The organism is Nostoc piscinale CENA21 (assembly GCF_001298445.1).
GTDB lineage: Bacteria > Cyanobacteriota > Cyanobacteriia > Cyanobacteriales > Nostocaceae > Nostoc_B > Nostoc_B piscinale_A.
In genome coordinates this window covers 750,998-981,683 of sequence record NZ_CP012036.1, presented here as the reverse complement: position 1 = coordinate 981,683, position 230,686 = coordinate 750,998, and the positions used below count along the sequence as shown (strand labels likewise).

229 protein-coding genes, 2 tRNA genes and 14 pseudogenes (2 of these 245 cut by a window edge) are annotated in these 230,686 nt (G+C 40.9%); 146 read left to right on the top strand and 99 right to left on the bottom strand.

Features of this window, described 5'->3' with window-relative positions:
* The 4 genes from ACX27_RS04445 to ACX27_RS04430 all read left to right on the top strand — a co-directional run.
* Positions 1–874, top strand: the 3' portion of a protein-coding gene (locus ACX27_RS04445) for a GDP-L-fucose synthase family protein (RefSeq protein WP_062288978.1). It extends 71 nt beyond the left edge of the window; only the last 874 of its 945 coding nucleotides appear in the window; its start codon lies beyond the left edge, outside the window; the stop codon is at positions 872–874.
* An 82-nt stretch (positions 875–956) separates the two neighbouring features.
* Complete coding sequence (locus tag ACX27_RS04440) at positions 957–1,532, top strand: 5-formyltetrahydrofolate cyclo-ligase (RefSeq protein WP_062288974.1); 576 nt, start codon at positions 957–959, stop codon at positions 1,530–1,532.
* Positions 1,533–1,571: 39 nt separating this feature from the next.
* On the top strand, positions 1,572–2,591 hold the full coding sequence (locus ACX27_RS04435) for a catalase family protein (RefSeq protein ID WP_062288972.1): 1,020 nt from the start codon (positions 1,572–1,574) through the stop codon (positions 2,589–2,591).
* A 182-nt stretch (positions 2,592–2,773) separates the two neighbouring features.
* The gene (locus tag ACX27_RS04430; protein ID WP_062288967.1) at positions 2,774–3,613 is read left to right on the top strand and encodes a carbohydrate ABC transporter permease; all 840 of its coding nucleotides are present in this window, start codon (positions 2,774–2,776) and stop codon (positions 3,611–3,613) included.
* Between the two features lie 5 nt (positions 3,614–3,618).
* Here ACX27_RS04430 and ACX27_RS04425 read toward each other — a convergent pair whose 3' ends face one another.
* Positions 3,619–4,329, bottom strand: coding sequence for a sugar transferase (locus ACX27_RS04425; RefSeq protein ID WP_200929904.1), 711 nt, complete (start codon positions 4,327–4,329; stop codon positions 3,619–3,621).
* 170 nt (positions 4,330–4,499) lie between these two features.
* On the bottom strand, positions 4,500–7,025 hold the full coding sequence (locus ACX27_RS04420) for an AAA-type ATPase lid domain-containing protein (RefSeq protein ID WP_062288964.1): 2,526 nt from the start codon (positions 7,023–7,025) through the stop codon (positions 4,500–4,502).
* Between the two features lie 693 nt (positions 7,026–7,718).
* On the opposite strand from ACX27_RS04420, the gene ACX27_RS04415 reads away from it, so the two are divergent.
* The gene (locus tag ACX27_RS04415) at positions 7,719–8,399 is read left to right on the top strand and encodes a response regulator (protein WP_062288961.1); all 681 of its coding nucleotides are present in this window, start codon (positions 7,719–7,721) and stop codon (positions 8,397–8,399) included.
* Positions 8,400–8,527: 128 nt separating this feature from the next.
* On the top strand, positions 8,528–11,650 hold the full coding sequence (locus tag ACX27_RS04410; protein ID WP_062288958.1) for an eCIS core domain-containing protein: 3,123 nt from the start codon (positions 8,528–8,530) through the stop codon (positions 11,648–11,650).
* Positions 11,651–12,492: 842 nt separating this feature from the next.
* Here the strand turns inward: ACX27_RS04410 and ACX27_RS04405 are convergent.
* The 9 genes and pseudogenes from ACX27_RS04405 to ACX27_RS31525 all read right to left on the bottom strand — a co-directional run bounded on the left by ACX27_RS04405 (position 12,493) and on the right by ACX27_RS31525 (position 20,955).
* Entirely contained in the window at positions 12,493–13,356 is an 864-nt protein-coding gene (locus ACX27_RS04405) for a DUF6671 family protein (RefSeq protein ID WP_062288956.1), read from the bottom strand.
* A gap of 23 nt (positions 13,357–13,379) precedes the next feature.
* Positions 13,380–13,886, bottom strand: a complete 507-nt coding sequence (locus tag ACX27_RS04400) for a DUF421 domain-containing protein (RefSeq protein WP_062288953.1) — start codon at positions 13,884–13,886, stop codon at positions 13,380–13,382.
* 142 nt (positions 13,887–14,028) lie between these two features.
* On the bottom strand, positions 14,029–14,943 hold the full coding sequence (locus ACX27_RS04395) for a YihY/virulence factor BrkB family protein (RefSeq protein WP_062288950.1): 915 nt from the start codon (positions 14,941–14,943) through the stop codon (positions 14,029–14,031).
* A 261-nt stretch (positions 14,944–15,204) separates the two neighbouring features.
* Complete coding sequence (locus ACX27_RS04390; protein WP_083468668.1) at positions 15,205–16,755, bottom strand: M16 family metallopeptidase; 1,551 nt, start codon at positions 16,753–16,755, stop codon at positions 15,205–15,207.
* A 53-nt stretch (positions 16,756–16,808) separates the two neighbouring features.
* Positions 16,809–18,359 carry a M16 family metallopeptidase gene (locus ACX27_RS04385; protein ID WP_235526651.1) on the bottom strand — a complete coding sequence of 517 codons (1,551 nt, stop codon included), beginning with the start codon at positions 18,357–18,359 and terminating at the stop codon, positions 16,809–16,811.
* Between the two features lie 262 nt (positions 18,360–18,621).
* Positions 18,622–19,245, bottom strand: a pseudogene (locus ACX27_RS04380) (ATP-binding protein); the annotation flags it as partial.
* A gap of 150 nt (positions 19,246–19,395) precedes the next feature.
* The gene (locus ACX27_RS04375) at positions 19,396–19,641 is read right to left on the bottom strand and encodes a hypothetical protein (RefSeq protein WP_144427399.1); all 246 of its coding nucleotides are present in this window, start codon (positions 19,639–19,641) and stop codon (positions 19,396–19,398) included.
* A gap of 79 nt (positions 19,642–19,720) precedes the next feature.
* Positions 19,721–20,137, bottom strand: coding sequence for a hypothetical protein (locus ACX27_RS33320; protein ID WP_062288944.1), 417 nt, complete (start codon positions 20,135–20,137; stop codon positions 19,721–19,723).
* Entirely contained in the window at positions 20,134–20,955 is an 822-nt protein-coding gene (locus ACX27_RS31525; RefSeq protein WP_062288941.1) for a Rha family transcriptional regulator, read from the bottom strand. Before ACX27_RS31525 ends, ACX27_RS33320 begins: the two co-directional genes overlap by 4 nt.
* 47 nt (positions 20,956–21,002) lie before the next feature.
* On the opposite strand from ACX27_RS31525, the gene ACX27_RS31520 reads away from it, so the two are divergent.
* Both ACX27_RS31520 and ACX27_RS31515 read left to right on the top strand, forming a co-directional pair.
* Complete coding sequence (locus tag ACX27_RS31520; protein ID WP_144427398.1) at positions 21,003–21,185, top strand: hypothetical protein; 183 nt, start codon at positions 21,003–21,005, stop codon at positions 21,183–21,185.
* Positions 21,186–21,345: 160 nt separating this feature from the next.
* The gene (locus ACX27_RS31515) at positions 21,346–21,579 is read left to right on the top strand and encodes a hypothetical protein (protein ID WP_144427397.1); all 234 of its coding nucleotides are present in this window, start codon (positions 21,346–21,348) and stop codon (positions 21,577–21,579) included.
* Positions 21,580–21,674: 95 nt separating this feature from the next.
* Here ACX27_RS31515 and ACX27_RS04360 read toward each other — a convergent pair whose 3' ends face one another.
* The gene (locus ACX27_RS04360; protein WP_062288939.1) at positions 21,675–22,247 is read right to left on the bottom strand and encodes a hypothetical protein; all 573 of its coding nucleotides are present in this window, start codon (positions 22,245–22,247) and stop codon (positions 21,675–21,677) included.
* Positions 22,248–22,296: 49 nt separating this feature from the next.
* Here ACX27_RS04360 and ACX27_RS34820 point away from each other — a divergent pair, with 49 nt between their 5' ends.
* The 9 genes from ACX27_RS34820 to ACX27_RS04320 all read left to right on the top strand — a co-directional run bounded on the left by ACX27_RS34820 (position 22,297) and on the right by ACX27_RS04320 (position 30,675).
* Complete coding sequence (locus ACX27_RS34820; RefSeq protein WP_083468666.1) at positions 22,297–22,908, top strand: terminase small subunit; 612 nt, start codon at positions 22,297–22,299, stop codon at positions 22,906–22,908.
* Positions 22,841–24,682, top strand: coding sequence for a phage terminase large subunit family protein (locus tag ACX27_RS04355; RefSeq protein ID WP_062288936.1), 1,842 nt, complete (start codon positions 22,841–22,843; stop codon positions 24,680–24,682). The genes ACX27_RS34820 and ACX27_RS04355 overlap by 68 nt, the downstream gene beginning before the upstream one ends.
* Before the next feature lie 5 nt (positions 24,683–24,687).
* Positions 24,688–26,994: an anti-CBASS protein Acb1 family protein gene (locus ACX27_RS04350; RefSeq protein ID WP_083468664.1), complete on the top strand. Its 2,307-nt coding sequence runs from the start codon at positions 24,688–24,690 to the stop codon at positions 26,992–26,994.
* Positions 26,994–27,686 carry a hypothetical protein gene (locus ACX27_RS04345; RefSeq protein WP_062288931.1) on the top strand — a complete coding sequence of 231 codons (693 nt, stop codon included), beginning with the start codon at positions 26,994–26,996 and terminating at the stop codon, positions 27,684–27,686. Before ACX27_RS04350 ends, ACX27_RS04345 begins: the two co-directional genes overlap by 1 nt.
* Before the next feature lie 89 nt (positions 27,687–27,775).
* Positions 27,776–28,081, top strand: a complete 306-nt coding sequence (locus tag ACX27_RS04340; protein WP_062288929.1) for a hypothetical protein — start codon at positions 27,776–27,778, stop codon at positions 28,079–28,081.
* Between the two features lie 98 nt (positions 28,082–28,179).
* Complete coding sequence (locus ACX27_RS04335; protein ID WP_062288925.1) at positions 28,180–28,656, top strand: hypothetical protein; 477 nt, start codon at positions 28,180–28,182, stop codon at positions 28,654–28,656.
* A gap of 73 nt (positions 28,657–28,729) precedes the next feature.
* Positions 28,730–29,539 carry a hypothetical protein gene (locus tag ACX27_RS04330; protein ID WP_062288922.1) on the top strand — a complete coding sequence of 270 codons (810 nt, stop codon included), beginning with the start codon at positions 28,730–28,732 and terminating at the stop codon, positions 29,537–29,539.
* Positions 29,540–29,587: 48 nt separating this feature from the next.
* Positions 29,588–30,202, top strand: a complete 615-nt coding sequence (locus ACX27_RS04325) for a hypothetical protein (protein ID WP_062288919.1) — start codon at positions 29,588–29,590, stop codon at positions 30,200–30,202.
* Entirely contained in the window at positions 30,202–30,675 is a 474-nt protein-coding gene (locus tag ACX27_RS04320) for a hypothetical protein (protein WP_062288916.1), read from the top strand. The genes ACX27_RS04325 and ACX27_RS04320 overlap by 1 nt, the downstream gene beginning before the upstream one ends.
* Here the strand turns inward: ACX27_RS04320 and ACX27_RS04315 are convergent.
* Positions 30,656–30,886 carry a hypothetical protein gene (locus tag ACX27_RS04315; RefSeq protein ID WP_062288913.1) on the bottom strand — a complete coding sequence of 77 codons (231 nt, stop codon included), beginning with the start codon at positions 30,884–30,886 and terminating at the stop codon, positions 30,656–30,658. The two genes, ACX27_RS04320 and ACX27_RS04315, sit on opposite strands and share 20 nt — an antisense overlap.
* A 44-nt stretch (positions 30,887–30,930) precedes the next feature.
* Here ACX27_RS04315 and ACX27_RS04310 point away from each other — a divergent pair, with 44 nt between their 5' ends.
* From ACX27_RS04310 to ACX27_RS04300, 3 genes are read left to right on the top strand one after another with little or no spacing between them, the layout of a single operon-like run.
* Positions 30,931–33,240 carry a coiled-coil domain-containing protein gene (locus ACX27_RS04310; RefSeq protein WP_062288910.1) on the top strand — a complete coding sequence of 770 codons (2,310 nt, stop codon included), beginning with the start codon at positions 30,931–30,933 and terminating at the stop codon, positions 33,238–33,240.
* A complete protein-coding gene (locus ACX27_RS04305; protein ID WP_062288907.1) occupies positions 33,161–38,191 on the top strand; it encodes a tape measure protein in 5,031 nt (1,676 codons plus the stop codon). Before ACX27_RS04310 ends, ACX27_RS04305 begins: the two co-directional genes overlap by 80 nt.
* 7 nt (positions 38,192–38,198) lie before the next feature.
* Positions 38,199–38,423 (top strand): hypothetical protein, encoded by a 225-nt coding sequence (locus ACX27_RS04300; RefSeq protein WP_062288902.1) that lies wholly within the window; start codon positions 38,199–38,201, stop codon positions 38,421–38,423.
* Between the two features lie 184 nt (positions 38,424–38,607).
* On the opposite strand, the gene ACX27_RS34815 is transcribed toward ACX27_RS04300, so the two are convergent.
* From ACX27_RS34815 to ACX27_RS04295, 3 genes are all read right to left on the bottom strand, one after another.
* Positions 38,608–38,730, bottom strand: coding sequence for a hypothetical protein (locus tag ACX27_RS34815; RefSeq protein WP_256364383.1), 123 nt, complete (start codon positions 38,728–38,730; stop codon positions 38,608–38,610).
* 141 nt (positions 38,731–38,871) lie between these two features.
* Positions 38,872–38,985 (bottom strand): type II toxin-antitoxin system HicB family antitoxin, encoded by a 114-nt coding sequence (locus tag ACX27_RS35620; protein WP_418006728.1) that lies wholly within the window; start codon positions 38,983–38,985, stop codon positions 38,872–38,874.
* Positions 38,985–39,380 carry a helix-turn-helix domain-containing protein gene (locus tag ACX27_RS04295; protein ID WP_062288899.1) on the bottom strand — a complete coding sequence of 132 codons (396 nt, stop codon included), beginning with the start codon at positions 39,378–39,380 and terminating at the stop codon, positions 38,985–38,987. The genes ACX27_RS35620 and ACX27_RS04295 overlap by 1 nt, the downstream gene beginning before the upstream one ends.
* 88 nt (positions 39,381–39,468) lie before the next feature.
* Between ACX27_RS04295 and ACX27_RS04290 the strand changes: the two genes are divergently transcribed.
* The 22 genes from ACX27_RS04290 to ACX27_RS30620 all read left to right on the top strand — a co-directional run bounded on the left by ACX27_RS04290 (position 39,469) and on the right by ACX27_RS30620 (position 53,166).
* The gene (locus ACX27_RS04290) at positions 39,469–40,641 is read left to right on the top strand and encodes a DUF2213 domain-containing protein (protein WP_062288896.1); all 1,173 of its coding nucleotides are present in this window, start codon (positions 39,469–39,471) and stop codon (positions 40,639–40,641) included.
* A 102-nt stretch (positions 40,642–40,743) separates the two neighbouring features.
* Entirely contained in the window at positions 40,744–41,499 is a 756-nt protein-coding gene (locus ACX27_RS04285; protein WP_062288892.1) for a structural cement protein Gp24, read from the top strand.
* Positions 41,500–41,626: 127 nt separating this feature from the next.
* The gene (locus ACX27_RS04280; protein ID WP_062288889.1) at positions 41,627–42,526 is read left to right on the top strand and encodes a major capsid family protein; all 900 of its coding nucleotides are present in this window, start codon (positions 41,627–41,629) and stop codon (positions 42,524–42,526) included.
* The gene (locus ACX27_RS04275) at positions 42,526–42,981 is read left to right on the top strand and encodes a hypothetical protein (protein WP_062288886.1); all 456 of its coding nucleotides are present in this window, start codon (positions 42,526–42,528) and stop codon (positions 42,979–42,981) included. The genes ACX27_RS04280 and ACX27_RS04275 overlap by 1 nt, the downstream gene beginning before the upstream one ends.
* Positions 42,978–43,310 (top strand): DUF4054 domain-containing protein, encoded by a 333-nt coding sequence (locus tag ACX27_RS04270; RefSeq protein WP_062288883.1) that lies wholly within the window; start codon positions 42,978–42,980, stop codon positions 43,308–43,310. Before ACX27_RS04275 ends, ACX27_RS04270 begins: the two co-directional genes overlap by 4 nt.
* A complete protein-coding gene (locus ACX27_RS04265; protein WP_062288881.1) occupies positions 43,310–43,762 on the top strand; it encodes a hypothetical protein in 453 nt (150 codons plus the stop codon). The genes ACX27_RS04270 and ACX27_RS04265 overlap by 1 nt, the downstream gene beginning before the upstream one ends.
* Positions 43,763–43,978 (top strand): hypothetical protein, encoded by a 216-nt coding sequence (locus ACX27_RS04260; RefSeq protein WP_062288878.1) that lies wholly within the window; start codon positions 43,763–43,765, stop codon positions 43,976–43,978. It abuts the gene before it with no gap.
* A gap of 3 nt (positions 43,979–43,981) precedes the next feature.
* A complete protein-coding gene (locus ACX27_RS04255; RefSeq protein WP_062288875.1) occupies positions 43,982–44,764 on the top strand; it encodes a phage tail fiber protein in 783 nt (260 codons plus the stop codon).
* Positions 44,765–44,890: 126 nt separating this feature from the next.
* Complete coding sequence (locus ACX27_RS04250) at positions 44,891–45,604, top strand: hypothetical protein (protein ID WP_062288873.1); 714 nt, start codon at positions 44,891–44,893, stop codon at positions 45,602–45,604.
* A complete protein-coding gene (locus ACX27_RS04245) occupies positions 45,601–45,999 on the top strand; it encodes a hypothetical protein (RefSeq protein WP_062288871.1) in 399 nt (132 codons plus the stop codon). Before ACX27_RS04250 ends, ACX27_RS04245 begins: the two co-directional genes overlap by 4 nt.
* Entirely contained in the window at positions 45,999–46,472 is a 474-nt protein-coding gene (locus ACX27_RS04240; protein ID WP_062288868.1) for a hypothetical protein, read from the top strand. Before ACX27_RS04245 ends, ACX27_RS04240 begins: the two co-directional genes overlap by 1 nt.
* Before the next feature lie 39 nt (positions 46,473–46,511).
* Positions 46,512–46,862, top strand: a complete 351-nt coding sequence (locus tag ACX27_RS04235; protein WP_062288865.1) for a hypothetical protein — start codon at positions 46,512–46,514, stop codon at positions 46,860–46,862.
* On the top strand, positions 46,843–47,919 hold the full coding sequence (locus ACX27_RS04230) for a hypothetical protein (RefSeq protein WP_144427396.1): 1,077 nt from the start codon (positions 46,843–46,845) through the stop codon (positions 47,917–47,919). Before ACX27_RS04235 ends, ACX27_RS04230 begins: the two co-directional genes overlap by 20 nt.
* 9 nt (positions 47,920–47,928) lie before the next feature.
* The gene (locus ACX27_RS04225) at positions 47,929–50,634 is read left to right on the top strand and encodes a hypothetical protein (protein WP_062288859.1); all 2,706 of its coding nucleotides are present in this window, start codon (positions 47,929–47,931) and stop codon (positions 50,632–50,634) included.
* 22 nt (positions 50,635–50,656) lie between these two features.
* Positions 50,657–50,836, top strand: coding sequence for a hypothetical protein (locus ACX27_RS04220; protein WP_062288854.1), 180 nt, complete (start codon positions 50,657–50,659; stop codon positions 50,834–50,836).
* A gap of 58 nt (positions 50,837–50,894) precedes the next feature.
* Entirely contained in the window at positions 50,895–51,086 is a 192-nt protein-coding gene (locus ACX27_RS04215; RefSeq protein ID WP_062288852.1) for a hypothetical protein, read from the top strand.
* Positions 51,083–51,358 (top strand): hypothetical protein, encoded by a 276-nt coding sequence (locus tag ACX27_RS04210; protein WP_200929903.1) that lies wholly within the window; start codon positions 51,083–51,085, stop codon positions 51,356–51,358. The genes ACX27_RS04215 and ACX27_RS04210 overlap by 4 nt, the downstream gene beginning before the upstream one ends.
* A gap of 37 nt (positions 51,359–51,395) precedes the next feature.
* A complete protein-coding gene (locus ACX27_RS04205; RefSeq protein WP_144427395.1) occupies positions 51,396–51,827 on the top strand; it encodes a hypothetical protein in 432 nt (143 codons plus the stop codon).
* A 41-nt stretch (positions 51,828–51,868) separates the two neighbouring features.
* Positions 51,869–52,048 (top strand): hypothetical protein, encoded by a 180-nt coding sequence (locus ACX27_RS04200; protein WP_062288846.1) that lies wholly within the window; start codon positions 51,869–51,871, stop codon positions 52,046–52,048.
* Positions 52,049–52,094: 46 nt separating this feature from the next.
* Positions 52,095–52,259 (top strand): hypothetical protein, encoded by a 165-nt coding sequence (locus ACX27_RS32220; RefSeq protein ID WP_158507339.1) that lies wholly within the window; start codon positions 52,095–52,097, stop codon positions 52,257–52,259.
* Positions 52,256–52,684 (top strand): LuxR C-terminal-related transcriptional regulator, encoded by a 429-nt coding sequence (locus tag ACX27_RS04195; protein WP_062288843.1) that lies wholly within the window; start codon positions 52,256–52,258, stop codon positions 52,682–52,684. Before ACX27_RS32220 ends, ACX27_RS04195 begins: the two co-directional genes overlap by 4 nt.
* Before the next feature lie 104 nt (positions 52,685–52,788).
* A complete protein-coding gene (locus tag ACX27_RS30620) occupies positions 52,789–53,166 on the top strand; it encodes a lysozyme (protein WP_335337759.1) in 378 nt (125 codons plus the stop codon).
* Here the strand turns inward: ACX27_RS30620 and ACX27_RS04185 are convergent.
* A complete protein-coding gene (locus ACX27_RS04185) occupies positions 53,140–54,993 on the bottom strand; it encodes a hypothetical protein (protein ID WP_062288840.1) in 1,854 nt (617 codons plus the stop codon). The two genes, ACX27_RS30620 and ACX27_RS04185, sit on opposite strands and share 27 nt — an antisense overlap.
* A 454-nt stretch (positions 54,994–55,447) precedes the next feature.
* Between ACX27_RS04185 and ACX27_RS04180 the strand changes: the two genes are divergently transcribed.
* From ACX27_RS04180 to ACX27_RS31505, 3 genes are read left to right on the top strand one after another with little or no spacing between them, the layout of a single operon-like run.
* The gene (locus tag ACX27_RS04180) at positions 55,448–55,690 is read left to right on the top strand and encodes a hypothetical protein (RefSeq protein WP_235526495.1); all 243 of its coding nucleotides are present in this window, start codon (positions 55,448–55,450) and stop codon (positions 55,688–55,690) included.
* 13 nt (positions 55,691–55,703) lie between these two features.
* On the top strand, positions 55,704–56,012 hold the full coding sequence (locus tag ACX27_RS04175) for a hypothetical protein (RefSeq protein ID WP_062288833.1): 309 nt from the start codon (positions 55,704–55,706) through the stop codon (positions 56,010–56,012).
* Complete coding sequence (locus tag ACX27_RS31505; protein ID WP_144427394.1) at positions 56,012–56,314, top strand: hypothetical protein; 303 nt, start codon at positions 56,012–56,014, stop codon at positions 56,312–56,314. Before ACX27_RS04175 ends, ACX27_RS31505 begins: the two co-directional genes overlap by 1 nt.
* Here the strand turns inward: ACX27_RS31505 and ACX27_RS04170 are convergent.
* The 3 genes from ACX27_RS04170 to ACX27_RS04160 are packed head-to-tail and all read right to left on the bottom strand — an operon-like array spanning position 56,270 to position 59,842.
* Positions 56,270–58,549: a hypothetical protein gene (locus ACX27_RS04170; RefSeq protein WP_062288830.1), complete on the bottom strand. Its 2,280-nt coding sequence runs from the start codon at positions 58,547–58,549 to the stop codon at positions 56,270–56,272. The genes ACX27_RS31505 and ACX27_RS04170 overlap by 45 nt on opposite strands.
* Complete coding sequence (locus ACX27_RS04165) at positions 58,549–59,007, bottom strand: hypothetical protein (RefSeq protein ID WP_062288827.1); 459 nt, start codon at positions 59,005–59,007, stop codon at positions 58,549–58,551. Before ACX27_RS04165 ends, ACX27_RS04170 begins: the two co-directional genes overlap by 1 nt.
* A 1-nt stretch (position 59,008) precedes the next feature.
* Positions 59,009–59,842, bottom strand: a complete 834-nt coding sequence (locus tag ACX27_RS04160; protein WP_062288824.1) for a hypothetical protein — start codon at positions 59,840–59,842, stop codon at positions 59,009–59,011.
* Between the two features lie 90 nt (positions 59,843–59,932).
* Between ACX27_RS04160 and ACX27_RS04155 the strand changes: the two genes are divergently transcribed.
* The gene (locus ACX27_RS04155) at positions 59,933–60,334 is read left to right on the top strand and encodes a hypothetical protein (protein WP_062288820.1); all 402 of its coding nucleotides are present in this window, start codon (positions 59,933–59,935) and stop codon (positions 60,332–60,334) included.
* Between the two features lie 6 nt (positions 60,335–60,340).
* Here the strand turns inward: ACX27_RS04155 and ACX27_RS34810 are convergent, their stop codons facing one another.
* From ACX27_RS34810 to ACX27_RS04115, 7 genes are all read right to left on the bottom strand, one after another.
* Positions 60,341–60,466 (bottom strand): hypothetical protein, encoded by a 126-nt coding sequence (locus ACX27_RS34810; RefSeq protein ID WP_256364382.1) that lies wholly within the window; start codon positions 60,464–60,466, stop codon positions 60,341–60,343.
* Positions 60,463–60,711, bottom strand: a complete 249-nt coding sequence (locus ACX27_RS04150) for a hypothetical protein (protein ID WP_062288817.1) — start codon at positions 60,709–60,711, stop codon at positions 60,463–60,465. The genes ACX27_RS34810 and ACX27_RS04150 overlap by 4 nt, the downstream gene beginning before the upstream one ends.
* Before the next feature lie 70 nt (positions 60,712–60,781).
* Positions 60,782–61,129, bottom strand: coding sequence for a hypothetical protein (locus ACX27_RS04145; RefSeq protein WP_062288814.1), 348 nt, complete (start codon positions 61,127–61,129; stop codon positions 60,782–60,784).
* A gap of 7 nt (positions 61,130–61,136) precedes the next feature.
* Positions 61,137–61,370: a hypothetical protein gene (locus tag ACX27_RS04140; protein ID WP_062288810.1), complete on the bottom strand. Its 234-nt coding sequence runs from the start codon at positions 61,368–61,370 to the stop codon at positions 61,137–61,139.
* A gap of 417 nt (positions 61,371–61,787) precedes the next feature.
* Positions 61,788–62,204 (bottom strand): hypothetical protein, encoded by a 417-nt coding sequence (locus tag ACX27_RS04130; protein WP_062288805.1) that lies wholly within the window; start codon positions 62,202–62,204, stop codon positions 61,788–61,790.
* Entirely contained in the window at positions 62,201–62,953 is a 753-nt protein-coding gene (locus ACX27_RS04125; RefSeq protein ID WP_062288802.1) for a hypothetical protein, read from the bottom strand. The genes ACX27_RS04130 and ACX27_RS04125 overlap by 4 nt, the downstream gene beginning before the upstream one ends.
* 284 nt (positions 62,954–63,237) lie before the next feature.
* Complete coding sequence (locus tag ACX27_RS04115; RefSeq protein ID WP_062288796.1) at positions 63,238–63,609, bottom strand: hypothetical protein; 372 nt, start codon at positions 63,607–63,609, stop codon at positions 63,238–63,240.
* A gap of 166 nt (positions 63,610–63,775) precedes the next feature.
* Between ACX27_RS04115 and ACX27_RS04110 the strand changes: the two genes are divergently transcribed.
* The 11 genes from ACX27_RS04110 (at position 63,776) to ACX27_RS04070 (ending at position 69,986) form a co-directional block, all read left to right on the top strand.
* Positions 63,776–63,994, top strand: a complete 219-nt coding sequence (locus ACX27_RS04110; protein WP_062288794.1) for a helix-turn-helix domain-containing protein — start codon at positions 63,776–63,778, stop codon at positions 63,992–63,994.
* A 76-nt stretch (positions 63,995–64,070) separates the two neighbouring features.
* Entirely contained in the window at positions 64,071–64,244 is a 174-nt protein-coding gene (locus ACX27_RS32215) for a hypothetical protein (protein WP_158507338.1), read from the top strand.
* Positions 64,237–64,581 (top strand): hypothetical protein, encoded by a 345-nt coding sequence (locus ACX27_RS04105; protein ID WP_062288791.1) that lies wholly within the window; start codon positions 64,237–64,239, stop codon positions 64,579–64,581. The genes ACX27_RS32215 and ACX27_RS04105 overlap by 8 nt, the downstream gene beginning before the upstream one ends.
* A 139-nt stretch (positions 64,582–64,720) precedes the next feature.
* Positions 64,721–65,059 carry a hypothetical protein gene (locus ACX27_RS04100; protein ID WP_062288776.1) on the top strand — a complete coding sequence of 113 codons (339 nt, stop codon included), beginning with the start codon at positions 64,721–64,723 and terminating at the stop codon, positions 65,057–65,059.
* Positions 65,052–65,717 (top strand): hypothetical protein, encoded by a 666-nt coding sequence (locus ACX27_RS04095; protein ID WP_062288772.1) that lies wholly within the window; start codon positions 65,052–65,054, stop codon positions 65,715–65,717. The genes ACX27_RS04100 and ACX27_RS04095 overlap by 8 nt, the downstream gene beginning before the upstream one ends.
* 101 nt (positions 65,718–65,818) lie before the next feature.
* Positions 65,819–66,202, top strand: a complete 384-nt coding sequence (locus ACX27_RS04090) for a hypothetical protein (RefSeq protein ID WP_144427392.1) — start codon at positions 65,819–65,821, stop codon at positions 66,200–66,202.
* Positions 66,202–66,885, top strand: a complete 684-nt coding sequence (locus tag ACX27_RS04085; RefSeq protein ID WP_062288765.1) for a hypothetical protein — start codon at positions 66,202–66,204, stop codon at positions 66,883–66,885. Before ACX27_RS04090 ends, ACX27_RS04085 begins: the two co-directional genes overlap by 1 nt.
* A complete protein-coding gene (locus ACX27_RS34805; RefSeq protein WP_256364381.1) occupies positions 66,885–67,007 on the top strand; it encodes a hypothetical protein in 123 nt (40 codons plus the stop codon). Before ACX27_RS04085 ends, ACX27_RS34805 begins: the two co-directional genes overlap by 1 nt.
* Positions 67,008–67,503: 496 nt before the next feature.
* The gene (locus ACX27_RS33310; protein WP_235526494.1) at positions 67,504–68,442 is read left to right on the top strand and encodes a DUF6174 domain-containing protein; all 939 of its coding nucleotides are present in this window, start codon (positions 67,504–67,506) and stop codon (positions 68,440–68,442) included.
* 506 nt (positions 68,443–68,948) lie between these two features.
* Positions 68,949–69,422, top strand: coding sequence for a TspO/MBR family protein (locus ACX27_RS04075; protein ID WP_062288762.1), 474 nt, complete (start codon positions 68,949–68,951; stop codon positions 69,420–69,422).
* 90 nt (positions 69,423–69,512) lie between these two features.
* Entirely contained in the window at positions 69,513–69,986 is a 474-nt protein-coding gene (locus tag ACX27_RS04070; protein ID WP_062298128.1) for a TspO/MBR family protein, read from the top strand.
* Positions 69,987–70,058: 72 nt separating this feature from the next.
* On the opposite strand, the pseudogene ACX27_RS04065 reads toward ACX27_RS04070, so the two are convergent.
* A pseudogene (locus tag ACX27_RS04065) lies at positions 70,059–70,767 on the bottom strand (M15 family metallopeptidase).
* Between the two features lie 225 nt (positions 70,768–70,992).
* A complete protein-coding gene (locus ACX27_RS04060) occupies positions 70,993–72,048 on the bottom strand; it encodes a hypothetical protein (RefSeq protein WP_062288758.1) in 1,056 nt (351 codons plus the stop codon).
* A gap of 678 nt (positions 72,049–72,726) precedes the next feature.
* On the opposite strand from ACX27_RS04060, the gene ACX27_RS04055 reads away from it, so the two are divergent.
* Entirely contained in the window at positions 72,727–73,347 is a 621-nt protein-coding gene (locus ACX27_RS04055) for a CBS domain-containing protein (RefSeq protein WP_200929902.1), read from the top strand.
* A gap of 74 nt (positions 73,348–73,421) precedes the next feature.
* Here ACX27_RS04055 and gatC read toward each other — a convergent pair whose 3' ends face one another.
* The 3 genes from gatC to ACX27_RS04040 all read right to left on the bottom strand — a co-directional run bounded on the left by gatC (position 73,422) and on the right by ACX27_RS04040 (position 75,120).
* A complete protein-coding gene (gene gatC / locus ACX27_RS04050; protein ID WP_062288753.1) occupies positions 73,422–73,715 on the bottom strand; it encodes an Asp-tRNA(Asn)/Glu-tRNA(Gln) amidotransferase subunit GatC in 294 nt (97 codons plus the stop codon).
* Positions 73,716–73,790: 75 nt separating this feature from the next.
* On the bottom strand, positions 73,791–74,312 hold the full coding sequence (locus ACX27_RS04045) for a photosystem I assembly protein Ycf3 (protein ID WP_062288750.1): 522 nt from the start codon (positions 74,310–74,312) through the stop codon (positions 73,791–73,793).
* A 106-nt stretch (positions 74,313–74,418) separates the two neighbouring features.
* Complete coding sequence (locus tag ACX27_RS04040; protein WP_062288747.1) at positions 74,419–75,120, bottom strand: SOS response-associated peptidase; 702 nt, start codon at positions 75,118–75,120, stop codon at positions 74,419–74,421.
* Between the two features lie 212 nt (positions 75,121–75,332).
* Between ACX27_RS04040 and ACX27_RS04035 the strand changes: the two genes are divergently transcribed.
* Positions 75,333–75,971 (top strand): glutathione S-transferase family protein, encoded by a 639-nt coding sequence (locus ACX27_RS04035; RefSeq protein WP_062288744.1) that lies wholly within the window; start codon positions 75,333–75,335, stop codon positions 75,969–75,971.
* A 16-nt stretch (positions 75,972–75,987) separates the two neighbouring features.
* On the opposite strand, the gene ACX27_RS04030 is transcribed toward ACX27_RS04035, so the two are convergent.
* Positions 75,988–76,413 carry an acyl-CoA thioesterase gene (locus ACX27_RS04030; RefSeq protein ID WP_062288741.1) on the bottom strand — a complete coding sequence of 142 codons (426 nt, stop codon included), beginning with the start codon at positions 76,411–76,413 and terminating at the stop codon, positions 75,988–75,990.
* A 166-nt stretch (positions 76,414–76,579) separates the two neighbouring features.
* On the opposite strand from ACX27_RS04030, the gene ACX27_RS04025 reads away from it, so the two are divergent.
* From ACX27_RS04025 to truB, 4 genes and pseudogenes are all read left to right on the top strand, one after another.
* A complete protein-coding gene (locus ACX27_RS04025; protein WP_062288738.1) occupies positions 76,580–77,179 on the top strand; it encodes an MBL fold metallo-hydrolase in 600 nt (199 codons plus the stop codon).
* A gap of 25 nt (positions 77,180–77,204) precedes the next feature.
* On the top strand, positions 77,205–77,420 hold the full coding sequence (locus tag ACX27_RS30615; protein WP_235526493.1) for a toxin secretion, membrane fusion protein: 216 nt from the start codon (positions 77,205–77,207) through the stop codon (positions 77,418–77,420).
* Complete coding sequence (locus ACX27_RS04020) at positions 77,371–77,808, top strand: nucleotidyltransferase domain-containing protein (RefSeq protein WP_062288735.1); 438 nt, start codon at positions 77,371–77,373, stop codon at positions 77,806–77,808. Before ACX27_RS30615 ends, ACX27_RS04020 begins: the two co-directional genes overlap by 50 nt.
* 112 nt (positions 77,809–77,920) lie before the next feature.
* A pseudogene (gene truB, locus ACX27_RS04015) lies at positions 77,921–78,800 on the top strand (tRNA pseudouridine(55) synthase TruB).
* Between the two features lie 87 nt (positions 78,801–78,887).
* On the opposite strand, the gene ACX27_RS04010 reads toward truB, so the two are convergent.
* Both ACX27_RS04010 and ACX27_RS04005 read right to left on the bottom strand, forming a co-directional pair.
* On the bottom strand, positions 78,888–79,394 hold the full coding sequence (locus tag ACX27_RS04010) for a GNAT family N-acetyltransferase (protein ID WP_062298126.1): 507 nt from the start codon (positions 79,392–79,394) through the stop codon (positions 78,888–78,890).
* 4 nt (positions 79,395–79,398) lie between these two features.
* Entirely contained in the window at positions 79,399–79,677 is a 279-nt protein-coding gene (locus ACX27_RS04005; protein ID WP_062288732.1) for a type II toxin-antitoxin system TacA family antitoxin, read from the bottom strand.
* 194 nt (positions 79,678–79,871) lie between these two features.
* Here ACX27_RS04005 and ACX27_RS04000 point away from each other — a divergent pair, with 194 nt between their 5' ends.
* From ACX27_RS04000 to ACX27_RS03990, 3 genes and pseudogenes are all read left to right on the top strand, one after another.
* Positions 79,872–80,300 carry a GFA family protein gene (locus ACX27_RS04000; protein ID WP_062288729.1) on the top strand — a complete coding sequence of 143 codons (429 nt, stop codon included), beginning with the start codon at positions 79,872–79,874 and terminating at the stop codon, positions 80,298–80,300.
* 278 nt (positions 80,301–80,578) lie between these two features.
* Positions 80,579–80,809, top strand: a complete 231-nt coding sequence (locus tag ACX27_RS03995) for a type II toxin-antitoxin system Phd/YefM family antitoxin (protein WP_062288726.1) — start codon at positions 80,579–80,581, stop codon at positions 80,807–80,809.
* Positions 80,810–80,862: 53 nt separating this feature from the next.
* A pseudogene (locus tag ACX27_RS03990) lies at positions 80,863–81,198 on the top strand (type II toxin-antitoxin system VapC family toxin); the annotation flags it as partial.
* Positions 81,199–81,330: 132 nt separating this feature from the next.
* Here the strand turns inward: ACX27_RS03990 and ACX27_RS03985 are convergent.
* From ACX27_RS03985 to ACX27_RS03975, 3 genes are all read right to left on the bottom strand, one after another.
* On the bottom strand, positions 81,331–82,014 hold the full coding sequence (locus ACX27_RS03985; protein ID WP_062288724.1) for a J domain-containing protein: 684 nt from the start codon (positions 82,012–82,014) through the stop codon (positions 81,331–81,333).
* A 197-nt stretch (positions 82,015–82,211) separates the two neighbouring features.
* Positions 82,212–82,805, bottom strand: coding sequence for an ATP-dependent Clp protease proteolytic subunit (locus ACX27_RS03980; protein WP_062288721.1), 594 nt, complete (start codon positions 82,803–82,805; stop codon positions 82,212–82,214).
* 102 nt (positions 82,806–82,907) lie between these two features.
* Positions 82,908–83,570 (bottom strand): ATP-dependent Clp protease proteolytic subunit, encoded by a 663-nt coding sequence (locus tag ACX27_RS03975; protein ID WP_062288718.1) that lies wholly within the window; start codon positions 83,568–83,570, stop codon positions 82,908–82,910.
* A 323-nt stretch (positions 83,571–83,893) separates the two neighbouring features.
* Between ACX27_RS03975 and ACX27_RS03970 the strand changes: the two are divergent.
* The 3 genes and pseudogenes from ACX27_RS03970 (at position 83,894) to ACX27_RS03960 (ending at position 87,552) form a co-directional block, all read left to right on the top strand.
* Positions 83,894–85,151, top strand: a pseudogene (locus ACX27_RS03970) (vWA domain-containing protein).
* Positions 85,148–86,428 (top strand): vWA domain-containing protein, encoded by a 1,281-nt coding sequence (locus tag ACX27_RS03965; RefSeq protein ID WP_062288714.1) that lies wholly within the window; start codon positions 85,148–85,150, stop codon positions 86,426–86,428. The pseudogene ACX27_RS03970 and the gene ACX27_RS03965 overlap by 4 nt, the downstream one beginning before the upstream one ends.
* A gap of 359 nt (positions 86,429–86,787) precedes the next feature.
* Positions 86,788–87,552 carry a hypothetical protein gene (locus ACX27_RS03960; protein ID WP_062288711.1) on the top strand — a complete coding sequence of 255 codons (765 nt, stop codon included), beginning with the start codon at positions 86,788–86,790 and terminating at the stop codon, positions 87,550–87,552.
* 120 nt (positions 87,553–87,672) lie between these two features.
* On the opposite strand, the gene ACX27_RS03955 is transcribed toward ACX27_RS03960, so the two are convergent.
* From ACX27_RS03955 to ACX27_RS03940, 4 genes are all read right to left on the bottom strand, one after another.
* Complete coding sequence (locus ACX27_RS03955; protein WP_062288708.1) at positions 87,673–88,254, bottom strand: CPBP family intramembrane glutamic endopeptidase; 582 nt, start codon at positions 88,252–88,254, stop codon at positions 87,673–87,675.
* Positions 88,255–88,308: 54 nt separating this feature from the next.
* Positions 88,309–89,343, bottom strand: a complete 1,035-nt coding sequence (locus ACX27_RS03950) for a DUF3326 domain-containing protein (RefSeq protein WP_062288705.1) — start codon at positions 89,341–89,343, stop codon at positions 88,309–88,311.
* Between the two features lie 297 nt (positions 89,344–89,640).
* Positions 89,641–89,823 carry a hypothetical protein gene (locus tag ACX27_RS03945; protein WP_062288703.1) on the bottom strand — a complete coding sequence of 61 codons (183 nt, stop codon included), beginning with the start codon at positions 89,821–89,823 and terminating at the stop codon, positions 89,641–89,643.
* 101 nt (positions 89,824–89,924) lie between these two features.
* Entirely contained in the window at positions 89,925–90,242 is a 318-nt protein-coding gene (locus ACX27_RS03940; protein WP_062288695.1) for a 2Fe-2S iron-sulfur cluster-binding protein, read from the bottom strand.
* Between the two features lie 504 nt (positions 90,243–90,746).
* On the opposite strand from ACX27_RS03940, the gene ACX27_RS35145 reads away from it, so the two are divergent.
* The 10 genes from ACX27_RS35145 (at position 90,747) to ACX27_RS03895 (ending at position 98,399) form a co-directional block, all read left to right on the top strand.
* Positions 90,747–90,899 carry a hypothetical protein gene (locus ACX27_RS35145; RefSeq protein ID WP_335337758.1) on the top strand — a complete coding sequence of 51 codons (153 nt, stop codon included), beginning with the start codon at positions 90,747–90,749 and terminating at the stop codon, positions 90,897–90,899.
* Positions 90,892–91,164 (top strand): hypothetical protein, encoded by a 273-nt coding sequence (locus ACX27_RS03930; protein WP_335337757.1) that lies wholly within the window; start codon positions 90,892–90,894, stop codon positions 91,162–91,164. The genes ACX27_RS35145 and ACX27_RS03930 overlap by 8 nt, the downstream gene beginning before the upstream one ends.
* Positions 91,165–91,298: 134 nt before the next feature.
* Entirely contained in the window at positions 91,299–92,195 is an 897-nt protein-coding gene (locus ACX27_RS03925) for a DUF4351 domain-containing protein (RefSeq protein WP_062288690.1), read from the top strand.
* Between the two features lie 350 nt (positions 92,196–92,545).
* Positions 92,546–95,176, top strand: a complete 2,631-nt coding sequence (acnB, locus tag ACX27_RS03920) for a bifunctional aconitate hydratase 2/2-methylisocitrate dehydratase (RefSeq protein ID WP_062288688.1) — start codon at positions 92,546–92,548, stop codon at positions 95,174–95,176.
* Positions 95,177–95,233: 57 nt separating this feature from the next.
* A complete protein-coding gene (locus tag ACX27_RS03915) occupies positions 95,234–95,482 on the top strand; it encodes a type II toxin-antitoxin system RelE family toxin (protein ID WP_062288685.1) in 249 nt (82 codons plus the stop codon).
* A gap of 14 nt (positions 95,483–95,496) precedes the next feature.
* Positions 95,497–95,694 (top strand): hypothetical protein, encoded by a 198-nt coding sequence (locus ACX27_RS03910; protein ID WP_062288683.1) that lies wholly within the window; start codon positions 95,497–95,499, stop codon positions 95,692–95,694.
* Between the two features lie 65 nt (positions 95,695–95,759).
* A complete protein-coding gene (locus tag ACX27_RS03905; protein WP_235526491.1) occupies positions 95,760–96,785 on the top strand; it encodes a DUF262 domain-containing protein in 1,026 nt (341 codons plus the stop codon).
* A gap of 172 nt (positions 96,786–96,957) precedes the next feature.
* Positions 96,958–97,092 (top strand): MAE_28990/MAE_18760 family HEPN-like nuclease, encoded by a 135-nt coding sequence (locus ACX27_RS35615; RefSeq protein ID WP_418006715.1) that lies wholly within the window; start codon positions 96,958–96,960, stop codon positions 97,090–97,092.
* Complete coding sequence (locus tag ACX27_RS03900; RefSeq protein ID WP_235526490.1) at positions 97,070–97,534, top strand: MAE_28990/MAE_18760 family HEPN-like nuclease; 465 nt, start codon at positions 97,070–97,072, stop codon at positions 97,532–97,534. The genes ACX27_RS35615 and ACX27_RS03900 overlap by 23 nt, the downstream gene beginning before the upstream one ends.
* 253 nt (positions 97,535–97,787) lie before the next feature.
* Positions 97,788–98,399 (top strand): 2OG-Fe(II) oxygenase, encoded by a 612-nt coding sequence (locus tag ACX27_RS03895; RefSeq protein ID WP_062288680.1) that lies wholly within the window; start codon positions 97,788–97,790, stop codon positions 98,397–98,399.
* 29 nt (positions 98,400–98,428) lie between these two features.
* Here the strand turns inward: ACX27_RS03895 and ACX27_RS03890 are convergent.
* Both ACX27_RS03890 and alr read right to left on the bottom strand, forming a co-directional pair.
* Positions 98,429–98,510, bottom strand: a tRNA-Leu gene (locus ACX27_RS03890).
* Between the two features lie 111 nt (positions 98,511–98,621).
* Positions 98,622–99,809, bottom strand: coding sequence for an alanine racemase (gene alr / locus ACX27_RS03885; protein ID WP_062288677.1), 1,188 nt, complete (start codon positions 99,807–99,809; stop codon positions 98,622–98,624).
* Between the two features lie 381 nt (positions 99,810–100,190).
* On the opposite strand from alr, the gene ACX27_RS03880 reads away from it, so the two are divergent.
* Together ACX27_RS03880 and ACX27_RS03875 are read left to right on the top strand one after the other, a co-directional pair.
* Positions 100,191–100,688: an HNH endonuclease gene (locus ACX27_RS03880; protein ID WP_062288673.1), complete on the top strand. Its 498-nt coding sequence runs from the start codon at positions 100,191–100,193 to the stop codon at positions 100,686–100,688.
* Positions 100,689–101,217: 529 nt separating this feature from the next.
* Positions 101,218–102,504, top strand: a complete 1,287-nt coding sequence (locus ACX27_RS03875) for a DHH family phosphoesterase (RefSeq protein WP_062288670.1) — start codon at positions 101,218–101,220, stop codon at positions 102,502–102,504.
* Between the two features lie 126 nt (positions 102,505–102,630).
* On the opposite strand, the gene ACX27_RS03870 is transcribed toward ACX27_RS03875, so the two are convergent.
* The gene (locus ACX27_RS03870) at positions 102,631–103,104 is read right to left on the bottom strand and encodes an aminotransferase class V-fold PLP-dependent enzyme (RefSeq protein ID WP_235526489.1); all 474 of its coding nucleotides are present in this window, start codon (positions 103,102–103,104) and stop codon (positions 102,631–102,633) included.
* 283 nt (positions 103,105–103,387) lie between these two features.
* Here ACX27_RS03870 and ACX27_RS03865 point away from each other — a divergent pair, with 283 nt between their 5' ends.
* Both ACX27_RS03865 and ACX27_RS03860 read left to right on the top strand, forming a co-directional pair.
* Positions 103,388–105,025 carry a mechanosensitive ion channel family protein gene (locus ACX27_RS03865; protein ID WP_062288668.1) on the top strand — a complete coding sequence of 546 codons (1,638 nt, stop codon included), beginning with the start codon at positions 103,388–103,390 and terminating at the stop codon, positions 105,023–105,025.
* A gap of 200 nt (positions 105,026–105,225) precedes the next feature.
* Positions 105,226–105,489, top strand: a complete 264-nt coding sequence (locus tag ACX27_RS03860) for a hypothetical protein (RefSeq protein ID WP_062288665.1) — start codon at positions 105,226–105,228, stop codon at positions 105,487–105,489.
* A 51-nt stretch (positions 105,490–105,540) separates the two neighbouring features.
* On the opposite strand, the gene ACX27_RS03855 is transcribed toward ACX27_RS03860, so the two are convergent.
* Positions 105,541–108,078, bottom strand: coding sequence for a beta strand repeat-containing protein (locus ACX27_RS03855; protein ID WP_062288662.1), 2,538 nt, complete (start codon positions 108,076–108,078; stop codon positions 105,541–105,543).
* Between the two features lie 913 nt (positions 108,079–108,991).
* Between ACX27_RS03855 and ACX27_RS03850 the strand changes: the two genes are divergently transcribed.
* From ACX27_RS03850 to ACX27_RS03840, 3 genes are all read left to right on the top strand, one after another.
* Positions 108,992–109,363: a hypothetical protein gene (locus ACX27_RS03850; RefSeq protein WP_062288659.1), complete on the top strand. Its 372-nt coding sequence runs from the start codon at positions 108,992–108,994 to the stop codon at positions 109,361–109,363.
* Positions 109,364–109,586: 223 nt separating this feature from the next.
* Complete coding sequence (gene gntT / locus ACX27_RS03845) at positions 109,587–110,897, top strand: guanitoxin biosynthesis MATE family efflux transporter GntT (protein WP_235526488.1); 1,311 nt, start codon at positions 109,587–109,589, stop codon at positions 110,895–110,897.
* A gap of 514 nt (positions 110,898–111,411) precedes the next feature.
* Positions 111,412–111,765 carry a hypothetical protein gene (locus tag ACX27_RS03840; RefSeq protein WP_062288654.1) on the top strand — a complete coding sequence of 118 codons (354 nt, stop codon included), beginning with the start codon at positions 111,412–111,414 and terminating at the stop codon, positions 111,763–111,765.
* 98 nt (positions 111,766–111,863) lie between these two features.
* On the opposite strand, the gene ACX27_RS03835 is transcribed toward ACX27_RS03840, so the two are convergent.
* The 4 genes from ACX27_RS03835 to ACX27_RS03825 all read right to left on the bottom strand — a co-directional run bounded on the left by ACX27_RS03835 (position 111,864) and on the right by ACX27_RS03825 (position 114,416).
* The gene (locus ACX27_RS03835) at positions 111,864–112,799 is read right to left on the bottom strand and encodes an SDR family oxidoreductase (protein ID WP_235526487.1); all 936 of its coding nucleotides are present in this window, start codon (positions 112,797–112,799) and stop codon (positions 111,864–111,866) included.
* A gap of 9 nt (positions 112,800–112,808) precedes the next feature.
* Positions 112,809–113,018: a cyclic nucleotide-binding domain-containing protein gene (locus tag ACX27_RS33305; protein ID WP_235526486.1), complete on the bottom strand. Its 210-nt coding sequence runs from the start codon at positions 113,016–113,018 to the stop codon at positions 112,809–112,811.
* 82 nt (positions 113,019–113,100) lie between these two features.
* Positions 113,101–113,496, bottom strand: coding sequence for a Crp/Fnr family transcriptional regulator (locus ACX27_RS33300; protein ID WP_235526485.1), 396 nt, complete (start codon positions 113,494–113,496; stop codon positions 113,101–113,103).
* 53 nt (positions 113,497–113,549) lie between these two features.
* Positions 113,550–114,416: an SDR family oxidoreductase gene (locus tag ACX27_RS03825; RefSeq protein WP_062298122.1), complete on the bottom strand. Its 867-nt coding sequence runs from the start codon at positions 114,414–114,416 to the stop codon at positions 113,550–113,552.
* A gap of 566 nt (positions 114,417–114,982) precedes the next feature.
* On the opposite strand from ACX27_RS03825, the pseudogene ACX27_RS03820 reads away from it, so the two are divergent.
* Both ACX27_RS03820 and mnmE read left to right on the top strand, forming a co-directional pair.
* A pseudogene (locus tag ACX27_RS03820) lies at positions 114,983–115,646 on the top strand (class I SAM-dependent methyltransferase).
* A gap of 51 nt (positions 115,647–115,697) precedes the next feature.
* Complete coding sequence (gene mnmE, locus ACX27_RS03815; RefSeq protein WP_062288651.1) at positions 115,698–117,092, top strand: tRNA uridine-5-carboxymethylaminomethyl(34) synthesis GTPase MnmE; 1,395 nt, start codon at positions 115,698–115,700, stop codon at positions 117,090–117,092.
* A gap of 441 nt (positions 117,093–117,533) precedes the next feature.
* Here the strand turns inward: mnmE and ACX27_RS03810 are convergent, their stop codons facing one another.
* From ACX27_RS03810 to ACX27_RS03800, 3 genes are all read right to left on the bottom strand, one after another.
* On the bottom strand, positions 117,534–117,824 hold the full coding sequence (locus tag ACX27_RS03810) for an HNH endonuclease (RefSeq protein WP_235526484.1): 291 nt from the start codon (positions 117,822–117,824) through the stop codon (positions 117,534–117,536).
* Between the two features lie 147 nt (positions 117,825–117,971).
* A complete protein-coding gene (locus ACX27_RS03805; RefSeq protein WP_062288644.1) occupies positions 117,972–118,952 on the bottom strand; it encodes an aldo/keto reductase in 981 nt (326 codons plus the stop codon).
* Between the two features lie 230 nt (positions 118,953–119,182).
* Positions 119,183–119,917 (bottom strand): SDR family oxidoreductase, encoded by a 735-nt coding sequence (locus ACX27_RS03800; RefSeq protein ID WP_062288641.1) that lies wholly within the window; start codon positions 119,915–119,917, stop codon positions 119,183–119,185.
* Between the two features lie 213 nt (positions 119,918–120,130).
* Here ACX27_RS03800 and ACX27_RS33295 point away from each other — a divergent pair, with 213 nt between their 5' ends.
* Entirely contained in the window at positions 120,131–120,355 is a 225-nt protein-coding gene (locus tag ACX27_RS33295) for an AraC family transcriptional regulator N-terminal domain-containing protein (protein ID WP_235526483.1), read from the top strand.
* Positions 120,345–121,070 carry an AraC family transcriptional regulator gene (locus ACX27_RS03795; protein ID WP_235526482.1) on the top strand — a complete coding sequence of 242 codons (726 nt, stop codon included), beginning with the start codon at positions 120,345–120,347 and terminating at the stop codon, positions 121,068–121,070. Before ACX27_RS33295 ends, ACX27_RS03795 begins: the two co-directional genes overlap by 11 nt.
* Before the next feature lie 38 nt (positions 121,071–121,108).
* Here ACX27_RS03795 and ACX27_RS03790 read toward each other — a convergent pair whose 3' ends face one another.
* Positions 121,109–122,698, bottom strand: coding sequence for a S8 family serine peptidase (locus ACX27_RS03790; RefSeq protein WP_062288638.1), 1,590 nt, complete (start codon positions 122,696–122,698; stop codon positions 121,109–121,111).
* A 194-nt stretch (positions 122,699–122,892) separates the two neighbouring features.
* On the opposite strand from ACX27_RS03790, the gene rpe reads away from it, so the two are divergent.
* Entirely contained in the window at positions 122,893–123,600 is a 708-nt protein-coding gene (rpe, locus tag ACX27_RS03785) for a ribulose-phosphate 3-epimerase (protein ID WP_062288635.1), read from the top strand.
* Positions 123,601–123,716: 116 nt separating this feature from the next.
* Here rpe and hpsJ-A read toward each other — a convergent pair whose 3' ends face one another.
* Positions 123,717–124,436, bottom strand: a complete 720-nt coding sequence (gene hpsJ-A, locus ACX27_RS03780) for an HpsJ-like protein, cyanoexosortase A-associated (protein ID WP_062288632.1) — start codon at positions 124,434–124,436, stop codon at positions 123,717–123,719.
* Positions 124,437–124,644: 208 nt separating this feature from the next.
* Positions 124,645–125,523 (bottom strand): cyanoexosortase A, encoded by an 879-nt coding sequence (gene crtA, locus ACX27_RS03775; protein WP_062288631.1) that lies wholly within the window; start codon positions 125,521–125,523, stop codon positions 124,645–124,647.
* A 506-nt stretch (positions 125,524–126,029) separates the two neighbouring features.
* Here crtA and ACX27_RS03770 point away from each other — a divergent pair.
* Positions 126,030–126,458 carry a hypothetical protein gene (locus ACX27_RS03770; RefSeq protein ID WP_062288628.1) on the top strand — a complete coding sequence of 143 codons (429 nt, stop codon included), beginning with the start codon at positions 126,030–126,032 and terminating at the stop codon, positions 126,456–126,458.
* Here the strand turns inward: ACX27_RS03770 and ACX27_RS03765 are convergent.
* The 5 genes from ACX27_RS03765 to ACX27_RS03745 all read right to left on the bottom strand — a co-directional run bounded on the left by ACX27_RS03765 (position 126,455) and on the right by ACX27_RS03745 (position 132,499).
* Complete coding sequence (locus ACX27_RS03765) at positions 126,455–127,000, bottom strand: RNA 2'-phosphotransferase (protein WP_062288625.1); 546 nt, start codon at positions 126,998–127,000, stop codon at positions 126,455–126,457. The genes ACX27_RS03770 and ACX27_RS03765 overlap by 4 nt on opposite strands.
* 79 nt (positions 127,001–127,079) lie before the next feature.
* On the bottom strand, positions 127,080–128,378 hold the full coding sequence (locus tag ACX27_RS03760; protein ID WP_083468661.1) for an amino acid permease: 1,299 nt from the start codon (positions 128,376–128,378) through the stop codon (positions 127,080–127,082).
* A gap of 210 nt (positions 128,379–128,588) precedes the next feature.
* Positions 128,589–129,734: a DUF1501 domain-containing protein gene (locus tag ACX27_RS03755; RefSeq protein ID WP_235526481.1), complete on the bottom strand. Its 1,146-nt coding sequence runs from the start codon at positions 129,732–129,734 to the stop codon at positions 128,589–128,591.
* Between the two features lie 223 nt (positions 129,735–129,957).
* Complete coding sequence (locus ACX27_RS03750) at positions 129,958–131,448, bottom strand: DUF1800 domain-containing protein (protein WP_062288617.1); 1,491 nt, start codon at positions 131,446–131,448, stop codon at positions 129,958–129,960.
* Positions 131,449–131,533: 85 nt separating this feature from the next.
* Positions 131,534–132,499, bottom strand: a complete 966-nt coding sequence (locus ACX27_RS03745; protein WP_062288615.1) for a threo-3-hydroxy-L-aspartate ammonia-lyase — start codon at positions 132,497–132,499, stop codon at positions 131,534–131,536.
* 284 nt (positions 132,500–132,783) lie between these two features.
* Here ACX27_RS03745 and ACX27_RS03740 point away from each other — a divergent pair, with 284 nt between their 5' ends.
* Positions 132,784–133,062 (top strand): hypothetical protein, encoded by a 279-nt coding sequence (locus tag ACX27_RS03740; RefSeq protein ID WP_144427391.1) that lies wholly within the window; start codon positions 132,784–132,786, stop codon positions 133,060–133,062.
* 2 nt (positions 133,063–133,064) lie between these two features.
* Here ACX27_RS03740 and ACX27_RS03735 read toward each other — a convergent pair whose 3' ends face one another.
* The gene (locus tag ACX27_RS03735) at positions 133,065–134,267 is read right to left on the bottom strand and encodes an AAA family ATPase (protein WP_062288609.1); all 1,203 of its coding nucleotides are present in this window, start codon (positions 134,265–134,267) and stop codon (positions 133,065–133,067) included.
* A 542-nt stretch (positions 134,268–134,809) separates the two neighbouring features.
* Here ACX27_RS03735 and ACX27_RS03730 point away from each other — a divergent pair.
* The 3 genes from ACX27_RS03730 (at position 134,810) to ACX27_RS03720 (ending at position 136,884) form a co-directional block, all read left to right on the top strand.
* Entirely contained in the window at positions 134,810–135,316 is a 507-nt protein-coding gene (locus tag ACX27_RS03730) for a DUF411 domain-containing protein (protein WP_418006832.1), read from the top strand.
* A gap of 93 nt (positions 135,317–135,409) precedes the next feature.
* On the top strand, positions 135,410–136,036 hold the full coding sequence (locus ACX27_RS03725; RefSeq protein ID WP_062288603.1) for a Uma2 family endonuclease: 627 nt from the start codon (positions 135,410–135,412) through the stop codon (positions 136,034–136,036).
* Between the two features lie 116 nt (positions 136,037–136,152).
* Positions 136,153–136,884: a HEAT repeat domain-containing protein gene (locus ACX27_RS03720; protein ID WP_062288601.1), complete on the top strand. Its 732-nt coding sequence runs from the start codon at positions 136,153–136,155 to the stop codon at positions 136,882–136,884.
* Positions 136,885–136,889: 5 nt separating this feature from the next.
* Here the strand turns inward: ACX27_RS03720 and ACX27_RS03715 are convergent, their stop codons facing one another.
* On the bottom strand, positions 136,890–138,776 hold the full coding sequence (locus ACX27_RS03715; RefSeq protein ID WP_062288598.1) for an ABC transporter ATP-binding protein: 1,887 nt from the start codon (positions 138,774–138,776) through the stop codon (positions 136,890–136,892).
* Positions 138,777–139,091: 315 nt separating this feature from the next.
* Here ACX27_RS03715 and ACX27_RS03710 point away from each other — a divergent pair, with 315 nt between their 5' ends.
* From ACX27_RS03710 to ACX27_RS03665, 9 genes are all read left to right on the top strand, one after another.
* Positions 139,092–139,328: a leucine-rich repeat domain-containing protein gene (locus ACX27_RS03710; protein WP_062288595.1), complete on the top strand. Its 237-nt coding sequence runs from the start codon at positions 139,092–139,094 to the stop codon at positions 139,326–139,328.
* A gap of 465 nt (positions 139,329–139,793) precedes the next feature.
* Positions 139,794–140,000: a hypothetical protein gene (locus ACX27_RS03705; RefSeq protein ID WP_062288592.1), complete on the top strand. Its 207-nt coding sequence runs from the start codon at positions 139,794–139,796 to the stop codon at positions 139,998–140,000.
* Between the two features lie 59 nt (positions 140,001–140,059).
* A complete protein-coding gene (sixA, locus tag ACX27_RS03700) occupies positions 140,060–140,554 on the top strand; it encodes a phosphohistidine phosphatase SixA (RefSeq protein ID WP_062288589.1) in 495 nt (164 codons plus the stop codon).
* Between the two features lie 112 nt (positions 140,555–140,666).
* Entirely contained in the window at positions 140,667–141,803 is a 1,137-nt protein-coding gene (locus ACX27_RS03695) for a citrate synthase (RefSeq protein ID WP_062288586.1), read from the top strand.
* A 471-nt stretch (positions 141,804–142,274) separates the two neighbouring features.
* Entirely contained in the window at positions 142,275–143,393 is a 1,119-nt protein-coding gene (gene nuoH / locus ACX27_RS03685) for an NADH-quinone oxidoreductase subunit NuoH (protein WP_062288579.1), read from the top strand.
* Between the two features lie 138 nt (positions 143,394–143,531).
* Positions 143,532–144,107 carry an NAD(P)H-quinone oxidoreductase subunit I gene (gene ndhI, locus ACX27_RS03680; protein WP_062288576.1) on the top strand — a complete coding sequence of 192 codons (576 nt, stop codon included), beginning with the start codon at positions 143,532–143,534 and terminating at the stop codon, positions 144,105–144,107.
* Positions 144,108–144,187: 80 nt separating this feature from the next.
* Positions 144,188–144,787 (top strand): NADH-quinone oxidoreductase subunit J, encoded by a 600-nt coding sequence (locus ACX27_RS03675; protein ID WP_062288574.1) that lies wholly within the window; start codon positions 144,188–144,190, stop codon positions 144,785–144,787.
* 277 nt (positions 144,788–145,064) lie between these two features.
* Positions 145,065–145,370 carry an NADH-quinone oxidoreductase subunit NuoK gene (gene nuoK, locus ACX27_RS03670; RefSeq protein WP_006199065.1) on the top strand — a complete coding sequence of 102 codons (306 nt, stop codon included), beginning with the start codon at positions 145,065–145,067 and terminating at the stop codon, positions 145,368–145,370.
* A 6-nt stretch (positions 145,371–145,376) separates the two neighbouring features.
* Positions 145,377–146,297 (top strand): NAD(+) kinase, encoded by a 921-nt coding sequence (locus tag ACX27_RS03665; protein ID WP_062288570.1) that lies wholly within the window; start codon positions 145,377–145,379, stop codon positions 146,295–146,297.
* Positions 146,298–146,580: 283 nt separating this feature from the next.
* Here the strand turns inward: ACX27_RS03665 and ACX27_RS03660 are convergent, their stop codons facing one another.
* From ACX27_RS03660 to ACX27_RS03645, 4 genes are all read right to left on the bottom strand, one after another.
* Positions 146,581–146,976, bottom strand: coding sequence for a hypothetical protein (locus tag ACX27_RS03660; protein WP_062288567.1), 396 nt, complete (start codon positions 146,974–146,976; stop codon positions 146,581–146,583).
* Positions 146,951–147,709 (bottom strand): hypothetical protein, encoded by a 759-nt coding sequence (locus tag ACX27_RS03655; RefSeq protein ID WP_083468660.1) that lies wholly within the window; start codon positions 147,707–147,709, stop codon positions 146,951–146,953. Before ACX27_RS03655 ends, ACX27_RS03660 begins: the two co-directional genes overlap by 26 nt.
* Before the next feature lie 185 nt (positions 147,710–147,894).
* Positions 147,895–148,674: a hypothetical protein gene (locus tag ACX27_RS03650; RefSeq protein WP_062288565.1), complete on the bottom strand. Its 780-nt coding sequence runs from the start codon at positions 148,672–148,674 to the stop codon at positions 147,895–147,897.
* A gap of 2 nt (positions 148,675–148,676) precedes the next feature.
* Positions 148,677–149,855, bottom strand: a complete 1,179-nt coding sequence (locus tag ACX27_RS03645) for a hypothetical protein (protein ID WP_062288562.1) — start codon at positions 149,853–149,855, stop codon at positions 148,677–148,679.
* A 312-nt stretch (positions 149,856–150,167) separates the two neighbouring features.
* On the opposite strand from ACX27_RS03645, the gene ACX27_RS03640 reads away from it, so the two are divergent.
* The 3 genes from ACX27_RS03640 to ACX27_RS03630 all read left to right on the top strand — a co-directional run bounded on the left by ACX27_RS03640 (position 150,168) and on the right by ACX27_RS03630 (position 152,988).
* Entirely contained in the window at positions 150,168–151,334 is a 1,167-nt protein-coding gene (locus ACX27_RS03640) for a helix-turn-helix transcriptional regulator (protein WP_062288559.1), read from the top strand.
* A 55-nt stretch (positions 151,335–151,389) separates the two neighbouring features.
* Positions 151,390–152,172 carry a nucleoside phosphorylase gene (locus tag ACX27_RS03635; protein ID WP_062288556.1) on the top strand — a complete coding sequence of 261 codons (783 nt, stop codon included), beginning with the start codon at positions 151,390–151,392 and terminating at the stop codon, positions 152,170–152,172.
* Positions 152,173–152,418: 246 nt separating this feature from the next.
* Positions 152,419–152,988 carry a retropepsin-like aspartic protease family protein gene (locus ACX27_RS03630; RefSeq protein ID WP_062288553.1) on the top strand — a complete coding sequence of 190 codons (570 nt, stop codon included), beginning with the start codon at positions 152,419–152,421 and terminating at the stop codon, positions 152,986–152,988.
* A gap of 70 nt (positions 152,989–153,058) precedes the next feature.
* Here the strand turns inward: ACX27_RS03630 and ACX27_RS03625 are convergent, their stop codons facing one another.
* The 4 genes from ACX27_RS03625 to ACX27_RS03610 all read right to left on the bottom strand — a co-directional run bounded on the left by ACX27_RS03625 (position 153,059) and on the right by ACX27_RS03610 (position 159,280).
* On the bottom strand, positions 153,059–155,353 hold the full coding sequence (locus ACX27_RS03625; RefSeq protein ID WP_062288549.1) for a hybrid sensor histidine kinase/response regulator: 2,295 nt from the start codon (positions 155,351–155,353) through the stop codon (positions 153,059–153,061).
* 17 nt (positions 155,354–155,370) lie between these two features.
* Positions 155,371–155,829 carry a response regulator gene (locus tag ACX27_RS03620; protein ID WP_062288545.1) on the bottom strand — a complete coding sequence of 153 codons (459 nt, stop codon included), beginning with the start codon at positions 155,827–155,829 and terminating at the stop codon, positions 155,371–155,373.
* Between the two features lie 234 nt (positions 155,830–156,063).
* Positions 156,064–158,025, bottom strand: coding sequence for a sensor histidine kinase (locus ACX27_RS03615; RefSeq protein ID WP_062288541.1), 1,962 nt, complete (start codon positions 158,023–158,025; stop codon positions 156,064–156,066).
* A gap of 145 nt (positions 158,026–158,170) precedes the next feature.
* Entirely contained in the window at positions 158,171–159,280 is a 1,110-nt protein-coding gene (locus tag ACX27_RS03610; protein WP_062288538.1) for a Gfo/Idh/MocA family protein, read from the bottom strand.
* 198 nt (positions 159,281–159,478) lie between these two features.
* Here ACX27_RS03610 and ACX27_RS03605 point away from each other — a divergent pair, with 198 nt between their 5' ends.
* From ACX27_RS03605 to ACX27_RS03595, 4 genes are all read left to right on the top strand, one after another.
* Complete coding sequence (locus ACX27_RS03605) at positions 159,479–162,136, top strand: PAS domain S-box protein (protein WP_062288535.1); 2,658 nt, start codon at positions 159,479–159,481, stop codon at positions 162,134–162,136.
* The gene (locus ACX27_RS33290; protein ID WP_235526480.1) at positions 162,090–162,641 is read left to right on the top strand and encodes a response regulator; all 552 of its coding nucleotides are present in this window, start codon (positions 162,090–162,092) and stop codon (positions 162,639–162,641) included. The genes ACX27_RS03605 and ACX27_RS33290 overlap by 47 nt, the downstream gene beginning before the upstream one ends.
* A 195-nt stretch (positions 162,642–162,836) precedes the next feature.
* Entirely contained in the window at positions 162,837–163,178 is a 342-nt protein-coding gene (locus ACX27_RS35140) for a hypothetical protein (protein WP_335337756.1), read from the top strand.
* Positions 163,162–164,454 carry a sensor histidine kinase gene (locus ACX27_RS03595; RefSeq protein ID WP_335337755.1) on the top strand — a complete coding sequence of 431 codons (1,293 nt, stop codon included), beginning with the start codon at positions 163,162–163,164 and terminating at the stop codon, positions 164,452–164,454. Before ACX27_RS35140 ends, ACX27_RS03595 begins: the two co-directional genes overlap by 17 nt.
* A gap of 3 nt (positions 164,455–164,457) precedes the next feature.
* Here ACX27_RS03595 and ACX27_RS03590 read toward each other — a convergent pair whose 3' ends face one another.
* From ACX27_RS03590 to ACX27_RS03575, 5 genes and pseudogenes are all read right to left on the bottom strand, one after another.
* Positions 164,458–164,925, bottom strand: coding sequence for a DUF4870 domain-containing protein (locus ACX27_RS03590; RefSeq protein ID WP_062288529.1), 468 nt, complete (start codon positions 164,923–164,925; stop codon positions 164,458–164,460).
* 73 nt (positions 164,926–164,998) lie between these two features.
* A complete protein-coding gene (locus tag ACX27_RS03585) occupies positions 164,999–166,141 on the bottom strand; it encodes a DUF1822 family protein (protein ID WP_062298117.1) in 1,143 nt (380 codons plus the stop codon).
* A gap of 80 nt (positions 166,142–166,221) precedes the next feature.
* Positions 166,222–167,395 (bottom strand): annotated as a pseudogene (locus ACX27_RS03580) (sigma-70 family RNA polymerase sigma factor).
* Positions 167,396–167,506: 111 nt separating this feature from the next.
* Positions 167,507–167,689 carry a hypothetical protein gene (locus tag ACX27_RS31500; protein ID WP_144427390.1) on the bottom strand — a complete coding sequence of 61 codons (183 nt, stop codon included), beginning with the start codon at positions 167,687–167,689 and terminating at the stop codon, positions 167,507–167,509.
* Positions 167,690–167,691: 2 nt separating this feature from the next.
* Positions 167,692–168,873 carry an FtsW/RodA/SpoVE family cell cycle protein gene (locus tag ACX27_RS03575; RefSeq protein ID WP_062288527.1) on the bottom strand — a complete coding sequence of 394 codons (1,182 nt, stop codon included), beginning with the start codon at positions 168,871–168,873 and terminating at the stop codon, positions 167,692–167,694.
* A gap of 404 nt (positions 168,874–169,277) precedes the next feature.
* On the opposite strand from ACX27_RS03575, the gene ACX27_RS03570 reads away from it, so the two are divergent.
* Entirely contained in the window at positions 169,278–171,290 is a 2,013-nt protein-coding gene (locus ACX27_RS03570) for a hypothetical protein (protein ID WP_062288525.1), read from the top strand.
* A 92-nt stretch (positions 171,291–171,382) separates the two neighbouring features.
* Positions 171,383–172,123 (top strand): type I restriction enzyme HsdR N-terminal domain-containing protein, encoded by a 741-nt coding sequence (locus ACX27_RS03565; protein WP_062288522.1) that lies wholly within the window; start codon positions 171,383–171,385, stop codon positions 172,121–172,123.
* 170 nt (positions 172,124–172,293) lie between these two features.
* On the opposite strand, the gene ACX27_RS03560 is transcribed toward ACX27_RS03565, so the two are convergent.
* From ACX27_RS03560 to ACX27_RS03535, 6 genes are all read right to left on the bottom strand, one after another.
* A complete protein-coding gene (locus ACX27_RS03560; RefSeq protein ID WP_235526479.1) occupies positions 172,294–172,902 on the bottom strand; it encodes a GNAT family N-acetyltransferase in 609 nt (202 codons plus the stop codon).
* 81 nt (positions 172,903–172,983) lie between these two features.
* Entirely contained in the window at positions 172,984–173,970 is a 987-nt protein-coding gene (locus ACX27_RS03555) for a glycosyltransferase (protein WP_062288519.1), read from the bottom strand.
* A 55-nt stretch (positions 173,971–174,025) separates the two neighbouring features.
* Positions 174,026–174,628, bottom strand: coding sequence for an FHA domain-containing protein (locus ACX27_RS03550; RefSeq protein ID WP_062288516.1), 603 nt, complete (start codon positions 174,626–174,628; stop codon positions 174,026–174,028).
* Between the two features lie 3 nt (positions 174,629–174,631).
* Positions 174,632–175,306, bottom strand: a complete 675-nt coding sequence (locus ACX27_RS03545) for a hypothetical protein (protein WP_062288513.1) — start codon at positions 175,304–175,306, stop codon at positions 174,632–174,634.
* Positions 175,307–175,315: 9 nt separating this feature from the next.
* Entirely contained in the window at positions 175,316–175,909 is a 594-nt protein-coding gene (locus ACX27_RS03540; RefSeq protein ID WP_062288511.1) for a Uma2 family endonuclease, read from the bottom strand.
* Between the two features lie 169 nt (positions 175,910–176,078).
* Positions 176,079–176,981 carry a hypothetical protein gene (locus ACX27_RS03535; protein ID WP_062288508.1) on the bottom strand — a complete coding sequence of 301 codons (903 nt, stop codon included), beginning with the start codon at positions 176,979–176,981 and terminating at the stop codon, positions 176,079–176,081.
* A gap of 212 nt (positions 176,982–177,193) precedes the next feature.
* On the opposite strand from ACX27_RS03535, the gene ACX27_RS03530 reads away from it, so the two are divergent.
* On the top strand, positions 177,194–178,384 hold the full coding sequence (locus ACX27_RS03530) for a glycosyltransferase family 4 protein (RefSeq protein ID WP_062288500.1): 1,191 nt from the start codon (positions 177,194–177,196) through the stop codon (positions 178,382–178,384).
* A gap of 70 nt (positions 178,385–178,454) precedes the next feature.
* Here the strand turns inward: ACX27_RS03530 and ACX27_RS03525 are convergent, their stop codons facing one another.
* The gene (locus tag ACX27_RS03525; protein ID WP_062288497.1) at positions 178,455–179,618 is read right to left on the bottom strand and encodes a glycosyltransferase; all 1,164 of its coding nucleotides are present in this window, start codon (positions 179,616–179,618) and stop codon (positions 178,455–178,457) included.
* 154 nt (positions 179,619–179,772) lie between these two features.
* Here ACX27_RS03525 and ACX27_RS03520 point away from each other — a divergent pair, with 154 nt between their 5' ends.
* From ACX27_RS03520 to ACX27_RS03500, 5 genes and pseudogenes are all read left to right on the top strand, one after another.
* Complete coding sequence (locus ACX27_RS03520; protein ID WP_062288494.1) at positions 179,773–180,729, top strand: DUF1822 family protein; 957 nt, start codon at positions 179,773–179,775, stop codon at positions 180,727–180,729.
* 246 nt (positions 180,730–180,975) lie between these two features.
* Positions 180,976–183,307, top strand: a pseudogene (locus ACX27_RS03515) (CHASE2 domain-containing protein).
* A 78-nt stretch (positions 183,308–183,385) separates the two neighbouring features.
* A complete protein-coding gene (locus ACX27_RS03510; protein WP_062288491.1) occupies positions 183,386–184,186 on the top strand; it encodes a DUF928 domain-containing protein in 801 nt (266 codons plus the stop codon).
* Positions 184,187–184,292: 106 nt separating this feature from the next.
* Positions 184,293–184,928 (top strand): uracil phosphoribosyltransferase, encoded by a 636-nt coding sequence (gene upp, locus ACX27_RS03505; protein ID WP_062298112.1) that lies wholly within the window; start codon positions 184,293–184,295, stop codon positions 184,926–184,928.
* 924 nt (positions 184,929–185,852) lie between these two features.
* Positions 185,853–186,257, top strand: coding sequence for a Na-translocating system protein MpsC family protein (locus ACX27_RS03500; protein ID WP_062288488.1), 405 nt, complete (start codon positions 185,853–185,855; stop codon positions 186,255–186,257).
* On the opposite strand, the gene ACX27_RS03495 is transcribed toward ACX27_RS03500, so the two are convergent.
* Both ACX27_RS03495 and ACX27_RS03490 read right to left on the bottom strand, forming a co-directional pair.
* Complete coding sequence (locus ACX27_RS03495; protein WP_083468659.1) at positions 186,226–186,624, bottom strand: response regulator transcription factor; 399 nt, start codon at positions 186,622–186,624, stop codon at positions 186,226–186,228. The genes ACX27_RS03500 and ACX27_RS03495 overlap by 32 nt on opposite strands.
* 446 nt (positions 186,625–187,070) lie before the next feature.
* Positions 187,071–187,292: pseudogene (locus ACX27_RS03490) on the bottom strand (ABC transporter permease); the annotation flags it as partial.
* 168 nt (positions 187,293–187,460) lie between these two features.
* Here ACX27_RS03490 and ACX27_RS03485 point away from each other — a divergent pair.
* Positions 187,461–188,319: pseudogene (locus tag ACX27_RS03485) on the top strand (TIGR02587 family membrane protein).
* The gene (locus ACX27_RS03480) at positions 188,316–188,714 is read left to right on the top strand and encodes a TIGR02588 family protein (protein ID WP_062288482.1); all 399 of its coding nucleotides are present in this window, start codon (positions 188,316–188,318) and stop codon (positions 188,712–188,714) included. The pseudogene ACX27_RS03485 and the gene ACX27_RS03480 overlap by 4 nt, the downstream one beginning before the upstream one ends.
* 133 nt (positions 188,715–188,847) lie before the next feature.
* Here the strand turns inward: ACX27_RS03480 and ACX27_RS03475 are convergent.
* Positions 188,848–189,706: pseudogene (locus tag ACX27_RS03475) on the bottom strand (acyl-CoA desaturase).
* A 175-nt stretch (positions 189,707–189,881) separates the two neighbouring features.
* Between ACX27_RS03475 and ACX27_RS03470 the strand changes: the two are divergent.
* From ACX27_RS03470 to ACX27_RS03450, 5 genes are all read left to right on the top strand, one after another.
* Positions 189,882–191,099 carry a TetR family transcriptional regulator gene (locus ACX27_RS03470; RefSeq protein ID WP_062288479.1) on the top strand — a complete coding sequence of 406 codons (1,218 nt, stop codon included), beginning with the start codon at positions 189,882–189,884 and terminating at the stop codon, positions 191,097–191,099.
* A 203-nt stretch (positions 191,100–191,302) separates the two neighbouring features.
* Positions 191,303–191,758 carry an NUDIX hydrolase gene (locus ACX27_RS03465; RefSeq protein WP_062288476.1) on the top strand — a complete coding sequence of 152 codons (456 nt, stop codon included), beginning with the start codon at positions 191,303–191,305 and terminating at the stop codon, positions 191,756–191,758.
* Positions 191,759–191,976: 218 nt separating this feature from the next.
* Positions 191,977–193,380, top strand: a complete 1,404-nt coding sequence (gene leuC, locus ACX27_RS03460; protein WP_062288459.1) for a 3-isopropylmalate dehydratase large subunit — start codon at positions 191,977–191,979, stop codon at positions 193,378–193,380.
* Positions 193,381–193,461: 81 nt separating this feature from the next.
* Complete coding sequence (leuD, locus tag ACX27_RS03455) at positions 193,462–194,067, top strand: 3-isopropylmalate dehydratase small subunit (protein ID WP_062288456.1); 606 nt, start codon at positions 193,462–193,464, stop codon at positions 194,065–194,067.
* A 78-nt stretch (positions 194,068–194,145) separates the two neighbouring features.
* The gene (locus ACX27_RS03450) at positions 194,146–194,388 is read left to right on the top strand and encodes a hypothetical protein (RefSeq protein ID WP_200929901.1); all 243 of its coding nucleotides are present in this window, start codon (positions 194,146–194,148) and stop codon (positions 194,386–194,388) included.
* A 71-nt stretch (positions 194,389–194,459) separates the two neighbouring features.
* On the opposite strand, the gene ACX27_RS03445 is transcribed toward ACX27_RS03450, so the two are convergent.
* The 3 genes from ACX27_RS03445 to ACX27_RS03435 all read right to left on the bottom strand — a co-directional run bounded on the left by ACX27_RS03445 (position 194,460) and on the right by ACX27_RS03435 (position 198,812).
* A complete protein-coding gene (locus tag ACX27_RS03445) occupies positions 194,460–196,565 on the bottom strand; it encodes a hybrid sensor histidine kinase/response regulator (protein WP_062288448.1) in 2,106 nt (701 codons plus the stop codon).
* A 173-nt stretch (positions 196,566–196,738) separates the two neighbouring features.
* Positions 196,739–197,857 (bottom strand): ABC transporter permease, encoded by a 1,119-nt coding sequence (locus ACX27_RS03440; protein ID WP_062288446.1) that lies wholly within the window; start codon positions 197,855–197,857, stop codon positions 196,739–196,741.
* A gap of 79 nt (positions 197,858–197,936) precedes the next feature.
* The gene (locus ACX27_RS03435) at positions 197,937–198,812 is read right to left on the bottom strand and encodes an Npun_R2479 family HD domain-containing metalloprotein (RefSeq protein WP_062288443.1); all 876 of its coding nucleotides are present in this window, start codon (positions 198,810–198,812) and stop codon (positions 197,937–197,939) included.
* Between the two features lie 500 nt (positions 198,813–199,312).
* Between ACX27_RS03435 and ACX27_RS03430 the strand changes: the two genes are divergently transcribed.
* The 3 genes from ACX27_RS03430 (at position 199,313) to ACX27_RS03420 (ending at position 204,110) form a co-directional block, all read left to right on the top strand.
* On the top strand, positions 199,313–200,764 hold the full coding sequence (locus tag ACX27_RS03430) for an efflux RND transporter periplasmic adaptor subunit (RefSeq protein ID WP_062298111.1): 1,452 nt from the start codon (positions 199,313–199,315) through the stop codon (positions 200,762–200,764).
* A gap of 54 nt (positions 200,765–200,818) precedes the next feature.
* Positions 200,819–203,986, top strand: a complete 3,168-nt coding sequence (locus tag ACX27_RS03425) for an efflux RND transporter permease subunit (RefSeq protein WP_062288440.1) — start codon at positions 200,819–200,821, stop codon at positions 203,984–203,986.
* Between the two features lie 52 nt (positions 203,987–204,038).
* Positions 204,039–204,110, top strand: a tRNA-Gly gene (locus ACX27_RS03420).
* A 410-nt stretch (positions 204,111–204,520) separates the two neighbouring features.
* On the opposite strand, the gene ACX27_RS03415 is transcribed toward ACX27_RS03420, so the two are convergent.
* Complete coding sequence (locus tag ACX27_RS03415) at positions 204,521–205,351, bottom strand: alpha/beta hydrolase (protein WP_062288438.1); 831 nt, start codon at positions 205,349–205,351, stop codon at positions 204,521–204,523.
* Positions 205,352–205,499: 148 nt separating this feature from the next.
* Here ACX27_RS03415 and ACX27_RS03410 point away from each other — a divergent pair, with 148 nt between their 5' ends.
* The 11 genes from ACX27_RS03410 (at position 205,500) to ACX27_RS33285 (ending at position 216,690) form a co-directional block, all read left to right on the top strand.
* Positions 205,500–205,964: a chemotaxis protein CheW gene (locus ACX27_RS03410; RefSeq protein ID WP_235526478.1), complete on the top strand. Its 465-nt coding sequence runs from the start codon at positions 205,500–205,502 to the stop codon at positions 205,962–205,964.
* 21 nt (positions 205,965–205,985) lie between these two features.
* The gene (locus tag ACX27_RS03405; protein WP_062288433.1) at positions 205,986–207,233 is read left to right on the top strand and encodes a CheR family methyltransferase; all 1,248 of its coding nucleotides are present in this window, start codon (positions 205,986–205,988) and stop codon (positions 207,231–207,233) included.
* Positions 207,234–207,498: 265 nt separating this feature from the next.
* Complete coding sequence (locus tag ACX27_RS03400; protein ID WP_062288430.1) at positions 207,499–209,151, top strand: methyl-accepting chemotaxis protein; 1,653 nt, start codon at positions 207,499–207,501, stop codon at positions 209,149–209,151.
* A gap of 179 nt (positions 209,152–209,330) precedes the next feature.
* Complete coding sequence (locus ACX27_RS03395; RefSeq protein ID WP_062288426.1) at positions 209,331–211,001, top strand: methyl-accepting chemotaxis protein; 1,671 nt, start codon at positions 209,331–209,333, stop codon at positions 210,999–211,001.
* 23 nt (positions 211,002–211,024) lie between these two features.
* Positions 211,025–211,738 (top strand): chemotaxis protein CheW, encoded by a 714-nt coding sequence (locus ACX27_RS03390; RefSeq protein WP_062288423.1) that lies wholly within the window; start codon positions 211,025–211,027, stop codon positions 211,736–211,738.
* Positions 211,738–213,954 (top strand): hybrid sensor histidine kinase/response regulator, encoded by a 2,217-nt coding sequence (locus ACX27_RS03385; protein WP_062288420.1) that lies wholly within the window; start codon positions 211,738–211,740, stop codon positions 213,952–213,954. The genes ACX27_RS03390 and ACX27_RS03385 overlap by 1 nt, the downstream gene beginning before the upstream one ends.
* Positions 213,955–214,007: 53 nt before the next feature.
* Positions 214,008–214,376: a response regulator gene (locus ACX27_RS35080; protein ID WP_269465098.1), complete on the top strand. Its 369-nt coding sequence runs from the start codon at positions 214,008–214,010 to the stop codon at positions 214,374–214,376.
* A 44-nt stretch (positions 214,377–214,420) separates the two neighbouring features.
* Complete coding sequence (locus ACX27_RS35075; RefSeq protein ID WP_269465097.1) at positions 214,421–214,702, top strand: chemotaxis protein CheB; 282 nt, start codon at positions 214,421–214,423, stop codon at positions 214,700–214,702.
* Entirely contained in the window at positions 214,680–215,006 is a 327-nt protein-coding gene (locus ACX27_RS35070; protein ID WP_269465096.1) for a chemotaxis protein CheB, read from the top strand. Before ACX27_RS35075 ends, ACX27_RS35070 begins: the two co-directional genes overlap by 23 nt.
* A gap of 345 nt (positions 215,007–215,351) precedes the next feature.
* A complete protein-coding gene (locus ACX27_RS03375; RefSeq protein ID WP_235526477.1) occupies positions 215,352–216,410 on the top strand; it encodes a hybrid sensor histidine kinase/response regulator in 1,059 nt (352 codons plus the stop codon).
* Entirely contained in the window at positions 216,397–216,690 is a 294-nt protein-coding gene (locus ACX27_RS33285; RefSeq protein WP_335337825.1) for a sensor histidine kinase, read from the top strand. Before ACX27_RS03375 ends, ACX27_RS33285 begins: the two co-directional genes overlap by 14 nt.
* A gap of 187 nt (positions 216,691–216,877) precedes the next feature.
* Here the strand turns inward: ACX27_RS33285 and ACX27_RS03370 are convergent, their stop codons facing one another.
* The 4 genes from ACX27_RS03370 to sufB form a co-directional block, all read right to left on the bottom strand.
* Positions 216,878–218,140 (bottom strand): cysteine desulfurase, encoded by a 1,263-nt coding sequence (locus ACX27_RS03370; protein ID WP_062288416.1) that lies wholly within the window; start codon positions 218,138–218,140, stop codon positions 216,878–216,880.
* A gap of 34 nt (positions 218,141–218,174) precedes the next feature.
* Positions 218,175–219,536, bottom strand: a complete 1,362-nt coding sequence (sufD, locus tag ACX27_RS03365; protein ID WP_062288413.1) for a Fe-S cluster assembly protein SufD — start codon at positions 219,534–219,536, stop codon at positions 218,175–218,177.
* A complete protein-coding gene (sufC, locus tag ACX27_RS03360; protein ID WP_062288409.1) occupies positions 219,536–220,324 on the bottom strand; it encodes a Fe-S cluster assembly ATPase SufC in 789 nt (262 codons plus the stop codon). Before sufC ends, sufD begins: the two co-directional genes overlap by 1 nt.
* Positions 220,325–220,385: 61 nt before the next feature.
* Positions 220,386–221,825: a Fe-S cluster assembly protein SufB gene (gene sufB / locus ACX27_RS03355; RefSeq protein WP_062288406.1), complete on the bottom strand. Its 1,440-nt coding sequence runs from the start codon at positions 221,823–221,825 to the stop codon at positions 220,386–220,388.
* Positions 221,826–222,047: 222 nt separating this feature from the next.
* Between sufB and sufR the strand changes: the two are divergent.
* The 4 genes and pseudogenes from sufR (at position 222,048) to ACX27_RS03335 (ending at position 224,159) form a co-directional block, all read left to right on the top strand.
* Positions 222,048–222,753 (top strand): annotated as a pseudogene (gene sufR / locus ACX27_RS03350) (iron-sulfur cluster biosynthesis transcriptional regulator SufR).
* Positions 222,754–222,862: 109 nt separating this feature from the next.
* Complete coding sequence (locus tag ACX27_RS03345) at positions 222,863–223,123, top strand: hypothetical protein (protein ID WP_062288403.1); 261 nt, start codon at positions 222,863–222,865, stop codon at positions 223,121–223,123.
* A gap of 98 nt (positions 223,124–223,221) precedes the next feature.
* Positions 223,222–223,533, top strand: a complete 312-nt coding sequence (locus tag ACX27_RS03340; RefSeq protein WP_062288400.1) for a YciI family protein — start codon at positions 223,222–223,224, stop codon at positions 223,531–223,533.
* A 38-nt stretch (positions 223,534–223,571) separates the two neighbouring features.
* Positions 223,572–224,159 (top strand): YbhB/YbcL family Raf kinase inhibitor-like protein, encoded by a 588-nt coding sequence (locus ACX27_RS03335; RefSeq protein ID WP_062288397.1) that lies wholly within the window; start codon positions 223,572–223,574, stop codon positions 224,157–224,159.
* 99 nt (positions 224,160–224,258) lie between these two features.
* Here ACX27_RS03335 and ACX27_RS03330 read toward each other — a convergent pair whose 3' ends face one another.
* On the bottom strand, positions 224,259–224,894 hold the full coding sequence (locus tag ACX27_RS03330; RefSeq protein WP_062288394.1) for a hypothetical protein: 636 nt from the start codon (positions 224,892–224,894) through the stop codon (positions 224,259–224,261).
* Positions 224,895–225,230: 336 nt separating this feature from the next.
* Positions 225,231–225,559 (bottom strand): annotated as a pseudogene (locus tag ACX27_RS03325) (YbjQ family protein).
* A gap of 520 nt (positions 225,560–226,079) precedes the next feature.
* Here ACX27_RS03325 and ACX27_RS03320 point away from each other — a divergent pair.
* Complete coding sequence (locus ACX27_RS03320) at positions 226,080–226,760, top strand: tetratricopeptide repeat protein (RefSeq protein ID WP_062288389.1); 681 nt, start codon at positions 226,080–226,082, stop codon at positions 226,758–226,760.
* A gap of 2 nt (positions 226,761–226,762) precedes the next feature.
* On the opposite strand, the pseudogene ACX27_RS03315 reads toward ACX27_RS03320, so the two are convergent.
* From ACX27_RS03315 to ACX27_RS03305, 3 genes and pseudogenes are all read right to left on the bottom strand, one after another.
* Positions 226,763–227,666: pseudogene (locus ACX27_RS03315) on the bottom strand (ABC transporter ATP-binding protein).
* A 210-nt stretch (positions 227,667–227,876) separates the two neighbouring features.
* On the bottom strand, positions 227,877–228,803 hold the full coding sequence (locus ACX27_RS03310) for a peptidoglycan-binding domain-containing protein (RefSeq protein ID WP_062288386.1): 927 nt from the start codon (positions 228,801–228,803) through the stop codon (positions 227,877–227,879).
* A 478-nt stretch (positions 228,804–229,281) separates the two neighbouring features.
* Positions 229,282–230,686 carry the 3' portion of an alpha-amylase family glycosyl hydrolase gene (locus ACX27_RS03305; RefSeq protein WP_062288384.1) on the bottom strand. Its footprint extends 614 nt past the window's final position, so only the last 1,405 of its 2,019 coding nucleotides appear in the window; the start codon falls outside the window, past its right edge; the stop codon is at positions 229,282–229,284.

Here is a 230,686-nt window from a genome sequence, read left to right as displayed (position 1 = left end):
AATAGATCAGCTGTGTAAGGCTGGGGCTGATGAGGCAAAAATTACCGTACCGCGATCGCGTGAATGTGACATCCGTGTATGGGAAAACTGTCAACGTGCAGTTGACCAACAAGATATCATCGTCCACCTAGCGGCTCACGTCGGTGGGATTGGTCTTAACCGCGAAAAGCCCGCAGAGTTATTCTACGACAACTTAATTATGGGAACCCAGCTCATTCATGCTGCCTACCAAGCTGGCGTAGAAAAATTCGTTTGTGTGGGTACAATTTGTGCTTACCCCAAATTTACACCAGTGCCATTTAAAGAAGATGACCTTTGGAATGGCTACCCAGAAGAAACTAACGCTCCCTACGGTGTGGCGAAGAAGGCGCTGTTGGTTCAATTGCAATCTTATCGCCAGCAATACGGATTCAATGGGATTTATCTTCTACCTGTAAATTTATATGGGCCAGAAGATAACTTTGACCCCAGAAGTTCTCACGTAATTCCCGCCTTAATTCGCAAAGTCCACGAAGCCCAAATTAACGGAGACAAACAACTCCCAGTTTGGGGTGATGGTAGTCCTACCCGCGAGTTTCTGTACTCTGAAGATGCAGCACGGGGAATTGTTATGGGGACTCAACATTACCATGAATCAGAACCAGTTAACTTAGGTACTGGTTATGAAATTTCCATTCGTGACTTGATTACCCTGATTTGCGAATTGATGGAGTTTGACGGTGAAATTGTTTGGGAAACCGACAAACCCAATGGTCAACCCCGTAGATGTTTAGATACAGAACGCGCCAAGCAAGCTTTTGGCTTTACTGCACAAGTTAGCTTTAGGGAAGGTCTGAAAAATACCATTGATTGGTATCGTCAAAACGCTGCTTAATTACAATACAAATTCTCTAGGCTAAGTATATAGGGACGCTGCATAGCAACGTCCCTACAATTTTTATGGGTCGATTTGTTTCATGGATACAGTTGATATTCAACTAGATAAGGCAAAACTACGTCGTACATTTATCAAAAAACGGCAATTGATGTCTGTTGCAGAATGGAGAGAAAAAAGCGATCGCATCTGTACAACATTACAAACTTTGATTCACTATGATCAAGCAAAGACAATACTTGCTTATTTCAGCTTTCGTCAAGAACCTGATTTAAGTCCCTTATTTGCAAATATTCAATATCAATGGGGGTTTCCGCGCTGTGTTGGTAATTCCCTATCTTGGCATGTTTGGCAATCTGGAGACTCGCTGCAAATTAACAACTATGGTATTGGTGAACCTCATCCCGATGCGCCAACCATAAACCCTAGTGAAGTAGATTTAATTCTTGTGCCTAGTGTAGCTTGCGATCGCCAAGGATATCGCTTGGGTTATGGCGGTGGATATTATGACCGCTTACTCAGTTCTCCTGAATGGGCAAATAAACCAACTGTAGGTATAGTATTTGATTTTGCTTACTTGCCTCAAATCCCTACAGAACAGTGGGATAAACCTCTAAAAATTGTGGTGAGTGAAACTGGCTTGACTGGAAAAGATTAAAGCTTCAGGATAATGAAGACACATAATCAAATATTTTCTATGAATAATCCAGTATCATCTACCACTGAGCAGGAAGCACTGCTCGACGAGATTATAGCAACTAGTCTTCAGGCTCAAAAGCAAACAGGCCCAGACCTCCGCCAAATCCATAGCAAAAGTCATGGACTCCTTTGGGGAGAATTTATTATTGAACCCCATCTTCCTGAAGACTTGAGAATAGGTTTGTTTAAAACCCCTCAAACTTATCCTGTATGGATTCGTTTTTCTAATGGTGGTGCGCCTCAGAAACGTGGTACATTCAACTCCGATAGCCAGCCTGATGTTCGAGGTATTGCCATCAAGGTAATCAATGTAGATGGACAAAAAGTGCTAGATGACGAAGAAAAGACACAAGATTTTATCCTCAACAATTATCCTATTTTCTTGACTAAAGATGTTCGTGATTATGCAGATTTAGGCAAGGCAGGTACTGGACAACTTACGCCAGAGCGAATGGAAGAACTGACTTACGCCTTTGCTATTTTGCAAAAAATTGCTAGTAAGAAGATAGGTAATCCACTTCTAATTCAATATTGGAGTATGGCTCCATTTAAGTTTGGCGATAAATTTGTCAAATTTTCCGTCAAACCACAACAGCCGGAACAACCTCCCGAAACAGTTCCAGAATCGGAAAACTACCTACGGGAATCAATTGTCAAATATTTGACATTAGAAGGTCAAGAAGCCTCTTTTGATTTCCTGATTCAGTTTTATGTAGATGATGAAAAGACACCAATTGAAAACCACGTTCAGGAATGGCAAGAGGCAGATTCACCGTTTATTAAAGTTGCAACTGTGCGTATTCCTAGTCAAAAATTCGATTTTGAAGAACGCAAGCGTTTAGATGAAGGTATGTTATTTTCCCCTTGGCACACACTCCTAGAACATGAGCCTGTTGGCAGTGTAAATCTCTCTCGCAAGCGGCTTTATAGCGAACTTGCACAATATCGACGAGAGCAAATTGCCCAACGCTTGCGGGAACCACAACCGTATACAGTAATTCAAGATCAACCACTGTAAGTCAGATGGAAACTGCTTAAGCTCAGGGGTTATATTATCTTCGGATGTGGCTTAATTATGCAAAACTCTGCACATTCTTGTGGCAGCGTCAATGATAAGCCTTACATCGGCAAGGTATAACTTTTACCTAATAGCTTGCGTCAGAGACAATTGTTTCTGACGCATCAAATGAAAGGTTAATTATGAAATTTTTCAAACAGAATCCCAAGTTGAAGATTGTATTAATTTATATAGTTTTAGGAGCGATCGCACTCATCACTCTCTTCCCCTTACTTTGGTTAATTAGTACTGCTTTAAAATCACCAACGGAAAATATATTACAGTCGCCACCACAGTTACTTCCCAGTCAACCAACACTGGGCAATTTTGCTACAGTGTGGCAATCTTTACCATTTGCTCAATATTTATATAACAGTACTTTGGTGTCTGTATTGACTGTTGGGTTAAATTTACTATTTTGTGCTTTGGCGGCTTACCCTTTAGCCAGATTATCATTTCCGGGGCGAGACTGGATTTTTGTGGCGATCGTCTCAACAATCATGATTCCCTTTCAGATTGTCATGATTCCCCTGTATATTTTGACAGTCCAATTAGGCTTAGTAAACACTTATTGGGGGATGATGTTTCCGAGTTTGGCTTCGGCTTTTGGTATTTTCTTACTGCGACAAGCTTTTATGGGTGTACCAAAAGAAATCGAAGAAGCGGCGCGGATGGATGGTAGTTCTGAGTTAGGTTTATGGTGGCATATTATGTTGCCAGCAGTTAGTCCTGCGTTAGTTACACTGGCAATTTTCGTCTTTATTGGGTCTTGGAGTGATTTTCTTTGGCCGTTAATTGTCATTCAAGACGAAAAACTCTACACCCTGCCTTTGGGAGTAGCAAAATTAGCTGGTACTTTTTCCTTAGACTGGCGCTTAGTAGCTGCTGGTTCGATAATTTCCATCGCCCCAGTACTGATATTATTTATATTTTTACAACGCTACATTGTCCCAACTGAAACTGGTAGTGGTGTTAAAGGTTAATTTGCCTAACAAGCCCCACTTTTATTCAATACCACCCAGATGGTTTTAAATATCAACATCAGGTCATAAACTATTGACCACTTGTGTTGATAATCAACATCCATTTTGACGATAGTTTCAAAATCTTTAATGGTAGAACGACCATTGACTTGCCATTCTCCTGTCATTCCTGGCTTAACTCTTAACCTTTCCCAATGGTGGGGTGCGTAGTGGATGACTTCATCGGGTGTAGGGGGACGTGTTCCAACTAAACTCATTTCGCCCTTCAGCACATTCCAAAACTGAGGAAATTCATCTAAGCTGGTGCGACGCAAGAATTTTCCGACAGGAGTAATACGAGGATCGTCAACTGATTTAAAAATGTGGCCTTGGGCTTGATTTTTGACTAGATGCTTGATTTGGTCAGCATTGACTACCATCGACCGAAACTTCCAGATACGGAAAGGTTTACCGTTAATTCCACAGCGAATTTGCGAATAAAATATCGGGCCGGGATTAGTAATTTTGGTAACAATTGCTATGGGAATTGCCAGCATCGCGGTGATGATGAGTCCAACAATAGCCCCTAAAATGTCAATTAATCTTTTTGTGATGCTAGAGGTTGATTCGTGTAAAGGCTGTGGGACAAAATTAGCGGCTGAATAGTCATCAGCAAAAGCTAACGCATCCACAGTGTATGCACCTGTGCGAGAGGGAAAAGTTGGTAGTGACACCATAAAGATTTGAAGTTAATCAGGGTATCTTAAAAATTTGCTTACATTCATACTGAGTGATAATATAAACAAAAATTGCACTAGTAATAAACTTCACATGCAAAATTTATCCAATCTTTGAATTCACAAGAGTATTGTAAAATTTACGTGTTGAGTGTATAGAGTACATCTAGCTACAAGACAATTAACACCCACATACTAGCTGTAAACCCAATAGTTGCGAGATGTTGCCATAAGAGCGATCGCAGTGGTTGTCGTGCTATTTTTTGAGTGAGTACTATGGTTAACAAAGTAGAAATAATTAAAGTAAAACCTTGCAAAAAGCTGATAACGGCTGTATGTGCTATCAATACAGGCAAATTTCCGCTATTTAACCCAAAAGTTGCTAAAGTTACTGGTAAAATTTTCCCACCTTCTGCTAAACCTAAGTGCAGGTAGTGGGCTAAGTTGCCTCCCAACACCAAGGGTAAGTAGCCATAAGCAAGTTCCTTGAATGATTTCGGCTTGCGTTGAAAATTGAATAGTTGTATCAAAAAATAAGCAGCCCCAGCCACAGCCAAAGGGAAAATTAAGGCAAATAACGATAAACCTAAATGCGGCCAAAATTGCGTTAAATCTAGATGCAGTTCCAACCATGATTGCAATTCTGGTAAACGATGCAGATATACACCACCCAAAAGTAAAAACAATAATGCCACTTCATACTGGCGTGGTACATGAGTTGTCCACAATTCAATTCCAGGGGGACGCAAGTTAAACTCAACGGAACGATGAGGACAGGCTTTTAAACAAGTCATACATAAGACGCAATCTCTGTTGTCTTCTAGCTGGGCAGGATGAGAATATAAAGGACAGCCATTGGTTTCCATACCTTCGCCTTTTTGTGGCCCGCCTTTGTAACATTGATAGGTAGTACAGGTTGCCGAACAAATGCCTTGTTGTGCGCGTAGTTCTGTCATCGAGAGTTTGGCAAATAAACCATTCATCCCGCCAATGGGACAGAGATAGCGACACCAAAACCGCCGTTCAAATATGGCGGAAAAAATCATTGCCCCGGCTGTAATTAACAATAGCAAACAGGCAGATAGGTAAGCTGTATTTTCTAAATGCCAGAGTTCTTCCCAAAGGAAAATTAAGGTAAATAAACCAAATAAAAACCATCCACCCCATTTTTCGGCTGTTTCTCGCGGCCAGCGTTTAAGTTGGCGGGGAAATAACCACAGAGATAATTTTTGAGTAATTTCGCCGTAAATCATAAAGGGGCAAACAGCACACCAGACGCGACCGAGAAAGGGAAAGATAAGTAAAAAGAAAGGCCACCACCAAGCCCAAAATAAATTTAAAGCGAAATTGCGATCGCGGGTTTGCGGCCCCAAAAATAAAATCATAATAATGATCGGAAAAGCAATCACCGTAAAGCCATAGTTAATTTTGTCAGGCCACCAGTCACTGCGGAGAAATTTTCGTAACCCAGAATAAGTATTTAATAAGTTGACGCGAAATTCTTTTTTCTTCGTTTGGGCTGACCAAAAGATTTCTTCGGTTAATTCCTGTCTTTCTCCGGCTTGAACAATTGCCCGTTCAACTAAATTTTTTAACTCTTTGAGATTGCCAGGAAAATCATAAGATTGCAAGCGGCGTAAAGCTTCTGGGGTGATATGAGGTTTTGACAGACCGCGCGATCGCACATACAGGCTAGTGTAATATTCTACCTGGGCTTGAATATCAGCCTTTCGTACTCGCAATGGCGGTACTTTAATTACACGACCTACACAACGTTCAATTTTAGATTCAGTTTTTTCGGAAATAATCAAAATTCGCGCTGGACTGGTGCGAGGTTCGGCTAATGGTTCACCATCACGAGTTACTGGGGTGTAAGTGCCTGTTTTGATAAACTGCACCATTGCTGGTAATAATTCTGGGGGCAGTTCTTGGATATTGTTGAGTACTAAAGTGCCTTCACCCAACCATTCTAAAAGCCCTGCTTTGCCGCCAAAACGACCAAATAAATCGACACCGCTTGTTTGGAGAATGCCACAATTAATTTTAATCATGGGTTCGCGGCGTTGAGGTGAACCGTAGTGAATCAAAGCGGCAATATTATCTTTTTCTAACCCTGGTTCACCGAATATTTCTGTTGACTTGCGGTCGGCTGCGGCTTCTCGTATTTGTTCCCGCAACCTGAGTGCATAGCGACTCGTCCCCACAATACCTCGTTGGGCTTTCGTGACTAAATAAGGACGCAAAGCCACAGAACGTTCTTGTTCGTAAGTTAAGGCTGATGTAACTTGGGCTAATTCTTGGGCTAAAGAGCGAGATAATGCTTGGGTAATTTCGGGATATTGGTTGGCTAAAGCACGAAACTCAGCCGCAGGAATTACCCAGACATGGCATTCTGTGAGGGAAATAATTGTCGATGGTATTAATTCATCTAATAGTAGTTGTCGCAGGTTAATGACTGCCCCTGGTAGAAAGCCACAAGCAAAGGCAAAGTTATTTTTATTGCTGGTATCGCTTTCAATTTGTCCATCTTTGAGGATGTATAGTGCTGCTGGCGGAGTACCTGCGTTGACTAAGTAACTACCTTGAGGTATTGTTTGCAATTCTACAACTTGGGCGATCGCATTCAACGCTGCCGATGAGAGAATTCCTAAAGTGGTACGTTCTTGTAGCCAAATGACTGTTTCTTGTAATGTCATTGTGGTTTTCCCGTGCAAGCTGCTGGCTGTATAAATTGAATTATCCCTGATTGCAATGTTAATTGAGGTATGAAGTTTGAAGTCTGAAGTATGAAATTAATGGGAGATTTTGAGATTTACTTGTGTCACTAGGGAGTAGAGAGTAGGAAAGAAGTCTGGTTTAGCATTACCGTTGTCAAAATAACAGCCTAAAGACTCGAAGCGGCCAGAGGTTTGGAGAGGGGTTGCAACAATAAGTCGTACATCGCGTTAGTTAATAAAAAGTTGTAATTCATTTAAGCTGAACTACTATCGTAAATTTACTGAGACTGCTAATATTCATTTATAAGCTGTTCTGCAATTTTTAAGTTTTAGTGCAACTTGTTTAACCTAAACAAAAATCAATACTTAAAGGTGGTTAGTTGGGTTTTAATAAACCTTGAAAACTAAAAGTTTAGTGTTGAATTTGCAAGTATTACCCAAGTTGAAATTTTAAATCAATAGAAAACCCTAGGTAAAGTACAAGCTGTACTTGGGTATTGATAGTTGTCATAAAAACGAAACATCAGCTAATCAATATTAATCAAAGCGAGATAATTGCCAATCAATATGATTGGTATTTCTGGCTAGTTATTGCTAGTTGCTTAAACAACTGTAAAAGAAAGCTTTGGTAACTATTAAACAGTTTATTGAATATCTGACAAATAAATAATTATGAATACCCAAACAGAGCTTATTTCTATCTTGCTTGTTGATGACCAGCCGCAATTTCGTCAAGGAGTGCGTACACTTTTAAATTTCTACAATATTAGCAGTTCAGTCAAGTTTAATATCGTTGGTGAAGCGGCTAATGTTGAGCAAGCCATTAAGTTGAGCATGGAACAACATCCGAAGTTAATATTACTTGATTTGGAATTGCCACCAGAGAATGGAATTACAGTTTTACAGCATCTCAAGAAGTCATCTTATACCGGAAAAAGCTTAATTTTGTCAGCATATCAACAAGATGAATATGTATATCGTGCCATGCAAGCTGGTGCCTGGGGCTATATATTAAAGGACAAATTAGCCACGCAATTATGTGAAGGAATTATGACTATTGTGAATAATAAAGTTTATTTACCAACAGAGATTGCAACTGTTTTTTTTCGATTATTCCAATACTATTCAGGAACTTCATTAACCTGCAATAGCAAAATCGATTTAACCAAACAAGAGCAAGAAATATTGAACTGGCTTGTACAAGGTGAACCCAATGAACAAATTGCAAAACGCCTTTATATTACTGTGGCAACGGTGAAAGCCCACCTAACAAATATCTTTAGAAAACTTGGTGTTACCAGTCGTACGCAAGCAATTGTGCAGGCTCTAAAATCCGGGTTGGTTTGCCCATGAATAATTGCGATCGCAATTATTCATACTAATTAAAATTAATTTGTATAGAAAAAAGTAAAAGCTTATTACCAATTTGCATTACTTCTGAAAATCAACTGACAAGAAAAGATCATTGTAGGAAACCAAATATGTACACCAGAGTTCAAAGAAACGGTAAATCAGCCGATAATTCATCTACAAAAAACCCGTTTGCACCACGTCCATTCAAAGTGGAAGAAACTTCACTGCAAGAGAATTTGAATGGAGGTGAGGTCATCCAAAATCAAGAATTATCACCAAAACGTAGCAATATTGATAGTAATTATTTGTTGTCGCGCTTATCAGTATTAAAACCAGAAGATGCACCATCACTGCCGCGCCCTGGCATCCAAATGAAGTTGGGCAATGGTGAAGCAAACGAAAGTTATCAACTAGAATATCAGCCACAATCTGCTACTCCACGTTTGCAAATGAAGCTGACGATAGGACAAGCGGGGGACAAATACGAGCAAGAAGCGGATCGGGTTGCCAAAGATGTTGTCCAAAGAATCAACTCAACCGACAATCAGGTTGTGCAGGAAAAAGAAGAGCCGACAGAATCAATTGGGCTGGGTGAGAATTTAGGGTATTCAAGAAAGACAATAGAAGCACTACAGAAACGGCAAGAGCTATTGATCCCTCTGCAAAGGAAGTTGAGCATTAGCCAACCAGAGGAAGAAACAGAAACCACATTATACCAACCTCATAACACCGCAGTTCAGCCATTGATACAGCGTGTGAATGTCGGTGGTATGGCAGCATCAGATGAAGTTGAAGCGGGGATACAACGGGCGAGAAGTGGTGGACAACCCATTGCAGACAGCATCAGAGAACCGATGGAACAGGCGTTTGGGTCTGATTTTAGTGGCGTGCGGGTGCATACGGATGCACAGGCTGACCAGTTGAACCAGTCGATTCAGGCGAAGGCGTTTACTACAGGGCAGGATGTGTTCTTTCGGCAAGGAGCGTATAAGCCAGGGAGTCGAGGGGGGCAGGAGTTGTTGGCGCATGAGTTGACGCATGTGGTGCAGCAAAATGGTAGGGCGGTGATGCGATCGCAGTTACTAAAATTTATGCAACCTACCCAGGAAAAATCAGAGATAGTTGGTAATGAACACAAAAACATCTCAAATCAGACAGGTCAGGCGTTCATCATCCAGAGGTATCTCCATACGGGGACAACGTGGACACAAGACGAAAAAAAATATAAAGACTTAGTACAAAAAGCTGAAGATAGCAAAGATTTGTATGATAATGCGCCAGATTTAACAAAGGATTTGATAAGAAAGTACCTAGACAGTAAGAGCAATTGGGAGAGCTATGACAAAACTAATCCAGAAACACTACATAAGGAGACAAAGAAAACTATTCCAAATACGGAACTTTTGTTATCAATAAAAGCAATCCGTGCTTGGATCAAGAAACTTAACAACAAGTATAATAAATTAGAAAAAAAAGCAGGATTTACTGATCAACATAAATCTTTTGTCACTCCCAAGGAAGCTCATAAAAACAATTGGCAGGATTGGGTTGAAAACCATATAGCAAATATCCCTGTTAATCCCTGGACAGATTATACAACAGAAAAGACTAATGCAATAGAAGCAGCTAAGGAATTAGACAAAGGTGATGATGCTAATAAAAATTATACAGATGCTAGGAATACAGTAAATAAATTTGCGGAAAACGTTAAAATCAACCGAAGTGATATGACCTTCGGTTCACCCATCACTCCTACTTGGACTCAAGAGCCTATCTATGGAACAGGTGAGTCGGTTACTGTTGAGTATATACCTGGTTATTCGATGCCAAAAGGAAGTGGTAATTCCATAACAACACCTATTGATTGGTTTTATGGAGCTAGAAAACATGGTACTGAAAGTTCAGCCCAGTGGGTTAGAGGTCACTTACTTAATGATCATGTCGGTGGGCCAGCAAAGCACTACAATCTAGCTCCATTAGATGAAGGCTTAAACTTAGAAATGGAATTTACTATAGAGTATAGACTCAAACAAGTAATAGCAGAAATGATAGAAGCAGACTTAAAAGGAACTCCACAAAAATATAGCAAAATTAAATATGTGGTTCAATTAGGATCACCATCAACTCGCCAGGAAACAGCCGAGTTACAAACATTAGCAAATGATATCGATACGAAATATGATCCAGACGAAACTGTATCAAGTTTAAAGTTTTCCCAGAAAAATATTATAACAGCATTACAGTTGTGGGGTAGAGATAAGAATGACGTTAAAAAGAGATTAGAAGAAATCGTAAAACTATGGAAAATGGAAGATCAACTCATTCGAGACTGGGCAATTAAACTAGAAATTGAGGAAGTGGGTGGAGAAAAAACGATTATCTACAAATACTTAGAAAACATTAAGCGTAAGAAAAATGATTTGAATGTCAACTCAGAATCTATTACTAATAATATTCAAGATGCCATACCGACAAAAACGCTTGCAGATTCCCTAAAAAATAAAGTTTATTTAGAAGCCAGTTTGGCTAGTTTATCGGAATCTGCTTATCAATTTGTCCAGCAAAAATTGTATACCGAACCAAGATTGCCTGAATATGAACATAGAGTAAGATTAATTGAGAATTGGGTAAACAGCGCCGATGATAAGCAACTCAAGGAAATTGAAAATGCACTTACAGAACTTCAACATCCAGATATGCGAAGAAAAACAAAACATGAAACATCTAATAGCTTTGTTAAAGCGAGAGATAAGTTTTTAAATTTACGGGAACGAGAGCAGGAAGAGGTTAAAAATAACTTAGAAGAGAGAAAGAATGGAATGAAGCGTCTTTTAGAAGAAGATAATTATCCCATACCACCAAATACACCAGATACGCAATTTCTGGCAGAAGAATTACCAGAGGAGATTGAAAAAATAACTAAGAAGTACAAATCTGAAAAGGAACAGGAGAAAATTGAAAAAGAGAACAAGATGGCAGATATAAAACAAGAGATAGCAAGTTTCAAAATATTGATAGCAGAGTCAATCTGGTCGGAAATAAAAAATAAAATACTGGATATAGATTTCCAATATACCATGATAATCGGCATAATAGAGTTTGCAGTGAGGATGGTGGATCATGGAAAACTAGAAGAGGCAGTGGCTCTGATTGCAAATATGAAACAATTGAATGAAGCAGAATACCAAAAAATAATCTCAATCATAGAGAACCAGATAGGGGAAAGTCGGACTATGTCAGACAAAATATAGACAAACAACCATACAAAGGATCACAAAAAAACAGGTGTACGCTGCTGCCATTAACCTACCTTTGTCACATCGGCTTTTACAATAGGGCTTTGATATCCAATGGAAGGAGTGTTGATGTACTTGAATGAAGCTCAAGAAAATGAGTTACTCCTCACAATTAGCTAGTTGAGTACAGTGCGATCGCCTGATCTTGTAGAGTGCGTTACTTCATTAACGCACCGAACCAACCCGCACCCTGCTCATAAAGGCGAGATACGTTATCCAGCATCCGTATAGCTGCGACTTCAGTCGCTTGGTGCAAGACGTGAATATAGTATGAGTAATTGTTTACCCACTAGAGGCTGCTGTATGAGTTGGTCTGATGTGCCTAATCTTTGGGTTCCCTTGGCGCTTTTGGGGTTAATAGTCTTGGCGGCAGTGTTTTTTTAGTCGTAGCTAGAATTATAGGCGATCGCATAATTTTCACATCAATGTGATAACACTGTCACATCTGCTTGCTAATTTAATATTTAAGTAAACAAACAGTTTGCTCCTCACACCATACCGTCTGCCCTTTTGCTGTTTTATAGCACTGGGGCTTATTTAATCCAAAAGTATGAAATTTTTAGTAGTGTCAGTATATACATACATCAGCAATCAGCTAGATTATTTCTCTATCTAATGGAGGAATAAATATACCGAAAATAAGTACTAAATAAGATACTATTCCGATCACCTGACGAACTACAACTTTGAATCTTCTCGTTGCTATTTGGTAACGAGAGATTTTTTTATAGAGGTGATAGGTAGAGGTTAGAGGTTACAGAGTTAATAAATCATATTTTTTCCTACTCTCTAGATTATTAAGGATTACAGTACATACATTGGGCTGGGTCAGCAAATTCTTTACCATGAGGAAATGATTTTTCTTGTTTAAACCCACATTTTTGACATTGATAAATTACAGAAAGTGTCAAACTAGTGGGCAGAGAACACATTTCACATGGAAGCCCGGCGATTTTTTCAGTGATTGCAAAACCGGGTGCAGAACATTGGGGACATAAGCTTTTAATTTTGGTTAGTAAATTTAATGTGGCTTTTTCAATATTATTCATCCGGGTTGGGTTATACAGCGCCCGCATATCTGTTTCTAAATTCACCTGACTATTAACAGAATTATTCAAGGCAATTGTGATGGTTTCTTTGAGTTTCGCTGCTGTAATAATACCCTTAACTATTTCGCGGCAATTATTATCCTTATCTTCCCAAGAGACAACCAGACCATGTTCAGGAAAACCAATTTTTTGAGCAAAATGTTCTGCTTCTTGGAGATTTGCAATTGTTTGATGATTAAAGTTAGTTTCTATAGAAAATTCTTCACCAATAATTTCAATTTCGTTTTCTTTATCTAACAAAAGCACGATTTCGCGGTTAGAATAAATATAAGGTACCATTGGATGAGGGACAAAACTACCTTCACTGGCGATCGCTAAAGTTTCACCTGTTAATTTTAAAGCTGTTTTCGCTTTTAACTTAGCCGCCGCAATTTGAGTTCCAGGGCGTTTGATTTCTCTAGTAAATGTGCCAAAATCATCAGTATTGAAATTAGATGGCACAATAGTTTTAAGATTTAATTCTTGTTCTAATAAGGGAGCAATTACTTTTTCTTTGTGGTGCATTGTCGCAATTACACCCACTCGGTTACTAAATAATTGCTGAATTTGCATTGCTGTGATTATCTCCGATGCTGTTAATCGTTAGTGGCTGATGTGATAATACTAATACCACCATCAGATTCCATATAAGCAAACTTCACCTCAGTTAAAAATTCTACACCTTGCTGACGTAATTTACTCATCAGCTCATCTTCTGTAATCAGGGCTTTTTCTAAATGTCGGTAAATCATTTGTCCATTTTTCACCAACAGCAGAGGTGGAGGATTTAGAAACTTCTGGAACTTCGGCAATTTATAACCCAACCAGTTAAGGAAGTAACTCCAAAAAATTACTGTACCTACTAAAATGCCACCCTCGGTAATTGAAGTGTAGTGACTTGCCATTGCATTTTGGGCTGCTTCGGCAAATAAGACCACTACTAATAAATCGGTGATGCCTAGAGTTCCCATTTGCCGACTAGGAAGAAAGCGTAAAACAGCAAATAACGCTAAATAAACCAGAGACCCCCGAATAAATAATTCTAAAATACTAATACTAGGAACAAAAATTTCTTGCCAGTCAATATATAACCATTTATCCATATTTATGTCTTTGCTTTTGTGAAGATAAGTAAGTTGGTAGAAAAACAAAATTATATTAAGCAAGGTTAATTATCATAAAACCTTCTTCCCTTCTGCCTCTTGCCTTTTGCCAACTACAAATATTTACGTCGCTCTACTTAATTTATTTGCGATCGCTGTTTATTCGCTTAGACTGACCATTATGATTCATGGGGATGGCATTGCGTGTGGGGCGAATCCCACTGCCGTATCTTCTAGCATAAACTTGCGTAAATTCTGCACCAAAAAAGAGAATTTGGGCAGCATAATAAACCCAAGCGAGAATGACTACTAAAGAACCAGCCGCACCATAAGTTGAGCCAAAACTACTATTACCGAGATATTGCCCTAATAAATATCTACCTAAAGAAAATAATAAAGATGTAATCACCGCACCGATTAAAACATCATTCCAAGTAATTTTGACATCAGGCAAAACCTTGAAAATTAACCCAAATAGTAGTGTTGTGATCACAAAAGACAGTATAAAGTTAACGAATTGCCAAATAACATCTACACCAGGAAGTAAATTGCTAAAATAACCGACGATTGCTGTTAAAGCTGTACTAATTATGAGGGTGACGAGGAGTAAAAACCCAATGCCTAAAATCATGGCAAAAGATAAAGCACGCTGACGCACAACATTTTTCACGCCACGTCCTGGTTTAGGTTTTACTTCCCAAATTGTATTGAGAGCATCTTGTAATTCTGTAAATAAACCTGTAGCACCTAAAAGTAAGATTAAAATACTAATAACTGATGCGATCGCACCTGTTTTTGGTTGACTAGCATTTCTGATGGCAATCTCGATAAACTCGGCTCCATCTGGCCCGACTAAGCCTTGAATTTGCCGGACAATTTCACCTCTGGCGGCATCTTCACCAAAAACTGCACCAGCGATCGCAATTACAATAATTAGCAACGGTGCGATGGAAAAAATTGTGTAATAAGCTAAGGCTGCGGCTAACCGCGAAGCTTTATCTTCACTCCATTCCTGAAAAGTTTCTTGAAACAGCTGCACAATTGCTGAAAAATTCATTTACTTAGTCTCCTTATTGGAGGATATCGCTTTCTCCCTTGATATATTTGATAATGATTGGCGAAATTGCGACATCTTCCTAAAGGGGTTTGTGCAGCTTCCCAGAGGAAGGATTTTGAGATGGATACCCGAATTTCTCACGTATGGGTAGCGGCTGGGGGGAGTGTGGGGATAGAGGGGGGAAAGATTTCTTCACCATCCTCCCACTCCTCCCACCCCCCTTGCTCCCTGCTCCCCTGACTCTTTTCACCGGACACGATATTATGAACCAGGAATCGTTATATCTATGGGTGTTACCTGTGTAGCCAACTGCGTCAAAGGTGGTTGAATTGCAGTTTGATTTCCCACTACCAGAGTCACCATATTATTTGGTTTGAGATATTGCTGTGCTACTCGTTGCACATCAGCTGCTGTAGTTGCTGCTACGGCTTTTTGAGCGCGGAACAAAAAATCACGCGGATAACCGTAATATTCGTATATCATCAACCGTGATAAGGTCTGGGCAGGGTATTGAAAACCGAAGACAAAGGAGTTAAGTGTAGATTCTTTAGCTAAAGCTAGTTCTGCTGGTGTTACTCTTTGCTCTTGGATACGCTTGATTTCAATCTGTAAAGCTTTGATGAACTGTACAGTCGCTTCAGAGCGGGTTTTACCATTAGCAACGAAAACTCCGGGATAATCGTAGTTTGGATTCCAAGAAGCTTCTACATCGTAAGCTAACCCTTGACGCGATCGCAATTCATTAAATAAACGTCCACCCAAACCATTTAACACCTGATTCATCACACTCAGCGCCCCATAGTCAGGACTCTCTATTTGTCCGTCTAAGTGTCCCATACGTACAATACTCTGAGTTAATTGCGGCTGACTGACAAAAAAGACACCACCTGTATTTGCTGGCGATACTTGGGGTAATTGAGGTTTAGTAATGTTGGGTTTAGCCTGCCAATCGCCTAACTTAGCTTGGATCAGCGATCGCATCTTACTAGTTTCAAAGTCCCCCGTAATTCCCAAAATTATATTATTAGGATAAAAATATTGCTGGTAAAAGTTCAGCAAGTCTTCACGAGTAATGCGATTTACCGTTGCGTACTCTGCGGTACGCGAATATGGACTATCTTTGCCATAGATTAATTTCAGAAATTCGCGATCGGCAATACTATCAGGATCATCGTTACGACGCGCAATACTATCTTTGAACTGATTCTTAGCCATGTCTAGCTTTTCCTGAGCAAATACAGGTTCTCGCAACACCTCAGCAAACAACCCAAACACCATTTCGATATTCTCGCTCAGTGCTTCAAAACTGGCACTACCTGTAGTATCGCCAATACTAGTTTCTACAGATGCGGCTCGTTGTTCTAACATCTCATTGAGTTCATCCGGGGAATGCTTTTTAGTCCCTCCAGTTCGCATTACTGTTCCCACAACATCAGCTAAACCAACTTTATCGGCTGGTTCCCAGCGAGCGCCTGTACGCACCAATGCTGCACCATTCACCGACGGTAGTTCGTGATCCTCCGCCAAATAGACAACCATGCCATTTTGTAATCTAAACCGCTCGTACTTGGGTAGCTTGATTTCAGGTAGTGGAGCAAATTGCAACTCAGTATAATGCTTTGCCGTTGATGTCTCTGCTATAGTCAAGTCAAAAGTGCCAATTAAAAAAGCAACAGCTAGACTCAAAGCATAAAAAAACCTCTTGCTTTTGAGAATTTTGAACTTTGAACCAAGTCTCAACTGCTGTTTGTTCTGCTCAGAACTTTGGTGATTTCCCTTCTGCTTTCTAGTGTTCACCTTGTACCTGTGCATATCTTTAGTTCCTTTGCATCTTTTGTATTAGCCTGCAACAAACCTGGCGTGTCTCACCTCTGTTGCGGTAACAGCTTGCCAATAGTGCGATTTTCGGGTGAAAATGTTGCCTTTGCCACTCGCTGAATATCAGCAGGAGTTACTGCGGCAATTTGATCCAAATACTTAAACGAATTCCGCCAAGAACCAGTTTTTGCTTCATATTCCGACAATACTCTGGCCATTCCCATATTGGAATTGAGATTACCTAATACAGCCGCTTTGATTTGAGTTTGCACACGTTGTAACTCAGTTGCTGAAACAGGCTCAGTCTTCAATTTCTCTATTTCTTGGTGCAAAGCTGCTGCCAACTCATCTAGAGTATGACCAGAAGTTGTAGTCGTTGAGAAAATTATCAAATTCGGGTATTTATCGTCTGGTACACTAGGGTTAGCAGCAACATCTAGGGCTAACTGTTGCTGTTCTACCAAAGACTTATACAACCGTGACGTACTTCCACAACATAATAAACCGCTAATAATGTCATAAACCGGATCATCTGGATGACTCAGCGCCGGACGGTGATAACCTTCGACATATAATGGTTGAGATTGTAGCCGTAAAGTCACTTCCCGTATTTGTGTCTGCGGTGGTTCCACCGGAATTTGGGAATTTGGTTTTGGTTTGGCTAGATAACGCTCAAAGTAAATTTTTGCCAGTTTTTGAACCTCAGCCGGGTTGACATCTCCGACAATGGCGATGGTTAAATTGCTTGGTATATAGTATGTCTCAAAAAACTGCTGTACATCTTTTGGTGTTAAATTGCGAATATCTTCTTCATAACCAATTCCTGGCCGTCTGTAGGGATGGACTGTAAAAGCTGTCTCTAAAAACTTCTCTGTCATCAGTCCAGTAGGTGAGTTTTCCACCCGCAAACGTCGCTCTTCTAAAATCACATCTCTCTCTTGATAAAACTCACGGCGAAATTCTGGTTCTAGAAAACGCTCTGACTCAAGTGACATCCACAGTTCGAGCTTATTAGCAGGAAGGCTGTAAAAATAAACTGTTTTATCTAAATAAGTAGCAGCATTTAAATCTCCTCCTGTTTGGCTGACAATTTGAAAGAACTCATTTTCCTTAACCAGTTTGGCTGCTTGTGATTCTACTTGCTCAAACTCTGCTTGCAACCTTGCAACCTCATCTTGTTTACCATCGGCTTTTGCGGTTTTAATTTGAGCATTTAACTGTTCCAAGCGGTCTAGTAACGGTTTCTCTGCTTGATAGTCTTTTGTACCAATGCGCGTTGTACCTTTAAATGCCAAATGTTCCAAAAAGTGAGCCATACCAGTTTTCCCATCTGGCTCATCCACCGCACCCACATCTGCATAAGTAACGAAAAAAGCTACTGGCGCTTGATGTCGCTCAAAAACAATAAATTTGAGTCCATTATCAAGACTAAACTTTGTAACTCGTTTAATCGCTCGATCTAAATAAGGCTGTATAGAACTGGAAACTGATGGAGTTTGAGTTGTGCTTATTTGCAGTAGTTGTTGTGGAGGAGATGCTGTCTGAGTTTTTGCTAAAGTAACTTCTGGCACTAATCTCCAGGAGAGAATTGTTAGCATGATCAAGATTGCCAACAGCCGACGCAATCTGACAGATACAATAATTGCCCAAACTGAACTATGAATCAGGCGTTTCAGTTTAGCTAACAGCATATATTTCGCTATTTTGGTAGTAGCAGTTCGACTCAGCTAATCAGCATTCAACTTGGATTTTTATTCACATATTATTAATAGGCAAGTGAGTAGATTCATCCCCCAAATGCTGTATGCTCATGCTTTAGTTTTAATCTGCCTGTAGATAGCTGTAATTCTGCACTGATGGTTACAGCATTCTATCGATGGTGCGATACTGAATGGCTTCGGCGACATGATGAGATTGTAAATCATCATCTCCGGCTAAATCTGCGATGGTGCGGGCAACTTTGAGAATGCGATCGCTTGCCCTCGCTGACAAGCCTAATTTATTGATGGCAGCTTCTAATAAAGAACGACTGGCATCATCTAACTTACACCATTGTTGCAGATGTCGGCTTTGCATTTGAGCATTACACCGCAGACTTGTTTCGGTTTGAAAACGGTGAATACTGCGATCGCGTGCTTGTTGTACTCTTTCTCTGACAGACTTTGATGATTCTCCTGTGGGTTGTTGAGTAATTTCCTCTGGTTTGAGGCGATTCACTGCCACTTGCAAATCTATTCTATCCATCAACGGCCCAGAAAGTTTCGCCCAATATTGTTCTCGTTGTCTGGGTGAGCAGGTACACTGTTGAATAGTATCGCCATAGTAACCGCAAGGACAAGGATTAGTACTTGCCACTAAAGTAAATTGTGCGGGGAAAACAACAGATTGTTTTGTGCGGGAAATTGTCACATAACCATCTTCTAAAGGCTGACGCAAAAATTCTAAAACATCCCGTTTAAACTCTGTGAGTTCATCAAGCGTCAAATATACAATATCTAATAAAGCGATCGCGCTAGTTCATAAGGTGATGCTAAAGTTTTAGACAACAAAAAACCGCGACTTTGCGCGGTTATTGATCGTGGTAGTTGCGATTACGGCTAGACTACCTGCCTTTATTCAAACTGCTTAATTAGATTATCGCGTCAGGAACAATTGTTCCTGAGAGTATCGCACTAGATAATCAGGATTCGCAGGCTTATAGTAAAGAAGTGCTACAGCATCGTATTGACCATCAGGTGATTTGTATATTTCATGTCCCACAAGATCCCATCTATGGTTAGGTTCTCCATGATGTCCTTGTGTGAAGTTTTGCGCTAATTCATGCTCCATGTCAAAAGCTAATTGTTCCATGTCGCACATCCACTGCCATTCTGTGTGCATCCGGAAAGACGGTGTATTGGGTGCGTTTATTTGGAATATTTTTATGCCACCAATTTTCTCTGCTTTGTTTATTTGCACTTTAGTCACCTCCCCCAAAATTAGTTTGTTTGCCTTGAAAAACGCAAGTTACTTGCCCTCTTGATTCAGGAATAACTTTTATTAGACGACCAAAACCACGGTTTTTACCCATTTTTTGACAAGTGCTTTCATCCCCGTAAACAGTGTGTCTGTTCTCTTTTTCGGTATCCCAAGTTGCAAAAACTTGCCCATCCTGGGTGGACTGGATTGCATAAGTTTTCTTCCCCTTTCTGTGACTCCAGAAGTAATAACCAATTCCACCCACGGTAGCTACACCAATCAAAACGCATCCCACGCCCGCAGTCCCGGCACAAAAAGCGGCTGGTGCTAATACTGCGGGATTAGCCTGAGATGGGCGAGGGGAGAGACAAGAGATAGAGATCGCGCCTACGAGTACCAAGCTTGTGAATCTTTTCATCTTTCACCGCCTTTAAACATTTCACAAGCAAGTGCGTACAAATCATCAATTACATCTAACGACTCAGCCACATCTAAAGGCGCGGATCTACCATTGGCCGCACGAATGCCTAAATCAATATGAAACCTGTATCTAAATTCCCTGTACAGTTCTCGCCACGCGTCATTATGTCTAATTGATGTTTTGTGGCAGTACTCGCGGATTAACTTATTAAGGCTCGATCTAGTGGTTTTGACTGGGACTGGTTTAGTAGCTGGCGGAAGTTCTTTGAGTGCCAATTCTGCATCTGATTGAATTTGCTTAATAGTGGCAACATCAGATTTTACTAAATCTAGTTGACGCTGCGTTTCTAGCTGCTGGCGTTCTTGTTCAGCCATTTGTTGCGCGATCGCGGCAAGTATTTGAATAGGAGTCAGGTTAGGCGACGGTTGTTGAACACGTTTCTTAGCTTCCGTGAACGCAGCCACAAGTCCAGACTTGCATTGGACAACTTGATCTGTATTCCGAGAAAGGGTCATGTAAAAAGTAGATTGCTCTTCAGTGAGCCAAGCAAAAACTTCTGGGCGACCACCTTTTGAACCTGTTTCGGGTTTTCCGTTTTCAAAACGGAGAATTCCAAACGCTTGCTCTACTTGAGCTTGATATTTCTTGATGACATTACGAAACCAGTCAGAATGATTTACCCCCAATTCCGTTGCAACTAGCCTTGAATCGATAACAAGAGATCCTTGTATTTCCGTAACTGATAAACTATTCATGTTGACACTGCCCAAACTAGTGTTAACCGCGCCCAGGATGTTGACTGCATCGCTGGGCATATCTTATTATTATTCATGTAATACGCGAAAGTCAACGGTCTAATGAAGTGAAAAAACGAGACGAGAAAAACAGGTTGTTTGTGCAATTAGGCGATCGCCCTTTGGTAATCAAGTCAATCCGCCTCGATCCTGAACAAGTTAAAAAGCTTGAGGCGATGTGCCAGTGTAGCGAGACTTTCGGCGACAAAGTACGGGAAGCGATCGCCTTCTATCTCCAATCCCACCAATAAAAAAAAGAACCACCCCGACAACGGCAGTGGCATCAAGGAATTACGTACACGGACAGTATACCACCTTGATATTACCCTCAATATTAAAACTTTCAGTAATCCTACGCAAAAATATTTTGATTTGCTAGGTTAGGTTTAGGAATAAGTTTGTACTACATTTATGTTCATTTCAGACGATCGCCTGCGGGTTTTGGCGGATGAAACCTACTTTTTAGACTGTGAAATCTCCTACTTAGTCCGCTTGTTGCGGGAAGTGAGATTTTTCAGAGAGCAAGCGCGATCGCCTCTCAATTTATTTTGTTATATGTTTGATTTTATACTATGCGCTAGGATGATCACCTTAAAATCGCCTCCGAAAATTCAAAACTCCAGTCCCCAACGCAATAGTGCATAAAGAATCTCCGGTTGGAAGTATTCGTGATCGTTCCAGATTCAGGTGAACTACCCAAACCCGCTTACGCTGAGGGTAAGGACTTCCGCAGAGTTCAGTTAAATCAACCCCAAGCTTGCCTGCTTAAAAGTAAAATTCCAGTCAGCCCTCAAATACCCCCTTCCAGTCAATCCAGGCAGATTATCAATCCGAATTTCTCCCCACCGTACTGATCCTAATTCCCCGCCAAAACTGACCGTCCCGACCTCTGGTAGACAAAAATCAATCACCTTGATGGGCGCAAAAGTTGTATAGCTGCTTGATTTTGAAATTTCTGCCAACTGCCGGATGATATCAAGGATGATTTTGCGCCTATCTGTGATAGTTGCCCTAAATCCTCTCCGCACTGTGCTAGGGGCATATACGGCTGGGGAGCTAAAGGTGTTACGCAATCCCCCATCCCCAATATTGTCGTTTTCTTGGTCGTAGTCAGGGAATAGTCGTAAATATATATAATCTGTTGTGTCGTCTACTGTATATAGGGTGGGGTCGAACAAGTCAAGATATAATCCTGTAGGGTTTAAAGCTTCCACCGTGGCAGTGCGTACCCGAAGCAATAATCTTTTTCTCACAAAAGGCGCAGTACATTCATGCTCACTAAGATAAGCAATAACATCATCGCGGATGCCCATGATTGAATTAATAATAGAATTTACAAAACTATAGCGCGATCGCTTAACTATCGCATGGCTAAAACAACAAAAAAATTCCCACGAATTAACTGATTTACAACTTAGATTTTGTCATGAATATGCCAAAGATTTAAATGCTACTAAAGCTTACCTTCGTGCTGGATACACCGCAAAATCAGAAGCAGCCGCAGCGTCTGGATCGTCTGCACTTATAAGGAATCCTAAGATTAGGGCGTATCTTGGCGAAATTCTCAATTTATCGGAAGTTTCCGTAATTTCAGAAATTGCCAAAATAGCTTTTGCTAATATTACTGATGTAGCAGATTTTGATTCTCGGTCAATTACTGTAAAGCCTAGTAATACTTTAAGCGATCGCGGTAAAGCTGCACTTCAATCAATTAAATTTACTGAGAGATACACAGAAGATGGGAAGATTTGTACTGTAGAAGTAAAGCTGCACGATAAGCTTTCGGCTCTAGAAAAATTAATGAAGCGTTTGCGTATGTATCCCAAGGAAATGACAACTATGGGCGCAGTCACCCACTTACTTTCCCAAGGGTTGCTAACAGAAGAACAGGCAAGGGTAATTGTTGATGGCGTTTCCGGGATTGAAGAAGGCTTGCGATCGCTTACTGAGCGACAGCCAATCGACGAAGACTAACGTTGTTAAAAGTAAATTTATAGAAGAATGCTATCAACAGGGCGGCAAGTCTTTTGTCGCAGCAGTAGAAAAGTGGGGAGTAAATGAGAGAGGTGATCGTCTTACCTTACTTCCTTGGCACAGGGAATATATAGAATTGATTGGTGATTTTCGCGTTGCTGAGACTCTAACTTCTGGTGCAGCCCAGGTGGGTAAAACCCTAATTCACACGCTTTTAGTCTGTTACTGCATTACAGAAGGTGGATTGAGTACAATTTGGTCTTATGATTTAGAACGCTCTCTTGATATTCAAGTCCCGACAAACTTTCGTCCTGTAATTAAAGCGTGGCTCAAAATCAGAGGGATAAAGACCAAATTGGGAGAGGGTACGCAAAATAATACCATTTTCCAAGTCAAAGGAGCTACTGCTCAATTTATCCATGTTTCCACTTCTAAGATGCGAGACGCGGACGACGGAAAAGCAGCTGTAGGCGGTGTTGCTGCTGGCGTATCCCGTGACATCTTATTTAAAGAAGAGCGATCGCAATATCCCCCAGGTGCAGGAGATCCACTTAACCGCAGACTTGATGCGGGGCGATTACCTTCACGTCCCATTCGTGAACTTGGTACGCCAGGGGCGGGGAATGGGATTGAGGCAGAGATAGTTAATGCCGACTACCATTTTTACCCCCATTACCGATGTCCTAGCTGTGGAGAAGAGTTGCCTTTACACCCCAAAGGGTGCTTGCTTAAGTCACTGAACAAAAAATATTTATCTCCCAGTGGCAGGCCATTGGACTGGTTTCGTGAAAACAATGAAGCCTTTTTTGGATGTCCTAGCTGTGGCGATCGCATTTCTGACGAAACTAGAAAACAAGCTTGGTTTCGTTGCCTCAAGACTGGTGTTGACTTACGCGATTTCTTGGATTCACTTCCCCAAGGTGTCCCCTACAAACGCCTCAAGGTTGGGATAATTCTCTCGCCCCTGCTGCGAATCCGGCAAACAAATCTAGCCCAAGAGATGATCAATGAGGGGTTATCTGTTCTTAATACCGATGACTGGCAACAGCAGGGATTGGGTGAACCAAGTGAAACTAGTTCCACAGGTGTAACATTGGAAATTTTGAAGGGTGCGATCGCCTTACCTCCACCTCCAGGTAAACCAGAATTTACTTTAGTAGGTATTGACCAAGGGCGATCTGAATATTGGCTATGGAAATGCGCTTATCATCTCCCTGTTAATTGGCGATCTCTTCCCACTGCCCAAGTAATCGATCAATCCCGTCGCCATATATTATTCGGTGGTGATGTAATGAAAGGCGAAATCCCCGATTTACTTGACAATGTTGACTACGGCATTATCGACAACGAACCAGATATTACCGCCGCCGCCGAACTTTGTTCAATTACTTGCCTAGAGATGGGCGATCAGCAATCATCGTTGCTAGATGCAGTAAAGGAAGGCGTGGTGCGAGAAGGTGGAAATGAGCATAAATGCTGGAAACTGCGAAACGAAAAGTTTTTAAAAACAGTCTTGCATGGGTTTTTGCTGGGCAAATACCACCTACCCAATGAATGGGAACAGTGGATCGGCAAACCTACAGAGCGATCGCCCCTGATCCACTTAACCGCACCTAGTTTTGACCCCAGCAGTGGAAAATGGAAACGTCCCAAGAATCATGTAGATGATTTGTACTATGCAGCAATGTTTTGTGAGGTAGCATTTTACTTGCATCTGCTACATGGGCAGAAGCAAAGCGGGTTTGATTTGTGGTCAGCGATGGCTGATCAATAATCAGGATGCCAGGAACAATTGTTCCTAGTATGGGTTGGCTAGGCATGTCGTGGATATTGGCAACGAGAGAGGTGCGATACCTACGGCACGCAAGGGCGGCGATCGCCTATAATCTCTGTAAAGTGCTAAATACTCAGCACTCAGCACTCAGCACTCAAATGTCAGAAATTGAACGGCTAGATGCCTCTCCATTAGAAAATGTCTTCCTCGGAATTGGTACAGGGCGCGACCCAAACGAACACAATAGGGTACGTAACCTTAATGGCTTTTACTCCCGTGAAGCACTAGAAGCCTGCTACATTTCGTCATGGGCTTGTCGCCGTGTTGTAGAAATCATGCCTCGCCTGATGTGCCGCAAGTGGGGGCAAATGACCTTTGACGGAGAAACAGCAGAATCAATACAAGAACGAGTCAAAAAATATTCTTCTGATCTAGTGAAATATTCGGATGATTTAGAGTTACTTGAATCAAAAATAAATCTGATTCAATGGATGGAGAAAAGACACAAAGAGTTATGTGTCAGGAAGAAATTTAAGCAAGCTCAGAACTGGGCAAATTTATATGGCAGTGCCTATATTTTATTGGTGGCGAATGACGATGAAGATTATAGTCAACCACTGGAAGTCAATAATTTATCAAAAATTGAGCAACTAATTGTCCTTGATGGCTACCAAATATATCCTGATGGGGTTAGCAATTACGAACGAATGAACCCGGAATATTACTGTTTATATACTGGTGTTTTATCGGACGCAAAAATTATCTTGCCCGATAATTATAAGACTAGTAATAAAATTCATAAGACTAGGATTTTAGAGTTCATTGGTAACGAATTGCCTTTTAGGGAGCGTAGTAGAAACAATGGGCGCGGCGCATCAGTTCTAGAACCTTTTATTGACGTTTGGCACAGATTTTTTAATGCCTACGCCTCAATTTCCCGTGTATTAACAAACTTTAGTGTTTTTGTTCACTATATCGACGGTTTGTTTGACCAACTTTGGCAAGGTGGGCGTGAGTCCCAAAGAAAGCTATCTGAAAGGCTTTCGGTAAACCAAATCAGCATGAGCCTGTATAAAGGCTACGCCGCCGACAAAGAAAAAGAGAAGATGGAATTTATCAATAGAAATCTCTCTGGTGTTAGCAACGCGGCTGAGTGTTTAAAAGATGAACTAGTGGCCGCCAGTGGTGTAACTGCTTCTGTCTTGTTTGGACAGTTTGCCGCCGGGCTTGATGCTAGTGGCAAAATCACAGGTGAACAACGCTTTCTTAATGATTTGGTGGAAGAAGCGCAACAGGATAAATTCACCGACAACATTGACAGGCTCAATGCTTTGTTGTTATCTGAAGATGACACGCCAGAGGACGACTCTAACCACGGGTGGAACTGGATCGCTTTATATACTGAATCGCCCAAGGAAAAGGCAGAAATCACCAAGATATATGCTGAAGCTGACAAGATTAATGTTGAGTCCAGTTTATTGGTTTCAGGTGGCGAGTCAGCGCCATCCGCTACCCAGCAACCGAAAGAGGTGGAGGAACCGGAAGAAACAGAAGACAGGATGGATGCTGTTAGACTATCTAATCTTGAAAAAGTAGGTGGAAGGGTGCGCTATAGGGGTAAACTGTATGCGCCAAATAAGCCGTATAAGGTAGGCGATCGCTACTACGTCCTCGCTACCAAAAACGGGTTTGTGCAGTTGGTGAATTTCTCAAAGGACGATGTAGACAACGGTGTCTATGCTGATAACCCTTATAGTCCCACTTATTGGGCGAATCTCTACTTCAGTTTTGCAACTCCAGTGACCGATGACTCAACCCCAGTCAAAAAAATCATTGACTGGCAAGGTTTTAAAATTGGCTTGCAATATCTTCCTTTTGAGATGCGGCATAACAAAATGCTAACCGCAGGCTATGGGCATTTCCAAAAAACCAGGGGCGCAGACAAAATGGCGGTTGATTGCTATGTTGGCACTAATTTAAAATCACCTAAGTTATTTGTAATTGAGCAAATGATTGACGGGGAATTTGATGAAGAAAAGTATGTGATTGGTGTTAATTCAATTGAGGAAGCACGTCAAATTTACCTTGAAGTGATGCCAGAAGAAATGCTCGGTAGTATTAGTGAGTGCAGTGTTGAAGAATTAAGAAGACTGCGGGTGGATGCTAATTTAGTGACTATTCCAGGTTATATATTGTCTGAAGAGGAATTTGGCGCGATCGCGGACATTGGCGATGATGACGTAAAAGAGGCGGTTACTAATTGGAAGGCGATCGCGCCTAGTGCTTACGTTAATATTTTGAGTGCAGAATAATGCAAAATAAAAACCTCCTGCCTCCTGCCTCTTGCCTCCTACTTTCACTTGACGCTGCTACCGATAACCCCAACTTCAAATGGGAACCCCAAACCCGTCGCTATCGCAATAAGCTCACCGGGAGATTTATTTCTAAAGAAGCGGTTTACACCCTCACATCTTCACGCATTGAATTAGCAAAAACCGATCTAAACACGCTAGGACAATTACTCCTAGACGGTAAAATCAACCTCAAATCCTGGCAACAACAAACAGCAGAAACACTAAAGATACTCCACACCCAACAATATTTATTAGGTGTTGGCGGACAGAAAGCTATTCAAAAAAATGATTATTTAGAAATAGGTAGAGAGCTTAAAAATCAGTATGGATACTTGCGGAACTTCGCCATTGATTTAACCCAAGGAACGATGACTGAGGCGCAATTCAAATCACGGGTTTCAATGTATGCCGATGCTGCAAAGGTGTCTTATTTTCAAGGCGAGAAAGTAGCAGCAACACGCGCAGGATTTAGCCATGCAAGACGAATACTTGGAGTCGCAGAACATTGTAGTGATTGTCCCGCGATCTCCTCTCTTGGTGTTGTACCAATTTCAGAACTAATTTTGCCCACCCAAAGATGTAGCTGTAGAATCAGGTGCAAATGCCGAATCGAATACCTAGAAGATCCTAGCCAAGCATTAGCATCTTAACTTCACCATAAAACCTGTCTCCTTGTCTTCTATTTGCACGGTACTCTTGATGTTCCACCCAAATGTAGACAACCCAAGGAGCAAAGACTTTGATTGTTAATTCAAATAAAATTAATAGCGAGACAATCAAAGCAATCATTACAAAAGATGGCGATCGCATGGCTAAGTTTATTAAATGTTCTTGTGAAAATGCTAAATATAATTCCTATTCCCAACACAATAGCCCAGTAAATATTGATTTGGCTTGTCAGATCGTCAAGGGAAGAGCTAATGCTTACCCCGATAATCAAGGAGCGCCAACTATTGCTTTTGTGGGGATTAACATTGAATGGGTATACGAAAAGGAAGAAGATAGAGACGCTGACTACGAAATGATTTTACAAAAGTTTGGTTGAGGCGATCGCTCTTACTTTGATGCTTTAAGTCTTGGGACAGTTTTTTTGAGCTGGAACTGCGCGTGTAAACCAACAGGTAACAACCATTATTAAATTATATGCCAGAACAATACCCCGCCTACGTTGATACCACAAACTTATCAAAATTTGCTTTAAGGCTCAAGGAAGTTCGCAAGTTAGGCATCCTTGATATTTACCGCAGATTCTATCAATACTACAGAACCAAGACCCGCGATCGCTACATTAAAGCATCCCTGGAGACAGCCTACGCACCCAGCAGCATTGGCCGTCGCAAGCGTAACGGCACAATCATCAGTGAAGGTTCGCTATTTGGGATTGACACCACAGCGATGTTTAACGATTACACCCAAAACGTGAAAATTGATGATTCAGGTTTACGGGTATGGAGCGAGCAATATTACGCTGGGTTTGTTGAGGTTCTCTTTCAGGAGAAAGGCCCGTTTGCACCAGAAGGCGTATTATTTGTTGACGACAATGATTTGATTGAATTGGAATTAATCATTCAAGAAGAGTTGATTGAGGCGTTTGATAGTATCTTAGATGCCGAGTATTAAGGCAATTTTTTTTTCTAAAAAACCTGATTTTATTGTCTGTGCGATCATGGGGTAGCTCAATTTACAAACCCCTATGCCAAATCAATTATATACAGGAACTAAAATGGTCACGGATGTGTTCATCTGTGACCTAGAAAATTCTAATAGAGCAATTGTTCTTCCCAATCCCAGCGAAGTCACTTTTGATCAAGGGATTGAAATGGAAGAAACAATGGGAGTGACCCCATTGGGAGAAATGCAATTAGTGGATTTATACCCGCGCCAGCGCAACCCCAGAATTCAAATGACATTCCCCAAGAAAACGCCAGAAACATTGGGGATGAAATTTGGCTACCGGATGGAAGCTGACACTGGAATTGCCGCAGCAATCAGACGTAATGGTGTGCAAATTGATCGCAACTCTTACCCGGCTGCTGCAACTGGTAAAGAGGGGTTTGGAATACTTGCAGACGCAGAAGGGGCGTTCGCTAGTTACTTAGATGAAAATAATATTTCTGTCCCCCTAACTCAAGGAACGTTTGCCACATTTGATAATGCTGATGAATTAACTTTTGCTGTCGGGCTGAATGGGGCTTTAAAATTTACGGATGATTTAATCGGGAAATACGTATCTTATGAAATCCCCTACACCTTAACAGACGGTGTAATTATGACTGAGAATCTATTTAATAGATTCAAGCCCACGTTGGTTGTGATTCAAAACGACTTAAAGATAGTATCCTTTGAATTTCCAGAGGCAATTGTAGATCCTAGTGATGGTGAAATTAATTTCAATGAATCACAGCTTCAAATTACTATGCGGATTACCTATAACGGTACTGGTTGTCTACCTGTAAAAGTGAAACATTTAGGACAAGCAAGGCAGTGTGCTGATGCAGCTTAAAAAGAAGGCAAAAGTAAAAAGGTAAAAGGCAAAAACTTTTAACTTATCATGCGTAGCCTCCTCGTCAAATATCCAGGGGATTTCGCTATTGTTGGGCCAGTGAAGCGCGATCGCCTCTACTCTTTTGAACTGTTGATCAATTATCTGCACCAGCAATGGCATATTACCCATTCAATAACAGAATCAGTCCTTCAAATCAGCGATCGCCTATCTTCTTTGTTCCCTCGACTAGACAAGCCTGGACATTTCGGTTTTAATACGCGATCGCTCACACAATCCGAGTTTGAATCTTTGTTTTTAGCTCAAGTAATTAACGAGGAAATGCGCCCTTGTAAGTTAATTGAACTGCACACATTCAAAGAGGAAGGTACAAGGAGGAAAAAGGAAGGAGAAACACTAACCCCCGGTGATATTCCAATCAAAAGCAGTGGACTGCCCGACGCTGATTTGTTTGCTTCTTTGGTGGCAATTGACGAATCTATAGAAGGTGCTTTATTGATGTGGAGGCAGTTTGATAGTGAGTTCCTATCTCGATTCATCTCCCAATTAAATGAGCGCCGCCGCGATCCACAAGAGCGAATGAATGAGTATCTCAAAGATAGATTTAATGAGTGGAAGCAACAGAATAAACAAGAGTATTACAAGAACTTGGGATTTAATTAATGAGCGACCAGTTTATTGATATTAGGAATAGAAGCTATAAAGTTGAACCCGTAAGTAAAATTTACTTTCGTGGGCTGACTGAATGTTTACGTGATTTAGGAGATGTAGATTTACTCTCCAAGTCAGCCAAAACCATTAAAAAAGTCATCATCCCCACCATCCCCGATGAGATTATTAATCGCGGCGATGGGGATGAAGAATTTTATCTATGGCAACCCTCGGTAGAGCCAGAAGAAATCAACGACATCATCCTTAAATGCGCTCGTTGCTACCGCTTGCAGAAACTTGAGGAAGCCAAGTCTAAGGGTGACGAAGGCGCGATCGCAGAACACACAGAAGGACTGGCAATTATTGATAAATACCTCAATCCAGAAGGAATTATTACTGTTGAATCAAAGGTAGTTGAACCTTCAGTTGAGGAACTGCAAGCCCGAATTAAGCAATTAGAGGCAGTCAACGGCACTTCGACCTAATTTCAGACGCGATCGCTTCTATCTCTTGTTGGTCTTTAATTGTTGTGTCTCCAGCGTTTAATTTGCGTTCCTGTATTTCTCTTGTCACCCGATGATGGCAATCATCCACCTTGGGTTGAGATAGCCACCAAACCAAACCAACCAAAGAAACAACTCCAATCACAGACGCGATCGCCCAGTCTATTTTGCTGGGTTTTTTATTAATAGCCATTATTCCGACCCAAGTTTATATTTATTATTCCCAGGAGTTCCGTTATGGCTGACAAAAAAGTAGCAATTAATGTACAGCTTAAACTGGACTCTGAAGAATTTAGTCGCAAGGTCGAGGGGCTATCCGGGTCATTCAGTCCGATAGAAGTCCCGATTAAACTACAAAAAATAAATACTGGTATTGGCCCTGTTAAGGTCAAAGCCGATTTAGACTCTGGTGTATTAAGCGCCAGCTTAAAAACAGCTTTCGGTGCTGTTACCGCAAATTTGGGCGAAGACATTGGTGACAAGGTAAGTAGGTCGATTGAAAAAATCAAGCCGTCTGCATTTAGCGGGATAGTCGGCGCGATCGCATCCCCATTTCAAAGAATCGCTACAGGAGCATTAGAAGGTATTGGGCGGGAGATGTCCGCTAAATTGGGACAGGGGTTAGCTAAGGGTGTAGAAAAGCAAGTTGCACCCGTGATTGGGAGTTTTGATTTACTTGGCGAAAAACTAATCACCACAGCAGCACCGCGCCTTGGCAACACTATCGGCGGCAAGTTAGCCAAATCCTTGTTTGACAAAGAATTCATTAAACAGGCTCAGTCTGAGTTTAGGCAGTTTCTCGGCAGCACGGTAGGAGAAGCTGATGCTTTGATTGCTAATCAATCACAAAAAGCTAGAGTAAAGCAATCACAGCAGGCGAATTTAAATCTGGCAAGGCGTGAACTAGGAACCCAACTAGCAGAGTTTGTTGCTACCACTCCCCAGCGTCAGCAGCAGGTAAAGCAGTTACGCGCCCAAGATACCCAACTAGCGACTCAACAGCAATCTGCACAAGAACGGGTTACTAATGCACAAAGCGCGATCGCGTCAAAACGCCAAGAATTAGCTCAAAAGCAAGAGTTAATTCTCAAAAAACTAGCATCTCAAGGTACAAAAATTGACGATACCTTAAGAAAGCAAGTTGCCAAACAAGTACAGTCAGCGCCGCAAACTGTACAAGAATTGGCCAAATTAGAAATTGAATACGCTAAATCATCGCAGTCCCTAACCGCGATAGTGAGTCAGCGAAAAAATATTCAGACTAAAATCAACCAGCTTGGTACACCTATTTCACCTATAGTCAAACAGCTAGAACTACTAGGTGTAAACCAATCTGAAATTGCAGCAATTAGAGAGCAAATTTCTAAAACTAATTCAAGTTTTGATCAAATAGTTTCTAATCTAAATAATAGCGTTAATGAGAACATTTCAGACATTCAAAACCTGCGAAAAGACATTGCTTACTACAAGCAGCAACTACAAAGTTTAGTTACAGACTACAATTTTCAGCTTAACTTTGTTTCCTCCAAAGAAGAGCAAAAGCAATTATTACAACAAGTAATTCAACAACGCAACGAAATCATCGGACAAATTCAACAAGCCGAAAAAGATATTGCTTCTGCTGTTGCCAAGGTCAAAGGAAGGCAGGTATTAAGACAGGATACCCGTACCAAACAAGCGACTAGGGTGTCAGAGATAGAGCAAGGTTATACCGCAGCCCAAGTTAAATTGGTTCGTCAAGCGATGGGTGGAAGGCAGGGAGGCAAAGTACAGGGTACAGGGGATGTAATATTCCCTGATGCGTTCGCCCAAGAAAGCCGCCGCGACTTACCTAATGTTTACCGCCAAATTGTTGAGCAGGTTGCTAAGTTATCTAATGTCAAAATCAGCGAATCTAATATCCCCTCTCTTGGGACTGATGCAAGAGTCCCTGTAGGCGGTGCAGCTTACGATAAAACTAGCAACAAAGTTTTACTTGATAAAGCCGCCTACGAACAAATATCTAAAGGTGTTGTTGATAAGCAGTTGGTAGAAAATGTAGCCCATGAATTAAGACATGCACTTCAGTTTGAGTTTGGCAAGAATATTAAAGGAACAGGGGTAAATCTTCTTCAACCATCACAGCAAGAGGCGGCAAAATTGTCACCTAGGATCAACGAGTCTGTCGCTGCCGTGGTGGCTCAAGGCAAAGGGAAGATAGGCGATCGCGGCAAGGAAGTTGCCAGGAAGACAGAGGCGGATGCTTATACCTTTGCTGATCGCTACGCCCAAGAAATTTATAATTTTGTCACTGGTGTTACCACGCCTTCCCTAAAAGCCAAGCTCTTTGAAAAACAACGACAACTCAAAACCACAAGAGAAAAATCTCAGGAACAGTTGTTCCTGGATCTCACCGAAGAGAACAAAGCTGCATTAGAGCAATTAACTGGAAAGCAACTAACAGCAATCGCTCGCTCCTCTGGCATTAGTGGTTACTCCAATAAAAAAAGTTGCAGACTTACGACAAATACTTTTACAGCAAATCAACCCAGAAGATTTAGCGTTTAGAATCCCCATCTTTTCTAAGGTAGATCCACAAGTCCAACAGGATGCTAAAGAGCTTTTACAAATTGCGCCATCACAACTAAGACAACAGATTCAAGAGCTTTCAAAATATTTTAGCGCCAGCACCAAGCAAGCGCGTACTGCCAATAATTCTCAAGGACTTAGAGAGGTTTTGGATGGTATTGCAGAGGCGAGAAAAGTTTACGCATCCGCCTTAGCCCAGGACTTGGATAAAGAAACTCGTAATATATTGCAGTCCGCGATCGCTAGACTCGGCAAACAGCGCATCGCCGCCCAATCAAGCCTGACTACCCTTGATGCTCAATCCTTAAACACTAGGGCTAACGCAAATACTTTCGGCTCTCAATCAGTAGGAAATCTGCAATTTTCGTTCCCCGCAACACCCCAGGTTGATTTGTCTTTTAAAACTGCTCAAAATAAGCAACAAGAGCGAATTAAAAAACTACAATCATCTGGTGCGAATGTAACGCAAAACATTAATCAATTAGTTAACCAAGTTAACCATCAAGTATCTCAAGGAATTATTAACGCTGATGCTGCCCTAGAAAGATTAGCAACACTCGCCCGTACCGCACAACAGCAACAAGATAAGGCTGCTGCCCGTGCTAATGCCGCAACTATTAAAAGCTCCGAAGCGTCATTCAGGCAAGCACAACAGGCGCTTAAGCAGTTAGAGGCTAAGGTGAATCAACAGGTCGCCGAAATTGAGCAACGTACTCGTTACAATCAGCAACAGCAACAATTAAAACAGCGCGATCGCCTCCGCTCCTACGGTATTGACCAAACTGCGCCCGTTGATATTGTTGAGCAACGCCCACAGCGTCGACCATTTAGCATAGGTAAGGTATTTAACCAGCTACGTAGCGAGGTTCAAGATTTCCGAACATCCGGCGCAAGGAAGCAAGCACAGGCATTAGGGCAGCAATCACAAGCCATTCTGGTAGACCTAGATTCACAAATCGCTATCGGTAAAGCCTCTCTCAAGGAATCTCAGCTTTTACAAAAACAGATCGCCGAGAACGAAAAACGCATCCAGCAAATTATCGGTAAAGTCAAAGCAGCCAAAGAAGGACGCACCCCAGCTTTAACCCCTGGTGACTTACAACGTTTTTCAGGGCAGTTGCAACAACTTGGCGCTCAAGTTGACGCGGATAGATTAAGAGTTGCGGAACTCGACCCCAATATTCAAGCAGCGAAAAGATTGCAACCAGTAGCCAGCCGATTGCGAGGGACTTCTAGTGGTGCAGGTGCGATCGCTTCTCAAAACACTATTTCTAATGAAGATTTAACGCGCCTTAATGAATTCAACCGTCAAACCAAGGAGTCTTTGAAGCTTCTGGGGCAAACCCCCGCAGGTGGTGGATTCTTCGCAGACTTGAATCTAAAAATGCCTGGGCTGCTGAAAAATACATTTAATTTAGTCAAAGGTTTTTTAGCGTTTCAAACGATCTCATTTGTTCAACAACTTCTTTCACAAATCGGGCAGGAAGCTTTTCAAACCTCAATGCGGTTTGAGCAACTAGAGAAATCTTTAAACTTTGCTACAGGTGGGCAGGGTGCAGAAAGTTTAGCTTTTGTTCGCAAAGAAGTAGAACGCCTATCTCTACCTCTAGAATCCTCAATCAAAGGATTTACAGGACTCGCAGCAGCAGCCCGTGGTACCGCCCTGGAAGGTGGAAAAACAGAAAAAATCTTCACCGCGATCGCGCAGTCCGCCCGTGTCTATAATCTGACTTCTGAACAAACAGAAGGCGCACTTTTAGCAGTGCAGCAGATGATTTCTAAGGGGAGTGTCCAAGCTGAAGAATTGCGAGGACAACTTGGTGAACGACTCCCTGGCGCATTTCAAATCTTCGCCCGTGGTATGGGTGTAACCACAGCAGAATTAAGCAAGCTACTAGAACAAGGCAAAGTCGGATTAGACGATTTATCTAAGTTTGCAGATCAACTTAAAACAGAAACCGCAGGTGGTGTCAACGAAGCAACTAAAACAGCGGCCGCCTCCCTGCAACGTTTACAAAATTCTTTTACAGACTTCAACCGCCAAATCGGTGATGCCATCACTCCCGCAGTTGTAACAGTATTTGATGGGCTTTCTGCATCAATGGACTGGACACAGAAGAATGCCAAACTGGTTAAAGCCGCTCTTGCCGCGATCGCACTCACCGTTACAGTCGCCCTAATCCCCAGTATCACCGCCCTTGGTACAGCAGTCTGGACACTTGCCACCGCAACATTCCCTGCTGCCGCCTCAGCAATGTTAGCTGTAGTAGCTGCCAACCCTGTATTAATTGCTTCCCTTGCTGCACTAACCGTAGGTATGCTGGTAGCTGAAGATGGAGCTAAAGCCCTAGCCTCCGCCCTAACTGGTGTAAGTGAAGCGCAAGTCCAGCAAATTGATGCTGATGCGATGACAGATAGCAAATACAATAAGGCGATCGCCCAACTCAGTAAGCAAGTTCCTATAGCTAAAGAACAGGTTGATGAACTTACCCAAGGATTAGCAGATCAAGAGCGTCGCGGTGTTCTTACTTCTAAATCCGCTCAACTACTAACCAACCAACTTCTCAAAGCCCAAGTCCAAGCCGAAGAGACGGCCGAAGCTCAAGCAAAGCTTAATAAACAACTAGCCGAATCAGAAGTTGCTTTCAAGAAAACCAAACTTGCCGCTGAACTTTACGCCACTGAAAACACTAAAAATGTTGCTCAAATTAAGGCTAGGGGATTACTTGGTGAAGATGCGATCCGAGATAGAGAATACCAAGCAGAACAGCAGCAAAATATAAATTTATCTAACGTATATTCTGCCCGAATTGCTAACATCAAGAATCTATTATCTGAATCGGAACGCCTACAAAAATCAGGTAAAAAAGGATTAGATGCCAAAGAGGAAATCAAGCTAAATGAAGAGCTAATCTCTATCCAAAAAGAATTCAATCAATCTCAAGCTAATTTAGCTAATGCCGATTTTAACCGTATCAAAGAAATACGCGATCGCCGCATTAAAGATTTTGAGGAATACCAATCAATTGCCGAAAATCAGCAAAAAGCGGGTTTGATAACCGAAGAGAAACTACTACAAGAACGCCTTGATATTCAACAACAAAAAGGCGAAGAACAGCTACAAGATATTGCCCAGCGTCGTGCCAAGTTAGACGCATCTGACAAGGAAGGATTAGAAGCTTTAGCGGTAGAAGAATCCGCCGCCCAAGCACAAATTAGAGAAGCGCAAAAAACAGCCTTTGATCAAAGAATTGCCCTTAGTCAAAAACGTGCAGATGAAGAGGTGGCGATCGCTCAAGCTTCCCGATCCAAGGGATTAATTACAGAAGCTCAATTCAACCAGCAGCAATACGAAATCAGGACTAAATATTTAGATGACCAACTCACGGTCTTAAAAGCCCGTTCCGCTACCATTTCTAAAACAGATATCGACGCACAGCGCGATATCCAAGCCAAGGAAGCACAGATATTACAGCAACGTACTGACGCTAGAAAAGCTTTTCTTGACGCTCAACTGCAACTATTGGAGCGCCAACAGCAAAAAGCGACTGATTTAGCAACCCTCGCCGCTAAAGACCGCGAAATTGAATTGCAAAAATTAGTCAATGCTCGTGTATTAAATAGAGAAGATATTCAAGTTGAAACTCTCAAAATTACTCGTACAGGCATTGAAAAAGAACTTGAATTAGAACGCCAAAAGCAACAACAATTACAATCATTTCCTAAATATGATGACCCTGTAGCCGAAGAAGAACGCCAAACCAAAATTCGCACTTCCCGTATCCGCACCAGCGACCTGCAATTACAGCTACTGCAAAATGAAAAGTCTCAGCAGGAGGCGGTTTACGCCGCGCTTAGCAAACAGCTAGAACGCGCCACTCAGGCGATCGCTAACCGCGCCACCATTGCTACTCAGTCATTCAACAAAGAACTACTTGCTAATTCTGCCCTAGAAAAATCACTTTCCCTACAAAATCAACTTTTAGACGCACAAAAATCGCTCCGTTCTGCCTTGGGTAGCTACGTTGATGCTGAGTTCCAAATTCTCCAAGAAACCGCCAAATCAGAACGTGAGAAGAAAAATCTAGCTGAAACACAAGCTAGTATCAAGCTACAAGCCGCAAGGCAACAAGCCGAACTTGACAAGCAATCCTTGGAGTTACAAATTCAACAAAACGAAGCAGCCCAGAAACGACTGGAAATAGAAAACGCGATCGCGCAAATCAAAAACCGTGCTGATATTGCGACCAAGCAAGCTGAAGCAGCTAAGGTTGCATCCGACCCCAACGCTACCCCAGAGCAAAAACAAGCGGCCCAGTTGCAAGTGGTAGCAGCCCAAGTAGAAGGTGAAGGCTTGCAGCAGCAAGCCGGATTTTTAGCGCAACAGCGTACTGTAAACGACCAAGTAAATCAAATGCGTCGCCGTACCCAAGACGCACAATCAACCGCAGACGTTACCCGTGCTGAATTTGAAGCGGCCAACGCTATCAGAGATCCCAGGAATCGCCGCCGCCGACTCAGAGAATTATCAGAACGTGCAAGATATAGAATCACTGGTACAACAGAGCGTGGCGAATCATTGACCAGACTGGACGAATTTAACCGCGCAGGGCGTGGTGATGCACTGACTCCACTGCAAGCCTACCGCGCATCCCAAGTACAAAATCAAGTACTACCCGCATTACCTACGCTGGAATTACCAAAACTTGTCCCCGCACTTGACAACACTGCGAATAACTTAGGTACAGCCGTTGATTCCTTAGTGAAGCTTGTCAATCAAAAGCTATCAACACCCAACAGCGTGACTATTGCCACCCCAATTAATAACTACTTCCCAGTCACATCTAACCCCAAGGATGCGGCTAACGCTGCAACGCAGGCGACTAGGAAGGAACTGTATGATTTGGGTGTTCTAATAAAGAGAAGTTAGGTGATTTATGAATGTTATCGAAACTCAAAAGCGTATACTAGCAGTTCAGCAAAATATAGAGCTACAAAAGGTCAACAGTGAAATCCTTGATTGCAAGAAACTGCTATTACAAGAACACTATGTACCCGAATACTATCAACATAGATTAAGTTTGCTCGAACAAGAAAAGCTGGACTTGCTTGAGCATCACAAAACTCAATTTTTAGTGCTAAATACCCAAGCCTTTTTGTGATAATGGCAAAGAAGGGACTCAAACCCTCAATTGAGAAGCCTGTTGTCGTCTGCCAAGACGGTAGCCTCAACTACCTCTTCTCCCCGTGGCTGGGTGCATTATCTTTCTGCCACTTTGCCAAGTACGGCGTGCATAATCCCTGGCTGTTTTAAACGGTTTCTGCAACACACCGCACTCCAAGCTCTTAGGGCTTACACATATCGCCTAAGCTACTTGGAGAGCGATCGCGCCAAGCCGCCATACTTTTTACAACTACCGCGAACGGAATCGGCACGAAGGTCAGGGTTACAGTTGCTTTCCCCGTCAATAGCAGTCCCTCTGCTTTTCTAAGACTCGTTTAACCACGAATCAACCCGCGTCCTATTTAGTCGAGGTGCGAATCGCTACTATATATTATACCTATTGCTCAGGAACAATTGTTCCTTCTAAATGAAAAGCTATAGCTTCATCAATGCTTCTTAACTTCTTCTTCTGTTTTAGCTACAGCTACACATCCAGGCAACTCTTTTACCCAAGCGCCATAACTAGTTTTACCTTTTTCGATTACGATTGAATACTGCATCAACAAACCTCCAGTATCTCTTTCAACTCTACCCCAAGAACTTGCGCGATCGCGATCGCCTCTACAACATCCAGCCGGCGCGATCCTAATTCAATCCCAGAAATTGTCCTTCTATCTAATCCGACAGCTTTACCTAATTCCATTTGAGTAAAACCATTTACTTGGCGAAACATCGATATTCTCTCACCAATAATTCTTCTTGGAGTAACTTGATTTTTGTTCAGGATTGGTATTTGCAAATTCACCCCAATTAACTGAACATCATTAACATAATCTTCGACAATATCCTTAATTAAATCAACCATTGTGCATCCCCTGCGTTTGGCGATCGCGTATAATTTTCTCGCTTTTTGATTGCTTAAACTCAAGGGAAAATACACCTCTGGGTTATACATGTTTTGCCTTATATTCAGGAAATTTTTGATTTTTAAATCCTATTATATTAGTCCATGCAAATATTGTTCAGAATACAAAATCTTTTATATGGAATACAGAGTAGATACTGGAGGAATAAATAAATATGAAATAACGCCCGAAGGATATTTGAGGGCATGGGCGACAATCGCTCGGATTGGCGTACAGACTTACTATAACGCCGACGGTACGCCTCGGCGAGAGCTGCGCCCTCCCGAAGAGGTAGCAGATCCAGAAAGTCTGGCCAGTTTCGGATTAAAGCCGCATACCGTCGATCACCCTCCAGAATTTTTAAACAGTGAAAATACAAAACTTTACCAAACCGGATTCACAGATTCCACCGTTTATTACCAACAAGGTTTTGTTAATGTCGCAATTAGCGTAACCGACGCTAAGGCAATTGATGAAATAGCTAGTGGTAGGAAACGGGAATTATCAGCCGGATATACTTGCGAATTAGATTTTACTCCTGGAGTATGGCGCGGTCAAAATTACGATGCCATTCAAAGAAGAATTAGAGGTAATCACGTTTCTTCGATAGAGGTAGGGAGGGCAGGCCCGAATGTAAAAATACACATTGATGAAATGCCTTGGGTTAGTCGCCCCCTCAAGAAAAAAGCTTTTATTGCCAAACTAGATAACCATGAAACAGCTATGACTGTAGAAGCAAAAGAAAAAATAGACGAACAAACCAAAGATACACCTCCCCGAAAAACTGAGAGCCGGGAAGATGTACAGGCGCGGAGAATCAAGGAGCTAGAAGCCCGAATTGACGATCGCGACAGCACGGTTAATCAATTGAGGGAAGAATTATCAACCACTAAGACCGAGTTAACCCAAGCAAAGACTGATGCGGCAACAGCCAAGTCTGACCTTGAACATCACAAAGCAACTTACGATAGCGCGATCGCCTCGGAAGTAACCGCTAGGATTGACGCTTGGCAAAAAGCGAAACCATTCTTACCCAAAGCATTAGCACAGTCCCCAGATCCCAAAATGACTGCCGACGAGATTAAGCGTGCGGCTGTTGAAAATGATAACCCTGGTGTCAAATTGGACGGCTACAACAGCGATCGCATAGATGGCATGTTTGAGTTTATGCTGCACTCCAAAAAACCCAAAGCCGATAAAACTAAGGGAATCATGAAAGCTGTTGAGAATGCTTTCAATGCTGGAGATGCTAAAGCTTCTCGTAGTAAGGCGATGTGTGATGATGACAAAGCTTGGATGACGACAAATTAGGAGATTGATTAATGGCAAGTCCCTCTCCAGCCCCATCCCTACCCCCCTTTCACCCCCATGACTTCAATAGATAGAATCGAGTCTCCCGTTGCGTTCCCTGGCATGCAGGGTTCTCGCCGTATTCCTGGCGGAATTGCCACCCTTATTAATGCCTCAAACCAAGTAAGGCAGGTCAATACCGTAACTGTTGGCACAGCCGCCAATAGTACCGCCTACGGATTAATTATTGATGGCATCCTAATTGATTACACATCAGATGCTACAGCTACAGCTACAGAGATCCGCGATGGACTGATCGCCGCAGTTAATCTTACTGGGGTGGGAGTAGCCGCGATCGCCACAGGTGCAGGTACATTTACCCTTACTGGTTATCCTGGTGCTTCCTTCGATGCCACCATTCTTGGGGGTGGATCTGGTTACGCGATCGCCTCAACAACAGCCGCAGCTAATTCTTCTGCTATTGGTTTTGGTTTAGCAGTAGCTAGGGCAACATCTGATCCTGAAAATGTTGGCAGGCTACCCACCAGCGATCTCCAGAGATTCTTGGGCGTAACACTGCACAACCACAAGCAACAGCTTTACAACCCATCGGAGGGTCAATATAAAGCTGAGTATCGCCATACAGAACCAATGGCTGTAGTTCAACTAGGATCTGTTTGGGTAGCGGTGGAGTCTGCTGTAACACTAGACTCTAGTGTGTATGTGCGCGTATCCGCAGACGGTTCTTTAGACAAGATTGGCGGTTTTACTGGCACATCCGGTAGTGGTGTGATTCTTCTCCAAGGAGCTAAATGGATCACAGGTGGCACTGAAATAGCAGAACTGCTATTGAACGGAACAGAAATATTTGTAGACTAAAGAAAGGCAGAGAGCAGAAGGCAGAAGGCAGAAGGAAATGTGTCTTTGCTCTCGGTTGCCGAAAGTTTTCATTAAAAATGAATAACCACCTTCTGCCTTTTGCCTCCGAACTCCTGCCTTATTAAGAATGCTTAGACAAGTATTAGATGAAGGCGAAAGCGCCTTTCTAGACCAGCAATTAGAATATGTCCGCACTCAGGTTTATGAAAAGAAGATTCCTGAGTACAAATGCCGGATGCACATCCCCATTTCTCGTGAAGGTGGCCCCGGCGCGGAAACCATTTCTCATGATATGTATTCAGAAGTGGGGATGGCTAAAATCATCAATTCCTACTCTGATGATTGGCCTCGCGTGGACGTGGTAGCTAAACGGGTGCGAGTGGAAGTACGTCCGATTGGTGATAGCTACGGCTACAACTTCCAAGAAATTCGCTCAGCGGCAATGGCGGGGCGGAATCTAACTGACCGCAAGGCGATGGCGGCTAAACGGTTTATCATGAAAACTGAGAACCACCTTGCCTACCTTGGCGATCCTAGTTCTGATATTAAAGGACTCCTTACCTACCCCACAACCCCAAGAGTTTTAAGTGATATCAGGATTACAGATAGTACTGTATCCAATCAAACCAAGCTAGATCGCCTCAATTACTGGGCAAGAGTCCCTTGGTATTTGAGCGAGTTTGAAGTTACGGCTTGCCTCATGACCAAGGCAGATCATGGCTTCTTGAGCAGTACTTCGCGATCTGAACAGTCGGACACATTCTTGATGGATTTGTTCCGCAAAGCCAACCCTAATATCAATTTTGTTGATTGGTGTTCTCAATGTGAAGGTGCAGGGATTAACGGATCAGATATTATGATCTTCTTTGTGCGCGATCCTGAATGCGTAACCTTGAACGTTCCTAGTGATTTTGAGCAACTCCCTCCCGATGACAGTGGCAAAGAAGTTGTAATTTACTGCCATGAGCGGTTCGCTGGGGTAACGATGATTCAAGAGTTGAGTGCCGTGATTGTGGAGGGTCTGTAATGGCGCAAGCGCAAGTGTTAATTGAGTATAATCCTAGTCGGTTTTACCCTCCGCGCTCTGGCCCGTGGATCGCGGGAAGTGTAACTTTTGTCCCCGGTGTCAAGTCTTATGAAGCGTCTGACTGGGAATCCCTGACATCTCACCCCGTACTCGCTGGTGCTATCAATAGTTGTGTGGAAGAAGGGATTTTGCGGATAATTTCTCAGTCCTCAAAATCTTCCTTGTCCACAGAACCCGAAGTACCACCACTGCCGAAAAACCAATCAGAAGCGATCGCGCTGGTTAAGCGGACTTACAGCATGAGCTTATTACAGGGCTGGCAGAAAATTGAGAAACGCGCCAAAGTTCAGCAAGCCATTAAAGAGCAAATGACTACAGATACCCCACAAGTAAATGTGCCACCGCCAGAGGAGACGGAGGGGCAGGGGAGCGGAGGGGCAGGGGAGGAAGAATGATCACGCCATCAGACTTCCTCGCTAACTACGACGAATTCCAAACCCTGGAAGAATCCAAAATCCAAGCAGCAATTAACGAAGCGGCAGTTTTCTGCCCTGCTGATGTATGGCAAGATAAACGCGCACTGGCTGTATCTCTTGTGACCGCCCATATTTTAGCTATGCGGTGGCTACAAATAGGCGCGATTGCGGCAAGTGCTGTACAGAACGCCAAGGGTAAGGACGCAAACAACAGGATGGATTCTGATAGCTGGTTCACTGGTACTGTTTGGGGGCAACAGTATTTACAGATGCGGCGCGGACTTCCTGTTAGCGGATTTGTAATCTGATGGAACCAACACAAGATACTCGACCAAAAACCAACTACACACAGCAAATGATTTCTCTAAGAGATTGCATTGCTCCCTTAGTAGATGCTTTTGGCATCCCCACGGCGCGATCGCTGATCATCCAGCGCAGGTTTCAAGAAGATGGGCGGTTAAAGATTGAGTATTTTGCAGTTGAGCCAAAACCCATAATTGATCGTGTCCCTCCCGCGATCGCCTCTGCATTCAACACTGACTTGCAAATTAAGATTGATGATTTGCAAGTATCAGGAATTAGTCGGAAGTATCCCCGCGAATGGATTGTTGGTACAGGAATTTCTTATTTTGCTGATGCCCAGTTATTGCTAGATCGGATTGTAGGTGGTTTTGAGGCAGAGTTTGTCAGTATTGACGAACTCCCCTTGACTTGGAATTTGATTTTACGTCGTCGCACGGATGAAAGAAGAGGAATTTAAATGGAGCCAAAACCCGAACCGGTTACAACAACGCTAGAAGAATACCTTCGCGCTCATGAAGGCAAAGCTATTGATTTTGCGCTGAGGGTTGATTTCAATAGCCACGCGGAAGGACAGGTGAGCTTTTATATTCATCCTGTAAATGCAGACGGAGATACATTGGATTACAAAGTCAAAGGGAATACTGTTGAGTGTTTTACGCAAAAGGCGGTATAAGCAATGGCTGAGGGACAATCAGAATATTTAGCACATAAAGAGCTTGCTATCCTTCGCGGCGTAGCTTTTGAGTATCCCAGCGGCGGATTGCAATTGCATCTTACCAAGGATGTACCAAGTTCCACAGGCGCATACACAGATATAACTGGCACTGGATACGAACCCTACTCTTTGTTAACAACTCACTGGGGAAATGCAGCAAACCGCGAAATTGCCAATATTGCTGAACTGGAATTTGAAGTACCTACAACCGCATGGGATACCCCCATAGGCGTAGCGTTGACGGATACCGACGATAATGTCTGGTATTTTGGCACAAATGAGATTACCAAGATTATCAATGCAGGTGATCCTCCTTATTTTGATACTGGCAATTTGATTATTTCTAAGGCACTCCGCAAACAGTATTCCTCAACTTGGTGGGCAAATAAGCGATTAAATGTCCTTAAGGGCGTAAGCATTGCTCCACCACCTTTTGTTAAAATTGTCCTTCTTTCTTCCCCGCCTGATAATAGCGACACCATCCAAGAAATCAATGTTGCTGATTACGAATTTCCGATGGTTCCTTGTAATACATCCTACTGGAGTGCGCCATCAGGCAGAGCGATCGCTAACTCTCAAGTTATCGAATTCCCTAAGCCAGATGTAGACCTACCAGAAATAGCTGGTTTTGCCATTAAAGACGATGCGGATAACGTGATGTGGAAAGCACCCCTCACTCGCCGCGCTATTTACCGCAAGGATAAATTGTTTATTTCGCCAGGAAATTTAATTATTAAAGCATGAGGAAAGGCAGAGGGCAGAAGGCAGAAGGCAGAAGGAAAGATGCTGTTGCTCTCAATTGCCGAAAATTAACGCTACCCACGATTAAACAACCTTCTGCCTTCTGCCTCCGAACTTCTGCCTTTTTTTATGAGAGTAGGGCTAACAAGTAGAACGTTCTCCGACTTCAACACCGCATCCTCCCAAATCACTGCTTTCAACTTTTACCGCAGCATTGAAGGCAAAATCAATATTGATACGCCTTCACCCGAATGCACCCATAACGCATTTTTGGCGCTGCGATCGCCAATCTCGGTTAATGATGAATTACCAGGGGTGATTGCCAACACGAAACGGGCGATGATTTTAAATATCGATACCGACAGCAAAGATGAAGTATCAATGCTGGCTCTGCGGCGACGGAATCTCCCACTGCCACCAACAGGGCAACTGACTATTCTTAAAAGTACTGGCGAAGCACTTTTAGCTAATGCGACTTTGCGGCGCGGTGACACCACAATTATTCAATTAATTGCTATTGGCGATTTCCCGACAGAGCCTGAGATTGTGTTTGCCGCTAAAGACCAAATTGACGGTAAAGCATTATTTGTTAAAACCAATCAATTAAACCAAGGGGACATAGAAGTAACTGATATTTCTCCTTACGAATCTGAACTTGGCACCAATCAAAGGTTAGTTGCTCAAATAGTAATATATCCCAGTGATACAGCTAATTTTGTAGGTAGAAAAATTTTGTTTTACACAGCAGAAATAGTTGATAAGTTAGCAGATGAGGTTTATACATTAGAAACCAATAAGTTTACAGTCGAGCCGGACACATACAATTATTTTGCAAATAAATGAGATTTGTAATTACCAAAGATTCCACTAGAAGCAGTCCCAAGAATTCCACTTTTATTCGTGGCGATACAGAAGTTATCCGTGTCCGAATTACCGGACAATCTTTAGATCCTGAAAACTTTAGTTTCAAATTTACAGCAAAAGTAAATATTTCCGACCCTGACGGAGATGCTGTAATTTCCAAATCAAGTGCGAGTGGAGGGGGGATTACTATTAGTGCTATCAACCCAAACGTGATTGAGGCGGTAATAGCGATCGCCTCATCTGACACCGAATTACTAATGGACGGTGACGAGCTTTTTTATGACATCCAAATGAAAACCACTTCACCTGTATCAACCCGTACCTTAGAAAAAGGCAAGTTTAAGATCGAAGCAGACATCACTCAGGATGACTAATGAATATTGGAGAATTGCGCCAAGAGCTAAAAACATGGCTATCAGGAAAACTAAGAATAGATTGCTGGGGATTAGGATTACCTGATAGTATCAATTCTTCAGATAAACCCCCGTCGATTGGGTTGGACAAACCAGCACTTGATATTACGTTTTTAGAATCCCAAGGCTTTGGTAAGCAAAGAATCGTCACCACAGAAACCGTTATCCCCTTTCAAGTAATTTATCGCTTTGATGCTTCTTGGAAATATGATGACTTGCCTAGGTCTGACGCTGAAACAATCTTGACTCAAATACTTTTTGAACTACAAACACCAAGTTGCATAAATTTTGATATTTCGCAGCTAGAGCCATCTGGCAGTGTATCGATTGCCGAGCATAAAAACGGAGATAAATTATTAATATTTGAAATTGATATAAAAGCTCAGTTTCCTTTAGAAAATACAGTTATTAACACCAAAATATTTGCGCCATAACTGCTTTGAGCGATCGCTGCGATCGCCGAACAACCTGCGATGAATTCAGAACAAAAATATTTACTACAAATGCGCGTACTTCTGTACCACAATGTACCCAGATTCATTGCTTGCATCAAATCTCGTGGTGGCGTGAAACCAGAAGAATGGGAATGGCTACAATACAGCAAAGATACCAGCACAGAACACCCAGAGGGCATAATGGCGAGAGCCGATGAATACTTGGTATGTCCAAATAGCGTAGAAAAATTCAAAAAAGGATTGTCTGTTTTGGTAAAGGCGATCGCTATCATGAGCTTTGTCCCTGGTGGGATACACACTTTTGGTTTATGGTTTTCACCTGAAATTGACGGCTTTGTGGTGATTGAAGATGGTTCCACCGAAACCTGATCCTACAGGGCAAAAATTTGGGCGATTAACGGTGATCCGGGGTGATGGTAGATGTCCAAACTCAGATCGCCCACTTTACTTGTTGCAATGCGATTGTGGGAATACAGTAAGCAGAGTAAGGAATAGCTTTGATCGTAAATGCGTAGCTATTCCATCCTGCGGATGCTACAGGCAAGAAGTTAGGTTGCAAGCTGCTGCAAGCAAAAGCAAACCTGATTGTACAGGGCAAAGATTCGGCAGGTTACTTGTACTAGGGAAGGGCGATCGCGTCCCAGATAATCGAGGTAGTTATATTCAACTATGGAAATTGCAGTGCGATTGCGGGCAGCTAATTCAACGTCCTAGAAGCAGCTTTGAGGATAAAAATCAAATATCCTGCGGATGTGCAAGAAAGTTAGGATTGATTGATAATAAGCGTCGCCCTACAGATATCGCTGGGCAAAGATTTGGAAGTTTGGAGGCGATCGCGCTTACAGGTAAGAAAGATAAACACAATCAACCCACATGGTTGCTACGTTGTGACTGTGGGAATACCTGCAAATTTTCTTTAAAGTATCTCACTCACAAAAAGCATACGTGTCTGTGGATTAATTGCGGCGATCGCTCTAAACATCCTGAATTTAGTTGTTGGTATCCCCCAACCCCTAGTCCTTACCCAGTGGATGCAGGCAGACTTCTTGAAAAATACTTACGCCTAGCAGGACTGCCTTACAAAATTATTGATTCTAGAGTTGAAGACGAAAGGCGCGATCGCCTCATTCGTGCTTGCTGGATTATTACTTACAGGCGATCGCAGGGTGAACAGATTTCTGAGTTTTACGAAAAACGCTATATCAAAAAGCACCTAAAATACTGTTCAATTGATGTTTTTTGGCGGCGTAAACTTGAAGCCAATGGTGGTTTTTTGTATACTGTTGGCAACAAGAAAAAGGAAATAGGTGCAGCAATGACCAACGAAACATCGCTCGACTACCCTGAGATTGAACTTGAGGGGATTAATTTGCTGTCTACCAATAATCCGCTGCCACCAAAAAGATTAAAATTTCGTCGTTGCTAACCAAATATTATGCTCATCACCTCCCCTTACTTGCCCACCACACCCAAGGGCGATCGCACCGCAATCAACACTCAAATCCAATTCGACAGCAACTATTACGCGCCACTGGTGCGGATAAGTTATGGGGAAGATGAAACTTACACCACGACGAATACAGGTGGAAGCATTGCGCTTCCTAGTGATTGGGACACAGTGAACGCAATTGAAGTCAACGGGCAAATCCTCACACCTGCCATCGACCCTGAAAATCCTCAAAGTAACGAATTTTTATATAATCCCTACACCAAAACCATCCAGATTTCCCAAACGGGGGGCAGTATTAAGGTATTAGGCAGTAGAGAGCAAATCAAGATATCGCCTCCGCTACTTTTACCGCCTTACCCAGACCTATTTACTAAGTTACCTCTATCGGGAGCGATCGCTCTGAGCGAATCTTTTGAGCAGCACCCCACAGCGCAATTCGAGTTTGAGGTGACAGGAATTAGCAAATCATCTCTGCAAAATATCTTCAAGCCAGGAACTGAGATTGACTTATACGGCATTCCATTAAGAATTAATAGCTTATCTTTAACCGAATTACCCCGCGCCATCTATCCAGATAGCAGAATCAAGGTGTCAGCTTCATTAGGTGGAAGATGGGAGAATTATCTTGATCAGACATGCTTTCTCCGTAGTGATGGAAAAAACAGCACACCCACAGATCAACCGTTTCAAGATCCAGAGTGTGCGGTGAATTACAGTGCTACAAACGATCCAAATCGTAACACAACGATAGCCAGACTTTTAAGCAAGCTCGGCATCAACTACATTGGCCCAAATTTAGCGCCAGTGCAAATCCCCCAAGATACCCCAAGAGACGCAACAGTTAACCCAGCGCAGCTACTCGGCGATCGCCTGCGCCTTGCTAATTGTTTTGTCCGCTACTCCAATGCCCAAGGTATTCAAGCGGTTCCCATCAACAGTACTAGGGTGTGGACTTATCAAGAAAGCGATATTTTAGGGGAAGTTGAGACGAGTTATGAGGCGATCGCTAAGACTTCCAAAACAAGGTTGGGCGCGATGTCTTCGACAACCCCTTCGGGCAACGCTGACTACAACCCCACAATAGATTTAGTGAATTTCCCTTCTACTATTACCTCTGTACCTACGCCGATATTGAAAGCGGAAGGAGCGATCGCGCTAGGCTTCGAGTATCCCAACATTGAAGTGAGCGTTGACTTCACAGAGACCAACGCCAAAGAACAAGAACGCACCCAAGGGCAAACCCCAAGGTATGTACGCAAAGAACTTAAGCGGGACACCAGGACAGAAGGGGATAAAACAGCAGATGCACCCCTAGAAGGTGTAAGTGAAATCAAAACCATGTCCCTTTGTTTTGACATTGGCGGACAAACCAAATCTCGCAGCTATGTCACTGAAGAGAATGGCACGAAAATTCAAGTAATTGATGAAACTTGGGGATTTGCCTACACTGCCGACTCGATCTACAACGATGCCACAGGTAATTTATCAGGTGATCCTAGTATTTGGCAGTGTCTGAGACGAACCACAACTGATTATTACTACGACTACAACACGGGTTATCTACTTTACGTAATCACCTCCGGGTATAACACTGTACGCTACAAGCAAGAAAACCCCCAAACGCCGGAAACACTAGAGCTTGACCCCTCTGACGACGAATACTCGCTGTATGACTTCTTCCGCATCCCCGTGACTGGGCGCACCAGCTACTATCTCAAATTATTTCCTGAATATGTAGCCAGCGAAGGATTATTTGAGTTAATCAAGGTGTGCAATCGTGACGGCACAAGTTCACTCACCCCATTATTGAACCCAGACTACGCACCTCCCTACTACGTGGAATCGGAACGCACTGAAATGGTGGCGTTTGCTTCTCGAAAAAATATTGAAGATGGGCAACCCGATTTTATCGTGGGGGAAGAATCGCGCTATCAGATATCCCGCCAAGTCATCCCACCAGAATACAAAGAGAAAACGACTGGTTTTGAGAACGGCTACCCCATTGTTGAACGCGGCGATTTACTGACACCCCAAAAAATCCTTGAGCATCACATTGAGTTCAAAGCCCAAGACCAGCAAATTGCATCAGCGGTTGAAAAGGTCTGGACTGAAGAAATCACTGGAGAATTAACACTTGCAACCAAACGCAACCCGCTTTATGCCAAGGAAGAACCAGCACAGGATACCAAGCAAACCGATACCAACGACCAGCAGCAATACAGGTATTTAGTGCAGAGTGCAGGGTATACAGTAAACGACCCTGTGAATGGTAGTGAATCTGTGCCACTAGCTAAAACCTGGGATGAAGCCTTGGTGTATCTAAGGTGTAAGTTAGCTATCGAGAATTGGCGCAATGGATTTACTGAGTCGTTGCAAATTGGTGGGAACTTGCAAATTCGCAGCGGGGACAGATTCAATTATTGGTGCAATGGCGAGTATCGGCAAAGGGTAGTTTTGAGCGTGCAGACTCAACTAAATATTCTGGGTGTCGTTGACGGAGTGCCACGCATCACCTACGCCACATCACTCACGCTTGGCTCGTGGGTAAATCCGCCAATTACCTATAGTAAAATAGCTTTACCCAAAGAACCAAAAGCCCCGACAGCTAATCTGAGTGTGTTTAATGTTGTTTCTGAGACGTTGGGGAGTGTTTTGGATTGGGCGACAATTAGAAGTAGAAGAAATTTTTGAGACAAAATAAGAGTTACGTAACATGAATTATGAAGGTAAGTTTCCTGTAACAGTTGCAGATTTAATTGAAGAACTGCAAAAGCTTAAACCTGACGCGATAGTGTATATACAAGACCATGAAACAGGGAATCTTTATGATTTATCTGCTGTTGTCTCTGGTGGTCAGACTGTTGAGTTGAGATTTAATGATGATGACGATTGACGTAGATAGATAAAACTGAGACAAAATACAAATTACGTACATTAGAGGCGATCGCGCCATGATTCACCCCGACGAATTGACCGAGACTCAAATAAAAGAAATCCTCAACGATTTTGTAACAATACTGGCATTTCACGAGGGATATTCTCTCAAAGAAGAACACGAGATGCCAGCAGACGATCCTAGAATGGTTGGATGGAAACAAACAGCAGAATCACTGTGGGATGCTGTTAAAGGAGCGATCGCGTGACTAAGTTTAGAAAAAAGCCCGTAGTTGTTGAGGCTATGCAATTCAATGGAATGGATAGTTACTTAAAGATTGTTGAGTGGATGAAAGCCTGTGGTGATACTACAGCAATGGCGGATGAAATTAAATATTCTCACCCAATAATGTTGATTCAAACTCTTGAAGGCACGATGGCAGCCAACCCTACAGACTGGATTATTAAAGGGGTGAAAAACGAGTTCTATCCTTGCAAAAATGACATTTTTGTGGAAACTTACGAAGAATGCGACAGTTAACATGTATTTGAAAAGTTTGGCTGGAGGCGATCGCGTAATGAATTATTCGCTATTCGACGTTTTAGACTTCATAAACTTTGAATCTGGAAACATCGACTGGGATGATCTGTGTGAAATAAACAAGAATTTTAGGATGAACTCTCAATTAAGAGGTGAAATCTGGAGTTCATCGCAACTTATTAAGACTTGGTGGGTGCTATGGAAATTTACGCCTAGTTTTCGTATGGCAGATTTTATATTTTCTAAACTGTTTGGCGGACATATAACAATAGGAGATTTGACTATTTTTGGATGCAATGCAATGATGTTTGCTTTTCAACTGCATACCAAAAAAGGTATTTGGTTGTTTCGTCCTCCTTGCTTCAACCTATATAAACACAAATTTACTTGGGGAAGACTGTATTTATCTCCTGACGGAACGCCAAGAAATCCAAGAGCAAGGATTTATTATGGCAAGAATGATTATTAAGCGAGGAGCGATCGCGTGACTACTAGATACTTGTTGTAACTTTGGCAGATGACATCAGGAGTGATGACGCGGAAGCTTTAATAACTGCATTAAAAATGCTTAAAGGCGTTATTGATGTTACCCCTCAAGAATCAACAAGTTCAGATCATATTGAGCAGTCGCGGGTAAAAGTCCAGATTAGAAAAGAACTTTATGCTTTTATTGAAGAAAAATTACAATAGGAGCGATCACCCCTCTGATAACTGTTTACTGATAACTGATGACTGTATGTACACAACAGCAAAAGCGGCAGAACCGTGGCGATCACTATTCGCCAAAATCAAAAAAACCGACATTGGACTAGAGATAAGTTTACGCGGTGAAACATACGCGATCGCGCCTGATAAGCGCACATCTCAAATACAGGGAACAAGTATCAAGCAGTATAGATGATGTTGGCTTTACGTTGTTTCACACCCAAAGAAAGGTTGATTTGTGAATTACTTGCTAGAGGTATGAGTTATAAGGCGATCGCCTCTCGCTTGGGAATAAGTCAGAGAACAGTTAATTACCACGCCTGCAATATATACAGCAAGCTTGGGGTTGCTAGAAAGACGGGTGGTCTATTACAAATACTGCAAACCAATAAAATCAGTACGCCTGCGACAGTTTTGTGTAGAAGCAAAGAAGAACGTCTTAAGGTGTATCAGTTGAGAAAAGAGGGTTTGTCAATGGCAGAGATAGCCATTAAATTAAAAATCACCAAAGAATCTGTTCACCAAAATATTAGTTCAATACACGGATTTTTGAAATCCAAAGGCGTTAAGCTTCCAATTACATATTCGGGGAATAATAATCGCAAGTGTTCAGTTCCCTGATATGACCAAATTACCTCTACCCGGAATTAAATTAATCAAGCTGTTTGAAGGCTGTTCTTTGGAAGCTTATCCCGATCCGCTATCTGGAGGAAAACCAATCACAATTGGATGGGGTTGCACCAAAAAAATTAGATGGTAGTGAATGGAAGTTGGGCGATAAAATTACACAAGAACAAGCCAACGATCTACTCATTCATCAATTAGAGAATGATTACCTGCCAAAACTAGAAAAAATCCCCTGCTGGCATGAATTAAACGAAAACCAGCAAGGCGCATTACTCAGCTTTGGCTATAATTTAGGGGCTAGTTTCCACGGTGCGCCCAATTTCAACAGCATGACCACAATGCTAAATACTAAGAATTGGGGTGCAGCTAGGGAAGTATTTGTCAAATACCGCAACCCAGGTTCCAATGTTGAGGCAGGATTAAAAAGGCGCAGGTTAGCCGAAGCTGATTTATTTACTCGCCCAGTAACTAATTGAGTGAATTGTCGCCCCCGCATTCCCAAGGGAGTAAATCAATCCTTCCCTCAAAGCATCCTGTCTGATAAAATTACCATCACTATCGATTTTCCATTCCTCTGCATAACCAGCAATATTGGCAGTCTTCATCGCCTCATTGATTTGGGAGATGAAGATTTTATTTTTTACTAGGTTGTCAGTCACAAGGCGATCACGCACATATTGACTCGAATCAATTAATTCGGGGAATAAATTAACCCCGGCAAAGCTATTAAGGGAAGATGGCAATATAGCTTGAAAGCTGGACGCACCGCAAAGTAGATATTCAAACACCGACCCGCTATCAAGTAGAACTTTGCCTTCGGTTGTTGCGAATGAGACGAATGGAGCGACAATAACAGAATCAACAGCGATCGCTAAAGATAAATCGCCAGAACTAAAGGTGTAACTAGTGATACTACCCTTTGCTAAATAACTGGACATAGCATCTTTAATTTTGCCTAGAATTACATCCTCGCCCACCAAGCTATCAAAAAATTGGGTCAGGGTAATTCCATGCACTAACAAGAAAGAGTCAGGATCTATGAGTATAGTAGTTGGTGGTGTAGCGATCGCTGTAGTTGATTCATCCAAAGAAAAGCCTTGAGTCAAACAAATAAATTTATCGGAATTGGTAACACGGTTGTTTAAGTAATAGGTTGAACCTCTTGTATATGTGATATCGCCGTCGTTATTGCGATAACTGAAACCCATTTCTTCTCGAATAAAGCTTACACCCCTAGTTATCAAAAAATTACCAGTGATTGTATATACCTGGTCGTTCGTCACTTGATCATAATCAGACACATAAGAAAAAGAAGAAGCCCCTGAAGGGAGAAAAGTATTATTAGTTGTATCTTCTACAAAAGTTCCAGTTACTAAGGTGCTAGTTGGATTGAAATCTTGGAAATTATTGATAGTATACAATCCGTTATTATAGGCAGAGCTTGTTTTATTAATATAAAAATTTTTAGTTTGAATATTAAAATCATTTTCATTTGTTTCCCTGTAAGGTTCGCAAAACAAGTTACCGCTTTCTGTGGTGACAAACTGACAATAAGCCGTAAATACACTTATCCCGCTTCCCTCAAAAAGCGCATCCCAAGGTGGAGCAATAAAAAGATTTTGAGTTTCAATTCTGGCGCTAAGATCCCCGTCTTCGCCTGAAGGTTCCGTTATCACTGGGTCTGTAAAGCCCGTTCCTGGAATAATTTCAGGACTTATCCAGGTTGCCGCTCCCCTAAAAGCAAGGAAGGTATTGGAGTCATTCAGTAATACGTTGTCGGCAAAATCATATTGCGTACCGTTGATATTGTTGACATATCTACAATAATTCTCCTCTGCTAGTTGATACTTAATCGATATATCGTATTGAGATGGTTTGCCTTTATTTGTAATGTAAGCACCTTGAATTGTCGCAGAATTAGGAACAGTGGCGACAAGTATAGGTGTAGGGCGATCGCCCCCTACATAAAACCTCCTCTCACCCCCATCAACCACAGAAAACAACACTTTAAAATTCGCTGGTACTATCTTTTCTGTGGTTGGTTTGGTTCTGCGAGCTTGAATTACGCGAGTATTTTTTTGTACTGGTTCCACCTTTTGAGTGTTCACCAAATAATACTGCCCATCATCAGCAAGAATCGCCAAGCATTCACCTGCTTGAATATTGTGGTGATAGGTTGCTTGCACTCGTTTTCCGTCGATCTTAATCCAGACGCGATCGCCTACCTTGCCGCCCTCGGCTGTTATAGGGAAGAAGCGGTTTAGTTGGTTAAATAAGTCTTGGAGTTGTCTGTCTGTGGGCATAAAGTAGATGAGCGGTGGGAATCCGTCTTAAATTATGACCGAAGAAGCAAGGGGGAAGGGAGCAGGGAGCAGGGGGAGCAAGCCCTTCCCCCTTGCTGTGGAGCGGAGCGGAACATGGGTACAAGCCCCCGTCCTTCTAGGACGTTTAGACGGGGCGGAGTCCAAGCTTCGTCCCGGTTCTCCCCCTTGCTCCCTGCCCCCTGCCCCTTTTCCTCTTGTTGACCGAAATATCCTGAGTTCTGGCTCCTTTTTATTATTTATTGTCGTACACTATTGACACCTCATAATTAGTGTACGACAATAAATATATTGAGGTCGAAATAAGGCAATGAAAAACCAAATCGCACAAATCCTAAACGTCAAAGAAAATCAAATAATTGAAATCCGTGAATAGGCGTTTGTGTATTGGGTGAAAGTTGCTGGACGTAGACCCACTTTAGTTAGCAAGAAACAAGTGGAAAAAGAATACTTTGCAATTCAATGCAAGGCATTTGACGAAAAACAAAAGAAAGATATTTGGCTTTACGTTCGCCACATGAGCAAGGGTTGGGTTCCTGTTAGCGACAAGCCAGAGGACGCTTGCAGATTTGAAACCGTAGCTTACGCTCAATGGGCTTCTGACAGGCTCAAAGGCGAAACTCGTGTAATTAAAGCACCTGCTCAAGCTCAAGGTAGATTATACGTCTCTAGCAAATAAGTTGAGGTTGATTATGTACGAACTAGATATCTTGTCTGGAAAAATAACTATTGAGTCAGTTAATAAAATAGAATTGCGCCCCACAAAAAAACAAACTAAATGGGGTACGCATTCTTCCGGCAATTACGATTGTTATGTGGGCGAGAAAAAGATAGGAGAGATAATCAATTCAGAGGATGGCACATGGGAAGCCAGAGCAGAAGACCACGCAACAATACAGGGATTTGCAACTTACGAATACGCGGCGGAGTATTTAGAATTTGTTGCAAGAACAATTTCCAAATCTATTCCAGAGCCGTTCTTTGATTTAGGGTGGGAATAGTGCCTAAGATCCACTACAAACATCCGCAACTCGGATATCACGCTTGTGGGGTAAGGATTAACTCTCTGTCAAAGTCATCAAGCGATATTAAGCAAGTAAATTGTCAAAAATGCCTTGAAACCGTGACAGGTAAGAGGCGATCGCCCGGAAAGCCGGTTACAGGAAAAGCCAAAATAAAAGTCACGATTCGTCTACCGCAAGAGTTGGTAGATTGGATTGATAAACAAGGCGATCGCACTTCAGTGATTACTTCGATTTTAGCTGATCGCCGCATCAGGACTCGGTATCCACCCAATAGTTGAGTTAATCCAAATAAGATTCAATTGTCTGTAATCTTTAGCAAAAGTCACGGGACTTGCTTGGGTTGCAGACTTAAATTTTTGCCCGTTGAAATTGATATTCAGGGCATTCGTCCCCAAAGACCCACGACCAAGAATTGTGATATTGTCTCCTGTCGTGGGTGATGCGGGAAGGGTGAGGGTAAAAGATGCACCCGAAGTATCAGCAATGATGCGATCGCCTGCTACGGCTGTGTAATTTGCGGATTTCGTAGTCCAGGTATTTCCTGCTGGGCCTTGTGGAATAGTAAATCGCAGTCGAGCAATATTCGATAAGGTACTAAGATTTTCAACAGATGCAGGCGTTCCGGCGGGAGCCGTAATTGTCGAATCAATTTCAATTGCAGGTGGCTCAAATGTCCCTGGATACTCAGGAATACAAGGCGGTGAATCGTGGGAGACGGAAGATATTTGACTGCCATCGTATTCAAAAGCAAATGCGGCCCTATAGTTAGCTGCGGTAAATGTGCCGCCCGTGGTGGTTGTTGGCGTAGCTGTTCCTGGGGCAAACAAACAAAAATCACTTGCAGCCGCAGGGACGCTAGGAACAATTGTTCCTGAACTCCAGTTGGTGATCGTGAATTGTTGGGTGGTTCCTGGCAGAACCAAAAACCCTGTAAATTCCCGAATCTCTGAAGTGTCTTGACGCTGTAAATAAATCCGGACTTTTGGTGGATTGAATATAGCTTTGGTATTGTCTGCCAGTACATCAGGGTAATCGCTGCGGACTGTACCATAACCCCCAGAGTAGGGATAAGCACAGGTAACTCGAACCGCTTGAGTTGCCGTCACCCCAACATAGCTACTCCATGCCCCCGCACTCGATAGACCACTCGCAGTCCCCACAACTGCCCTAATTGCTTCACTCGCCGATGGTGTATACGTACTGGGTTCTGTAAATACTGCGCCGTTCCCGTTGATAATTACTTTCTGCCCTGTAGTGCTGGGCGAAAGTCCTGAAAATGTGCGCCGGGGTTTACTAGGGAAATCGTAACCGCCTACACAAGCAGTTCCCTCAAGCACGTCGTAATTCAGTCCAGAACCAGGAACTACGCGATAGTAGTCATCTTGAGGATAAACAAAACCATCAGGGAGTATCTTGCCTAGTGGGTTGTAGTCGCCTGATTGGGGGCGAATTGCTGGGTATATTCCAATGATTGAATCAGGAACAACCTCATTATTTAGTTCGGCAACCGAGAAGTAAGGCTTGATCGCAAGCGCGATCGCCTCCCCCACTGCCAAATCATCAGCAGTCACAAAAGGCGTAGTTAGCTTGGTGTCCAAGAAAAAAAACGCACCGCAGTTAGGGAAATTGTTGCCATCCCCATCTGTAGTGCGAATCGTCCCGTCTGACTGAACGTATCCAATAAACTTGACCAAGAATAATCCCGACAACAGATCAGGCGATCGCTTGTTGTTGAACTCAATCTCAATCCCAAACTCAATTCCCGCAGGCAGCGAAGTATCGTTATCGTTGTAAATCCATAACTGTTGCTCCCAGCTAGGTAAAACCTTACTCAACCCCACATCGCCAGGATAAGGGGGAGTTGGGCGAACAGTGTCGGGGTTGATTGTGTCGATGGCGCGATCGCTCCCCACGCCAGATTGAGTATCTGATACATAAGTACTAGCGCCACCAATTCTCACCCATTGGCCAACATCCGCAGAAATTACGTCAACACTTGGATCTAAATCTGAATCCGCACGATATTCATACCATTTGCTTTCGCTTGTTACCCAACGCACTTGACCGTCTAGGCGATCGCTTCCTGTGGGAAAGTTATAGGGATCTGCAACTGTTGGCGCAAGGGCAATGTGAGCAGGGCGAGAAAGGACAATACTTTGAGGTAGGGTGACGCGGGTTGATTGCGGGTTTACGCCTACGCCGAATAAATAACCAGGATAACGGGCGATTTGTACATGGGTAGATGGGTCACTGGTTGTCCCCGCTGATACTACAAAATAATGAATATCCCATCCCGCTTTCATCACAGTACTGGGAATTGTGATTGTAATTTTCTGCCCAGATGTATAGGCGATCGCGCCGCTAACAGAAGGGATATTAAACCCAGCGCGATTTTGTAACTGAAACGAAAAATACAGCGTACCCGAACCTGTGAGACTGCCACCACTAGCAACTGCAACGGTAAAGGCTGGGCAAGTTTCGCCAACGCCTGCATACTGGGAAATTAACGCCACTAGCTCACCTCAATCAACCCTGATTGATTATACGTGAACGGCATATTATTCGTAGAGGCGATCGCTCTCCATCCTGCTGCTTCCTCTGCTGTTGGTGGTGTTTCGCTTCCTGCGATCGTATTGTTCCAAAGCACCGCAAATATCTGCATATTAAACGGAACACCAGCAGCTAAAGATAAAGCCAAAGCCTCAACCCTGCCCCCGTCTAGTTGGTTGGATGTGTTGCTACGAATCCTGTTGTAAGCAGCATTTTGAAACATTGCAGTATTAAATCCAACCCAGTTAGGCGTAGGTGCAGGTGGTACGCCATTATCAATTTCTGTTTGCCGTTCTAGTAAAAACTCTTGATAATCAGCATCAGATATGAATTTTTGCCATTCTGTACTGCCATCTTCTACGTAGAAGATTTCAATTTGTCCTGGAGGATCAAATTGGATTCTTTTGATTGTTTTAGCCATATTAAATACTCATTTTATAAAGTACAAACTCATTGTGCGTAGCTCTTGCTGTGGAAGATGATCTAGATGCCGAACCTGTATTTGTTTGGAAAAGCGTCACAGTCACCGCATCCCCAACAAGTAAGGGAATTTTAGCTACTCCACCTATAAAACCAAAAGCGTCAGTAGAAGCTCCCCTATCGTCAAGGCGATAAAGTGTAGTATTACCTCCGCTTAATACGGATACTTCCAGAAGCATACGAGTGCAGCTAGAAGAAAAAACAAAGCGAACCTCTACCGCATATTCCCCAGCATCACCAGACTGCACAGTATATGTGCCAGTAGAGGTATTCATTCCTCCGGCAGTATCTATGACTGTCGTATCCCAAACAATTACTACTGAAGAGTTGTTTGTAAAATTACTCTGTGCTGCAATACGTCTTACTTTCAAATAAGGACGGTTTGCTTTGATATCGGAGGATACTGATGTGACTCTTCCCCCAATATTGACACTACCACCTATACCCGCACCGCCCGGAGTAACGATTGAGCCTGTAGTTGTATTCGTGCTTGCAGTGGTGTCGGCTGTTTTAATTGCCCCGCCAGTATTGATCGCCTTTTCTACCCCTAAGCCACCTTCTAGAACCAAGCACCCATTATCTTTAGTGGTTGATTGCGTTGTGTCTGTAAGTATTTTTATGCCAGCAATGCTTTGATTACTGTAGAGATTGACTGATTTTAAGTAAGCCTCCGCGATTGCTGCTTGGGCGTTTGGTGATAGTATGTCAGCAGAAGTGCTACCAGTTGGCGTAAACTGAACTTCACTAGCTGGATTTGAGAAGATGAGGGCAGGCATAGAATAGCTATTGGAGTTGAGGAAATATTAGCGCGATCGCATCGGTTATGAACAGTTATGATAGCTGATCACTGCTTACTGATAACTGATATGTGGCAACAGTCAACTCAAACCCCTCCTCATTGGTGGCAACTGCAACTAGGCAATGGATTAATTCAAGTCAGAATTAAATACAAATCTGCGCCTGACATTTTACGTTGGGGTGACAACGACGAAAGCGGCTATTGTGTGTCGATTGGTAGTGGAATTAATTACCGCGAAAAAATATTCCCCACACTTTCAGAGGCTAAAGCATGGGGAGTTAAAGAGGCTAAGTTGGTTTTGCGTCAGATGCGGAATGAGATAAGTCCGCAGATTAACTGGTTATTCGCTTTGTGTTTGCTGCTGTTAGGTTTTATTGGTGGGGTGTGGTTAGCTTGGTTTCAACCCGTGGCTAATATCGCTGTTCTGTCGATCATTCCTTGGTTGGTAAGAATTGCTTCAGGATATTGACACCAACTAGGTTGCTTGTATCTTGAAATAAACTGCCCCCATCTTATTTTTTGCCCCAAGACGTGGTTTTGCTCTTCCTTGGTTAATTCGTGCCAGTACTGTTTCACCGCGATCGCGCCTCAATCTATTCATTCTGAGCCAAAATGCTTTTCTCTTGCTTGTCTCATTTCTGTTATGAGTTCCCGTTGTTCAAGTGGTTTTTGAGCCACAACTTTGGCATTTAACCAAGCTTGGATGCGTTCATGGACTAGCGCGATCGCCTGAGTGTAACTATTTGCTTCTACACCTTGTATTTGAACCCCGTGGTCTTTGACCGTTGCCAGCAACAATTCTAATTCCGTTGCTTGCTGAGTTGTTAATTCTAGGTTTAGTTTCATCGCGATCGCACCTCAAATTAATTCTTCTAGTTTTTCGATCAGCCACCTGATATGTTCAGGCGGCTCCAGTTTAGCTACCGATACCTGACTTTGATTGCTTTGAAACTTCGCCTACGTGTCTAGCTATCATTTTTGCTACGCGATGATCATTGTCTCGAAAAGATTCTTGAAGCAAATTCGGTGCCACATTCCAAGTAGTTCTTTGTTCCCCCTCCGAATTCCAGGAAAACTCATAAGCCCATTCTCTTTTATTATGTCTGTACCGAATATCAACAATAAAATTACTCTCCAATATTTCGACGATCTTTTTCCCAAGGCTGACCGCCCAAACAATCACGTCTCCGGGAATATCGTAATCTGCATCTGTCCAAACCAGTAAGTGGCATTGCTCTGTCTTCTCTTCTTGTATCAAATACATACGCGCCTCAAATTAATTCATCCAATCTTTCGATCAACCACTTGATATGCTCAGGTGGCATCGAATTAAGCTGTTGATACCTGACTTTGATCTCTTGAAGTTTTTGCCTATCTGTGGGACTGAAATTATTGTCAATCATTTCGCCGTTGACCAAATATTTACCCTTAGGCAAGTTATCTAGGCTTAGTTTTGGTGTGGGGTCAAATTCGTCGTTATTTTCTGGGTTGAAATCTATTTTCATGCTTGGCGTGGGTTGCGTGGGGAGGCGCGATCGCTATGGTACACCTAGCAGTGATCGCGCTTCTCAGGAACAATTGTTCCTGAAAATATTGTGCTAAGGACTAGGACTTAAGGGATCGAATCTTATTGCTGTATCTCTCCAAAAGTTCCGGGTTGTCATGCTGGTAATAAAGCACGCATATTGCATCGTATTTTGATGTATTCACATCAGGCTTATACATTTCTTTTTTTACCAGCCTCCACCTGTGTTCTTGGTTTCCTCTTTGTCCGACCGTGTAATTGAACTTGAGTTCACATTCAATATCTTTATTCAATATCTCTTCATCCGCGTACCACCGAGAATGCTCATCCAGCAGGAATGACGCTGGTGACTCGTATTTTAAAAAAAACTTGGATTCCACCTTCTCTATTCACGATATCAATCTCCTCCTCCAAAAGTTGTTTGTTTTCCCGAAAAACGACAAGTCACCGTACCGTCGCCGTGATCTATAAGTCCTATGTATCTACCAAAGCCGCGCGACGCGCCCATTTTGCGACAGGTATCAGAATTGCCGTACACAGTATGCCTGTTCTCTTTCTCTGTGTCCCAAGTTGCAAAAACCTGCCCATCCTGGGTGGACTGGATTACATAAGTTTTCTTTCCCTTTCTGTGACTCCAGAAGTAATAACCAATTCCACCCACGGTAGCTACACCAATCAAAACGCAACCCACACCAGCAGTCCCGGCACAAAACGCGGCTGGTGCTAATACTGCGGGATTAGCTTGAGATGGACGAGGGGAGAGACAAGAGATAGAGATCGCGCTTACGAGTACTAAGCTTGTGAATTTTCTCATTTTTCACCACCTTTGAACATCTCACAAGCAAGCGCATACAAATCATCAACCACATCGAGTGATTCAGCTACATCTAATGGCGCTGATTTACCGTTGGCCGCACGGATACCCAAATCGATATGAAATCTGTACTTGAATTCTCTGTACAATTCTCGCCATGCGTCGTTGTGCCTGACTGATGTTTTGTGGCAGTACTCGCGAATTAATTTGTTAAGATTCGATCTAGTGGTTTTAACTGGGACTGGTTTAGTAGCTGGAGGAAGTTCCTTGAGTGCTGACTCCGCATCTGATTGAACTTGCTTAATAGTGGCAACGTCAGATTTTACTTGCTCAAGGCTTAACTCTATGCGTTGCTGTCTTTTCTCTTGTTCAACCAGTTGCTGTGCATACATCAAAAGCATTTCTGATGTACTTTTAGGCGCTGACAGTGACTTTGCTATTTTTTCGCATTCTAAAAAATACATCCTGACTTCGCGCCCTTTATCGGTTCCACACATCATGCCCCACTGTTTAAGGCATTCCACCGTGAGGCAAATATCTTCACTTGGCCTGCCACCCAATGGGTTTTCCTGAACTCCCAGGAAAACCTCATAATCTAATCCTTTGACAAATCCGCACTTTAAAAACTTAGACTTGGCATTATCCTTTCTGCTGTACCCTAGCCACTGCCAAGCATTTTCAAAATCAACCGGGAACGTATCTAGTGAATCGTAAAGCGATCGCGCCACATCAATATTAAAATTAGTCATGTTGACCTCTAACTCAGGTTAACCGCGCCCAGGATGTTTACTCCATCGCTGGGCATGTTAATATACTACCATCGTATACAATGGAATGTAAAGATGGTAGGCAAAGTTAGAGACGAAAAGACAGGTAAGTACACGGTCAATCCGGATAAAGGGGTTTTGCTGTCTGTAAGAGTCGATCAAGGTGATGTAGAGTCGCTTAAGGGTATGCTTGCCGAAGGGGAGACAATCAGTGACAAAGTGCGAGAAGCGATCGCGCTATACATCAGGAACAATTGTTCCTGAGACTATTCGTCACCTGCTTGTAAATTAGCCTTCTTTGCTCTCCCCTTGGCTTTGTATGCACCAAAAGTCTTAGACCTGATCTCAAGCTCATCAACGCCAAATTTTTTAGACTTAATTCGTTGTGATCGCTCTAATAGCTCAAGTCTTCTGATGACGTATTCCTCAAGCGCCTTAACCAAGATGGTTGATTTATCGTCACCCAATGCGCCACCCACCTCTAAAGCTAGTCGGTAAATTTCTCGCGGAACATTACCACGAAATTCAACTTTGTCAAAGGCTACAACATCATCCCCATTTAACTTGCCACGCTCTGGATGATTCTCAATGTCTGCTTTCAATTCCTCGGCGGTGGTCGGTTTTTTCCTAGAAGTCATTGTCTATCGTTTATTAGTTTGCTCGTATTTTACGCGCTATTAGAGCAACAATTCAAATCTCGTGCTAGTATTTCAACAGAATCAAGACCGCCTTGGAGGTGTGAGCAAGACACCACCAAGACTTCCCCAACCGTAGAAAACGGCTACAGTAGGAGCAATTACAATTATGACTGCCGAAGAGCAAAAACGTGAATATGTCTTAAACGCGATCGCGTCGTATCCATCACAACAGCAGGCCGCGATCGCGCTTGGTACTTGTCCAAAAGTAGTTAGCCAGTGGAACACCAATAAAACCAAACCCAGAGATTTGGCGGTTAGGGTCGTGCAGTTACTGCGAACGCTTCAAGAGGCGGGGATTGAGCCGCCACCACCAATAATTTTTTAATTAATTTACTTTAGTTATTGCCCGCCTAGTGCGGGTTTTTTATTATCTATTCATAAGTCGCAATGAGTAAAAGTAAATGCCAAATCCAGCAAATATTCCAAGCACAATATTCAGTTCGCCCGAATTAATTATTGATGACAAAACCGTGACTTTTGTAGACAGGAAAAAAGAGCGCGGTGAAGAAACCAAGATTATCTATACAGCGCCAACTCAAGAATTTTCACTTGCTTTAAGAGGTGCAAATGATTGATTTGTTGATAATAGGTGGTCTAGCTGCTTTAGTTAGCCATGCCAAGAATCAAAGCTACGAAGGCAAAGTAGAAAAGCTGCAACAAGACTTGATGAGTGGGAGAATAAATCCCCAGCAAGCACAATCAAAATACAGCGAAATTGTGCAGACTGAAATCGATAAAATACCATCCCAAGGAATGACGCTACCACCTAATATTAAACAAGCATTTGAATCAGGACTTGACTATAAACAACTTGCCGGAAAGGTAGACCCAGATACTTACAACTTTTTAGAGCAAGCATACTGGTATGGCGACTGGGATTGCAGTAAGAAAAACAGCAAAAACAAGCAATAGTTTCTCAAATCCCCAGTAGGACAAAGCCACAGTGAGTAAACGTGAAACAAAGTCACAGTGAGGTACTTTTTGCACGAAATAGGAGCATTTTGAGGTGAGATGAGCAATAGTTTAGCAATCGTACTAAAACTAATCGAGGATGAGCGAGTTTTTAAAAAACGCTTTCCTTGATAATTATCTGACCCGCCAGGAGTGGGGAAAGCTAATCGGAATAAATCGTAAAACCATAGCGCGTTGGGAAACAGAAATAATTCAACAAGTACCACCTGTAAAAGCGCAGTACTTCCCACTAGATAGAAGCATTAGGGCGCATTACCTAGACAACTACCAAAGGTTTTTGATTGCTTGTATTTTGGTGGCGAAAGGGGGACTTGAGAGGCGATCGCGCTCCTATGAATCAGTAATCAAATTCCTGAAAGTAAACTTCAGCGATCTAAAACGTGAAAACTTTGAACAGTGGGTGAAAAACAATGTATAGCTTTACACGCGAGAAATTATATGAATATTTTGCAAGTGATTACACGCCTGAAATTGTTGACAGAGCGTTGATTATATTTGCTCAGAACGGTGCAGATATCGACCCCCACGGTGATGAATTCTCATTTGAAATCACCGAGCAATTAGAAGACACCTTCAAGCAAATAAATCGAGAACTCGGTAAACAAAATAGATTAGAGCAAGGACAACCATTAACAGCAATTGAAACACAAGCGATGTCTGCGACAACCCCTTCGGGGAACGCATCCAAATTCTCAACTCACTCCAACCCACAGTTAATGGCGGCAATGATCCGCTTGGTGACAGAAGAAGCGATCGCCCAAGGCGCGGCCTTAAGCCAAATCAAGTCCCAAGTAATTGGGAAAGTATTGGAACAGGGTGATTTGGAGATTGCTAAATCCTTGCTCGGTCGCACTCAACAAACATCTAACTTTGTAATTGAACTTGCCAATGACCGCGATCGCGTCAAAAAGATGATCGCTGGATACGGTATTAATCAAGAACCAGATGTATTAGACGCATTCTTGGAAGAAGTGCGCGGTAATTCAGATGGGGTGAAGATGGCAGTCAAGGCGATCGCTCCATCTCAAGAGAAAGAATTCGATCTGGATGCTTTCTTGCTGGAGGCAGGTAAATAATGCTGACAGCAAGAACGTGGCGTAAACACAAGACCAATATCGTCTTCGGTGGCGCTGTTCTGGTATCGCTGGCTTTCTCCTCTGGTGACATCAGTCGAAATATGCAATCACTCTCGGCTATCAAAGAGCAAAACGCCACCAATTCCGAAAAGCAAACCAAGCTAGAACAGCAACTGGCATTTGAAGAAGAACAAGCCAAGATCGCTGATACTCGATATACCAAAGGTTGTTTGCCGATAGTTGCTGGGGAATACCCAAATATCCGCTACGTGTCTATATTTGAAGGGCAAACCCTTACAGATCGGCATACAGAAACCCCCCTCCCGTCTGGGACTGTAGTGTGTGATGGGCAAGGGAATACAGGTGTGGTTGAAGATAACGGGGTTGTTGGCGCGATCGCGTTTACTGGAAACCGTGATGTCATTGCCAAGCGGTTGAAAAGGTTTCGCGGCGGCATCTACTCGCAGCCAGTAGGAGGTAATTAATGAATTTCACCATGCCTAAGCGCGATCGCAGGCAAAATCAGCAAGATCCTTGGTTGCGACTGCTTTACTGGGGGCTTGTTTGCGCCGCATTCTACTTCGCATACCTCAACATCCAACCCTATGAAAAAATAATTGGGATATTGAGTGGCAAGACAGTTAACAGCGCCTTCCTGCAAATCATCTCAATCATCCCAATCGTCAACGGGATTGCCGCAATTCTAGGCAAGGGTGTTACCTGGATTCTAGGTACGGTATTATGGGGGATTATCCAAATAATCGAAGTCCTGCCACTGGTTTTGTATAACAACGAATCGTTTATCAAAGCCGCGATCGCGTCGGCAGATAGTCACTCAAAATACAAAATCAAAGACGATGACGATCCGACACTGAAGATGCTCAAACGGGTATATAATGCCCTCCCGACTTCGGTTATCAGCAACCTAGAAACCCTTAAAATCTTCACCTACACCATAGACTTCCTGATTTGCATCACCGTTTATTCCCCAGTTAAAAGCGGTAAATTCTCGGACTTCTTTTTCGTCTTAACAACTGGGCAGTGGGGCAAGCTTGATTGGGTGAATTTATTATTGGCTGGCGTGACCTTGTTCGCAATTGAAGTGATTGTCAGCTTGATTATTTGGGTTGGTAAATTAGCTTACGCAATGAAGGAGGCTTCAAGATAATGGCAGATTTTAAAGCGATCGCGCCAAACGGCAAGACAATCGAACTCAAAAACGTAAACCCTGATTTAGTGATAGGCGACGAATTATTTTTTGTGTCGAGCCTAGGAACTGCAACAGTTTGACGGTTTCTGTTGAAGAAAATGGAACCGTTGTTCTAGTGGATAACAGGCTAATTAAAATTGGTGTCTCAAAATAATGGAAATGAGCAGATTTAAACCTTTGATGCCGTAAGGCGTTGATCACCCGACTATCACATTTGCACCTACGCCGGCGGCGGTAGCTGATTAAACCTTTGATGCCGTAAGGCGTTGATCACTCCAATTAGGCGATCGCTTACTTTTAACTGTCCGAAACTGATTAAACCTTTGATGCCGTAAGGCGTTGATCACCAGGAGTTGGGGAGACTTGCCCAGCCTTTACCGTTGCGCTGATTAAACCTTTGATGCCGTAAGGCGTTGATCACTGTCTAAGCGCGTAATCTTCAGAATTATTCTCATGTCTGACCAAACCTTTGATGCCGTGAGGCGTTAATCACGACAATAACTATTAACTGTCAACGAAACTTTTTGTAATTAGTTTTGTCTATAAGATTAATTCATTAGTTTATCAGGAAATTATATGCGATCGCCTATCGTAATCGGTACAGGGTTGCTTGTATCTATAATTTTGAATGCCCAAGTATTCGCACAATCTACAGTTAATTTGCCACAAATAACTGCCCAGAACTCTTCGCAACAAATCTTAAATCAAAATAATAAAAAGACAAGCTCAGGAATTATTACTCTGCAAAGAACAGCGTGCTTTGGTGCTTGTCCTATTTATAAAATTACGATATTTCCTGATGGCAGAGTTGTCTACGAAGGAGAGCGATTTGTTAAAGTTGTAGGAAAAAGAACTGCCAGAATTAGTCCCCAAGCAGTAAGAAAATTAGTTGCAGAATTTAATAAGGTAAACTATTTCTCGTTATCTGATAGCTACCAAGGCGGACGGACAGATGCACCTTCTGCAATTACTTCTTTAACTATTGGTAAACGTCAGAAAACTGTTAATCATTATCTCGGCTCACCCAATGCACCACAAGCACTAACAGCTTTAGAAAATAAAATTGATACTGTTGTAAATTCTCAACGTTGGGTTGGTTCCAAAAATGAACAAACACCAAATCCAAATGATGCAAATTCCACTCAACTCAAAGTTAATCGTCAATTGTGGAATCAGCAAAGGCTAAATAACTATCGCTTTACATTTAGCCGGAGTTGTTTCTGTGTACCCAAAGCAACACAACCAGTAGTAATTACAGTGCGTAATGGTCAAGTTGCTTCTATTAAAGCTGTCAACAATAATGAGCCAGTTGATGCAGAACTTTTCCAACAATATAATTCCATTCCGAAACTGTTTGGCATAATTGATGATGCGATCGCCAAAAAAGCATCAGGTCTCAACGTCAAATATGATCCGCAATTTGGCTACCCAACACAAATTAATATTGATTACAACCAACAAATTGCTGATGAAGAACTATATCTGACTATTAGCAATCTTGAACCGTTGAGATGATGTCTTGCACAGAGTAAATTATCCTTGGGGGCGTACAATCGTACACCCCTTTTATTTTGCAGTTAAGCTTGTATGTAAGAATTCAGCACCCAGGAGTCAGAAGTCAGAATTTAGAGTATGTCTGAAAACTTTTTGGTGTTGTATTTAAGACTTGTAGATCCCCCTAAATCCCCCTTAAAAAGGGGGACTTTAACTCTGGTTCCCCCCTCTTTTTTAAGGGGGGCTAGGGGGGATCAAGTGCAATATTTAATACTTCTCAGACATCCTCATTAGAGGTATCTAGCAGATTAGTAAATTGAGTCATCAAATATTTCTCCTCATTCTTTAACCCTTCTGGCTTCTGGATTCTGACTCCTGAATTCTTACGCTTGTATGAACAGAAATATCTCCGACTGCTATCAAGTTCTCAGACTCAGGGATGATGAGTATTGATGAAATAAATTGGCAAAATCAGACTATAAATAGTGATATCTCAGCGATATGCAGCAATTACAAGGAATAAGGTCATGATTAAATCATGGATGATCATTGGGGGCGTAGCAATATTAGTGGCTTTGGGTGCTAATTTAATTCAACCAAGCGATCGCAAATGGTTCAAACGCTTACAAAGGCCGAGATGGCTAACTTTTGAAGCCGCAATTCCAGTGATTTGGAGTGTAATTTTTATTTGTGGTGCTTGGTCAGCTTATATTGTTTGGGAAACTAACCCAGGAACAACATCTACTTGGTTGTTGATGAGTTTATATTTAATTTTAGAAATTGCGATCGTTGCGTATACACCCGTGATGTTTCGGCTGCGAAGTCTGCAAGCAGGCACAATTATTGGTGGTACAGGCTTTATTATCGGTCTTATATTAATTCTGGCTGTCTTACCTGTCTCCAGTTGGGCAGCATTATTATTAGTACCCTTTTTACTATGGAGTCCCATTGGTACTTATACTACTTGGCAGATGCAAAGTCTCAATCCGCAAGATGCCTAAGTATCAAACCTGCGGTTGATTTCACCCCTACCTTATATTGTCAAACTGGCAGTGTATAACTTGACAAAAAGTAAGGAAAAGGGTAAAAACATGCTTTCCTCTGGTGTCATCATTGGGGTGATAACTTTCTTAATTGCCTTTGGTAGTTTTTTCATCACACCGCGAGACGTGAAATGGTTCGCCCATTTAAGTCGCCCACAATGGCTAGTTTTTGAACCACTGATTCCTTTTATCTGGACTGCGATTTTTATTTGCGGTGCGATTTCGGCTAACATCGTCTGGAAACAGAACCCCGGAAGCGTTGTGACTTGGTTGTTGATGGGTTTATACCTGTTCGTAGAAGTCATCACCATTGCCTATATCCCCCTGATGCTGAGGTTACGCAGCTTGAAAGTTGGCGAAACTCTTGGCTTAATTGGCTTGATTTCAGCCATAGTTTTGGCTTTGGCAGTTTTGCCAATTTCACTACTAGCAACTGTATTACTAATTCCTTATTTAGTTTGGAGTCCAATCGGCACTTTAACTACAGATGAATTAAAACAACTTAACCCCGAAGATGCGTAAAGGTAGGGAGAGGAAATACTAATACTTTTGTCTCCTGACCTCTGCCTCCTGCCTCCTGCCTCCTGCCTTCTACTATACAATTCGACCATAACGCGCTGTGAATTTATTAGCTGAATTAGCTTGATTATTTAGCCACGCCCACATTTGATCCCCAAAACAAAAATGCCACCATTCCCTAGGGTTGCGTTGAAAGCCAGCTTTTAACATGACATCATTTAATAGCTGACGGTTAGCATGATATTTTTGTGCTTGGGGATGGGGATGATTAGCATAGTAATCGGGATGCGATCGCTCTGACAACTCATCAATCGGCGAACCCATATCTACTATTAGCCCTGCATCATCAACTAACGTCACATCTACCGCAGCCCCGGTACTATGAGGTGGTGGCGTTTTTTTCGTCCAGACTCGGAACCGCCCAAATTTGATACACCGCCTCCCAAATTTCTTGGCGTTGGGTTGGCGATAACTCAGCTTCCGTCAGTCCCCTATCTTGTAATGCTGTCGCAAAGCTATAATCGACCATAAACTGCTGCACATTCACCGGACGATAACCATCAAAAATTTGAATATGCCAATGAGGATGCAGCAATTCCAAATAATTTTGAGCTTTGATTAAATTTTCGACAACAGTTTGGCGGAGATAATAAGGCGAATATTCTCCATAAATAGCGCCCAGTTTTTCATAAGGATGGGGAGACTCCACCGCAAACAAATGCAAGGGAATTTCTACCAGGGGTTCACCGCATTCAACAATCGGGATATGGTGATAAGGTCTCATACCAATTTTGGTGTTTAGATTTAAGATTTTGGTTGACTTCCCAGAATCTTAAATCATAATATCTATTCCCATTTGGTAAGAAAATTAAGTAAGTATTCAGCACCCAGGAGTCAGAAGTCAGAATTTAGAGGTATCTAGTAGATTAGTAAATTGATTCATCAAATATTTACCATCATTCTTTAAGCCTTCTGGCTCCTGGATTCTGACTCCTGAATTCTTACAAAATTAATAACCATAAGGATTTCCTTGCACGCCGCCTGTATACTGTCCGGGAACGGAAGTATTAGAAGGTATTTGAACGGGTAAACCCCTAAAATAGCGGTTGTTTTGATAACTGGCAGGAGCCGATGGTGTCACAATATATGCAGAAGAATTCTGTACAGCAGTGGGTGTAGTGTTTGTTGGCGCAACTGAATTAATAGGTTGTGTTGTGTTTATTGATGGTACTGAATTAGTCAAAGGCTGGGCAGTATTGACACCGTTATAATAATTTGTTGGTTGGCTGGGTACGCTTGGTTGGATATAACTTGTACCGCTATTTAAACTGCTGTTAGGGAGAAAATTCTGCGTATTTGTCGGTAAACTTTGGGGAATGGAAGTATTGGAAGTTCTGCCGGAATTATTGCTGAAATTTGTAGTTGTGCTGTTAATGTTCGATAAATTCTGCGAAAGCCCGGTGTATGGAGTTTGACCAAAGCTATTACCGGGGTTGGCAGTTGCACTATTAATATTAGATGGTGTTGTTTGGTTAGTTGATGTTGGAAGTGTGGTTACTGAAGGGGTAATTGAGTTGTAAGGGTTGTTTGGTGTCTGGTTAGTACCTGTTCCTACCGCATAAGGGTTATTGGTTGACCCTTGTGGTTGAGAGGACGAATTTAACAACTGATTACCGCTACCATTTTGGATGCCAAACTGTAACAAACTTTCAGTTTGGGCAACAAAAGGATTTTTACTATCAAAACCAGATGTAGCACCACTAATTCCTGAGATGGAAGTTGATTTAGTGTTTTTAGAAGATTTTTGCTTGTTAATTACATCCTGTAAAAAATCTTTACCTTTTTTCGGTTTAGAGTTATCTGTAGGGGAACTGACAATTGCTTGATTTTCTGCTTGTTCAGCGTCATTATACAGAACTGGTAAGTTATCAATATCAGCTGCGATCGCTTTATCTTCCGCCGACAGAGAAGAATTATCCGCTTGTTGTGTTGTGACTTCGCCGTCTTGTTTGCCAGTAAACGCCTCTGGGTTAGTCCAGTATTCTCGAATTACTAGCCCTAGCACTGATAAAAAAAATTGCTGTTCCCCAAAAAGCAGGTTTGCTAAAATTCCATAACCTGGCTTTGAGATAACGTAAGTAAGCGGGTGGATAATGACGATTTGACATAGCTGAGTCTCAAAATTTACTGGCAGACGGTATACCTGGGTGCAAACTTACAGCAAAAAAGTTTCAGCCGTAGTTGGATGATGCTGTGATCATCCTAGCCTGATTACGGATAAAAAATGCAGATTTAAGTATAAAATTTCATACTAAGGTTTCCCTACTTCATACTTTTACAAAATCATTATGCCGATATTGTGAGCTTCGGTCACTTTCGATAACATCATAAATTCAAACCTGCACTAACTTTGTGGTAGCGAATGGGGAATAGAGAATAGGGAGTAGAGAGTGGGGAGTGGGGAATAGGGACAAAAAATTCACCAATTATCCCTGTAGTCAGAAACCCAAATTTCTCACGCATGGATAGGGGGTGTGGGGAGAGAGGGGGGAAAGATTTCTTCACCATCCTCCCACCCCTCCTACACCCGTGGATTTCTCTCTTGTGAGAAATGCAGGAGAAAGAGTCGGACATTGTGTAGGCGTAAAAACTAGCAATAGTAATACTTTTGCCTCCTGCCTCCTGCCTCCTCTGCTTTCCCTATCTCCCCTGCTCCTCTGCTATTTACCAGGAGACTACAGCAATGATGAAAGCTGAAGATATCATGACCAAGGATGTAATTACCATTCGCGGTTCGGCCACTGTTGCTGAAGCAGTCCGGCTGATGAGAGAAAACAACTTGCGTGCCTTGGTTGTAGATCGTCGCTATGATAATGATGCCTATGGTATGGTTAGCGAAACAGATATTGTCTATAAGGTAATAGCCTACGGTAAAGACCCCAAGCAGGTACGGGTTTATGAAATTATGAGCAAACCCTGTATTGTCGTTAATCCTGAGTTGAGTGTGGAATATGTAGCGCGGTTGTTCGCAAATACTGGTATTCGCAGAGCGCCAGTTATTCAAGGCAAGCTGTTAGGTATTATCTCAATTACTGATATTTTGACCAAGAGTAATTTTATCGAAGCCCCAACAGCACTCAGGTTAGAAGAGAAAATTCACAAGGCTGTTGAAGCTGCCCGCGCTATTTGCACCCAACATGGTGCTTATTCTAAAGCCTGTGCTGCTGCTTGGGATGAGGTGGAAGAACTGCAAGCAGAAGCCGCCCATCAAAAAGCTGAAGCTATGGTTTCGGCGAAAGTTTCTTTTGAAGAATACTGTCGAGAAAATCCCAACGTACCAGAATGCCGTAACTATAATCCTTAGAAGTCAAAAGTAAAAAGTAAAAAGGCAAAAATTTTCTTTTTACTTTTACCTTTTGCCTTTTGCCTTGACCTTTTTTATTCTTCGCTGTTGAGAATTTTCGGAACTTTGAAATAGTCACCTTCTTGCTCAGGCGCACTATCGAGGATAGCATCTCGGTCAGGATACGGTTGTAACTCATCCTCGCGTGTCACGTTGCTGACATCAATTGCGCGTGTAGTTGGTAGCACATCACTCACATCTAGTTCACTCAGTTGTTCTACATATTCCAAAATGTTTCCTAACTGAGTGGTAAATTGCTCTTCTTCTGCTGGTGTTAATTCTAACCGAGCAAGCAGAGCTACTTTATGAACTTGGTCACGATCAATCATAAATTGTCATTTGTCATTGGTTATTTGTGATTTGTCATTAGTCCTTTGTCATTTGTCAGGACTAATGACAAATAACTAAAAGAATACGTCAATTTGCATCCGGCCAGTGGTTTTTAGCCAGTTTTGCGCTTCAATGTAGTTATTGGGAGCCATCCGTATGGCTCTTATCCAATAATCTGCGGCTTGGTCAAACAAAGCTTCACCACCGTCATTATCTCCAGCTTCTTTGGCTTTTTCGCCTTGGTAATGATAAATTACAGCGATATTATTCAAGGCTTGGGGTATACGTGGATTGATTTCAATTGCTTTGTGATAAAGTTCTAAAGCTTTCTCGTGATCACCGTTACTAGCATAAATTAGCCCCATATTGTAGAAAATATAACTGCGATCGTTGGCATCTTCTTCTAAGGTGAGGGCTTCTTCATAATATTCCAAAGCTTCGGCATATTCGCCTTCTGCTTGGGCAGACATCCCATCTCGGTAATAAACAAATGCTTCTTTAGCTTTTTTGTTGGCTGGCAGAATCTTCAGAATGATATCCGCCATGACTGTAAAAGATTTGTCAATAAAGTTATCGTTTTTCTGTGTTCTTGGCATAACTGCCTCTATAGTTGTACAGCTACTAGCTCAAAAGATGCTTTTAGGAATTGCAGGGTTTCTTGGTTAGGTGCTGACTCAGCACTTCCGACTCAGCACTCAATAGTTAATTTAACTGATTTGGCAGGCCATTCTCCTCACTAAGAGGCATAATACATTCTGGACTATTGTGTTGGGGCTTGTTGACCAAATTGCTCACGGGGTAAGCTGTCATTGCTTCCGCCGGGTAAGGATCTAATAGTGGCTGAAGTTTTTCGGGTGTTTGCACTTGTGTATCTAGCCATAAATCGTAATCTTCGGGTGCTAAAATTACTGGCATCCGGTCATGAATTGGTGCTAACAATTCGTTAGCTGTTGTTGTCACAATTGTACAAGAAGCGATTTCTTCTCCTTCTGGTGAGTGCCATACATCCCATAATCCCGCAAAACCAAAGGGCTGCCCATCTTGCAGGCGAAAATAAAATGGCTGTTTTTGACTTTGTTGCTTTTGCCACTCATAAAAGCCATCAGCTATGACTAAACAGCGTCGGCGCTTGAAAGATGCTCGAAAAGCTGGTTTTTCTGATACAGTTTCGGCTCTGGCGTTAATCAGCTTGACTCCCATTTTTGCATCTTTTGCCCAACTCGGAATCAACCCCCAACGTAATTGTTGAAATTCATACTGTTCATTGCTGGGGTGATGTAGCACTGTTAGCACCATTTGTGTAGGTGCAATGTTATATTGAGCCACTAAATCAGGCACTTGTTGGAGATGGAAAGCCTTGCTGAGAGCCTCTGCTGACTGATTTAAGGTAAATCTTCCACACATATTTTGAATTTATCCCTTTGAATTAAATTGCACATTTAAAGTTGATAAATACTAAAAATCATCAATAATTTGTTTTTTATTTTTTCAGATAAATCTAGTTTTCATGAAGATGCTTAAAAGGAAAATAATTATCCTGTTTAACTCGAAACATTTTGTAAGATATTGTATTTTAGAGCCTCACTTCTCTTAATACTCTTCATCATCTTTTTGGCATGGAAACGCTACGTCTGTACGATTTTTTACCCTCTGGTAATGGCTATAAGATACGTCTTTTATTATCACAAATGGGTATTCCCTATGAAAGAATCGAGGTGAATATCTTAAAGGGAGAAAGTCGGACACCTGAATTCTTAAGTAAAAATCCGAATGGCAAAATACCTGTTTTGGAAGTTGAACCAGGGAAATACTTAACAGAATCAAATGCCATTTTGGCTTATCTCAGTGAATACACAGAATTTTTACCTTATGATCGCTTTTTAAAAGCACAGGTTTTACAATGGCTATTTTTTGAGCAATATAGTCATGAGCCTTATATTGCCACATCACGATTTTGGATTTCGATTTTAGGGAAAGCCAAAGAATATCAGGCTGCTTTAGCGCAAAAACAAGAACCAGGTTACGCCGCATTAAGAGTGATGGAAAATCATCTGCAATCTCGTTTGTATTTTGTTGGCGATCGCTATACCATTGCTGATATTGCCTTGTTCGCTTATACCCATGTAGCTGATGAAGGTGGTTTTGATTTATCCAGATTTCCGGCAATTCAAAAATGGATAGAACGTATCAAAGCTCAACCTGGGTATATCAGTATTACATATCAGCCAATGCCCTTAGAAGCTGAGTTTTGCTAAATACATTCTTTGTTGATTATTCAGCCACACTCAAGTTTTGAAGTTGCAAAAACTTATCAGAAATTTTGTGTGGTATAGGTCTGGGACGCATAGTTTTAGCATCTACCCATACCCAAAGTGCTTCAGCAGTCACTAATAAATCATCTCCATGTTGTTTCCGTATTTCATAGCATCGAAAAGCACGGGTACCACGCATTTCTTTTAACCAAGTGGTCACTTCTAGAGTATCACCTGCCACTGCTGGCCGGAGATAGTCAATTTCGACCCGTCGCATGACAAAAACACCACCTAATTCGCGGTAAACATCTAAAGTTACACCAAGATATTCTGAGTGTTCAATGGCTGCTTGTTCTAAATAGTTTTGATAAACGGCATTATTAACATGTCCTAAAGTATCCATTTCATAGTGGCGGACGCGGAGTAATGTCTTAAATTGTTGCATGAAAATAATTCGGATGTGTTTTGATCAGGATGGGACAAATAACCAATCAGCTTGTGAGTAAGATTAAAAGACAATTGTAATTTGGACTCCAGACGAAATTACTGATACATTATTGATGCAACTCTCTTAATTGACGATTTATTGAAGGTACAGTACCAGAATCATTATGAAATCTCTACACCGTCCCGATTTATATGGCTGGTCTACTTTCAATCCTGCAAGAAATATTGATTTCAATGGGATTGCCTGGATTCGTCCAGATGGCAATATCTTAATTGACCCGGTAGCTTTATCAAATCACGACTGGAATCATCTCGAATCCCTTGGTGGTGTGGATTGGATTATACTAACAAACTCGGAGCATGTGAGATCAGCTAAGGAAATTGCTGTGCAAACTTATGCTAAAATAGCAGCCCCCGCAGCCGAAAAAGAATCTTTCCCCATAGCTTGCGATCGCTGGTTGTCTGATGGTGATGAGTTTGTCCCTGGATTAAAGATTATTGAACTCCAAGGTTCCAAGACTCCGGGCGAATTAGCACTACTATTAGAAGAAACTACCTTAATTACAGGCGATTTAATCCGGGCGCACACAGCCGGAAGTTTAACTATTTTGGCAAAAGAAAAGTTACTGAATCCCGCAGAGGCGATCGCATCTGTCCGCAGACTGGCACAATTAAGCAAAGTAGAAACAGTCTTAGTTGGAGATGGTTGGTCAGTGTTTCGAGACGGACACCTGCGTTTAAAAGAATTAGCAGCAACATTATGATCGATTGATTGGGATAATTAAGCTTATGAAAAACATCTCAGTAAAACATCGCCAAATGAATATAATTTGTCATAAAGTTAAACTTAAACAGCAAAAAAGTGATTTTGCTTATTGGCAAAACCAATCTTATCAATCTCGACTTGAAGCTTTAGAGCAAATTCGTCAAGAATATCATAGATGGAAAGATAGTAGTGCTGAATCAAGACTTCAAAGAGTTTATACAATTTCTCAACGAAAATAATGTTCGTTATTTAGTCGTTGGTGGTTATGCAGTAGCAATACATGGTCATCCTCGCTATACAAAAGATATTGACATTTGGATAGAAATAAGCACAGAAAATGCAAATAATATAATTCAAGCTTTAAAACAAGTTGGGTTTAGTTCTCTAGAATTAGAACCATCAGATTTCCTGACTCCTGATCAAATTATTCAGCTTGGTTATCCGCCTAATAGGATTGATTTATTAACGACTATTGATGGAGTAAATTTTGAAGATTGTTATCCTTTGAAATTAGAAGTTTTAATTGATAATCTTGTTGTTAATTTTATTGATTTAGATAATTTGAAGAAAAATAAAAAAGCATCAGGAAGACTGCAAGATTTAGCTGATTTAGAAAATTTGACTTAGTATATTATTTTTAACTTTTTATAGCTATCACTATTCTTATTTGGATGAAATATCATAGCGATCGCTGTTTAGACATAAACCCACTGACTTAAGTTACTCAAAAAATATTACTGTGCAAGGTTTTCTCAACTTAAACAAACCATTTGATTGGACTTCTCACGACTGTGTGGCGCGAGTACGCAAACTGTTGCGCCTCAAACGAGTAGGACACGCGGGAACTTTAGACCCTGCGGCGACTGGGGTTTTACCAATTGCAATGGGGAAAGCCACAAGATTATTGCAGTATCTTCCAGGAGAAAAAGCTTACAAAGCTACTATCCGTTTTGGTGTGCGTACCACAACTGATGATTTGCAAGGTGAAATTATTGCTTCACAACCTTGTGCTAATTTGAGTTTGGCTGAAATAGAAACTGCAATTACACAATTTGTTGGCAAGATTGAACAAATACCGCCAATGTATAGTGCGATTCAAGTGGATGGAAAACGCTTGTATGATTTGGCGCGTCAAGGCGAAACGGTGGAAGTTCCTGTGCGTACAGTTGAAGTTTTTCAGATAGATATTTTAGATGGGCGCGAGGGGGACTTTCCCGAATTAGATGTGGCGATCGCTTGTGGTAGTGGTACATATATTAGAGCGATCGCCCGTGATTTAGGCGCAGTCTTAAACACTGGTGGAACTCTCGCCGCTTTAACTCGCACCCACAGCAGTGGTTTTAATTTAACTAATAGTCTTTCTTTCGCTGACTTAGAAGCACAGTTGCAAACTGGGACATTTCAACCCATTTCCCCTGATGTCGCTTTACAACATTTGCCCACTGTCACTTTACCTCCAGAACTCGCCCGCAAATGGTGTCAAGGACAAAAAAATTTCGGTCAATTCTGATAATTTCGGACTTGTGCGCGTATATGAAAATGAAACGCGATTTTTAGGAATTGGACAATCGCAAGATGAAATATTAATTCCTCAAATGGTGTTTGAACCAGTTTCTTAAAAATGTCTTGTAGCCAACACAATTCCACATCAGTGACACGAGGAATTACGCTTATTTTATCATTACTATGCAGTACTACCGTTGTTTTTAGCTTTCTAATATAGCGTGGATATCTTTTAACATCAGAAATAAATGTAATGGATCTGTTGGGCTAGGTTCAAAATCAAATTGTTGATACCAATCACGCACTTTCTCATCTTTCGCATGAACTAATAATGCACGAATACCAATCAGATCAGCAGCTTCATTGACGCGAATTAAGCAGTTTTTGAGTAAACCTCTTCCTATACCTTTTTTTTGAAATTCTTTGCTTACTGCTAACCGAGCTAATAAAACAACAGGTATAGGGTATTGTGGTAAACCTTTGGATATACGAGGTGGTGCATTTTCATGAATAACTGATGCTACAGTCAAAGTATAGTAACCAATTACATTCTCTTCTAAGCAAGCAATATAGGTGGTCGAACTATCAGCTTGCTGATTTTTTAAAGCATATTTGATTAAATAATTATTTAAATCAAAATTCCCACAATCAAAGTTTTTTAGATTATGAGATTTTGATAATTTAGCGATATATAAATTGTTAGATGTCACAATACTACTCAAATACGCTAGGCTCAGTTAACAAACGACGTAAGCGTGGTTTCTCAACACAGGGAGCATCCAGAGCGTCTTGAAAAGCTTGCCATTGCTCATCGTTCAACACAAACAGCTTTCGATTCGTTAAAGTTTCTTGTGCAGCTTGCAAACCATGTTCAAGTAGAAATTCACTAACATTTTTATGACTTGCTGCTGCTGCTTGCTGTAAAAGCTTTTTAACACTAGAGCTAGTACGGATATCAATCCGTTCAGTTCTAGGTTCATTTGGGTAACTCATAGGTTTTAGTTAAGCTTTATCTCTCAACTAAGGTAACATACACACATTGTCCTGACAATATTCTCAAAGGTAAAACTTAGGTAAGTGTAATAATTTTTGGTTGGTGCAATTAATTTTTATTTTGAGTTCTGTTGTTTTTCAGATAATGAGCTACTGTTTAAGCAAATTTCATTTCACTAAACTTGGAGGGTGATATGTCAGCTCAACATGAAGGGAAAGGAAGTTGCTTGTGTGGAAAAATTCGGATCTTTTCTTCCACAGTTAGTAAAAGCATTAGCGGATGTCATTGTCAAATGTGTAGAAAATGGGGAGGTGGCCCCTTCTTAGTAGCAGATTGCGGCGATGATGTTTCGTTTGAAAATCAAGAAAGTATTACTATATTTGGCTCTTCACAATGGCTAGAACGCGGCTTTTGCAATCAATGTGGGACTCATCTATTTTGTAGATTGAAAGAAACCAAGCAGTACTTCATCCCTGTGGGAATATTTGAGCAACCAAAAGATTTTGTTTTTGAGCGTCAAATATTTATTGATGAAAAACCTGCCTATTATGACTTTGTAAATGAAACAGAAAATATGACTGAAGCTGAGTTTATTGCTCAGTTCCCTCGACCAACAGTTTGACACTAACTAAGTAGGCATCAAAACTGATTTTTTCCATTTTCTTATACTACAAGGTAATTTTTCTTTCCTATCGTCACGATAGTGGTGTGGCAAGGCTAAATTAGTGCATTAGATTGAGATAAAAAACCGCCGATAAAATAGGTTTTTAAATGCAACCTTTAAAGCTTGCTATGCCACTGTTCAGAGGTTAAATGTCATTTTTTTTCATAAAGTCTGTCCAGTATCATAGCAATTATTGCTATGATCAGTAATGTCAGTAATTTGCTAGATCAAAAACCATGAAAACAGTTGACAAGAATGAATTAAAAGCTAATTTACTAGAATTTTTGCAACTTGTAGAGTTAGAAGGTGAAGATATTTTAGTTGTTGATGAAAATAAACCAATCGTGAGAATTTCTCCCTATCAAAGAACCTCAAATACCGAAGAATTGTTTAAAAATATGCGCGGCAAGGTCAAGTATTATGAGGACTTAACTACCCCAACTATAGAAGAATGGCTGGAAGTCTAAAAATTGTACTTGACACCTGCGCCCTGATCTGATGGAGCCTAGATCCGGAAAAACTTTCTCAACGGGCAAAGGAAGCTTGTGTCAAGATGGAGCAAGAAAAGAATGGTTTAGTGCCATCAACAGCAATATGGGAAATAGCTATCAAAAGCAAAAATCAGAAATTAGATTTAGGCGTAGATATTGATGAGTATATAGCCACTTTAAAAAAGTCCAATGTTATCCGTATTATTCCAATTGATGAAGAAATTTGGATAGAAAGTGTCAAATTAGAATGGGAACATAGAGATCCAGTAGATAGAGTGGTTGTAGCAGTTGCTAAAATCAATCAGGCTTCTATTATCACAGCAGATAAAAAAATCGCTAGTTTTTATCCTTTAGTAATTTGGTAAATTGAAAAGCAATACCATTGTAGGGAAAGGCGAACAGGTTCTGTCCAGCCCGAAGGGCAGTTAAAATCAGGCTTCGTCATCTTGGTTCAATTCCCAGCTACCATTTGCAAAAATAGTAATTTCTCAACAAATCTAAAAAATTTGCTCTATTTTTTGAAAATCCCGTTGGACTTCATTCCACAAAGCTTTGTTATTTGGATCAGTTTTGAGGGCTTTTTTCAGGTAAATTCTGGCTTTGAGGACTTGATTATCGTTAATTAGCGCCCTTCCCCAAATTTGATAGGCGATCGCTAACCATTGGCGAACTTCCGCATCTTTGGGTAAACGGTCTACTAAGGCTTCCGCCAGGGCGATCGCTTGGGGAAATCTTTTTTCTTTTAAAAATCTTTGTAATTGCTCATAAGTCTTCCACTTCAGCCGTTGTTCAATTTCGGCAATATTCGCAGGCGGTGACTGTGGCTTTTCGGTGGTGACTGTGGTTTTCGGTACAGTATCTTGACGAGTCGCCTTTGGTTCTTCGCGCCTAGCCACAAAGGTTTCTGTAGTGACTGTGGTTTTCGGCGTGGTTTTTGCTTCCTCGCGCCTAGACACAAACTTTTGACTTGACGGCTGTTCGACTGTTTCTTCTGGCGGTACCACCGTTAAGAGCAGCCTATAAGCTTCTGTCAAGGCAATAAACTTATCTTTAGCTTTTTTGTCATCCGGGTTGATATCGGGATGATATTGCTGCGCCAACCGTCTGTAAGACGATTTGATTTCTGCAAACGAGGCTCCCGACCTTAAACCCAATAAACGGTAGCAATCTCCTAGATCCATTTCGAGATATCAGCTATCTAATATACAGCTATCAGCATTTTGCCTCTAGCATAAGGTTTTAATGATAAACAAGAATTTTCTAATTTATAGTTCAAACTAGACAGTTTTGGGAAAGTAAAAAGGTAAAAGTAAAAAAGTAAAAGATTTCAGAACACTTAATTTCTTTTGACTTTTGCCTTTTACCTTTTTACTTGACTCTAGATTCGCTCTTCAATCACACGGTCAATCAATCCGTATTCTTTGGCTTCTTGGGCGGACATAAAGAAGTCACGATCCATGTCTTTCTCAATCTTGGCCAAGGTTTGACCAGTATTTTGAGCGTAAATGTTATTGAGTTGATTGCGAATCCGCAGAATTTCTCTGGCTTCGATTTCGATGTCGGTGGCTTGTCCACGGGTGCCGCCGGAGGGTTGGTGAATCATAATCCGGGAATGGGGCAATGCGAGGCGCTTGCCTTTAGTCCCAGCAGTCAACAAGAAAGAACCCATTGAAGCAGCAAGACCAACACAAATGGTCACAACATCAGATTTGATGTGTTGCATCGTATCATAAATCGCCAAACCAGATGTCACCATCCCACCAGGGGAGTTGATATACAAATAAATATCTTTACCTGGGTCTTCTGAATCCAGATACAGCATGACAGCGATGATTTGGTTAGCAATTTCATCATCAACATCACGCCCCAAGAAAATAATCCGTTCCCGATAAAGGCGATCGTAGATGCTAATCCAATCTGTATACTGCCCTCCGGGCATCCGGTAAGGAACTTTAGGAACGCCGATAGGCATTTTCTTTACTCCGTTGGTGATTTAGTCATTATTTAAAGGAAGAGGAAATAGGAAATTTAATTTTTTCTACCTCCTGCTTCCTGCTTTCTGTCTTCTGCCTTCTTAAAGAACACTAGTTGGTACTGGTGGATTAGCGAGTTCTTCTTTTTCAAACACGCGATCGATTAAACCGTACTCCTTGGCTTGATATGCACTCATGTAGAAGAGACGATCCATGTCTTTGGTGATTCTTTCGGCCGTCTGTTCGGTAGTACGGGTCAAAATATCAACCATCGATGCTTTGTTTGCCAGAACTTCCTTCGCCCGAATCTGAATATCAGTTGCTTGACCTTGGGCGTAGCTCTTGGGCTGGTGCAGAATTATGGTAGCGTTGGGCAAGCTGGCGCGACAACCTTTAGTACCAGCACTCAATAACATGGCCGCCATACCCATCGCGGAACCAATACAAATGGTGTGGATGGGAGGTTTAATGTATTTCATTGTGTCATAGATGGCAAAGGCTTCAGTTTCAAAGCCAATTGGTTCGCCACTATAACCGGAAGTGCCTGTCGAGTTGATATAGATTTTAATAGGTTTTTCGGGGTCGTCTGACTGCAAATACAATAATTGAGCGACGATTAATTCCGTCACAGCAGGTACCAGTGGCATTCCCAGATAGACAATTCGCTCCTTTAACAGAAGGGAGGGTAAATCTGGCGGCGGTGTCCGGTAGAAGTTATCGCCGTAGTATGGGGCTTGAACAGCCTTGATGGGGGAAATGTCCATAGCAACTGATCGCCTGAAATTATGCCGTTAACTGTAATACATCCTAGCGTGATGCCGGCTAGAGTCAGGTGCGGTTTCCTCGCTAATGGGCGAGATTGCTGCCATCTGCTAAAGCTAGGCTTCTAAGATTATTGTGAATATATTAATCTATCTCGACAAGATAAGTTTTCCGTAGCGTTGATCTGGCGATTTGAAGTTATTTATAAGTATGGTGGGAATTCGGGATTCAGAATGTTTAGGAAGCGAAATTTTGATTTCTGGCTTTTGAGTGCTGGATTCTTAACTAAATTATGTATATATCCTGAATTTAGGAAGTTTGGGTTATGAAGGTCAATTTGCAGCCTGCCCTGAATGATGTAAATGTTGATGCTAATCAAACTAGTAGTCAACGTCAGCTGTCGTTTTCTGTGTCCGCGATCGCCGATACCCAAGACCGGACTCTACCGATTAATTTATGTTTAATTCTCGACCATAGCGGCTCGATGAATGGTAAACCGCTAGAAACTGTGAAAAAAGCCGCAAATTTGTTGGTTGACAGACTTAAGCCTAGCGATCGCCTGAGTGTTGTAGTCTTCGATCATCGCGCTAAGGTCTTAATCCCGAATCAATCTGTTGAAGACCCAGAACAAATCAAAAAGCAAATTAACCGCTTATCTGCTGATGGCGGGACGGCGATTGACGAAGGTTTGCGTCTGGCGATTGAGGAGTTAGCTAAGGGCAAAAAAAGACCGCATTTCCCAAGCATTTTTGCTAACCGATGGGGAAAATGAACATGGCGATAATAACCGTTGTTTTAAGTTCGCTCAGTTAGCTGCTGGTTACAACTTAACTTTAAATACTTTGGGCTTTGGCGACAATTGGAACCAAGATGTTTTAGAAAGAATCGCTGATGCAGGTTTAGGTACTTTATCTTATATTCAAAAACCTGATCAAGCTGTAAATGAGTTTGGACGGTTATTCAGCCGGATTCAAACTGTAGGCTTGACCAATGCTTATCTGTTATTTTCTTTAATGCCGAATGTCCGGTTAGCAGAACTTAAACCCATTGCCCAAGTTTACCCAGATACAATTGAACTGCCCTTGCAACAAGAAGCCGACGGACGGTTTGCGATTCGGTTGGGCGATTTAATGAAAGATGTGGAGCGAGTAATTTTAGCTAATATTTATCTGGGACAGTTGCCGGAAGGTCAACAAGCGATCGCAAATGTCCAAATTCGCTACGATGATCCCGCCCATAATCAAACCGGCTTATTTACTACAAATCTCCCAGTTTATGCCAATGTTACCAGGGCTTACCAACCAAACATTAATCCCCAGGTGCAGCAATCGATTTTGGCTTTAGCCAAGTATCGCCAAACCCAACTCGCCGAAGCAAAATTACAACAAGGTGATCGCGTTGGGGCTGCAACTATGTTGCAAACTGCTGCTAAAACTGCTTTGCAAATGGGTGATACAGGTGCAGCCACAGTCTTGCAAACTTCTGCCACCCAATTACAATCGGGAGGAGATTTAAGCGAAAGCGATCGCAAGAAAACTCGCATTGTCTCCAAAACTGTGTTGCAAGATATCCCGCCACAATGAAGGTTCAATTGCTCTCGTTGCTAAGTGATCGTAACGTTGATGTGGCTCAAGTGAGCAGTCAACGTCAATTAGTAGTTTCGGTTTCTGCGCTTGCTGATCAGGTTGAGGGGCGTTTGCCATTGAATTTATGCTTAATTCTGGATAAAAGCGGTTCAATGCACGGCAAACCAATGCAAACTGTGATGCAAGCAGTAGAGCAATTATTAAATAAGTTACAACCTGGCGATCGCATCTCAGTAGTGGCTTTTTCTGGTTCTGCGGAAGTGATTGTTCCCCATCAAGTAATTCAAGACCCCAGCACTATTAAATCCCTATTGCCAAAAAAACTCATCGCCAGTGGTGGTACAGCTATTGCTGCTGGGTTAGAATTGGGCATCACAGAACTGATGCAAGGTGCTAAAGGCGCTGTTTCCCAAGCTTTTCTTCTCACTGATGGACATGGTGAAAGCAGTCTGCGGCTGTGGAAGTGGGAAATCGGCAACGATGACAACAAACGCTGTCTGGAACTGGCACAAAAGGCAGCTAAAATCAATTTGACCATTAATACTCTCGGTTTTGGCAATAACTGGAACTCAGATTTACTGGAAAAAATTGCGGATGCTGGCGGCGGGAGTTTGGCTTATATTGAGCATCCAGAACAAGCTTTAGAACAATTTGGGCGGTTGTTTGGGCGAATATCATCAATAGGGCTAACAAACGCTTATTTACAGTTTTCCCTAGTACCTCATATCCGACTAGCAGAATTAAAACCCATCGCCCAAGTTTTCCCAGACACAATTGAGTTACCGGTGCAAGAATTAACCAATGGCGGCTTTAAAGTCCGGCTGGGTGATTTAATGCAAGGTGTAGAACGGATAGTTTTAGTCAATCTTTATTTAGGAAAATTACCAGAAGGAGAACAAGTCATTGGACAGATGCAGATTTGTTACGATGACCCAGCCTCAAACCAAGATGGCTTACTTTCTCCCATGATTAATATATCTGCTAATTTCCTGCGCCAATATCAACCCGCCCTCAATCCCCAGGTACAGCAATCAATTTTGACATTAGCGAAATATCGCCAAACTCAGTTAGCAGAGATCAAATTACAACAAGGCGATCGCATCGGTGCTGCAACCATGTTACAAACTGCGGCGAACACTGCCTTACAAATTGGTGATACTCACGCCGCCAACGTTCTGCAAACATCTGCAACCCGACTGCAAAGTGGCGAACAACTCTCTTCGTCCGAATTGAAAAAGACGCGAATTGTATCGAAGACAACTTTACAGAATTAATAATTTGTGCCAAAACTACCTAGATTCTCCAGACATAATTGACCTTTTCAATTTATCTGGAATCTTTCAGCTATTTTTAATAATTCTGTGAAGCAATGTTGTTATATTTAGTGCCAAGAGCAAGAAAAAGCTTATCTACTGAGCTTTTTAGATTGTTACGTCAGATTACATCGGTAAAGGTTATCTCCTACGAAATAATCTTTACTCAGATATTAATTTGCAAAAATTTACCTAGGGCATACCTATATTGTATAAAGATCACACATAACCTGACTTTACTCTTATCTTAACCTAAAAATTAAATAATAACAAAGAAAGTTTCGTTGATCAAATTTACAGGGTATAGGAAAATTGATTCCATGCTAACTAACAGAAGTCAATGCTATCTACTAGGATTCGTACTTGCAACTACCTTAAGTGCAAATATCCAATCTGTTAACGCTCAAAATGCTCAGTCTGTCAATTATTTAGAAGGTAGTGCAACCTCATCCACAATCAATTCGACCTTTGCCACTTTAGCGAGTAATCAATATCAAGCCAACACTCTTTTTATTGAACAGACTCAAAATGTTAACCCAACAGCCATCTTTCCTAATTATGATGGTGGATTATTTCAGAATACAGATTCAACGTCTGAAGCTTTAGTGGGTTTGACTGCGAGTAAATATGACAAAATGCCAGTTGGTATTAATAAAGTTTTCATGAGTAACGAAATGATTGCTAGTGTGACATCTCAAGCAAATACTGCCGATGATGTACCTAACTTTCAGCCTCTCAGACGTGGTACGTTAGTTAGCACTAACTACAACGCTATTAGTATGCTGCGGACAATGGAAGATTCGCAAAACATCGCCTATGTAGGGATGAATGAAGTTAACGCTGAACCTAGATCAGATGCTTTAAATAGAGAACTTAAAGTCACAACTTACTTAGCTTTTGCATCAGAAAACGCTTGCGTTAACGCTGAAAATACCAAACTACCAACAACTTGCCAAACCAAAAATGTGGAGAAGATGGTAGCAACTATGCCGATGATTCATAATAAAACTTGGTCAGCACAGATGACCAAAGATTTTTCTTTTTGGCAGAATATGAATGTTTCTAGAGAAACAGCAAGCAGATAAAATCAAAGAAAATTGTTGAGCAATTCTATTAGTTTGTTAAACTACTTATTCAGGTAAAGAATCGAGAAGTAAAAAAGCTTATCTGGACTGTATTGCCATATAATTGACCTCCTACTTTTTCTACCGTTGTTGCATTTTCCAAAAATAGCTGGAAATCCAATTTGTCATGATATGGGCAACAATTGGAACTAACAAATTGCCACTCAACAAGGCGCTATATCCTAAAACCAATCCAATCACAGTTGCCCATAGTACGTAAGGCCATTGTTGCGAACCACTGAGGTGTAAAACTCCAAAGCAAAGGCTAGAGACAATCACTGCTACATGGTCTAAGCCTAAAGCTGGTAGCATGACACCACGAAATAATAATTCTTCACTTAAACCTGGTAGTAAACCCAACCAAATTAAATCAGGCCAAGCTAAGGGTCTTAAGACTAGTTCTAAATAATAATCTGCGCTTTGACGATAGGCAGGCCACAAGCGATATGCTACACCACTCAAGCAGGTAATAATCATTCCTACAGCCAGCCCCCAAAGAAAATCTATTGGGTTCCATTCCCACTTGAATAGAAATACATTACCAAAGCGTAACCAGACTTTGGCAACTGTCCACAACAGAATTGCTGTTACACCCATTGCTATCAGCACTTGGGTACGGGTCAAATAGGGAATTTCAGGGTCTTGTTTTTGTTGTTCTACCACGGGAGTTCAGAGTTAGGGAATAGGGAGTTGGGGGGACAAGGGAGAGAATGATGATTAATTGTTGACTAAAGCATTGGGATTGATGCCAGCTTTGAGGGCTACCAATACACCAACTGCTTCTAAATACGAGTTTACCTGGATGGATTTGATTCCTAAAAGTTGGGCTGGAACTTGGATTTGGGTTTGATTATCTTTGACGGTAATTATTTGGCAGTGGCTTTGGCTTAAACTGAGTAAAGCACTGCTACCACAAGCGTTTGCAGGTACGATCGCAGCATCTATTTGATTAGCCCAAATTTCATCTTGACAAGATATAAATAATTGTTTCTCGACAATAAATTGCGGGGCGCGACTTAAGCCTACAAGTACGCTTGGTAAAAAAGTATAGCCTAATTCTTCGGCGGCGGAACGGGGAGATAAATCGGGATAAGGTGGAGTACTAGCGAGGGCTGGTGAATGGGCGCAGGGAATTTGCAAGTGTCTGACTAATAAATGACTAATTACGGCTTCTGCGCCGGCTATTGTGTCTACCCCTTTGCCTTGAAGATAATTCTGTGCAGCATCTTCATCTATATCATCGGGGAAACGGGCAACAACTGCGATCGCTTCTGCCCCAGTTTTTTGAATGAGTTTTTCCGCACCACGCAGTAAACTATCTGGGTTACCAATGGTTCCCCAACTTGCCCCTGATGCTGAGGTGCGTAATTCTACATTTAACGGAGCATCAGTAATTACATAATCTGTAATGGTTAATCCCAGGGTTGCTCTAGCAGCATCAGCCGCTTGCAGGTGACGCAGTAATAAATCTGGTTCAATTCCTTGGTCTAAAAGCAAACCTACTTTATTATTGCGGACTGGACGTAAACCCCAATCACCAGCAGCGAATTTATCTAACCCGTAACCTTCCACATAAAAAGCGTTGGGGATATTCCAATATAAACTTGCGCCGTTGAGGACATTGGGGTGAGTAATCAGGCGATCGCAAACCTGTGCTAAAGTTCGGGCAACAGGTATAGCATCACCCGCATATCCCCCAATCGCCGCCCCAACGCCAGTAGGTACAATTAAAATCGCAGTGTAAGGACGCATCTTCAAGTGCTGAGTGAGTAGATGTGTAAATTAAAGTGAGTTTGATTAACCTCTCCCCAACCCCTCTGTCTTGAAAAGTTCTGATCGGAGGAAGCCTCCGCTCAGACTTTTCGCTCCGACGCGGAGAGGGGCAAAAATACGACTGGTTTTCAACAAAAAAATAGAGTTTCAAAGCCTCTCTCCCTGTGGGGGAGAGGTTTGGAGAGGGGTTTTTATCTTTGTTGAACTCACGTGAAACTACAAGTCTTAGACTTTACCAAGTAATACAATCTTTTAATACCACTCAGCACTCAGCACTCAACACTCAGCACTTTGAGTAACAACTGCTTCTACAGCAACTTTCTGCTGTGCTTCATCCACAGATGTAATAGCCCAACGCAGAGGTTCACCTTGTTTTTTCAACTCAGCTTCAATTACTGTTTGCAACTCAGTAGGAGTTTCTTGAATGTCGATTTCTGCGGTAATAAAATGAGTAGTCATTGCCGTTCATCCTCTTCATTAATTTGTTCTAGAATAGCCGAATGAAGTATGAATTATGAAATTTAATCCTTCAGACTTCATACTTCAGACTTCACACTTCATTAGTCTTTGCCAAATTGCAACTGATAAACTACTTCTTCTTTTTCAGTCTCAATTTTCAAATCAGAACGGGGATAAGCGACACAAAGTAATGTATAACCTTGTTTTTGTAATTCTGGACTAACGCCCATACCATCAGTTTGGTCTACAGTTCCTTCAGTAATTTGCGCGGCGCAAGTTGTACATACACCTGCATGACAAGAACTAGGGAGTTCTAAACCAGCAGCATCGGCAACAGATAAAATAGTTTCGTCTTCAGGAACTTGCAGAGTATGAACTTTGCCTTGGTGAAGCAGTTCTACGGTGTAGGTTTTGGACATATACTAAAAGATGAGTGCAGTAGCCAAATTTATTATTATATCGGAATTATTTAATATTATTGCAGATACTCAATAAACTTTCGACTTTGCCAAACTTTCTATAACTAGTATCTCTGTTAATGTATTACAGGCTGGTGTTGGGTTTCACTTCGTTACACCTAACCGAGAAAAATTTTGACATTCAAAGTTACAATATTAAGCCTTAAAGTTACAACACTAAGCCTTAAAGTTATAATACTAAGCCTTGAAGTTACAATATTAAGCCTTAAAGTTATAAAGTTGACCCTTGAAATTACAACACTAAGCCTTAAAGTTACAATATTAAGCCTTAAGATTAAAGCGATCGCTCTTAACTATGCAATAAAAATGCAATCTGTGATTAAACTCAGAGAAAACACGTACATAAATAAGAATTTTTGTAAAGAAAAATGTGTCTTTTGCTGAACTATAATCCAGGTTAATTGAGCCAAAATAGCTTTGTAAAGCTTTTAAAAGAGCAAATTTATGCCTCGAAAAAAACGTAGTTCCCAGATACTAGAAAAAGCTCAGTTTAGAATCGCCGGACTGAAAGCTATTGATCCAAATCTTAATTTTGATGATACTCATAACTTGCAAAGCATGACGCAATTAATCGAGCAATTTAAAAAAAATGCTTGAGGACTATAATTCTGCTCTAGCAATCATAGATTCTTCTAAACAAAAGCTGGATGAAATGGAAAAAACCTTAAAACAAGTTTCAGATAAAATGGTTACAGGGGTTGGTTTTAAATACGGCAAAAACAGCAATGAATATGAACTAGCAGGTGGTATTAAAGAAAGCGAACGTGTCCGCAAAAGTAGATTGACACGCTTGAAATCTAACCCAGATAAAACCTCAAATGATAATACAGTAACCACCTTAGTACCCTTGCGTAACATTTGAAGATTGTTTGCCAAAATTCCAGTTTTACAGATCCCCGACTTCTGTAAGAAGTCGGGGATCTATACCATCACAAATAGTTCAGTACTGCTATATAATTTGGTATTAATACAGAACTTCCGCCATCTTAAAATTAAATGACCAGGTTTATACATGATCAATTTGCCAAAGACTACCTTGAAGAACTATTAAAAAACTACGGAGAAGTCAAAGCCTCAGAAAAAGTCTCAGGAGAAATTAAAGAAATAGATGTCATATTTACTCCTTTTCCTCAGCAAAACGATAATTTACAAATACTAGGCTTGCTAGGCAGACTTGCCGAAAATCCTGCTATCATTGAACCCTTCCGCAATCCAGCTTCTACTGATGAAATTTGTGATTGTCTACTCAAACTATTAGAAGTCAAAGCTTATTTACGGCGAGAAGGTAAAACTAATAAAACTAAACTGCAAGATTCAGAAATTCCCAAGTTGTGGGTGTTGACTCCAACAATATCTGAAACTAAATTGTCTGGCTTTAGAACTATCCAAAAAGAAGATTGGATATCAGGAGTACATTTTCTGGCTGATAACTTACGGACAGCAATTGTCGCCATACATCAACTACCAGCAATACCGGAAACTTTATGGCTGAGGCTTTTAGGTAGAGGGAATGTGCAGTCACAAGCAATTGGTGAGTTGCAAGCGTTACCATTAGATCATCCCTACAAACAAGCTACCCTAGAATTAGTTTACAATTTGCGCCAAAATTTAAGATTAAATCAAGAACTAGAAGCAGATGATCGGGAGTTAATCATGCGTTTAGAACCACTTTATCAAAGAGATAGAGAACAAGCCAAACAAGAAGGAAGACAAGAAGAAGGACAAGGATTAATACTACGTTTACTCAATCGTCGTTTTGGTGAAATTGAGGCATTATTAATTGAGCGAATTAGAAGCTTATCAATTGAACAGTTAGAAAATTTAGGTGAAGCATTATTAGATTTTTCTAGTGTTAATGATTTGGAAACTTGGTTAAATCAACACTCAGAATGACTCATCAGTATATATATTGAGAAAGAGTTTTTACATCATCAAAACAACAATGTCTCACTGAAGAATATAGCAATCCTAAATAGTTTCCAAACATCTTTCTACCTTGTCTACCTGTCTTCCTTGCCTCTATTGTTCACATATCAAATAGGAATGCTATAGCGATCGCACTCAGTAAAATATCTTCAGTGAGAATTAATACGCAAAACCATCATTTAAGTACCAGCCACAATTCTTGATAACCGATTACCAGTAAGGCTTTCAGCTATAAAATAGGGTAAACTTTTATAGCCAAGCATCGCCTAAAAATAATTCATAATTAAGGGAAGAACATCCCAACGGAGAATAGAACAATGCTAGAACAATACCGTCAACAAGTCGCCGAAAGGGCAGCATTAGGAATTCCCCCTTTACCGTTGGATGCGAAGCAAACCTCAGAATTGTGTGAATTACTGAAAAATCCGCCCAAGGGTGAAGAACAAACATTATTACATTTATTGCGCGATCGCGTCCCCCCTGGAGTTGACCCAGCCGCTTACGTTAAAGCTGGGTTCCTTACAGCTATTGCTAAAAAGGAAGTCAAAAGCCCCATCATTTCCCCCATTGAAGCTGTAGAATTACTGGGAACAATGATCGGCGGTTACAATGTTCAATCTTTAATTGAGTTACTGCAATTTGCCACCACATCGGTATCAGACTCATCTGAAACACCGTTAGTTATGGGTGGCGAAGGTAAAGAACCCATTGCAGCCTACGCCGCCGCCGCCCTCAGCAAAACTCTGCTGGTGTATGATGCCTTTCATGATGTTTTGGAACTATCGAAAACTAACCCCTACGCCAAGCAAGTAATTAACTCTTGGGCTGAGGCGGAATGGTTTACCGTCCGTCCCAAACTCCCAGAATACATTAACGTTACTGTATTTAAAGTCCCCGGCGAAACCAACACCGACGACTTATCCCCAGCCACCCACGCCACCACCCGCCCAGATATTCCCCTCCACGCCTTGGCAATGTTAGAAACACGCCAGCCAGGAAGCTTGGAAATTATCGCTGAGTTGAAAAAGAAAGGACATCCCGTGGCTTATGTCGGCGATGTTGTCGGGACTGGTTCATCGCGGAAGTCGGCTATTAACTCCGTGTTATGGCATACAGGGCAAGATATTCCTTATGTTCCCAACAAACGCGCCGGGGGTTATATTTTAGGTGGTGCGATCGCTCCTATCTTTTTCAATACAGCTGAAGATGCCGGTGCTTTGCCCATACAATGCGATGTCACCAAACTCGAAACCGGCATGGTAATTACCATCTATCCCTATAGAGGTGAAATTACCAACGAAGACGGCGAAGTTATTTCCACCTTCACCCTCAAACCCGACACCATCCTCGATGAAGTCCGCGCCGGTGGACGCATCCCCCTACTAATTGGACGTACCCTCACCGACAAAACCCGCCAAGCATTAGGCTTAGAACCCAGCACCCTGTTCATCCGTCCCCAACAACCAGAAGACACAGGTAAAGGCTACACCCTCGCCCAAAAAATGGTCGGTAAAGCTTGCGGTTTACCCGGTGTGCGTCCCGGTACATCCTGCGAACCCATCATGACAACCGTTGGTTCTCAAGATACCACAGGCCCCATGACCCGTGACGAACTCAAAGAACTCGCTTGTCTCGGCTTCAGTGCAGACTTAGTAATGCAAAGTTTCTGTCACACCGCCGCCTATCCCAAACCCGTAGACATCAAAACCCACCACGAACTCCCCGATTTCATCTCCTCCCGTGGCGGTGTCGCCCTACGTCCCGGCGATGGTATCATCCATTCATGGCTCAACCGGATGCTGTTACCTGATACCGTTGGTACAGGTGGCGACTCTCATACCCGCTTCCCCTTGGGAATATCCTTCCCCGCAGGTTCTGGGTTAGTCGCTTTTGCGGGTGCTTTGGGTGTCATGCCTTTGGATATGCCAGAATCAGTATTGGTAAGATTCAAAGGAGAATTGCAACCAGGAATTACCTTAAGAGATATTGTTAACGCCATTCCTTACGTTGCCATTCAAAAAGGTTTGCTAACCGTCGAAAAAGAGAACAAGAAAAACATCTTCTCCGGAAGAATTTTAGAAATGGAAGGCTTACCAGATTTAAAAGTCGAACAAGCCTTTGAATTAACAGATGCTTCCGCCGAACGTTCTTGTGCAGGCTGCACCATTAAATTGAGTGAAGCAACAATTTCTGAATATCTGCGTTCTAACATTGCCCTGTTAAAGAACATGGTAGCCAGAGGCTATCAAGATGCGCGTACAATTATGCGCCGCGTCGCCCAAATGGAAGCATGGTTAGCCAACCCTGTATTACTTGAAGCCGACGCAGATGCAGAATATGCCGCAGTCATTGAAATTGATTTGAACGAAATCACAGAACCAATTGTTGCCGCTCCCAACGACCCCGATAATGTTAAATTATTATCGGACGTTGCTAATGATCCAGTACAAGAAGTATTTGTTGGTTCTTGTATGACAAATATCGGTCATTATCGCGCCACTGCGAAAGTTTTAGAAGGTGCAGGTGCAGTCAAAACTCGCCTGTGGATAGCACCACCCACCCGCATGGATGAACACCAATTAAAAGAAGAAGGTGTGTATGGTGTATTCGGTGCGGCTGGCGCGAGAACAGAAATGCCTGGATGCAGTTTATGTATGGGAAATCAAGCACGAGTTGAAGATGGCGCAACTGTATTTTCTACCTCTACCCGCAACTTCAATAACCGCATGGGTAAAGGTGCAAGAGTGTATTTAGGTTCAGCCGAATTAGCCGCCGTTTGCGCGTTATTAGGTCGCATTCCCACAGTACAGGAATATCTTGATATTGTGGCGAATAAAATTCATCCTTTTGCTGATAATTTGTATCGGTATTTGAACTTTGATCAAATCGCCGGTTTTGAGGATGAAGGGCGAGTGATTTCTAAAGAGGAGGAAGCTTTGTTAGTATAGTTTAACTAGGGTGAGTCTTAATGGCTCACCCTAATATATTTCAAGAGAGTCAAGTATGTGCAGTACCAAATAGAATTTAAGCCCAAAGCAATTAAAGATTTAGAGAAATTTCCTGTAGATATTAGAGAGCGCATTATCAGTAAAATTGAAGCGATGCAAGATGACTTACAGGGAGACGTAAAACGCTTAACCAACTTTACGCCAGAATATCGTCTGAGAGTAGCTGATTATCGAGTTTTGTTTGAATTAGAAGAACAGACTATCATAATATATAGGGTGAGGCATCGCAGTAAAGCTTACGAGTAAAAGGAGTTGTAAAAATGATTGAATTACATCCTGAATTTTTAACAAAAAATGGTCAAAAACAATTTGCTGTTTTACCGTATGATGAGTTTTTAAAAGTTCAGGAATTGCTAGAGGATTTAGAAGATTTACAGGATTTAAGAAATGCGAAAACAGCAGAAAAAGATAGTGCTTCTGTATCTTTAGCTGATGTTAAAAAGATGTTATTATCTTAATTTATGTCATATTAGTCTAATAAAAATAACTCTGAGATTGAACATTTACAACAAAATTTTAAATTATGGTAAATCAATTAGAAATTACAGATGAACGCAAAGACAATGCTGAAATAGAAATTCGTGATAAAACAAAACGAGTTGATTACAATACTTTAGAATACCCCATAGAAGTAATTATTCAAAAATATCTAGAAGGAAGAGATGAAGATGAAAATGAATTATTTATTCCAGACTATCAACGAGAAATGTCTTGGGATGAAGATAGACAGTCCAAATTTATTGAATCTTTGATTTTAGGTTTACCCATACCTTATATTTTTGTTGCTGATATCTCAGACTCAGAAGATTTAGCGCGTCTAGAAATTATAGATGGTACACAACGTATTCGTACTTTAACTAGGTTTATCAATAATGAACTTAAATTACAAAATCTTGAAAAATTAAAAACTTTAAATGGTTTTACTTTTGAAGATTTACCGCTACCACGCCAAAGACGTTTTAAGAGGACTACTATTAGAATGATTATATTGACAAAAGAAGCAGATGAAGAAATTAGAAGGGATCTTTTTGAGAGAATCAATAGTGGTAGTGTGGAATTAAATGAAATGGAGAAACGCAGAGGAGGTAAACCAGGTAAGTTTCTTGATCTAATTGAGGAATTATCAAAATATCAAAAATTTCTCGATTTATGCTCTTTTACTAAAACTGAAATCAATAAAAGAGATCCACAAGAATATGTTTTACGTTTTTTTGCATTTTTAAATAATTATCAAAATTATTCTGATTCTGATAGAAAAGTGCATAAATTTTTAAATAATTATTTGGAACAAGAAAATAAATCTGATTCCATCAATATTGGGTCAATGAAGAATGAATTTTATTCAGTCTTGGAATTTATAAAAAACTATTTTCCTGACGCTTTACATATTTATCGAAAAACAAAAGACCACTATGAACCAACAACTAGAATTAAATTTGAATCAATTTGTGTAGGTATTGCTTTGGCATTAAGACAAAACCCAAATTTACAACCAAAATCAACTGGTTTTTTAGACAGTGAAAAATTTAAAAAAACTTACTGCATCTGATACATATAGTTCGCAAAATAAAGTAACTAATCGTATTCATTATGTTCGTGATCAGCTTCTGGGAAATTAATGAAAAGTACGTTATTTCAGGATTTTGATGAACGCGCTCAAGAAGTTAGTAGATATTTTTTATTTTTAAAAAAATTTAGAGCAAGGTTCAATCAAATTAAGCATGGGTAATGAGAATAATACCAAAATTAAATTAATAAACAATAGTTTAGAAAAAACTCTCAAAGCAACGGGGTTCTTGTTACTGTATAACTTGATAGAATCCACAATGCGTAATGCAATTACAACAATTTTTTGATGAATTTCAAAATAAAAATATTTCTTTTGATGATGTCACCGATAAAATCAAAAAAATTATTATTAAAAATTTTAAGGATAACAACTCTACTGACACTCTTTTACAAAGTATAAACAATATTTCATGTGATATTATATCTAGCAGTTTTAATAAAGAAAAATTATTTTCAGGTAATCTTGACGCAAGAAAAATACGACAAACATCTGAGATGTATGGTTTTTCATGTAACACAAATGCTAAAAAAACTAAAAATGGTAGCGATTTATTAAGAGTTAAAACTAATAGAAATGATTTGGCACATGGTTTTAAATCATTTGAGGAAGTTGGTAGAAATGCTACTGCGGACGAATTATTGGAAATTCAAAAAAGAGTTATTTGTTATTTAAGGGAAATATTAGAGAATATAGAAATTTATTTATCTAAACAGGATTATTTAAAATAATAGTAAGTGTGTGTTAATTGATGAAGAATATTGTATAAATTTTACTATTAAATTTTAAAATACTAAAGTGTGATCGCCTACTGTTGGTGCTGCAATAAAAATCCTAGCTTCCTATCTAGTATACAGACCTAAACCTCTAACCCCGTTCCCTACGAGGGAAGGGGGGAAAATTACGCTGCTTTTTATGGTTTGAAGATTTGGGCGATCGCTTAAAATAGTAAATCAAAACAAATACAGCGATCGCTCCCCACTTGTGAAATACTATCAACAACAACCAAACGCCTTCCCCAGCGAATACCTAAATAACTTGTGGGGAGAAATTCACGCTTGCCCTTACTTTGCTGTCAACAACCTCAACCGCGATTTTGTGGGTACTAAAGGATTTTCGGTAGTCTTCAGGCGATCGCACATCTCTACAGTAGAGCAGAAATTCCCCTATTTCAAACCATACCTAGATTTGGCTCTCCAAGCTAATTGTAACGCTTTTTACCTTAACCCCTTACTCCTTAAAGAAGGTTCTCGCGTTGATCCTCATATCGACCGTTCTCTGCGTTCCTACTGCAAAACCGTTGAACCGCCTAACTTTGTCAGCGTTCTCTATGTGCGCGTACCAGAAAATATGGAAGGGGGTGAACTGGTACTCAAATCGCACAAACGCCAACTGGGACAAATTAAGCCGCAGATGAATACCTTACTCTACTTTCAAGGTGATTTAACTCATTCTGTCAACGCTGTGAAAACACCAGGAAGTCGCCTCAGTTTAGTTTGCGAACAGTATACTTTAAGCGATGCCGAACTCGTAGAAATACCAGAATTTACAGTAGAGTCCAGAGTTGCTCAAAATACAACAAAGAAACGCAAGTAAGTTTTTTGACTTTTGCCTTTTAACTTTAGTGCGGATGAAAGGACTTGAACCTTCACTCCTCTCGGAACTAGAACCTAAATCTAGCGCGTCTGCCAATTCCGCCACATCCGCATCAGTCGAACTATCCTAGTATAGCATATCCTTCTAGGAAGATAAATACTAAAAGGATGAAGTTTAAATAATTAATTATCTATACTTCACCCTCATACATTCCCAAGGCTACTAGATAACTCCGACACGGGGTAGGCGATGCTTGAACCCACACAGAATTTCCCAAGAAATCGTATTTAATTGTGCAGCCCAATCATCAGCGGTGATTTGTTCTTTTCCTTGGTCGCCTAGTAAGGTAACAATTTCCCCTTCTTGAATCTCAGGAAGCTGGCTAATATCAATCATTAACTGATCCATTGTAATTGCGCCAATTTGCGGTACTCGCTGACCACGCAACAAAACTTGCATCTTGTTAGAAAGGTTACGTGGTACACCATCAGCATAACCAATAGCCACAACAGCAATACGCATTTCTCTATCAGCTACAAATTGATGACCATAGCTAACGCCAGTTCCCGCAGCGATGGTTTTTACCTGGGTAACTCGCGCTTTTACCTGTAACACAGGCTTTAAGTTAATCTTGTGTTGTAAATGTGGCGCAGGCGCAAGACCGTAAACCCCTAAACCCACTCTGACCATATCGTAGTGTAGTTGGGAATCTGCAAGGGTGGCGGCGGTGTTGGCTAAGTGCAAGCTCGGAATTTTGATGCCGATTTTTTGAATTTGGGCGATCGCCGTTTTAAATCTGCTATGCTGTTCTGCCATAATTGCCGGATCAGGACTATCAGCAGTCGCTAAGTGGGAATAAACACTCGCAATTGTCAAATGCGGTAAGCGTTCTACTAACTGCACAAACTCGGCTGCTGCTTGCCAATTCGTCCCCAACCGCGACATTCCCGTATCTAATTTAATATGTACAGATACAGGAGAAGCGTAGTTAATCGCTTCTAAAATATTGGAAAAAATTAAAGCTTGTTTGGGACTGCACAAAGTCGGCTGGAGTTTCCAATGGGCGATCGCATGAATTTGTTCTGGTGTCTGGGTTGCCCCTAAAATTAATATGGGTGCTTGTATCCCTGCTTCTCGTAATTGAATCCCTTCGGGAACTGTCGCCACTCCTAACCAACTCGCCCCCGATTGTAATGCTGTTTGCGCGACTGTAACTGCACCATGACCATAAGCATCAGCTTTCACTACCGCCATTAACTGAGTACGTGGTAATAACAACTGTTTTAGTTGCTTGACATTGTGTGACAACGCTTCTAGGTCAATTTCTACCCAAGCACGCTGGGAAAACCACGCATAAGTGTCACACTGTTGATTAGATGCAATACCCGTCATTTGATCACGACTCAGCATATTTCCGTTCTCCTATCACACCACCACTAATAGATATTCATACTCATATAAACTACTTCCGTGTTAATTGAAAAGTTTTTCTTAAGACCAATTAAATGTTGAGATAAGAAGTATTTGAGTTTGGGAAAGATCATCAATCCCAGTTAATAAAAATTTACAAGTGTTGCTTAATACCGCAAATTTCTGCCCAAATAGAGGCTGAACTGGCGATTTATCATCAAGATTGTGCTGTGCAAGTTAACTTTTCCGGCTCTAATTTCCAGATTCCTAAACTAACTACAACCATTATTTGATTATTCCGGAAGTATAATTTATTCTCATCTCCCAAGGAGAAGAGAATCGTGTTAATATATGTAAAACTAATACCTTGAGCGTTAATCAATGGGGAAGGTTTTAGTCTTAAACGCCTCTTACGAACCGCTTAATATTACGAGCTGGCGACGTGCTGCGGTTTTGTTAATTAAAGGCAAGGCAGAACGAGTCGAACACAATGGCAGACTACTTTACGCGGGTTTTCCATTACCAACGGTAATCCGCTTGCGCCATTACGTGCGTGTTCCCTACAAGGAAATGCCTCTGACTCGTCGGAACCTCTTGCACCGTGACGGTCACACTTGTCAATATTGCGGCTATACAGGGGATGAATTGACGTTAGATCATGTCATACCGCGATCGCGTGGCGGTGGCGATACCTGGGAAAACATCGTTACGGCTTGCGTCCGTTGCAATGTGAAAAAAGGCAATCGCACGCCTCAAGAAGCTCACATGCTGCTGCGTCATTTACCCCGCCAACCTTACAGCAGCCTCTATTTTGAGGTTAGTAAGCATCTTAAAAGTGGACTGCATCAAGAATGGCAAAAATATGTGATAGGTCTTTGACGCTAACAACTCCACCCTAAATAGACATAGCCACAACAGCCTGTTGTTTGTTGGTGTGATGGTTTTGTCTCTTGTTGGGATAGCGATAAGTTAGGTTGCTCACATACTACTATAATTGGTGTTGCATCCTATATTAGGAGTTGCAGCTGCTCAGGGTAATTACCCAACAGTAGCTGTACAAGTACTGTGCTGGCATTTGCCTAAATAATTTAACAGTCTTTTATTGTATATCCATAAACAAAAAAAATCTAGACTTGCGTCAAAAATTCTCTCCAACTGAGAAAATGGTCTAGGGAAGGGAAAAATTAGAGTTTGATCACAACACTGAAACATTGACTTTCTGCCGTTATATGTAATTTGGCAGAACTTCATAAAATTTTGCCGGGTTATCTTGACAAAAAATACACCAAGATACGTATCCCCAGGATTCTATATTTTTGCGAAGATCAAGATGTGTGGCTAAATCAGTAAAACCCTGATTGTAACTTTCTCAATCAATCAAGCCTCACACTTAACAAAGATGTTTTCTATGCAACTAAATTCTTCCTTGAAGCAGTCAGAGAGTTTTTCATTGACCACAGAACCAAATCCAGAAGATGCTGAGGTAGACCACCAAGAAGTAGTTGAACTACCACTGAATCGGCCATCCTTACCATCATCTACCAGCGATGGGGTGAATGTTTATCTCGGTCGTAACAATTCCTTAGCCTTTCAAAAAGCAGAGGAACTGCAAAAGACCTTATTAGCGCATAGACATGAGCGCCAGCTAATTATTTTGCAGGATTTTCCTGACCCTGATGCGCTTTCCTGTGCTTGGGCTTACCAGCTAATCGCTCAACAATATGATATTAAGTGTGAAATTATTTATGCTGGGACATTAAGCCATCAAGAAAATATCGCCTTAGTCAAGCTGACAAATTTACCGGCACAGCGTTGGACACCGCAAAATGTCAAATCTAAAGATTTGTCATGTTATCAAGGTTTTGTACTCATTGATAACCAGGGAACCACCAGTCAGTTATTAGCTGCTGTACAGCAGTCAGGAATGCCTTTAGTAGCAGTGATTGACCATCACAGCTTACAATCGGAACTCAAATCAGAGTTTGTTGATGTTCGTCCTTATGTACGAGCGACAGCAACAATTTTTACCCAGTATTTACAATCTGGGTTACTCGCTTTAGACAGCAGCATTAGCCAACACGTTAAATGTGCCACAGCCTTGATGCACGGCTTGCGATCGGATACAAATCGACTGATGCAAGCACAAGAAGAAGATTTTATGGCGGCTGCTTACCTGAGTCGATTTTATGATGCTCAATTATTAAACGCGATTCTTCAGGCGAACCGTTCTAAGCGGGTGATGGATGTAATTGAGCGATCGCTCAAAAACCGCATCGTCCAGAATAACTTTTCCATCGCTGGCGTTGGTTATCTGCGCTACGATGACCGCGATGCTATTCCCCAAGCAGCTGATTTCTTAGTCACAGAAGAAAACGTCCACACCGCCGTAGTTTATGGTATCGTTCACGATGAAGACGATGAACTTGAAGTCGTCATTGGTTCCCTGAGAACCACCAAACTCACCCTCGACCCCGACGAATTTATCAAAGAAGCCTTTGGTCAAGACAGCACCGGACGCTTTTTTGGCGGTGGTAGAACCAGTGCTGGCGGTTTTGAAATTCCAATGGGTTTCCTCTCTGGTAGTAACGAAAATCCAGCCTACGCCAAGATGAAATGGGAAGTTTTTGACGCTCAGATTAAGCAAAAATTACTGAAGTTAGTTAATCCTAAAGATAACCCAATTCAGTCAGAGTAAATCTTGCGTTTGAAGGCACAGGATAAAGAGTAAAAGTTGAACTGAATTTAAATTGGCAGCCAGAAATTTATTTCTTGGCTGTTTATTTACTTTCAGTATTTAAATTTTTGAATTATAGCGGATTGCTTACCTTATGCTCTGAATTTGATTGACTGCACTGATTATCAAAGATGATGCTTTTTCTATTTCTTCTCTAGTAGTAAATTTTCCCATACCAATTCTTAAGGCTCCCTCAACTATATTCTCTGAAAGATTCATTGCTGTTAAAACTTGAGATGCTGCAACAACGCCTGATGAACAAGCTGCACCAGTGGAAATAGCTAATTGATGACGAACTCTAGCAATAATGGCGCTGTTGGGAATACCAGGAATAGAAATATGTAAGTTACCTGATAAACGATTATTTAAGTCTCCATTCACCACTAAATCGGGAATAGCAGCTTGGAGTTGGTTTTGTAGCTGATTTCGTAAAATGGCGATCGCACTTTCATCTTGTTCCATTTCCAACACTCTCAATCTGCAAGCTTCCCCCAAACCGACGATTCCGGGGACATTGAGTGTACCTGATCTGAGGAGAGATCGGATTCTATGCAGCTTCATAAAAAATTGGTATAAGCCGAAACCAAACCCAACAATGTCGAGCTATTTAGATTTTGGTTTAATTTATTTTTTGTGAGAGTATAATCACAGATTCTGCTTAGTTATCTCCAAAAGTTGATGAAAATAAATGTCGTCTATCTAAAGAATTAAAAATCAGTAAATGTGATAATTTGCAATCTTTAAGCAGAAAACTTAACTTTAGATAGGTACAATTACTAAAGTCAATTTTGGAGTATGGCTAAGTAAGTAATCAAAAATAGATTTTCTTCAAGGAGGTGTTGGAGTGCGTTGGCATTTTTTGGCAATTTTTGGTTCAATAACAGTCTCTGTTGTTGCTGTAACACCAGTGACCGCACAGATTCCGTTGTTACCACTGTTGCAAACTCCCAGCAGTCTGAGTAATGAATCTGAGAATAGAAATGTTTCTGGTTGGATTTATCTAGATGGTCGTCGTTTATTTCAAATCAGCGCCACCAAAACTAATTTGCCAGAGCGTTTACAGAATATTCAGCGGAATTTGAATCAAATTAGCCAGAATTACTTTCAATCCTCAGCAACAGAAGTCAAGGTAGAGGTGCGGAAAGTTAACGAAATACCTGTCATTCAGGTGAATGGTGATTATCTAATGACTGTCACCACTGAGGATGCAGAAATCAGACAGGAAGATCAGCTGATATCAGCGAATCAAATTGCTGATGTTATACAAGAAAACTTACAACGGGCAAAGCAAGAACGACAAACTCAATATCTGCTCAATCAAGGTAAAATTGCTGCTGGCATTGGCCTGGTAATGATAGTCACAAGTTGGGGTGTATATTATTGGCAGCGTCGGTCTCGCAAAGAAACAGCACAGCCAGTTCCATCAATCTCTTCAACAGCGCAACCAATTACTACTCAACTGAATCAACAGCAACATCGTCATTTTCAAGAAGTCAAGAAACGTTTGTTTCAGTTAACCCAAGCTGGAATTTGGGGAGGGGGCAATTTTCTGATTTTGGGGTTATTTCCCTACACTCGGCCGTTTCAAGTAGCCATTCTCTCCGCGGTTCAAATTCCTTTAAAACTTGCTATTGTGGCCTTGGGGACTTATGTTGCTATCCGTTTCAGTTATGCTTTAATTGATCGCTTCACAACAACACTCATCAGTAGTGGTGCTTTATTAACCTCAGACACTTCTGAACGTCTGCGTTTACGAGTCTCTACCTTTTCAGGCGTGACTAAAAGTATTGTCACTATTATTTGGGTAGGAGTTGGGATTTTATCTGCCCTTGTGTCTCTGGGGATAGATATTGTTCCTCTACTCGCAGGTGCAGGTTTAGTTGGTGTGGCTGTATCTTTGGCTTCCCAAAACCTAATTAAAGATGCAATTAACGGCTTCTTGATTATTTTGGAAGACCAGTATGCGTTGGGCGATGTGATTAATGTTGGCAATGTGGGAGGCTTAGTGGAAAATCTCAACTTGCGGATGACACAAGTAAGAGATTCTGAAGGACGTTTAATCACAATTCCCAATAGTGAAATTAAAATTGTCGCCAACCTTTCTAGCCGTTGGTCACGGGCCGATTTAACTGTTCCCATCGCCTATGAAGCTGATGTAGACTACGCTTTAGAGTTGATTAAAAAAGTTGCTTTAGAAATGGATCAAGATCGGCAATGGCAACATCAAATTATTGAAACTCCGCAAGTTTTGGGTATTGATAATTTTGGCGATCGTGGTTTAATTATTCGTGTTTGGATTAAAACCCAACCTCTCAAACAATGGGATGTCGCCCGCGAATATCGCCGCCGCCTCAAAATTACCCTTGACCAAGCTGGAATTAATATCCCAGTACCACAACAAGCCATCTGGGTAAATGATGCACAGCTATTGAATGCACAGATGAATGGCAAGGGTGATGAGTCAATGGTCAATGGTCAATAAGAGGAAAAGGAGCAGGGGGCAGGGTGCAGAGGGGATAATCTTTGCCCTGCCTCTTCCAGTTAATAGTCAATAGTCAAAATCTTGTTGGGTGGGCAAAATTGCCCACCTAAATTAATTGGCACGTGAAACAACCTCTGGGCAATACAGTACATTTGTACTATAATAGATGTAGCGTCCACAAATCCTAGTGCAGTGCAACTATGATCAAGCATTACATTCTCAATCTCAATCCAACTGCCAAGCACGAATGGGATCGCTGTATTTTACGTGACCCACTGACTGCAAAACGTCCAGACTTCTCCCGATTAATTGCCGAAGCAGTTGGTGCTGATACAGGAAGTTATTTAATCAGCGTAAATATTGAAATACAGGTATTAGAACAAGCCGCAGTACCGCAAGCTGAACAACTTTCACTTTCTTTTCCAGAGGTAGCTATCCAATCCCCGATGAGAGAAGCGGCATAGTTAATCATGAGCATACAGAAGTTGCAATGCAGCGTCTGTATGCTCATGACTTTAAAACACAAAATTTCTAGAGTCGTTTAAAGCGTTCGCAGATACATTGCGTAACCTTACCAACTCTAAAGCCACACGTTGACCAGCAGTACCATCTAGATCAATTAAAACTAAGGTGTCTGTTCCTGCTGTTTGTAACTGTAAGTAACCGCCGGCAATTGCTGTGGCAAAGTTCAAGTTGCTCAAATCTAAACTCCGCCAGAGTGCTTGTAAGACAATTTTATCTGTACCAATGGCAAAATCAGTAATTGTATCGCCGCTATCGGCTAGACTGGTATAAACAAAGTTATCTGCACCCGCACCTCCTGTTAGCATATCTGCGCCTCTCAAGCCTGCTATCAAATCATTAGCAGCCGTACCTCGGAGATTGTCAGAATATGCTGTGCCATTAATTACAGAGGCTTCATAAGCTCCAATATCTACTCGACCATTCAAAATACGTCGATAACCACTACCACGTTGATCAAAAGGTACTCTTTCGGTAGTATTGCCATCTCTGTCTAAGTCTGCAATGTCGGCAGGGACATCGGCGTTATTACCCGCATTAATGGCGGGACTGCCATAAACTAAGGCGTGGGTTTTGACTGGGCCGCCATTGTCACGCAGGATAGTATCAATAACTTGAGAAATGCTGACTTGTAGTTGTTCGCTGGAGTTAAAGCCAGTACTACCATTAAGGTTGCCAATGAGGTTATAGCCGTTGCTGATAAAGTTACCAACGACATCGGGGTTAACAGCACCAGGAATACCATCGTTATTGCCTGCTATGATGCTGTTTTTGATGGTGGCTGTACCTGTGGCTGCGTTGTAAATGCCTGCACCGCTAGATACAGTGTTTTCTTCATCATAGTAAGACTTGTTGAGGGCGATCGTGCTATTGCTAACGGTTAAAGTGCCAGAGTTGTAGATTCCGCCACCTTCGGAGTATGACTGATTGCCACTAATGGTACTGTTAACTAGAGTTAGAGTGCCAGTCTCTAAGTTGTAAATTCCACCGCCAATTCCTGCGGTGTTGTTGTTAATAGTGGAATTAATTACAAATGCAGTACCGTTGTTAAGAATACCACCTCCTAAACCTGCTGAGTTATCGCTGATAGTAGAACTAATGATGGTTATGGTGCCATTATTAACAATCGTGCCGTTTGCGGCTCCCTCTGCATTGGAATTGCCTGTGATAGTACTTCTAATAACTGTCAGATTGCTAGATGCCGAGTTATAGATGCCGCTGCTATTAATATCTTCCGTTACATTTAAACCCCCTATATTACCGCTGATAGTGCTGTTGCTCACTATGACGTTGCTACTGCCTCTAAGACCTATACTACTGAGACCTGTACTGCCGTAGTCTGACGAGTTATTACTGATGCTGCTATTACTTACCGTTGCTATACCATAAAGAATAAGACCAGCATTACTAAAGTCGTAGTATGAATAGTTGCCATTGATGGTGGTTTTGTCTATTTTGCTGGTGCCAGTAGCAATAAGTCCACTGGAATTTCTGCCGCTATTGTAATTAATCGAGCTGTTAGTTACTGTTAGAGTTCCTGAATGGATGACTCCACTTGACCAATAAGAAGAATTATTATCTATTTTGCTATAGCTGATAATCAATGTACCTGAACTATCAATGCCAGCTCCAGCGCCACCAACTACGATCGCTGCATTATTACTAACGCTACTATTTTTAATGGTGAGGCTACCAGTACTCACAATGCCACTGAATGCGTTGTAGTATTGGTTGCTTGATTCATTGTTATTAACACTGCTATAACTCAAAGTTACGACGTTGGTGCTGTAGAGGCCAGTACCATCACCTGTGCCTCTGTTATTGTTGATGGTGGTGTTGTTAGCTGTTAAAGTACCAGTGTTATATATACCTGCACCGTTGCCTAAGTTATCAGGGAAGTAGGAATCATTGTAGTACCCGGCAGAGTTGCCATTAATAGCACTGTTGTTCAAAGTGACGATACCAGCGTTATAGATGCCACCCCCATCACCTGCATAGAATATACCCTCAGCATCAACTTGACCTGCGTAGTTAGCTGTGACTGTACTGTTGTTAAGCCTTAAAACTCCAGAAGTGGAGTTATAAATGCCACCACCATTGTTCCCGGAACTGTCTTGACCACCAGAAAAGTTATTGCTAACGGTGACGTTTCTTAATGTCAGATTGCCAGCATTGTAAACGCCGCCACCTCCTCTTGTATCTGTCGCATAGCCATTAGCAATTGTTAATCCTTCAATGTCAACGGTGATCCCGTTAGCAATTTCAAATACACGAGATATGTTGTTATCTTGAGCAAAATTGTAGTTACCGCTGATGGTGAGCAAGTTTGAACCTCTACCATCAATACTTAAGTCATCGGTGATGAGCAAACTACTACCGCCAAGGCTGATAGTATCGGCGATGTTGTCTGTGAAGAGTCCGCCTGTAAATCTGATTAAATCTTTACCAGCTGAGGCGTTGGCATTTGAAATTGCTTGCTGAAATGAACCAAGACCACTGCTTTTGGTGTTGGTGACGTTAAAGGTAGCCATTGTTTATCTCACTCCTATTAATTTTGGTTGTGTCAGCAATATGAGCAAGCTTTTTGGCTGCTTACTTTCGCTAAACACGCAAAATGACGGCGCTGTTAGGAAAAGTGCTTTTTTGGGTATGGGAACAATTAATGACAATTTTGGAGAGACACCAGTTAGATGAGGCTGGTGTAGACTGATTGCATAAATTAGAGTAGGGAAAAGTAAATCAGGATTAGAAAGTTAAAATCGCCTATTCTTTTTGTTTTTTACTGAAAAAACAAAAATTTGCTTTTGCAATTAGTCTGGTTTGGGAGTTGATAAGCACTGGTTTTGAGAGTAATACCGAAAATTTACTTAACCCAATAAATTTAGGTGATGATTAAGATTTTACTAATACTCTGTTGAGATAATATTAAGTAAGATTACGTAATTGGTCTTTGGTCTATGCAGTCATTGAGGGATAAGAGGGAGACAAGGGAGACAAGGTAGACAAGGGGGACAAGGGAGCTGGAGTACCTTGAGCGAAAATGTTAGCTAAATTCTGTATAAATCTAGTTTGCAAATGCGGTTTTTTGTGGCGCTTTTGGTACATTTTTACTATAATAGATATATCAAGTACAGGTTATAGTTTTCTACGCCAAAAAGCATCTTTTTGATTTCAAGATGTGACTATTTTTTCCCTACTCCAGAAGAAGTTTGAAAGCAGAGAAATAGAAGTATTTAGGTAAGAATTCAGGAGTCAGGAGTCAGAATACAGAATGCTTGGTAAATCAAGCTTTTGCTAGACAGAGATTCTCATAGTCTAGAACCATGAGTCATTAAACTGTGATGACTTCTGTATTCTGTGTTCTGAATACTTACGTATTTAGACATACTTCTGAGATGTCTTTTGCTATGTGATGAATTGAGATTTTGAGAGGAAGATTATTTGATGATGCAAATGAATCATTATCCATCTGCGATCGCTCAGGCTGCTCAACGTGTAAATGAACTAGACTCGCAATTGATGGCAGTACAGCAGCAAATTAACCGCTTTGAAGGAAATGCAGATCGCGCGGCGGCTTTTGATGTGGATTTGAAAAATGATGCTCAACGCAAGGCGCGACGGTTTGAGGTATTACTGTTGAATCACGAATATCAAAAAGCGGTGGATAGCCAAATTCAACTGACTGTAGAAAAAGCTAATGCGATCGCGCATTTAGAATATCTGCGTAACCAGTTTAGTGTAGCGAAGTTAGAGGCAAGATTAGCGATCGCACAACAACTGACTGATTATGAATCACGAGAACTAGTCGGTTTGTAGTTTATATGTATACATATCTTACACCAAGCGACTAAAGTCGCGGTTCATTTTGCACCCAGACAAAACCCGCCTACGCGGGTTCTAAATCCTTGATTTTTATTCTAATGAGGTATAAGCAAGAAGAATTAACCGCAGATGGAAACAGATAAATTTTTACCTCAGCAAACGAGGAAACGCTATATTAGTAATCTCTAAATTTATTCATCTGAACATCTGATTTATTTTGAATCAACCTTCAAAATTCATCCGCCGTTTTTTCAAACTTGCATCTGTAAATGTAATTTCCAACTTAATGGTTCCCCTAGCTGGACTATTAGATGTCATGTTTTTAGGACATTTAACAGAAATTCATCATTTAGCAGGTGTGGCATTAGCAACCATTTTGTTTAATTATATTTACTGGACATTTGGTTTTTTACGTATGGGTACAACTGGAATGGTTGCCCAGGCGATCGGACGTAAAGATAATCAAGCGGTGGTGTTAATTGGGTTACAGCATGGAATTATAGCTTTACTATTAGGAATTACCATTATTATCTTGCAACAACCTTTACAAATATTAGGTTTTGCAATTTTAAGCGCAGCACCAGAAGTCAAAAAATCTGGTATGGAATTCTATAATGCTTTAGTTTGGGGTGCGCCAGCTACGCTGATTAATTTTGTTTTGATTGGTTGGTTTTTAGGGCAGGCAAAAAGTAGTAAAGTTCTGTTACTTTCAGTCATCGGTAACTTTACGAATGTATTCCTTGATTATCTATTTATTGTGCAATTTGGTTGGGAAAGTAGAGGAGCAGGTTTAGCTACAGCCATGAGTCAATATCTCATGTTTATAGTAGGTTTCGGGCTGTTTTATCAAGAAAATTCATGGCAAAATATACAAGCTTTCAAGAAAAAATTCTTTGATCTATCAGCCCTAAAAACAGCCTTAATTTTCAATGGAGAAATTATTATTCGGACTTTTGCCTTGATATCAACAATGGCGATATTTACAAACTTAAGTTCAAGTTTAGGAACTGAAGTTTTAGCAGCCAATACCGTACTTATGCAAATCGTTGGCTTGGCAGCATATTTCATTGATGGTTTGGCATTCGCTACTGAAAGTTTAGCTGGAATTTCTCAAGGTAGCGGCAATACTAATTATTTAAAACAACTGTTAAAAATTTCTTTGATTAGTAGTTTAATTATAGGCTTAACTTCCGCCACTATATTTATTTCGGCTCCAGAACAACTTTTAGGATTACTGACAAATCATGCCGAAATTATTTATAAATTGCGCGTTTATGTTCCTTGGTTACTACCAGTTTTAGGATTTGGTTCAATTGCTTATGCACTAGACGGTTATTTTTTAGGATTAACTCAAGGTCATATCCTACGCCAAGCAATGCTAATAGCCACAGCAATTGGTTTTATTCCCTTAGCAATTACAGCTTGGTATTTCCGTAATAGTCATCTACTATGGCTATCTATGTCTTTATTTATGGCAGCAAGAACAATAACTTTAGCACGGCACTTACCGAAAACATTCAGTCAATAGGAGAAAACAACATAGTGAGTTTCCGACACCGATAATGTTGAGTCCGGCAGTTATGAAAAATTGAATTGTAATTGCTGATATCAGCCAAAATCGCTAGGATATTATTAGTAATAAGTGAAAAAAATCACAGTATCTTGCAAAATGACAAAACAAGAAACTTTACTTGTCGGAGAAGCGTTAATTTAAAAGAAGTTTGTCGGCGAATCCGCGTTGCACGTAGCTATTGGGATGCTCATAACAATGCTGCTTGTCGAGGTGAACGTGAACGAGCATTAGCTCTTTACAACAAACTAACTAAGGAAGAAAAAGAAGCAGATTCCGCAAGTGTTACGTGTATGGCTACGTTATCGGAGTGAGAAATACTTTGGGGCGCATAGAACGCCACCTAAATCGAAGCGCAAAGCAAAATATAGCAAGTCGGTTTGATTTTTGAAATTATCTGTATAGGTAGGGAGTAGGAAAGAGCATTTTTGAATGTACTGTTTTTTTCAGAAATTAAATATGAGTCCTATGTATGAATAATTTATCGAAAATCAAATCAGGGTTACTTCTAGCTATTGTGACAACAAATTTAGGAATGAATGCGCCTGTAAAGGCTAATACTCATCAAACTATCAATCAACAATCTCTAGAGCAAAAAAGAAAACAGGTAAAAAGACAGTCTCCTTCTCAAGAATTGTGGGAAAGATTTAGACAGCGACAAGATGAATTTAGATTGCAACAACAACATCGAATCGAACAATTTCGCTTAGAAAATCAATTTAGATCACAAAAATTTGAACAATTGGCAAGAGACAGACTCAGGCTACAACAAAGACAAGAAATAGACACACTCAGATTACAGCAAAAATTGAGAAATCCATATTAATAGATAGCAATTCTATTTGATAGATGAACAAAATAGACAAGGTAGATCAGGGAGAAAGATGTTTGTAAAGTTTACTGATTAGCTTTGCTGCAATCAATCTAGATTCCAGAGCGGAGAATTTTCTCGGCGACTTGGGGAAACCAACGTTGGAAGAAAAACAGCAGTTTGGTTTTACCGATTCGCATTTCATAGCGATCGCACCTAAAATTATGCCAAAATTCATCTGCCAATGCTGTTGGTGAAATTTTCCCTTTACCCCTACCGTGAGTCATTGGTGTATCAACTAAAGGGGCAATAATTTCAAATACTTTAATTGATGTGGTTTCCAGTTGCCAGCGCAGGGCTTTAGTGGCAATATGTAATCCTGCTTTACTACCGCAATAAACAGGCGCAGTTTGTTTCGGTACTAATCCCAAGCCAGAAGATACATTCACAATCGCAGCATTTGGCTTGGACAACAGATGAGGTAACATCAGTTTAATTAATTGTAATGGTGCAATTAAATTGGTGCGTAATTCTTCTTCAATTAACTCAGGGGAAATTTCGGGGTTGACAAATTCATAGTTGTATTGAATCCCGGCATTGTTAATCAATATGTTTACATTTGGATAGCGATTAACAAGCTGTTGTAAAGCATTTAAATCTCGTAAATCAGCAACTTCTGTAATAATTTCCGGCAAGATTTTTTTGACTTCAGCTAATTTTTGGGCATCACGTCCAGTAATAATGACTGTATTGTGGGCTTGGAGAAATTTTCTAGCCAATGCAAAGCCAATTCCTGAAGAACCTCCCGTAATTAATACTGTATTGCCTTGAGTTGACATGGAAGACTTTTGTACAAATAGTTTGACAGCAACCGTAAAAGCGATCACCAACGTCGGCATAATTGAATTTAGGACTCCGAAGCCCAAAAATGCCAGAAAGCCTGTGTAGAGGATAAAAGGATGTAGTTTTGTCTTCACCATTGCCAGTTTTGAGCGATCGCATTTCATAACATCTTCTTTAGATGTAATTCCAAACAATGGCGAAGTCATTAACTTATGTTAATTCGACTGGAGAATTTTCCGAATCCGACTGAGTGAAACAGGCGAAATACCTAGATAAGAGGCAATATGATATTGCTTAACTCTATGTTCTAACTTAGGATACTCTTGCAAAAACTTTTGGTATCTGGTGGTGGCATCATCTAGAAGTAATTCCGCCTCCCGCCTCTCTTTTTTAATAAACAACGCCTCAACTAATTTATGATTCACAGCCTCCCAACATGGATGTGCTGTACATAGTTGGACGTATTGATTATAATCTGTAACTAACAATAATGAATCTTCTAAAGCTTCAATAAAAAAACTGAGCAGGCTGTTTTAAAATTAGCGCACTATAGGCAGTCACAAAATGATTTTCTGGACAAAATGATTTAGTAAATTCAGTACCTGCCACATTCACATAATAAAGACGAAATATCCCCGAAACCACAAATCCAATTTGCTGCGGAACTTCCCCCGCACGTATGAAAAACTCTCCAGTTCTGCAACTGAGTTGTTGAAAGATTTGGGGTAATTTTGCCAATTCATCCCCTGGAATATCAACCAGGGCGCGTAAAACATGACTCAGTTGGAGATAAGCAGGTGAAAACATACTGATGAAAGGAAGTGGTGAGGTAATAACTCTACTATGCAACGCCTCACCACTTCCTTCATATTCTTGGGGATTAGGGTATAGGGATGTATACAAAATCCCTATACCCAATCTTCACAAAAAATCTTTGTGCGTCAGTCCTTCTAAAATTAACCGTTAATAACTTCTCCGCCATTTACATGAATGACTTGACCAGATATATAAGAAGCATCATCAGAAGCTAAAAATACATAACTGGGTGCGACTTCTTCTGGTTGTCCTGCTCTTTGCATGGGTACTTGTTTACCGAAAGTCTCGACCTTTTCTTCAGGAAAAGTTGAGGGAATTAATGGTGTCCAAATAGGGCCGGGTGCTACTGCATTGACCCGAATTCCCTTTTCTACCAAATTTTGGGATAACGAACGAGTAAAAGCGACGATCGCACCTTTGGTAGAAGAGTAATCTAATAATTGGGGATTGCCTTTATAAGCAGTTACAGAGGTAGTATTGATAATAGAACTACCTTTTTTCAAATGTTTTAATGCTGCTTTGGTTAAGTAAAACATCGAAAAAATATTAGTGCGGAAAGTCCGTTCTAATTGTTCTTTGGTAATATCTTCAATGCTTTTTTGGGGGTGTTGTTCCGCTGCATTATTTACTAGGATATCCAGTTTACCAAACTCACCTAGAGTTTGTTGAATCGCGTTTTGGCAAACAGTTTCATCGGTAATATCACCTGCTATTGTTAGCGCCCGCCGTCCTTGTTCTTCTACCAAACTTTTGGTTTCTTTTGCATCTCCGTGTTCGTTGAGGTAAACAATCGCTACATCTGCACCTTCTTTAGCAAATGCGATCGCTACAGCCCGACCAATACCACTATCTCCACCTGTAATCAATGCGACTTTATTTTTTAATTTACCACTACCCCGATACTGTTCATCATCAGCTTTAGGTCTTGGTTGCATCTCAGATTCAGTACCTGGTGGTTGTTGCTGCTGTGGTGGTTGTAATGTTTCTTTTTGTGTTGATACTGTCATCGCATTGTCCCTACAATTAATATTGTGCCAAAATTCGCCGATATAAAAGTCAGAAACAGAAGCTTTGTTAAACATGAATAAATAAACCTTGGATCGAAAACTCAAGCCAAGGTTTACTAATAGATTTTGCTTTCACTTACATATAGTAAATGGCTGCATTTTTACCCCGGATATTAGCCAAATTTAATCTACTGACATTAATGCTCCCCACACCCTAAACACGCTCTTAATCTGACCACGGAAAACAAAGTACACAACTCTACTTATCGATAAAGAATTTAAGTCTCTTCATCTGTTTTTAAGGTATCTATTAACTTATAAGTATTAATCACTCTCTAGATGGAAAGCGATTATCTGCTAACTCAATCTGAAGGGTGAAATGATAGCAGTTCTATTTGGGATAAGAGAGACAAGGATGACAAGGGAGGCAAGGGAGAGATGTTTGTAAATGATTTAGGATGGTTATATTCAGGCGTTATACCCAGTTTCAACTAATAATTTTGAAGCGTAATGCCTCAGTAATTTAAAATTGCTATGTATTCCCAACTACAACACATTTTATCTTGATGACTAATAAAACATTGGGTTTAGAAGAAAATTTATATGAATATTTGCTATCTGTTTCTGTGCGGGAAGCAGAAATATTAACGCAATTACGCCAAGAAACCGCCCAACATCCAATGGGAAGGATGCAAATTGCACCAGAACAAGGGCAGTTGATGTCTTTGCTGGTGAAGTTAATAGGAGCGCAGAAAACTTTAGAAATTGGGGTGTTTACGGGCTATAGTACTTTGGTTGTGGCGTTAGCACTACCAAAAACAGGCAAAGTCGTAGCTTGTGATATTAGTGAAGAGTTTACCGCGATCGCTCGTCGTTATTGGCAACAAGCCGGAGTCGCTGAAAAAATAGACTTACATATCGCCCCAGCACTGGAAACTTTGGATAGCTTATTAGCCAGTGGTGAAGCCGAAACCTTTGATTTTGCCTTCATCGATGCTGACAAAAGTAACTATGATGGTTACTATGAGCGATCGCTACAACTAGTCCGTCCGGGTGGATTGATTGCCATTGATAATGTTTTATGGTCAGGTAGAGTTGCAGATCCCGAAGTCCAAGACAATCGCACCAAAAAAAATCCGCGCTTTCAACCAAAAACTCCACCAAGATTCCCGCATCACCCTCAGTTTAATTCCCATCGCCGACGGCTTGACCCTAGCACGTAAAAATTAACTCTCCACAATACCTTTGCGCCTTTGCGCCTCTGCGTGAGATAAATAAACAATGTCCGAAATATTTGCCACTACTGGAACCATTGCCGCGATCGCTACTGCTGTTGTCCCCCAACAAGGTAGTGTCAGTATTGTGCGCGTCTCTGGTTCCCAAGCAATGGCTATTGCCCAAACATTATTTCACGCCCCCGGAAAGCAAGCTTGGGAAAGTCACCGCATCCTCTATGGGTATATCCGTCATCCCCAGACGCAACAACTAATAGATGAAGCTTTACTACTAGTAATGAAAGAACCGCGTTCTTACACTCGTGAAGATGTGGTGGAATTTCATTGTCATGGTGGAATTATTGCTGTTCAACAGGTTTTGCAATTATGTCTGGAAAATGGCGCAAGACTAGCACAGCCGGGAGAATTTACCTTACGGGCATTTTTAAATGGCAGACTCGATTTAACCCAAGCCGAAAGTATTGCTGATTTAGTCGGCGCGAAATCTCCCCAAGCCGCCCAAACTGCCTTAGCTGGTTTACAAGGAAAGTTAGCTCATCCCATCCGCCAGTTACGCGCCAACTGTTTGGATATTTTGGCAGAGATTGAAGCGCGAATTGATTTTGAGGAAGATTTACCCCCGTTGGATGATAAAGGCATCATATCAGCAATAGAAAAGATTGCCGCAGAAATTACTCATTTATTAACAACTAGAGATCAAGGGGAATTGTTGCGTACAGGCTTAAAAGTGGCAATTGTCGGTCGTCCGAATGTGGGTAAATCGAGCTTATTGAATGCTTGGAGCCGGAGCGATCGCGCCATTGTCACCGATTTACCTGGCACAACCCGCGATGTAGTGGAATCGCAATTAGTGGTGGGTGGTATTCCTGTACAAGTGCTAGATACAGCAGGTATTCGAGAAACCGCCGACCAAGTGGAAAAAATCGGTGTGGAGCGATCGCGCCGTGCTGCTAGTGCAGCCGATTTAGTTTTATTCACCATCGATGCGAGTGCAGGTTGGACAGAAGGCGACCAAGAAATTTACGCCCAAGTACAAGATCGTCCCCTAATTTTAGTCATTAATAAAGTTGATTTAGTGGATGAAACTACAAGCCAACTTCTACAATCTAAAATTCCCAATATTCAATCTCAAATCCTCACCGCCGCTTCGCAAAATCGAGGGATAGATGATTTAGAAACAGCAATTTTAGAAAAAGTTCAACTCGGCAAACTTCAAGCGGCTGATATGGATTTAGCTATTAATCAAAGACAAGCAGCTGCTTTAACCCAAGCTAAAATTTCTTTAGAACAAGTACAAGCTACAATTGCTCAACAATTACCCCTAGACTTTTGGTCAATTGATTTGCGTGGTGCAATTCAAGCATTAGGAGAAATTACAGGCGAAGAAGTTACCGAGTCGGTTTTAGATCGCATTTTTAGCCGCTTTTGTATTGGGAAATAGACTTTAGAGATGAACCCGGAGGGGGAAAGTAGCGAATTCATTAAGAAATTGAATGACTATGAATTAGCTTATATCATGTCAGGCAAATCAGTGATGATTCAACACATCTGTGCAGAAAGACAAAACTCTTTCTCCCCCTGCTCCCTGCTCCCTGCCCCCTGCGGTCTTTATGATAAGTCTTTTACCGGACATGAGATTACGTCGTAGCAATTAGAAGTAATCATGGAGTCTGGCTACCAGTCATATCATGTCCGGTTAATTAGTTGTGATTCCCACAATCTTTGCACCACCCCACCCCCCAACCCCTCCCCGTCAACGGGGAGGGGAGACATAGCGTAGCTGTGGCGGGGTGGGGTTCTTCGGTTTTTGTAAGTAATCAAGCGGACATGATATCAATCAGAGCGTTAGGGCTAATAAGTGGTGCAAGTCGCACTTTATTGTTTAGCGATGAACTGCAATTCGCTTACCAGGGTCTTGTTTTTTTACCCACGCTAAGAATTTTTGCATTTGTGGTTCATTAGAGAGTTTTTCTAGAGTATTGAGTTCTTTAGCCAGTAGCTTGTTATCAAATAAAGCATGAATTTGACGATGGCAGGCAGAACATATATTTACTGTTGGACTTGGATCTTGTTTCTTGCGTTTGGTATTTTGTCTTGGCACTAAGTGATGGACAGTTAAATGTTCCATCTGTCTTTGGCATAGTTCACATTGCTGTGGTTGATTGTTAGACACCTGCTAATTTTGCTAAAACCCTATCTAATAGAATAGCTATCACTCAACGCATTCTGCACGCGATCGCCCTACCTGGTTTTTAGAGGAAAATTTCTGAGCGATCGCTCATCAAAAGTAAAATCTAAAAAACTCTAGCACTCACAGAGATTAACGGTTAACGCTACTCATATCAGAGTATCGCTCACCTGCTGCCACATTTTTGGGTGCAACAGTTTCAAGTTGATTTAACTCTTGTTCAGTCAGGGTAATTTCGGTAGCTGCAACATTTTCCTCCAAGTAAGTACGGCGTTTTGTACCCGGAATGGGGACAACATCTTCTCCTTGAGCTAAAAGCCATGCTAGTGCAAGCTGACTAGGAGTTACCCCTTTTGCGGTAGCAATTACCTTGACTTGCTCTACTAATTGCAGATTTCTAGAAAAATTCTCACCTTGAAAGCGAGGAGAATGTCTGCGATAGTCGTCCGGTGCAAGATCATCAGGACTGGTAATTGCACCTGATAAAAACCCTCTTCCCAATGGGCTATAGGCAACAAACCCGATTCCTAATTCTCGCACAGTCGGCAAAATTTCATCCTCTGGTTCTCGACTCCAAAGAGAATACTCTGTTTGTAGCGCAGTAATGGGGTGAACTGCCGCAGCCCGCCGAATCGTGTCAGGAGCAGCCTCCGAAAGTCCTAAATAACGCACTTTTCCTTGCTGCACTAACTCTGCCATTGCTCCTACAGTATCTTCAATAGGTACGGTTGGATCTACCCGATGTTGATAATAGAGGTCAATCACTTCAACTCCTAAGCGTTGTAGCGAAGCATCACAGGCTTGATGGACATATTCTGGTCTGCCACTAATTCCTTTCCAACCACCATCTTCAGTACGGACATTGCCAAATTTGGTTGCTAAAACTACTTGATCCCGGAAACCTTTAATTGCTCTACCTACTAATTGCTCATTAGTAAAAGGCCCGTACATATCAGCAGTATCAAGAAAATTAACACCTAGTTCCAATGCTCGATGAATCGTGGCGATCGCCTCATTTTCATCACGACCACTATAGAACTCAGACATTCCCATACAACCAAGTCCGATAGTTGAAATTTCTAACCCTTGTTTCCCTAGCTTTCTAGTTTTCATTCACAATCTCCTAGTCAGTAATTGGAAAGAGAAAATAGAATCTTTCAGCATAATCTCTTTCCTGATCACCTAGTCATCCATTATTAGAGGTATTTACCCCTCTTCTGTTACTTTCCGAGTAACAGAAATAAAAGAAAAAACTCTGCATTTATCCCTGGCTAGATATTTTTTCAAATTCTCATTGATTGCCAGGATTTAATCATCTAATTCAAATTTAAAGTGAAACGGGACTATACAGGGCTGGCTGTTGGTCGGACAATTACTTCATTAATATCCACATAATCTGGTTGAGACACGGCATACAATACTGCTTGAGCGATCGCATCTGGTTGCAGTGAAACTTTGCGGAATTCTTTTAACGCATCTTTGCCTGACTCTTGGCTAATATCAGAACCAAGCTCCGTCTCAACTACACCAGGAGAAATTGTTGTGACGCGGATATTTTTGGATTCCTGGCGCAGTCCTTCCGATATTGCCCACACAGCATATTTTGTCGCGCAGTAGACCGCAGCTGTAGGATATACAGCATGAGCAGCAATGGAAGCAGTATTAATAAACTGACCACTACCTTGGGCTTCCATTATCGGTAAACCAGCAGCAATTCCATTCAATACGCCATGAATGTTGACGTTAATCATGTTGTCCCATTCCTCAACTTTCAAGTCGTTGAGCCGCGACAAAGGCATAATACCTGCATTGTTATAAATAACGTCAATCCGTCCAAACTTTTCCACAGCAAAGTCAATAAACGCTTTCACATCTTGGCGACTGGTTACATCTACAGCTTTGAATTCTGCTTGACCGCCAGAGGTGTGAATCTCTGCAACAATTTTTTCTAGCTTTTCAGTTCGTCTTGCGCCTAAAACAACTTTTGCACCATGTTTTGCCAATAATTTAGCAGTCGCTTCTCCAATCCCGCTACTAGCACCTGTGATGGCAATAACTTTATTTTCCACGTTGAACATAATAATTTTCCTTGATGTTCAGAGACATATATCTTGGGAGGCTTGATTTTCTCTAACTGACTTAGTTGCCTAATTCTTTCGCCTGCCCTTTTGTATATGTTCATAATATTGGCAATACCAAGATGTTGAAATGCCCAAAGATCGCAATTCCTTGCCTAATCCTCCAAAGATTTACTCGTATAATGAGTGAGTGAAGGGGAATGGGAAATTATTATGGCGATGGAACTACTGACGCAAACGACAGTTATAGCTGAATGTCAACAACTAGCAGCATTAATAGAAAAACACACCACTGCGAAAGGAAACGGGACTCATAAAACAGCGATTCCTCAGATGGAATTTATGCGGGAGTCGTCACCCAATACAGCAATCTGCGCTGTTTATCAACCAATTTTAGCGATCGTGCTTCAGGGTAAAAAAAAAGGCCTTGCTGGGTGAAGAAAGCTATTTTTATGGCGAAGGTCAATATCTGGTTGTCTCCGTTGATTTGCCTATTAATGGATTTGTTGTAGAAGCAACACCAGATAAACCCTATTTAGGATTCAAGCTGAATTTAGACCCGGTTCAACTCTGTGAGATCATTACCCAAACCAGACCAAACATCGATAAAAAAGAACAATCTGTCAGAGGCTTATTCATTAGTAATGCTTCGTCATCTTTGCTTGATTGCGCCATCAGACTCACAAAGCTTTTAGATACGCCCCAAGATATTCCCATCCTCGCACCCATGATGATACGAGAAATTTATTACAGGCTATTAATAGGTGAACAAGGAGAAGCTGTACGCCAAATAGCTACATCTGGTAGTAATATGCAGCGCATTGCTGAGGTAATTAAACTTATTAAAACTGAATATACCAAACCAATGCGAATCGAAGATTTAGCAGAACAGGTGAGTATGTCGGTTTCATCTTTCCATCACCATTTCAAGAAAGTTACTTCCATGAGTCCACTGCAATATCAAAAGCAATTAAGACTCTTGGAAGCACGTCGTCTGATGCTTGTCGAAAACTCCGACGCGGCGAATGCGGCTTATCAAGTCGGTTATGAAAGCCCATCACAATTCAGCCGTGAATATTCCCGGATGTTTGGTGCGCCACCAGTTAAAGATGTCGAACGTTTACGTCTATTGATAGCAGGTGATAAAAAGTAGAGACGTTGCATACAACGTCCCTACACAACCTATTATTTTCAATTCGCCGTCCACCAAGCCAAAGCATAAGGTTGAGTGGGAAGGTTGACTTGTTGGCGAAACTGCACACGGATTTTGTAATTACCATTTGCCGGAACGGGACAGAAAATATGTTCTACACTATCAATTGGGCTAATGGAAGAACAAACAGCAGCAGTTTCAGAGTTTTTCGCATCAGCTTTGACTAAGTAGAGGTCAAGATTATTCAACCCCTTATCGCTAAAGCTTTCGCCAATATCAAACATCTGGTTTTGATTGCGATCGCTCAACTCAACCAATCTATCCCAAGCCAGTGTAATAGAAACAAAACTTCCTTGCTTCAAAGATTTGCTTAACTGATAATCAACTACATTTCCCGCCGTGACTTGGCGATAATCCCAACCAACTGCGGAAACAGCTTTTGTCGGTTCCCACTGACCCGCACTAAACTGTTGATAAGCCCGAAAAGCATTTAAATGACCCGTTCCCATTTGAGCATCTAAAGGAATTTTTGGGTCTTTGTAAGCATCAGACTCTAACCAATTGAGATTTTGTTTATCGATGAGTGTCCGCGTCATCCCTAAGCGTAAGCCGTTCCCACTGTCTTGGACTTTATCGGCTGAGTTGAGTAAAACTGCTTTCATCACTTGATGACGACGACTGTCAACACTCCAGTTAGACTTTTTGGTTCGGAGTTGGCGATCGCCAAATTCTTGTAACAACGCTACAGTTGCGGTAACATGCGGTGCTGCAAAACTTGTACCAGTAGCTTTATTAATTTTGCCGTCAGGATTCAGCAAAGGGATATTACTCCCAGGCGCAACTATACTAACAGCACGACGACCATCAGCATTAAACTCTCTTCCGGCTAACCTACCACTCACTCCCTGATTCAACCCCGCCAGGTTAGAAACATCTACTTTATTAAAAATTCCACCCCGTCGGGATGAAAAAGCCACGTTAACTCCATTAAAATTATCTGTAGGAATCGGAATACCCCCTTTACCTTGATTGCCGGCGATCGCATACAAAACATCGTGAACCCGGCTCGACCAATCAACACACATCGTTAACAAAGCATTCCCATCTAGAACAGCATCCGGTCGTGGATCACGGTTGAGGGGTTCGCCAAAGCTAAAGTTAATCGCGCGGATATCGCCACCGTTTTGTAGTGCTATGTGCTGTGCTGATATACACTCTTCTGGCTGACCCATATTTTTCGTAGATCCTACAGCCGAAGAATACAGCCTCGCTCCTGGTGCTACCCCTGGTAAAGCCTTATCTGTACTCACCATCACCCCAGCCACATTATAAGCGTGGGGGTCAACACCCGTGTTTGATTTCGCCGGGCCATTGCGTAAAAAAACCGCCGCCAAAGATATCGTGCGATTTTTTGAGACCGCTTTATCCCACCCAAACATTCCCGGACGACCGATTTCTACTTGACCAATGGCTATCTTACGACCGATTAAATTGTAAGGAGGCTGATGTAGTTTTAAAGCATCAATACCATTTGTTCCTAAAGAGGTTTGTAAACCTGAAGCCATTACAGGCACACTCAAACAAGAAGCACTCAAACCCCAAATTAGCCAGTTTAGTTTTTTGTTCATAGTTATTAGGCAATGGTCAATAGTCAATAGTCATTTGTCAATGGTCAATAGTTCTTCTTTTTTCCCCCTTCCTTTATCTCCTCCCTTACCATTTCCTGACAAAGCAAAATTAAATTAACGAGAATTACTCAATATTTTGTTACAGCATTTTGTTACAATGCCTACAGACGAGGACGCTTAAAAACCCACTAGCCATGACCCAAAACCGATCTGAAAAGCCCATTGTGATTGCTCCATCTATCCTATCAGCCGATTTTAGTCGTCTGGGTGACGAAATTCGCGCAGTAGACGCAGCTGGAGCAGATTGGATTCATGTTGATGTAATGGACGGTCGTTTTGTACCTAATATTACGATAGGCCCTCTGGTTGTGGAGGCGATTCGTCCGGTTACTACAAAGCCTCTGGATGTCCACTTGATGATTGTGGAACCAGAAAAATATGTCGAAGGTTTTGCTAAAGCAGGTGCAGATATTATCTCTGTACACGCTGAACATAATGCTTCCCCACACTTACACCGCACACTCGGTCAAATTAAAGAACTTGGTAAACAAGCAGGGGTAGTACTTAATCCTTCCACACCCTTAGAATTTATTGAGTACGTGCTAGAACTTTGTGACTTAGTACTCATCATGAGCGTTAACCCCGGTTTCGGTGGTCAAAGCTTCATTCCTGGCGTATTACCAAAAATTAGAAAACTGCGCCAGATGTGCGACGAACGCGGACTCAACCCCTGGATTGAAGTTGATGGTGGATTAAAAGCCAACAACACCTGGCAAGTTTTAGAAGCAGGCGCTAATGCAATTGTTGCTGGTTCTGCTGTATTCAACGCCAAAGATTATGCGGAAGCAATTACCAATATCCGCAACAGCAAACGCCCTACACCAGAATTAGCAAAAGTTTAATCACATAAAGTTTTGCATTAATTAAAACAGGGTGGACAATTTAATATTGTCTACCCTATTTTTTTGCTTTACATTCAAAACCCTCACACCGATTCTTAACTGTCACCTATCACTTATCACCTGCTTCTCGCCCAACTGCTATTTTTCCAAAAGATAAAAAATAAAGTAGCTGAAACTAAAGCCCCAAGATTCCATTTCACAGAATTTTTGAGTAAGTTTAATCGCTGAGTCGATTGATTAGCTTGCGCTTGCAATTTGATTCTCTCTTTAGCTTGAGAAACTTCAGACAAAACTTTTGTTTTTAATTCTTGTGGATTACTTGCATCTACTGAACGACCTTGACTTTTCAGAAAACTTTCGATTTGCTCTGGTTTAGCTTGGCTCAATCGCTGTTCAACTTGTTCAGCTTGAGTTATTTGCTGCTGAGATAAGTTGTTAATTTGATTATAACTTTGTTTACTAAGTCTAACAGTATTACTCACACCAAGTGGTATGAGTAATATAAATATTATTGCCAATAACAAACTTAACCAAGATAGCAATTTGACAGCCAAAAATTCCCATTTAGCTCTAGCATTTAATTCACCAAAAAATACTAATGCTAAACCAATTAAAGCTACAGGTATTCTTTCAACTAATGCACCAAAAGTCTGAAATTCCCAAACAGGATTCATAATGCTAGGTGGCACAAAAGTTTCCACCGTATCGAATAAAGCTAATAACAATAATCCATAACCAAGGACTCGCAAAATTGTCATTGAGCCTACTTGGTTAAAGGCAAATTCCTGCAACTCTTGAATTACAGGAATCAATTTATCAGTGTTTGATTTGGTCATAATTTCTAGCAAATGTTATATCACGATAAAATCTAAGTCTGACTTGTGATTTCTGTTGGATGAAGTTTATCAATGTAAACTTCGCTTCTGATTTCCTCCAATTTGGGCTTTTTAAATGATTGCTTTTGGATAACGTTCACAAAAACTACAACTATACAGCCTAGAGTGACAGCTAATAATAGAATCCGCAATTTACTCCAAGTCTCCATTAGCTTTCAGCCCTTGTAATATTCTTGTCTTTCTCTGCTTTTTGATTGAGTAAGAGCCAGTAAAATATACCAAAAAGTATGACTGTAATCACCCCAAATATTAAAGAACCATCTCCAACATGCCAAAATTTAAAAGAATTCTGATTTTGATTCGCTGCAATAACAGCTAAAATTGCCACTCTGACTGCGTTCACAATAAAAGCAATAATTACAGCTACTATCGGCACAAATATTCTTTTTTTACGTTCTGGGGGGAACATTAATAAACCAATTACAGCTAACCCTAAAAGATGGCATATCCACTCAATACCAGCGCAATTTTCAGCTACTTTAATTCCACCTGTAGGTAAATTTATATAAACATCTTGGAGATATACGTCAAACCCAGCATACCAAAGCATTAATGTAGATAATTTGGCAGTTAAAATAGATAGGGGTTTAATATCTAATAAAGCAAAGATTAAGACTTTAGGAACACCAGCAAAAAAAATAATTACTAATTCTTGCCAATATTGCTTTAATCCCTGCCAGCCAGAAGCCAGTAAACTCAGTCCCAACGCCGCCACAAAAGGCGCTAAATGAGTATAAACTGCAAATAATTTTCCAGACGGAAAGTGTGTACTATACCAAAGTACAAAGCCGATTAAAACTGTACCTAAAATACTAGAAATAACATCACTTTCTAATTTAAGTTTATGTTTTTTATCTCCTAATAGTGAGAAGACAGCTAATAAAGCTAAAACTGTCATTCCTAGATGAGAATCATCATCTGCTTTCCAAATTATTGTTAAAAGTATTGCAACTAAACCTCCGCCTATTCCTAATAACCACAGTTGAGGGTTGGTGAGTGGTTGGTGAAAAACGCGAGTTGCTTTCATGTATTTTCAGGTTAAATAATTTATGACTATATAATTAACTTATGATAAGAATTTTTAGTAATTATTTATAATGAGGTTAGTATTAAATACTACTACTTAAGTAAATATAATCAACCTTTTTTATAAATTTTTATTAAATCTTTAAGTTCATAAGTTGGTTACATTCCTGTCGATTCAGCGATAAATAACTTATTTGCAGGCTTTAGTTGTCATCATTAGTTGATGAATTATGTAAATTTTGTGTGAACTGATTTTCTGATAATACTAAAAAAAAGTATTTTTTTATACTTTTATTATGTATGAGGATAAAAGTATTTCTCCAATGGTTGAAATGCACAATTGTTATAATATTGCAAGCATTAATATGCAGATTTTGATGTTTTCTAGTCTTGCATTTTTGTATGAGATATTTACAAAGTATTAAGTACTATGGACAAGAAATTGCTGTAATCAATTTCTGATTAGAATTTAAGTGAGTAATTTTTAAGTTTTTATTATTCAACAATATGAACGCGGGATTTGTGCATAAGATTCCTATGCTGCCCCTTGTACTCTTGTGGCTGGCTTATGCCTTACTGGGATGGTATTTGGCGGTACATCACATTGTTTGGTTAGTGGGAGCTTTTATTGCTGCTGTGGCTATAGCTGTTGTCCGCAGAAGTAATGCTTGGCTGGAAGAGTTAACGGCTTTTGGTTCTAAAATTTTAATTGTAATTTTAACTTTAGGTGCATCAGTTGCTTTAGTGGCAACTTGGTCAGTATTGTTTAGTTTGTTTTTAATACCGATCGCAACTACATTGTTAGCAGATTTAGAAATGCGTTTTGCCGGCTTCGACAAAAAAGAATCATTTCGGGTGTTAACGTTCTTGGCAGGAACAGGTTTATTTATTGGTGAAGCAGTAGATTTGCTCTTCTTCCCCAGTAGTAGATTTTAAAGCTGGCGGAGATATTCAGGCGGAACAGCATCTACTAACCACACACCATTGTCAGAACAGTAGAAAATGTAACCCGCCTGATACATAGTCGCTGCATCCACGGCAAAAACTACGGGTTTACCATGTCTTGCGCCGACAGTTTTGGCTGTGGTTATATCCTGTGATAAATGGACATGATGGCGAGACATTTTGCTGAGTCCGGTTTGCAAAATAGACTCAACAGCTTTGTGTCCAGTACCGTGATACAGCACATCAGGTGGGACAGCAGGTAGTAATTGTAAATCAACTTCTACGCTGTGTCCTTGGTTAGCGCGAATTAAAGTACCTGTAGAGTCAAAACTAAAGCGTTGTTTATCGTTGGTGGCGACTACTGCTGCTAATTCCTGGCGAGTAATGGGAAACTTATGTTTAGCACAAGCCGCTAACAGTTCATCCACTGCAACCCAACCACCAGGCGCAAGTTGAATACCTAAAGATTCTGGTTGGTGGCGGAGATATTTGCTTAAGAATTTACTAATTTTGACTAGGCGGGGAGTGTTCATAAGTGGAGGCAGGACGCAGGGTGAGAAGTAGAATCTTTAACTCAGCAGGTACACTGAGCGAAGTCGAAGTGTACAGCACTTAGAAATTTGCCATCGCAAAAATTTCCTTCAATATCATAACTACTGCAATTCCTATCATTAAAATCAGTGTCAGCTTACCGCCAGGAACAAACTGATTTGTGTGTTGCAGTTGTTGACGTTGTTTCCAGGTGGCTAATGCGGGAATAATGCCACCTAAAATTGAGATGCTAAAAGTACCAGCAAAATCTAAAGCGGTGAAGAAAATGCCAGGGTTAATTGCACCTAAACCGATGGGTGGTAGTAAAACCAGAGAATATAAAGGTAAGCGGCTAGTGGGTTTGGTTTGTGTCTTGGCAAAAATATCTTGGAAGAAGTCTAACAAACCGTAAACAAAGCCAATAAAGGATGTAGCGATCGCAAATTCTGAAAAAATAGACACTAACACTCCTAATAATTCTCCACCGCCGCCAGCCCGCAGCACTTGGATGGGGTCAAACATAGTTGTACTATGAATCATCTCAGGGCTGACACTGCCCAAAATCACAGCATTCCAAGCTAAAAACATCACCAAAGGAATTGCTGAACCAATAATAATTGACTGGCGAACCTTACGACTATCTCCTTCTAACTGCGTTACCACCACTGGCACAATGTTATGGTAAAACAGGGCAACTAACATCACTGGTACAGCCGTGCCTAAAGCACTCCAGTTTTGAAATAGAAAATGTACACCTTGGACTTGGGTAACTCCTAATAACAAGAGTCCCAAAAAAGACACAATAACAATTCCCACCAAGAAGTTATTCAATTTTTCAATAAATTTTCCCCGTCCTAAATACATAATGCTACCAAACAGCAGTGTAAAGCCTGCGGTTCCTACCCAATTAGGTAATAAATTCTGTCCGCCCCAAAGATGAGAAACCGCAGATATCAAAATTTCACCACCTTGGGTAACATAAGCTACTAATAAAGCATAGTGGAGTAACATATATGCCACACCAGCCATCCGCGCTCCCTTAGTTCCCAAGGTGTTTTCAATCATAGCTAATAAGCCTACACTGGGACGACCAGCCAAACGCATGGTATTAATACTAACTTCGGCAATTAATAAACCAGAAACTAGAGTATACAACCACACAGCAATTAATAAGACTGTAGAAGGAATCACACCAGAAGGCAATGTCACCGCAGGTAACGCTAAAATTCCCGCGCCTACGGTTGTACCTGCAACTAAGGCGGTGCTTCCCAGAACACTCCCTGGTTGATGAGTCAGTTTGTTACCCTCAACTTGCACATGAGAAAACAAGCGCGTGACTTCTTGTTGATGTGTCTGGAAAGCCGTCTTAATTGTGGTCATAGGAGAGAATGTTAACTTATGTAACCAATTATCTTAACAGAGACTTTTGGTAATCAGTATTTGGTTAAAAAATGTGATTAATGAGACTTTGTTTTATTTAGTGGACGAGGTGATAAGGGAGATAAGGGAGACAAGGGAGACAAGGGAGACAAGGGGACAAGGCTTTTAATAGTTTCACCTGTAACCTGTAGCCTGTAACCTATCACCTACTCACAACAAAGCAATTTTTTGCTTGGGTGTATAACTAGGGAAGACTTTACTTAGTTGGGTGTCATTTACAGATAAATGTCGTGCTAAGACATCAGAAATTACGTCTCGGAAATCGGTGGTAACAGCTAAGTCTCGTTTTTCATAAAGTTGGGCTGTTTCTAAACCAGGCCATTCGCCGTAAACTTTACCACCACGGACTTTGCCGCCTAAAATCCACATAACATTGCCATGTCCGTGATCTGTGCCGCCGTTGCCATTTTCGCGTAATGTCCTGCCAAATTCAGACATGACTAATATGACTGTGTTTTGATAGGCGGGGCCTAGACTTTGGGCTAAGGCGGCTAATCCTTTGCCTAAACTTCCTAAGCCTCTGGCTAAGTAACCGCGATCGCTACCTTGATTTACATGGGTATCCCAACCACCCAAAGCCATAAATCCTAATTCAATTCTCGGATCTTTAGCCATGAGTTTGCCTAATCTTTGGGCATCACCCACAAAGCCATCGGGTAGGGGTGCGCCATTATTAGCCATTTTCATTTCTTGGTCTAAGTCTGCCATCAAAGCTTCACGAGCAATGCGTCCTTGATGATAAGTTTGACTGAGGGCATCATTACCACCGTACAATCGGTTAAATGCGGCACTTACTTGTGGTCTATCTATGGCGATTGGTTTGTTAGCATTTCTCCCAGAAGCTAAATTAGCAACTGGCATTTGACCATTTAAAATGCGCGGTTTGGTTGTACCGACACTCACAGCTTGGATGGGTGTTTTATTGGAGATAGCACCCATTAAGCGATTCATCCAACCTTCGCTCACTTTTTGGTTTCCAGGAATGCCAATCTCCATATAAAACTGCGCGTCAAAATGGGAACGAGAAGGATCAGGAGAACCCGCAGCATGAACAAAGGCTAAATTTCCTTGTTGCCAGAAGGGCATTAATGGGGCTAGGGCTGGATGTAAACCAAAGTGGCCATCTAAATCTAAAACGCCTTTTTCTTGTCCCGGTTTGGCAAGGGCGATTTTTGGTCGGGCTTGATAGTATGCTGGCTCTGCATAAGGCACAACGATATTTAATCCATCTGCACCACCACGCATAAAAATTACAATTAAACGCTGGCGATCGCTTTTCTTGGTAGCGGAATGCACTACCCAGGTATTACAACTAATAGAGGCGATCGCAGTTGTCGAAAAAAAGTCCCGCTTGGATCAAAAAATCACGTCTTTTCATAAGTAGTTGCACAAAATTAAATTCATTTGTGGAGATAGGGAACAGGGAATGGGGAACGGGGAACAGAAAAGAATGTGTGCATTAATTTTGTCTGGATACTTGTAGTCAACACGCAGTGTTTACTCAGCACTCAGCACTTTACTAACGACGCATAAATTCGGGGCTACCCAAGACTAATGCGGCTTTGAGTTCTGGAGGACTAGCAGCGATCGCACTTTGGGTTTTGGGTGATAGAGAATTACCCAAGGTGTTAATTAGCTGAGTTGCATCCAGGGGTTGAACGCGGTTAATGCTTTTATTTTTGGGCGAATTATTGGCTGTACCTATCAGAGGTAAGCGACCACTACCTAACGCAGTGGCAAAACTCAGGCGACGGTTTATTGCTTCGGGATTCAACCAGACATCTTGTGTATTTTTGTACCCGTCTGGAGTGCGACAACCGTACACAGGCATTTCTAACTGTTCCAGGTTGCGAGACAGAGGTATGGTGTTGTTCACCTCTAGGCCTGTAGCCCGGACTGCGGAGACAGTATATTGAAATGGGGTTTTAAATTTGGCGTTGAAATATTTTTTATCCCAAAATTCTGGGCTTTGGAATAAAGTTTCTAAAACTGCGCGAATATTGCCATCAGTATTACGAAAGCGTTGTGCCAGACGATCAACTAAACTAGCAGGAGGGCGATCGCTCACAAAATACTGAGCCAATTGATAACTAATATGATGGGCTGTCGCGGGACTTTTCGCCAATATATCTAAAGCTTGTTCACCTTCAGCTTGACCACTAGCTTTAATAGTACGTCCTAAAAAAACCTTATCATTGGGATCATGAAACCTGGGGTCAAAGTAAAATACCGACTTGCCATTTGTCTGTTGACCTGAGCCAGCTATTCCCCAACCTGTAAAAATTCTCGCCAAAGCAATCACATCTTGTTGAGTATAGCCACCATCTGCACCCAGAGTATGCAGTTCCATCAATTCTCGCGCATAGTTTTCGTTTACCCGTGACGTAGCGCCAGGACGGCGACTAGCTTTGTTTTGGGAGTTGTCTAAATAAACTAGCATTGCGGGATGATGGGCTGTGGCTCCTAGTAAATCCCGAAATCGCCCTAAAGCATAAGGTCTGATTGCTTCTTGTTCGTAAGCTCCCACCCAGTAGCGAGCATTTCCTTTACCAGAATAAACATTGAAATGGTTATACCAAAAGTCCACCATCACTTCTTGCAGTTGGCGGTTACTGCTGGTGGCTCGTAGTAACCGTGCTTTCACGGCTTCTTGTAAAATTTTGCCGCCTCTCTTTTGCAGGGCTTTTTTTTCTTCTGGGGTTGCTTGCGGTGGAGCCTTAAGATAGTTTCTAATTTCGACTGTATTTAAATTGAGTGTTTCTAGTTGCGAAAGCTGGCGGGTAAGGCTGGGTGGTTCTGATATGGAATTGGGTGAGAGTTGTGCTTTAATATAACGCTCTACACCTACAGACTCGACTTTTTGAATCTCTCCAGGTTTCGCCCCAAAACTCAACCGATTAATTACGTGTAATATTTTTGGATCAACAGGCTTATTAGCTGCATAGATGGGGTCACTTCCTGCCAACAAGATGAACAGCAACAATACCAAATATCTGGGTTTGACTGTCATAACTTGAGTTATCCTTTCTCAGTTGGCGAACACATCGTTATTTGACTGGCAAATGCGAAAAAAAGTTCAAAATCTCCTCAGTGAATTACTGGATAAATTTAGCTACCTTTGCTAAATCTACATTACCACCACTGATAATTACACCTATTTTTGCGTTTTTTACTGACAGCACATTGCTGAGTAAGGCGGCTGCGGCTAATGCACCAGTGGGTTCAACGACGATTTTCAGACGTTCCCAAAGGAAAAACATACTGTTAATAATGGCAGTTTCGGAAACTGTCACCATATCATCAACGTAATTCAGCACTAAGGGAAAAGTTAATTTACCCAAGCTGGGAGTCCGCACACCATCGGCAATGGTAGGTGGGTTAGTTACAGTTTGCAGAGTTTTGCTGTGAAAGGAACGAGTTGCATCATCAGCTAATTCTGGTTCCACACCAATAACTTTACACGTAGGTAACAGGGCTTTGGTAGCGATCGCACATCCTGATATTAATCCGCCACCACCACAACAAACTAGTAAATAATCTAATTGCCCAACTTCTTGAATGAGTTCTAAGGCTGTGGTTCCTTGTCCGGCGATGACATGGGGATGATCGTAAGGCGGAATCAAGGTAAGATGGCGATCGCTGGCTAGGGTTTTGGCTAATTCTTCGCGGTCAGTTTCGTGGCGATTGTATAAAATCACCTCTGCACCATAACTGCGGGTGGCTTGTTGCTTCACTTCTGGCGCATCATCAGGCATCACAATAGTGGTGGGAATCTGGAGTAACTTTCCCGCCAGAGCGATCGCTTGGGCATGATTTCCAGAGGAAAATGTAATTACACCCTGTTGTTTTTGAATTTCTGACAACTGCACCAAGGCGTTATAAGCACCCCGAAATTTAAATGCACCTGTACGTTGAAAATTTTCGCATTTAAAAAATACTTCATTTTGGGTGCGATCGTTCACCATTCTCGAAGTTAGCACCGGAGTCTGATGCACAACCCCCGCCAGTCGTGCTTGTGCTGCTTTGACATCGTCTACAGTGACAGAATGATGCTGTGACATTTTTATCAGGTTGAGCAAAATAGAATTCAGAAGTTTGGCTAGTTGATGAATCAATGATGAAACTCCCCAGAATTGAACGTAGCATCACTTCATCTATCGAGAAGAAGACATACAAATGCGTCTCAAGGAACAAGGAAATCTAGCAGTTTCGCTGAATAAATGTAAATAGCGTTAAGCGGATATTACTTGACTATTCACGATTTTTTAATAAAATCGCCATCATTATGCACACATCGTTGAACGACAACCAGTGCAGCAAACTTAACAAAAGGAATCGGATCATTGTGATGATTGCCGTTGTAGAAGCTATAGAAGAGTGCCGACTTGCAGCTATCACAGCTGAATTTCCTGGTGAGTGTGGGTTAGAAATGCTCAAAGGTTGCCTAGAAGACGAAGCACAAGGCTGGTCAGACCAAAAATTTCAAACTTGGTTTGAAGGTATGGAATTAAAATATGGACAACGTAGCCCTCTTGGCATTTCTATGATCAGTTTGTACAGGAGTGTGATGAAAGTTATCAAGACTTGCGATCGCCACTTGAAAATCGAGCAAACCTATCAATAAATTTAAACAAACCGCTGTGTAAATTCCGCAATTAAATCTACTCTTCCTTTACGTAACATGGCGGGGTCTAATCTTTCTGTGGTGTTGCAAGTCATCAATACTACTAACCTCTGCTTCATTTGCAGCCCAGATTCATCAATGACGCTTTGGTATAAAGTGCCATCCAACAAACTTAAAATATGTTCAGTTTTGTTATTAGATTGGGCAATTTCCGAAGCACGATTTTGGGCTAAGTTATCGGCTTCGTTAATAATAATACAAATCCGTTCTAAGTAAGTTGGCGGGACAAAATTAGCGATCGCATCATGATCCAAAATAAAGATCACAAACCCTAAAGGCATAAGAATTTCTTTGGCTACGGCTTGTGTCCAGGCGGTTTTACCTGTACCTGGTTCGCCATGTACCACCACCGCTAACTGATTTTGATTGAGAACTGCTTGCTGTAAGCTATCCGTAAAGCTTTGAATATCGGCGGGAAATGTGCGAATAGGGTATTGGCTGTGAACTTTACCCACACGACTTTGATAACCACTTAACATCACCGCTAAATCGTAGGTGGCTTTGTTAATTAATGGTGCTAAATCTCTAGCCATTAAAGTATACTGCCGCCTGCCGCGATCATAGGGTTCAATTTGCAGCCAAACATCATACATTTCCCAATAAGCATTGACAGTATTGACAACATCTAAACGTTCCCAACTGACAAATTTTTCCACAGGAAAATAAAAATCTCGCTCAGAGTAATATTGAGTGATTATCGTGGGTCTGCCTAATATTTGTAAGACTCTGATAACAGTAATTTCCTGTAAGCGATTCAAAACATAATCAATAGGTATACTGTTACGGCTCACAAATTGTAATATTGGTGTTTCTGTACTCAAAACATCTTTATAACGATGGTCTGGTGATTGGGGATCTGGTGTAATATAGTTCCAAAACTTTTCTACTTCATAACGAGTATTTTCTGAGGCGACAGCAAATAAGTTTGCCCACCAAGTAAAATTATTTCTCCCCAAAACTTCACTGAATGTACTGGCTAAATTAAAAGTTTTTTGGGCAAATTCCTTAGTATCATTCTGCGCTAGTTGCCATAGAAATTCCCAATCTAAATCCCTTTGTAATGGTCGCCAACCACTAGTGAGTAAGTTTTGCTGTTTATTGTTATTGGATGTGCTTTCGTTACCACTAAAATAATCAAATTCCATATTTTTACTTCTTGTAAAAATGTTTGCTCAACTATAGCAGTCCTATTTGATTTCTCAACTATTTGTAAAGGTAGAAAATAGTCAGTAGAGGGTGGGGAGTCGGAAATCAATTTATTATTTACAACTCATTCAAGAATGCTATGTGTATGTCCAGGTAAAGAAAAATTACTTAACTTAACCTTTCTCATCAAAGTGATATGAGACTTAAAATTTTCCAGAATTACGAGGGACGATAACTACATACTACAAGTATAGTCAGTTTTTATGGCAAGCAGGTAGATACGAAATAATCTTATGTTACAATGTATTATAAATAGTCGTCAAGGTATTTTCACTTTTAAATATTAAGTAGCTTTGACAAATAGTATTCCCACTCCCAGACCAAATCTCTACAATTTTAACTGTAGCTTGGTATCAATTGAGGTTTGGAGCCAATTGATGCTAACTGTATGATGGAAAAAGTAGCACCAAGTAAAAAGCTGACTTTGTTGGAACTTATCAAAAAAGAGGTATAAAAAATGCAGAAAATTTTAGCTTTTGGGATGAGTAAATTCTTACATATCTTACTAGGCATAATCGTTATTGCTGTAGTTAGTATAACTAGTAATTCGGCATCGGCGATCGCAGCTAGTATTTGGGACAACGAAACAGAATCTTATTCAGGTAGCCAAGAAATCATAGTTTATCGTAGCCCTAGCTGTAGCTGTTGTGGAGATTGGATAGAACACGTAAAAAAACATGGTTTTAAAATCAAGCAAGACATCAAAACCGACGAAATAGAAGCAATTAAGCAAAAATATAATTTACCTTCAGAATTCGCATCCTGTCACACCGCAATTATTGACGGTTATGTGATGGAAGGTCATGTTCCCGCCGATGACATCAAGCGTTTTCTCAAGCAAAAACCCCAACTGGCAGGTTTAGCCGTTCCAGCCATGCCTGTAGGCACACCAGGAATGGAAATGGGAGATACCAAACAGCCATTTTCTGTAGTTGCCTTTAATAAAAACGGCGAACTACAAGTATTTAATAGATATGAATCTTATTAAAAAACTTGTATTGAAAATAGGGAGTGGGGAGTAGAGAAAATAAATTTTTATTGTTCTTGATGATTCTCACTCAAGAAATATCTTGTAACTTTTATGACGATCGCAATCAACCAACTCACCCAACAGCAACCACTCAGCTTTGACGAATTTCTCGCCCATTATGGCGACAACAACCGCTATGAACTGATTGATGGAGAAGTATTCGACTTGGAACCAACAGGCTTACATGAAGAAATTGCAGCCTTCATTACTACCAAGATATGTGTCCAAATCGATGCAAAAAACTTACCTTGGTTTGTCCTGCAACGAGGACTATTACGCCCTTCCAACACAGGTATGACAGCATTTCGTCCTGATGTTGCAGTTGTTGATCGCAATCAACTTACGCAAGAACCACTGTGGTCTGATCAATCAATTTTAACCCTAGGTAGTTCGCTAAAATTTGTCGCAGAAGTTGTTAGTAGCAACTGGCAAAATGATTATGCCCGTAAGCTTGAAGATTACGCAGTTTTAGGCATTCCCGAATATTGGATTGCAGACTACGCAGGTTTAGGTGGTACTCGACACATTGGCAAGCCCAAACAACCAACCTTATCTATTTGTACTCTAGTGAATGAAGAATATGAAATTCAGCAGTTTCGAGGTTATCAAACCATCGTTTCTCTAACATTTCCAGATTTAAAACTAACAGCTGAACAAATATTGCGGGCTGGGAGGTAAAATCGCTATCACGTTATCATGAAAACATTTCAATTTCATCTGCGTTTATCTGCGTGCATCTGCGGTTTTTATTTAAATCTAATTATTCTTTACTACCTACTAAAATAGACTCCTATATGAATCTTCAAGAAGTCAAGTATCAATTTCCAGAAGCGGCGGGTGACATTGAAATACTCGAAAACCTAGGTTTTACTTCCCGTAGTACTAGTTGGATTGCTACCCTTGACATTGAACAAGCACAAACAGCTTGTTGGTTACTAGGAAGAGTAGGTAATGAACAAGATGCTGATGTCCTGATTCGTATTTTGTCTAGTCAACGTTCTGAATTATGGATGCAGGCGGGAACATCCCTGAGTTTAATAGCAACTGAAAAACACCTCAAATCTTTATTGTCGATTTTATCCACTAGTTCTGATCCTATACAACGAAATAGTGTGGTGTATGCGCTGGCTTTTCTGTCAAATTGCGAAGTCAATCAAGAAGTGATGAGTGTGCTGACCGAAGTAGCCGCTAACACATCTGAGGCTGCTTTTATTAGAGCGCAAGCATTAGAAGGAATTGGTAATAAACTCTCTCAAGACTTACCAGCAAATCTATATCAGCAAGCAGTGAATGTCATTATTCAAGGTTTAGATGATGCTGAAGCTGAAGTGAGATTTTGGTCATGTTTTGCTGTTGGTGCGCTCAACATCCAGGAGACATTACCCAAGCTGCAACTATTGGCACAGACTGATAAAACAATCGTACCAGGGTGGTGGTCTGTGGGTGAAGAAGCCGAAGATTCCATCACTCTGATGAATGGAGGCGAACCACCACTGCGTGAACCGTACAATTCGCCTATTCATTGACACCTTTACATAGTTCCCACTTGCCGAGTGCGTATGCGTTCTGGGCTACCTGTAGGAATGGAAGCAATTAACTTTTGTGTATATGCTTGTTTTGGTTCGCGGTAGATGCTTTCGGCTGTGCCTTGTTCGACAATTTGACCGCGATTCATAACTAAAATGCGATCGCTCATAAATTTCACTACACTTAAATCATGGGAAATAAAGATATAAGTCAGTTGAAATTCATCTTGCAATTCTTTCAACAAATTCAATACTTGCGCTTGTACCGATACATCTAGCGCCGAAACTGATTCATCACAAATAATAAATCTTGGATTTAAAGCCAAAGAACGGGCAATACAAATCCGTTGACGCTGACCACCGGAAAACTGATGTGGATAGCGGTTCATTGCATCTGGACTCAAACCCACCCTTTCTAACAATTCCGCCACTCTGTCGCGCCGTTGTTTCACTGTCTTACCCACAGCGTGAATTAACAACGGTTCCATAATTGCGTCGCCAACTTTTATCCGGGGGTCAAGGGCGCTAAAGGGGTTTTGAAAGACAATTTGCATTTCCCGTCGGAGTCTCTGCAATGCTTCACCCTTCAACTTGGTGATATTCTGCCCATCAAAAATAATCTCACCACTGATCGGTTCAATTAATCGCAACAAAGTCCGACCAAGAGTTGTTTTCCCGCAACCAGACTCACCCACTAAGCCTAAAGTTTCCCCTGGTTTGACATCAAAAGAAACATCATTTACCGCCATGTTGTAGCGTTTTGTTCCACCAAAAACACCCCTTACCGGGAAACCCACTTTCAAATTGCGGATTTGTAATAAAGGTGGTTTTTCTTCTAGATTGATCAATCGAGTATTAATTTCTTCGGGTGTGACTTCTGGCGGCTGTGGTGGTTCCTTCGCCTGAATTAACAAATCTCCGTTGACTGTTTCCTCCACACTCATATAATCTGCAACCGTCAGTAGTTTGTGAGGACGACGGTTAAGGGTGGGGCGACAAGCGACTAATCCTTTGGTATATGGATGTTGTGGATTACTAAAGATATCTGCGGCTGCACCATATTCCACAATTTTACCCTTATACATCACCCCAACTTTATCGGCAATTTCCGAGATTAATCCCAAGTCGTGGGTGATGAAAATCAACGCCATCTCGCGGGTTTGTTGCAATTCTCCCAACAAATCAATAATTGTAGCTTGCACCGTCACATCTAAGGCGGTGGTTGGTTCATCTGCAATTAACAGCAAGGGGTTACAAGAAATTGCCATTGCAATCATCACCCGTTGCAACTGTCCGCCGGAAAGTTGATGGGGGTAACGGTCTAAGATGGCTTCTTTATGCTGTTTTACCAACTGCGCCAGTTTGTAATCATCTGGTGTGGGTGTATGGGGGTTAGTCTGCGGCCAAGTTTCGAGATATTGTTGTTTGATGAGTTCATCGCTAGGCAGAAGTTTAACTTCTTGTAAACCTGCGATCGCAATTTGTCTAGCTTCAGTTATCGAAACATTTTGATGGCGCATAATCGCTTCCGTTAGCTGAAACCCAATCGTATAAACTGGGTTCAGCGAACTCATCGGTTCTTGGAAAATCATCGCCAAGTCACCGCCACGGTGTAGCTGCATTTGTTCTGGCGGTAACTCGACTAAATTAATCGGCTTGGCTTCTGGCTGCTGACGAAACCAAATTTCTCCACCACTCACTCTACCGGGAGTTTGTAACAACCCCATAACCGCAAGGGAAGTTACAGATTTGCCACTTCCCGATTCTCCTACAATTCCTAGAGTTTCCCCCCGATGTAGTTCAAAAGAAATTCCATCTACAGCTTTGAGACTGTTGTCATCACTGGAAAATTCAACTTGGAGATTGCGAACCTCTAGGACTGTTTCTCTCATAGGAGTTGCGTATGGATTTCACAGAAAATTATTTGGATTTTAGCAGTTGTTTAGATACTATGCTGGCAATCTAAAGTTTTTGCTAATTTTAGCTTGATGTCACAAATACCCCGTCAGGCTTAACATAAATATGCTTTCCCAGAGCCAGGAACGCATTCACGAGATGGTTTTATCCGTATTTTTCGCTCTTTGCGTTGTTTACTATTTTCGGGAATGTTAGGCTGAGATTTTCTGATAAAAGCAACTGTATATTCTTTTACAGAGAATTATTCTGGCTATTACTCCACGTTTGGTAGTTAGACAAAGGATTTGGTCATGGTGAGAGATGAGGCTTACAGGGAAGCAGAACAGCGCATTGAACAAGCACGGCGAGAAGATGCTGTAGAACTTGACCTCAGCAATATGGGGCTTACTGAAGTACCAGAGGCGATCGCAAATCTTACTCAGTTACAAACACTGAACTTATCCAATAACCAACTGACAGAACTATCAGAGGCGATCGCACTTTATCATCCTCAAGAAACGCAGAAAATAATCATTACAACTCCTTAAACTCTCTGCGCCTCTGCGTGAAATTTACTCCTACTCATTCTCTAAAAATCTTTCAGCAATCAGCCCTCAATCAATGCGATTACTAATGGATTTATTGCTGCTGGTCATGTTATTGCATCACCAAAAGATGCTCAATTGATGAAGCTTCAAGACAGAAAATATTCAGACTTAAATGAAGCATATCTAGATGTATATGATAATGGTTGTTTTTCTATATATATTCTATCCAGAAACACTCAAGGTTTATATTCACCCTGATTTGCAAAAAAACTGAATATCGAAAACTTGAGGGAAAAGAAATACAAGTTCCACAATATGAAATGTGCCGCCCCAACAAAGAGTTTTTGAAACAGAGATTTGAGCAGTTTAAATGGTGAGAAATTTTGTAGTGCGATCGCTCATGGCTGTCAGGTATGGCAAGATAGTTAATGTGATAACTTATTGCCCTAAGATAAAGTAATTTTAATGACACAGCAAGAGTTGTTAAATGAATTTTTATCCCTTCCGGCTGAAGCACAGCGTCAGGTAATCGATTTTATTGCTTTTTTACGACAAAGATATAAAAGTACTGAACCTAGTTCTGAGTCAGCAGATTTAGACTTGGTAGATGATAATTTTATCGGTATGTGGCGCGATCGCCAACACTACTGTACTGGTAGTATTCAAAAATAATTAAAATATGTTAAATAACATCAGGCGTAAATCCTAACTCAGCACTCAGGGCTATTATTGTGGAACTGTATCTTATTCGTCACGGCATCGCCCAAGAGAGGCAGGCTGGCATTAAAGATGAGGAAAGAGAACTCACCAAAGAAGGACGGCAAAAAACCGAGAAAGTCGCCCAGCGTTTGCTCAAGCTGGATTTGCAGTTTGACTTGATAGTAACCAGTCCTTTAGTCCGCGCTCGTCAAACAGCAGAAATTCTTGTCGCCACCGGACTCAGTTCACAGTTAGAAGAATCTTCTCACCTCGCGCCTGGTGGTCATCTTTCCAGTTGGTTAGTTTACTGGTTAGAACCGAAAAATTATTCGCCAAATACCCAACTTGCCTTGGTTGGTCATGAACCTGATTTAAGCAACTGGGCAGAAATTCTCCTTTGGGGAGAGGTCAAAGGCTGCTTAGTCTTGAAAAAAGCAGGTATGATCGGAGTAAAACTGCCAGAAGCAGGAGCTGTTGTGGGTCGTAGTCAAATGTTCTGGTTGACACCACCCAAGTACTTGCTATAACAGTTTTTCAACTCTTCTCGAAGAATTGTTGTGATAGCGACTACTGTTATGGCGAAAATAATTTCTGGTAAGTTAGCGTGATCGAATATTTCACAAAGCAAATGGTGTTGCCATGATGGTGTGCGAATACAAGCCTGGATTAGAAGGCATTCCCGCAGCCCAATCGAGTATCAGCTACGTGGATGGGCAGAAGGGAATACTAGAATATCGTGGCATCCGGATTGAGGAATTAGCAGCCAAAAGTACCTTTCTCGAAACTGCTTATCTCCTGATCTGGGGTGAATTGCCAAGTAAAGAAGAACTCAAAGCATTTGAGGATGAAGTTCTCCACCACAGGCGGATTAAATACCGCATTCGGGACATGATGAAATGCTTCCCGGAAAGCGGTCATCCAATGGATGCTCTGCAAGCCTCGGCTGCGGCTTTAGGCTTGTTTTACTCCCTGCGCGATTTACATAACCCTGCCTACATTCGGGATTCAGTTGTGCGCTTGATAGCAACTATCCCCACAATGGTGGCAGCATTCCAGTTGATGCGTAAGGGTAATGACCCTGTAAAGCCCCGTGATGACCTAGATTATTCCGCCAATTTTCTCTACATGCTCCACGAGAAAGAACCGGATGCTTTAGCAGCAAAAATCTTTGACATCTGCTTAATTCTGCACGTTGAGCATACAATGAATGCTTCGACCTTTAGTGCTAGAGTAACAGCTTCTACCTTGACTGACCCTTATGCTGTAGTAGCTAGTGCTGTAGGTACCTTGGGCGGCCCTTTACACGGTGGAGCCAACGAAGAAGTAATTCAGATGTTGGAAGAAATCGGCTCAGTCGAAAACGTCCGTCCTTATGTTGAGGAGCGCCTACAAAACAAACAAAAATTGATGGGTTTTGGGCATCGCGTCTACAAAGTTAAAGACCCACGCGCTATCATTCTCCAAGAGCTTGCCGAACAACTGTTTGATAAGTTTGGGGGAGATAAATACTACGAAATTGCCCAAGAAATGGAACGGGTAGTCGAGGAAAAATTGGGTCACAAAGGCATCTACCCTAATGTTGACTTTTACTCTGGTTTGGTGTATAGGAAGATGGGCATTCCTACAGACTTGTTTACACCAATATTTGCGATCGCCCGCGTTGCTGGTTGGTTAGCTCACTGGAAAGAACAACTAGCAGAAAACCGCATTTTCCGTCCTACCCAGGTTTATAACGGTAAACACGACGTTCCTTACACCCCGCTCGACCAACGTTAACTAGCAGTGTAACCGTTAAGAAAGCATCTACCTGCAAGTAAAGATATCAGCATCAACCCCCAATTTAGGGAATCAGAAATCCTATAAACAGCAAATAACCGTTGCCAACATGGAAGCGGCAGTTTTTTGATGTTTGCTTGTGCTAGAAGCGATGAAGTCAAAAGGTAAAAGGCAAAAGTAAAAAGACCAAATTTTTTTGCCTTTTGACCTTTTACTTTTGATTTATTCATCCCTATAGTGAATCCCAATCCTACCCATAAGTAGAAGTTCTTGTATAGCTACAGGGACTGAAAACCATGCAACGATATACTAGGCATGGGAATATGGCAACAAATCTTAAATCAGGAGTCATCACAGAAAGGCTGAAGGCTGAAGGCTGAAGGATCAAGATTGAAGCAAAAAACTTCAAACTTCATACTTCACAATTCACACTTCAAACTTCATACCTCAACTGACTTAAAGAGCGGAAACATGAATTCAGGAATTGACCTTCAAGGAACTTTTATTAAATCCGTGATGGATTTAGGGCTACCAGCAGGCACTGCCAAAGCAATTTGGATGCCACTGCCTATGATCCTCATGCTGATTGGCGCAACTGTGGGTGTATTGGTGTGTGTATGGCTGGAACGCAAGATTTCAGCAGCAGCACAGCAGCGAATTGGCCCTGAATTTATTGGGGCTTTTGGTTTACTTGCTCCAGTCGCAGATGGTTTAAAGCTGGTGTTTAAGGAAGACATTGTACCAGCTAAATCTGATCCCTGGTTATTTACTCTCGGCCCCATCATTGTGGTATTACCAGTATTTCTGTCTTATTTGATTGTGCCGTTTGGACAGAATATCGTGATTACAAACGTGGGTATGGGGGTCTTTTTGTGGATTGCCTTGTCTAGCATTCAGCCAATTGGCTTGTTAATGGCAGGCTACGCATCCAATAATAAATACTCCCTCTTGGGGGGCTTGCGGGCAGCAGCGCAATCTATTAGTTATGAAATTCCCTTGGCGCTGAGTGTGCTGGCGATCGCTATGATGTCTAACAGCCTCAGCACCGTTGATATCGTCAATCAGCAATCTGGTTACGGCATTCTCGGCTGGAATATATGGCGACAACCTGTCGGCTTTCTCATCTTTTGGATTGCCGCTTTAGCAGAATGTGAACGCTTACCCTTCGATTTACCCGAAGCAGAAGAAGAACTCGTAGCAGGTTATCAAACTGAATACGCAGGCATGAAATTTGCTTTGTTCTACCTCAGTTCCTACGTTAACTTAGTACTTTCTGCTTTATTGGTATCAGTTCTATATTTAGGCGGTTGGGATTTTCCTATTCCTATTAGCACCATCGCTAGTTTGTTAGGTGTCAGTGAAGCTAATCCTGTCTTACAAGTAGTCACTGCTGGCTTGGGTATTACCATGACCGTACTCAAAGCCTACTTCCTAGTGTTTATCGCCATCCTCTTGCGCTGGACAGTACCCCGTGTACGCATTGACCAACTCTTAGATTTAGGATGGAAGTTTTTGTTACCAGTAGGTTTGGTTAATCTTCTATTAACCGCCGCCCTGAAATTAGCCTTTCCCGTCGCTTTTGGTGGATAGTCAATTGTCATTAGTCATTGGTCATTAGCCAAGAACAAATGACCAATGACTCCACTTGCTATAAGCTGGGAAACCCGTCCAACGCAGTGGCTCACAAATGACAATCGGCACATGACAAAAAAGAGAGAGTGAAACACAATGCTAAAGTTCCTGAAGCAAGTTGGTGATTACGCCAAAGAAGCAGTCCAAGCTGGTCGTTACATCGGTCAGGGGCTATCTGTTACCTTCGACCACATGCGGCGGCGACCAGTTACCGTACAGTACCCTTACGAGAAACTCATTCCTGGAGAAAGGTTTCGCGGTAGGATTCACTATGAATTTGATAAATGTATCGCCTGCGAAGTCTGTGTGCGTGTATGTCCCATTAACTTACCTGTAGTTGATTGGGAATTTGAAAAAGCTAGCAAAAAGAAAAAGCTCAAACACTACAGCATCGACTTTGGGGTTTGTATTTTCTGTGGTAACTGTGTGGAATACTGCCCAACCAACTGTCTATCCATGACAGAAGAGTACGAACTTTCCACCTACGATCGCCATGAACTGAACTATGACAGCGTAGCTCTCGGCCGTCTGCCTTACAAAGTCACTAATGATCCAATGGTGACACCGCTACGCGAACTAGTTTATCTACCCAAGGGCGTACTCGAACCCCACGGTGTCCCCGCAGATGCACCCCGCCCTGGCGCACGCCCAGAAGACCTTGCAGAAAAATAAATGTCATCAGTCATTTGTTCTTTGTTTTTTACTAATGACTAATGACTAATGACTAATAACCATTGACCGAGGATAAAAAAGTGAATCTAGCGGAAGGTGTACAGATTATTTCGTTTGGCGTACTAGCAGTAATGCTAATTGGGGCAGCACTGGGTGTAGTGTTGTCTTCCAGCATTGTTTATTCTGCCTTTTTGCTAGGAGGCGTATTTATCAGCATTGCGGGAATGTACCTGTTGCTGAATGCGGACTTTGTAGCCGCAGCCCAAGTATTGATTTATGTTGGGGCTGTTAACGTGTTAATTTTGTTCGCCATTATGCTGGTGAACAAGCGCCAAGATTTTGCCCCATTTCCTAGTGCTGGAGTGCGGAAAGTACTCACAGGTGTAGTTAGTATTGGGTTATTTGGCTTGTTGAGTGCAATGGTTTTGGCAACCCCTTGGGCATACTCCACTACTCCCGTAGCTGGTGAAAGTTCAATAGTGTTGATTGGTGAGCATTTCTTCAGCGACTTTTTATTACCTTTTGAACTGGCTTCTATTTTGTTGCTGATGGCAATGGTAGGCGCAATTATTTTGGCGCGACGTGAGTACCTGCCAGATCAAGTTTCACCCTCAACCGTTCTAACTTTGCCAGAACGCCCCAGAGAACTGGTATCAGCAGGTAGAGACAGCCAAGATTAAAAAGTAAAAAGTAAAAAGTAAGCCAGTGCGGTGGACGGGTTCCCCGGCATAAAGGAGATAGTGCCGTGGGCGGATCTCCCGACTTGAGGCAACTGTCGTCAACTGGCGAACTCGCAAGAGTGAGAAGTAAAAAGATATTGGTTAGACTGCGCTACGACAAGGCTGTGCGAACCAACTATTTTCTTTCTTTTTCTTTTGCTTTTTAACTTTTTACTTTTGCCTTTTTACTTTTACCTTTTGCCTTATCCAGCATATTAGAGAAGGAATAATAGGATTCATGCAACTTCAGTACTTTTTATTACTGGCCGCCGCTTTGTTTTGTATCGGGATTTATGGTTTAATTACCAGTCGTAATGCTGTGCGGGTGCTGATGTCAATTGAGCTACTGCTAAATGCTGTTAACTTGAATTTAATGGCATTTTCCAACTTTCTTGACTCAACATTAATTAAAGGCCAAGTATTTACCGTATTTGTCATTACTGTGGCTGCTGCCGAAGCGGCGGTAGGTTTGGCGATCGTTTTGGCCATTTATCGCAACCGTGATACCGTCGATATGGAGCAGTTTAATCTCCTGAAGTGGTAATTGTGCGTGCAACTCAAGCAGGTAATCATTGCTTATAAGGCGCGAGATTCTCAAAGTAAACGCTGGGCAGAAATTTGTGCCAAGCAACTAGAAAATCGCGGTTGTCATGTACTTATGGGGCCTAGCGGGCCAAAAGATAACCCTTACCCGGTATTTTTGGCATCGTCTAATCAACCAATTGACATGGCTTTAGTACTCGGTGGTGATGGTACTGTTTTAACTAGTGCCAGACATTTAGCCCCAGCTGGTATCCCCATTCTTGGCGTGAATGTGGGTGGTCATCTGGGCTTTTTAACCGAGTCTGTAGATGAATTTCAAGATACAGAAAAAGTGTGGGATCGGTTGTTGGAAGATCGTTATGCCATTCAACGGCGAATGATGCTACAAGCCGCAGTGTATGAAGGCCATCGCACGAATTTAGAACCAGTCACCGAACGCTACCTATCATTAAATGAATTTTGTGTTAAACCCGCTTCTGCCGATCGCATGATCACCTCTATCCTAGAAATGGAAATTGATGGTGAAGTAGTCGATCAGTATGTAGGAGACGGGTTGATTATTTCTACTCCTACAGGTTCCACTGGTTACACTGTTTCGGCTAATGGCCCTATCATGCACGATGGTATGGAAGCTGTCACCATTACTCCCATTTGTCCAATGAGCCTTTCTAGCCGTCCCTTGGTTTTACCGCCTGGGGTTGTGGTGAGTATTTGGCCTTTGGGCGATTACGACTTAAGTACTAAATTGTGGATGGATGGGGTGTTATCTACTTCCATTTGGCCTGGACATCGCGTTGATGTCAGGATGGCTGAGTGTCGAGCTAAATTTATTGTCTTACGCGAAAACAATTCCTATTATCAAACACTGCGCGAAAAGTTACTCTGGGCAGGTACAAGGGTTCGCTACAGTAACAATCATCGTAATTGATTGACAGTCCCCAGTTGCCTGGGGGTAACTCTCAGAATTTGATCACAGGTAATTGCATCGAGTTAGTAATTTTGTAAACTTCTAGCCCCTGAATAAATTCGGGGGTTTTTATTTAAGTAGTAGTATTTTATACATTAATATTTACGCAAAAGTTATGAAGAAACGTAGACGTGTGAGCATCTTCCTGTAATCTTTTGAAGAACCCGAAGGGTAGGGAATGTACCGCAAAGGACGCAAATTTATAAGAGTTTGAGAGAAGGATTGCGTAAATTTTATACCATATCTAGTTTAATCTGGCTTTTTTTGAAATCTCTCTGTTTATTTCTATTTCTTGCGTTATTTGATCTGCTTCCTTTTGAAATTCTTCTGCTATATCCTCCAGATTATTAGCTATTGACAAAACCTCTCGTACTAACTGCTTGGTCTCTGCTGATTTCTGGTCATATTTTTGCGAAGTTTCTGCAATTTGAGAAAAAATTTCTTTATATTCCTCTGGTGGATTTTCTAACCAATCTTCAAACTCACTGTGCTGTTTTTGAACAATAATCAGAGTTTTTTCCCAGGAGGCTTTAAGACGCATATCCAACGTCTTAATCTCGCCGTACTTTGCCTTGAGTTGCTTGGTAGTGTTGACCCCAGCTAACTCGTAGACCTTAGCTTTTAGCTCTTGAAGTTTCATAATTACTATCGAGCGTCGCAAACCCAGAGTATTTTATGGCTCTACTTTTTTTTAATTTCTGATAAAGTCTCTCATTCTCTTGACGAAGAAGCTGACTTTCTTGAACTAATGTAGCAATTTGCTGTTTCTGCTGTTCAATTAAAGCTCTTGCTTCATCTCTTTGTTGCTTATAGCGTTGCGTATGGGAAACTCTTCCACCTAAACTCTGATTCGTTTTAGCTAACTTCTGTCTTTGCTTCTCAAGTGCATTGTACTTCTTCTTAAGCTGCTCTAGTTCTGTAACCAGTTCCGCCTTGGCTTTACTATTTTCAACTTCAGATCGGAGGGCTTCATTTTCAACTTCAAGCGAGGCTATTCGTGCTTCTAACCTCTTAATGTCTTTGTCCTTCCCAAACAGTTTCTCTCTTAATGCGTTAATGAGGACTAAAAGCTTAGATTTTTGTTGATCTAGCTCATGACAGGCTGCCTCAAGTTCACTAGCGCGATTACGCAGACGACCAGCCCGATTCTGTAAAACTTTGGCTGTACACTCGTACTTAATGATAGCAATAACCCTACTACGCTCTGGTTCATCCAGTTGTTGAACCTCAGGGCTACGCCAGAGTTCATCGTAGTTGGTACATTCATGGCGTAGCTTTTGTGTTTGGACATGACCAAGAGCCGCAATTAATTCATCGTTTTTCAGTTTTACTGGGTCATGCCAATAGTCAAATAATGCTTTGCTGTCGTCCATTGTGCGATCGCTTTTGAAAGTAGCTATTGATTCTTACTTAATAAATAGAGTAACTGAAAGCTAATTTGGAGCCGTATTTTCTCGGAAATGGTATAAAAATCTTCACTTTGTTAGGTTATCGACGATCTTTTCCCTGATTTAAAGGGCATTTTTTTGATGCGTTTGTTGCAATTGAACTGGCAATTCTATTTTTGGGGAGTGTACTTAGGTAATACTTGCTCAAGGATTCGTTTTTGACCATTGGGAGTGAGAGCGACTTCATCCTCAGCAACAGGTCGAATCTCCTTATTTTTAATTAGTCTAGATACAGCAACGTTAACGTTCTGAGAACTTTGACCAGCAGCCTGTTCGCGTAATTCAACCCGACTCAAGCGATTATTGGCAGCATGATACAGAAGCAAAAGAACTTCATCTGTTGCAGAAATATCTCTTGCCAAAATTAGGGGTTTTCCATCTAATTCATGAATTACTGAATGTTCTAGTTGAACAATCTGGGCAATCGTTTCTGCAACAACCTTTTGATCGCGATTCCACACGAGGCGGAGAAATTCGGCAAAAATCCATTTGCTGGCATGAAGCACTAGCATTGAATCCATATAATTGGCGGTGTATTCGGTTGATATGTGAACAGCACCGCGATCGGAGCGGAAGCCATATACAACCTCAATTACTTTGGCTAAATGATAACGATCTTTTGAGCCAAGTTTATGAGGAATGCTTTTGTTTAGTAAATGTCTACGAATATCACCAGGCAATTGACGATGATCAATCTTTCCGGTGTCCATTTGAAACAAACAACGCGAAACCGCTTCACAAAAGCGTCCACCATCTAATTCTGCTGGTTGCCAGTCGCCAGCTAAAAATCTTTGCTGCATTTCTACGTAGCATTCAACCACTGCATGAGCAAAGTGAACGTCAACCATTTTTGAAAGTTCCTGAATTAATTGCTCAGATGTCCTTCTCATAGCTACACCTCACCAGCATTTTCAGAAGATTCATCAATGGATGCGTTGTTTTGTCTGGAGTTTATTAATCTTTCGACCTCAGCCAAGCCTGGAGCAAGTATTTGGAAACCACCTTGCACTTTAATTAAACTTCCTTGTCCTGAAGCTTCTTGTAAACGCCGTTCTAAGTTACTCTGATCTACCTTGATGCCTAGTGCCAAATACAGGAACTGCTTGAGCTTATTGCTTGAAACCACTATCTCAGGATTGCTTGTTGCCTTACTAATTGCCCACAGACCAAACAAGCCCTTCTCCATACCTGTAAAATCTTTAATGATTGCATAAAAATCAATATTAAAAGCAAGTGATTTCCAGTTAGCTACCCAAGACTCTACATCTTTGGAAAACTCATTATTTTTACGCTTGCCATTCTTGGTGCTGTTTTCTGAATCCTCTTCACTCTTGCCACTTGACTTTGAGTTGCGCGAGGTTGCACCTGAGGTTAAATTCCATTTGTCTTCTATTGAGCGATCAAGCACCTGTGTTAGAATTTTTCGCGCTTGCTCTTGTCCTGACAGTCGCAGTCCAACCATATCTCTCTCAACAATCAAGTCAGCACTTTTCCCAATCCATGTAGCAGTGTTGTTGTCATACAAGCCAACTCTTTTGAGAATGTCATTTAACTCAGTACGGGGAATTTCTTGTCGTCCATCAACATCCAATGAGTAAAGGACAACCAAAAAGATCAACCTACGTGCAGCATCTAACCTGTTTGTAGCTTTGAGCCGCGTTTCCATTAGCTGCAACTGTTCGCCGTTATGTCGAAAAATCTGTCTTAATTTCTCAGCATCAACTCCATTAGCAGCTGGAAGTTGAGCAACTGTGTCAATGGTAGGTTTGTTGTTCTCGGTACTGGGTTCATAGTTGAATAAGGAAAGTTGTTGCGGTTCTGCATTACTTACATCACGAATTACAGGACGACCAGTAGGCGGTTTTCCAGGTATCATTTGCCCACCAACGATCGCGGCGATCGCCGCGCCACCCCAGCTAATACCCACTTCGTTAGTTAAAGAAGCCTGAATTTCACGTGAGTAACCCTTACTGGATTCAACAAATTTTAAGGTGTTCATTACAGGAGGTAAACTACTGCCATTGGTCGCTGCTGATCCGTCATGCCCTTCACCTCTTGGCGTTCCGCACATTACACATCTTTTTGCATCAAGAAGAAGTATTTCATGGCAGCTTTTACACCGAACTTGCTGAGGACAGTTAGAGCAATAGAACCCTGTGTTGAGTAAAGGATGTTGACAGGAGGGGCAAGTCTGCATATTTTTTAGTCTCCAAAACTTTATTTGAACTGTATCTTACAAAGAAGTTCAAATAGAGTGCGACTATTTCGCAGTATTGGGGGCTAAAGAATGAAATCTTTAGAAAGTATATTTACCAATAGTTTTAAAGTTTATGTATATTACAGGCTAATACTGTCTTATTCTTGACTAGATGAAATATAGTTTATGGGGCATTCTTACGCTGGTTTTCCTGCCTTCGAGAGACTTTTACTGTTAATTGCTACCTTTGCCCGAAACCCAGGAGTTGGTTGTTATGATCCTATGCAATCTGACCCTAGTAATCATGATACCTTAAATATAGTACAAATGTATTTATATAAAGTAGCCTCTGAATTGAATGTAGAGCTACCCCCTTATTCACGTCATACTATCCAAAGTGATTTGAAGACTCTTCGCCGCTATGGGCTTTTAGATAGACGACCATACCGCTGGGGTTACTATCTTGGTACAGGTCTAATGAACAGAGAGGAGTTACAAGTTGCCCTCAATGCCCTACAGTCTCAGGCAAGGTATCAAGAAGATCCTCAAATTAACCAGATATATCAAAGACTAATGCGGCGGTTAGGAGGTTTAAACCCGAAAGATGAGATGCTTTATCCGGTGAGAACCCAATTAGACCGAGTTATTGTCTACACAGATCCGACGGAAATGATGGCCAAAGGCAAATATCAAAGCCGAGGCACGTTATTTGAAAAACTAGATGCACTTGAAGTGGCAATTACTAAAGGGCAAGCAGTTGAGCTTTATCGCTTTCGTAACCCGTACAATCCCAACAAAACTAGATATGAGCAAGTTTATCCTTTACAACTAATTTATGCAGACATTGCCTGGTATTTGTTGCATGAGGACTATAAAGATGGTCATCTGGTAGTGTCACGTATTGATCGCTTTAGTGATCATTTCAAGCTTCTGGATAGCAAAGGTCGTGGCTCAATTACCCAATGGAAAAGCTTACGTATCGCTCATCGGCTTTTAAAAGTGGGTTGGGGCTTAAAGTTAGGTTCAAAAGAAGATCAGCAAAGGGAGATCCGTGGAGAATTAGAGCTTGTAGAAGTGCGAGTTCGGTTTTTTCCTGAAGTTATGGCATTTATTCAAGAGGGAGAAAAGCGACATCCTAAGCAAGAAATCAAACCAGGGCCAACGGGAAAAGATGGCAAACCTGCTTACGTGGATTATATTGTTAAATTACCTAAGCGATCACTGGAGGAGTTTTGTCGTTGGGTGTATCGGTTTATGGGCAATGCTCAATTTATCTATCCTCAATATCTAGCTGAACAACACCAGGAATTTGCTCGTGCATTATTAGACAGGTATTGTTCTCAAGCCCAATAAATACTAATTGACAATTTTGTCTAAGTATAAATTGTGTCTATTATTTGAAATTAGTATGACAAATAAACGCTTTTATCATATTGGTTTTGGGCAAGAGGATTTAGGAAAATCGCCGCCTGAGATTGCTTTATTATCGGGCGATCGCGATCGCACTCGTCTGATTGCCCAAAATTATTTACAAGATGTGCGTTTATTGTCCCAAAATCGAGGTTTAGATAGTTATTTAGGCTATTTACCGAATCATCGCCCCATCTTATCAGCAACTAGTGGGATGGGTGCGCCTTCTTTAAGTATTGTGGTGAATGAATTGGTGCAGGTGGGAATCCGGCAAATTATTCGCATCGGGACTTGTGGCTCAATTCAACCTCATGTACCAGTCGGCAGTATTGTGATTAGTAGTGCGGCTTTGTGTCGTCAAGGTACAGCTAATGACATTGCACCTATAGAATATCCGGCGGCGGCTGATCCGTTTATGACGGTGGCTTTAGTCAAGGCTGCACAAGAATTAGGATTTGAGCATTATTTAGGAATTACGGCATCTGTTGATACTTTTTATGAAGGACAGGAACGCACTGATTCAGCAAATCCCTATTTAATGCGATCGCTGCGTGGAATTACTGAAGAGTATCGACGGTTGAATATTTTGAACTACGAAATGGAATGCGGCACATTGTTCAAAATGGCGGGTGTGTATCAATTTGCGGCGGCGGCTGTTTGTGGTGTGGTGGCGCAACGCACTGTTGATGAAGGGATAGTTTTAGAACAAAAAGATGTTGCGGTGGGTAATGCGATCGCTACTGCTATCCATGCCATCACCAATTCTTGTGTCTATCTTTAAATATTACCTCAGTAGATTTATTGACTCTTCATTTAATCTTTAAGTTAGCTTTTCCTCAATCTCGATAATATAGATTTATTAGGTAAAAAATTCATAGTTTAAATATTAATAAATCCTAAAAAATACTGGATTTTACTAGCAAACTTATTGGGTAATCAGTGAAATTGAGCAATTGAAACAATCAATCTAAAATTTTAATAAAGAATTTATTTTTCATATTTATAAACAATCGGAGAAAATTCTCAAATGAACTGTGCTTGGAAACGGGGAATTACTAATATTAACTTGGCGTTGATTGCAGTAATACCAACGCTGATATTCTCAGCATTGACACACCGGGCAGTAGCGGAAGATAAAGGCACTTGTTTTATGGTGACTGCATCTGGAATGACGGTGGAGTTATCCAAGCTTTGCAGTGATTCTCAGAAAATCAACACATCTTCTGCGGGTAAAGTTTTTCGGATACCTATCAAACGTCACTTTGGTAGAACTCCAGTAATTGATGTCACCTTTAATAACCAAAAAACCTTTGAAATGGTTGTCGATACAGGTGCTAACGGAACCTTAATTACCCAAACAATGGCGAATGCTTTGCAAATTAAACCTACAGGTACGCTGCAAGCGCAAACTGCTGACGGTAGCCAAGTACAATTTTCTACAGGCAAAGTTCAGTCTATCTCTGCGGGTGGTATTGTAGCAAATAATCTGGAAGTGGCGATCGCATCAAAAGCCGGTATTGGATTACTTGGTCACGATTTCTTCGGCAATTACGATATCAAAATTTTACAAACAGCAGTAGAATTCCATACACGCTAAATCAGGCAAGGGAGAAGTAGTGAGTGCTGAGTAAAAGAAGAATTTTCTCCTACCTTTTGCCTCCTGCCTTCTATGATTTAACTAATTGAGTAATCAGCCTAACTAACTCATTCGGCTCGACTGGCTTAGAGGAGTGGATTTGAAAACCAGCCAAAAGAGCTTGTTCCTTATTTAATTCTCCTGCATAAGCTGTGAGGGCGATCGCCGGAACTTGCCCGCCTTTTTCTGTTGGTAGACTTCTAATTTGGCGCATCAATGTATAACCATCGACATCAGGCATTCCAATATCAAAGACAACTACATCTGGTCGTAATTGGTTAAAAGCCGAGAGTGCTTCTGTGGCCGATGCAACTGCGATGACTTCTGCACCACACTCTTTGAGCATGAAAGCCACGACCTCACGCGAATCTACTTCATCATCTACTACTAAGATACGAATCCCCGTTAACTCTTGGTAAATATCAGACTGTTCAGTACTCTGAGGTAGCTGAGTCTGATTTTTGATTAACGGTATTCTCACAGTAAAGATAGCGCCTTGCCCTTCTCCTGGGCTGGCTGCCCAAACTGCGCCACCATGTAACTCTACCAAATGTTTGACAATTGCCAGCCCTAATCCCAGCCCACCAAATCTTCTGGTAGTTTGGCTGTCTGCTTGCCGAAAGTAGTCAAACACGTAAGGCAAAAAATCAGGGTTAATTCCTTGTCCTGTGTCGATGACTTGAATTTGCGCTTGTCTGCCAACTTGCTCTAAGCGAACTTCTACACGACCACCAGCAGAGGTAAACTTCACAGCATTAGAAAGCAAATTCCAAACTACTTGCTGTAAACGTACAGTATCACCCAAAACAGCACCTACATTTGGTGATAAAGTAGTTTGGATTTGAATATCTTTGGCTTGGGCTGCTAACTGTACAGTTTCCAAGGCTGCGGCAATTACTGAACTCAAATCTACAGCAGCAATATTGAGGCTGAGTTTACCCCGCAGAATTTGTGAGATATCTAATAAATCTTCGATGAGTTGAGCTTGTAACTTAGCATTGCGCTCAATAGTTGCTAAAGCTTCCGCTCTTTTGGCTTCGGTGAGTTTGTGGCTATTGAGTAACTTAGACCAGCCCAAAATTGGATTGAGTGGCGATCGCAATTCATGGGATAAAATGGCGAGAAATTCATCTTTGATTCGGTTAGCCGCTTCTGCTTGTTGGCGTGCTGTTTGTTCTCTACGTAAAAGTTGTTCTCGCTCTTGTTCTGCCTGCTTGCGTTCTGTTAAATCAACCACAAACGCAAAACCATCAGTTTGAGAACCTTCTCGAAAAGCACAACCTATAAGAATAGGAACGCGATAACCAGCTTTGTGAATGTAATACTTCTCTACAGGAGTCGAAATTCCACCCTGCTTCAGTTCTTCAATGATCCGTAAATCTTGCTCGTTGTAATCAGAACAAGATATTTCTGTCCAACGCAAATCTCCTGTTTCCAGGTTGGCGTGTGTGTAACCTACAAGCTGTAAATAGGCATCATTAGCTGCTGTAATATTGCCATTAATATCCCAAAAACAAATCCCAATTACATTTGATTCAAATATCCACCTGAACCTAGCTTCACTTTCCTGGAGAGCTTTTTGTGCATATTTGCGCTCAGTAATGTCTTCAATAATGCCATCAATAATTGTAGTATTGCCGTTAGTAGTAAAAGTTTGACTAATCCTTACCCAAATTTCACTGCCATCGATGCGGTGTAACAATAATTCCCGCTCCCGCCCATCTCCATTCGTTCTCAGTTGTTGCAAGAGTCGGGCATAGTCTTCTGATGAAAAGTAAGGTTCAAGGGTTTCATTTACAGGAATTTCCGTTAATGAATCTAAACCCAGCAGTTGTAAAAATGCAGCGTTGGCTTCTAGGATAATTCCTTCGGTAGTGATGCGGTAAACTCCAACTTTAAGTTGATTAAGTAAGGTTTGAAAGCGCGTTTCTAACCCCTGCATTTGGCGTTGAGTTGTAGCTTGCTTGAGTGCCAGACGCACTGCCACAGGTAAACGCATATAGTTAGTTGGAGACTTGATTACATAGTCATCCAAACCAGATTTCATGGCCTCCACTGCAATTTCTTGTGAGCCACTGTTAGTGAACATTACTACTGGTATTTCGGGATAGCGGGTTTTTATTTCACGAAGTACTGTTATGCCATCACTCCAACGCAGTTCATAGTCAGTAATTACTAAGTCAAATCCTCCATGTAACAATGCCTGCTCAAGCTCTTGTGGGCGAGTCACTTGCTGGAACTGAAGATCGGCAAACTCTCGCTCTAAGGCATGAATTGCCAGCAAGCGATCATGGGGATTGTCGTCAATCAGGAGAATGCGTAACATTGAACTTAATAATTAATTTAAGAAGTACCCAGTTCTGGTTTTTGGTTAAAAACTAGCCAATGTTGGTTAATAATGGTGACAATTTCGACTAAATTATCGAAAGCCACAGGTTTAACCATGTAAGCATTTGCACCTAAGTCATACAGACGATTAACATCTGTATATTCTTGAGAAGCTGTCAAAACAACCACTGGCAGACGCTTAATTCCCGGCTGTTGTCTTAACCACGTCAATACCTCAGCCCCAGAACGACGCGGCAATTTTAAATCAAGCAAGATTAAGGCGGGTATTGGATAAAGGCTGCGATCGCCATAAGCTGCTTCTCCAGAAAGGTAAAGCACAGCTGCATCCCCATCAGTTACTATTTTTAATGGGTTAGTAATGCCAGCTTTGCGAAACGCTCTTTGCACCAGGAGAATATCTTGCGGATTATCTTCTACTAGTAAAATTGTCTCTCCTGTGGATAAGCTATTCATTGGTATTGTGTAGCTTTTGACAGAATAAACCAAAAGTTATTTAAACGTGTTATTTTATACTTTATATTTAGTTGATTTTTCATATATTCCACTCCTTAGTCCCACAAATTGCTATGTGTTTTTCTGGGATAATTAAGTACACCCTATTATTATCCTGAGCAATTTCTCGATTTTTGTCTTCTATCGCAGGAGTTATCGAAGTTACATAGAAAAAACCTACTACGTAGATAGTCATTAACTATCTATAGTGTCTTGGCGGTCACGAACAGCTTTTGGTAAAGCAATCCAGAAACTGCTACCTTTATTTAGCTGCGATTCTACTCCACACAAACCGCCCATCCGTTCTAAGGCTTTCCGCACGATCGCCAGTCCAATACCTGTACCAGGATAAGCTTCTATGCCGTGGAGTCGTTCAAAAACCCGAAAAATCCGCTCTTGGTGTTCTGGTGCAATGCCAATGCCATTATCAGCAATCCACAACTTGCTCCAAGTAGTACCTTGTTGAATATACTCTTCGGAGTAGATATGCACAATAGGTATATCATCGGACTTAACAAACTTGATGGCGTTGCTTAATAAATTTGTTAGTACTTGTACTAGGGTAGATCGATGAGCCAAAACTTGGGGTAAAGAATTATCAATTTTAACTTGTGCTTGCTGTTGTTTAATTTGTGCGTCTAATTGTTTAAGTGCTTCTCCAACTACAGTATTTAAGTCAACAGGTAGAATTTGAATTTGAACACGAGCGAGACGGCCGTAACTTAGCAAGTCAGTAATTAAGGTATCCATTTGCAACGCCCCCTCACCAATGTAGTTGAGGTAGCTTTGACCAAAGGAGTCTAGTTGATCGCTGTAATCTTCTAGCAAAGCTTGGGCAAAACCTTGCATAGTACGTAGGGGAGCGCGTAAGTCGTGAGAAACAGTGTAGTTAAAAGCTTCTAATTCTTGATTAACTTCCTCAAGTTGGGCAGTACGTTGTGATACTCGCTGCTCTAATTGAGCGGCATAATCTTGGAGTTGTTGGCGGAGTTGAGATTGTTGAATTGCGATCGCTAATTGTGCTGAGACTTCACTGGCAATTTCTACAAGTTCACTACTAAAACTTGAACCTTGAGATTGAGCTAAAATTACTTGACCAATCACAGTATCTTCCACCTGCATTGGGATAATTAGACAACTATTTAACTCTGTAGCCAGCAGTTGTTTGACAATTGGCGGATATTCATTATCAGCTGAAAAAATTTGTGGTGTTTGTAGAACTTCTACAGGCGCAAAATCAGTAATTGGCAGTGTAGTACCTTCAGCTAGTTGTAATTCGCTATCAGCATTTCCTGCAAGCACTTCGGCTGTTTTGTTTTCAAAATTAAACAAGATAGAAAATGCTTGTTGGCAATTTATCAGTTGACGCAATCTGCCCAAACCATCCCTAATAATTGTGACATCAGGTTGAGCCGATAAAATTGCTCGGTCAATTTGATGCAAATCAGCCAAGCGTTGTGCCGAACGTTGAGCTTTTTGTGTTTGCTCAATCGCAGTGTTCAAAGCATGTTCATAAGTTTGCGATACCTTATATATTTGTTGGCGAATGTAGTAAGCAAGAGTTACCCCCATAACCAATGCCAAAATTATGCTAGTTGCACTTACTTGTCGTGCTGTATAGCGAGCAGTCCGGCTGCGCTGGTTACGTAGTTGTTCTTCTGTAGCAATAAAATCCGAGATTTGCTGGCGCATTGCATCCATCTTCTGCTGACGCACCTCAAATGCTACCAAAGGTTCAACTTTTCCTAGCCGACGACGGATTTCTATTGTTTGAGAAATTAAACGATTCCACTCTTGAGATTGCAGCTGGAGTTGATTGACACGTTCAACTTGAGGAGGATTATCTGCAACTAAATTTTTTAATTCTAAAAAAGCAGCATCAATAGTTGATTGAGCTTCTTGGTAAGGTTGCAGGAAATATTCTTTGCCAGTAATGATGTAACCGCGTGATCCTGCTTGTATATCCAGCAATAAGTTGTGGGTGCGGTAAGCTTGGGTAATTACCTGATCTGTATGATCTACCCATTGCAGTGCCGAGAGTAGACGGTTAACTTGCCAAAGAGAAACCCCAGCAAATAACAATAGTAGAACGCTAGGAAGAGCGATCGCATTAGTTAGCCGACGATGGAAGATAGACTTAGCAATTTGCAGCAGCATAATACTTATGCTAATGGCTTTGTTTGCAAATTAGCACAGTGTGGTATGGGATGCGATCGCTTACTAAATGCTTGATTTTTGCCAATTGTCAATAATTTACGTGCCATCTCAGCAATCATCCTAAATTTTTAACCTCACCCTAGTTTTAATTTTCTAGATAATCTTCCAAACTAGGAACATCTACCCAACTGCTAGTTTGATGAGATTGATGGGATAAATCCATTAATAATTGCGAATAGACACCTTCACGCAAAGATGGGACTACTGACTGCTTTTGGTCAATTCCTTGCAGCCATTGGTCTACTACGCGGATGAATGCAGAAATACGTCCGTCGGTAAAGTTTTGGGTAAACATTAACGACTGAGGAATTTCAATTTCTGTGAGTGGTTGTCCGACTTGGGAACCCCAAACGCGAAAACCGTGGATGTAGTCTTTTTGATTTTCGCTACCTAATACTAAAGTACCGCGATCGCCATACACTTCTAGCCAATGAGTGCGCGGTGCGTGAACCACAGCACTAATATTAAGTTGACAAGGTGTCCCATCAGCTAATTCCAGGGATAGCAAACAATTATCATCGGTCTCCACCGGCTTGAGTTGATTGGTGCTGGGGTCAAGGCGGTTGGGGATAGCTGTACTTAAATAAGCACTTAACCTGCGGACAGGCCCAAATAACCAATAAATATAATCAAAGGCGTGGGAACCCAAAGACCCCAATGCACCACCGCCTTGGGCTTGAGACGAATACCAATTCCACGGGCGAGAAGTATCAGCACGAGAGGAACCAAACCAATCAATTTTAATTAGGCGTTTATTACCGACATAACCTGATGCTAATAAATCTGCAAATAATTGCCAGCCAGGAACAAAGCGAAATTCAAAATCTAATACCGCAGTTACTTGATTGGCAACTGCTAATTGATATAATTCTTTAGCTTCACTGGCATTTAAACTTGTGGGTTTTTCTAATAATAAATTTTTACCTGCTTTTAGCACAGTTTTAGCCATTTCATAATGCAGAAATGGGGGTGTGGAAATACTAACTGCTTGTACTTCTGGGATATTGACAATATCAGCAATGCTGGTACAAGCATGAGGAATTTTATGAGCATCAGCAATGGCTTGGGCTTTATGAATATCGCGATGATAAACAGCAACTATATGAGTTCGAGGATGGGCAATAAACCCAGGGATATGAACTTTTTGACCAAATCCAGTTCCAACTACAGCCACACCAACTACACTTTGATTCATAGTTAATTCTGTACCTCTAAATTAAATTTAACAACAGCAAGATTATTTAAATTAATCATCTTGAATAACCATCACAATATAATACGATAGTGATGACATTCATTACATCGTAAACTCCGGCGATCGCTCTGTAATGAATACTTGTTTTAGGTTGTGGCTTGGCTTTTATTTCGCTGTTTCTCCAGCGTGATTGATGTTATGACTGCTGAAGATCATATTTTCTCACCTGTAAATGAATTGGTATTATCCGAAGAAGCCTTTTTCTTTGAGCGATCGCTTGATCTGCTGTCGGTAATCGGTCTGGACGGATACTTTCGGCGGATCAACCCGGCATTTACTCAAATCCTCGGTTACTCAGAAGCAGAATTCTTAGCCCGCCCTTTCTTGGACTTTGTGCATCCAGATGACCATGTTGCCTCCTTGGCAGAAATGGAGAAAGTCAAGGCAGGCATACCTGTATTCAATTTTGAGAATCGTTACCGGACTAAAGATGGGGATGATCGCTGGTTAGAGTGGACAGCATCACCACAAGTTAGCAGGGGTGTGATTTACTGCGTAGCGCGAGACATTACCCAGCAAAAGCAGATAGAAGTTACCTTACAAAGCATTAACCAGGAACTAGAAAAGCGCATTGCCGAACGGACTGCCGAATTAGAACAGGTAAATGCGGCACTGCGGGAGAGTGAAGAACGCAATCAATTAGCAATGGAAGTTGCTCGCATCTTTACCTTTGAATGGGATATAAGCACCGATGCTGTGAAGCGATCGCCTCAATGTAGTGTGACTTTGGGGTTAAGTCCATCATCAGCACAACAAGACACAGGCGCAAATTTTTTTCAGCGTGTCCATCCTGATGATCGCGATCGCTTTATCAGAACTATACAGACGCTCACACCTGAGAAGAACAGCTACAAAATAACCTATCGACTCCTGCGTCCAGATGAGCAAATCATCACTTTCGAGGAAAGTGGACGCGGATTTTTTGACCAACAAAGACAGTTAATTCGCCTGATTGGAATGGTGGCAGACATTACAGAACGTCAGCGTCTAGAAGCCGAATTAGAATCAAGTCGGGCAACCTTGCAACAGCAACTAACGGAAATTGAAACTATCTACCAGTCTGCCCCAATTGGCTTGACTGTTCTCGATCCCGAACTGCGGTTTGTGCGAATTAACCAGCGATTGGCGGAAATTAATGGATTTTCTGTAGAAGAACATATTGGGCGTACCATCCGCGAGTTGTTACCAGGCATTGCCGATACTGGCGAACAATTCATCCGCCCGATTTTTGAAACAGGAAAACCATTACTGAACGTTGAAATTCGCGGGGAAACTCCCGCACAACCGGGGGTAGAACGGGTGTGGTTAGAAAAATTTTTGCCGTTGAAGGACGGGGAACACGTTGTTGGTGTAAGTATCGTTTGTGAGGAAATTACCGAACGCAAACGCACCGAAGAAAAACTACACCAGTTCAAGCTGCTAATTGAGTTGTCTTATGAACCGATATTAGTGTGGGGCTTTGAGCAAGGCATTATCAGTTGGAATCAAGGTTGTGAGCAACTGTACGGCTATACAACAGAAGCAGCAATTGGCAAGACTACTCATGTTCTGCTGCAAACAATCCACCCTTTACCTATAGCTGAACTCATTGCCATTTTAGAGCGCGATCGCCAATGGACAGGAGAGTTAAAACATACCACAAAAACTGGACAGCAAGTAATTGTAGAGAGTCGTCAGCAATTAATTGAGGCCAACGGACAGAAACTAGTTTTAGAAACAAACCGCGATATTACCGAACAAAAAAAATCCGAGTTAGCCCTGCGTCGTTCGGAAGAACGTTATCGCACCCTGTTTAAGACGATGGAAGATGGTTTTTGTGTAGTTGAAATGTTGTTTGATGAAAACAACAAACCAGTTGATTATTGCTTCTTAGAAATTAACCCTGCTTTTGAGCGAGAAACCGGACTTCGACAGGCAGTTGGTAAAACAGCCCGGCAACTTCTTCCTAATTTAGAAGAATTTTGGTTTGAAACTTATGGCAGAGTTGCCCTCACCGGTGAACCTGTGCGCTTTGAAAATGGCTCTGAGGTTATGAATCGCTGGTTTGAGGTTTATGCCTTCCCCATTGAACGGGCAGCAAACCATAAAGTTGCCATTTTATTTAAGAATATTAGCGATCGCAAAGCCATAGAAGCCCAACGAGAAAAATTATTCCAACAGGAACAAACTGCAAGGGAAGTTGCAGAACGCGCCAATCGGATGAAAGATGAATTTTTGGCGATTCTCTCCCATGAATTGCGAACTCCCCTCAACCCGATTTTGGGTTGGGCAAAAATTCTGCAATCACCCAAGATGAATGCCGAAAAACTCCAGCATGGCTTAATTACGATTGAGCGGAATGCCAAACAACAAGCGCAACTGATTGATGATCTCCTCGATATCTCCCGCATCATTCGCGGTAAACTTTCTCTTAATTTGGGGGTTGTGAATTTATCGGAACCAATCACTGCGGCTTTAGAAACTGTGAATTTATCAGCACAGGCAAAAGCTATTAGATTAGATGTGTTACTAGAGCCATTAGAGGCTTATGTGAGGGGGGATGCAGGCAGATTACAACAAGTTATCTGGAATTTACTTTCCAATGCAATTAAATTCACTCCCACAGGTGGACAGGTGACAGTGCAACTCACTTGTATTGATAACCATGCACAAATTCAAGTGATTGATACTGGTAAAGGCATTCAAACAGAATTTTTACCATTCGTGTTTGAGTTATTCCAACAGCAGGATAGTTCGACAACTCGGAGTTTTGGGGGGGTTAGGGCTGGGGTTGGCGATCGCCCGTCAAATAATTGAAGCACATGGGGGGAGTATCAATGCTGCCAGTGCCGGAGAAGGACAAGGGGCAACCTTTACAGTACAGTTACCTTTAATGTCTGCATCAAATCTTGATACTCCTGACGACTCCAACTGTCAAACATTGAGTATAGAAAAACTCCGCGTGGTTGTGGTTGATGATGAGGCCGATTCTCTCGAACTGGTGAAGGTGCTACTGGAACAAGAAGGCGCATTTGTCAAAGAAGTATTATCTCCGATCAAAGCCCTACCTTTGTTAGCTACAGCAAAATTCGATTTGCTGATCAGTGATATTGGAATGCCAGACATGGACGGCTACACTTTTATTCATCAAGTGCGTCATCTACTACCGCAATTTAACCGAGAGATTCCCGCGATCGCCTTGACTGCTTTTGTTGGGGAGACAAATCAACGTCAAATCCTCGCGGCGGGATTTCAAGCACATCTCGCTAAACCAATTGAACCACAACAACTACTAGATGCGATCGCCAGTGTAATCGCTTGATATTCCTCATAAAATAAAAATTAAATTTTATTCTTTTAAATATAAAAATCAAAATATATTTCTCAATAAAACTGGACAAATACTGGAAAACCCAATATTTATGAAATTAGATTACCCTTAAGTGATCATGAATGACTTGATTTGCAATAAATAATCAATCCAAAAAATTTATCTAAAAATCTTGTGTATAGACTAATGTATGTGCCTGATAAACTGAAATTTTCTCCTTCACAATTAGTAACCATCACTGTACTACTAACTTTATTTTTATTTATTCCTCAAATTTGGCTGAATTGGCAAGCATATTATAATTTCAATAATATTACTAAAAATGAATTTAGATTACAAAAACTGAGTGACGAAATTGTTTATCTTGATGAAGTATTAACCATGTCAGCCAGGATGAATGCTGCCACAGGTAACATAATCTGGGAAAAACGATATCATCAATTTGAACAAAAACTGGATATTGCTATTCAAGAATCTATTAAATTAGCACCTCAAACATATAAAAGTGAATATGCGAAAAAAAATTGATGTAGCTAATCAGCAGTTAGTTAAAATGGAATATCAATCTTTTGATTTAGTCAAGGAGAATAAACAACAAGCAGCACAACAATTGCTTTCTAGCCACGAATATGAAAATCAAAAGCAAATTTATGCTGATGGGGTTGCGAAAAGAAGATTGAATATATCATTAGAACTACAACAACAAGTTGCTCGATATCGTCAAAAAATATTTTGGGCAATTTTAGGTTCTATTGTCAGTTTAATATTGCTAATTCCTTCATGGTTGTTAGTACTAAAATTATTGCAGGAATATTTAAAAGCCAAACAAATTGCTCAACTGGCCTTAGAAGAAACTAATTTGGCGCTAGAAACAAAAGTTGCAGCTAGGACAGAAACATTAAATCAGAAAAATCTTGAATTAGAACAGACATTACAAGAATTGCAAAATACTCAACTACATTTAATTCAAACTGAAAAGATGTCTTCTCTTGGTCAGTTAGTTGCTGGGGTTGCTCATGAAATTAATAATCCTGTTAATTTTATTTACGGTAACTTGAAATATGCGCGAGAATATACTCAGCAACTAATGGATTTAATTAATTTATATCAACAAGAATATTCTGGTACTAATTCGCAAATAAATACTACAATCAAAGAGCTAGATATAGAATTTATTCTTGACGATTTGCCTAAGATTTTATCCTCAATGGAAGTTGGTGCTGATCGTATCCGCGAGATTGTACTAACATTGCGTAACTTTTCTCGTCTTGATGAAGCTGAAATGAAACCTGTAGATATTCATGAAGGCATTGACAGTACTTTGCTAATTTTACAACATAGCCTAAAAGGTAAGACTGGTCAAAAAGAAATTAAAGTTATTAAAGACTATTGCGAGAATTTACCTCAGATTGAATGTTATGCAGGCGGATTAAATCAGGTATTTATGAATATACTGAATAATGCTGTTGATGCCTTACGAGAAAAGGAAGTTGAAGAATTAAAGCAAAAGATTAAACAACAGAATAATTATATTCAGATCCAAACACAAGTTAAAAATAAAAAATATATACTTATTCGCATCAAAGATAACGGTTTTGGCATACCAGAGGAAGTGAAAAGTAAACTATTTGACCCATTTTTTACTACTAAACCTGTGGGTAAAGGTACTGGTTTAGGATTATCTATTAGTTATCAAATCATTGTAGATAAACACAAGGGAAATATTAACTGTATTTCCTCATCAGGCAGGGGTACAGAATTTGTAATTGAGCTTCCTATCAAACAGACATCATATAACTTATAATTTTTACCTCAAAATTCGCATAGTCAAAGGATAGCGATAATGTTCTCCATGATAAGCTTTGATACCAGCAAATGTAACTAAAAATGATTGTAATAAAAATAAGGCAATAATTAAAAATGTCCAGACTAGAAGTAAACCATCTAAAACTGATTTGACTTCATTTACTGCACCATTAGTTGTGATGGCAATACCACAGCTACCCAGTACGAGTAGTAAAGAAAAAATAATCACCACCAAAGTATAAAAAGTTAATGAAATTTGAAAGTTTAAAGATTCTCTACCTTGAAAATCAATCCAAGGATATTTAGCTTTTTTCAGTCGCCAAATGACGAAGGGTAATAAAATATTCAACGGTAAATATAAGGGAATGCCCAGAAAAACCAATCCAAATAACAATAGCCATGCTGCTAAAGCCGAAAGATGACATAACATCGCCCATGTACGCATTTGTTTTTGGACTTGTTTTCTCATGGCTTGTGAATGAGGAGATGGATAAATAGAATTTCTATTTACCACACTACCTTTAAACTAGCAGGAGAAAAGTTTAAAATTTGAGTATTTCTCGCTCATAGTTTTCTGGTAAAGGTTCTACTTCCCAGACGATACCTTCTCCTGGTTCTAAAGCCACTTCGACAAACAGTTGTTCGACTGCGGTTGTAGCTATATCTTCGTTGTTGGGAAATGGCTGTAAGTCTTCTGTCAGCAGGCGCAGTTTAAAACCGCCGGGAATGGCTGCGCCGACTGTAGCGTGACGCAACTCAAACCGCCAATAAGGTGAGTCTGGTTCGCCTTGGGGTGTAATAGTCAGTTCGTAGATTTGTCCGGCGATCGCTAACTGCCGTGATATATTTGCCTCAGTTTGCCTATCTTCGACACTCCGCGCCGCCGCACTTAATTCTAAATTCCACAGTTCCCAACCAATTGCTTGGGCAAGTTGTGATACACCACTTTCTAACCATTGCAACACAGAACGCTGTTCTGGTAAATTAATCCGGCGTTCATATAAATTTTGTCGCCAACCGCTATGTTCAATTAACCCACCCCACAATTGAAAAGGAATCGTTAACCGAGGGGTGATGACTTCTGCATTGCTGAGGCGATTAATTAAGTTTTGGGCTTGGGCTTGTGGTAGGGTGGGAATTGCTGCAACGGTGGTGCGTGTCGGTTCGGACGTGCAGAATTCTCGCGCCACAGCTAAAACACTGATATCCGTAATTATCTCACTAGCGTTCAGAGAATAGGTGCGATCGCCTGGATCATAATTACCCTGCTGCTTTAGTTGCGTATGAGTACAATAACCCCAAATCCTGACATAACCTGCATCTGGTTCTACTTGCACCGCCAAATAATAATCTCCCACCCAACTCGGTAAATCTATCCATTCTTGGGGTACACGTAATTCACTGCAATCAATATTTTCACTGGGAACCAAGATAAACCTTGTTGCATCTACTGTAACAGCAGTTCCATTTACCAGTTCCCAAAAACTGGATAATGCAGTGGTAGTTGGCCAAACCTTTGCCTGTGGTGTAAAGTCCTCCTGTAACCAAGGTAAGACAGCATTCAGGCAAAGTTCATTCAAATAAGCTTGATATTCCGCACTGGAATAAGAAAAAGCCTGACTACCTTGGGTAAATTCGGGAATCTCTAAAATTAAGTCTGTAGAATTAGCAACAGTAAAAGTCATAGCGGTTTCTCCAGGGAAAGGTTTGGCTTGTTTTGGCGCTACTAGGGAACATTCTCTTTCCCGCACAGGCTACAAAGAATTTAGCTAGAAGATGGACTGTAGTAATTTTGTAGCCATTCTTCCATCACAGCACTCATACTTTTAAGTAAGTCTGATGTCAGAGAAATATGCAGGCTATCTTGGCACCAATTAGCTAAAGACCGCAATAAAACCTCCTTAGCTTTCGTCAGTCGTCGGGAAACAGTATACTGCTTGATATCTAACTGTTTGGCGATCGCATCTTGATTGAGTTGCTGGGCGTAGTATAGTTGCAATATTTCCTGAATTTGCGCTTCTAATTGGGCGATCGCAGTTGATAATACTTGGTTAATCTCACCTTGCTGTTGGCTTTTAGTTTGGGCTTCTTCTTGGGCGATAATTTCGTTAATTAACGATTCTTGTGTCCCTGGTAAATTATCCAGTAACTCAAATCCATCATCACCGCCTAGAGAAACATTCAGAGAATCGGGGGTGGGATAAAGATATTTGCGGACAGCTTTTGCTGCACTGAGTAACCATTTTTCCAGAGTTTGGGAATTAGCAGGCTGGGTAGTTTGGGAATTGTATAATTTTGCGATCGCGTTCCCAAGTAGTATCATCTGGGCGAGACAATTGGCGAGAATTACCTGCTTTGCTGGGGACATACAAAGTTTTAAACCCATTCCAAGCCAAAACATAGGCGTGAATTGTTTCAGGAGATAAACCAGCATTTTGCAAAGATTCTACCAACCGCTTTTGACTGGTTTTGCGTAACAAACCCCAATCGCTACAGATATCAACTTCTTGACGCTGACGCAAAGTTTCGCGGATAGCAGTACTAAAAATCAGACTGGCGTAGTTTTTTAAGGTACTGCTTTGGGAAGGATTAAAGTTTTTTAAGACAAGTTCAACTTGGGCGATCGCAATTTGGAAACAATCAGATAATTTAAATTGGTTACTGGCGAAAGCTGCACAGGTTTTTTGCGATATCCAATAACAAGGTTCTTGTAAATAAGCTGTGAGATGTTGTTTCGCTAAAGCTGCGGCGGCTGAATCTTGCCAAAACTTATACCAATACAGTACCCAAAAATATTCCGAATTTTCTTTTGGTATTTGCTGAAGACAACTTTGGATGCTGCGACGCAAGCGTGATTCCGTCGCCCACCGACTGAAGCGATCGCCTTCAAACTGCACAAAAGTTGAAAAAATTTCAATAATGCTTTGTCGAGGTTGCATAAAAAAATTACACGCCGACCGATAAAATAACGAAGCCTGCACAAACTTTACTACAAGGCAATTGCATAATGTTTCGCTAGATTAGGAAATTTTGGACAATTTTTATCCGGTTTAAGGGGAGTACCAATAGAACAAGTAATTGGTAGATGCACCCTGATAACTAATTCCCCTGGCTGGTTTATACCAACTGGGGGATTTTTTTTCGGCTAAAAAATAAGTGGATGCGATCGCACCCACTCCGAGATATGGCATTCCTATTTGATATGTGACCAACAGAGACAAGGGAGATGTCACTATCACCTGTTATGTAACTTTCGCCGCGATGGATTTCTGCGTAAAGGTACAACTTCAGCTTCGTTACTTTCCCTGGCTACTCGAATTAGCAATGCGGCAGCAACTAAACTAGCAATCATCGAATTACCACCGTAACTAAACATTGGTAAAGGTAAACCTGTAGTTGGTAAAGCGCCTGTCGCAACAGCGATATGTAATAAAGATTGTCCAATCATGACAATTGTGACACCGATCGCCACTAAGCGATTAATTGGGTTTTTGGCTTTCATTGCCACAATTAATCCTAAAGTGGTAAACACTGCTAACATCAGCAGCAGGGCGACACCACCCGCGAAACCAAACTCTTCTGCGAAAACAGCAAAAATAAAGTCAGTATCTTGAATGGGTAAGAAAAATTGTTTTTGCTGCGAAAAGCCATAGCCAGCGCCCCAAGTTTGTCCAGAACCAACAGCGAGTAAACTTTGAACTAACTGATAGCCATCGCCTGTTGCATCTGCCCAAGGGTTGAGAAAAGACATCACCCGCTTGCGCTGATATTCTTTGATGCTAATACTGAGTACGGCTAATAATACTCCGCCTATTGCTGTGCCAGCTAAATATTTATAAGGTAATCCAGCCGCTAAGGCAATTAGCCAAATTGTCATCCCGCAAAGTGCAGTTGTACTCAAGTTAGGTTGGGCGAGAATGCCCAAAAGTACCAACCCAAAAATTACCAGCCAAGTCAAACGCACTCGCCACGGTATTTGTTCCCATTGTCCAAAAAGTCTGGCACTTTGCAACACTAAAAAAGGTTTGATTAATTCTGATGGTTGGATGGGGATGGGGCCAAGGGCTATCCAACGCGCTGCATCAAAAGCTTTTTTACCTAAACCTGGAACAAGGGTAACGAAAATTAACAGTAAAAACAGTCCTAAAAACCAATGGGATACCCGCAAAATTTTGCGTAACGGCAGATTCACAATAAAGTTGAAGGCTATTAGCGAAACTAACACCCAGATAATCTGACGTTTGAAGTAATATAATCCGTCACCTTGACGTGCGTCGGCAACTGGGTAAGATGCTGAATACAGCACAATTAACCCAAAAAATAACCAAATCAAGGTTAACCAACGCAGCAACCGCGCCTCTACAGCCCAGCTAGTAACAGAATTATCAAAAATGGGAATCAGTCGAGTTAGATTCACGATGAATTACAGGTAATGCTTAAAAGTTAAGGTATAAACTCATAACTTATAACTTATAACTCAAATTTGTCTTGAGAGTACCGCAACTTTGGAAGCCTAGCCCCGACGAATGGAATTCGCGGCTATAAAAACAAAGTCCGCCTACGCGGACTAAAAAAAATCAAGGTTTTTGAATTGAACCCGCGCAGGCGGGTTTTGTCTGTGTAGCTGCGACTTCAGTCGCTTGGTGCAAGATGTGAATAAACGGAGTTTGTTCGCACAAACCCAGATAAAATCAGGCTGTTCATAGTCTAGAATGCAAATTTTACTTGTTCTATCCTGACTTTTTGAGGTTTTGTTAGATATTCATCCCATAGTGGGCATATTAGATATCAAGCAATTAGTCTCACAACAGGGTAAACCGTATGTTAACGATACAGTGGCAGGACGAAATTACATCATTGCAGCAAAGCTTGAGACGTGAAATTAATAAAATATCAGATAGCTCGGAAATTAATATCATCAAGCATATTTGCATTAATAACCTAAAATCAAAGTTGGAAAGATTGGAAGAAATAGAGAAAATTCTTAATATTGAAAAATATAAAACTGTTTTTATTGGAACTATTGGACAAGGAAAAACAACAGCTATCTGTCACCTTTTTAATTTAATAGGTGAATTTAAAGTTTCTAAAACTCTTGGTGGTAAAACTAAAGATGTAATCGAAACCAAAGAATTATTATCTACAGGGGCAGGAAGAACAACTATTTGTGAAGTAGTTCTCAAAGCATCTGAAAAAACTTACATAGAGATAGAGCCGTATACAGTAGACGAGATGGAAAATCTCATATTTGAATTTTGTGATTTTATTGCCAATAAAGATAATTTGCATTCAGAAAATAAAACCATTATTTCTCAAGAAATTGAAAGAGCTATTAGAAATATAACTGAAATTAAAATTACTTCTAAAACAGTTTATGATGGTGATAATAAGAGTATCTCTAGAACTGATCTAGGTAAGGTATTATTTGATGAATTAGGACTAGAAGGACTAAAAAAAATCGCTTTGAATAATGCAAACCTTGAATGTAGAACTTATAAGATAATAGAATTTGATAATCAAAGTCAAGAGAAAGAATGGATAAAAAATACTTTTGCTGCTATCAATAGTGTTCAATTAAAGGAATTTGCTATACCAAAGAAAATATATCTATATGTCAGTAATAATATTTTATCTGGCTCAAATTTATATCAGTTCGATTCAGTTGTTGACACTAAAGGACTGGACGAAAATCCCATTCGTCAAGACTTGCAGAGATATATTGATAGTCAGGACACTATCTGTTTATTTGTAACTCCCTTCAATGCTGCACCTGAAGCTAATATTGCGAAACTGATGGGTTATCATCTGACATCAAAATCAAAAGAATTTCATCATAGATTTGTAACTTTAGTGCTACCTCATAAACATGAGCCTGAAAAAACAAATGGAAGTGACGGTAGTTGGGATTTAGGTATTCAAATTAAAAAAGAAGAAATTCAAGCTACATTTAGACATCTGAATTTAGATTTCTTTCCAGAAAATATCTTGTTTTATGATTCATTACGATATTATCGTGATGATATTGTCAAATTAAATGATATCTACGATGAAGAAGATGTACAGGCTGATAAAAATGAATTTATCAAAGCTATCGCAGACGTAGTAAAACGTAGGCGCAATATTTTATTAGACGAAATCAAGAGTATCAAAGACAGCTTTGGAAAAATCAAAAATGGTGATACTTTGACAGGCGCAGAAACTCAAGCAATTGAAAATGCAGTTCAAAATATCAAGAGTTGGCGAGAACTAGGTAAAAGAGTGCCTAGTTTTGTTTATCAAGATTTTGTTGATAAATACCTTGAATATTACCGTACTACTTATAAAGCATGGAACACAAAACATGCTATTCATAGAAATTTTGGTTATTATGAGCCAAGAGATATAGATATTTATTATGATGCGAAAGTCTTTGCCGAAGGAATATATGAAGATGAAATGTTGAAGAAATTTACTAAGGAAGCAAAGCTGGAAATAGAAAATGTTTTATATGAGCTTATATCTGCACATGAATCTTTAAAAACACTTATTCCTGAACTAGTAAAAGAGTTTTACATATTATATGATGACTTTATATATGAGGTAGGTACAGCAATTGAAAAGGAACTAACAAGAAAGTTATCACCCCACAGTGAAGATTCACCATTTTGGAAAGCTTTAATTTCGGAAAAAGGGAAAGAAAAGAAAAAAGGTGAGACATTTGCAGGAAATGTATGTGAAATATTTAAACGAGAGCTTGAATTTGAAGGCAACTTAAATAAGTTTTTCCAGAGTAAATCTGAAGAATTTTGGAAAGAGCTAATTAATAAAGTCTTAGCATTCTTTGGACAAAAATAGAAAATTGCAGTAACCGATTAATACCTTGTTTGGGACACAGATATATTGTGTCCCTAAAACCATTTGATTTACATAGATAGTTATTCAATATTATGACTAGTTTGAATCAAGAAATCCAGGGAAAGCTAGATATCTACTTTAAAAAGTATAGACAACAATATACAAAATGTTTAGTTAGGGGAATAGAAATTTCAGTTGATGGTAGGCCAGAAGAGTTGGTCAGACAGATATTTATTCATTTTCTGATTAATCAAAGTGAGTTATTAACCGAAAAAATCAATATTAAAGTTGAATCAAATAATCATGATATAGAAATATATAAAAGTCCGAAAAATAATAACTTCCGACCACATCAAAATCCTGTAATGATTGTAGAAGTAAAACGAGAAGAGGTGAACTTACAGAATCATTATAGTCAGATACAAAGATATTTAACGAAGGCTGGTTGCGATATAGGTATTTTATATAACTATCATGAAATTATTGGTATAAGCAGGAAGAATCATGATTTTGAATTTAATCGTCTGAATAGCTTACAAGAAATTCAGAAATTGATTTTGCATAAAATCAATCAAATTGATGATGGTTTATTAGAATTTGGCGAAGCTCAAAATGGAAATTTTCAAAGCTTTTCTTACCTAATAAATAAGTATGGCAGATATACAACTAATACATTCATATTTAAACTTAAAAACCAGCCAAATCAAGTAGAAGGATATTTATTCAGTATTCAAAACAATAAGGTTTATTATAAGATATGTGGTCAGTATTCTAAAAAACAACTAAGTTTTGATAGTCAGGATTTTGAAAAACTAATTTCTATCATTTATTGATAAATTTCAGTTGTCATCGTTTTACGCTATTTTTCTACAAGCTTGAATTGTCTAGTGCGTGTGCGTAGCTTATCAATTGCCTGCGCTCGCGCCATCTATTTCTATTGACGACTGGTAAAGTAAATTGGATTGAATGCTTGATGTAGATATTTAAAAGAAATTGCTCATTATCATGAACTGCTATGATTAGCAGGGCTTTTATTTTGCCAGTCTAGTCGGTTAAGACGATAAATAAAGCACTCATCCTCACCGAACCTTCGGTATTCAACAAATTGGAAGCCTAAACGTTCATAAAAGCGGTGAGCGCGGGTATTATTGGCAAGCGGATCAATGATTACAGCTGCTACCGATGGCTCGGCAAAACATCGAGCCAGGGCTAACTGCATCATTTTTGTTCCATAGCCTTTGCCTAAATCGGCCTCCTTCCCAATCCAGATATCGATAGCCCGAAGATTTTCTGCGACATCTCCCCAATAATGGCTTTCCTCACGAGCCGGATCGATGATCTGGATAAATCCAATGGGACGATCATCGATTTCAGCAATCAATTGCTCTCTCCAATCAGGGGTTTGTTCAAGTTCTACTTCCCAGTTCCAGTCATCGTTAGGATCTGAGGCAATTACATGAGGCTGTTCATCCCAGTGTCGTAGCAGATCCAAATCAGCAGAGGTGGCAGAGCGTAGGTTAATCACAACTTCCTTGAGCTTCAAACTTGTTGTACCTTTGACTATTTTCGCTGTATCAACCAGCGATCGCAGGTGTAACAGTGAATCACACATGGCCATTGATTCTGGCTTGGCTAAAACTCTATCCTAAGCTTTTGCAAGATTGCTACCACAAGGTTAGTTTCCAGAGGAATTTCAAGCTGAAATGTAGTGTAGTGCTTGGAAAGTACCGTTAATATAACTTGGTATAGACAAATTTTCTACCAGTTCTATTCTGTCTAGAAGTGTGCTGACGGTAGTAATTGCCTGTGGTAGATTCTTTACCCTGTAAACTTGATTAGCTCTTTTGGCTTGGCGATCGTACAATCTTTTAAAGGCAAATGCTACCAAAGGTACACCGACAGCCGCACATTCGTAAACTGTATTGTATCCTGCACCCCCAACAACAACATCAGCAGCTGCTAGACATTCAATTCCTGGATGGTGTGATATCCATAAAGCTTCGGGAATATCTGTGGGACAATTAGCAGCTAAAATTCTGACTGCACAATGGGGGAAATTTTGCTGTAAGTGCAGGGTAAGTCGGGCAAAGAAAGATAATTCTGAAGCGTTCCCGGCTGCACAAACTAGAATTGTTGGGATATCTGGGTTAACTTTGAAAATATGCGATCGCACACTCATTTTATCTGGTAATTCTTCACAATTGCGAATTAACCAAGGGGCTGTATGCTGCACATTTGGTAAGTCAGCTAAAGGTAAATCTTGCCCTTCGCCGGGAACAATTACTTTATCGTAGTTCTGGGCGACAAAAGACCGCAAATTTTTAGCAGTTACATAGTCTGGGCTAATATCTCGATGAATTAAAATGCGGGGTATGGGTTGCAACTGCGGTAAGATGTCTGCTAATTCACCACCTAAGCCTCTAGGAAATGTGTCTATAATTAGGCGATCGCATTGAGTATTTAGGATAAATTCTCTTACTTGCTGACAAGTTGCAAAAAAACCAGCCTGTTCAGAAATGTAGTTTACTATGCAATTTTCATGATTGATTTTTAAGGCATAAGGACTGTTAGTGATAATCGTAACTTTTCTTTCTTTGGCGGCAATTCTCCCCAAAGCCAAAGCCCGATTTAAATGTCCCCAACCACCCCCAAGGGCGTAAATTAACCAAGTGTTTGTCAATGGTCATTTGTTATTTGTTATTAGCTAATAATTATTAACCCTCATCTCTTCATATTCAACTTGCTCCCATATTGGTTTCAAAATCACTATCTCTTTCTGCTTCAAAACTTATGGCATCAGCTTCGGTAAAATCTACATTACCTGTTTCGGGGTCATAAGAATAGTGATCGCGGTCATGATAGTAGCTACTACCCCAATAACGGTAACTACCATATTCGGGATAATAGGCATAATCATCATCATAAGACGCATTACAGTCAGGGCAGTTGGTTCTATCAGTGCGTCCACAACGGCGTTTAAATAAAAAGCCTACCATGCGATCGCACTCTCCTAGATTTGCAAAGTTGACGACAATTTCACAACTGCCGATTTGAATGCGATCGCCATTTTGCAAGATACCATTAGTTAACTGAGTATCGTTAATTTTGATGGTATTAGTTGTACTTTGGTTAATAATTGTTAATTCTTGATTTTGCCAGTCAATTAAAGCATGGTAATCTGCAATTAAGTCATCCTCGATAACGATTCGAGAAACTCTTTGTTCATTAATTTGCTGTGGCATAGCATCAAATTGTTTGCCAATAGCCACTGGGGTTTCTAAGACTGGTTCTGGGCGATCGCCTGTATTTGGATCTATCCAAGTTAGCTGTATTTGCAAAGTCTATTGTCCTCCTGTTAAATTGACAGCATAAGCCAAAGCTGCTTGCTGTTCGCGGTTGAGAACATCAAAACCAAAACAAGTAAATGCAATTGGTGAAATGCTTGATTTGGTATAAAACACAGTTTTACCCGCTGGATTTCTTAAAGCCGTCTTACCTTCTTTAATTCTGACTTGATAAACTAGCTGTTTATTAGGGTTTAAAATCTCGATACCTTTATCATTTGATTTAATCCGATAAACTAATTTTTTCCCTGCATCTTCTAGGCTATAATCACCGTTATTCTGCTTTTTGAGACTATATAAACCCTGGTTTTGGCTGGATTCTAACTTCCAAGAGCCTTTTTCCGTTACGACATAACCCAAAGTTTTATCAGCAGGATTTTTAAATTTAACTTTACCAGATTTTTCTGATTTAATTCTCGCTATTTCTTGCTCTTTTCCATCAACTAATTTAGCTCCATCTTCTTGCTGCTTAAGTTCAAATAAATCCGTCCCAGTCTCTGTTTTAATTTTAATTTTATCAGTCCGAGTGGCTACATTAGTCGTATTTTCAGCCACAGGAGGACTATTTACTTGATTCGGCTGTTTTACAGTCCTATTATTTGTATTGCTACAACCTAAAATAGCGGTAATTAAAAAAACTAAAGTTGCAATTTTTAAAACTCTATTTTTCATAAATTTAGTTTAACTTTCTTCATTGTTGTCAGCAAAATTAACTCGTTCATAAATATCACTCAATGCAATTTCAACATTAAGTGTTTGGATAGATAAAGATGCTGATTGAGTTTCGGTTTCTGTAAATAACCATTGACCTTCAGCCGTTTTAACATACTGCATAACATGATAGTTATACTGATCAATTAAAATATATTCTTTAAATTCAGGAATTGAGCGATAATAAGCAAATTTATCACCTTGGTCATAGTTTTTAGTTGATTTTGATAAAACTTCAGTAATTAAACAAGGGTTCATCACAGTAGTTGTATTTGTTCCTGTATAAACAGGCTCTCCAGCAATTACCATTACATCTGGATAAGTATACTGGCGATATCGAGGAATCCATAAACGGACATCACTGATATAGATTTCATAGTCTTGACCCCTCAAAGCAAACTTTAAGTAAGCATAGAGATTGCCTGATATTTTATTATGATTAGTAGTACCACCAGTCATGGGAATAATTTCTCCATCACGATATTCATTCCTAAATTCTGCTTTTTCTTCCAGTTCTAAATATTCTTCAGGTGTGTAATGGTGTTGTTTGATTTCTAACTGCATATCTCACCTGCTTTCAAGTTGGTTTAATCATTATCAATCTATTGTAATATCTTGATAACTAGATATGGCATTTTATTTGATAGGTGAACAAGGGAGACAAGGAAGATAAGGATGACTGGGTGGACAAGGAAGAGAGATGTCTGTCGATTATTTAAGATTGCTATATTACTTATTTAGACAAAGCCTTTGCTAGATTTAGCACTTGATAAAGACTTAAAAACATTGCTGTAACTGTTTGATAAATTTCATTTTGATTATCAGCTACATTGGGTGCTATCCTCACTGCAAGCTGCATGGACTTATCTGTTAGTCTTAAATTTCTCAGATTAGATAATTTAGGTAATTTTAATGCACCATTTACTTCATCTTTTAAAACTTTGATTGCGCCATAGCGACGCTGAGAATAGGCCATATCTAAGTGAATATCTAATCCGCCAGACTTAATTTTTGATTTATATTTACTTTTACCACTGCTACCACGTTTCCAGCCATACTGCTTTTTAGATAAAGAAGTAGCAGATAAATCAAAGCGAGTCTTATCTAGAAAATGTCCTGCAATTTTCATCCATTCATGTTGATAATTATCTATTTGCCAACCAGATTTGCTAGGGTGGGGTGTGGTACTGATTTTATGCTCATTTTTTTCGGTTATCTTAAAAGATAGATACAAGTTGATAGTTGCATTTGCATCCATATCTCTTGATATCATTTGTAAGATTCTTTGTGTAGACTGGTAGCGATAATTAATCACGTTGGTTCTGCCGAATTTTAACCGCTTGACCAATGCTAAAATAAGAGCGATCGCCAGGACAAAAACTACTAAAGTTAATAAGAGTATCAGCATCCCTAATAATTGAGCATTAGGTATAATAATGGAGCCAAAAATTATCAAAGCAACAGCAATTAAAATTCCCCAAAAGTAATTTAATGCCTTTTTGCCATATTCCTTTTGTTTCAGTTCTGCTAGGTGATCAATCTCTGCTATCTCTTGCAAATCAGCGATTACTTGCTTAATTGGTGCTTGGGCTGTATAAGTCAAGTTTTGCCGGAATTGTTGTACATCAATAGGCATAATTATTTACAACTAAATCAGCTTTAGTAAAATTTATTTCGTTTTTATTAAAAAAAGTAATTTTTAAATTAATTTCAACATTTTGAAATATTTTTTAATGATATACAAGTTACGAAAAATCAATCCACTCCAGATGCAGAGTTGACAGAGGTATGAGAGTTTGAAAAGTTTTTTGTATAATTCATAAAAAATTATTTTCCATCTATATATTTATGCAGCAATCAAAAATAGCTTATATTTCTTTCGATACTGTACCAGCGCCAAAGGGAGCAGCAATTCATATTACAGCTTTTGCCCAAGCTTTAGGAACTGCTTTTGAGGGCATTCAGTTAGTAACAGTTTCACCAACAAGAGAATGTATAGATAGTGAAGAAATTTATCCGCAGGTTTTTCAAACAACGTTATCAGCTTGCGGCGATAATTTGATTCAGCGAATTTTGAATTTTCGCCATTTATTAAGGTTATGGTTACAAGACAAGCAATTTCAAGTTATACATATCCGGTCAATTTATGAAGGCTTTGTGATTGCACAAAACAAACAGCAATATTGTCAAAAATTAATGTTTGAAGTGAATGGGTTGCCTTCTATAGAACTAAAATATCGCTATCCAAATGTTGTTGATGATCAAGAGCTTTTACATAAGTTATATACTCAAGAGCAAATTTGTCTAGCAGCAGCAAATTTAATTGTCACACCCAGTAGTATTACCTCGCAATATTTACAAAGTCGAGGTGTATCAGGTAATAAAATTCAAGTGATTCCTAATGGGGTAGATTTAGATGTGTTTACCTACTCTGGAAAAAGCCAAAATTTAAACAATCAATCTCTCAGGCTAATATATTTTGGTACCTTGTCACCGTGGCAAGGTGTAAATTTAGCAATTGAAGCTTTAGCTTTAATCAATCGCGAGATTCCTGCTGATCTAACGGTAATTGGGCAAGCCAGAAATGACCAAATTAAAGAATTAAAACAACTGGCTGTTAAATTAGAAGTTGCTGACTATCTGAAAATATTAGAACCAGTATCACAGCAAAAATTAGTTCAATATATTCACCATGCTGATGTGATTGTGGCACCTTTAACACCAAACGATCGCAACTTAATTCAAGGCTGCTGTCCACTGAAAATTTTAGAAGGAATGGCGACAGGCACACCTGTAATTGCTAGTGATTTACCAGTAGTGCGAGAATTAGGCGAAGATGGCGTACATTTTTTGTTAGTTAAACCCAGTTCCGCCAAAGCTATAAAAGATGCAGTCTTGCGCTTGCAAAGTGAACCAGAATTAGCAGTGTATCTCGGTGCTAATGCCAGAAAGCGAATAGAACAGTATTATACTTGGCAACTGGCAGGTGAGGCTTTAATTGCAGCTTATACCGAGTTGGGGGTTGAGGAAGGGGGATAAGGGAGACAAGGGGGACAAGGTAGTTTGCTGATTTGATTTTGCATTTTTACTTTTGACTTTTGACTTGATTTTACCTCTGGTTTTTTAAAAGACGATCAAGTACAATTTGCAGTCGCTGTTGTTCTTGAGCAATAGAATATTTTTTGAGGATGCGATCGCGTGCAGCTTGAGTAATTTGAGATTTGATGGTGCTGGGCATTGTCAAACATTCTAAAACAGCTTCACCTAACTTATGCAGTTGCGATCGCGGCAAAATAAAACCATCTTCACCATGTGTAATTACTTCCGCAATACCCCCCGCATCACTAGCAATACAGCAGCAACCACAAGCCATTGCTTCTAAAAGTGCATTAGGCATTCCTTCCCACAATGAAGGCTGGAGATACACATCACACAATTGCAAATGTGCCGCCACAACTTGAGTATCAGGCAAATGTCCCGTCACAATAATTCTTTGTGCATGTTCTGGATGTTGAGTTGCATAAACTTGCAATGCAAATTCCTGGGAAGCCCGCACTTCACCGATAATTAATAAACAAGCTGGACGCTGATTTCGTACCGTGGTTAAAGCATTTAATAAAAATTGCTGTCCTTTCTTTTCCCGCAATTCTCCACAAAATCCCAATACTACTTCTTCTGGCGCAATTCCTAAAGATTCCCTACTAATTTCTCCTACTGCCGACTGGGGGGCAAAAACTTCTGTGTCTACGGCATTTTTCAACACCAACACATCATCCCTCCCACTCAATAGCTGAATTTTGCGCGACATATCAGCACTCACCGCCGTAATTACTTGAGTGTGTTGTAGCGTCCATTGCAAACGGGCAAAATCTCCAGGGGGAAACATTTCTTTATCAATATCATTACCACGGGCGCTAACAGTGCTGGCTACTCCTTGCATTCCCCCAAACCAAGTTGCTAAAAAACCACTTGGAAATACATAATGTCCCCACACTGCATCATAATGCCAACAAGAATGCAACCATTCCAGTACATTCAAAGTATGAGGCATAGTCATATCCCAATTACGGTATAGCCCAATACGATAAATACGGGATTTGCCATCTATACTTTCCGGTGGTAGAACTTCCCCCTGTTGCAGATAACGACTCCAGGTAACAACATCAACTACTACACCCAACTGACAAAGCGTTCCCACCAACCTTGTCGCACTCCTAGCCAAACCCCCCACATCAGGGGCAAATCTTTCTGTAATTAATAGCAACCGCTTCATAAAAACTCTATAAATCTTGGCATTGCAATAGCACAAATTTATGAATACACCGAAATATCAAGAGATTTCTTTTATTTCTTGATTTTGTGGCATAAATTTATTGAGCCTGGGCGATAGATATTACAGCACAGTCCTGAACACTAGGTATAACATTATGACTCACACCACCCAGAGAGTAGATGATTTTGGCATCACGTTACCCATCACTCAAGCTGCTTGTAAAATGGCGGAAAAATTTGCCCATCAACAACCAAACTCTGCCAAAGCAGAACAAGTAAGATTAAATACATTGGCTGTCTGGGTGGTAAATGAGTATTTGCAATTCATGGAAATTCCCACCAACCTCAAAGTTAGCGATAGTTGGAACCCGATAATGCAGTTATGTAGTAACGTCGCTGACCTAGAAATCACCTCTGTCGGTCGTTTAGAATGTCGCCCAGTCAAATTAAATGAACAAGCTTGTTTGATTCCGCCCGAAACTTGGGAAGACCGAATAGGTTATGTAGTGGTGCAAGTAGATGAATCACTCCGTGAAGCTCATATATTAGGGTTTATGCGGAGTGTGAATAATGAATTTTTACCATTGCATCAACTACAACCTCTAGAAGCATTAATTGACCGCATCGCCCAATTGCAAGCTTCTCCCGCTAAAGCTTTAGTAAATTTAAGCCAATGGTTTATCGGTCAAGTGGATGCAGGCTGGCAAACCGTGGAAGCTTTAAGAGAATTGTTAGATTCTAGACCTAATTATGCTTTTCGTGGTAGTGTAACCACGGAAGAATCATTTCAGTCACAAACTACTAAACGAGCAAAACTGATTGATTTGGGTATTCAAATTGCTCATCAACCCTTAATGTTGATTGTCGAAATTAGCCCAGAAGAAAATCAAACCAGTATCCGTTTGCAACTGCACCCCACAGCTAATCAAGTTTATTTGCCAGAAGGTGTAAAACTCACTGTATTAGATGAATCAGGTGCAGTATTTTTAGAAGCCCAAGCCCGGAGTGCAGATAATTATATTCAATTGCAATTTCGGGGAGACATTCAAGAACAATTTAGTGTCGTAATTTCGTTAGATGATATGAGTGTTAGAGAACAATTTATTATTTGAAAAAACAGGCTAGTACAACAAGGCAAAAGTAAAAAGGTGAGCCATTGCGGTGGACGGGTTTCCCGGCATAAAGCAAATGGTGAACCCGAAGGGCAAAAGGAAAAAGAAATAATAACGATACCACAAGCCTTTTAGCAATTTCTTATGGTTTATTTACGCCGTATTGTACTAGGGGCTATAGGCTAGGGTCTAGATTTCAATTAGTACTCGGCACTTTGCGATAAGATATAAAATTTTTTATTGGTCATGGCTAAGTTAGTGGTTTTGAAATTTGGAGACGTTAGTTTTAACCAAGGGTTTGGTGTGACGCTTCAGATTGGTGAAGAAAGCGATCGCCCAACCACAGAAATCACTGGTAGACTGCCACCATGCCCAGAAATGCAGCTATACTACACCCGTTGGCAATCGAGTTATCGTCAAATTGGTAATACCTTTCGCTTAGATGCAGAGAAAATTCAAGTCACAAATGTTTCTATTACCCAAAGTTGCCAAGATTTAGCCCATGTTTTACAGGCACGTTTTAATACTTGGTTGCGTTCCGAAGAATTTCGCCCACTGCGCGAGAAATGGCTAGAAAAACTCATGCCTACAGATGAGGTACGGGTAATTTTACAAACAGATAACAGTCAATTGCAGAGATTACCTTGGCATCTATGGGAATTACTTGATCGCTATCCTAAAGCAGAAATTGCGATCGCTTCACCAACCTACGACAGCATCCCCCAACTCCGCACGCAAAACCAAAAAGTTAAAATTTTAGCCATTGTCGGCAACAGTCAAGGCATTGACACCCAAGCTGATTTAGCAATTTTGCAACAATGTCAAAATGCCGATATCACCTTTTTAGTAGAACCACAGCGTCAAGAATTAAACGATTTTCTCTGGCGGCAAAATTGGGATATTTTATTCTTTGCGGGACACAGTTCTAGTCAGGGAAATGATGTCACCGGGCGAATTTATTTAAACAAAACCGATAGTTTCAGCATTCACGAGTTAAGATATGCCCTCAAACAAGCCATCGAACGCGGCTTGCACTTGGCAATTTTTAACTCCTGTGATGGTTTGGGACTAGCGCGAGAATTAGCTGATCTCCATATTCCCCAAATGGTGATTATGCGTGAACCTGTCCCCGACCAAGTAGCCCAAGAATTTTTGAAATATTTTTTAACAAGTTTTGCCGGAGGAGAATCTTTATACCAAGCAGTTCGTCAAGCCAGGGAACGTTTACAAGGCTTAGAAGATAAATTTCCCTGTGCGACATGGCTACCAGTAATTTGCCAAAATCCCGCCCAAATACCCCTAAATTGGCAAGAAATCACACCCAAAATCAAACCAGTTGTAATTACATCTCAATACCCCAAATTGCACTGGAAATTAGGTATAGCCTCTAGTGTCGTCATGACATTGGCAATTTTGGGGTTGCGGTTTTTTGGAGTTTTCCAAAGTGCAGAACTCCAAGCTTACGATCAAATGATGCGATCGCGCCCCGATGAAGGCCCAGATCAGCGACTATTAATAGTGACTATTGACGATGCCGATTTAGTCAACCAACGCCGTAGCGGTCAGGTTTTGAAGGGAACTTCTTTATCTGATCAATCACTCAATGCCTTACTAATCAAATTACAAGAATACCAACCGCGAGCGATCGGTTTAGATATTTATCGTGATTTTCCTGCCGAACTGCCAGAATTAGCTCAAAGGTTACAAAAAAACTGATAATTTAATTGGTGTGTGTAAAGGTAGTGATTCAACTGTCATGACCAAAGGCATTGAACCACCACCAGAAATTCCCAACAATCGGCAAGGATTCAGCGACTTTCTTCATGATCCAGATGGAGTGGTGCGTCGCCATTTGATGTTTTTTACCCCAGAAACAGCATCTCTGTGTTCTGCTGACTATGCGTTCAGTACACAATTAGCATTTCGTTATCTTTTACCATTGGGAATTCAAGCAAAATTTACCCCCCAAGGAAATCTACAGTTAGGTAATACCATTTTTCCCCGTTTATCATCTCGTAGTAGCGGCTATCAAGGCATTGATGCCAATAGCGGTCAAACCTTACTCAACTATCGCGCTACTAAGAAAATTGCCGAAACCGTCACACTCACCCAAATTTTATCGAGTCCGATGAACTCTAGCGCCATCAAAGACCGAATTATTTTAATTGGTGTGACAGCTAGAGGTGATTTTCCTGACTATTGGGCAACACCATTCAGCAGCAAATTAGACACACAAATGCCTGGAGTGATCGTTCAGGCACACATGATTAGCCAAATTATTAGTGCCGTCTTAAATCAGCGACCATTGTTGACAGTTTGGCCTTTTGGGTGGGAAATACTTTGGATATGGGGTTGGTCTGTGGTTGGTGGCTTGCTAGTTTGGCGGTGGCGGCGGCTACCCTTGTTGGCATTAGCCTTGGGTATTACCTCTGGCATACTTTATTTACTCTGTCTCGGTTTATTAATCTGGGGTGTCTGGGTGCCTTTTGTCCCTTCAGCTTGGTTGCTGTTAGGAACAACAAGTACTATTGCCATCCAAAATTGCCCGTCGAAGTTTTGGCAAAAATGGAAAAAATGAACAATTAACCGCTTGAAACAGTAGTCTACAGAGATATACTCAACTTTTTCAGCCTCACACAACCGGAGTTTACAACTGATGAAAATATTACTCGGATTAACTCTAGGCTATGTAGGTGTTTTAGCCAGCCAAACCCTAGTACTAGCAGCAACACCAACGCCAATGGCAACATCAATGCCAATAGCTAGTCAGAATATGAAGACTGTATCCCAAACAGTAAATTTTAATCCACCTAAACCACCAGCAGATCCACCGCCAGGAGGTCGGGTATTGGGTGGTGCAAAACGCGGTTCTTGTCCCCAAGTCAAACAAGATTTGACGGCTTTAGTACCTTATACAAAAGAACCTTCTTCAATTACAAATGTTTGGTCATTAACTACATCACCAAACCCAACATTTTGGTTTTATGTGCCGTATTCCCAAAAAGACAATCTTCCTGCTAAGTTTGTCTTGCAAGAAGATCAGCCACAATCAAAGGAATTGTATAACCAACCAATAGCACTGCCAAAAAATCCTGGAATCATTAGTGTGACTTTACCTGCTAATGCTCCCAAATTAGCTGTCAATCAACAATATCGTTGGTTTTTGACTTTTGCTTGTGAGACTCAAGAACCATCACCTCCTATTTATGTTGAAGGAGTAGTTAAACGAGTTAACCTCAGTCAAGCAACTACCAAAGAACTACAAACAGCCACACCTCTAGAACAATTTGCCATCTATGCCCAAAATGGTATTTGGCATGAAGCAATCACAATACTAGCTACCCTCAGACAAGAACATCCCCAAGATTTAAAACTCAACACACAATGGCAAGATTTGTTAGCCAGTGTCCGTTTAAGCGATGTCGCTACAGAACCAATTTTGTCAGATAAGCACTAAATAAGGGTGTAGGAGTGTAAGGGTGTATGTATCTCAAACCCCTAGACCACACCCTTACGACCAGTCTCCACAGAAAAATTTACACTCCACACTTCATTTAGCCAAAATGCACAATCAAGTCACAGTTATTGACCATCCGTTAATTCAACATAAACTAACTTTGATGCGGAAGGCTGAAACTAGCACGACGAAATTTCGCAACCTCCTCAAAGAAATTAGTTTGTTGTTAGGTTATGAAGTAACGCGCAATTTATCTCTAAAATATGAAGAGATTAAAACACCCCTTGCGCCAATGAATGCACCCGTGCTTGCACCAGATAAAAAGCTGGTGTTAGTGTCTATCATGCGGGCGGGGCAAGGCATTTTAGATGGTATGTTGGAGTTAATGCCATCAGCAAGGGTTGGTCATATTGGTTTATATCGTGACCCTAAGACTTTAATTCCGATTGAATATTATTTCAAAGTTCCCCACGATGTTGAACAACGGGACATGATTATTGTTGACCCGATGTTAGCCACAGGAAATTCTGCTGTTGCGGCTGTAGACAGGTTGAAATCTACTAACCCGTTATCGATGAAGTTTGTTTGCTTACTAGCAGCCCCAGAAGGGTTAGAACATTTCTGCAATGTTCATCCTGAAGTACAAGTTTATACTGCTGCTATTGATGAGTATGTGGATGAACATGGTTATATTATTCCAGGTTTGGGTGATGCGGGCGATCGCTTATTCGGCACAAAATAAGTAAATACTATTCTTCAATTCATTGGGTTCGGGAAGTAAGGGACTTCCAACTGAAAAAATATACTATCACTGTGTAGGCAGACGGGCAGGGGGCAGGGGGAAAATAACGATGTCTCCTTTCGGAAATTGGATAATTTATTTTCTGGCAGTCCCTAAAAACTAAATCTATCTTGTGACAGAGAGTAATTAATCAGTTTATGTATTATTGTTTGTCTAATTACACCATAGCCTTTTTAAGAAGGGGCTAGAGGGGAGCGAATTTCATACAGCGTTATAAGAAATTGGGATTAATTCCATACCCAACTTCACAATTTTTACTTGTTGCTAACTGCATAAGAGTTATTGCATTTGTTTTGAAATAGTGAATAAAGAATCACATCTTGACATAAAATAAATAGCCGACCTAAATATAGTTGATTTTTTATTTTTTGAGAGTAGATAGTAAGCGTTCCAAAATGAGTTATCAGGCGCTATTGCTCAGATAGATTAGCTGATGCGGCACAAACAAACTATTACTACAAGTAACAAGTCTTTTCAAAATTTTATCAAACCCAGATTTTTTAACCAAAAAAAACTTTGATAAACTGCTTTATTTTATCAAAAATAGTGCGGTTTTACAGAACAAATTAACTTGTTTATCAGAAAAATCGCTTTTTACTATTTTTTGCTGTGCATCATTAAAATTGTGGTTGACATGGCTCGTTTTTAAGTGATAATAGCTAAGGCTATAATTGCTATCTAAGTTTTTTTATTATTTATTTTCACAAAATCAAATAGGAAAAAAATATGAATTAATCTGACCTTGATTGTTTATAGAGAATGGTATATATAATATGAATATATATTATGTAAATTATCAATCGCAACCCTATTTAAGCAAGACTCAATTCATCAAACTACTAGGATTAAATAATAACAAAAATAATGTCATCCCCCACTATTGGACAACTTGAAAGAGAAATTGCACAACAGGTTAGTGCTTTGTATTATAAACAACTAGGGCAACGTCCTAACCAAGTTGTATGTCATTTTTTTGATACCGAATTGGTAATTTCTCTAGAAAAATCAGCTTCCTTAGTTGAGTTAACATTAATATCTGGTGGGTATGAGAACTTGGCCGAACAAGTCCGCCTATTTTTAGACAAAATTATTAAACCAAAACTACAAAATTTATTGGAAGAAATCATTGGTAAGCCAATAATTGATTTAATGACTAATACAAATTTAGCTACAGGAAGAACAGGGATAATTGTAGTGTTACAACAGCTACCAGAAGTGCGGAATCCTGAGTCTATACCTAAAGCAAACTTGAAGAATTTAGCTGAGTGAAATGACAGGACAAAACTGCATCTAGTTTATGCAAATTATAGGGCTTTGTCAGATAAGCATCTGTACCTGTTAAAAAAGAGGCGTTCGGAGTTTTTTTTCCAGATACCAAGGGATTACTGCAACAATTGGAATTTTGGCAGTTTTTTTTATCTTGTTTAAGATAATCAATAACTTGACCACCAGTAATATCAGAAATCATCATATCTAAGATGATTAAATCAGGCTGATGTGTTTGCGAGAGTATCAAAGCTTTGATTCCTTGTTTTGCACAAATACAAGCATAATGTAATGCTTTAAGGTGGTAATTTAGAAGTTCTAAATTGTATATATTCTCTTCGACAACTAATATTAGTGGCTGTCCCTTCATAAACAACAAGTCACCTTTCAATGAAAGACTACCTACCCAAAATTCTGAATTTATCCACTCTCAGAATGACTCCACTAACAGCGAAGTCATATTCTCTAGTAAATATTTGATGGTTACGAGGTTATCTTGACAAGGCTGTGTGCGGCTCAAAATGGACTAGCTCGTGTATGACTCACTAGGTTGATTGTCTATGCTGAAGTTAAGGGTAGACAATGACAAGCCAGTGGCAATATCAAGCAAACATCATGACTAAAAGTGTACATTTCTTCTAGGGTGATATGCAACAGTAATCAGTATCAAATTTTCTAACCACTGTTATAACTAGCTCAGTGTTAAAAATAATCGTTATGGAAAAGCAGGAGGCAGGAGGCAGAAGGGAAGAGGATGGTAGCCTTGTTTACCTTTCTTAACTTAGTTTTGTTTTTTCACGCCGACTTACTTAGAATTTATGATGATCTGCGATTTTCAGGAAAATAATTAACGCCCAAGGCTTTTGATGGTGCAACTTTAGCAGCTAATCCCAACAATGCGAAGAAAGCGATCGCATAAAGTAAAATAACTAGAAACTGGTAAGGAATATTTGCACCCAAAGCCTGGATACGTAACTGTAAAGCTTCAGTCACGCTAAATAATAAACAAGCCAAAATACTACCTCTAGGATGCCAACGATATTACTGGTTATGCAGGAAGTTTAGAATGCAAGCGTTGGTTCCTTCATCATGAAGGTGTGAAATTGATTTAGCGTAACCTAAGATAGATGCGGAGAATCTTTAGTTTATGAGAGATATTAAAACACATATAAATCTGACAACAAAATATTTAGGTACTTATTAGTAGTGGGCAAAAAGCAGTATAAAAATTCCTGGAAACGAGAAATAAATGATATTGTTCGTGGTATTTGTGGAGGTTTTTTATTTGGCATTCCACTAATATATACAATGGAAGTATGGTGGATTGGCTCATTAGCAAAACCGAGATTAATTGCAATAGCGATCGCCTTAATGTTTATTGTAGTTTTTTTACTCAATTATACAGATGGATTTCGGAAGCGCAGAAATACTTGGCGACTAGATGAAGCTGCAATAGACACTGTAGAAGCAATGGCAATTGGATTTGTATGTGCTGCATTTATGTTGTGGTTATTGCAAGAAATTACCCCAGCAACCTCCTTAAAAGAATCATTGGGAAAAGTGGTCTATGAAGGCGTACCATTTACCCTTGGTGTAGCATTAGCTAACCAATTTCTCCAAACAGGTAATCAAAATAATTCAACATCAGCTACTCATAAAAATAATTTACACGCCACATTAGCTGATTTAGGCGCAACTGTAATTGGTGCAACTGTGATTGCTTTTAACATTGCACCAACAGACGAAGTTCCTATGTTAGCAGCGGCTATTTCTCCTGCTTGGTTATGGGTTTTAATGGCTGCGTCTTTAGTAATTTCCTACGCTATTGTTTTTCAAGCTGGTTTTTCCGACCAAAAAAAAACGTAGACAGCAAAAAGGAATTTTTCAGCGCCCATTAAGTGAAACTACCATATCTTATTTAGTATCTTTGCTTGCTAGTGGCGCAATGTTATTCTTCTTTCAAAAGCTCACTTTATCAGACCCTTGGATGATGTGGTTAGAACATACTTTAGTTTTGGGATTACCTGCAACTATTGGCGGCGCGGCAGGTAGGTTAGCAATATGATGGAAACAGAACCACAACCAGAACGCTCTTTAGCTGAATGGATAACATTTGGAATAGCTTTGTCTATTCTGGCAGTTGTGATTAGCTTAGTCGGGTATATGTGGCTGAATGAAAAAAATCAGCCTCCTATTTTGTCAGTAAATCAAAAATCGGCAATTAAAGAAATTGAGGGTAAATTTTATGTTCCCTTTGAAATAGTTAATACTGGTGGTGAAACTGCGGAATCAGTGCAGATTATTGCTGAGTTAAAAATCGCTGATCAGGTGGTAGAAACAGGAGAGCAACAAATTGATTTTTTATCTGATGGCGAGAAGGAAGAAGGTGCATTCATATTTAGCAAAAATCCCAGTCAAGGACAATTAAATGTCCGGGTTGCCAGCTATAAATTGCCATAATTTAGGTGTAAAGCTTTAGGAGTCAGAATGTTTATCAAAATCAGAACACTGTCACCAATCAATTTAGCAATCATGTTGAATTATTTCTAACTTCTGATTTCTGACTCCTGGGTGCTGAATTTTTAAAGTTAATTTATCTTTGATTTGCAATTTGCGGTGGCGGTAAGATGACTTTTTTTCGCTAAACCCAAACTCCGCAAAAGTTGAATACTCCACCAAGTAATGTCAATTTCCCACCACTGAAAGCCAGATTTGGCAACGTGGGGAAAAGTATGATGGTTGTTGTGCCAGCCTTCGCCATAAGTTAGGAGTGATACCCACCACAAGTTACGTGCGCCATCATTCGCGTCGAAGGTACGATAACCCCAAAGATGAGATGCAGAATTAACAAACCAAGTGGAGTGCCACAATAATACTGCTCTCACAAACATTCCGTAGATGACAAAAGACCAGCCGCCTAGAGCATATAACAATAATCCCAAGGGAATTTGCAACAATAAGAAGTAGCGATCTAGCCAACGGTAGAAAGGTTGTCTTTCTAAATCTGGCGCATATTTTTTATAAGTATCATAGTCAAAAAACTCTGGGCGGGGATACATAATCCATAGTATATGGCTCCACCAAAACCCCCGTTGGGCAGAGTAAGGATCTAAGTTAATATCTTCTGTATGGGCATGGTGCTGGCGGTGTCCACCAATCCAAAAAATCGGCCCACCTTGGAGTGCTAAGGCTCCGATAATGGCGATCGCATATTCTAACCACTTGGGTACTTGGAAACTCCGATGGCTTAAAAGTCGATGATATCCTAAACAGATGCCAATACTCCCGAATAACCAATGGAGAAACACTAGCAATCCTAGCGCCGACCAAGAAAAAAACCAAGGAGCCAACATAGCTAAGGCGTGAATAGCAGCAAAAAAAGCTACATTCACCCATCTCAGGCGAGGCGAATTTCCTGTCTCAGAAGCAACCGCCAGATATTTTGCAGTCATAAACATTTCCGTTGATGGATCATGAAGTGATTTGCTGGGATTTGGGTAAACTTCCCCAAGAAATTTTCCCATTCTGTAAACTAGTTCGTTACAGTGAACTTAAGCAAGTATCACTTACATTAGGCATCGTAACAACTATTGGTTTTTTATGCAAGTGGCACTTGCATTATTTCTTATGGCATCTCAATCAATCTCAGCCCGCCAACGTTTGATTCAAGCAGCACTAGAATTATTTACTACACAAGGAGTTAGTAATACTACCACCCGCCAAATTGCCGAAAAAGCTGGAGTCAATGAAGTGACTTTGTTTCGACATTTTGGGAATAAACACGGGCTACTGTTGGCAGTATTAGAAGAATCAGCAGCATTTAAGGATTTAGGAGAATCTTTAGTCCAGAGGGCTACTCCTCCAGGTAACGTTTATCAAGCCCTGAAAGATTATGCAAGTGATAGCTTACATACATTAGAACGAGTCCCAGAGTTTGTGCGGTCGGTGGTGGGTGAAGCAGACCAATTTCCTGCCGAAAATCGCCGTGCTTTGGGGAGAGGATTAACAGAAGCCAACCGCTATGTAGCGCAGTATTTAGCCACTGTCATCCAACAGGGAGACATCAATACCTATCTACCGGCAGAAAAATTAGCTAGTTTACTGAATGGCATGATTTTGGGATATGCGGTGATTGAATTCACAAGCGAATTTCATGAACTATGGGAAGATCGAGATGATTTTTTAGAAAATTTAGTGGAGTTGTTTTTACATGGAGCGATGTCTACTGCTCCCCAGTTAACCAAAGAAGCTGTAATTATCCAAGAAGTAGATGATTTGCCTGGGATTTTAGTGCATAAAATTCTGCAAAATTCTAGGAAGTCAGGAATACAAGACTATGCTTTAGCATACCTGTTATTTGGTGCTGGTTTATCTGTTGCTGAGATAATTGGCTTGCAGCGATCGCACCAAATTTCCGATACTCAAGGACTAATACTGCAAATCACTACCCCAACCTTACCCCGCCAAGTGCCTGTGAACCAGTGGATTTTGGGTAAACACTACGGTTCCTATAGCAACAATCCTTTGATTAAATGGCTGAAAAGTCGCAAAGATTATCATCCGGCGATGTTTATTGACAATCTAGGTAATCCTCTTTCTGAGTCAGAATTGCTGCAACGTTGGGAAGTTTGGACTCAAGGATTGTTAACACCCCAAGGTAAACCACCAGAAATTACTCAAGCACAACAAACATGGTGTGTAGAAATGTTAATGCGAGGTGTGAGTTTAGATGATTTGAGTATTTTAACAGGCTGCGATCGCTCTCAATTGCAGCCTTACGCCCGCCGCGCTAAAGAAAAAGCAGCCCTAGAAGCAGCAATTCGTTTAGATCATAAGCCAGCATGAAGTAATAAGTCAAAAGTTAAAATTTAAAAGTTAAAAGAAAGAATAGTGGTTTTAAACGGCTTAATTTATCGATTTTTTACTTTTTACTTTTTACTTCTCAAAGCTTTCTGTCTTATAGTAGATGCCTAATTGCTGTATAAAATTGAGACTTAGCTAAAATCACCTCTTGCCTTGTTTTATGATGACGCTCATCCAGAAAATTCATGAATCAAAAAATCAGCAAAATCTTCAAGCAGTCGGGGGTCATTCCTTATAGGGTGCAGAACGGCAACATCGAAATCTTACTGATTACAACCCGCGATCGCAATAGTTGGGTAATTCCCAAGGGCGGAATTGCCAAAGGGATGAGTCCGCCTGCTTCCGCCGCCAAAGAAGCTTGGGAAGAAGCCGGGATCATTGGACAAGTAGATGTCAACGCCGTAGGTAGTTATAGATATCGCAAACGCGGCAAAATCTACCGGGTGCAGATGTATTTACTGTTAGTTGAAATGTTGAGTGAAGATTATCCCGAAGCTGGGCAAAGACAGCGAGAATGGTTAGATGTTAACCTTGCCATTCAAATGGTGAAGCAAAATTCCCTGAAAAAGATTTTGCATCAATTTCTCCAATTCCAATCCAATTCTTGTCTATCATTTGTGAACACACAAACTTCAGCTTAAAAACAAGAGATCAAGGCAAGAGAAATCACAAAGTCTTGGCATTCATTCCTTAATGGTAGAAATCCCAGATTTAGCGATGAAATTAATCGAAAATCTGCAATTAAAATTTCTCAAGCCTTTAAAATTATCTATGGATTAACCCAAAATCCAAAATCTAAAATTGTCCGACGCTTTTTTGATACGATAAAAATTCCGACTCGTTACATAACGATTGACCTATGAGCAAAGGCACCCTGTTTGATAAAGTTTGGGACTTACACACCGTTGATACACTTCCTTCAGGGCTGACACAACTATTTATCGGCCTGCATCTAATTCATGAAGTCACTAGTCCCCAAGCCTTTGCGATGTTGCGCGAACGAGGTCTGGAGGTACTGTTTCCCCAACGGACTGTAGCGACAGTAGATCACATTGTACCTACAGATAATCAGGTACGTCCTTTTGCCGACAGTGTGGCAGAAGCAATGATTCAAGCCCTGGAACAGAACTGTCAAGAAAATAACTTAACTTTTTATAATATTGGTTCTGGCAATCAAGGTATAGTCCATGTGATTGCCCCAGAATTAGGATTAACCCAGCCAGGAATGACGATCGCTTGTGGAGATAGCCACACATCAAGTCATGGTGCGTTCGGTGCGATCGCTTTTGGGATTGGGACAAGTCAAGTCCGCGATGTTCTCGCCTCCCAAACCCTAGCCCTCGCTAAACTCAAAGTCCGCAAAATAGAAGTAAACGGCACTCTCAACCCTGGTGTTTACGCCAAAGATGTAATTCTGCATATTATCCGCACCTTGGGCGTGAAAGGTGGTGTCGGTTACGCCTATGAATTTGCCGGGACAACCTTTGAGGCGATGAACATGGAAGAACGGATGACCGTTTGTAACATGGCGATCGAAGGTGGGGCGAGATGCGGTTATGTCAATCCCGATCAAGTTACCTACGATTATCTCCAAGATAGAGACTTTGCCCCCAAAGGTGCAGACTGGGAACAAGCAGTAACTTGGTGGGAATCGATCAAGAGTGATGCTGATGCCGAATACGATGATGTCGTTGTCTTCGATGCAGCTGAGATTTCACCCACAGTTACTTGGGGAATTACCCCTGGTCAAGGAATCGGCATTAATCAATTCATCCCCAAACCCGAAGAACTGGCAGAAGAAGACCGTTTTGTTGCCGAAGAAGCTTATCGCTACATGGATTTATTACCCGGTCAACCAATCAAAGGCACAAAAATCGATGTCTGCTTTATTGGTAGCTGCACTAACGGTAGAATTAGCGATTTGCGAGAAGCCGCCAAAATTGCCCAAGGTCGCCGCGTGGCTGAAGGAATCAAAGCCTTTGTTGTCCCCGGTTCCGAACGAGTGAAACAAGCCGCCGAAGCCGAAGGATTAGACAAAATCTTTGCCGCCGCAGGTTTTGAATGGCGCGAACCAGGATGTTCGATGTGTTTGGCGATGAATCCTGACAAACTCCAAGGTAGACAAATCAGTGCTTCTTCTTCTAATCGCAACTTTAAAGGTAGACAAGGTTCCGCCTCTGGTCGCACATTACTCATGAGTCCGGCGATGGTGGCGACTGCGGCTATTAAGGGCGAAGTTGCTGACGTGCGGGATTTGCTTTAGATAGCGAACTCAGCGATACTCTGCGTTTACAAACCAATCTTTTTTTATCTCACGCAAAGGCGCAAAGGCGCAAAGAAAATTATGGGAAGTGAAATTAAACAAGTATCTGGGCGGGCTGTACCTTTAGTTGGTGATGACATTGATACAGACCGGATTATTCCTGCCCGTTTTTTAAAAGCGATTACTTTTGATGGTTTGGGCGAAAATGCGTTTATTGATGACCGCACAGCTTTAAAGGGTGAACATCCTTTTGACCAGACCCAATATCAAGGCGCAAATGTGTTGATTGTGAATCGTAACTTTGGCTGTGGTTCATCACGAGAACATGCACCACAAGCGATCGCTAAATGGGGTATTAAAGCTTTAATTGGTGAAAGTTTTGCCGAAATCTTTTTCGGTAATTGTGTGGCGATTGGTGTGCCTTGTGTAACAGCAGATGGGGCAACAGTCAAACAATTACAAGAACTAGTCACAGCAAATCCCCAAGCCACAGTAACGGTAAATTTAGAAACCTTACAAGTGCAGATTGGTGACTTCACAGCCCCAGTTTTCATTGGTGAAGGTTCTAGAAATATGTTCGTTTCTGGTAGTTGGGATGCTTGCGGTCAGTTAGTTGCCAACGCTGATAAAATTCGCTCTACAGCTGCGAAGTTGCCTTATGTCGGTTGGGGTAAGTTGGCTGTATAAATGAAAATTAACCGCCGATAGATGCAGGTTTGTGCCATCTCGGCGGCATAGCTAATTTAAAATTGAATTACAAATGTATTGGAAGAATCTAATATGACGGTAACAGGTAAAAATAATCTAACGTCATTGTTGCCACATTTAGGAAAAACGCCAGAAGAACAATTACGGCTAAATCAAGCTGCAATAAAACTCTTGCAGAAATGGATAGCAGAAGAAGTATCAGAGGGTGAATCAATCCAAAGAGAAATATATTTTGAATCCTTCAAACAAATAGTTGATAATGAAAGACTGTCAGGACATAAAATTTATTCTCAGGAATGATTGTTTTTCTCGATACAGGCGTGCTGGGTTTGTTATCATCTGAAACCAACATCGCCATAACTTTTATAATCTTACTTCTGACTCCTGACTTCTGACTTCTTGTTCATAACACTAGTAACTACATTAATTAAATTTTCAGGATCAACAGGTTTAGTTAAGTAATGCTGAAAGCCGGCGGCGAGAATTTTTAAACGGTCTTCTTCATGAGAAAATGCGGTTAAAGCGATCGCTGGAATATCGCCACCGTTTTCTGGTGCTAAATCCCGGACTTGTTGGATTAAATTATAACTGTCTGGTGCTGACATACTGAGGTCACTAATCAAGATATCTGGTTGTGTTTCTTCAATAATTACCAGTGCAGTCTCAATTGATGCCACTGCTGTAACATTTGCGCCATACTCTTCAAACATAAAGGCCAAAAAGTTGCGGCTGTCAGTTTCATCACCAACAACCAACACTTTCAAGCCTACCAAGGGTGTATTCCCGGCTGTACAAGAAATCGAGTTATCAGCTTTACCATCAAGACTTGGACTTGGCATTAAGGGGAGTCTTAAAGTAAAAGTTGCACCCTGTCCTTTACCTGGGCTGTCTGCAATAATGATGCCGTTGTGTAGTTCTACCAAGTGACGGACGATCGCTAGTCCTAATCCTAAACCATTGTGCGATCGCGTGGTGGTGCTGTCTGCTTGGCGGAACCTTTCAAATACTTTGGGGAGAAAGTCTGATTCAATGCCAATTCCTGTATCAATTACCTGAATTTGAGCATAAGATGAACTCACAAACTTAATGGGAGATACACCAGAAGAAAGTACAATTTCTCCTGATGGGATTAGCTCTCTAGGCTCTGGATCAGTTTTTTGGATGAGTTCTAAATTGACAGTGACTTTACCATGTTGTGGTGTAAACTTAATGGCATTACTCAAAAGATTCCAGACGATTTGTTGTAAACGTACTGGATCACCACAAACTGAACCAATGGCAGAATCAAGAATTGTGCTAATTTGAATATGTTTAGCCTCAGCTAAGGGACGTACTGCTTCTAGGGCGGCTTCGATGACAGCTACTAAGTTAACTACACATAAATTCAGTTTTAGTTGACCACGAATAATCCGCGATACATCTAAAATATCTTCAATTAATTGCACTTGAGATGTAGCATTACGTTCAATGGCTTCTAAAGCTTTCGCAGTTGCTTTGTCATCCAGTTTTTTAGAACGTAATATTTTTGACCAGCCCAGCATAGAAGTTAAAGGCGTGCGGAGTTCGTGAGAAAGCACAGCCAAAAACTCATCCTTCATTTGGTTGGCGGCTTCTGCTTCTTGTCTGGCTGTTTGTTCTCGAATGATTTGAGCGCGGACTTCTTCAGCTTGCTTACGTTCTGTGATGTCTTCTAACGTGCCAACATAGCCAAGTAATTTTCCTTGAGCCGAAACCATCCGGGATGAGCGTACCTGTACCCAACGCCGACTATGATTAGCCGTGAGAAATTGAAAATCCTCTGAGTAGTTTTGAAAACCATTGTCCAAGTATTTTGACCAGGTAGCGATCGCTCTTTCCTTATCATCTGGATGGACAAATTCCAGCCATTGTTTTTCTAAACTTTCGGCTGCATTTAAACCACAAATGGCCTGATAGTGAGGATTAGTATACTTACATTTTCCTGCCGTATCTATTTCAAAAATCCCCACCGGCGAACAAGTACTTAAAGAACGAAAACGTTCTTCACTTTGCCGTAATTCTGCATTTACAGCTGCTAGTTGAGTTGCATGTTCCTTAATGGCTTGCGTCTTTTTAAATAGCTCAACAAATACTGTAACTTTCGATATTAATATGTTCGTATCTATAGGCTTAAGCAAATAATCAACCGCCCCTAGTGCATAGCCTTTAAATAGCATTTGGTCACTAGTACTAAAGGCGGTGAGAAAAATAATTGGAGTTTGACGCGACCTTTCTCGACTACGAATTAAATTAGCAGTTTCAAAGCCATCCATTCCTGGCATTTGTACATCCAGCAAAATGACTGCAAAATCTTGATGCAGCAGACACCGCAAAGCCTCAGAACCAGAGGTTGCTTTAACTAAATTTTCTCCCAGTCTTTCTAAAATTGCTTCTAGTGCCAACAAATTTTCTAATTTGTCATCTACCAAAAGGATGTTGACTTTGGGTTCAGGCTGCATGATTTATCGCACTATAATTCAGTTCAGGTCTAGGTTTCAATCTCTTGAAAGGGGATTGCTTGAATTATTATGACACGCCAAAGATTCTCTCATTTGTCATTTGTCAAAAGCCTGAAGCATGAAATTTCAGACTTCACACTTCAGACTTAAGGCTTCAGACTTCCTATTTTCCCTTATCTTTGCAAACTGCGAGGATCAAGGGCATCTCTTAAACCATCACCCAGTAAGTTAAATGCTAGTACTGTCAAAATAATCAGCACGGCTGGCGGCCAAATTAACCAAGGTTGGAGTACCAAAATTGAAGCATTGCTGGCGAGGGAAAGCATATTTCCCCAAGAAGGATCAGGCTGTTGAATGCCTAAACCAATTAAACTTAAAACTGCTTCAGCACCAATAAAACTCGGAACGGCTAAAGTTGCGGAAATAATGATATAAGTGGCAGTTTGCGGCAGAACGTGACGCACAATAATGTAAAGGGGATTGCCACCCATTGCCCGTGCAGCCTGGACAAATTCTCGTTCTTTAATCGAAAGTACTTGTCCGCGAATTACCCTCGCTAAACCAGCCCAACTAATTACAGATGTAATAATCACAATTAATAAAAAGCGTTGGGTACTACTTAACCCTGGTGGTAAAACTGCGCCTAATGTCACCAGCAAATAAATACTAGGGAAAGTCATCAATACTTCTGCCAAGCGCATAATCACACTATCTAGCCAGCCACCAAAATAGCCAGACATTCCCCCCAACAACAGACCGAGGGGAAAGGTAAAAATTACGCCGATAATGCCAATAAATAAACTAATGCGACCGCCGTGTAGCAAGCGGCTGAATTGGTCGCGTCCTTGGTCATCAGTCCCAAAAATATTCAATTTAGCGTTATTATCTGCACCAAATAAATGCCAACTTAAGGGGATTCCGGGAAAAATTGTGACTTCATCCCATTTAGGTGGTATGGGTAAACTCAACTGCAACAGGCGGTATTCTGGCCCAGATACAAATAAACGTAGAGGAGATGGCTTTGTAAAGTCTACTATTAACTGGCGATCGCCTGTCTTAATATCAGTGTCTCCCTGAGTTGTTGGGTAAATATGGGGGCCAATAAATTGCCCAGAAGACTTTGACACCCAATAAATTTTTGTTGGTGGTAGCAGTGAACCATTTGGCTGTGATCCATAAGGGTCATAAGGAGCAACAAAATCAGCCGCAATCACTGCTACATAGAAAATTAACAGCAAAATTGCCCCAAACCGCGCCAAAGGGTTTTTCTTGAGTCTTTGCCACCAATTCATAATTTATTAGTCCTTTGTCCTTTGTCATTGGTCATTTGTTGTCTAAGTTTACTAATGACTAATGACTAATGACTACAATCTAAGCATGTAATTGCTCCATCATGTACATTTGTTCTTCTTGAATTTTTTCATGTTCGACGACAAACACATTGGAGTAGAGATTTGCCATCACTTGTTTGCCTTGTTGGGTGAGTGATAAGTAACGCAGACTATCCTTGATATAAGGATGTACACCATTCCAATAAAATTTGGCGTAATTTTTGCGTAAATCGGCTGGGGTTTCGTAGCCTAAGACTTTATTCATCCCCGTTTCTTCAAACTCGTAGTATAACGAGGTAATTTTCTTTAAGTAACGCGGGTCACTCAATTGTCCAATTAAATCAGCCGCCCTTACCAAGCCAGCAAAACTCACAGTGTCATGATGATCTTCGGCTGCTGGTACGGGAAAGCGAGTCCATTCAATGTTACTTTTAATTACCTCAGCATCTATAAGCTTGTGACCGCCAAAACGCTCATCAATGAAGAGCTTGGCTCTATCGACATGATAAGGTGTCAGGCTGGCATCAGAAGCACCAGGATGCAGGGAAATCATTCTGCCGTTTTTACCTGTGGCGTATAAACTTGCGGCTTCTTGATCTTGGCGGCAAACTCCTTTGACATAACCAATATCGTGGCAAACTAAGGAGATAATAAAGTGCAACCAATCTTCACTCGAAACACCACCTTCCCGGATGTGTTTGCCACGTAAAATTTCTTGCCCTACCAAGGTGACTAAAATAGAGTGTTCGACATTGTGATATAGGGCATCGCTATTGGCAATATTTTCCAACGCCATACTCCCAGCCCAGGCTATGATGTCTTGATAATCATTTTTGAGACAGCCATAAGTACGACTGTAGCCTTCTCGAATTTGCTTGACAAAAGCATCTATTAAAATTTCAGTGGCGTTGAACATATTGGTTGCTCAGTTCCAATCAAAATATTTCTTGTTTGTGATTAAGATTCCCAAATTTAAGGCTTTAGTTGGTATTGAAAAGTATATTCATCCTTTTTAACCCAGGTAAGGTTGTGAATGCTAGTTGCAGTAAATCTGGATCACATGATAGGTATACTTTCTTAGTTAACGTCAACAGATACTATTTGGCGTATCCTACGCTCATCAGTGTTTCATATTTATGCACACAATCCTGTGATCTGCATACAAAGGATCTGTGACGTTAATAAGACCTAGAGTGTGATAGCAATACAAAGTCAGATAGAGGAAAAATTTCCGTATAAATACGGTTTTTTCTTTTTATTTATAATAAAAAACATGACTTATGTCATGGTAGTCATATTGGGGATTATTACAATCAAAACTTAAAGATGGAAGTCAGATTTAATATACGGTAACTAGTCGCAAACTTTATTAAAAATAAGTAACATTTGTGTGTTTTCGCAGTGGAGGTGCGTCCCTTGAGTGATGAAACTATTCCAGAACTAGAACGAGAAGAAATTGTCAAAGTATGGCAAAAATCAGCCAGACAACCGATTCACCCTTGGCTAAGGCCAATATTTGTGGGGGTTGGCTTGGGGATAGCGATCGCATTAGGTGGTATGGGCGTGTTAACTCAATTACCAGCGAGGCAAGAAAAAGCTGTAGCCAATAAAATCACGCCTAAATCTCAGCCAGTCCTGACGGTGACTGTTTCCCCTGTCGAAACTACCCGTGTTTCTCGCACCTTAAATACTACAGGTACGATCGCCGCCCGTGATTTAATTCCAGTTCTGCCCCAAGCCAATGGTTTGCAAGTCAAAATCATTCCCGAAGATATCAAAGAAGGCACTTATGTGAAAAAGGGGCAGGTTCTGGCAATCTTAGATGATTCTATGTTGCAAGCCCAAATGAGTGGAGCTAGAGCCGAGGTAGAATCCAAACAAGCTGATGTGGGTTCAAAACAGGCAAGTGTGGTTTCACAGCAAGCCACTGTCGCATCTTATCAAGCGATCGTGCGGCAAAGAAAAGCCGATTTAGCCCAGTCCAAGGCTAAGTTAGAAGAAGCCCAAAAGAATTATCTGCGTTATCGCAAATTGGCAATGGCTGGGGCAATTAGTCTGCAAGAACTGGATACTCGCGCCTACACAGTCAAAACGGCTACCGAGGCGGTGCGGCTGGCGGAAGAAAATATTCGCAGCGCCCAAGCTAATGTAATTAGCGCCCAAGCTACAACCGGGAGTGCGGAAGCTAATATTTACAAAGCCAAAGCAGATGTGCGTACCAGCGTAGCGAAAATCATTCAGTTACAAACCCAATTAAAACAAACAGTAGTCCGCGCCCCAGTTTCGGGAATTGTGGCGGAAAAACTCGCTAGAGTTGGTGATGTTACAGGTATCCCGCCACAAACTCAAGTTGGTACCGTGATTGGGGGAACACAAAAACTATTTTCGATTATTCGGGATGGCAGATTAGAACTGCAAGCCGAAGTTCCAGAAATTCAATTACCACAAGTACAAATTGGCGCGGCTGTGCAGATTACTTCCGATATTGATAATCGTGTGCAGTTGCAAGGGCGAGTTCGAGAAATACAACCGTTAGTTAACGATAAACGCAGAGAAGCAACAGTCAAAATTGACTTACCGTTAACCAACTTACTCCGGCCAGGGATGTTTGCCCGTGCGGCTATTACAACAAACACAGCACTAGCAATGGCAGTACCACAAAAAGCTGTGCAGCCCCAAGCCGATGGCAGTGCGATTGTATACACCCTTTCCGGTGATGATCTCGTCCAAAGCCAGAAAGTAGAAGTCGGAGAATTAATAAATAGCGAACTCGTAGAAATTAAAAATGGCCTGCAATTAGGCGATCGCGTCATCGTTGATGGTGCAGGTTATCTCAAAGATGGCGATCGCGTCAAGGTGAAAAGTTAATAGTCATTTCTCCGTCCCCCTTGTCTCCCCTGTCTCCCCACTCCCACACCTAAAATGTCCTTCAACATCTCGGCTTGGTCAATTAAAAAACCTGTTCCCACCATCGTTTTATTCTTAATTTTGACAGTTGTTGGGTGGTTATCTTTCATTTCTTTGGGAATTGACACCAACCCCAACATTGATGTGCCGGCGGTTTCTGTGACTGTTACCCAACCGGGTGCAGGGCCAGCAGAACTGGAATCCCAGGTGACGAAAAAAATAGAAGATGCTGTCGCTGGGTTAGGCAACATCGATAATCTGATTTCTAGCGTCAGTGATGGTAAGTCTACCACGACAATTAATTTTGTTTTAGGGACAAATAGCGATCGCGCTACCAATGATGTCAGAAATGCGATCGCTCAAATCCGCCAAAACCTGCCCCAAGATATCAATGACCCAGTAGTACAACGTTTAGAATTTGCTGGCGGGCCGATTATCTTTTATGCAGTCAAATCAGATCAGCGTTCTGTTGAAGAATTAAGCAACATCGTAGACCAAACTATTAGCCGCGCCTTGTTAGCAGTTAAAGGTGTGGCACAAGTCAAGCGCATTGGTGGCGTTGACCGCGAAATTCGGATTAACCTCGACCCTGACCGCTTACAATCTTTAGGTATCACCGCCACCCAGGTAAACGACCAAATTCGCGCTTTAAACATTAATTTACCTGGTGGACGTGCCGAGGTTGGCGGTAGTGAACAAGCAATTCGCACCCTTGGTAGTGCCGCCAGTGTAAATGTGCTGCAAACTTATGAAATTCTGCTACCTAATGGTGGTTCTGTACCTTTATCCAGCTTGGGTAAGGTGGAAGATAAATATGCAGACGTACGACAAACTGCCCGTTTAGATAATCAACCCGTGGTAGCTTTTCAAGTACTGCGGAGTACTGGCAGTGTGGTGGTGAGTGTAGAACAAGGCGTGAAAGCCGCAGTCGCCGAACTGCAAAAAACTCTGCCCCCAGATATCAAAATAGAGTTAATTTTTACGCGAGCAGATATTATCCGCCAGTCTTATCAAAGCACCATTGATGAGTTGATTCAAGCCTCGATACTGGCAATCATCGTGATTTTAATCTTTTTACGCGATTGGCGAGCAACTTTAATTACTGCCGTTGCCCTACCTTTATCGATGATTCCCACTTTTGCGGTGCAGCAAGCTTTGGGCTATACCCTCAACAACATGACTTTGTTAGCACTAGCTTTGGCTGTCGGCAACTTAGTAGATGATGCCGTGGTCGAAATTGAAAATATGGAACGACATATAGCAATGGGGAAATCACCTTGGGAAGCAGCTTTTGACTCTTCCGATGAAGTGGGATTAGCTGTGATGGCAAGTTCCGCAACAATTATTGCGGTGTTTCTCCCGGTGGCGTTTATGGGGGGTGTACCTGGGCAATTTTTTCAACCCTTTGGTGTTACCGTGGCGGTGTCTACAATTTTTTCCACGATGGTAGCGCGGATGATTACGCCGATGATGGGGGCGTATTTATTAAAGGATAAAAAACATCAATCTAGTGCTACTGATGCGAAGAACAGATTAAGTCAAATTTTTTATCGTCAAATCAAAAAGCAACCAGCAAAACATCAGTTTCAGCCGTATAAGTCTTTATTACAAACTGCATTACGTCATAAGTTAACCACAATTGCGATCGCAATGGCTTTTTTCATCGCCAGTTTGATGTTAGTTCCCTTGATTCCCAAGGGTTTTGTCGATGATGGTGACTTTGGCATTTCTAACGTTTCGATTGAAGTTCCGCCCGGTTCCACCTTAGAAGATGTCAATAAAGTCGTCACGCAAGCAACTGATATTATTCGCCAAAACCCAGTTGTAGAAAAGGTGTTAGCTACAGAAGAAATCAACTCAGCTACCTTGTCAATTCAGTTAAAACCCAAAGAAGAACGCAATATTTCCCAAAAACAATTTGAAGAACAAATCCGTCCATTGTTTCAAGAAATTCCAGGGGCGAGAATTAGCTTTCAAAGTCAAGGGCCGGGAGATAGTCGCAAAGGTTTATCAATTGTGCTGCGGAGTGAAAATCCCGCAGCTTTAACCCAAGCCGCTAATGATTTAGAACAACAAATGCGGAACTTACCGGGATTAGTGGAAGTTTCTTCGACTGCTAGTTTAGTCAAACCAGAGATTTTAGTCATACCCAACCCGCAACGCGCCGCCGATTTGGGTGTAACAGTGCAAGCGATCGCCCGGACAGCTTCTTTAGCTACCATTGGTGATAATGATGCTAACTTGGCTAAGTTTAACTTGAGCGATCGGCAAATCCCCATCCGCATACAAATTAACCCAACAGCCCGCGCAGACATCAACAATATCAAAAATCTGCAAGTTCCCAGCCAAAACGGGAGTTTAGTTCCGCTTGTAGCTGTGGCCGATATCAAGTTTGGTAGTGGCCCTGCTACCATCAGCCGTTACGACCGCGCCCGTCAAGTTGCTGTAGAAGCCAACTTACAAGGTATCTCCTTGGGTGAAGCTGTCAAAACCGTGAATCAACTACCAGTAATGCAAAACTTACCACCAGGAGTTGTTCAGCAACCTTCTGGTAGTGCCAAAATTATGCAGGAAATTTTTGGCAGGTTTGGCGGTGCATTAGCTTTAGCTATTATGTGCATCTATGCAATTCTGGTACTGCTATATAACAACTTTCTGCATCCGTTATCGATTATGGCCGCCTTGCCGTTTTGCTTGGGTGGTGCATTAGTCGCCTTGATGATTGCCCAAAAACCTCTAGGAATTTACGCATTGATTGGGATTGTGTTGTTAATGGGAATTGTCACCAAAAACTCGATTTTGTTGGTAGACTACACAATCATCAATATGCAGGAAGGGCAGAACCAACGCCAAGCCTTAATAGAAGCTGGCGTTTCACGTCTGCGTCCAATTATGATGACTTCCTTAGCCACAATTGCAGGTACTCTTCCCCTCGCCTTGGGTATTGGCGCAGGTTCGGAAGTGCGCCAACCAATGGGAATTGCAATTATGGGAGGTTTTACAACTTCTACATTGCTGACTTTGGTAGTAGTGCCAGTGATATTTAGCTATATTGATAACTTCCAAAATTGGATTTTGAATATCCTGCGTTATGGTTTTGGTAAAAAACCACCTGTGGCTGAAAAAGAAGTTAGGGGTGTGCGATCGCCAAACAAAACATCTGTCTCGGAAATCCAAAACTAATCAATTATGGTATAATAGCTGTTAGCTTTGAATTAGCTAACAGCAACTATTCGCGGGTGTAATTCAGTGGTAGAATGTCACCTTCCCAAGGTGAACGTCGTGGGTTCGAGTCCCATCGCCCGCTTTTAAAAAAAACCTTTATATAACAAGCGTTTTGCTAGTTTTATCTTGACCAATTTCCACTAATTACAGTGTTTGTCATAACAAAGAATATTATAGCTGTTCTCGACTCAGTGAGGTACAGGAAAAAATAATTAACCGCAGATGGACGCAGATGAATTTGTATTCTACCCAAGTGAAAATCGCTATAACTCTTTTTCGGTGAGTTTGGGTGTAAATGGGGTGTACTAAACAAGGTACTAGCCAGAAAAAATTGATGTACTCTAAACCCGATTAGATAATACCTTTAAAACTGTTTCTAATATGTGGTGACAAATTACCCCAATCATCTTGCTTGACACTCAATCTAGCACCCATAGCCAATTTGAGTATTTACACAATAGCAGTTGATGAGAATAGTTAAATGCGATCGCCTCATTTAACATTACGATTCTCAATTAGTTGCTGAAACGCGACTAAGGTTTTTTGATGTTGTTCGTTGGCAACCCATGTAAAATCATCATGACCTGCACCATCTACCCACAATGACATCTTAGGATCAGGTGCGGCTGAGTATAGTGTATATCCATGTTGGACAGGGATAGTTTGGTCTGCTTGACCGTGCATTACTAAGACTGGACAGTTAACCTGCGGAAGTTTTTTCAGGTTGGAAAACTTATCAAACGGAAGTAAAGGAAAAGGTACAACAACTCGAAAAGCAGATGTAAATGTACTTTCCAAAATCAAACCAGCAACAGAATGACGAGTTGCTAAATCAACGGCTGATCCTCCGCCAACAGAACGTCCATAGACAATAATTTTCTTCCCTGGAACTTTTAGCTGCTGTGTGAGATATATGTATGCTGCTTCAGCGTCTTGGTAAGCATTTGATTCTCCAGGTTTGCCATCGCTTGTACCAAAACCACGATAGTCATAGGCAAAAATGCTAAATCCCCATTGATGTAAACGTTCTAACAATGGCTGAACATCACCAATATCTTCAGCATTACCGTGGATGTAGAGGATTGTATACTCTGCTTTGGGATTAGGTAGATACACAGCCGAAATCTTCTGTTTGTCAGTAACAGGTACTTTCAAAATACTGGTATTGTCTTGATAAGTAGCAGGCTGGGGCAGAAAAATCATGCTATCTGCTCTCAAAAAGACATAAAATGCGAAAAAGCCGTAAATAAACAATAACGAGCGAACTAGCCGTTTCCAACTGAGTTCACCAATCAGCAGATTTCTAAGTTGCGATCGCGGCATTAATTTATGAGAACTTTATAGGGTAATAATCAATTTTTCCCAAAACCCTTAGTCTAATTAACTATGAAAAGTGTTATTTAATCTACGTTCATTTTTTTGCGAAAGTGGGTAACTTGAGTAAGTAACATACAGAAATGAATTAATGCTCATGTTACTGTTTAAGGTTGGCAATGAACGTTATGCGATCGCTTCTTCAGAGGTTGTGGAAGTTATACCGCTGATTGTCCTCAAAAATTTGCCACACACACCAGAATATCTAGCTGGTGTCTTTAACTACCGTGGTTTTATTGTACCAGTCGTTGATCTATGTCAATTGATGCTGGGTAAAAGCTGTGGTAATAATTGGAGTACGCGAATTATATTAGTTAACTATTGTTCGGGCAATCATACTCAACATATTTTGGGTTTGATGGCAGAACAAGTAGTCGAAACATTGCACAAATCTCAAACTGAATTTATTGATGCTCATATTCAGATACATACAGCACCATATTTGGACAAAATGATTGTAGATGAACGCGGGATGATTTATTGCCTTGATATTAAATACTTGTTATCAGAAACAGAGCAAATAAATTCCTTATCGGAAAATCTTTTAAACACAGCTATTTAGATTAGTTTAAAGACAGGAATAATGGTGCAATCTGTCATTGAGGCTTTACTGAGAAGCAAAATTGGTTTAGATGTGAACTCAATTGGTTCTGGTGCGATCGCAAGTGCGATTTATCAAAGAATGGCAGATTGTGGCATATCAGAAATGTCTAGCTATTTGGAATATTTACAAGATTCTCCTCAAGAATGGGAAGCACTAATTGAGAATGTGATTATTCCAGAAACTTGGTTTTTTCGTGAGCCGGAATCATTTGCGCTGCTCAAAAACTATGTATTATCAGAATGGTTGCCCAAAAAACCGCAAGGTGTGTTGCGGGTTTTGAGTGTACCTTGCGCCACTGGTGAAGAACCATATTCGATTGCGATCGCATTATTAGAAGCTGGGTTAACATCGACTCAATTTCAAATTGATGCTGTAGATATTAGCAAACAATGTTTATTAAAAGCCCAGACAGCAATTTATGATAAACACTCGTTTCGTGGTAGTTATAATAATTTTGCTTCGCAAGTACATTATTTTCAATTAATCGATTCTAAATATTATTTGCAACCAGCAATCAAAAAATTAGTAAGGTTTATCAATAGCAATCTGGCTGATGCTAATTTTAGTGTTAATCAACAAAATTATGATATAGTTTTTTGTCGCAACTTATTAATCTATTTTGACAGCACAACTAGAGAACGAACTATTCACATTCTTGAAAATTTACTTGCTAAAGAAGGTTTATTATTTGTTGCATCTGCCGAAGCAGCATTAATCATGAAGACTCAATTAGCTGCTATACGTCAATCTTCAACTATTGCTTATCAAAAATTGAGTAACTACCAAAATTTTATAACTGATAAATCAATTAATTTTTCTCAATTACCAACACAAAAATCATTTGAACTGACTACCAACAAAAAGGTAGAAATTTCGCCGTTCCAACAGCTAAATGTAAACTATTCTAACAGTAATTTATTAGATTTAGCTAAAACTGCGGCTAATCAAGGTCGCTTAGAAGATGCAATTCAACTATGCAATGACTACCTCAACCAAAATCAAATTAATGCAGAAGCTTATGTTCTGCTGGGTGAGGTACAGCAAGCAATGGGACAAAATGAACAAGCTGGAGAATCTTTTCGTAAAGCCATTTATCTGCAACCTAATCACGAAGCAGCATTGACTCATTTAGCCTTACTCAAAGAACAGCAGGGAGATAAAACCAGTGCTGATTTACTTTGGCAACGCATCTACAGATTACAGCATGAGAAATCCACGAATCAATAACAAAGCTGAGAGACTAGGGACTAGTAGTGCGAGGCGGAAGTCAAAAAGCTGTGCAAATAGACTTCTCACCTCTTTAGAATAGTTCCTCTATTTACTAATCTCTAGCCCCTAGCCTCTCTTATACAGCTTAAATTGCGAAATATTCACATTTGTTTAAGTAAATTAATAACATTAGAGAAAATTTAAATAGCTGAATTGTTAGTTTGCTTTTTTGTTGGGGAATTTTAGTATTTGTGAGCTTTGATGAGATCAATCAAAAATAACAATGCTAGATAATTGGAAGCTTAAAGATAGAACTTTGTTGGGATTTGCTATCCCGACAATTTTAATATTCGTTTTTAGTGTGATAGTTTACGCAACTAGTAATCAAACCAGAATTATTTATAAACAAGTGGGAATGTCAAACGAAGCCCTTATCGGGACAAATAATATGGCTTTAAGTATGGCAAACATGAATCTGGCCATTCGGCGGTATTTATATAATCCTAAAAAGTATCAAGATGCGCTGGAAAGATATGATTTTTTTTATAAACGGTTTCAAGATGGATTGAATATTGCCTCTAAGGTTGCTGAAGATAAATTGCAGGAACAAAGATTAAAAATAATGCAAAATATGTTCAATGAATTTGACATGTTGGTTAAAAATACAATCGCAACACCAAATTTTGAGAACAATAAATTGTTAATTGAACAATATCTCGAAAAATCTGGGGATATGAGCTATGAATTTCGCCAAATTCATGAGCAGTTTGCCAGTCACCAAAGAGAAATTATGCAAAACCGGATTGAAGGGACAAAAGCAATGCTCAACTTGATGAGTTTATTAGCGGTGTTAGTAACACTGTTAACTATAGCGATCGCATTTTTTGTCACTTCCGTCATTTCTAGGTCTTTGGGTAGCCGAGTCTCTACGGTTGTAGATGTCGCCGATCAGATTTCTGCTGGTAATTTAACTTTATCTTTGCCTGAGAGCGAATTGAAGAGCAAAGATGAAATTGGTCAAATTATGGCATCTTTTCAGAAGATGTTGCAAAAGTTGAGTACCTTGATTCATCAAGTCCAAAGTTCAGGTATTCAAGTCACAACTTCCGCTACCCTGGTAGGCGCTGCGGGTACACAATTAGAAACAACACTCACAGAACAAGTAGCATCAACAAACCAAGTTACAGCCACAGCCAAAGAAATCGCCGCCACCTCAAAAGAACTAGCGCATACAATGGAACAAGTGGTGACAATGTCGCAAGCGACAACCACAGCAGCTAACATCAGTCAAATAGACTTGCAGCGAATGGAAACAAGTATGCGTCAGTTAGCAGAAGCGACAAACACCATTGCCACGAGACTAGGAATTATTAGCGAAAAAGCTAACAACATTAATAATATTGTCTTAACAATTACCAAAGTCGCTGACCAAACCAACTTGCTCTCGTTAAACGCCGCCATTGAAGCGGAAAAAGCCGGAGAATATGGTTTAGGGTTTGCGGTAGTTGCCAGAGAAATTCGCCGATTAGCAGACCAAACCGCAGTCGCCACTTTAGATATTGAACAAATGGTCAAACAAATGCAATCTTCTGTATCAACAGGGGTGATGGAAATGGACAAATTTGCTGCGGAAGTCGGACGGAGTGTGGCAGATGTTAGCCATATTAGTAGCCAGATTGGGCAAATTATTCAGCAGGTGCAAGACTTAAACCCACGTTTTGCGGCGGTGAATCAGGGAATGGAAATGCAGTCATTAGGAGCGCAACAAATTAGTGATGCAATGGTGCAGTTAAGCAGTACCTCAATCCAAACTGCCGATTCTCTGCGGGAAATTAATCAGGCGCTTGCCCAACTCAATCAAGTCGCTCGTGGTTTACGTCAAGAAGTTTCTGTGTTTAAAGTTAACAACAATGCTGTAGCGCCTACTTTATCGTAATTTCAAAATAATTATCCTCGAATTACGGATGTCAATCTCACTCAACAAAGGCTATTAATGGCTAATTAACAGAGGTTTAGCCGTTGTAGTGGACTTAAATCCTTAAATTATGAATTTTCTGATTGATTAGTTATTAATTTCTATTTCTAGAATAACAAATAATTACAAAGGGAAATAATATGCCGCGAGGTATAAAAATCAATCATTTTGTTACAGGTGGATGTGCGGTTATTGTTAGTTTAACAGGGATTGCCAGCTATATTTCTAACTCAAATACTAATTCTCTTATAGAATCTAATAATTGGGTGAATCAGACTTATGCTATCAAAGCTCAGTTAAAAGAATTGGAAAAATTATTACTTGATGCCGAAACAGGTCAAAGGGGCTTTATTATTACTAGAGAAGAAAGATATCTAGAACCCTATAAATTAGCTCAAGTCAAATTAAAAGATACTTTTAGTCAAATTAGAAGCAAGATTTTAGAGAATTCCAGACAAATTCAAACACTTGGTGAAATTGAAAAATTAAGCCAAGTCAAAATGGCTGAATTAGAAACAACTATTAATCTGAAGCGAATTGGACAGGAAAAAGAATTATTAGCTCTGATTTTATCCAATAAAGGTAAAAAATTGATGGATGAAATCAGATCCAAAATGAATGAGATGTTAGCAGTGGAAGACCAAAGTTTAATAGAAAGACAAAAGCAAGCTAATCAAATTCAAAGTGTTGCTGTCTTAGTAAACTGGGGAACTTTTTGCGGGATTGTGATTGTGACTATTGCTGTGTGTTTAGGAATTATTTTAATTCCTAGTCGAGAGTTGGCGCGGGCTTTGCAAACGGCTTTTCATTTAGCAGACCGAGTGGCGGCAGGAGATTTTACAAGTAATGTAGAAATCACTGCCAATGATGAGATTAATAAGTTAATGGCAGCACTCCAAAGAATGAAACAGAAATTGAGTACCTTGATTCGCCAAGTCCAAGGTTCAGGTATTCAAGTCACAACTTCCGCCACACAAATAGCCGCAGCTGGCAAACAATTGGAAACGACAATTTCTGAACAAGTAGCATCAACAAACCAAGTTACAGCCACAGCCAAAGAAATCGCCGCCACCTCAAAAGAACTAGCGCATACAATGGAACAAGTGGTGACAATGTCGCAAGCAACAACCACAGCAGCTAACATCAGTCAAATAGACTTGCAGCGAATGGAAACAAGTATGCGTCAGTTAGCAGAAGCGACAAACACCATTGCCACGAGACTAGGAATTATTAGCGAAAAAGCTAACAACATTAATAATATTGTCTTAACAATTACCAAAGTCGCTGACCAAACCAACTTGCTCTCGTTAAACGCCGCCATTGAAGCGGAAAAAGCCGGAGAATATGGTTTAGGGTTTGCGGTAGTTGCCAGAGAAATTCGCCGATTAGCAGACCAAACCGCAGTCGCCACTTTAGATATTGAACAAATGGTCAAACAAATGCAATCTTCTGTATCAACAGGGGTGATGGAAATGGATAAATTTGCTGCGGAAGTCGGACGGAGTGTGGCAGATGTTAGCCATATTAGTAGCCAGATTGGGCAAATTATCCAGCAGGTGCAAGACTTAAACCCCCATTTTGCGGCAGTGAATCAAGGAATGGAAATGCAGTCATTAGGAGCGCAACAAATTAGTGATGCAATGGTGCAGTTAAGTAGTACCTCAGTGCAAACTGCCGATTCTCTGCGGGAAATTAATCAGGCGCTCGCCCAACTCAATCAAGTCGCCCGTGGTTTACGTCAAGAAGTTTCTGTGTTTAAAGTCAAAAGTGATGATTTTTCATCCTTAACTCCAGTTGATGTAGCAGCTTAATCAAGACAAATGGCCATTGACTTATGACCACTCAAGTAGAAAGTTGTTGGAATGTAATTGGCATTGAGGGCGATCGCACTTGTGCGGAATTATCTACACATATCCATTGTCGCAATTGTCCGGTTTATTCGGCGGCTGGTCGCTGTTTACTAGAACGCCCAACACCAGAAAAATATCGTCATGAGTGGACAAAATTCATTGCGGAATCTCCCGCACAGAAAAAACCAAATCTACCTACCTACGCTGTGCGAACCAGCGAAACTTTAACAGTCGTAATTTTTCGGTTGCATCAAGAATGGTTGGCGCTACCAGCACAGGTGTTTAAAGAAACCACGCCTCCGAGTGTGATTCATACCCTACCCCATCGCCAAAACCAAGTCTTAAGAGGATTAATTAACATTCGGGGTGAATTACTTTTATGTGTTTCCTTAAGCCATTTGTTAAATATTGAACCAAGTGAACTACCGTCATCAAGTTTGAGTCCTGTATCCCATTCCCGAATGGCAGTCATCGAAAAAGCTGGTAATGCTTGGGTATTTCCGGTGGATGAAATATATGGTGTCCACAGATTTCATCGGCGAGAATTGCGTGATGTTTTACGCAATGTCACTCAAACTACCCAAACTTATACTAAAGGTTTATTTTCCTGGCAACCTCTGAATCTGCCAACAGTGCGTACTGTCAGTTATTTGGATGATGAATTATTATTTACCAGTTTGGCGAGGAAGGCACAGTAATGAACGAAGACGCTGACCTCAGTCAGTTATCGTTATTTGATTTGTTCAAAATGGAAGTCACAACTCAAGTTGTGGTGCTGAACAATTGTTTACTGGCGCTGGAAACCAATCCTGACCCCAAATCAGAATTAGCGGCTTTAATGCGGGCTGCCCATTGTATTAAAGGTGCAGCGAGAATTGTCCAACTTGAACCTGCCGTCACCTTAGCCCATGTGATGGAAGATTGTTTTAGTGCGGCACAAGTTGGCAAAGTGAATTTAACGGCAGATGATATTGATGTGTTGTTGCAAGGGGTAGATATGCTGCAAAACATCGCCACTAATGCCGAATTACAACCAGGAAATCAGCCGCAAATTCAATCTTTAGTAAATGCGATCGCGAATATTTCCACAGCTGTGAATATCCCAGCCCTAGATATTTTACAGCCCCCACCCGCAAGGGAATCTCGTCAACCAGAAGCCTTAGTCAGTCCCCAAAACCAAACCGTGCGGGTGAGTACAGATAATCTCCGTCGCTTGATGGGATTAGCCGGGGAAACCATCGTTAGCAGTAAATGGTTAGAGTCATTTACCGAATCATTTGTCCAAGTCAGAACCAATCAAATCGAGTTATCGAAATTAATAGTTAAATTACAAGAATTAGTTAGCGATCGCCCCCTAGATAAACACATTCAAGAACATTTAAGTACAGTAAATCAAAAAACCAGCGAATGTACACGCTTAATTAGCGATCGGCAAACCGAGTTAGAATCTTTTTCCCAGCGTTCAGGAAACCTTGCCCATCGTTTGTATCGAGAACTAATTACTACCCGGATGTGTCCCTTTACTGATGGCTGGCAAGGGTTTCCGCGTATGGTACGTGACCTAGCCAGACAGTTGGGGAAGCGCGTGAACCTAGAAATTCAGGGACAGCATACTTTGGTAGATCGGGATATTTTGGAACGATTAGAAGCTTGCTTAACGCAAATTCTCCGCAATGCTGTTGATCACGGCATAGAATCTCCCTCAGAACGGGTAGCTCAAAGTAAACCAGAAGCAGGCACAATTGCCATTGAAGTTGTTCATCGGGCGGGGATGTTATTTATCACCATCGCTGATGATGGCCGGGGAATTGATCTGGAGTTTTTGCGTCAAGAAGTTGTCAAAAAACAACTGGTAAACGCAGATATGGCTATGCAATTAACAGAAGCAGAGTTAATGGAGTTTTTGCTATTACCAGGATTTTCCACCACACAAACTATTACCGAAATTTCTGGTCGGGGTGTGGGTTTAGATATTGTCCATAATACAGTGCGGGAAGTCGGCGGCACCGTCAGGGCAGTTTCTCAACCAGGAACAGGGATGAGTTTCTACTTGCAGTTACCTCTAACTCTATCTATTGTGCGTACCTTATTAGTGGAAATTGCAGAGGAACCTTACGCCTTTGGGTTAACCCGAATTGACCAAGTTTTGATGTTGTCGCCATCAGAAATTGCCATGTCGGAAAATCGCCCGTTTTTCTGGCTGAATCATCAACCTGTAGAATTGATTTCCGCAAGGCAAATTTTTGAGTTACCCTTACCTGCGGCGAATCCAGACTCATTAGCAGTGGTGGTGATTAGCGATCGCCTTCATCATTATGGATTAGTTGTTGACCGCTTTATTGGTGAATACACTTTAGTTGTCCGACCTTTAGATCCCAGACTGGGGAAAATTCCCAACATTAGCGCCGCCGCCCTGATGGATAATGGGTCTCCGGTATTGATTATCGATGTCGAAGATTTAGTTCGTTCTATGACCAAGGTGGTTGCTAGTGGTCAACTGAGTCAGGTGAATCAATCAACACAGCAAACATTGAGCAAAACTCATAAGCGTATATTAGTTGTAGATGATTCAATTACTGTCCGAGAAATGGAACGCAAGCTTTTAGAAAATCACAATTACCAAGTTGATGTCGCTGTCAATGGGATGGATGGTTGGAATGCCCTGCGCGATGGTAATTATGATTTAGTGATTACAGATATTGATATGCCCAGGATGAATGGTTTTGAACTCACCAGCCACATCAAAACCCATCCCCAACTAAAAAATATACCTGTAATTATTGTTTCTTACAAAGACCGCCAAGAAGACCGTATTCAAGGCTTAGAAGCAGGTGCAGACTATTATCTCACCAAAAGCAGCTTTCATGATGACACTTTATTACAAGCCGTAATTGACTTAATTGGTCAGGGTTAAGACTCTATGAACAGGGTTCACCAACAAGATATGAAAATTTCTTACCCCACTTTATGAGAATTGCCATTGTCAACGATATGCGGATGATGGTGGAAGCACTGCGGCGAATGTTAGCCACAATCCCAGAGTATGATTTGGCTTGGGTGGCTTACGATGGTGCAGAAGCAGTGAACAAATGTGCAGTTGATACCCCTGACTTAATTTTGATGGATATTCTGATGCCTTGTATGGATGGAGTGGAAGCCACAAGGCGAATTATGAGTCAGTCACCCTGTGCAATTATTATTGTCACCGCTAGTATTAATCGCTATGCAGCTAAAGTCTTGGAAGCAATGAGCTATGGTGCTTTAGATGCTATCAATACACCTGTTGAGGGTAGCACAGGGCTGTTAAAAAAAAAATTCGTACCATCGCTAAATTAATTGGTAAATCTCCCCGTCCGCACACAGTCAAACAACTTCCATCTTTGCCAAAATTATTACCACCGCTCATTGTCATTGGTGCTTCCACTGGTGGCCCCCAAGCATTGGTGAAGATTCTGGCGCAATTTCCCCAGAATTTTGCAGCTGCTATTGTGATTGTGCAGCATTTAGATGCTCAGTTTGCTTCAGGTTTTGCAGCTTGGTTAAATGAACAAATTCTCTTACCTGTGGAAATAGCAACTACAGGTTCTAGACCACAACCAGGAAAAATTTTTTTTGGCTGGGACAAATCATCATTTGGTGATGACGAAGAACCTGAGTTTTGATTATGCGGAACAACCCGCCAATTGCCTTTATCGTCCATCTATTGATGTTTTATTTCAAAGTGTGGCAAAACATTGGCAAGGTTCAGGAATTGGGGTGTTACTGACTGGGATGGGACGAGATGGCGCTCAAGGTTTGAAAGTTTTACGCGACGCAGGTTGGCATACGATCGCCCAAAATCAAGAAACTTGCATTGTTTATGGAATGCCAAAAGCTGCTGTGGAATTAAAAGCAGCTGTGGAAGTTTTACCAGTTGATGCGATCGCTTCTGCTTGTACCAAGATATTACGGATGTCGGCTATTTAAATCCCAACTCAATCAATTTTACTATAGTAAATCTACTAGATTTTTTCAGAAAAAATACTGCATATTTCTAATTTTTTAAGTTGTTGTTGGATGGATTAATTTCAAACTACTTATATCTAAAGTCATATTTACTTTTGTTTATATTAAGTTATAATAAATTTATAAATATTATAGATTTAAATACTTTTTGTTTAAAATAATATAGCCTTTCTTCACCTAGTGAGTTACAGCCAGAATAATTAACCGCAGAGAAACGCAGATGAATTTGTCAGTTATTAGATTCGGAAACACTATAACTCTTCACCGCTAACTCAATATCCACATTCTTAAAGCCAGAGAAATCCTATGCTATTACCTAATTTAAATATGCAGTTAGCATCACCAAATTTGCTTGATGAATTAAAGCTGCAAACCGAAGATGTCAAAATATTGTTAATTGATGATCAGGCAATATTTGGTGAAGCAATTAATCGCATGATTGCGAAGGAGCCTGATATTACTTGCAATTATGTTAATGATCCATCAAAGGCTTTGCAAAGTGCGATCGCTATTGAGCCAACAGTCATTTTGTTAGATTTAATTATGCCAGATATGGATGGCTTAATGCTGTTGCGTTGGTTTCGTTCTCATCAATCAACGCGGGAAGTTCCCATCATTATGTTATCTAGTAAAGAAGAACCAATACTCAAAGCTGAAGCCTTTGCTGCGGGAGCTAACGACTACCTAATTAAGTTACCAGATGCTATAGAATTAATTGCCCGCGTTCGTTATCATTCCAAAGCTTACAATAATTTTAAGGCACTCTCTACTGCCACCGCAACAGCGAAACTACAAGCACAAGAACTCGAAAATACACTCCATAAATTGCAAACAACTCAAGTGCAACTCATTCAAACAGAAAAAATGTCTAGCCTAGGCAGAATGGTTGCGGGTTTAGCTCATGAAATTAATAATCCCGTGAGTTTTATTCATGGCAATTTTAATTATCTCAATGAACATATTCATACTATTTTAAGAATAGTTGACATCTATCAAAAAGAATATCCCGAAGCTGAACAGTTGATTCAAGATAAAATTGGTGATATAGACTTAGATTTTATCGTAGATGACTTTCAAAAAATTATCTCTTCTATGAGAGTTGGAACTGACAGAATTAAAGATATTATACTTTCTTTAAGGAATTTTGCTCGCCTTGATCAAGCTGACAGAAAAGCTGTCAATATTCATGAAGGTATTGAAAGTACATTATCTTTATTAAATCATCGTCTCAAACAAGAAATAGAAATAGTTAAAGAATACTCGAACTTACCATTAATTGAATGTTATGCAGCCCAATTAAATCAAGTCTTTAGTAATATTATTAATAATGCGATTGATGTTTTATTAGAAAATAAAAAAATCTGAAAATCAAAAGCAAATTATTATTAAAACTGAAGCAACAGAAACAGAAACTATCAAAGTCAGAATTATCGATAATGGCTCTGGAATAGAGCCAGAAATTCAAAGTAAAATATTCGACCCCTTCTTTACCACTAAACCTGTGAACAAAGGCGCTGGTTTAGGTTTAGCAATTAGCTATCAAATTATCGAAAGTCATCATGGTACTATTTCTGTCAAGTCTGAACCAGATAAGGGAGCAGAATTTATCATTGAAATTCCAGTCAGAGTTAACAATAATAGATGACATAAAAGTAGGTTGGGTGTAGCGATAGCGAAACCCAACCAAGTCTTGATAAAGTCATGATCATGTTGGGTTCCGTTCCTCCACCCAATCTACATCAGATTTAATTTTTAACTAAAAAAAATATTTATTAGAAACAAGGGCGAACAACCGCTCGCCCCTACTTATATTATTTATGTAGTGTATAAGACTAACCAAAAATACCCGCAAAAAAGTCAATAGTTTCCTTCAATGCTTTGATGAACACATCAATTTCTGCGCGGGTATTGTAGAAAGAGAAACTTACCCTTGCAGTTGCTGGCAAACCTAAATAGCGGTGTAATGGTTGGGTGCAGTGGTGTCCAGAACGTATAGCAACGCCTTCTTGATCTAATAATGTAGATAAGTCGTTGGCGTGGACATCTGCGACTGTGAATGCAGCTAACGCGGCTCTACCTTCTCCATTAGCATCAGGTTTGGGGCCGTAAATCTTAATTTGGGGTATTTTCTCTAATTGTTGAAATAAGTAAGCAGTTAACTCAGCTTCATAGGCATGAATTTTATCCATACCTATATTAGTAAGATAATCTATCGCAGCACCGAGGGCGATCGCTTCTCCAATTGCAGGTGTCCCAGCTTCAAATTTATGGGGCAATTCGGCATAGGTGGAATGATCTAAATACACCTCAGAAATCATTTCGCCACCACCAAAAAATGGTGGCATGGCCTCTAACAATTCCAGCTTGCCATATAAAAAGCCTATCCCGGTTGGCGCACACATTTTATGTCCCGAAGCCACCAACCAATCACAGCCTATGTCTTGAACATCCACAGGCATGTGAGGCACACTTTGACAAGCATCAACTAAGAATTTCGCACCGTATCTGTGAGTAATATCAGCAATTTCTTTCACTGGGTTAATACAACCCAAGGTGTTAGAAATATGAACAATTGACACCAGTTTTGTTTTCTCAGAAATCAGTTGCTTAAACTGTTCTAAATCAAAGGTTTCTTCTGGTGTTAATCCAACAAATTTCAGAACTGCACCCGTTTTTTGCGCCACAAATTGCCAAGGCACAATATTACTGTGGTGTTCCATTACCGACAGAATAATTTCATCGCCTGGATGTAAATTGTTCATACCCCAGCTATAAGCCACTAAGTTAATCGCTTCGCTGGCGTTGCGGGTGTAGATAATTTCTTGACGCGATGCAGCATTAATAAATTTGGCAATTTTATCGCGTGCTGCTTCATAAGCGTCAGTGGCTTTTGCACTCAAGGTATGAGCGCCGCGATGCACATTGGCATTGTACTGCTCGTAATAATTCCGCAAAGCATTTAATACAAGCAAAGGTTTTTGCGATGTCGCCGCGTTATCGAGATAAACCAAAGGTTTACCGTTGACTTCCTGGTGTAATATCGGGAAGTCAGCGCGGACTTTATCGGCAAGGGTTTTGGTAGCTGTAAAAGTCATTGGTAGTTAGTCAATAGTCATTAGTTATTAGTCATTAGTCATTAGTCAAAGACTTAAAACTAGTGACGGTGTTTAGCAATATGTCTCTGAGGGAAGCAAGAGGAACTTTGTTGATGATTTCGGCGGCGAAGCCATTAATTAATAAATTCCGCGCTGCGTGTTCATCAATTCCTCGGCTTTGCAAATAGAAGATTTCATCATCTTCTAACTGACTCACAGTTGCACCGTGAGCGCATTTAACGTTATCGGCGGTAATTTCTAATTGGGGTTTGGTATCTACTCGCGCTTTGGAGGATAGGAGTAAATTGCGATTTAACTGGGCGGCATCAGTTAACTGTGCTGGTTTAGGTACAAATACTTTACCATTGAATACCGCATGAGCGCGATCGCCAACAATACATTTGTGCAATTGTTCACTTTTACCATAAGGATAATTCAGAGCGATCGCGCTATGAGTATCCGCCACTTGCTTCCCAGAAATCATCGCCAAACCGTTGAGCGTAGTTTCGGTTTGCTCACCAGTTTGCAAAATCTCCAAATTGTGACGCGATAACTTTGCCCCTAAAGTGAAAGCATTACAGGTATAGCGACTATAACGAGCTTGGTTAACCGCAGTCTTACCAACGTGAAACGCCTCTGCGTCTTCTCGCTCAACCCTAGTATGATTTACCGCAGCATTCTCACCAACCCAAACCTCCGTAACCGCATTGGTAAAATAACTATTACCCTCCGCGCCCTCTGTGTCTCTGTGGTTCGTATATTCCTCCACCAAAGTCACCTGCGAACCAGTTTCTGCCACCACCAAACAACGCGGCTGAGAAATAGTCGCCGTCTCGCCAGCAACCGAAATAAACAGCAGATGAATAGGTGTGTCAACCACGACATTTTTACCCACCCATACAACTGCTGCATCCGTTAAACCAGCAGTATTCAGCGCCGTGAATACTTCCAAAGCGCCCTCAGCTTGAGCGAGGTACTTGTGGATGCGATCGCCTGCAACTGCTAAACCAGTTAAATTACCTACAACAATACCATCAGGTAAATTAACAGCAGATAACTCCGGCGCATAAACACCGTTAACAAACACCAAGCGATTATCAGTTAGGGAAGTTATATTTAACGCCGCTACATTATCAACTGGCTGCGCCTTGCGGAATTCCACACCCCGCAAATCTGACAAATCAGTAAACCGCCATTCTTCCTCGCGGGTAGTGGGGATAGTAGAGTGACGTACCCAATTTGCAGCTTGTTGGCGTAATTCCTCTAACCCATCTGCTTGAGATACAGCTACCTGATTTAACAACTGGGTTAAATAAGCATCTCTATCAAGCAGAGAAGACACCAAACTGACTGCATCCGAATTAGGAATAGCACTAGGAGAAACTTGAATAGACATTACACACCCACCTCAACAGCAGTTTCCTCCAAAATCCAGTCATAACCGCGAGACTCTAACTCTAACGCCAGTTCCTTACCGCCACTGGTGAGAATTTTGCCGCGTGCCATCACATGCACAAAATCCGGCACAATATAATTCAGCAGACGTTGATAGTGGGTAATCATAATCGTCGCATTTTCAGGACTGGTAAGCTGATTCACCCCATGAGCGACAATTTTCAGCGCGTCGATATCTAAACCTGAGTCTGTCTCATCCAGAATTGCCAACTTTGGTTCTAACAAAGCCATTTGCAGAATTTCATTCCGCTTTTTCTCACCACCAGAAAAACCTTCATTCACACTGCGGCTGAGGAAAGCTGCATTCATCTTCACAACTTCCAGCTTTTCCTCAATCAAATCATCAAAATCAAACGCGTCTACCTCTTCTAACCCCTGCGCCTTGCGCCGAGAATTGTAAGCCACCCGCAAGAAATCCAAATTACTCACACCAGGAATTTCTAGCGGATATTGAAACGCCAAAAACACCCCAGCCCTAGCGCGTTCTTCCGGCTCCATTTCCAATAAATTCTGCCCTTGGAAAATCACCTCACCGCCAGTCACCGTATACGCCGGATGTCCCGACAACACCTTAGAAAAGGTACTCTTACCAGAACCATTCGGCCCCATGATGGCATGAATTTCGCCAGCGCGAACTTCCAAATTCAAACCCTTCAGAATCGGTGTACCATCAACATCAGCCGTCAAATCTCTCACCGACAGCACAACTTCACTATTTTCAATAATCATGTTCTCTCTTCTCTTTCTTCTCTCTTCTTGGCGTACTTGGCGCACTTGGCGGTTCGTTTAATTACCCAACACTACCTTCCAACTTCAAACTCAACAACTTATCAGCCTCCACCGCAAACTCCATTGGTAGCTGATTAAACACATCCTTACAGAAGCCGCTAATCATCATCGAAATTGCATCTTCCGCAGAAATGCCGCGTTGAGCAAAATAAAACAACTGATCTTCACCAATCTTAGAAGTTGAAGCTTCATGCTCAACTTTCGCTGTATTATTTTGTACTTGAATATAAGGGAAAGTATTGGCGTGGGCATTATCCCCAATTAACATCGAGTCGCACTGAGAATAATTTCTTGCGCCTTCAGCCTTGGGATTTACCTTCACCAAACCGCGATAACTATTACTAGACTTACCTGCGGAGATTCCTTTAGAAATAATCGTACTGCGAGTATTCTTACCGACGTGAATCATCTTCGTTCCGGTGTCGGCTTGCTGCATATTGTTTGTTAGCGCCACCGAGTAGAACTCACCCACAGAATTATCGCCTACCAATACACAGCTAGGATACTTCCAAGTAATAGCTGAACCAGTTTCTACCTGAGTCCAGGAAATCTTAGAATTCACACCTTGACACAAGCCGCGCTTGGTAACGAAGTTATAAATACCGCCTTTACCGTTAGCATCGCCAGCGTACCAGTTCTGCACGGTGGAGTATTTGATTTCAGCGTTATCTAAAGCTACAAGTTCGACTACTGCGGCGTGGAGTTGGTTGCTGTCGTACATTGGCGCAGTGCAACCTTCCAAGTAAGAAACATAGCTACCTTCTTCAGCGACAATCAAAGTCCGCTCAAATTGTCCCGTATCGCCAGAGTTGATGCGGAAGTAGGTAGACAATTCCATTGGGCATTTCACGCCTTTGGGAATGTAGACAAAGGAACCATCGCTGAACACAGCAGAATTTAACGCTGCAAAATAATTGTCAGCAATAGGAACAACGCTACCCAAATATTTCTTGACTAACTCTGGATGTTCCCGCAGTGCTTCAGAAATGGAACAGAAGATAACGCCATCTTTAGCTAATTTTTCTTTGAAGGTTGTAGCCACAGAAACGCTATCAAAAATTGCATCCACAGCGACATTTGCCAGTCGCTTTTGTTCAGAAAGGGGAATACCCAGTTTCTCAAAGGTTTCCAGGAGTGTCGGATCTACTTCTTCCAAGCTGTTGAGTTTTTCTTTCTTTTGCTTTGGCGCAGAGTAGTAAATGATATCCTGATAATTAATTGGTGGATAGTTGACGTTCGGCCATGTTGGTTCTGTCATTTTTAGCCACTGGCGATAGGCTCTCAGACGAAATTCCAGCATGAATTCCGGCTCGTTCTTCTTCGCGGAAATCAAGCGGATAACGTCTTCATTGAGTCCACGCGGGATGGTATCGGCTTCAATTTCGGTGACGAAGCCGTACTTGTAAGGTTGGTTAACTAGGGATTTGACAGTGGCACTCATCTGTAATAATCTCTTGTGTTCCGAGGGATCTCTTTTAAGGATGGAAGACGGGCTGGGTTTCGCCGATGCCGGTCTTGTTTTACCGAGTGGTTTACACGGCTGTTACAATAAGGATGAAGAATAAAACAACATCCATGTTGTTTAACTTATCTTCATTTTACGCTAGATTAACAACAATGATGTTGTTAAAGTCAAATTTTCTCAAAAAAATTTAGGACGACGATGGCGACTACCCAGCAGTCCTCAACCAAGCAAGAGATTCTCGAATATCTGCTCAAACACTCACAAGCAACCGCTTTTGAGCTTTCCGAAGTTTTGAATGTCAGCCCCCAAGCAATTCGTCGCCATCTCAAGGATTTAGAGGCGGAAGAATTGATTGTCTACGCTTCAACGACACAGGCGGGAATGGGAAGGCCACAACATATTTATGAGTTAAGTCGTCAGGGACGCGATCGCCTGCATCGGACAACCAGCGATCGCTTCGGTGATGGTTACGGCGAATTTGCAGTTTCGCTGTTAGATACCCTAGCCGAAACCGTCGGTCACGACAAAATGAAAACGATTTTACAAAAACAAATGGGAACGCAAAGCCCAAGAGTACCGCGATCGCTTGGGTAAAGGTTCGTTAAAACAACGAGTAGAAACCTTAGTTGAGTTACGCAAAGCCGAAGGTTTCATGGCAGAATATCACTCTGTGGAAGCAGATGATGATCGCCCTGCCGATAGGATAGGCGATCGCTTTGTCTTAATAGAACATAATTGTGCTATTTCCAATGTCGCCGAGTCATTTCCCACCGTCTGCGGTCATGAACTAGAAATGTTTGCGGCTGTACTGCCAGACTGTATAGTAGAGCGTACCCACTGGATTATTAACGGAGAACATCGTTGTGGCTATTTAGTCCAAGCTCGCAAGCAAGAACAGAATTAATAAATTTTTGCTCAAGTTATGAAGTATAAATTATGAAGTATGAAATTTCATCTTTTAGTCTGCTGTCTTGTAACCAATGACAAATGACTATTGAATATTGACTAATTTTATGGATTTACCATCTCAACAACCATCAACACAGTTTTTAACCTTGGAAGAGTCAGCACAAGTTGATGCTGCTTTACTATCTTCCCCAGAAAAGTTTTTAACAAGATTGACTATTTCATCACAAAAACTCTTGAAGCAAATTGCTCAAGAATCCAACGTGAGTATTGAAGACTTAACAACACAGCAAATAATTAGTTGGTTTGAAAAAGACAGCAAAATTAGGCGAGAGCAAGGAATTGAAGCTTCATTTTTGAAGTGGTAAATAGTTGAGAAAAAGAGACTAGGGGTGAGAAATAAAGATTTTTACTCAGCACTCCTGACCTCAACGAAATATATTGCACTAAAAATATCATCGCTATAATGTCTAAACTTTTTGCTGTTGTAGTTGCGACCGTTCCTGAATATTATGAGTATAAACAGGCTCACCCAGAACATGACCAAAATCAACTAGCTTGGTTTCGGGAGCAACAAGAAAAAGGCATTTTACTCTGCTGTGGGCCGTTTTTTCCTCATGATGGAACAGGACTATGGGTGATTCAGGCGGAGAATCTGGAACAGGCTGAAGCGATTGTTAAAAGTAGCCCACGATCGCAAGATGGTATGTTAGCAGACTCCGCCAGAGTTGTGGAGTGGGAAGTGCATATTGGCCGCGATCTCTTTTTGTCTGAGTAAATTCTAACTTTAGCTCACAAAAATTACCTGTCTTAATTATGATTCAAGGCAGATTTTCGAGAGGTTATAGCATCGCTATAGTTGGATTATTAGGATTAACTATGATTAGTTGTAGTCATCCTAGTAATAACAAAATTGTTGCAAGCGATCGCAACCAATCTCATCAGGAAGTCAAAAGCATGAAACTAGCAAGCACAGCCTTTAATGCTAATGCTTTCATACCTGCTAAATATACCTGTGATGGTAACGATATTTCACCGCCTTTAGCCTGGGAAGACGTACCAAAAGATACACAAAGCATAGCATTAATTGTAGATGACCCTGACGCACCAGGAGGAACATTTGTGCATTGGGTGTTTTATGATCTCCCTGCTACAGTTAGTCAATTAACCGAAAAAATTACATCCCAAAATTTGCCAGGAATACAGGGAAAAAATGATTTTGGTAAGCTTGGCTATGGCGGCCCTTGTCCCCCAAATGGCACTCATCGCTACTTTTTTAAACTTTATGCTTTAGATAAAAAGTTAGGTTTGGCACCAGGTGCGACGAAAGAGCAAGTTTTAACAGCAATGAAAGGTCATGTCTTAGCCGAAGCAGAATTGATAGGAAAATATAGCAGGGAATAAGAAATGGTAACAAAGCTTTAGATACCAGACTTCTTAAAGAAGTCTGGTATCTTGTTGTTCATGAATGATTCAGGACTTATATATGAAATAAAATCTTTTCTAAGAACGATAAGTATTAGTCCGAGGACTACGAACGCCAGCAATAGCACCTATTAATGAAGCAGCCAAACTTAATAACGAACCAAGCACAAACCACCATAAAGCTCTAGAAGTAGCCGCAGCAGCTTCACGAGTTTGTTGAGCAGTTATGTTAGGTACATTTTGAGGTACTGCTAAACCACCAGGCTGCTGTACTTGGTTGATAACATCACCAGCATTAGAAGCAGCAATTCCAAAAGCGCCAGATACCCCACTAGCTAATAGCCAAGAACTCAGCGCCAAAGTAGTAGCCCAAAGAATTGCACCATTTAGCAAAGCTGTATTGCGGTTCATGGGGCCACAAGCACGGCTGGTTATCCATCCCCCAACAAACAGTGACAGTAATAAAGCCACAGTTGACCAAATTCCTACATTACCAGCCACATCAGGAGCTATTGTTCGAGGTGCGCCAGAATCTGCTACTCTTCCTGCACCGATCGCCGCAAAAAATGCACTTAAAATTAACTGTGTAGCTAAAGCAATTAATACCCCAGAAATTATCGGCCCCCAGCGAACACGGTCATGATACTCACTTACTCTAGTTACTACCGCCGGATCAGTAACAATATCGTCACCTGTGCGATTTACGTATGACATAATTTATTGGCTCCTTGACTATTTTTTAGTAAATTTTTCTTGATATATTCATGCTTACGTTTAAAATTAAATTGCTCTTTTCAATTTTTAATATCTATCAACAGAAAGACTTAGTTTATCTATCTAGGGTAAGAATAAATAAGAAAATTTAATTAAAATCAAATTTATATATGAATATGCGTTGTTTTTAATACATTTAAATAATAAAAAAATCGACAAAATTTCAGAAAATAATTGTTGTTATAAAACGTCGCTAATAAGTAATTTGTTAATAACATTACCTATTAGCGATTCTCAATATATTATGAAAAATCTTGTCAGTGTAGGATAAAATAACTAACGCATTCTTACGGCTGTACCTGTGGCGGTAATCAGCATCAAAACTCCAGATTGGTCAACATTGATTGTTCCTGTATCGATTTCAATCCCAACGACAGCGTTTGCCCCTAATCGCTGTGCGCGTTGTTCTAATTCTAAAAGTGCTTTTCTTTGACCTTCTTCAAATAAACGTTCGTAGCTACCTGTTCGACCACCAATCACATCTCGAATGCTGGCAAAAAAAATCTCGTAAAAAAATTGCTACCGTAAACAACTTCCGCAGTTACAATACCTAAATATGAATCAATCACAGCACCTTGAATCACATCGGTTGTAGTTAAAATCATAGAATCATCTCACAGATGACAGGTCAAGGAATATTGTACGACTGAGATTGTTATTATTGGGGTAACTGCTAACGCAAAACCAAACTTAGTGTTGCAAAGCAAGATAAAAATTGATACAGAAATTAAATATTTTGGGTTTTAAAATCAGAATCGCTGTAGTAATATTAGCCAGCGATTATAAAATCGTTAGCAAAATAAAGACATAAGTATGTTATTGCTGATTTCCAGCTTGAGATAGGGATTATACTGAATCTCTAATACTTGTATAGTAGTCTGGTTGGATATGTAAACAATAGAGACATAGGAGACAAGGAGGACAAAGCAGAAAAGGGAGAGATGTTTGTAAATTGGCTATAGATTAGATTGTTCAGTAGAAACTCTAGTAAATTGGTGTCGTTTGCGGCTGAGGAGTTTATAAAATATTAATATTTCGTAAAACAGAATAAATACAGTTTTCAAAAATCCATATTTTTGTTTTAATGTACAAGAAAAAAGTTGCTAGAAGTTCAGGAAATTTACTGTGTACAAACGCATATCACTTATAGTTAGTGCTTTGTTATTAGGATGTAGTGTGGTTACGATTCCTGTAACAGTTCAAGCGCAGGTATTAGTCGCCCAAGCGAAAAACGAAGAATTAAAGGAATTGTTTGAAGAAGGCCGCAGACAAGTTGATGCAGGTGATTATAACGGAGCGATCGCCACATATCAAAGAGCCGCAGCCCTAGACCCCAAGAATGCTAAAGTATACTCTGGTATGGGTTATCTGTATGCCCAACAAGGAAATTATCAAGCTGCTTTAGTTGCTTATCGTCGAGCATTGGGTCTTGATCCTGATAATAGTGATTTCTTTTATGCTGTAGGTTACATCAAAGGTAACTTGGGTGATACCAAAGGTTCCAGAGATGCTTACCGTCGCGCCATTCAGCTAAACCGTAACAATCTGAATGCTTATCTGGGATTGGGCGTGACCCAAGCTCGTTTAGGAGATTATGAAGCTGCTAATTGGGCTTATGAACAAGCTATTAGCATAGATCGCAACAATCCTCAGATATATGAATTTATGGCGGCAATGTTTAAACAACGTCGCCAGACAAAACAGGCAAATAGCTTACTACAAAAAGCTAAAAGTTTATACCAACGCCAAAATAATCCAGATGGCGTTGAGCGAGTAGAAGCAATGTTGCGGGAGTTAGGAGGTTGACGTTAATCTAACTGTCGCCCAGTTAATTCCACGAAAATATCTTCTAAGTTAGAGGGACGCACCATCATTCCGGTTTTATCTGATTGTTGATTCAGATAATTGTTTGCTGCTTCTAAAGAAGGGAAAAATAAATATTCCCAACGTCGGGCGCTGTCATTACCCGCTTCGGTGATTCCCACTTGTTTCATGACCAAACCTTCACCGTGAGCAGAACGCAATTGTTGGAGCGTTCCTAAAGATATAAGTTTGCCACTATCCATAATACCAATGCGTCCCGGCCCGGTAGCTTCAAAAGCTCCACACAAGTACTCGACTTCATCCATGTAATGAGTTGTGAGTAACATTGTCATCCCTTGCTTGTTTAAATCTCGAATAATCTCCCAAAGTCGCCGACGAGTTTGGGGGTCTAGTCCAACAGTTGGTTCATCTAAAAATAAAATTTGTGGTTGGTGGAGTAAAGCCCTAGCTATTTGTAATCGTCGTTTCATCCCTCCAGACAGAGTTTTGACTAAATCATCTCTTCTGTCTGCTAGTTCCACATACTCTAGCCACTGATTAATTAGTCGTTGTCGCTGTGGGTTGGCTATACGATGTAGCCGCCCATGCAGTTCCATATTTTCCCAAACACTTAAATCGCCATCTATACTAGTTTGCTGCAAAACAACACCAATGCTCTGTTTTGCTTGTATTGGTTGTCTGACAACATCATAACCAGCCACTTTTATATGTCCTTGGGATGGCTTGGTTAATGTTGTCAACATCCGAATTGTAGTTGATTTACCCGCACCGTTAGGGCCAAGTAACGCAAAAAATTTCTCCAGGTGCGATCGCAAATGATAAATCATTAACGACAGGGACATTTTTGTAAAATTTGAAGACATTCTCTAACAGAACAGCAGCAGTCATGGATAACTTAACATTTAGTTCATCACATAGACTATCATTCGTTGAGTGCTGAGGAGCCAGTGCGTTGCGGAGCCAGTTGCGTGGGCGGGTTTCCCGACTTGAGCAAACTGGCGTGAGGTTCCCTCCGTTGTAGCAACTGGCGTTATTAATGGGTGTGTCTTGTCCAAATCAGACACACCCATATTGAAGGAGATATCCAGAGTTTAGATTTTACCCAGGAAACTTCTTCAATAAATCATCTCCAGAAATTACTGTTGTATAAAACATATAATCACGATTAGCTACATAGCGGCGGTCTTGTTTAACAAGTGCCATAAATTCTTGGTGTCCCTTAAGCAAGTTACCCACTAAACAACCTGCACTAGCACCGCGAATGTCATTTTTAGGGAAATCATAGCCCCAATGTTGGTTAATTGCAAAATCGTCACCTGTATCAAGTTGGTCTCCAACACGTTGAAAATCTTTGTTGAAATCTCGACAAACAGTAATTGTTCCAGCTTGTACTAATGCTTCGTGAGGTCGGCTACCACCGATACCATGAGTTCCCACACGCCAAGCTTTGTATTGCCCAAACTGTATTCTTGCTGCACCTTTAGGATTGAGGGGTTTTACAACTGTGTAGTAGCTACCTGGTTCAGTAGTAGCTCGCCAGTGATTAACGATTTTAGGAACACCATCAACTACTTCAAGAATAATCCGTCGATCATTAAATTCGTTGGGTGCATCATTGTTGCGAGTCCAGTCTTCGTTAATTCCCTCTAGATAAACAATGTTGTATTCTTTAGGTGCAGTAAATACCTGATATTTTTTATCCAGCATATATTTAACAATTCTGCTGGCTATGTCGTTACCTAGTTTTAATGGAGGTTTAGGAAGATCCTCCGGTTTGGTTTCAATCAGTTTTTTGGCTGTGACTGCTCCTAAATAACCCGTTTCTCCAGTTTTGGTTAATTCTTGGAATTTTTCGAGAGCTTCGCCAGAAACTGGGCCAAATTTTCCATCCGCTGGTGGTTCCAGTAAATTTAAGCCAATCAATAATATTTGGATCTGAGTAGCTAGTTCCTTGTCTTGAGCGATCGCTTCAAATCCTAATTTACCTATTTCATTTGCATTTGCTAAGAAATCTTGTAATTTCATGTTGCACCTATGTTCGTTTAGTTTTAACTAGGTATAAACAACATTTCCATAATTGGTAATGTTGTTTGAAACTATACTAAAGGCTCAAAATTTCAGCCGTGAATTTTAGTATTAATTTACGATTCAAGGCGACTTCAGTAATTTACGCAAAAGTAGTTCTGTATTTCATAAAAAATACAGAATTCATTAAAGCGTATATTAATCACTTATGATTACTCACATCATTTCTGGTGAAAGACTTATAATTAAGACCGCAGAGAAGCAGAGTCCAGAGAAGCGGGTTTTGCCGTTGTTGCATGGATGCAGCGAATCACCACTGATCTAGTCAGACATCATATCAATTGACTTATGAGTTACCCTATCTCATGTCGTGTCTGGGAAAAGATTTCTCATCAAGACCGCAGGTTGCAGGAGACGAAAGAGTTTCGTCTTTCTGCACAGATATGGGTCACTCATAACTGATTTGCCGGAAATAATATCACAATAGCCTGGCTAAAACAAAAGTAAATGGTTGCAGTTTAATCCTCATACCACCTTCTACAATATTGAATGTTCCATCCCCAGTAGTGATGAGTATATCAACATCGGAAAAACTACCATAGCAATCAGGAATTGTAAAAGCTTCTTCACATACTGGGTTATTTCCCAAATTAATGGCCACTAGAAGAGGTTGTGTATCATTATTATCATGAATTAATAAACACCGTAACTCGTGACTTCTGGAGCATAATAAAGTGCGTTTTCCACGCTGAATGAGTGGATGTCGCTTTCTAATTTTGGCAAGCTGTTTAATCAGTGTAAAAGTTTGGTGATTTTTATCATATGGCTCAAAAATTTTGCGGTTAATTGGGCCAAACTGCCAAACACAAGCTGAGTTTTCAAACATATCTTCTCGCACATAGCAATCATGACCAATCCACTCTCTGGTATCTTGTTTTTGATACAGTCCTAAAGCACCGGAAAATTCTTGCTCTGTTCCTTGATAGATAGATGGTATTTGCGGCCCTAAAATCAAGCAAGCCAGTCCAAAGTGTAACCAGATTCTTGCCTCAATTATATTTTCTAAACGGCTCCAAAATAGGTGGAAAATCCTTGTTGTGTCTTGATTATCCAGAAACATAATATTGTTCTGCCAAGCGGTATGATACCGTTGTGATGGTGGGAGAAAGCCACAAAAATAATCTGCCAATCCTCTTAGATGATTATCCTCATTCAAGGAATGTTTAATGGTGTAATAGGTTGGGTAATCGATAAAATTTGTAAATTTGGCGCTATTGTATTGGATTACTTCCTCATGAGTACTGCCAGCGTGTTCAGCTATTTGTAGAAACTGCTTTTTCCCTAAATAACTAGCGTATCTTGATATTTCTGCCACACAAGGTTCCCAAAAATCAAGACCAACGTGACGAGCAGAATCGTAACGAAAACCATCAATGTCAGTTTCTGCAATCCAATATTTGAGGTGTTGAATCAATAATTCGCGTACATAAGTTGTTTCAGTACGCCAATCTTCCAGGAAACCAAAGAGTCTTTGATTTACCATATCAGTGTATTCTGTCCCGTGAAAGAGAAATGTATTGCGTGCTTCTATGGGATAAGGCATGACCGCAGAATCATCTCCTTGCACATACTTAAACTCTCCTCCTACCGGGCTGCCATACTTTTCCCAGTTAATACTATCTGCAAGATGATTGTTAACAACGTCTAAAATGACGGCAATATTAGATTCATGAGCTTTTTTCACTAGTTCCCTTAGACATTGAAGTGTACCTAGACGTGGATCGACCATCAAAAGATGAATAGGATGATAGCCATGATAGCCGTCCGGTGCATTCACATAGACAGGGCTGAGAATAATAGCACTAACACCCAATGACTTTAAA

Bases quoted from the DNA above. Each gene is read 5' to 3' on its own strand.
- ACX27_RS03405 (WP_062288433.1), top strand. From the start codon at position 205,986: ATGGTGCAATCTGTCATTGAGGCTTTACTGAGAAGCAAAATTGGTTTA.
- ACX27_RS03760 (WP_083468661.1), bottom strand. From the start codon at position 128,378: ATGACCACAATTAAGACGGCTTTCCAGACACATCAACAAGAAGTCACG.
- ACX27_RS03465 (WP_062288476.1), top strand. From the start codon at position 191,303: ATGAATCAAAAAATCAGCAAAATCTTCAAGCAGTCGGGGGTCATTCCT.
- ACX27_RS03825 (WP_062298122.1), bottom strand. From the start codon at position 114,416: ATGACAGTATCAACACAAAAAGAAACATTACAACCACCACAGCAGCAA.
- ACX27_RS03345 (WP_062288403.1), top strand. From the start codon at position 222,863: ATGGATTTACCATCTCAACAACCATCAACACAGTTTTTAACCTTGGAA.
- sufD (WP_062288413.1), bottom strand. From the start codon at position 219,536: ATGTCTATTCAAGTTTCTCCTAGTGCTATTCCTAATTCGGATGCAGTC.
- ACX27_RS03745 (WP_062288615.1), bottom strand. From the start codon at position 132,499: ATGTCACAGCATCATTCTGTCACTGTAGACGATGTCAAAGCAGCACAA.
- ACX27_RS03945 (WP_062288703.1), bottom strand. From the start codon at position 89,823: ATGACTACTCATTTTATTACCGCAGAAATCGACATTCAAGAAACTCCT.
- ACX27_RS03655 (WP_083468660.1), bottom strand. From the start codon at position 147,709: ATGGACGACAGCAAAGCATTATTTGACTATTGGCATGACCCAGTAAAA.
- ACX27_RS03625 (WP_062288549.1), bottom strand. From the start codon at position 155,353: ATGTTACGCATTCTCCTGATTGACGACAATCCCCATGATCGCTTGCTG.
- ACX27_RS04115 (WP_062288796.1), bottom strand. From the start codon at position 63,609: ATGACTTCTAGGAAAAAACCGACCACCGCCGAGGAATTGAAAGCAGAC.
- ACX27_RS03765 (WP_062288625.1), bottom strand. From the start codon at position 127,000: ATGAACACTCCCCGCCTAGTCAAAATTAGTAAATTCTTAAGCAAATAT.
- ACX27_RS03335 (WP_062288397.1), top strand. From the start codon at position 223,572: ATGATTCAAGGCAGATTTTCGAGAGGTTATAGCATCGCTATAGTTGGA.
- ACX27_RS33295 (WP_235526483.1), top strand. From the start codon at position 120,131: ATGGCGATGGAACTACTGACGCAAACGACAGTTATAGCTGAATGTCAA.
- ACX27_RS04025 (WP_062288738.1), top strand. From the start codon at position 76,580: ATGAAATCTCTACACCGTCCCGATTTATATGGCTGGTCTACTTTCAAT.
- ACX27_RS03610 (WP_062288538.1), bottom strand. From the start codon at position 159,280: ATGAATCAAAGTGTAGTTGGTGTGGCTGTAGTTGGAACTGGATTTGGT.
- ACX27_RS03995 (WP_062288726.1), top strand. From the start codon at position 80,579: ATGAAAACAGTTGACAAGAATGAATTAAAAGCTAATTTACTAGAATTT.
- ACX27_RS03340 (WP_062288400.1), top strand. From the start codon at position 223,222: ATGTCTAAACTTTTTGCTGTTGTAGTTGCGACCGTTCCTGAATATTAT.
- acnB (WP_062288688.1), top strand. From the start codon at position 92,546: ATGCTAGAACAATACCGTCAACAAGTCGCCGAAAGGGCAGCATTAGGA.
- ACX27_RS03635 (WP_062288556.1), top strand. From the start codon at position 151,390: ATGACAAATAAACGCTTTTATCATATTGGTTTTGGGCAAGAGGATTTA.
- ACX27_RS03705 (WP_062288592.1), top strand. From the start codon at position 139,794: ATGACACAGCAAGAGTTGTTAAATGAATTTTTATCCCTTCCGGCTGAA.
- ACX27_RS04160 (WP_062288824.1), bottom strand. From the start codon at position 59,842: ATGCCTGCCCTCATCTTCTCAAATCCAGCTAGTGAAGTTCAGTTTACG.
- ACX27_RS03640 (WP_062288559.1), top strand. From the start codon at position 150,168: ATGGGGCATTCTTACGCTGGTTTTCCTGCCTTCGAGAGACTTTTACTG.
- ACX27_RS04420 (WP_062288964.1), bottom strand. From the start codon at position 7,025: ATGACATTACAAGAAACAGTCATTTGGCTACAAGAACGTACCACTTTA.
- ACX27_RS04095 (WP_062288772.1), top strand. From the start codon at position 65,052: ATGTATAGCTTTACACGCGAGAAATTATATGAATATTTTGCAAGTGAT.
- ACX27_RS04270 (WP_062288883.1), top strand. From the start codon at position 42,978: ATGATCACGCCATCAGACTTCCTCGCTAACTACGACGAATTCCAAACC.
- ACX27_RS03770 (WP_062288628.1), top strand. From the start codon at position 126,030: ATGAACGCGGGATTTGTGCATAAGATTCCTATGCTGCCCCTTGTACTC.
- ACX27_RS03710 (WP_062288595.1), top strand. From the start codon at position 139,092: ATGGTGAGAGATGAGGCTTACAGGGAAGCAGAACAGCGCATTGAACAA.
- ACX27_RS04235 (WP_062288865.1), top strand. From the start codon at position 46,512: ATGAATTCAGAACAAAAATATTTACTACAAATGCGCGTACTTCTGTAC.
- ACX27_RS35070 (WP_269465096.1), top strand. From the start codon at position 214,680: ATGACGAAGAACCTGAGTTTTGATTATGCGGAACAACCCGCCAATTGC.
- ACX27_RS03370 (WP_062288416.1), bottom strand. From the start codon at position 218,140: ATGACTTTTACAGCTACCAAAACCCTTGCCGATAAAGTCCGCGCTGAC.
- ACX27_RS03330 (WP_062288394.1), bottom strand. From the start codon at position 224,894: ATGTCATACGTAAATCGCACAGGTGACGATATTGTTACTGATCCGGCG.
- ACX27_RS03560 (WP_235526479.1), bottom strand. From the start codon at position 172,902: ATGTGTGATTCACTGTTACACCTGCGATCGCTGGTTGATACAGCGAAA.
- ACX27_RS35080 (WP_269465098.1), top strand. From the start codon at position 214,008: ATGAGAATTGCCATTGTCAACGATATGCGGATGATGGTGGAAGCACTG.
- ACX27_RS03840 (WP_062288654.1), top strand. From the start codon at position 111,412: ATGAATAATTTATCGAAAATCAAATCAGGGTTACTTCTAGCTATTGTG.
- ndhI (WP_062288576.1), top strand. From the start codon at position 143,532: ATGCTAAAGTTCCTGAAGCAAGTTGGTGATTACGCCAAAGAAGCAGTC.
- ACX27_RS04205 (WP_144427395.1), top strand. From the start codon at position 51,396: ATGAATTATTCGCTATTCGACGTTTTAGACTTCATAAACTTTGAATCT.
- alr (WP_062288677.1), bottom strand. From the start codon at position 99,809: ATGCTGAGTCGTGATCAAATGACGGGTATTGCATCTAATCAACAGTGT.
- ACX27_RS04425 (WP_200929904.1), bottom strand. From the start codon at position 4,329: ATGGTGTCACTACCAACTTTTCCCTCTCGCACAGGTGCATACACTGTG.
- ACX27_RS33310 (WP_235526494.1), top strand. From the start codon at position 67,504: ATGCGATCGCCTATCGTAATCGGTACAGGGTTGCTTGTATCTATAATT.
- ACX27_RS04195 (WP_062288843.1), top strand. From the start codon at position 52,256: ATGATGTTGGCTTTACGTTGTTTCACACCCAAAGAAAGGTTGATTTGT.
- ACX27_RS03850 (WP_062288659.1), top strand. From the start codon at position 108,992: ATGATGCAAATGAATCATTATCCATCTGCGATCGCTCAGGCTGCTCAA.
- ACX27_RS03530 (WP_062288500.1), top strand. From the start codon at position 177,194: ATGCAGCAATCAAAAATAGCTTATATTTCTTTCGATACTGTACCAGCG.
- ACX27_RS04185 (WP_062288840.1), bottom strand. From the start codon at position 54,993: ATGCCCACAGACAGACAACTCCAAGACTTATTTAACCAACTAAACCGC.
- ACX27_RS04140 (WP_062288810.1), bottom strand. From the start codon at position 61,370: ATGAAAATAGATTTCAACCCAGAAAATAACGACGAATTTGACCCCACA.
- sufB (WP_062288406.1), bottom strand. From the start codon at position 221,825: ATGAGTGCCACTGTCAAATCCCTAGTTAACCAACCTTACAAGTACGGC.
- leuD (WP_062288456.1), top strand. From the start codon at position 193,462: ATGGGAAGTGAAATTAAACAAGTATCTGGGCGGGCTGTACCTTTAGTT.
- ACX27_RS04045 (WP_062288750.1), bottom strand. From the start codon at position 74,312: ATGCCAAGAACACAGAAAAACGATAACTTTATTGACAAATCTTTTACA.
- ACX27_RS03940 (WP_062288695.1), bottom strand. From the start codon at position 90,242: ATGTCCAAAACCTACACCGTAGAACTGCTTCACCAAGGCAAAGTTCAT.
- ACX27_RS03960 (WP_062288711.1), top strand. From the start codon at position 86,788: ATGCTAACTAACAGAAGTCAATGCTATCTACTAGGATTCGTACTTGCA.
- ACX27_RS04435 (WP_062288972.1), top strand. From the start codon at position 1,572: ATGAATAATCCAGTATCATCTACCACTGAGCAGGAAGCACTGCTCGAC.
- ACX27_RS03425 (WP_062288440.1), top strand. From the start codon at position 200,819: ATGTCCTTCAACATCTCGGCTTGGTCAATTAAAAAACCTGTTCCCACC.
- ACX27_RS03650 (WP_062288565.1), bottom strand. From the start codon at position 148,674: ATGAGAAGGACATCTGAGCAATTAATTCAGGAACTTTCAAAAATGGTT.
- ACX27_RS03545 (WP_062288513.1), bottom strand. From the start codon at position 175,306: ATGAAAAATAGAGTTTTAAAAATTGCAACTTTAGTTTTTTTAATTACC.
- ACX27_RS03925 (WP_062288690.1), top strand. From the start codon at position 91,299: ATGACCAGGTTTATACATGATCAATTTGCCAAAGACTACCTTGAAGAA.
- mnmE (WP_062288651.1), top strand. From the start codon at position 115,698: ATGTCCGAAATATTTGCCACTACTGGAACCATTGCCGCGATCGCTACT.
- ACX27_RS03965 (WP_062288714.1), top strand. From the start codon at position 85,148: ATGAAGGTTCAATTGCTCTCGTTGCTAAGTGATCGTAACGTTGATGTG.
- rpe (WP_062288635.1), top strand. From the start codon at position 122,893: ATGACCCAAAACCGATCTGAAAAGCCCATTGTGATTGCTCCATCTATC.
- ACX27_RS03525 (WP_062288497.1), bottom strand. From the start codon at position 179,618: ATGAAGCGGTTGCTATTAATTACAGAAAGATTTGCCCCTGATGTGGGG.
- ACX27_RS03585 (WP_062298117.1), bottom strand. From the start codon at position 166,141: ATGACTTTTACTGTTGCTAATTCTACAGACTTAATTTTAGAGATTCCC.
- ACX27_RS03855 (WP_062288662.1), bottom strand. From the start codon at position 108,078: ATGGCTACCTTTAACGTCACCAACACCAAAAGCAGTGGTCTTGGTTCA.
- ACX27_RS03860 (WP_062288665.1), top strand. From the start codon at position 105,226: ATGATCAAGCATTACATTCTCAATCTCAATCCAACTGCCAAGCACGAA.
- ACX27_RS04310 (WP_062288910.1), top strand. From the start codon at position 30,931: ATGGCTGACAAAAAAGTAGCAATTAATGTACAGCTTAAACTGGACTCT.
- ACX27_RS03695 (WP_062288586.1), top strand. From the start codon at position 140,667: ATGATGGTGTGCGAATACAAGCCTGGATTAGAAGGCATTCCCGCAGCC.
- ACX27_RS03510 (WP_062288491.1), top strand. From the start codon at position 183,386: ATGAAAATATTACTCGGATTAACTCTAGGCTATGTAGGTGTTTTAGCC.
- ACX27_RS35620 (WP_418006728.1), bottom strand. From the start codon at position 38,985: ATGCAGTATTCAATCGTAATCGAAAAAGGTAAAACTAGTTATGGCGCT.
- ACX27_RS03630 (WP_062288553.1), top strand. From the start codon at position 152,419: ATGAACTGTGCTTGGAAACGGGGAATTACTAATATTAACTTGGCGTTG.
- ACX27_RS04350 (WP_083468664.1), top strand. From the start codon at position 24,688: ATGCCAGGAACAATTGTTCCTAGTATGGGTTGGCTAGGCATGTCGTGG.
- ACX27_RS34810 (WP_256364382.1), bottom strand. From the start codon at position 60,466: ATGAATAGATTGAGGCGCGATCGCGGTGAAACAGTACTGGCACGAATT.
- ACX27_RS04405 (WP_062288956.1), bottom strand. From the start codon at position 13,356: ATGCAAATTCAGCAATTATTTAGTAACCGAGTGGGTGTAATTGCGACA.
- ACX27_RS04300 (WP_062288902.1), top strand. From the start codon at position 38,199: ATGAATGTTATCGAAACTCAAAAGCGTATACTAGCAGTTCAGCAAAAT.
- ACX27_RS03415 (WP_062288438.1), bottom strand. From the start codon at position 205,351: ATGCCGCGATCGCAACTTAGAAATCTGCTGATTGGTGAACTCAGTTGG.
- ACX27_RS31525 (WP_062288941.1), bottom strand. From the start codon at position 20,955: ATGCCCAGCGATGCAGTCAACATCCTGGGCGCGGTTAACACTAGTTTG.
- ACX27_RS04090 (WP_144427392.1), top strand. From the start codon at position 65,819: ATGCAATCACTCTCGGCTATCAAAGAGCAAAACGCCACCAATTCCGAA.
- ACX27_RS04085 (WP_062288765.1), top strand. From the start codon at position 66,202: ATGAATTTCACCATGCCTAAGCGCGATCGCAGGCAAAATCAGCAAGAT.
- ACX27_RS04330 (WP_062288922.1), top strand. From the start codon at position 28,730: ATGCCAAATCAATTATATACAGGAACTAAAATGGTCACGGATGTGTTC.
- ACX27_RS04440 (WP_062288974.1), top strand. From the start codon at position 957: ATGGATACAGTTGATATTCAACTAGATAAGGCAAAACTACGTCGTACA.
- ACX27_RS33320 (WP_062288944.1), bottom strand. From the start codon at position 20,137: ATGAAAAGATTCACAAGCTTGGTACTCGTAGGCGCGATCTCTATCTCT.
- ACX27_RS03930 (WP_335337757.1), top strand. From the start codon at position 90,892: ATGCTTGAGGACTATAATTCTGCTCTAGCAATCATAGATTCTTCTAAA.
- ACX27_RS04390 (WP_083468668.1), bottom strand. From the start codon at position 16,755: ATGCACAGGTACAAGGTGAACACTAGAAAGCAGAAGGGAAATCACCAA.
- ACX27_RS03565 (WP_062288522.1), top strand. From the start codon at position 171,383: ATGACTAGTTTGAATCAAGAAATCCAGGGAAAGCTAGATATCTACTTT.
- ACX27_RS04035 (WP_062288744.1), top strand. From the start codon at position 75,333: ATGGAAACGCTACGTCTGTACGATTTTTTACCCTCTGGTAATGGCTAT.
- ACX27_RS04265 (WP_062288881.1), top strand. From the start codon at position 43,310: ATGGAACCAACACAAGATACTCGACCAAAAACCAACTACACACAGCAA.
- ACX27_RS03980 (WP_062288721.1), bottom strand. From the start codon at position 82,805: ATGCCTATCGGCGTTCCTAAAGTTCCTTACCGGATGCCCGGAGGGCAG.
- ACX27_RS03615 (WP_062288541.1), bottom strand. From the start codon at position 158,025: ATGCTGCTGCAAATTGCTAAGTCTATCTTCCATCGTCGGCTAACTAAT.
- ACX27_RS03800 (WP_062288641.1), bottom strand. From the start codon at position 119,917: ATGTTCAACGTGGAAAATAAAGTTATTGCCATCACAGGTGCTAGTAGC.
- ACX27_RS04000 (WP_062288729.1), top strand. From the start codon at position 79,872: ATGTCAGCTCAACATGAAGGGAAAGGAAGTTGCTTGTGTGGAAAAATT.
- ACX27_RS04105 (WP_062288791.1), top strand. From the start codon at position 64,237: ATGATTGATTTGTTGATAATAGGTGGTCTAGCTGCTTTAGTTAGCCAT.
- ACX27_RS04395 (WP_062288950.1), bottom strand. From the start codon at position 14,943: ATGAATTTTTCAGCAATTGTGCAGCTGTTTCAAGAAACTTTTCAGGAA.
- ACX27_RS04230 (WP_144427396.1), top strand. From the start codon at position 46,843: ATGGTTCCACCGAAACCTGATCCTACAGGGCAAAAATTTGGGCGATTA.
- ACX27_RS03905 (WP_235526491.1), top strand. From the start codon at position 95,760: ATGGTAAATCAATTAGAAATTACAGATGAACGCAAAGACAATGCTGAA.
- ACX27_RS03595 (WP_335337755.1), top strand. From the start codon at position 163,162: ATGCGAAAAAAAATTGATGTAGCTAATCAGCAGTTAGTTAAAATGGAA.
- ACX27_RS30615 (WP_235526493.1), top strand. From the start codon at position 77,205: ATGAAAAACATCTCAGTAAAACATCGCCAAATGAATATAATTTGTCAT.
- ACX27_RS04150 (WP_062288817.1), bottom strand. From the start codon at position 60,711: ATGAAACTAAACCTAGAATTAACAACTCAGCAAGCAACGGAATTAGAA.
- sufC (WP_062288409.1), bottom strand. From the start codon at position 220,324: ATGATTATTGAAAATAGTGAAGTTGTGCTGTCGGTGAGAGATTTGACG.
- ACX27_RS04275 (WP_062288886.1), top strand. From the start codon at position 42,526: ATGGCGCAAGCGCAAGTGTTAATTGAGTATAATCCTAGTCGGTTTTAC.
- ACX27_RS03495 (WP_083468659.1), bottom strand. From the start codon at position 186,624: ATGAAGGGACAGCCACTAATATTAGTTGTCGAAGAGAATATATACAAT.
- ACX27_RS03395 (WP_062288426.1), top strand. From the start codon at position 209,331: ATGCCGCGAGGTATAAAAATCAATCATTTTGTTACAGGTGGATGTGCG.
- ACX27_RS03875 (WP_062288670.1), top strand. From the start codon at position 101,218: ATGCAACTAAATTCTTCCTTGAAGCAGTCAGAGAGTTTTTCATTGACC.
- ACX27_RS03385 (WP_062288420.1), top strand. From the start codon at position 211,738: ATGAACGAAGACGCTGACCTCAGTCAGTTATCGTTATTTGATTTGTTC.
- ACX27_RS03540 (WP_062288511.1), bottom strand. From the start codon at position 175,909: ATGCAGTTAGAAATCAAACAACACCATTACACACCTGAAGAATATTTA.
- ACX27_RS34805 (WP_256364381.1), top strand. From the start codon at position 66,885: ATGGCAGATTTTAAAGCGATCGCGCCAAACGGCAAGACAATCGAACTC.
- ACX27_RS03410 (WP_235526478.1), top strand. From the start codon at position 205,500: ATGTTACTGTTTAAGGTTGGCAATGAACGTTATGCGATCGCTTCTTCA.
- ACX27_RS03715 (WP_062288598.1), bottom strand. From the start codon at position 138,776: ATGAGAGAAACAGTCCTAGAGGTTCGCAATCTCCAAGTTGAATTTTCC.
- ACX27_RS03660 (WP_062288567.1), bottom strand. From the start codon at position 146,976: ATGAAACTTCAAGAGCTAAAAGCTAAGGTCTACGAGTTAGCTGGGGTC.
- ACX27_RS03535 (WP_062288508.1), bottom strand. From the start codon at position 176,981: ATGCCTATTGATGTACAACAATTCCGGCAAAACTTGACTTATACAGCC.
- ACX27_RS03805 (WP_062288644.1), bottom strand. From the start codon at position 118,952: ATGAAAACTAGAAAGCTAGGGAAACAAGGGTTAGAAATTTCAACTATC.
- gatC (WP_062288753.1), bottom strand. From the start codon at position 73,715: ATGATTGATCGTGACCAAGTTCATAAAGTAGCTCTGCTTGCTCGGTTA.
- ACX27_RS03835 (WP_235526487.1), bottom strand. From the start codon at position 112,799: ATGACTTCGCCATTGTTTGGAATTACATCTAAAGAAGATGTTATGAAA.
- ACX27_RS03590 (WP_062288529.1), bottom strand. From the start codon at position 164,925: ATGAGAAAACAAGTCCAAAAACAAATGCGTACATGGGCGATGTTATGT.
- ACX27_RS32220 (WP_158507339.1), top strand. From the start codon at position 52,095: ATGTACACAACAGCAAAAGCGGCAGAACCGTGGCGATCACTATTCGCC.
- ACX27_RS04070 (WP_062298128.1), top strand. From the start codon at position 69,513: ATGCTTTCCTCTGGTGTCATCATTGGGGTGATAACTTTCTTAATTGCC.
- ACX27_RS03645 (WP_062288562.1), bottom strand. From the start codon at position 149,855: ATGTGCGGAACGCCAAGAGGTGAAGGGCATGACGGATCAGCAGCGACC.
- ACX27_RS03445 (WP_062288448.1), bottom strand. From the start codon at position 196,565: ATGCAGCCTGAACCCAAAGTCAACATCCTTTTGGTAGATGACAAATTA.
- ACX27_RS04130 (WP_062288805.1), bottom strand. From the start codon at position 62,204: ATGAGAAAATTCACAAGCTTAGTACTCGTAAGCGCGATCTCTATCTCT.
- ACX27_RS04280 (WP_062288889.1), top strand. From the start codon at position 41,627: ATGCTTAGACAAGTATTAGATGAAGGCGAAAGCGCCTTTCTAGACCAG.
- ACX27_RS04320 (WP_062288916.1), top strand. From the start codon at position 30,202: ATGAGCGACCAGTTTATTGATATTAGGAATAGAAGCTATAAAGTTGAA.
- ACX27_RS32215 (WP_158507338.1), top strand. From the start codon at position 64,071: ATGCCAAATCCAGCAAATATTCCAAGCACAATATTCAGTTCGCCCGAA.
- ACX27_RS03880 (WP_062288673.1), top strand. From the start codon at position 100,191: ATGGGGAAGGTTTTAGTCTTAAACGCCTCTTACGAACCGCTTAATATT.
- ACX27_RS03440 (WP_062288446.1), bottom strand. From the start codon at position 197,857: ATGAATTGGTGGCAAAGACTCAAGAAAAACCCTTTGGCGCGGTTTGGG.
- ACX27_RS04165 (WP_062288827.1), bottom strand. From the start codon at position 59,007: ATGGCTAAAACAATCAAAAGAATCCAATTTGATCCTCCAGGACAAATT.
- ACX27_RS04030 (WP_062288741.1), bottom strand. From the start codon at position 76,413: ATGCAACAATTTAAGACATTACTCCGCGTCCGCCACTATGAAATGGAT.
- ACX27_RS04005 (WP_062288732.1), bottom strand. From the start codon at position 79,677: ATGAGTTACCCAAATGAACCTAGAACTGAACGGATTGATATCCGTACT.
- ACX27_RS04220 (WP_062288854.1), top strand. From the start codon at position 50,657: ATGAATTATGAAGGTAAGTTTCCTGTAACAGTTGCAGATTTAATTGAA.
- ACX27_RS04145 (WP_062288814.1), bottom strand. From the start codon at position 61,129: ATGTATTTGATACAAGAAGAGAAGACAGAGCAATGCCACTTACTGGTT.
- ACX27_RS03500 (WP_062288488.1), top strand. From the start codon at position 185,853: ATGTCATCCCCCACTATTGGACAACTTGAAAGAGAAATTGCACAACAG.
- ACX27_RS03435 (WP_062288443.1), bottom strand. From the start codon at position 198,812: ATGTTCAACGCCACTGAAATTTTAATAGATGCTTTTGTCAAGCAAATT.
- ACX27_RS04225 (WP_062288859.1), top strand. From the start codon at position 47,929: ATGCTCATCACCTCCCCTTACTTGCCCACCACACCCAAGGGCGATCGC.
- ACX27_RS04255 (WP_062288875.1), top strand. From the start codon at position 43,982: ATGGCTGAGGGACAATCAGAATATTTAGCACATAAAGAGCTTGCTATC.
- ACX27_RS04175 (WP_062288833.1), top strand. From the start codon at position 55,704: ATGTACGAACTAGATATCTTGTCTGGAAAAATAACTATTGAGTCAGTT.
- ACX27_RS35615 (WP_418006715.1), top strand. From the start codon at position 96,958: ATGGGTAATGAGAATAATACCAAAATTAAATTAATAAACAATAGTTTA.
- ACX27_RS35145 (WP_335337758.1), top strand. From the start codon at position 90,747: ATGCCTCGAAAAAAACGTAGTTCCCAGATACTAGAAAAAGCTCAGTTT.
- upp (WP_062298112.1), top strand. From the start codon at position 184,293: ATGCACAATCAAGTCACAGTTATTGACCATCCGTTAATTCAACATAAA.
- ACX27_RS04290 (WP_062288896.1), top strand. From the start codon at position 39,469: ATGGAATACAGAGTAGATACTGGAGGAATAAATAAATATGAAATAACG.
- ACX27_RS04360 (WP_062288939.1), bottom strand. From the start codon at position 22,247: ATGGGCATCCGCGATGATGTTATTGCTTATCTTAGTGAGCATGAATGT.
- ACX27_RS03900 (WP_235526490.1), top strand. From the start codon at position 97,070: ATGCAATTACAACAATTTTTTGATGAATTTCAAAATAAAAATATTTCT.
- ACX27_RS04430 (WP_062288967.1), top strand. From the start codon at position 2,774: ATGAAATTTTTCAAACAGAATCCCAAGTTGAAGATTGTATTAATTTAT.
- ACX27_RS04125 (WP_062288802.1), bottom strand. From the start codon at position 62,953: ATGACTAATTTTAATATTGATGTGGCGCGATCGCTTTACGATTCACTA.
- ACX27_RS03985 (WP_062288724.1), bottom strand. From the start codon at position 82,014: ATGGATCTAGGAGATTGCTACCGTTTATTGGGTTTAAGGTCGGGAGCC.
- ACX27_RS03730 (WP_418006832.1), top strand. From the start codon at position 134,810: ATGAGTAAATTCTTACATATCTTACTAGGCATAATCGTTATTGCTGTA.
- ACX27_RS03400 (WP_062288430.1), top strand. From the start codon at position 207,499: ATGCTAGATAATTGGAAGCTTAAAGATAGAACTTTGTTGGGATTTGCT.
- ACX27_RS04315 (WP_062288913.1), bottom strand. From the start codon at position 30,886: ATGGCTATTAATAAAAAACCCAGCAAAATAGACTGGGCGATCGCGTCT.
- ACX27_RS04285 (WP_062288892.1), top strand. From the start codon at position 40,744: ATGCAGGGTTCTCGCCGTATTCCTGGCGGAATTGCCACCCTTATTAAT.
- ACX27_RS03480 (WP_062288482.1), top strand. From the start codon at position 188,316: ATGATGGAAACAGAACCACAACCAGAACGCTCTTTAGCTGAATGGATA.
- ACX27_RS03975 (WP_062288718.1), bottom strand. From the start codon at position 83,570: ATGGACATTTCCCCCATCAAGGCTGTTCAAGCCCCATACTACGGCGAT.
- ACX27_RS04415 (WP_062288961.1), top strand. From the start codon at position 7,719: ATGAATACCCAAACAGAGCTTATTTCTATCTTGCTTGTTGATGACCAG.
- ACX27_RS04100 (WP_062288776.1), top strand. From the start codon at position 64,721: ATGAGCGAGTTTTTAAAAAACGCTTTCCTTGATAATTATCTGACCCGC.
- ACX27_RS03570 (WP_062288525.1), top strand. From the start codon at position 169,278: ATGTTAACGATACAGTGGCAGGACGAAATTACATCATTGCAGCAAAGC.
- ACX27_RS03470 (WP_062288479.1), top strand. From the start codon at position 189,882: ATGGCATCTCAATCAATCTCAGCCCGCCAACGTTTGATTCAAGCAGCA.
- ACX27_RS03790 (WP_062288638.1), bottom strand. From the start codon at position 122,698: ATGAACAAAAAACTAAACTGGCTAATTTGGGGTTTGAGTGCTTCTTGT.
- nuoH (WP_062288579.1), top strand. From the start codon at position 142,275: ATGAATTCAGGAATTGACCTTCAAGGAACTTTTATTAAATCCGTGATG.
- ACX27_RS03520 (WP_062288494.1), top strand. From the start codon at position 179,773: ATGACTCACACCACCCAGAGAGTAGATGATTTTGGCATCACGTTACCC.
- ACX27_RS31515 (WP_144427397.1), top strand. From the start codon at position 21,346: ATGTTCATTTCAGACGATCGCCTGCGGGTTTTGGCGGATGAAACCTAC.
- ACX27_RS04245 (WP_062288871.1), top strand. From the start codon at position 45,601: ATGAGATTTGTAATTACCAAAGATTCCACTAGAAGCAGTCCCAAGAAT.
- ACX27_RS04295 (WP_062288899.1), bottom strand. From the start codon at position 39,380: ATGTATAACCCAGAGGTGTATTTTCCCTTGAGTTTAAGCAATCAAAAA.
- ACX27_RS04075 (WP_062288762.1), top strand. From the start codon at position 68,949: ATGATTAAATCATGGATGATCATTGGGGGCGTAGCAATATTAGTGGCT.
- ACX27_RS04040 (WP_062288747.1), bottom strand. From the start codon at position 75,120: ATGTGTGGAAGATTTACCTTAAATCAGTCAGCAGAGGCTCTCAGCAAG.
- ACX27_RS03950 (WP_062288705.1), bottom strand. From the start codon at position 89,343: ATGCGTCCTTACACTGCGATTTTAATTGTACCTACTGGCGTTGGGGCG.
- ACX27_RS03390 (WP_062288423.1), top strand. From the start codon at position 211,025: ATGACCACTCAAGTAGAAAGTTGTTGGAATGTAATTGGCATTGAGGGC.
- ACX27_RS04385 (WP_235526651.1), bottom strand. From the start codon at position 18,359: ATGCTAACAATTCTCTCCTGGAGATTAGTGCCAGAAGTTACTTTAGCA.
- ACX27_RS04325 (WP_062288919.1), top strand. From the start codon at position 29,588: ATGCGTAGCCTCCTCGTCAAATATCCAGGGGATTTCGCTATTGTTGGG.
- ACX27_RS03720 (WP_062288601.1), top strand. From the start codon at position 136,153: ATGAATCTTCAAGAAGTCAAGTATCAATTTCCAGAAGCGGCGGGTGAC.
- ACX27_RS04335 (WP_062288925.1), top strand. From the start codon at position 28,180: ATGCCAGAACAATACCCCGCCTACGTTGATACCACAAACTTATCAAAA.
- ACX27_RS04250 (WP_062288873.1), top strand. From the start codon at position 44,891: ATGAGAGTAGGGCTAACAAGTAGAACGTTCTCCGACTTCAACACCGCA.
- ACX27_RS03375 (WP_235526477.1), top strand. From the start codon at position 215,352: ATGCTATTACCTAATTTAAATATGCAGTTAGCATCACCAAATTTGCTT.
- leuC (WP_062288459.1), top strand. From the start codon at position 191,977: ATGAGCAAAGGCACCCTGTTTGATAAAGTTTGGGACTTACACACCGTT.
- nuoK (WP_006199065.1), top strand. From the start codon at position 145,065: ATGCAACTTCAGTACTTTTTATTACTGGCCGCCGCTTTGTTTTGTATC.
- ACX27_RS04400 (WP_062288953.1), bottom strand. From the start codon at position 13,886: ATGGATAAATGGTTATATATTGACTGGCAAGAAATTTTTGTTCCTAGT.
- ACX27_RS04410 (WP_062288958.1), top strand. From the start codon at position 8,528: ATGTACACCAGAGTTCAAAGAAACGGTAAATCAGCCGATAATTCATCT.
- ACX27_RS03620 (WP_062288545.1), bottom strand. From the start codon at position 155,829: ATGAATAGCTTATCCACAGGAGAGACAATTTTACTAGTAGAAGATAAT.
- ACX27_RS04215 (WP_062288852.1), top strand. From the start codon at position 50,895: ATGATTCACCCCGACGAATTGACCGAGACTCAAATAAAAGAAATCCTC.
- crtA (WP_062288631.1), bottom strand. From the start codon at position 125,523: ATGAAAGCAACTCGCGTTTTTCACCAACCACTCACCAACCCTCAACTG.
- ACX27_RS04345 (WP_062288931.1), top strand. From the start codon at position 26,994: ATGCAAAATAAAAACCTCCTGCCTCCTGCCTCTTGCCTCCTACTTTCA.
- ACX27_RS04260 (WP_062288878.1), top strand. From the start codon at position 43,763: ATGGAGCCAAAACCCGAACCGGTTACAACAACGCTAGAAGAATACCTT.
- ACX27_RS03910 (WP_062288683.1), top strand. From the start codon at position 95,497: ATGATTGAATTACATCCTGAATTTTTAACAAAAAATGGTCAAAAACAA.
- ACX27_RS03725 (WP_062288603.1), top strand. From the start codon at position 135,410: ATGACGATCGCAATCAACCAACTCACCCAACAGCAACCACTCAGCTTT.
- ACX27_RS03750 (WP_062288617.1), bottom strand. From the start codon at position 131,448: ATGACAGTCAAACCCAGATATTTGGTATTGTTGCTGTTCATCTTGTTG.
- ACX27_RS04375 (WP_144427399.1), bottom strand. From the start codon at position 19,641: ATGCACACAGAATGGCAGTGGATGTGCGACATGGAACAATTAGCTTTT.
- ACX27_RS04110 (WP_062288794.1), top strand. From the start codon at position 63,776: ATGACTGCCGAAGAGCAAAAACGTGAATATGTCTTAAACGCGATCGCG.
- ACX27_RS35140 (WP_335337756.1), top strand. From the start codon at position 162,837: ATGTATGTGCCTGATAAACTGAAATTTTCTCCTTCACAATTAGTAACC.
- ACX27_RS04240 (WP_062288868.1), top strand. From the start codon at position 45,999: ATGAATATTGGAGAATTGCGCCAAGAGCTAAAAACATGGCTATCAGGA.
- hpsJ-A (WP_062288632.1), bottom strand. From the start codon at position 124,436: ATGACCAAATCAAACACTGATAAATTGATTCCTGTAATTCAAGAGTTG.
- ACX27_RS03870 (WP_235526489.1), bottom strand. From the start codon at position 103,104: ATGAAGCTGCATAGAATCCGATCTCTCCTCAGATCAGGTACACTCAAT.
- ACX27_RS03310 (WP_062288386.1), bottom strand. From the start codon at position 228,803: ATGAAATTACAAGATTTCTTAGCAAATGCAAATGAAATAGGTAAATTA.
- ACX27_RS04055 (WP_200929902.1), top strand. From the start codon at position 72,727: ATGATGAAAGCTGAAGATATCATGACCAAGGATGTAATTACCATTCGC.
- ACX27_RS03605 (WP_062288535.1), top strand. From the start codon at position 159,479: ATGACTGCTGAAGATCATATTTTCTCACCTGTAAATGAATTGGTATTA.
- ACX27_RS04355 (WP_062288936.1), top strand. From the start codon at position 22,841: ATGGCGTTTCCGGGATTGAAGAAGGCTTGCGATCGCTTACTGAGCGAC.
- ACX27_RS03735 (WP_062288609.1), bottom strand. From the start codon at position 134,267: ATGGAATTTGATTATTTTAGTGGTAACGAAAGCACATCCAATAACAAT.
- ACX27_RS04155 (WP_062288820.1), top strand. From the start codon at position 59,933: ATGTGGCAACAGTCAACTCAAACCCCTCCTCATTGGTGGCAACTGCAA.